Genomic DNA, 230,686 nt, shown 5'->3' on the forward strand with positions numbered 1-230,686 from the left:
ATGCGGCCAACCAGTTGAAGCAGGGCACCTTCCTCACCGTCGCGGAGCTGACCAGTCCGACGTGGCTCGGTACCCAGGGCAACCCGGGCAATCTCTCCGAGAACCTGCACAGCGCGGCGGTGTTCCTCGCCGAGCAGCAGCAGATCCCGGCCGCACCGCCGATCGAGACCTTCCGCGAGGCCATCTACACAGAGGGATTGCCGGGTGTCCTCGAACAGCAGTAGTCCGCCGGACCGACCCGAGGGGCGCCGCGGCTCGATCCGTCTGCACAACGTGTCCCAGAGGTACGGGACAGGTGCTGACGCCGTGACCGCGGTCGGCCCGGTCGACCTGGACGTCCCGCCGGGCGAGTTCCTCGTGCTGGTGGGTGCTTCCGGATGCGGCAAGTCCACCCTCCTGCGACTCATCGCCGGGTTCGAACCCGCGACGGCGGGGAGGGTAGAGGTGTCTGGAGCCGCCCCGGTGCCCGGGGTGACCTCCGGGGTCGTCTTCCAGCAACCGCGCCTGTTCCCGTGGAAGACGGTGGGCGGCAACGTCGATCTCGCGCTGAAGTACGCGAAGGTCCCCAAGTCCGAACGGGCGGCACGCCGCGCCGAACTCCTCGAACGCGTCGGTCTGGACGACACCGCCGGCCGGCGCATCTGGGAGATCTCCGGCGGGCAACAGCAGCGGGTGGCCATCGCCCGTGCGCTGGCGGCCGATACGCCGTTGTTGCTGCTCGACGAGCCGTTCGCGGCGCTGGACGCCCTGACTCGGGAACGATTGCAGGAGGATGTGCGGGCGGTGAGCGCGGACAGCGGACGCACCAACGTCTTCGTCACCCACAGCGCCGACGAGGCAGCGTTCCTGGGGAGTCGGATCATCGTGCTCACCAAGCGACCGGGACGGATCGCACTGGACCTCATCTCGACGTTGCCGCGCACCGGCGTCGAACCCGACGAACTGCGCGGTTCACCCGAATACGCCGCCCTGCGCGCCGAGATCGGTGCCGCGGTGAAGGAGGCCGCCGTGAAAGATGCTGAGGTGACGGATGCCGCGGTCGCATGAGCGGCCGGCCTTTTCCTCAGCGTGGGCTCAACCCTGTCCGGTGGCGCGGCGGCCGGTTAGAAAGTGGGGGTGCCCTCCCTTCCAGCGTCGTCCGCCACAGCAATGGCTTCGACTCGGCTCGTCGACCTCGACGCGCTCCTTCGTCGCTTGCTCGGCCCGGCGGCTCCGCTCCTCGCCGGCTCAACCAGCGGAAATACGCGAGGCGCGTTCGGCACGATCAGCGCACACCAGGGCACCCTCCACTCGATGAACTGGGCGGACGGATCGCATCACGGTTCGCCGCCGGCGCACCCCGCTCCGGCCCCCGCCTGCATCGACCTGGAGAACAATCCTCATGACCACCACCTCTCACCCCGTCGTCCCCACGCACCGTCCTGACGCCGGAACCATCTCCGGCGGAGTCGAATTCGACATCGACGAGTTCGGCCCGAGTTTCGGTGCCGAGATCCGCGGCGTCGACGTCGCATCCGCCACCGACGCCCAGGTGTCCGCGTTGCGCCGGGCGCTGATCGATTACAAGGTCATCGTCCTGCGCGATCAGCATCTCGACGACGAGGCGCACATCCGGTTTGGAAACCGGCTGGGAGACCTGACCTTCGGGCATCCGGTGTGGAACAGCGGCGACGTCCCCGGCGAGGTCTACTCGCTCGACAGCGCCGACAACGGCTTCGCCGACGTGTGGCACACCGATGTCACCTTCATGCCGCGTCCGCCGATGGGCTCGATCCTGCGTCCGGTTGTGTTGCCGCGCAACGGCGGTGACACCAACTGGGCGGACGCCGAGCTCGCGTACCAGTCGCTGTCGGAACCGGTCCGGCGGATGATCGACGGACTCAGCGCGGTACACGACGGCAACCGCGAATTCGGCTACTACCTCAAGCAACGACGCAACGGCCGCGGCAACACCTGGGACGGTGAGGAGGTCACCGAGCTGGTGCCGGTCACCCACCCGGTGGTGCGCATCCATCCCGAGACGGGCCGGAAGTCGTTGTTCGTCAATCCCGGTTTCACGTCGCACATCGACGGCGTCTCCGAGGCGGAGAGCCGCGGCATCCTCGACCTGCTCTACGCACACCTCACCAAGCCCGAACACATCGTCCGGCACCGTTGGCGTCTCGGCGATCTCGTCCTCTGGGACAACCGGAACACGCTGCACTACGCGAACCGCGACTACGGCGACGCCCGCCGGGTGATGCACCGGATCACCCTGCGCGGCGAGGCGCCCATCGGACCTGCCTGACCGCAACCTCCCGACGATCCCGAACTCCCACCATCGGCCACCCGGCCGGCGGTGGGAGTTCTCGTATGCCGCTCAGTGCGTCGTCCACGAGCCGGGACCAGCTTATTCAACCGAGGGGTTGACAAGGTCGACGATCCGGCGCACCATCGTATTCAACCAAACGGTTGAGGAGGTCGGATGGCAGACGAGTTGTCCAAGGTGTTCGCCGCACTCGCGGACCCGACGCGGCGCGACATGGTTGCGCGGCTGGCGGTCTCGGATGCGACGGTCAGCCAACTCGCCGAACCGTACGACGTCAGTATCCAGGCCGTCTCGAAGCACCTGAAGGTGCTGCAGGACGCCGGCCTGGTGACCCGAACCCGGGAGGCCCAAACCCGTCCGGTCCATCTGGAAGCAGAGGTGTTCGACCTCATGACCACATGGATCGAGCGGTACCGGAAGCGGGCGGAGGAGCGCTACCAGCGCCTCGACGCGTTGCTCGCCGAGATGAACGACGGCCCCGAGGCCCAGCATCCGACGGTGTCGGACCCCGAGGTCGAACAACCACTCCACAAGGAAGGAAAGGTGTCATGACCGCAACGCAGACCCGCTATCCCGAGGCCGCCATCGAGGCCGACAAAGAGGTCCCCCTCATCCGGATCACCCGCGACTTCCGCGGAACTCCCGCCCAGCTGATGAAGGCCCACACCGACCCCGAACTCTTCGTCCGGTGGGTCGGGCCGGACGCGATCAGCAGCCGGGTCATCGAGTGGGATGTCCGCGACGGCGGCAGCTGGAGCTATGTCTCCACCCACGAGGGGCAGGAGTTCGGATTCCGCGGGTGCTTCCACACCGTGGGCGAAGACAAGATCGTGCAGACGTTCACCTTCCTCGGCATGCCCGATGCGGTGTCGCTGGAGACCCTGTGGTTCGAGGATCTGGGCGACGGCACGACGCGGCTCCACGCCCAATCCCTGTGCGACAGCTTCGAAGCGCGCGACGGTTGGCTCGCCTCGGGCATGGAGGTCGGCGTGAACGAGGGATACGCCGCACTCGACCGCATGCTCACCGAGGGCGAGATCTGATCGTGTCCGGCGTGACCCTGCCGGAACTGGATGCATCGTCGCGTCACCGAGAGGTGGCCTCCGACTTCGCGGAGGCCATCGCCGACGTCCGCGACTGGGAGGCGCCCACGCCGGTCGACGGGTGGGTGGCACGCGACGTCGTGGCCCACCTCGTCGACTGGTTCACCGGCTTCCTCGCCGCCGGTGGGGTGGCCCTGCCCGCGGGACCTGCTGTCGCCGACGACCCGGCCGGGGCGTGGTCACAGCACGCCGCCTCGGTGCAGGCACTACTCGACGGACCGACCGCCGAGGACACGTTCACCCACCCGATGGCGGGCGAGCATCGACTCGTCGAGGCAATCGACCGGTTCTACACCGCCGACGTGTACATGCACACGTGGGATCTCGCCCGATCCCAGGGCGTCACCCCCGACCTCGACCCCGGATTCGCCGGACAACTGCTCGAGGGCATGGCGTCCATCGACGACATCCTCCGCAGTTCGGGTCAGTACGGTCCGAAGGTCGAGGTGGACGCCGATGCCGACCCGGTGAGTCGCCTCATGGGATTCATCGGCCGGGACCCGCGGTGGACGCCGGCGACGAGGAGTGATGACGAGCACGCGCTCGACAACGCGGAGTAGCCTCGATGAGGTGCCAGACGACAACTTCACCACGCATGGCTCCCAGTCGACCGAAACCCGGCATCCGTCACCCCGAACCCTGGGTGAACTGCGTGCCAGCGGTCACGTGCAGCGCAGTGTGCGCGACGAGATCCGCAACAACCTCCTGTCCGCACTCCGCGAGGGGCGCGACCCCTGGCCGGGCATCGTGGGCTTCGAGGCGACGGTCATCCCGCAGTTGGAACGAGCGCTGATCGCCGGCCACGACGTCGTCATGCTCGGCGAGCGCGGCCAGGGCAAGACCCGCATCCTGCGCACCCTCGTCGGGCTCCTCGACGAGTGGACGCCGGTCATCGCGGGTTCCGAGCTGGCCGAGCATCCCTACGAACCCATCACCCCCGGGTCGATCCGAAAGGCCGCCAACCTGCTCGACGATCTGCCGATCGAGTGGCGTCACCGTTCGCAGCGCTACAGCGAGAAGCTGGCCACGCCGGACACCTCCGTGGCCGACCTCGTCGGTGACATCGACCCGATGAAGGTCGCCGAGGGACGCAGCCTCGGCGACCCGGAGACGATCCACTTCGGGCTCATCCCGCGCTCGCACCGCGGCATCGTGGCCATCAACGAGTTGCCCGACCTCGCTGAGCGGATCCAGGTGTCGATGCTGAACGTGATGGAGGAGCGCGACATCCAGGTCCGCGGGTACACCCTGAGATTGCCGCTCGACGTCCTGGTGATGGCCAGCGCTAACCCGGAGGACTACACCAACCGTGGCCGGATCATCACCCCGCTCAAGGACCGCTTCGGCGCCGAGATCCGGACGCACTACCCGCTCGAGCTCGACGACGAGGTGTCGGTGATCGAGCAGGAGGCGGACCTGACCGCCAGCGTCCCGACCTTCATCACCGAGATCCTGGCGCGGTTCACCCGCTACGCCCGTGACCACCCGTCGATCGACCAGCGATCGGGAGTTTCTGCCCGCTTCTCCATCGCCGGTGCTGAAACCGTTGCGGCCGCTGCGCTTCACCGGGCGACGGTGACGGGCGAGGACCAGGCGGTGGCACGCGTGGTCGATCTCGAGTCGGTGATCGAGGTGCTGCGCGGCAAGATCGAGTTCGAGTCCGGCGAAGAGGGCCGGGAACTCGAGATCCTCGAGCACCTGATGCGCAAGTCCATCGCCGACGCGGTGCGTGCCCACCTCGGCGGCGTCGACATGGCGCCGCTCGTCGCCGCCCTCGAGAACGGCGAGCCGGTGGTCACCGGCGACCGGGTGCGTGCCGACGACCTGCTGGGTTCCATCCCGTCGCCGGACACCACGTCCGGCGTTCTCGACCAGATCGCCGAGCGCCTCGAAGCGGACTCGGACGGGGAGCGTGCCAGCGCGGTCGAGCTCGCGCTCGAGGGACTCTTCCTCGCCCGACGGATCGGCAAGGAGGCCGACGAGACCGGGCAGACCATCTACGGGTGACCCTTCGTGGCTCGCTTCGCTCGCACCTCAGGGGGCAGGGGCTCGCTGCGAGAGCGAGAGTGCAGGAACCACCTTTGCTCCCTGAGGTGCGAGGAGCGTTAGCGACGAGCCACGAAGGGTTCGCGACAAACGAGGAGAACACATGGCGCGCAAGAGCTTCCACCGTTCGCGCTACCAGCGGTACAGCGGCGGGCCCGATCCGCTCGCGCCGCCGGTCGATCTGCGCGAGGCGTTGGAGACGATCGGCGACGATGTCATGGCCGGCGCGTCGCCGCAGCGGGCGCTCCGAGAGCTGCTGCGTCGTGGGACACCGAACATGCGCGGACTCGACAAGTTGCGCGAGCAGATCAACCGTCGCCGGCAGGAGCTGCTGAAGAAGCGCAACCTCGACGGCACCTTCGCCGAGATCCGTGAACTCCTCGACCGTGCGGTACTCGAGGAGCGCAAGCAACTCGCCCGCGATCTCGACGACGACGCCCGCTTCGCCGAGATGCAGATCGGGAGTCTGCCGCCGTCGACCGCCCAGGCCGTCGAAGAGCTGTCGGAGTACAACTGGCGCAGTCCGCAGGCGCGTGAGGACTACGACAAGATCAGGGACCTGCTCGGCCGGGAATTGCTCGACCAGCGCTTCGCCGGCATGAAGGAAGCGCTCGAGGGGGCGAACGAGCAGGATCGGCAACGAATCTCGGAGATGCTCGGCGACCTCAACGAGCTCCTCGCCGCGCACAACCGGGGCGAGGACACCACCGAGGCATTCGACGAGTTCATGGCCAAGCACGGTGAGTTCTTCCCGGAGAACCCGCGCAACACCGAGGAACTCATCGATTCCCTCGCCCAGCGCGCGGCGGCGGCCCAGCAGTTCTACAACTCGCTGACCCCCGAGCAGCGCGCTGAGCTCGACCAGCTGGCGCAGCAGGCGTTCGGGTCGCCGGACCTCATGAACCAACTGGCGCAGATGGATTCGCAGCTCCGGGCGGCTCGACCGGGTCTGGACTGGGACGACGCGCAGTCGTTCTCCGGCGACCAGCCGATGGGACTGGGCGAGGGGGCCGCGGCACTACGCGACATCTCCGAACTCGAGGCGCTCTCCGAGCAGCTGTCACAGCAGTATGCCGGCGCGCAGATGGACGACATCGATCTCGACGCGCTCGCCCGGCAGCTCGGCGACGACGCGGCGGTCGACGCGAGAATGCTGGCCGAGCTCGAGAAGGCGCTGTCCGAGCAGGGCTTCTTCGACCGCACCGCAGACGGTCAGCTCCGGCTGAGTCCGAAAGCGATGCGCCAGCTCGGTCAGTCGATCTTCCGCGACATCGCCGAGCAGCTGTCGGGCCGCCGGGGTGATCGCCAGACCCGCCAGACCGGACTGCTCGGCGAGCCGACCGGCGCTTCCCGGGAGTGGGAGTTCGGCGACACCGACCCCTGGGACGTCACCCGGACCGTGTCGAATGCGGTGCTGCGCACTGTGTCCGAAACACACGAACCGTCGCTCGCGACGTCGGAGATGGCGCGATCGGGAGTGCGTATCGACGTCCGCGACGTCGAGGTCTCGGAGACCGAGAGCCGTACGCAGGCAGCGGTGGTCCTGCTCGTGGACACGTCCTTCTCGATGGAGATGGAGGGCCGGTGGACGCCGATGAAGCGCACCGCGATCGCCCTGAATCATCTGATCTCCACGCGCTTCCGCAGCGACGAACTCCACCTCATCGCGTTCGGAAGATATGCGCGGTCGATCGACATCGCCGAGCTCACCGGTCTGCAACCGCGGATGGAGCAGGGGACCAACCTGCATCACGCACTGTTGCTCGCCCAGCGGCACCTCCGGCGGTTCCCGAATGCGCAGCCGGTGGTCCTGGTGGTCACCGACGGAGAGCCGACCGCGCATCTCGATCCGAGTGGGGAACCGTTCTTCTTCTATCCGCCGCACCCGCAGACCATCGCGCTGACGGTTCGGGAACTCGACCATGTCGCGCGAATCGGCGCCCAGGTCACGTTCTTCCGTCTCGGCGAGGATCCCGGGCTGGCCCACTTCATGGATCAGATCGCCCGCCGGATCGGCGGACGCGTGGTGGCGCCGGACGTCGACGGTCTCGGCGCCGCCGTGGTCGGCGACTATCTGCGGGCCCGGAAGGGGCGTCGGCGCGGCTGATCGACGCCCCATCGATGAGCGCCGCGGCGACGTCGGCGCGAATGTGTCGGCGCGAGGATGTCAGACGGTCTTCGGCTTTCGGCCGGCGATGATCCAGAGCACGATGCCCACCAGTGCGAGCAGGCCGCCGAATCCACCGCCGACGACTGCGAGCAGCACGCCGCCGACACCGCTGAGGATGCCGGACGCGTCGATGGATGCGACGACGGCCGGCGAATCGCACTGGAACGAGTAGGTGCCGGATTCCACGACCTCGAACGAATCGAACGATTCGACCCCGGAACCGTCGAAGGTGAACTCGGTCGTCGAGTTCGTACCCGACGCCAGCGCAGCGGGACCGGTGATCTCGCAGGCGGGTACGCCGTTCGTGCTGCTGCTGAACAACTGGAACTCGTCACCGGCGTCGTAGTACTGCTCGGCGGTGGGGTTGACCTCGAACGCCTTGTCGGCCACGTTCCCGATACCGGCGATCGCCATGACCACCCCGACGGTGACCGACAGGACCAGGATCAGCACACCGAGCAGGGTCAGGATCTTGCCCCACCGTCGCATCCCGGCCCGGTCCTTGCGCGGGGCGGGCGGCGGCGGGTACCCCGGGTACGCGGGTTGTCCATAGCCGCCCGATAGCGGGTGACCGCTGCCGGGGAAGGGCGACTGCGGATGGTTCGGCTGGCCGTACGGGGACTGGCCCGAATCGTAGGGCTGACTCATGTTCGCCTCCGATGTACGCCGGTCGGCCGTCCCGCCCGGACGTGTTGGATTATGCCGCTCGGCCGGGTCTTTCGTCGGGCAGTTGTCCAGAGGGGTCGTCGATGCGAGGTACCGGCCCGACGACTCCTCGGGGTCGTCTCCGGGGAAAGATCAGGGTGGTCGTGCCGAACTCGGACAACTAGGGTTTCCAGACGTGACCCAACCCGGCGATTCACCGATGCCCGACGACCGGCGTGCCCGACTCCGCGCCGCGGATGCGGACCGCGAACTGGTCCACGAGATCCTCTCCGCCGCCATGGCGCACGGCAGCCTGTCTCCGGTCGAGTACGAGGAGCGAGCCGGAAAAGCGGTCCTCGCCAAGACCTTTGGTGACCTCGACGCCCTGACCGACGATCTCCCGGTGGCACAGCTCGGCGTCGTCATGCCTGCGGCCAGCCTGTCCCCGGGCCCGCGGGTGACGGGCGGCAGCGCGGTCACGGCCGTCCGCCACCGGTTGGCCATCATGTCCGGGAGCGAGCTGTCCGGGACAGCGGTGGTCGCCGATCAACTCACCGCCACCGCCATCATGGGCGGGGTCGAACTGGACCTTCGCGAGGTGGAGTTCACCGCGCCGGTGCTGACGATCCAGTGCGTGGCGATCATGGGCGGGGTCGAGATCAAGATGCCCGACGGAGTGACCGTCGAGATCGGGGGACTGGGCATCATGGGCGGATTCAGCGGCCGGTCGCAAAAGGCGTCCCGGCCCGGCGCGCCGGTGGTACGGGTGACCGGACTGGCGCTGATGGGCGGCGTCGACGTCAAGTACGTGCACCGGGAGGAGCCCGACGCCTGAGGAAGTTCAGGCGAGCAGCAGTGCGATGATCATGATGGTGGGTATCGACGTGAGCGTCGTGATCAGTGCCGTGTCCCGGGCGAGGATCTGGCCGCGCCGGTAACGGGTCGCGTACACCAGGACATTCTGCGCGGTCGGCAACGCCGCGATGACCACCTGCGCGAACAACGCCTCGCCGGTCTGCCCGAATCCCCAACGGGCGATGGCGTAGACGGCCAGCGGCATGACGATCATCTTCAGCACGCTTGCCAGTGCGATGTCGCGGCGGGGGCTCGCACCCTTCTTGAACACCGCGACGCCGGTGAGCGACAAGCCGAATGCCAGCAGCGCCGCCGGCACCGAGGCGTCACCGAGCATCTTCAGCGGGGACATCACGGCCGCGGGCGGGGTCCAACCGATCAGCGAGACCGACAGACCGGCGAGTCCGCCGACGACGATCGGATTGGTGATCGGCGCGACGAGCGAGTCCCGCAGCAGCGATCTTCCCGAATCCCGGTCCAGCGCGGTGAGATCCAGCGCGAGCAACGCGATCGGTGAGTAGATCAGGATCTGGAACAGCAGCAGCGGCGCGATGAACGACGCGTCGTCGAGAACGAAGATCGCGATCGGAAGACCCAGATTGACGCTGTTGACATACGACGACGACAGGCCGCCAATCACGAGTTCGGGAACCGCGCGTCGAAACCACAGTTTGGCGACGACGACGTACAGCGCACCGATCAGAAACGCGCTGCCGCCCGCGATCACCAGCGTCGAGGAGAAGACAACCGACAGATCGGAGGTGACCATGGAGTGGAACAGCAGCGCCGGTGTGAAGACGAAGAACACCAGGCGGGAAAGGACTTCGTGGGCGTGGTCGCCGATGACACGCGTGCGCCCGAGGAGATATCCCACCCCGACTACAATGAAGATCACCGTGAAGCCGGAGATGACGCCAGACACCGGTTGAGTCTAATCGTTAGGCTGGTGAACACATCGTGTCGGATCTACATGGGGGTTGTGCGTGAGTTATCCACCGGGACAGGGCTCGGGCCAGGGCCAGGACGACTGGGGTACGGTGCCGAGCTCGGGGTCCTCGGGCAACTCGGGTCCCAACCTCTCCAAGGGTGACCAGGGCCAGGGTCCCGCACCGGAGTACGCGCCGACCGAATACGGCCAGACCTACCAGCCGGGTCCGTCGTCGGACCCCTATGGCCAGAACGCCTACGGTCAGAACCCTTACGGTCAGGAGCAGTACGGGCAGAGTCCGTACGGATCGCCGGCCGGCAACCAGGGCTACGGGACGCCGAGCCAGGATCCCTACGCACAGCCGCCGGGTGGGTCCTACGGTCAGGTCAACGATCCCTACCAGGCGCCGGCGTACGGCGGCGCGTACGGGTCGCAGAACCCCTACGGCGCGGCACCTTACGGCGGCGGTTATGGATACGCGCCGCCGCAGAAGACCAACGGCAAGGCGATCGCGGCCCTCATCTGTGGCATCGTCGGCGTCGTCTCGCTGATCGCCTGCTTGTTCTTCTCGTTCTTCCTGTCGATACCGGTCGGCATCGCGGCCGTCGTGCTGGGGTTCATGGCGCGACGGGACATCGAACAGTCCGGTGGCACGCAGAGTGGTTCGGGGATGGGCCTGGCCGGGATCATCACCGGCGCGCTCGCCATCGTCGGTGGCGTGGTGTGGACCGTTCTGTTCATCGTCCTGATCGTCGCCGGCGACACGAGCTCCTCCACCTACTACTACTGAACGAATTTCGGGCCGATCCGGGGTCGTGTTCATCGACTCCGGCCCAGTTCGGAGCCCTTTCTCACTAAGCTGTGCGTGACGCACGGCCAGTTGGTCGTGCATGCATCTCCCCGCGTTGTCCCGCTGCGGCACAGCTTGTGAAAGGCATCCGATGACCACTCCGACCGGGGGTAGCGATCCGACGGATCCGGCCCAGGCACCGCAATCCCCACCGTCCGGCCCACCTTCGGACACCTCGGCAACCGACCCGTCGCCGTGGGAACCGACCCAGAAGGCGGCGGTCCCCGACGAGGTGCCGGACTCGGTGCCGGTGACCTCGACACCCGGGGCCGGACCGGATGACACGGATATTCCCGAGTCGCACAGTCCGGCCGACGGTGTCACCCGGGTCATCCGCACCGGTGGACCGTCGAATCCGTCCGCTGCACAGCCGGTTCCGCCGCCACCCGCGCCCAGTGGCCCCGGGGGCCCGGGTCCGGGTGGCCCGGCCCCGTCCGGTTACGACGCCACGCGCGTGATCTCGACGCGGTCCCCGGCGGGACCGCCACCGGGACAAGCCCCACCACCTCCCCGGCCGGGATTCGGTCAGCAGCAGGGATACGGACAGCAGGGTTACGGACAGCAGGGCTACGGCCAGCCGCAGGGTTACGGACCGCCGGGTCAGGGGCAACCCGGCCCCGGCCGGCCGGGATACGGCCCCCCGCCGGGGTACGGTCAGCCCCCGCAGGGTCCGCCCCCGGGTCGGTCCGGGCAACCGTTCGCCGCGCCCGGTGATGCCCGATCCGCGGAATCGGCCTCCGCCGACTCCCGCCCCGAAGGCGGCCGGCCCGTCGACGCCGACGGCCCGTCGACCAACAAGCTGGCCGTGGCCGCCCTGGTGGCCTCCCTGCTGGGTCTCCTGTGCGTCGGGGTCGGCGGCCTCGTCGGGCTGGTGCTCGGCATCGTCGCGCGGAGACAGATCGCGGCGTCGGGTGGCAGGCAGACCGGTGATGGGGTGGCGCTCACCGCGGTCATCATCGGGGCGTTCATCATTGTCGTGTGGGTTGCATACTGGGTGGCCATCGCGTTGACCGACCTCCGATCGCCGTGGGGCTACCTCTGAAGTAGGCGACCCCGGGCGCGTGCGGATCGGCCATTTTGGAATCGGGCGTCCTCGCCAGGTAGTCTGGTCGGGTTGTGTGCCGCGGCCGCGCCGGGTCGAGGGGTGCACTGATGGGGCCGATCCAGTGATGCCAGGCGTCACCACCGGCCACGCAGACCACAGTAGGAGAAGGGCTCAACCATGGCTGTACCGAAGCGCCGGATGTCGCGGGCGAACACCCGTAGCCGTCGTTCGCAGTGGAAGGCGGAAAACCCCGCACTGCAAGAAGAGAAGGTGAACGGCGTCCCCGTGCGGATTCCGCGTCGCCTGGTCAAGGCGGCTCGCGCCGGTCTCATCGACCTGGATCGTCGCTAGCCTCGTTCGGTCGCCGGACCGGCGCCGCACTGTCATACCGATGACCGCCCCTGGTTCGCCCGGGGCGGTCATTCGCGTGCTGACCGACCGGCCTTTCCCTGGATAGCGAGGTGATCTCGTGGTGCTCGACGTGCTCAACTTCGCGGGTATCGCGGTGTTCGCTGCGTCGGGGGCGATGCTCGGGGTCCGCAAGGACTTCGACATGTGGGGGATCATCACCGTCGGCGTGCTCACCGGGGTCGGCGGCGGCGTACTACGCGACGTCCTGCTGGGGATCACCCCGCCCGCGTCGATCAGCGGGTGGGGTCCCATCGTCACCGCGACGGTCGCCGGCCTCGTCGTCTTCTTCTTCCATCCCGCCTTCACGGCACTGCACCGGTCGATACTTGTGCTCGACGCATTCGGGATGGGGCTCTTCGCGGCCACGGGTGCGAGCATCGCCCTCGACGTCGGGGCGAGCCCGTTCGCCGCGACGACCGTCGGGCTCCTCACCGCGGTGGGTGGCGGCGTGCTCCGCGACATGATCTCGAACGAGATCCCGCTCCTCCTCACACCCGCCGACCTCTACGCCGTACCCGCGGTACTCGGTGCCGCCATCGTCGCGGTCGGCGCGACGTACACCTCGGCGGCGCACTGGATCTGGCTCGTCGTCGGATCTGTCCTCGCGACCGCGCTGCGCCTGGTGAGCCTCCGGTTCGCGCTGCGGCTCCCGACCGCACGACGCTGACCTTGCCGCAAACCCACCCTTTCTCCGTGAACCCACCCGGTCCGAGCGCGGTGGATCTACGGAAAAGGGGTGCGTTTGCGGGTCTCTCGACGCCGCCGAGTCGAAGTGCCTTCTTGATCTGCGCGTAGAAGCGCGCCTTGTCGGCGAGGTCCGGCCATGTCCACCGCACGACGGTGTACCCCTGCGCGCGCAGCCTGTCCTCACGCGCCTTCTCTTCGACCACCGTCTGCCACGCGGGCTCGTCGCCGAGGCCGCCGCTGTACTTGATCATGCCGTCGAATTCGCCTATCACCCTGTTCGCCAGCAGGAAGTCGACGCGAGCGATGAACACGCCGTGGTCGTCGAAGATCTTGACCTGCTGTCGTGGTATCGGCAGGTCGGGGAACTCGAGCATGACTGCGCGACTGAGGGATTCGCCGATGCTCTCCGACGATGCGTTCGCGTGTGCCAGCGCGCGGCGGAGCATCTCGACACCCTTGAATCCTTGGCACGAGTCGAGGATCTGTCTCATCCGGTCCGGATCGGCGTCACGTCGAAGCGCGGCGTCGAGCACCGCAAGGGCCTGCCGGTTGGTTCCCAGTCGGGCGACATCACATGCCGTGCGCTCGATGGATGTCACCGTGACCCCGTCGATGACGTCGATGTCCTGCGGCTTGACGGTGGCCTGATGTCTGACGATGTGCTTGGCCCGTTTTCCAACTTTCGGCGACGTCACATGGACCTGCGACAGGTCGGGCCACAGCATCGGCAACCTGTGCATGGCAGCTGACGAAGTGTGACTGAAGATCCGACCGGGTCGTCCGGCCCTTGCCGCAGCGATGACGGTCAAGCGGTGCTTCTCGACTGCCTGGAGTTCGCTGACCGCGGTGAAGTCGGCCAACGCGCCCGGCCAGAGCCGCACGAGGGTCTTGTTGCCGACCATGTGCTGCAACTGTTCATCACTGATGTGGGTGCCGGCGGTTTCTTTGCGGAGAATCAGGCCATGCGGGTCGGTGGGTAGGTCCATACGAATCAGACGCACGAATGCGCCGTCCGGACCCACCTTCCGACAAACCCACCCCTTCTCCGTAGACCCACCTGGTTCGAGAGTGGTGGGTTCACGCAAAAGGGGTGGGTTTGCGGGTGGTGGGACTACTGCGCGATGTACTTGTTGACCGCGCGGTTCAGGAAGTTCGGGATGAACTTGGCGGCGTTCTGCAGGAACAGGGTCTGCGCGCCGACGGAGTAGCTGGTGCGGTGGAGCAGTTTGTCCTGACGGGTCGGGTGCACCGACTCCCAGATCTTCTCGGCGACCTGTTCGGGAGTGATCCGGATGCCCAGGGTCTTCGTCGACTTGGCGCCGCCGGTGGCGAGGGCGGTCTTCGCCCACAGGGGCCAGATGCTGACGACGCGGATGTCGTCGTGCTCCCATTCCAGTTCGAGCGCCTCGGTCAGGCCCGCCACGAAGAACTTGGTCGCCGAGTAGACCGCGATGCCGGGCTGGCCGTAGATCGCCGACGCCGATCCGATGTTCACCAGGTGCGCGCCCGGCGTCTTCTTCAGGTACGGGTATGCGGCCTGGGCGCCGAGCGCGACGCCGAGGGCGTCGATGTCGATCTGCCGCTTGATCTGGTCCGGCGTGATGTGGTCGATCTGGCCCTCGTGGAGGATGCCGGCATTGTTGTCGAGGACGTCGAGTGTGCCGCCGGTGCGCGAGGTGAACTCGGCGAGAGCTTCGGCCCACTGCTCCGGCTCGCGGACGTCGAGGGTGCCGGTGATGAAGTCGGGATGGTCGGCCTTCACCTTCGCCAGCGCGTCGGCATCGACGTCGTAGACGCCGACTGTCCACCCGTCGCGGCCGAAACGCTCCGCGGTGGCGAGACCGATTCCGGCAGCGCCGCCGGTGATGAAGATGGAGGGCATGGAGAACTCCTTGCAACTGAACGGACGGCTTCGACGCCGCTGACCTGCGAGGACGATCCTCGGCGCTGAACTTACCGGTGAGTATATTCGTCGATTCGTTTACTCGGTCACACGGCGGTGCTATCTTGACAACACGCATTGTCATTACATCGATCATTGTCACGATCGACGACGACCGGGAAGTGAGTTCTCCATGACCGCCGCGATGGAACGATCCGAGAATGTCATCAGTCTCCGGGACCAGGGCACCGAAGAGGTCTCGGCACGGCTGTTGGCGTCGGCCGACCGGCTGTCGCGCAACGCGATGACCGAGATCGACTGGTCGAAGCCGATGGACCCCACCAAGTACGGGTGCAGTCCGGAATGGTCGTCGCTGTACGGGACCGCGTACTGGGACGAGCTCACCGAGGAACAGCGGATCTCGGTGACGCGCCACGAGTTCGCCTCGATCATGAACATCGGGATCTGGTTCGAGATGATCCTGCAGGAGATGGTCATCCGCGACCAGTACCTCGGCGACTACCACGGTTCGGAATTCCAGTTCGCGCTCACCGAGGTCGCCGACGAGTGCCGACACTCGTTGATGTTCGCCAAGGCGTCGGAGAAGATGGTCGGCGCCTCCTACCATCCGTCGAAGAAGGTCTCGCGCCTCGGCAAGATCTTCATGCAGACCGCGAAGAACGAGGTCGCCTACGCCGGCATCCTGGTCGCCGAAGAGGTCCTGGACGTCTTCCAGCGCGGCTGCATGCGCGACGACCGCGTGCTCGACTTCATCCGCACGGTCAACGAGATCCATGTGCTCGAGGAATCGCGCCACATGAAGTTCGCGCGCGAAGAGGTGCGTGACTCGCTGGAGGGCGTCAGCTGGGCGCGCCGCCAGTTCAGTGCGTTCGCGGTCGCCGTCGGCGCCTACTTCATCGTGACGAGTCTGGTGCAGCCCAAGGCCTTTGCCGACGCCGGGCTCGACGTCGACCGCGCGGTCCGGGAGATGCGCAGCAACTCGCACTTCCACTCGATGATCCGCAGCAGCTGCGCGCACCTCATGGAATTCCTCGACGAGGTCGGACTGTTGACCAAGCCCGCCATGCGGTACTACCGGAAAGCGCACATGCTCTGATGTTCGTCATCACCCAATCGTGTTGCAGTGACGCAGCATGCGTGGCCGTGTGCCCGGTCAACTGCATCCATCCGACACCGGAGGAGCGCGGCTTCGGCAGCTCCGACATCCTGCACATCGACCCCGAGGCGTGTATCGATTGCGGCGCATGCGCCGACGCCTGCCCCGTCGACGCCATCTACCCGGCGGACAAACTCGGCACCCGCGACAAGGTCTTCATCGACATCAACGCGGACTACTACAAGACCAACCCGGAGGTTCGCTCGGGCTGGGCGCCCATCGGTGACGACTCCGCGTCGTCGATCACTTATCCGGACGTGCCGAAACTGCCTGCGGGACTTCGGGTCGCGCTGGTCGGAACGGGTCCCTCCGGTGGGTACGCCCTGCGCACGCTGCTCGACCGCACCGAGGCGCAGGTTACCGTCATCGACAAACTCCCCACTCCCGGTGGGCTCGTGCGCGCCGGTGTCGCCCCGGATCATCCGGGCACCAAGGGCGTGCTGCGCGGATTCGACCTGCTCTACCGCGATCCGCGCGTCACGATGCTGACCAACGTGACCATCGGCGACGGTCCCGACCAGATCACGCCGGCCGAACTGGCCGAGCACTTCGACGCGGTGTTCTACGCGGTCGGAGCGAGTGAGTCGCGGCGCCTGGGTATTCCGGGTGAGGACCTCCCGGGGTCGACGTCGGCCACCGATCTCGTCGCCTGGTACAACGGCGTGCCCGGTGTCGATGCCGGGCCACCGCTGCGCCGCGGAACCGCCGACGACCCGGCGACGGGTCGTGCGGTCGTGGTCGGTACGGGCAACGTCGCCCTCGATGTCGCGCGAATCCTCGTGTCCCCGCCGGATTTGTTGGCCACCACCGACATCGCCGACCGTGCGCTCGAACTGCTCGCCGAGCAGAATGTCCACGAAGTGGTGCTGCTGGGCCGTCGCGACCAGGCGTCCGCGGCCTACACCGCGGCCGAATACCGCGCGCTGTCGGAGATCCCGGGTGTCGAGGTCGAGGTGATCGAGGACGCCGAATGTGCCGATCTCGCCCGGTTCCGTCATCCCGCCGACCCGAAGCGCCGGCGGATCGTGTTCCTGTTCCACAGCAGTCCCGAAGAGATCACCGGTGATTCGCAGGTCGAGTCGATCACGGTGCGCACGGGGGAGGGGCGTCACCACGTCGCCACCGATCTCGTGGTGCGCTCGATCGGCTATCGCTCCACCCCGATCCCGGGTCTCACCTTCGACGACGCGCGCGGCGTCTTCAGCAACGTCGACGGCCGCCTCGTCGACGAGACAGGTGCGATCGTGCCGGGCGGATATGTGCTCGGCTGGGCCAAGCGCGGACCCAGCGGCGGCATCGGCGCCAACAAGATGTGCGCGACGCGGACCGTCGAGGACTTCATCGCCGACGCCGCGGCGGGCCGGCTGCCGCGGACCGAACGCGAGCCCGGAGCCTTCGGTGCGTTGGTGCGCACACGCGTCCGGACGGTGATCGGCTACCGCGGGATGCGGGCCATCGACCGTCGCGAACGGCGTCGCGGCCTCGAACAGGGCCGGCCCCGTGTGAAGTTCACCCAGGTCGCCGAGATGGTGGGCGCCGCGGGATGGCGTCGGACCTGACGGCCACCGCTCCGGTTTCGGGCCGGGGTGCCGCTCTGCCGTGCCACCATCGAGGTTCCGACGCGTCGAGGAGGGCCTGATGACGACCGATTCCGACCAGAAGTGGCGAGAGCGATCATTGTTCCTCGTCTTCCTGTCCGCGCTGGTCACGCAGAACGCCATCGCGATCCCCTACGTACGACAGAACGGGCCGGGGTCGGTCAAGGACTTCTTCGTGGGGGACATCCTGAAGACGACGCCCGGACGGTTCGCGATGGTCGACCTGACGTTCGTCGTCATCGGCTTCCACGTGTGGGCGCTCGCAGAGGCCCGCCGCCTGCGCATCCTGCCGTGGTGGCTGGCGTCGGTCGTGCTGACCTTCGGCGTCGGCATCGCCACCGCGATCCCGTTCTTCTTCCTCGCCCGGGAGCGTGCGCTGGGGTCGCGGTAGCGGCGTCGCGCGCGCCCGCTGGCGCTCTCGCGGGCGGGCCGGGCCGGTGAGAACCAGACAACGTCGCCGTAACACCGAGGCAAGTCGCATTTCATGCGCCTCGCGGATAGTGGCGGCATGTCGAGCACTCCACAATTCCTGCAGGGTGTCTACGCGTTCTCCGGGTCGGGCCTGTCGAAGCCGGGACCGATCGATGCGTCGCTGACCTTCGTCGTCCCGCCCGGGATGACGGCTCAGCCGTTGTACTTTCGCGGCGGCAACAGCTGCGACGAACTCATCTGTGTGACCCTGGTTCGCGACGGCACGCCGATGCGGATGTTCCCGATGGGCGCGAGGTCGTCGGTCAACGTGCCGTTGCGGGTCGTCGAAGACGTGGAACCCGACACCACGCTGGAGCTCCTCCTCGCCGCGCCGGAGGGCGCGAGCGGTGAGGTCGTCGTCGACTTCGGGATGGTCATCTTCTGATGGGGGACGAGCACGTGACGCCGCCGGTTCCCACGCGTCGGTTGGTCGTGGTCGGCAACGGCATGGCCGGCGCGCGCACCGTGGAGGAGATCATCTCCCGCGGCGGCCGGGAACAGTTCGCCATCACCATGATCGGCGACGAGCCGTACGGGAACTACAACCGGATCATGCTCAGCCACGTGCTGGCCGGGGAGACCGCGGTCGACGACGACGACCTCATGCTCAACCCGATGGCGTGGTACCGGGAGAACGACGTCACGCTCCACTCCGGTGATCGCGCCGAGTCGATCGATCGGTTCGCCAAGACGGTGACCTGCGCGAGCGGACGGGTCATCGAATTCGACGTGCTGATCATCGCGACCGGGTCCCACACGTTTTTCCCCAACATGGACGGACTCCGCGAGTCCGACGGCCGGCTCGCACGCGGCGTGTTCGGCTTCCGCACCATCGAGGACACGAACGGCATGCTGCAGATGGCCGAGTCTCGCGACAACGTGCGCGCGGTGGTGATCGGCGGCGGGTTGCTCGGACTCGAAGCCGCCTACGGACTGCAAACCCAGGGTGTGGCCGTCGACGTCGTGCACTCGCCCGGGCACCTGATGAACCAGCAACTCGACGAGCGCGGCGGCAAGGTGCTGCGCAACCAGATCGAGGCGCTGGGGGTCGGTGTCCACACCGGCAAGCGGACGACGGCGGTGTTGCGCAACGACGACGGGACCGTCGCGGGAGTCGGTTTCACCGACGGCGATTCGCTGCCCGCCGACATGATCGTGGTGACGGCCGGCATTCGTCCCAACGTCGAGATCGCCCGCGGCGCAGGTCTGGTCGTCGAGCGCGGCATCGTCGTCGACGACCAGATGCGTTGCGAGGACGAGGCCTTCATCTACGCGGTCGGGGAGTGCGCGCAGCACCGCAGTGAGGTGTACGGTCTCGTCGCACCGCTGTGGGAGCAGGCAGTCGTGCTCGCCGACGTCCTCACCGGCGCGAATCCGGCTGCCGAATACCATGGTTCGCGACTGACCACCAAGTTGAAGGTCGCCGGTGTCGACGTCGCGGCCATGGGGGTCAAGGGACCGGAACGCGAGGACGACGAATTCGTCCAGTTCTACGAACCACGCAACGGCGTCTACAAGAGCGTCGTGGTCCGTGACAACAAGCTCATCGGAGCGATGCTGCTGGGCGACATCTCGAAGGTCAACTTCCTCACGCAGGCCTTCGACGACAAGGTACCGCTTCCCGACGAACGCATCTCGATGCTGTTCGACCTGGGCACCCCCAGCGCCGAGACCGGGGCGGCCGAGCTCGCCGACGACGTGCAGGTGTGCAACTGCAACGGGGTCACCAAGGGCGACATCGTGGCCTGCGTGGCATCGGGATGCACGAGCGTCGGCGAGGTGTGCGCGAAGACCCGCGCCGGCAAAGGATGTGGTTCCTGCAAGGGGCTTGTCGCCGACATCGTCGAACTCGCAGCGGGGGACGAGCTCACCGCCGACGCGTCCGCCGATTGGTACGTCCCGGCCATCCCGCTGACGAAACCCGAACTGATAGATGCCATCCGACGGCAGGACCTGCGGTCGGTCAGCGAGGTGTTCGACAAACTCGCACCCGGCGGCGAGGACGCGACGGCGAAGATGCCGCTCGCCTCGCTGTTGCGGATCATCTGGGGCTCGGAGTGGAAACGCGAACCCGGTGCATTGTTCGTCAACGACCGGGTGCACGCGAACATCCAGCGTGACGGCACCTTCTCGGTGGTGCCCCAGATGAAGGGCGGGGTGACGTCACCCGAGCAGTTGCGCAAGATCGCCGACGTCGCGGAGAAGTACTCGATCCCGATGATCAAGGCGACCGGTGGGCAGCGACTGGATCTGCTCGGCGTGAAGAAGGAAGACCTGCCAAAGGTCTGGGAAGATCTCGGCATGCCGTCGGGGTACGCGTACGGCAAGAGCTTCCGGACGGTCAAAACCTGTGTCGGCACCGACTATTGCCGATTCGGTCTCGGCGACTCGACGCAGCTCGGCATCGACATCGAGACGCGCTACCAGGGTCTGGAGTCGCCGGCGAAGCTGAAGCTCGCGGTGACCGGGTGTCCGCGCAATTGCGCCGAGGCGCTGTGCAAGGACTTCGGCGTGGTCGCGATCGGTGACGGCAAGTGGGAGATCTACGTCGGTGGCGCCGCCGGCGCGCACATCCGCAAGGGCGACCTGCTGGCCACCGTGAATTCGGCCGACGAGGTGATCCGGTTGTGCGGCATCTTCATCCAGTACTACCGCGAGCAGGGCAAGTGGCTGGAGCGGACGTACGCATTCGTACCGCGCATCGGCATCGAGGAACTCCGCGCGATCATCGTCGACGACCGTGACGGACTGGTCGCCGGGTTGCAGGAGGGGATCGACGCCGCGGTCGAGGCCTACGTCGATCCCTGGCTGGACCGCGCCGAACCCAAATCGCCCGCGCAGTTCACCTCGGCGCTTCCGCTGCTGCCGCTGCCCCGGGTGCCGGTCCGATGACCAGCGTGTCGGCAGACGCCGGCGTCGTCGTGGGGCAACTGGACGACCTGCAGGTCGGCGAGAGCCGCGCATATGCGATGCAAGACAGGCAGATCGCGGTGTTCCGCCTGACCGACGGGACCCTGCGCGCCACCGACGCCGTCTGCCCGCACCGCGGGGGACCGCTCGCCGACGGCCAGTTCGATCTGGGCAAGGTCGTGTGTCCGTTGCACCAGTACGCCTTCGAACTGGCCGATGGCCGATGCACCTCGGACGGTATCGACTCCATCGGCGTCTACCGCGTCGAGGACCGGGACGGGGACATCGTCGTCTGGTTGGGTGCTCCTGCGGGCGTTGGTGACAAACGAATGCTCCCTGAGGTGTGAGGAGCGATAGCGACGAGAGGGTCCTATAGCTTGTCAAGTGCTCCGAGGTCGGTGGTGAGGTCGCGGAACACTTCGCGGGCGATGTAGCGCTTGAGGCAGCGGAGGATGTCTTTCTTCGTTTTGTGTTCGGCGGAACGCCGCTCGACGTAGGCGCGGGTGGGGGCGTGGGATTTCATGCGTCCGACCGCGATCATGTGCAGAGCACTGTTGGCTTGCCGGTCCCCACCCCGGTTGAGCCGGTGACGGCTGGTTTTGCCTGAGGATGCCGGTAACGGGGCGGCGCCGACGAGTTTGGCGAACCGTGCCTCGGTGCCCATCCGCTCGACGTTGTCACCGGCGGTGATCACCAGGCGCGCGGCGGTGATCGGCCCGATCTGCGGGCGCGAGAGCAGGGTGGGTACCAGCTTGCTCAGCAGTCGTGTGAGTTCGCGGGCCAAAGACCGGGCTTGTTGTTGGGCGAGTCGGTGTCGGTCGAGCAGCGACCGCGCCGCGCGCACGAACGCCGCGGCCGGCCCGGACAGATCAGCTTTCTCGGCCGGCACCGGTAGCCCTTTGATGAACGCTGCCCGCTTGGCGATGGTGCGCGCCTGGCGCGCTTGATCGGCGTACTCGACCGGTGCGGTGGTACACAGATCACGGATCTGGTTACCGATGCGGGTGGCTTCCTCGACGGCCGAAGCCCTTGCCACGGTGAGCATCCGAACAGATTCGACCGCGCCGCGGGTGTCTTTGGCCACCGCGGTCGCGCGGCCGGTGATGACTGCCATCGCTGCGGCGTAGGCATCGAGTTGATCGGTCTTACCGTGGGCGTAGCGGCGCGGCAGATCGGGGGTGTTGACCTCGATCACTCGCACCCCTTCAGCGGTGAGCATCCGGGTCAACCCGGCCCCATAGGAGGCGCTCGATTCCACTGCGGCATCCTCGACGCGGCCGAAGCCACACGCCCACTGCCACAACTGGGTGTAGCCGGCGGTGGTGGTCGGGAACTCGCGATCGGCCAGCGGGCGGCCGTCGGTGGCGACGATCGCGGCGTGGTGGGTCTGTTGATGGGTGTCGACTCCGAGTACGACCACTTGCGTGGTCACTGCTGTCTCAGCCATTCTGGCGGTGTCTCCTTCACTGCGGTGTGGGATGACCTCACCGGGGCGGGTGGACAGGACAGTGAAGAGTCACGGCCTACCAGCCAGACAGGGTCCTAATCAGGTCACACCCGCCCCGGTCCTCACAGGTCACTTGGTGCAGGTGATCGACCGCAGTTCCGGGCCGACACATCTCGCCCATGACAGCACCGTCAGCCACGAAGTAAGTCAGACCCAAACCCGGTCAACCACCCACACCCATTCTCACTGCCACGAAGGGCCTGGTGAGACGCGTTGCGGTGCCCTTCGTGGCTCGCTTCGCTCGCACCTCAGGAGGCATGAGTTCAGTCGCCCAGGAGTGGTCTTTCGTGGCCCACGACGGCCGTCAGGCCGGAGACCCTGATCTGTGAGGAGCGATAGCTACGAGCCACGGGGGGCTGGTGACGGCACTGAAAGTCCTCCTGCACGTTTGTTCACAAAGCCTCGTGTCAATGTCAGCGTGGGCGACCGCCCCTGCGCCCTGCCCGGGCGCGAAGTAGATCGATATCCCCGTCGATCAGTGCCTTCTTCTTCGCACGAGACCAGCCGTGAATTCGTCGCTCGATCGCGTAGGCGTCGTCCAGTGACAGTTCAACCGACCACGCCAGCCTCACCGGCTGGCGGTGAGCAGTGAAACCAACCTGCGCCGAGCTGTGTTGGCGTAACCGATTGTCGAGGTCGCGCGTGCTTCCGACGTAGTACTTCCCGTCCGCGCACTCGAGGATGTATACCGATGCCATCGCAGTATCGTGGAAGATTCTGGCAGCCCGTGGAACGTATGTACCCCCCCTGTGGAGAGTTCGCGGCAGCTCGCGTCGCCTGGGTACTCCGACTTGCGTTGCCCTTCGTGGCTCGTCGCTTGCGCTCCTCGCACCTCAGGGAGCATAGGGAAGCGTCGCACCTCAGGGAGCATAGGGAAGCGTCGCACCTCAGGGAGCAAAGGGAAGCGTCGCACCTCAGGGAGCATAGGGAAGCGTCGCACCTCAGGGAGCATAGGGAAGCGTCGCGCCTCAGGGAGCGTGTGGGGTCACCCTCCGTAGGCTCCGGGCCTCCTCAGGGAGCGGAAGGCGTTGCGAGGGCTTGTCAGTACACGTCCCGCACATAGCGTTTGTCGGCTGCGAGTGCCTTGACGTACGACTCCGCGCTCGCGGGGGAGCGGCGACCGTACTGCGCGACAATGCCTTTCAGTGTCGCGTCGACGTCCTTGGCCATCCGTGTCGCGTCGCCGCAGACGTAGACGTGAGCGCCGTCGTGCAGCCACTGGTAGAGCTCCTCGCCGTGTTCGCGCATCCGGTCCTGGACGTAGATCTTGCGATCCTGATCGCGCGAGAACGCGACGTCGAGGCGGGTGAGCAGTCCGTCGCCGAGCATGGTCGTCAACTCGTCGCGATAGTAGAAATCGGTCGCCGAGTACTGCTCGCCGAAGAACAGCCAGTTCTTCCCGGTGTGCCCCAGGGCCTCGCGTTCGCGAAGGAAACCGCGGAACGGGGCGATGCCGGTGCCGGGGCCGATCATGATCATCGGGGTGTCGGGATCGGCCGGCGGCCGGAAGTGGCTCGTGGAGGTGACGAACACGCCGATCTCGTCGTCGGCGCGGTCGGCCAGGAAGGTCGAGCAGACACCACCGCGCGGCGTGCCGAACAGGTTGTAGCGCACGGCCGACACCGTCAGTTGGATCTCGTCAGGACTCTCCAGGGGACTCGATGAGATCGAATACGACCGGGGGACCATCGGTTTGAGGACCTGCATCCACTCCGAGGCGTCGGCGGTGACGGGATGATCGGCCAGCACGTCGACCGACTGTCGCCCCCATGCCCAGTCGTTGAACTGCTGTTTGTTCCCCGGTGCGATGAGCGTCCTGAGATCGGCGGAACCGGTACGGTCGGCGACGAAACGAATGAGATCCGGTGTCACACGAGCGAATTCGATGCGGTCGCGCAGGGCGATGTGCAACGCGACCTCATCGCCGCCCACGGTCACCGACGCGTCGGCGTTGAGGCCGGTGCGGTCGAGGAACTCCTCGACGAGCGTCGGGTCGTTGCGCGGCCAGACCCCCAGCGCGTCCCCGGCCTGGTACGACATCGTGTCGGCGGGCAAGTGGAACCCGAAGTTACGCACGTCCTTACCGGAACCCTCGGAGTTGAGCTTGACGTTCCGCACGAGCGAGGTGAGCAGCGGCTTCTTCCGCGAATAGGCCGGCGCGGAACGTACCGAGGGCGCCGCCGCGGAGTCGGCCGGTTCACTGACCACGGTCACCCGGTCACCGGTCACCCCCGAGGTGGGTGCCCGGTTCGACATGCTGATCGCCCGGATGACCTCGGTCAACCAACCGCCCGCCGTCTCCTCGAAGTCGGGTTCGCAGTCGACGCGCTCGAGCAGGCGACGGCCACCCAGTTCACCGATGCGGGTGTCGAGTTTGCGTCCGTGGCCGCAGAAGTCGTCGTAATTGGAGTCGCCGAGCGCCAGCACCGCGTAGTCGACACCGGACAGGTCGGGTGCGTCGTCGGAGTTCAGCGCGTCCCAGAACGATGTACCGTTGTCCGGCGGATCGCCGTCCCCGGTGGTCGAGGTGACGAACAGGGCCGTGCCCTTCAGTTCGCCGACCTCGACATCGTCCATCGACCGGGCGTCGACCCGGAGGCCGCTGGCCTTGACGCGCTCGGCGGCCTCTGCGGCGAGCTCCTCGGCGTTGCCCATCTGCGAGGCCCAGAGCACCGTCACCGTGTCGGTGTCCGGTTCCGACGGCGATGAGTCGGACCGGGGGACAGCGGGATCGGGTGCGGCGGCCGCGCGGGAGTACAGGCCGGCGAGAACACCTGACACCCAGACGCGGAGCTCGGCACCCAGCGGCGCATCGGCCGGGAGCACTGGACTGCCCGCGGGTGAGTCGCCCACGCCGGCCACCAGACCGGCCAGGTAGAGGCGCTCGGCGGGGGTCATCGCAGGCGCCTTGACACCCGAGACCCCCAGTGCGACCCCGAGTTCCGTCGAACCCGCGGCGACGACCGGCGCATCGTCGACGTCACCGCGCGAACCGGGCACCCGGATCAGGGTCACCGCACACACTTTCAGCTCCGGCTGCTGCGACAACGGATCCACCGCGTCGGCGGTGACGGCATTGATCGCCAGGTGTTCGCCGAAGACGTCGTTCCAGTGAAACGGTACGAAGCAGTTGCCGGGTCGCACGCGGTCGGAGATCCGCGCCGGCAACACCGCCCGGCCGCGACGGGACGCCACCTCGACCTTGTCCGCGGCGGTGATGCCCAACCGGTCGGCATCGTCGGGATGTATCTCGACGAAGGGCTCCGGGTTGAGTTTGTTGAGCTTGGCCACCCGGCCGGTCTTGGTCATGGTGTGCCACTGATGGGGCAACCGGCCCGTGTTCAGCAGGAAGGGGTAGTCGTCGTCGGGCATCTCGGCCGGGTCGAGGTGGGGACGGGCGAAGAACTGGGCGCGGCGGCTGGGGGTGGCGAACGCGAGGCGCGGCGTCGACCCGTCGTCGAGGCGGTGGAGAGTCTGACTGCGACCGTCGTTGAGATACCGGATCGGGTTGCGGGCACCGGTGTCCACCGGATCGGGCTCGCCGTCTTCGGCCGGCGGGCACGGCCATTGCATCGGCGTGCGGCGGAGCCGGTCGTAGGTCACCCCGCGCAAGTCGTAGCCGGTGTTCGGGTTCGCGAACCGTTTGATCTCCTCGAACACCTCCTCGGCGCTCGCATAGTCGAAGGCGTCGGCGTACCCCATCTCGGCGGCGATGCGCGCGATGAGCTGCCAGTCCGGGATCGCCTGTCCAGGGGCGTCGAGCGCGGGTTCGAACAGGGTGAGGTTGCGTTCGGAGTTGACCATCACACCGGTCGACTCCGACCACAGCGTCGCGGGCAGCACCACGTCGGCGTACTGGTTGGTCTCGGTGTCGACGAAGGTGTCCTGGGTGATCACGAGCTCGGCGCGCTCGAGTCCCTCGATGACGGTCTTGCGATTCGCCACCGAGGCAACGGGATTGGTGCAGATGATCCAGCACGCCTTGATCTCGCCGTCGGCCATCCGACGGAACATGTCGATGGTGCCGCCGCCCACGTCGGTGCGCAGGGTCCCGGCCGGAACACCCCAGACACCTTCCACGAACTCACGGTCCGCCGCGGACACGACAGCGCGCTGGCCGGGCAGTCCCGGGCCCATGTAACCCATCTCGCGCCCGCCCATGGCGTTCGGCTGTCCGGTCAGTGAGAACGGTCCGCTGCCGAGCCGGCAGATCGCGCCGGTGGCGAGGTGGAGGTTGATGAGCGCGTTGGTGTTCCAGGTCCCGTGGGTGGACTGGTTGAGGCCCATCGTCCAGCAACTCATCCAGTTGGCTGCGTTGCCGATGAGCTCGGCCGCGGCCCGCAGGTCCGACGCCGCGATCCCGGTGATCGATTCGACGACATCCGGCGGGTACTGGGCGGCGAAGTCGGGGATCTGGTCGAAGCCGTCGGTGAACGACTCGATGAACTCGGTGTCGGTGTGGCCGTTCTCGATGAGCAGGTGCAGCAGGCCGTTGAGGAAGGCGAGGTCGGTCCCGGACCGGATCTGCAGGAACAGGTCCGCCTTGTCGGCCGTCGCCGTGCGTCGAGGATCGACGACGATCAGCTTCGCCCCGGCCTTGACCCGGTCCATCATGCGCAGGAACAGGATCGGGTGACAGTCGGCCATGTTGGCACCGATGACCAGGAAGACGTCGGCGTGGTCGAAGTCCTGGTACGACCCGGGCGGCCCGTCGGATCCGAGCGACAGTTTGTATCCGGTCCCGGCGCTCGCCATGCACAGCCGCGAGTTCGACTCGATCTGGTTGGTGCGCAGGAATCCCTTGGCCAGCTTGTTCGCCAGGTACTGCGCCTCCAGCGACATCTGGCCCGACACATACAGGGCCACCGCGTCGGGCCCGTGCTCGTCGACGATGTCGCGCAGGCGTCGCGCGGTGTCGGTGACGATGGCGTCGAGTTCGGCGGGCCGGAGCTGGCCGCCCCGATCGTCTCGGACCAGCGCGGTGGACAGGCGCCCGCCGGCGGCGAGCATGTCCGCGGTGGTGGACCCCTTGGTGCACAGTCGCCCGAAGTTCGTCGGATGATCGGGCCGGCCGATCGTCTTGGTGACGCGGTCGGAATCGTCGTCGAGCTTCATCTCCATGCCGCAACCGACACCGCAATAGGCGCACAGCGACATCACCGATCGGGACACGACAGATCGAGTCGGGGCAGACAGGGTCACGGGTTCCAGCGTCGGAGGTCGATGTTTCGCGACCCGAAGCCCGGCGTTACGCATCCATCAACTTGACCTCACAGAACTCGGTCCCCGATGTGAAAGGCCGCCGGAACCGCAGGTGAACGCCGACTCCGTCACTTGAACGGGTGGGTTTCGGCGTTGCTCAGCCGGATCTCAGCCGGGGTGGATAAGACTGTAGCCATGCGCATCCTCGTGGTCGATGACGATCGGGCCGTCCGGGAGTCGTTGCGACGGTCGCTCACCTTCAACGGCTACAGCGTCGAGACCGCGGGCGACGGCATCGAGGCACTCGAGAAGATCCTGGCCGACCGGCCCGACGTGGCGATCCTCGACGTGATGATGCCTCGGCTCGACGGCCTCGAGGTGTGCCGCCGGCTCCGCTCTGCCGGTGACGACCTCCCCATCCTGGTGCTGACCGCACGCGACTCGGTGTCCGAGCGGGTGTCGGGCCTCGACGCCGGAGCCGACGACTACCTGCCCAAGCCGTTCGCCCTCGAGGAACTCCTCGCCCGGTTGCGGGCGCTGTTGCGCCGTGCCTCGCCGGACGAGGACGCGGATTCGGAGACCCTGACGTTCGCGGATCTGTCGCTCGATCCCGTCACCCGCGACGTCACCCGCGGCGAGCGCTCGATCAGTCTGACGCGCACCGAGTTCGCCCTGCTCGAGATGCTCATGGCCAATCCGCGCCGGGTGTTGTCGCGCAGCCGCATCCTCGAAGAGGTCTGGGGTTACGACTTCCCGACGTCGGGGAATGCGCTCGAGGTGTACGTCGGCTATCTCCGGCGCAAGACCGAGGCCGACGGCGAGCCCCGACTGATCCACACCGTGCGCGGCGTCGGGTACGTCCTGCGGGAGACGCCGCCCTAGTGATCGGCAAGTCGTCGAACTCGACGTCGCGACACCCGAAGACCCGGGATCTCCTCCGCGACCGCCTCACCCGGGCGATCACGGGGCACACCACCGGTGTCGGGTCGGACGAAAAGGAGATGCGGGCGCCGATGCCGCTGATGCGCGCGGTGTCGCTGCGTACCCGCGTGACGATCCTGTCGGCGACCGTCGTGCTGGTCTCGGTGAGTCTGATGGCCGCGGCCGCGTATTTCGTCGTGTATCGCGCGATGTACAACGATGTCGACCAGCAGCTCGAGAGTCGCGCCGACGGGATGGCCGCGCTCGCCCGCGCGGGGGTCCTGCGTACGCAGCCCGAGCAACTGGTGGCCGGAACGGTGTTCTCCACCAACATCTCCATCGCGCTGGTGACCCCCAGCGGCGAGACGTATCTCATCGGTCAGGTGCCGTTCGACGACGTCGAGCGCGGCATCGTCCGGTCGCCGTCCGTGCCCGGTTCCACGCAGCAGAGCCTGCGCACCACGCGCAATCAGCGTGTCCTGACCCGCAAACTCGACGACGGCAACACCCTCGTGCTCGCACAGAGCCTCATCCAGACCGACCGGGTGCTCAAGCGTCTGGCCTGGGTGCTCTTCGTCGTCGGTTGCGGCGGGGTCGCCCTCGCCGCCCTGGCCGGGACGACGGTGGCGCGCGCCGGGTTGCGGCCGGTCTCGCGGCTCAACCGCGCCGTGGAGCGGGTCGCGCGGACCAACGACCTGACGCCCATCCCGGTGACCGGCAACGACGAACTCGCCAAGCTCACGGTCAGTTTCAACGCCATGCTGCGCGCCCTCGACGAGTCCCGGGATCGGCAGGCACGTCTGGTCGCCGACGCCGGACACGAGCTGCGGACCCCGTTGACCTCGTTGCGGACCAATCTGGAGTTGCTGATCGCCGCGAGTCGTCCCGGGGCGCGGGCGGTACCGGAGGAGGACATGGTCGATCTCCGTGCCGATGTGATGGCGCAGATCGAGGAATTGTCCACGCTCGTGGGCGATCTCGTCGACCTCGCCCGCGAGGACGCGCCGGAAGTGGTCTACGAGGAGGTCGATCTCGCCGAAACCGTGGAGCAGGCCCTCGAACGAGTTCGACGCCGCCGCAACGACGTCGAGTTCGAGGTCGACCTCGCCCCGTGGTTCGTGTTCGGCGAGGCACATGGACTGTCGCGCGCGGTGCTGAACGTGCTCGACAACGCGGCGAAGTGGAGTCCTCCCGGCCGCACGGTGAGCGTCGGCCTGACCCAGATCGGGATGTCGACCGCGGAGCTCACCGTCGCCGATGCCGGTCCCGGAATTCCCGAGGAGGACCGAGGTCTCGTCTTCGAGCGGTTCTATCGGTCGACGCAGTCGCGGTCGATGCCGGGATCGGGTCTGGGACTGGCGATCGTGCGTCAGGTGGTCGAACGACACGGCGGCACCGTGGTCGCCGACACGTCGCCGCTCGGGGGAGCGCTGATCCGGATGACCCTGCCGGGCCGGGCAACTGCGGCGGAACCATCCCCGCAGGTGATTCGTCAGTAGAGGAGAAGCGGGTGGCGCCGGGCCGACGACTCGGTTGTCGACGACTGCGAACAGCCTTGAACTCGCCCGGTGTGACCTGGTCTCGGATCACCTAGGGTTGACCGAAGGCGCAGTTCGGGTACGACGATGCCGAGGTGTTGCGGTCCCGGCCCGGCCACTGACAACAAGCACCGGCGCATGGCCGGGCCGACGAGGAAGAGACGAAGATGACGACTGGCGGTTCGCACGGTGACAGCTCCTACGGGGGCGGTCAGCACGGCGGTGGTCAACACGGCGGTGGTCAGCACGGTGGGGGCCAGCCGGGCGGGGGCCACCGCGCGACGTCCGGCAACGAGGCGTCGGGACAGGGCGGGCCGTTCGGTCCGCCGTCGGGCTCCTTCCCCGCACCGGGCGGTCAGGGTTATCCGGGTGCCAACGCGCCGACATCGTCGTACGGCAGGCCCGGGACGAGTCCGTTCCCGCCACAGGGCAACTACGGTCCGGGTCCCGCGTACGGACAGTCGGGACAGCCGCCGTTCGGCTCCCAGCCCGGCTTCGGGAACCAGGGCCCGGACGGCCCCTCGGCCGCACCCGCCAAGAAGAAGAGTGGCGGACGCCTCGTGGCGCTGGGGGTGGCCGGACTCGTCCTGGCGTTGGTCGCGGGCGGTGTAGGTGGCGTGGCCGGATACAACCTCGCCGAGTCGGACGGTGGTTCCAGTTCCAGCAACGGTCCGCTGGGCGGCGATCCCGGCAACGACAACACGACGCCGGTCGCCGCGCCGGCCGGTTCCGTGCAGGAGGTCGCGGCCCGGGTCACCCCGTCGGTGGTCTCCATCGAGGTCGCGTCCGGCGGGGCCATGGGTTCCGGCTCGGGCGTCGTCCTCAGTGAGGACGGCGTCATCATGACGAACAACCACGTCGTCAGTGCCGGCGGCAACGGCCCGGCGTCGAGGGTCGCGGTCAACTTCGCCGACGGTTCGCGGGCCGAGGCCCGTGTCCTGGGGGCCGACCCGATCTCCGACATCGCGGTCATCAAGGTCGACCGCGACGACGTCACACCGATCACCGTGGGCAACTCGAACAACCTGGCCGTCGGGCAGGACGTGATCGCGATCGGTTCACCGCTGGGACTCGCGGGCACCGTCACCACCGGCATCATCAGCGCGCTCAACCGTCCCGTGCTGACCTCGCGTGACCCCGGGACCAACACCACCTCGGTCATCGACGCCATCCAGACGGACGCGGCGATCAACCCGGGCAACTCCGGCGGTGCCCTGGTGAACGCCCGGGGCGCGCTGATCGGGATCAACACCGCGATCGCCACCCTCGGTGGGGGTGAGCAACAGGCCGGTGGCAGCATCGGACTCGGGTTCGCGATCCCGATCGATCAGGCCATCCGGGTGGCCAGGGAACTCGAGGCCACCGGCAAGGCCAGCCACGCCAACATCGGTGTGTCGGTACGGCCGAGCGGTGCGTCCGACGCACCCGGGGCCGTCGTCACCGCGGTGACGCCCGGCGGTCCGGCTGCGAACGCGGGCATCCCCGAGGACGCGGTCATCACGAAGGTCGACGACCGCGTCATCTCCTCCGGGGACGCCCTCGTCGCCGCGGTCCGATCGCACGCACCGGGCGACACGGTCACCGTGACCTACGTGGACAACGGCGCCACCAAGACCGCCCAGGTGAAGCTCGGCACGCTCGCGGCCGGCTGACCGACCACCACAACTGCATCGAGGAGGCTGTTCCGGCGCCCACCGCGGGCGCCGGCACAGCGCAGCACGAACGACCGTTTCGACGGTCCCACCCATCAAGAAAGGGCCTGTCATGTCCGACGCTGCTCCGCGCAACCCGGGTACCACCGCCGTCTCCGCCGAGACCGATCTCGACGAGAACTCACTGGACGTCCGCCTCGCGGGCGGGCCGGGTCCGGTCGACCCCGCCGACGTGGTCGCGGCCGACGCCGCGGCACGGGAATTCGTCGCGCGCCACGAACAGGCCGCTCACCGCCCCCAGGGCGAAGAGATCGGTCGTGCGCTGGTCGTCGTCGTCGACGACGAGGCGGCCCACGGTGAGGACCAGCGTCTGCTCGGGCCGCTCGTGAGCGAACTGCTGGCCGAGGCGGGGTTCCACGTCGACGCCGCCGTGGTCGTCTCCGGGGACGAGGTGGAGATCCGCAATGCGCTCAACACCGCGGTGATCGGCGGAGTGGACCTCGTGGTCTCGGTGGGCGGCGTCGGCGTCGGCGCCCGGGATGTGACGCCCGAAGCCACCGAACCCCTTCTGGACCGGCGTCTGCGGGGTATAGAAGAGGCCGTCCGCAGCTCCGGTCTGGCGGCGGGAGCCACCGACGGCGGACTTTCGCGCGGCCTGGCTGGAATCTCCGGACAGACACTCGTGGTGAACCTGGCCAACTCGCGGGCTGCGGTGCGCGACGGCATGGCAACTGCCGCACCCCTCGCCAAGTACGTCATCGAGTCGATCAGCGAGTTCTGAGCCGGTCGCTCGGCAGGGCCTCCGAGCGGCCCCGAAATCTGTTCAGCAATACAAAGAAAACTCCTGGTTAACAGGGTGACGGGCCACTTTCGATGGGATATCCGACCGGTGGGAACAGAGTCTTCAGAACCCCGGAAATTGCCGATGAACAGCGATGATGACGCCGCGCAGCACCGAGCTGCGCGGCGTCGTCGTCTCGACGCGGTGTTCGGAAACACCCTTCCTGAACTGACTTCAGACGAGAGTGACGAACATCACACAGGGCGCTCTAAGGATTGGTACGAGGCGCAGCGGCCGCCGCATCACGGGTGATTTCGCTCTTTACGTACGTAGTCACATCAGCGTGTTTTCCTGTCGTTAACTTTCGCCGTTCTATCGTTGGCGAATCCGAGATTCACGCTGGTGCGTGCCCTCTTCGTGACACGGCCGAGTCCTCCTGTTGCCCGAGTTGAGACCGCTCCGATAACGTTCGGCTCGACGACGCGCGGTCCCCAGAGTCGGGGACCGGGGGGAGTCCTGCGATCTGTCGCGAGTGACAACGCAGCAGTGACCAGGAATTCGATGGATTCTCAACGACAGCTAAGGCATGCATAAGAGCTGGCTTGGTGGTAACTGTGTGGAAGCCCATCGAACGTCGTGGGTCATGACTTGCGGGTGTGAGTGCATTCCGCGGGGTAACAGCCGAATCCTGTGAGAGGGAACGAATGAGCAAGTTCAGCAAGCTTGGGCTGCGCCGCGCCGCGGGCGCGGTCGCGATCGCCTCGGCCGCGGTCGTGGGCCTGGCCGGCATGGGCGTCGGCGAAGCGGCCGGAGCGCCGCTGCCGAACGGGTACAAAAAGGCGTCGGGTATCGATGGGGAGTCCATCCAGACCTGGCGGACCGGGGAGAACGCGTACCCGATCCCGACCGTCGCGAATAATCCCGCTGCGCGCGGCTTCGTGATCTCGGGCACTTACTCGGCGAAGGCGTCCGCCGGAGTCGGCGGTAAGTTGGCGGTCAAGTACATCGTCGGCTGCCAGGTTGATGTCGGCGGCATCGACCTCGAACTCGGCGGCGGCATTGACTTCGTTGGCGGCGTTCTCGACGGAATCGCCATTGATGGAGCGGTCAGCCTTGGTCTGAAGCCCGGCCAGGTCACCGTTGTCGACATCACCGACAAGGATTTGTCCGATTCGGGCGTCGCGGCGGTTCAGCTGTCGCAGCTGTCGTTCAACCTGAACAAGTGCGGTGGCTTCGCATCGGCCCGTTCGGCAGTGAAGGTCATCGGCGCAAAGGGTTACAGCACCGACGACGGCAAGCTGTCCGGTGAGGGCACCCTCATTCAGTCCACCCTGTACGGCAAGCCCTTCAGCATCGGCTGACCAGGGCGCAGATAACCAGCTTTACCTGACTTGTCTGCCCTGAGCAGATCGATATTCCACGAAGGGGAATCATGAAGAAGAACATCACGCGTCGCGTGGTTGCGGCGGCGGGCATCGCCGGTGCGGTCGCGATGGGCCTCACCAGCCTCGGCGCGGGCGGCGCCACCGCCGGACCGCTGCCGGGCGGTACCATCACCAAGACCCTGGTCGACGGCACGCCCGTCACCGTCCAGCTGTTCGACGAGTACGTCAATGTGCAGCGGCCGATCAGCAACGTCCCCACTTCCCGTGAGGTCTGGCTGTCGGGCAAGGTCCGTGTGACCGTCGGCGGCAAGGCCGAGGGTGGTGCGGTCAAGGTCGGTTATGACGTTGGCTGCCAGGTCAACTTTGGCGGCGGCGGCGTCGGCGCCGACGGTGAGACCGCACCCGATCTTACCGGTCAAGGCGGAGCGGAGACTAGCATCGGCTCCGGCGGCAGTCTGTCGCTCGGCCCCGGCGAAGTCAACCGCGTTTGGTTGATCAACGAGACGTCGGGTTCCGACAAGTCGTACACCGACTACGAGCTGAGTGCCTACACATTCAAAGGCAATCGGGGCGGCGTGGCCTACAGCCAGGAGCAGTTCAAGGTCGAGAGCTGCGCCGGTTACGCCGCTGCTCGCGCCTTCGTCCAGGTGACGGTCAATACCGACGCCGTCAAGGGTGTCGTGGTGCTCAACGGAAAGCACTTCAGCCTCGGCTGATCGACTCTTCCCTCACGCCGCGGGGCGGGAATCCGACAGGATTCCCGCCCCGCGGTCGTTCTTGTGCGGTCGGTTCGGTGTCGCTGTGAGTCTGCTGTATTCGGCTGTCTGGCAGTGAAACTCATCGGTCCTCGGTCGTAGTCTCGGTGCCGGCGGTGCTCATCCCGCCGGTGAGGAGCCATCGACATGTCCACCGCCACCGAACTGCGACCGGTTGACGATCCGAGCGCGTGCGACGTGGGGCCACGCGTCCCGACGCCGGAGTCCCGTCCGGCGACTCTCACCGTGTCGGCGACCGTCCGCCGTTTCGCGCCCCTGGTCGTCGGACTGCGATGGCGTCTCGCGGTGGCTGTCATCTGCCACCTCGTGCAGGTCGGCACCACGGTGGTCACCGTCGCGATGTTCGCGCACATCGTCGACGACGTGCTGGCGACCGGCGATCTGAGCGCGCTGTCCACCCCGGTGATGATCTGGGTGGCCGTCTCCCTTGTCGGCGCCGTGTCGTCGTATGCGGGCGGCATCCTGACCGCAGGCGTGACCGAGACAGTGCTGCTGCGTCTCCGCGGTCAGCTGTACGCGCACATCCAACGACTCGCGCCGCACACGCGGGACCGGTTTGGTGACGGAGACCTGGTGTCGCGCACCACCGCCGACGTCGAGGCGGTCGACAGTCTCGTGTCGTCGGGTGTGGTCTCCGGCGTCGTCGCCACCGTGAGCCTCCTCGTCTACGGTGCCGCCGCCTTCGCGACCAACTGGCAGTTGGCCCTCGTCGCCGCCGTTCTCGCGCCGCTGCTCTGGGTGACGGCCCGCCGATTCGGCGCCGTGGTCAAACGTGCGTCGCGTCGCGAGCGGCAGGCTGCCGGCCGAATCAGTTCACTGGTCGCCGAGGGGATCGGCAACATGGTGGCGTTGCAGGCCGACAACCAGACCTCGCACCACCGAGCCCGGGTCCTGGAGCAGAACCGCCGATGGCGGGAGGCCCGGATGTCGGAGTCCCGCGCCGGGGCGGCCTTCGCCGAGGCGGTCACGGTTGCCGAAGTGCTCTGCATGATCGTCGTCATCGCGTTCGGGGCGTGGCTCATCGCCGGCGGTGATGCGCAACTGGGCACGCTCATCGCTCTTACCGGATATCTCGGGTACCTCTACCCGCAGATCCAGACACTCGGCGGTCTGCTCGTCGAGGTCACGTCCGCCACCGCGAGTGCCGAACGGGTGGCCGAGGTCCTCGACGCGCCTGCGGGTGTCGCCGAACCGATTGCGCCCGAATCGATTGCGCCCGAATCGATTGCGTCCGAACCAGCGGCCATCGACCCGATTCCGGCCCGTCGTCCGGTCGCGCCCGCATCGGTGAGTCTGTCGTTGACCGGGGTGTCCTTCGCGTACCCGGACAACGGGTCCCGAGTCCTCGAGGACGCCCACCTGGAGATCCGTGCGGGCGAGACAGTCGCGGTCACGGGACCCAGTGGTGCCGGCAAGAGCACCCTGACCCGTCTGCTGCTTCGTCTGTACGACCCCGACGCGGGGTCGATCCGACTGAACGGCACCGACATTCGCCACCTCGACGTGAGCGATCTGAGAGAGCACCTGTCGGTGCTGCATCAGCGGCCGGCGTTGATGAGTGGCACGATCGCGGACAACATCCGCTTCGGCTGCACCACGGCGACCAGAGCGGACATCGCAGCTGCCGCGCGGGCCGCAGGGGCCGCCGAATTCATCTCGCGGATGAACGGCGGCCTCGACGCCGAGGTCGTCGAACGTGGGGAGAATCTGTCCGGTGGTCAGCAGCAGCGAATCGCGCTGGCGCGCACGATCCTTCGGAACCGCCCGGTACTCGTCCTCGACGAACCGACCACGGGCCTCGACGACGAGACCTTCAGCGGGATCCTCGAACCACTCGCCAGGGTCGCGTCACTGCGGACCACGATTCTCATCACCCATGATCCGCGTGTGCTCGACCTCGCCGACCGGACAGTCGAGTTGCGCGACGGACGGTTCGCCGATGCGGCTCCGGTGGCGCCGCGGTCAGGCGAGGGCGCGCTCGTAGAACGACCACGAACGGTGCAGCTGGTCCTGCCAGTACAGCCATGAATGGGTTCCCGCCGGCGGGAGGTCCACCGTCGCCGGGATGTTCAACTGCCCGAGACGATTCAGGAGCTGGACGGTGCAGCCCAGGGTGGCGCCCTCGATGACTCCGCCCACGACGATCTGGTCGGCCAGGGTGTCCAGGTCCTTCACGTAGCGAGGATTGTCGTACTGCCCGGGCAGACCGCCGGCGTTGGAGATGTAGAGCTTCTGGCCACGCAGCTTGGCGGCGTTGACCACGGGATCGTGGGCGCGCCAGCCGGAGCCGCCGTACGGACCCCACATGTTGGTGGCGTCGCCGTCCCCGCGGATCTCCACGACGAGTCGGATGTACTCCTGACCGAACGGGTCGGAGGTCGTCGGACATCCGCTGTAGGAGCCGACGGCCTGGTAGAGATCGGGATGCTCGATGGCGAGATTCAGCACCGACGTCGCCGACGAGGAGATCCCGCCGATGGCGTTGCGCCCGGAGGTGTTGTAGGTGGCATCGACGACCGCGGGGAGTTCCTTGCCCAGGAAAGTCGACCACTTGTGCACGCCGAGAACCGGATCGGGCTTCTGCCAGTCGGTGTAGTAGCTGTACTGGCCGGCATTCGGGATAACCACGTACAGGTTCTTGTTGCGCGTGAACTCGACGATGTCGGTCTTCTCCAGCCAGTTGGCGCGATCCTCGCCGCCGCCGGCACCGTTGAGGAGGTAGAGCACCCCGCGCGGCTTGGACTCGTCGGCCGGCTTGATCACGGTCAGCGGTACATCACGGTTCATCGCGTCGGAATGCACGACGATGTCGGTCACGCGCCCGGGCGATCCGGCGTCGACGAGTCGTGGTGCGGCGCTCGCCCCGCCGGTCATCGGAGCGACGAGCGAGATGCTGAGCGCGACCGCCGCTGCCATCCCGAGCTTGCGCAAACCTCTGTACACGTTTCCTCCTGATCGGGAGACGACGAGCCGATGATCCGACTCGCGCTGGCTCCTGTCATCTGTCACGGGTCCGACCTCGCGTCCGGACCGCTGGGACTGCTGCCGCTCACGCTCTCGTCGTCGCCGGCCGCGGCGTCTGCCGGCGCCAGTCCGCACCGTCGGGAATAGATCCCGCCCGCGGCGAGCAGCTCATGGTGGGTCCCTGCTTCGGCAATCACCCTATCGTCGAGGACGACGATCTGGTCGGCCAACGCCGCGGTCGCCATGCGGTGGGTGATCAGCAGGGTGGTGGTCCCCGCACGCAGACGGTGCAGGGCACGTTGAACGAGCAACTCCGTGCGGGGGTCGGCGGCGCTCGTCGCCTCGTCGAGAATGAGGACCCCGGGCGACGCGGCAATCGCGCGCGCGACGGTGACCAGCTGTTTCTCGCCGGCGCTGAGGTTCTCGGATTCCTGGCCGATCACGGTGTCGATGCCATCGGGGAGCGCTGCGACGATCTGCGCGACGTGGCTGTCCGTGAGAGCCGCGTCGACGGCGCGGCCGTCCTCGATGCCGAAGGCGATGTTCTCCCGGACTGTCCCGGTGAACAGCCACGGCTCCTGGGTGACGACGGCCATGGCCGCCCGTACCCGGTGCGGTCCGAGTTCGACGAGGTCGACCCCGTCGATGGTGATCGAGCCCCGGCTGGGTGCGTAGAACGCCTGCAGGAGATTGGTCAGCGTGGTCTTGCCCGACCCGGTGGTCCCCACCACGGCGGTGGTCGTGCCGGGCGCCATCCGGAAACTCACCGAGTCGAGAACGGTGTTGTCCTCCTCGTAGGCGAAGCCCACGTCGTCGAAGACGATCTCGGGTGGGAGCTGGTGCCGGCCGGACGAGACCGGCACCGGCTGGCCGGTGTCGGCGCCGGCGTCTTCGGGAGCTTCGAGCACCTCGCGGACCTTGCTCGCCGACACGGTGCCGGACTGCACCTTGGTGACGAACCCGGCGAGTTCGCGAACCGCGCTCGTCAGCTGCTGTGCGAACACCACCACAACCTGAGCCGCCCCGAGACTGAGGTGCCCGTCGACCACCATGATCCCGCCGAGGACCGCCAGGATCAGGAACACCAGGGCGTTGATCGCGGTGAGGACCGAGGGCAGGGAACCGCCGATCCACTGGGCAGAGCGGACCGACGCGAAGAGTTTGTCGTTGAGGTCGTCGAAGCGGCGCGCGGCGGTCGGTTCGGCGTTGTACGCCTGCAACATCCGGCGCGCGCTGAGTTCCTCTTCGTTGTGCCCCGTGAGGGCGGCCGTGGTCGTCCAGCGGGACTCGAGGTGCGGTCGTGCCCGGCGGGCGAGCAGGACCGCGGCCAGCGCCGACACGGGTGCTGCGACCAGGGCGACACAAGCCAGCACCGGGGAGATGACGAACAGCACGGCGGTGACGACGACAAGCGTCAAGGCATTCGTCGGAACGGTCACCAGCACCGGTGCGATCACCGTCGCGGCGTTGTCGGTGTGGGCGGTCAGCTTGCTCACCAACACACCGCGTGTGGTGTTCTCGAAGTAGCGCAACGGAAGACGGTGGATCTTGTCCTCGATGCGTGCGCGCAACCCGGCCACCGACCGCTGCACGGCGACGGTCAGCAACCGGCCCTGCGCGAGGCTGCAGACCGCGGCCGCCACGAACACCCCGACCTGGATCGCCAGCAGCGTCCAGAGCAGTCCCCAGTTCATCGTCGCGTCGCCGACCGCGCCGTCGACGATCACGTTGGTGACCGCACCGAACAGGATCGGCGCTACGACGCCGCCGACCGCGGCGAGGATCGCGAAGAGGGAGATGGCCGCCCCACGTCCTCTGCTCAGGTCGAGTTGCCGGACGATCCAACGCAGCGATCCATCGCGCCGTCGAGCCGTCGGTCGGTCTGCCGACGCCTTCTTCCCCCTCGGCCCGACCGCCGGCGCCTGCGATCTCTGGTCAAGCATTGGTCACCGCCTGCGCGTAGGCGATCTCCCGATAGATGTCGCTGCGTGACCGCAACTCCGAATCTGTTCCGAGGCCGACGATCCGTCCCGCGTCGAGCACCGCGATGACGTCCGCGTGCTGGACCGACGACACACGCTGCGCGGCGATCAGGACCGTCGCATCCGGATCGGTCCGGCGCAACCGTCCGATGATCTGGGCCTCGGTGTCGACGTCGAGAGCGCTGAACGGGTCGTCGAGGACGTACAGCGCGGGCCGGCGGAGCACGGCACGCGCTAGTGCGAGCCGTTGGCGCTGACCACCGGAGAAGTTGCGTCCCTCCTGCGCCACCGTGGCGTCGAGAGCGCCGGGGCGAGCCGAGACGAAGTCGGCCGCGGCGGCGACCTCCAGGGCGTCCCACAGCTCGTCGTCGGTGGCGGTCGGTCGGGCGATCCGGAGATTGTCGGCGACCGTCCCGGTGATGAGCTCCGCACCCTGACCCACGAAGGCGCTGCGTGCGCGAACCCAGGCGGGCGCCAGGGCGGTCACGTCGGCGGCATCCCATCGGAGCACGCCCGACGTGGGGTCGGCGAACCGCAGGGGTAGGGACAGGAGCGTCGACTTGCCGCTGCCGGTTCCGCCGAGGACGCCGGTCACCGTGCCGGGTGCGCAGAACAGGGAGACCTGGTCGACGGTGGGGGACTCGGCGCCCGGATAGGCGACCGACACCGCGTCGAAGACGATCGCGGGCGGTGAGGGCGCCCGGCCGTCACCGGGGTCGCCGGGGTCGAGCGGGTCGGTGTCGAGTACCTCGGTGATTCGTCCGGCGCTGGTCACCGCACGCGGGATGACCCCGGCGATCATGGTCAGCAGCGACACCGCCAGCAGGATCTGGGCGAGATAGCCGACCGTCGCGGTGATCTGGCCGATCTGCATCTCACCGCGGTCGACGAAGATCGCACCCAGTGCGGTCACCGCGACCACGGCGAGGTTCGAGACCACGGTGACCAACGGCAGCATCAGGACCTGCAGTCGGCCGAGGCGCAGGGCCACGTGGGTGAGTTCGTCGTTCTCCACCGCGAACCGGGCGCGTTCCCGGTCCTCTCGCCGAAAGGTGCGGATGATCGCGATCCCACGCAGCTGCTCGCGCAGCACCCGGTTCACGACGTCGAGACGACGCTGCAACTGCGCAGCCCACGGCACCAGACGCCGGACGAGGACGGCGACGACGACGACCAGCACCGCCCCGGCGACCACCAGCACGGGCGCCATCCGCCAGCCCTGCGCCAGCGACAACACCAGCGCGCCGAACAGCATCAACGGCGCGGTCACCACGACGGTCAGGCTGATGAAGAGGAATCCCTGGATCTGGCCCACATCTCCGGTGGAGCGCGTCAGCAGGCTCGAAAGGCCGATGGAGTGGACCTGCGGATCGCTGAAGGCGCTGATCCGACCGTGGACACGCGTGCGGAGGTCGCGAGCCGCGGTCGCCGAGATATGGGAGGCCAGGAATGTGGCACCGATCGACACCACCAGGTTGACCACGGCCACCACGACCATGAGCACCCCGACGCGCTTGATGGTCGCCACGTCACCGCGCAGGATTCCGTCGTCGATGATCGCGGCGTTGAGAGCGGGCTGGGCGAGCGTGGTGAACACCGACGCGAGCTGGAAGACGACGAAACCGGCGCAGGCCCAACGGGTTGTCCGGAGCGCGTCGAACAGGAGCGCGAGCAACGCGCGTACCTCATCCTTGCTCATCGAGCGGGTGACGGGCATCTGGTGAGGCTACTCCGGGTCGTCGTGACGCTGGCGCGGTGGTTTGCTCGGTGACGGAAGCCGCTCACGCCGGTTCCAGCGCAGTCTATGCAATTGATCCATGTGGCAAGCTCTTACCAGGAATGCTGATCAACAATGTGTCTCAAACGATTGTTAAATGGAGTGTTCAGCGATCAATTCGAGGAGCTCCAGAGACGAAGAAAGCCGCTCCGCAGTTGACCACGGAGCGGCTCAGTATTCGGGTCGTTCAGGCGGGTGCGTCTTCAGAACCCGATTCGATCGAGCCGGTGACGAGTTCGACGATAGCGTCGGAAATTGCGCCCTGAATCACTTCTGCCATGAGATCTCCTTCGTCGGTGGTGGTGCATACGTGCTCGCACGCACTTCGATTGGCGAGCACGTCGCAGACAGTACGTTATTCGATTACAGGAGGGCTAGCATTTCGTGCGGGGTCGATAAATAGGGTTGACCGCAAGAGTTCGGCGTTCGGTCATCTCTCGGTCATCGTCGTGATGGTGAGGGGACAAATACTAGAAGAGTTCTCGCAACCCCGTATGGTTCAGCTTTCCGAATGCCAAGACCGGGGTTGTTGCTGACCGGTGGCGCGTACAGGCAATCGATGTGCTGATATGAACCGATGACGCATCGCGTACAAGTGGGCGGCACGACGACCCGACATTTGGTCGAATCGGATCAAGATGCCGCCCTCGATCTGCTCGAACACGGCCTGCGCGAGGTCCCGGTGTACCGATGGCTGATCGGGCGGGACTCGCCAGTCGAGGCGTACCGCTGGTACGGAGAAATCTTGTTCGTCGAGTACCTGCGAGGCCTACACGGAGTCTTCGACGAGTGGGGTGACCTCATTGCGCTGATCGCGGTCTCGGCCCCCGGTGACGAGGCCGGGCGGATCGACGAGGACATGAAGGCGCGCACCAAGCATCAGGTGCAGGTCATAGACGGCTTCATCCACCGCTTCACCGAGTTGCAGCGGAAATCGGAGGAAGCGCAGGTCGCGGAGAATCCGATCCGGGTGATCTTCGCGCTCGTCCATCCGGATCATCGGCGAGGCGGGACCCTCGCCGGGCTGGTCGACCCGGTCATCGAGCGCGGCCGTCGCGAAGGCCTGCCGGTCACGTGCAGCACGAGTGACGAACAGCTGTCGGCCCTCTACGCGCGCCGGTGGGACGCGCAGGTCCGGGCTCAGTTCACCCTGACCGACGGGCCGACCGTCTGGGTGCAGCGCGTCGATCCGCCGGCGTGAACTGGCACTGCCCCTGAGGTGCCCTCCCCATGCTCCCTGAGGTGTGAGCGAAGCGCCCTCCCCATGCTCCCTGAGGTGTGAGCGAAGCGAGCCACGAAGGGCTGACGAGGTAAGTCGCCTAACCCTTCGTGGCTCGTCGCTTGCGCTCCTCGCACCTCAGGGAGCAGAGGGCAGTGGCCTGCGCTCCTCGCACCTCAAGGAGCAGAGGGAGCGTAGATTGCGCTCCTCGCACCTCAGGGAGCAGAGGGCAGTGGCCTGCGCTCCTCGCACCTCAGGGAGCAGGAATTGTGCAGACTTTTGGATTGGGAGCGGGGTTACTCAGCTACCGAAGAACCACGGGAACGTCCTGGGGCGGGCCTGCGCACGCGGTTGGGTGCGCTGCTGCGGACGCGCCGGACGCCGGTTCTGGGTCTGCGACTGACGGTTCGGTGCGGGCTTGTTCGGCATTCGTTCATCCTGTTCTCGTTCGGTCGCACCGGTCTTTCAGGTCCGGTGCGGTCGCACGTTCCGGCGACGAATCCCAAAGTAGGGGGCCGACCTTCGGGTTCGGATGGCTCCGGCTGTCAGCTTCCTGGGAGACGGAGCCCGCGTGTCAGCGGGAGTGACGCCCCGGCGCGTCCGGGCCCTCACCCGGGAAGTCGCCCGGGTATTGCTCACCGGGATAACCGCTTCCGGGGCCGGGAGGCGGGTAGTTGCCGGGGCCCGGGTAGTTCCCGGGCGGCGGGTAGCTACCGGGTGCCGGCTGCGGCGTCGGATACGGCTGGCCCGAAGGGCTTCCGGGCGGCGGGCCCTGCGGCGGACGATTCTGCGGGACGGACTGGGACGGAACGTTCTGCGGCGGAACCGATTGCGGGGGAGTGGGTTGCGACGGCGGGCCCTGTGGTGTCGGCGGAGTCGAGATGCGTTGCGTCGTACCGGCTCCGGCGGGTGCTTCGTACGGGGCGAAGGAGCCCGACGGCGGACCGTAGGAGTCGCCGACCGGACCGGACGGATCGGAGAGATGCGCCGGCAGATCACTCTCGGCCTCCGCCTTGGCCTTCGAGGCGCCGTCGGGGTCCAGCAGATCACGGATCTCGGACAGCAGCGCGATCTCGGTGACCTCCGCCTTCTTGCCGAAACCGCCCAGCTCGGCCAGCTTGTTGTACGGCAGGATGATGATGAAGTACACCACTGCGGCGATGATCAGGAAGTTGATCACCGCGGTGATGACACTGCCGAGGTCGACGAATGTCGATGGGTTGTCGGTGATCTGGAAGCCGAGTCCCTGCGCCGCGTCGGAGCCGACGGGGATCGAGTTGATGATCGGCTGGACGATGCCATCCGTGAACGCGGTGACGATCGCGGTGAACGCAGCGCCGACGATGACCGCTGTCGCCAACTCGACGACATTGCCCTTGAGTATGAAGTCCCTGAATCCCTTGAGCACGGTGTGCGGCCTCTTTTCGGTGATGTCCTGCTCTTGTCCGGCGATTCTGTGCACGATCGGAGCAAATCCGACATGCAGCTTGGCGAGCTCGTACTACCCTATCCACGATCGCGAACGAACCAATCCATTTGACTTGATTTCCCCGGCTGTGTCGTGATGCCGTGACCCGCCCGTTCGTCAGTGCAGGACCACCGCGAGCGCCGTATCGAGCCCCGCCGCCGCGACCCGATGAGCGGATGCGGCGTCCATCGCGAGCAGCACCGGGGTGGCCGCGGTCCCGCCGGGAGCGATACCACCCGACTGTGATTCGGCAGCGTGAAGTGCGACGACGGCGCGGCGGGCCAGCACTTCCGCCTCTTCGGTCAACACGTCGACAACGTCGCCGGGTCGCAGCAGCGCGGTCACGGCCTCGTCCGACAGTCGTATCGGTACGAGCCGGGCATCGTCGTCCCCGGTCAGGTCGGCGGGTAGACGTGACGACAGCAGGCGGGCATCGGTGAGGATTTCTCCTCCGCGGACACGCCCGGTCACGGTTCGCCCGAGTGCGGGTGCCGCCTCGGTGAGGACACCGTCGGGAACCGTGGCTTCCGCGACGCTCCGCGGCGCCAGATCGTCTATCTCGACCACCTGTCCCGGCAGCAGGTCATGCGCGGCAACCATGACCTCGACGTCGCCGTCGGCGCGTGTTCCGGCAACCCCCACCACCACGGCCGCGACGACCAGTCCTGTCGCGGCGACACGTCGGATCAGGACGCTGCGCGTCCACCCCGGTCGCAGCGCCGAACTCACCCGGTCACGAATTCGAGGCCCGAGTGAGGCTTTCGACGGAAGCTTCGACGGGGGAGACATGTGACGAAGGCTAGGTCCGTCTGCCCGGGTGATCGGCCCGTGGAACTCGTCTGTGGACAACATCAATCGGGCCGTCGACCGGTGTGGACAGCGGTCCGGCCGTGGGCCCGGAATGGCCCGCGGCATTGCGGTGGGGGAGAATCGATGTTCTGTGCCGGGAAGTCTGGTCGGCCGCTCGTCGCGCGGGCGGCTTCCGGCGCACCGCGTGCGATCGAGCAGAGGAGAGCCTATGGCCGACGAGCAACCGACAGCAGACAGCGCACGCAAGGCCGATCGCATCCGGCGCTGGGCGGCGCTAGACACGACCAGTGGGGCGCTGCTTCTGGTGGCCGCCGCTGTTGCAGTGTTCTGGGCGAACTCGCCGTGGCGGGAGGCCTACGATTCTCTGCTCCATGTCGAGGTGGGGCCTGAGGCGCTGCACCTACATCTGTCGCTGGCGCACTGGGCGTCCGACGGGCTGTTGGCGATCTTCTTCTTCGTCGTCGGAGTCGAACTGAAACACGAGTTCGTGGCCGGGAGCCTCCGGGATCTCAAACTCGCCGGTGTTCCCATTGCGGCCGCGGTGGGTGGCATGGTCACGCCCGCGCTCTGTTACGTCGTCGTGGTGGCGATCGGCGACCCGGACGGGCTGCACGGCTGGGCGATCCCCACCGCCACCGACATCGCCTTCGCTCTCGCAGTTCTCGCGATCTTCGGCCGCGGTCTCCCGCTCGCCCTGCGGACGTTCCTGCTGACGCTCGCAGTGGTCGACGACCTGCTCGGGATCATCGTCATCGCGACCTTCTACACCGAGAAGATCGACTTCGTCATGCTGGCGGCCGCCCTTGCCGCGGTGGCGCTCTTCGCCGTGCTGGTGCGGCAGGCGTGGCGGTGGTGGCCGGTCCTCATCCCGGTCGCCGTCGTCGCGTGGGGTCTGATGCACGCGTCCGGGGTGCACGCGACCGTTGCGGGCGTACTCCTCGGGTTCGTGGTGCCGGCCGTTGCGATCCGTGGTGAGGAGGAGCCGCGCACCGAGCGACTCGACGACGCGGTCCGCCCGTACTCCTCGGCGCTCGCCCTGCCGGTGTTCGCCTTCGCGGCCGCGGGCGTCACCGTCGTGGGTGGTGATGGTTCGATCGTCCAACCGGTGTCGATCGGAATCGTCGTCGGTCTCGTCGTCGGCAAGGTCGTGGGTGTGATGGGTTCGACGTGGCTGATGACCCGGTTCACGCCGTTGCGCCTACCAGACGCGATCGGCATCCGCGATCTGCTGCCCGTCGGATTCCTCACCGGAGTCGGTTTCACCGTCGCGTTGCTGATCGCCGAGTTGAGCTTCGAGGGCGGCTCCGACGACCACGCCGCCGCGGCCAAGGCGGCCATCCTCGTCGGATCTGTCGTCTCGGCAGTGCTCGCCGCGTTCCTGCTGCGGTGGGACGCTCGACAGGCCCGCGATCCGGACATGAACCGCGACAACATCCCCGACATCGACAAGGACGTCATCGGGGGATGAACCCGCGAGCCTCGGTCCGAGGCCCGCGGGTCGCGGGTCGACGGTCCTACTTCGCGACCGTGACCTCGTCGGTGCGTTCGTCGGCCCGGCCGTAGGACTCCCAGAACGTCGCCCCGACGATTCCGAGAGCGATCGGGTCGAAGATCGGATCCTTGCCTTCCTTCTTCTGCTTCTCGTAGTCGCGCAGCGCTTTGAACGCGGGTTGCTGCAGGATGATGATGCCGACGATGTTCAGCCACGCCATCAGCCCGACTCCGATGTCGCCGAGGGTCCACGCCTCGCTGGCGGTCGAGACGCATCCGATGGCCACCGATACGAGGATCAGTGCCTGCAGGAGCATCGTGAGGTTCGAGCCCAGCGTGCTGCGCAGCGGACCGATGTAGATGGTCGCCGCCTTCCCCATCAGGAACCGCAGGTTGGTCTCGGCCATGTAGTAGTAGGCGATGATCGTGGTCAGGCAGAAGAACATCAGAGACACCGCGACGAAGGTCGAACCGGCGCCGCTCCACATGCTGTCGAAGCCGATCTGGACGAAGGTGGGTCCGACGTCGGTGGCCGTCGGCAGCAGTCCGCCGTCGGCGATCACCGCGCCGTCGGCACTCTCGCCCTCGAACACCCGGTACGCACCGGTCGAGATGATGAGGAAGCCGGTGGCCGAGCACACGAAGAGGGTGTCGATGTAGACGGCGAACGCCTGCACGAAGCCCTGCTTCGCCGGATGCGAGACCTCGGCGGCCGCGGCTGCGTGCGGTCCGGTGCCCTGGCCGGCTTCATTGGAGTAGATGCCGCGCTTGACGCCCCACATGACCGCAGCGCCGACCACCGAACCGAAGACGGAGTCGATCCCGAAGGCGCTGGCGAAGATCATCCGGAGGACTTCGGGAATCTCGGACGCGTTGAGGAACACCACCACCAGCGCGAAGAGGATGTAGAGGACCGCCATGAACGGCACGACAACGGTGGCGAAGGTAGCGATGCGCTTGACCCCGCCGATGATGACGAAGGCGAGCACGATGACGACGCCGATCGCGACGGCCCAGTCCGCGATACCCCACGCCTGGTTCATCGCCAGGGCCATGGAGTTGGACTGCACGCTCGGGAGCAGCAGCCCGCAGGCGAGGACGGTCACGGCGGCGAAGATGAGCCCGTAGACCTTGAAGAACGGGGCCGCCTTGGTGTGGGCCAGCGCCTTGCTGAAGTAGTAGGCCGGGCCGCCGCGATACTCGTTCGTCAGCGGATCGCGGGTCTTGTAGATCTGGCCGAGCGTGCACTCGACGAACGAGGTCGAGGCCCCGAGGAACGCCATCGCCCACATCCAGAACAGTGCACCCGGACCGCCGAACGCGATCGCCGTCGCCACACCGGCGATGTTCCCGGTGCCGACGCGACCGGCCAGCGAGATCATCAACGCCTGGAAGGACGAGACGCCATCGGGCGAACTCTGACCGTGGCGCATCACCCGGATCATCTCCGGTATGTGCCGGATCTGCAGGAACCGCGAGCGGATGGAGAAGTACACCCCCACTCCGAGGCATAGGTACACCAACGGATTGCTCCAGATGATGCTGTTCAGGTCGTTGAGGAAGTCGGTCATGGCGGCTCCAGCGATGGTGGGATCGGCCGCTCGTGGCGGTCCGACCCGGTGATCGAGCGGTGAACTGGTTGCTTCAGCTAGGGGAACACTTTGCACGACTGCACGCGGCGGTGCGCGCCAAGGTGCGAAATCCGCCGGCCGGGAGCCACGCTTAGCACTCGGAATGAGGGAGTGCCAAAGTCGGTTACACTGGTCATCGTTTACTGACATTCGGAGGTTTCGCGGTGCCCACCTACTCGTATGCCTGCACGGAGTGCGACAACAAGTTCGACATCGTCCAGTCCTTCTCCGACGACTCGCTGACCGAGTGCCCGCAGTGCGCAGGCCGCCTGCGCAAGCTGTTCAACTCGGTCGGCATCGTGTTCAAGGGCAGCGGTTTCTACCGCACGGACTCGCGTCCCGGCTCGTCCTCGGACACCTCGACGTCCTCCTCGGACAGCTCGTCGTCGTCGAGTTCCTCGTCGTCGGACAGCTCGTCGAGCAGCTCCAAGTCGGACTCCGCGAGCTCGGCGTCGTCGACCAAGAGCGAGACCAAGGCCGCGACTCCCGCCTGACCCGCGTCCCACGACGACAACGTCATATGCCGACCCCGGGCCGGTGTCACCCGACACCGCCCGGGTTCCGCTGTACCCCGGGTCAGCCGAGTCGGCGGAACCCGTCTCCGGGAGTGAGAGTCCAACCGACCGGGACATCGTGGTCGCCGGACGGCAGTGAGTCGACGACCTCGTCGTCATAGACCACGCCGACGAGGTCGGCCGACAAACCGTGCAAGGTCCGGTCGTAGTATCCGGCGCCGCGTCCGAGCCGCACACCGCTCTTGTCGATAGCGAGCGCCGGGACCAGGATCACCGACGCCGCGCGGATCGCGGTCACCCCGACGCGGTCGGTGGTCGGTTCGAGAAGTCCCCAGCGTCCGGGAGCCAGCGAGTCCGGCCCCGTGTACGGCGCCCAGTCCATCGGTGCGGGATCGCCGTCGGGGACCACCGGGACCAGAACCGACACGCCTCGGTCGACAAGCGCGTCGAGCATCGAATTCGAGCCGGGTTCGGTGCCGACGGGGACATGCGCGGCGACCGTGACGTCGTATTCGAGCCGGAACGGGCATGAGTACATCCATTCGGCGAGGGCCGCGGCAGACCGGTCCCGCTCGTCGGCGGACCGACGCGATCGTCGATCCTCGATCTCTTGTCGCAGTTGCTGTTTCAGCGTTGTCAAGACCCGACCGTCCTTCGCGTCGTCTCGAGACCGGTGGCATGTGCACCCCGGCCGGGACAGCCGGGACGCCCGCACTGTATCCGACCGTCGGAACGAGCGTGGTGAGGTCCCGGTCACCGCCGTCTGTCCGGCCGAGAACCGGCACCTGTCCTAGGGTGGATTCATGAGTGCGACGGATAAAGCTGGTTTCAGTGAGTACGAAGGTGTACCCAACACTCCGCCGATCCCGCGTACCGCGGTCGTCCCGGCAGCCGGGTTGGGAACGAGGTTCCTGCCGGCGACCAAGACGGTGCCCAAGGAGTTGCTGCCGGTGGTCGACACCCCCGGCATCGAGCTGGTCGCCGAAGAGGCCAAGGCGGCCGGCGCCGAGCGTCTTCTCATCGTGACCTCGCCGGGCAAGGACGGCGTGGTCGCCCACTTCGTCGAGGACCTCGTCCTGGAGAACACGCTCGCCACGCGCGGCAAGGAGTCCATGCTGGCGAAGGTGCGCAAGGCGCCCAACCTGCTCGAGGTCGCGTCGGTCGTGCAGGAGAAGCCGTTGGGCCTGGGGCATGCGGTCGGGTGCGTCGAAAGCTATCTCGACGACGACGAGGACGCCGTCGCGGTGCTGCTGCCCGACGATCTTGTCCTGCCCGGGGGCGTCCTGGAGGTCATGGCCCGCACGCGTGCACGCCGGGGCGGGTCCGTGCTGTGTGCCATCGAGGTGCCCGAGGACCGGATCAGCGCGTACGGCGTCTTCGACGTCGAGCCGCTGCCCGATGCCAACAACCCCAACGTGATGCGGCTCAAGGGCATGGTCGAGAAGCCCGAACCGCAGGATGCGCCGTCGAATCTGGCCGCAGCGGGTCGCTACATCCTCGACCGCAAGATCTTCGACGCGCTGCGCCGCATCGAACCCGGCGCCGGTGGCGAACTGCAGCTCACCGACGCCATCGCGCTCCTCATCGAGGAGGGCGAGCCGGTCCACGTCGTCGTCCACCACGGCACCCGACACGATCTCGGCAACCCCGGCGGCTATCTCAAGGCCGCTGTCGACTTCGCGCTCGACCGCGACGACTACGGTCCCGATCTGCGCGAATGGCTCGAGAAGCGTCTCGCCGACGGCTGATTCCGCACGGGTGATCACCGGTCGCATCCGCGCGCCTCGCACGCTGTCGTGGGCGCGCTCGATAACGTTCTCCTGTGTTGTATCGAGTGCACGACGTGCCGAGCGCTGTCGGCCGCACGTCCCGGTGCACTGACCGGTTGAGACGGGGAGAGCGGTGAGATGCGGTCTGTCGAAGATCATCTGACGCTGGTGACCGCGGCGGCAGTGGCGCCGCGTCCGGTGCGCGTCGCGATCTCCGAGGCGCAGGGCCTGATGTGCGCCGAGGAGGTCGTCACCGAGCACCCGATGCCCGGCTTCGACCAGGCGGCCATCGACGGCTACGCGGTGCGTGCGGTCGACGTCGGTCTGGCCGGGGTGCTCGCACCCGAAGACCTGGAGGACTTCGACGCCAACGGCGCCGAGCTCGTCGACCTCGAACCGGGCGAACCGATGATCGTGTCCCTGCCGGTGGTCGGCGAGGTCGGGCCGGGCTCGCGGACACCGACGCGGCTGCAACCGCGTCAGGCGGTGCGCGTCGAGACCGGGGCCCCGATGCCGACGCTCGCCGACGCCGTGGTCCCGTTGCGCTGGACCGACGGTGGCGACCAGAAGGTCAAGATCGGACACGGCGTCGAGAGCGGCAACTACGTCCGGCGGGTCGGCGACGACGTGCAGCCGGGCGATGTCGCCGTCCGCGCGGGCTCGATCATCGGCCCGGCCCAGGTCGGGCTGCTCGCCGCGGTCGGTCAGGCACGCGTGATGGTGCACCCGCGCCCGCGCCTGTCGGTCATCTCGGTGGGCAGTGAGCTCGTCGACATCGACCGCACACCCGGACCCGGTCAGATCTACGACGTCAACAGCTACGCGCTGGCCGCTGCCGCCCGCGACGCCGGCGCCGACGTGAACCGCGTCGGCATCGCCGAGCGCGAGGCGTCGCGGATGCGGGAGGTCGTCGAGGCGCAGCTCATCCGCTCCGAGATCGTGGTCATCTGCGGTGCCGTCGGGGGAAGTGCGTCGACCGCCGTCGCCGACGCCCTCGCCGACCTCGGCGACCTGGAGATCGTGCGGGTGGCGATGCACCCCGGGTCGGTCCAGGGCTTCGGGCGCCTCGGACGCGACGAGGTGCCGACGTTCCTGCTCCCCGCCAACCCGGTGAGCGCTCTGGTGACCTTCGAGGTGATGGTCCGGCCGCTCATCCGGATCGCGCTGGGCAAACGGCAACCGATGCGGCGGATCATCAAGGCGCGCACCATCGGACCGATCGCGTCGGTGCGCGGCCGCAAGGGTTACCTGCGTGGGCAGCTGATGCGGGACGAACGGTCGGGGGACTACCTGGTGCAGGTGCTCGGCGCCTCACCGACCGGGTCGTCGCACCTGCTCGCCGAACTCGCCGAGGCGAACTGCCTGATCATGGTCGACCCCGATGTCGAGGAGATGGGCACGGGCGACGAGGTCGAAGTGGCCTTCCTCGCGCAGCGCGGGTGACGTCGGACGTCGTGTCCGTCCGACGCGAGATCCAGGTCTCACGCCGTCGGCACTGTGACAGCGCATAAACTTCTTCTCGTGTTCAGGTGGTTGAGCGGCAGTCAGGGAAGTCCGGGATGGCCGGCCACCCTCGGGCCGCTGCGCACCCGGACCGGCGCGGTCACCCTGCGGCCCGTGAAGGTGCGTGATGCCAAGCCGTGGAGCGAGTTGCGGATCCGCAACCAGAACGCCCTGTTGCCCTGGGAACCGACGGGTGTGGGGAGCTGGGCCGAACGCCATCAGCCGGGGTCGTGGCCGCCGCTGTTCGCGGTGCTGAAGTCCGAGGCCAAACGTGGTGCGCTGCTCCCGTTCGTGATCGAACTCGACGGCCGCTACGTCGGGCAGCTGACGGTCGGCAACATCCAGCGCGGCGCGGTGCGGACCGCGTGGATCGGCTACTGGGTCGACTCGGCCGTCGCCGGCAACGGCATCGCGACCGCCGCGGTGGCACTCGGGGTCGACCACTGCTTCGGGGCCGTCGGCCTGCACCGGCTCGACGCGACGGTCCAGCCCGCCAACGAGGCATCGCAGAAGGTGTTGACCAACATCGGATTCCGGCAAGAAGGACTGCTGCAACGGTACATGGACGTCAACAAACGCTGGCGTGACCACATGCTGTTCGCGCTCACGGCCGAGGAGGTCGTCGGCAGTGCGGCCGAGGCGCTCGTCCGGGCGGGTCGTGCGTCGTTCCACTGACCCTCCGCTGGCGATACGGCGGTCGCCCTGAGTTCGCGGCGGCGTCACCGCCCGGTTTCGACCGGGAAATCCCGTGCGCGCATTTCGGTTTCGATCGCGGCGCGCGTCCGGAGGTACGAACTCGTCCGAATCGAGTCGTCGGCGGTGAACAGCGACGGCATGAAGGTCGCACCTCGCTGATCACGATGTGCACCATCGGCTCCCGCCTGTAGCGGGCGAGGCAGTGGTCGATGTTGAGTACGTCGGCCGCGGTGAACAGTGGTGTCCGGCCGGCCAGGGGCTGCACGGAGTCGAGGTCGGCGCCGCGGTCGATCAGCAGGCGCAACGCATCGTCGCGACGGTGGCGCACCGCGGTGTGGACCACGTTGCCGCCGATCCGGTCGGATGCCTCGACCAGTCCCGCGTCGAACCCGATCAGGGTGCGGAAGGCAGCGAAACGGTCGAGCAACACGCTGTAGGCAACTGCGTTGTATCGGCCGGCGCCGGGGAGATGCGGGTCGGCGCCCGCCTGCGGCAATGCCGCCACCGCGCCCGGTGGTTCGAACTCCACTGCCCACTGCAGCGGCGTTATGTCCACGCGGCGCGGGTCGGTGTCCGGATCACCGCCGTGTTCGTGGAGGTCAGCGCCCTGTGCGAGAAGGGATTCGATCTGCGCCCGGTCGTCCCGCCGGGCGGCGTCGAGTAATCGAACGGTGGGGGCGGTGAAGTAGTCGGCCGCGTCCACGCGCGTCGAGACGACCTCGGCGATCCACCCGCACCCGGCGACCGCGCACGCCGACATCGCTGTCGCGAACAACGCAATCAGTCTTCTCATCCGCACCACGATCGTCCCTTCACGGCACTTGAACGATGTCCGATTTGTACGATAGTCCGCGCCGGCTCGCCGACGCATAGGCTCTTCGCATGACCGAGCACACCGACCATCTCGAGATCGTCGTCCGTGGCTCCGCCCGCGGGCGCTACCGGCCCGAACGCGGGATCATCCACCTCGCCGTGCGAGTGGAGGGTGCGGACAAGTCGGCCGTCTACACGCGGGCGGTCGAGGTCCACGCAGACCTGACGCGCGCGCTGACCGATCACGAGACGGCCGGCGCGGTGGCCGGCTGGTCCGCCGATTCGGTCCGGGTGTACTCGTACCGCCCGTACTCGGAGACCGGTGATCTACGAGACCCGGTCTACAACACGCGTATCCGAGTCGAAGCGGAGTTCGTCGACTTCGAGCGGCTGTCGGAGTTCATCGACGTCTGGGCGTCGGTCGACGCCGTCGAGATCGGTGACGTCGACTGGGACCTCCGCGCGGAGACCCGGCGGGACCGCGAACGGGAGCTGCGTCGTGCCGCGGTCGACGACGCGATCGTCAAGGCGCAGGCCTACTCCGACGCCGTGGGTCGAGGGCCGGTGGTTCCCGTCCTCCTGTCCGATCCGGACATGGCGCCGCGGGTGCCGCAGGCATCTCGTCGGGCCATGCCGATGGCGGTCGCGGCCGGCCCGCCCCCGCCGTCACTGGAACTGCGGACCGACGACATCGAGATCGGCGTCGCGGTCGACGCGCGCTTCCGCACGGCCTGACCCGCTTCTGCTGCCGGTGTTGCTGAGAGGCGCGTGTGAAACCACGCCGATTCGGTTGTCCCACGGCGCGTCTACCCGGGCGTGACTGCTCGCAGCCCTAGATTGTGGAGTGGCCTCGTGTGACCAGAGTGAATGAAGGGAGAGTCGCATGCCCAACTCCGTACTGTGGGTCTGTCTCGTCGCGGTCTGGCTCTTCGTGCTGGTCCCGATGGTCATCAAGGGACGCCCGCAGATCCTGAAGTCCACCGACGCGGCACGGAAGACGCGACTGCTGCATCGCGGAGGATCGCGTGCCACGACCGCGACGAAGAACCGCCGCCGGTCGTCGGCGCGTCACCCGCACGATCCGTCCTGGAAGTCCTCGCGCCGCAGCGCCACCGCGACGCTCGAGGCCGACGCCGACGCCGACGCCGAGAACGATGTCGACGCCGAGAAGGCCAAGCCTTCGACCCGACGTGCCGGCAGCGCGAAGGTCGAGAAGCCGACGGTGGAATCCGTGGATGGCGACACCGACTCCGAGACGGTGGACGCGGCTTCCGACGACGACTCCGTGAACGGTGACATCTCCGCCGACGCCGACGCGGACACCGACCGGGACCTCGATGCGGAGTCCGACGACGAGGCGACCGCGGACGCGGACAGCACCCCTGCCGCCGAGGTCGATGACACCGACGAGCTCGACAACGAGTACGAGGACGACTTCGCCGACGTCGACGGAGAAGTCGAGAACGGCGAGCTCGAGGACGCCGAATACGACGACGCCGAATACGAGGACGACTCCGAATACGAGGACGACTCCGAATACGAGGACGCGACAGACGAACTCGACGAGGACGAGTACGACGACTACGCCCGCGGGTCGCGTCGCACCGAATCGTCGTCGGCTCCCGTCGCGGAGTCCGAGGAGGATGACGTCGACGACGCCGCCGACACCGACTTCGACGAGGTGGCCGACAGCCGCCCGGCGGCGCGGACGGCGAGCAGCCGGCGGACGGGGCGCAGTGTCTACTCGTCGGAGAAGGAACGCGAGCTCAAATACCGCGAACGCCAACGGGTCACGGTGGGTCTGTTCGTGCTGGTGCTGTTGTCGGTCGTGGCCGGCGTCGTCGTCGGGACGCCCGGCTGGGTGGCCACCGGCGTCCTCGGCCTGCTACTGGTCGGCTACCTCGCGTACCTGCGGCGCGCGGTGAAGACGGAGCAGCAGATCCGGGCACAGCGACTCGCCCGTGCCAAGCGGTCGGCGCGCGCCGAGGAGGAGCGTCGTCGACGCGCCGCCGCGGTTCCGGAGTTCGCCGCCGCCCCGCCCCCTCCGCGACTTCGGCGACCCGGTGGCGCAACGGTTCTCGAGATCGACGACGAAGATCCTGTGTTCGATCACATCCCGCCGTTCCAGCGTCGACGGATGGACCGCGAGGACCTGCAGTACCGCCGCGTCGGCTGACTCGTCGAGAGCACTTCGGCAGCGGATCCGTTCAGCAGTGGGTGTCGCCCGGCGGCACCCACTGCTGACGCGTTCAGGGCCTACTTGGTGAGTGCCGGCTTGCCGTGCGCGTCGAGCCACGCCTGACCGGCTTTCGCGGCCCGGGACAGTGCGAAACGCTCGCCGAGGTAGGTGGCCGGCGCCCCGATCACGGGGATGTAGGCCAGCATGCGGAAGAACGCCATCGGCTGCGGACGCTTCTCGAACTCGTCGTCGACGGCGCGAAGCAACTTCGCCGCATCCCAGATCGCGGCGAACAGCGACTTCTCTCGCTCTTTGGGTTCGGACGGCAGGGATTTGCCGGACTCGGCGGTGACATCGGGGTTCGTGAGGTCGCGCTTGCACAGCACCGACGCCAGCAACTGCACCTGTCGCTTGCGATCGGTGACCTCGTACTCCCGGGCGATCGCGACCAGCACCATCGCCTGGTTGGCGAACCCGAGGTACGGCGTGATCGGTAGACGCTTCGCCCACACCCCGAAGACGCCCGGGAACGCCACGGCGCCGGTGTTCAGGGTGCCGATCCGGGTCACCCACCAGCTCGCGCGCTTGTGCATCGACCGCTCGGACCAGCCCTTCGTGCCGGGCCACTCCGCGACGTCGAGCAGCTTCGACGCCGCGTGCTGAGCCTGCTGCAGACGCGAGTCGGAATGATCGTCATCGTGGAAGGTGTGGCCCTTCAAGCCGAGCGGATCGCGCTCGGCGAGGGCATCGAGCACGGGGTTGATCACCCCCACGACATTGTCGAGAACACCGGCCAACTGCTGATCAGACATCTGAGGCACCCGACCAGCCTAGCCGTTTGGGAGTCGGCGGCCCCGGGCTGATAAAGTGGCTCGCGGTTGGTCGCAAGGCCTCCCGGGGCTATGGCGCAGTTGGTAGCGCGACTCGTTCGCATCGAGTAGGTCTGGGGTTCGATTCCCCATAGCTCCACCGCACGAGAGGCCCCGTTCACCCGAGTAGGTGTACGGGGCCTCTCGTTCTGACGCGCTGGTCGTCGAGCCATGGCCAAATCTGAGAGACTGGTGAACATGATCACCGCGATCCCGCTCGACGTCGATGCGATCGGTGCGGTGTGTGCGCGTTTCGGCGTTGCCAGGTTACGAGTCTTTGGTTCGGTACTCACCGAGAGTTTCGATCCCAGCAGCGACGTCGACTTTCTCGTGGAGTTCAGGGGGGATCGTGACAACGTCTTCCATGACTACTTCGACCTTGAGGCGGCGCTCGAACAGATCGTGGGGCGCGACGTCGACCTGGTGATGGCCAACGCGGTGAAGAATCCGTTCGTGGCGAAGTCGATACTCGACAATGCCGAAGATGTCTATGCGGCCTGAGAAGAATCGGGCTGCCTACATCTGAGGCACTAACCGCCGCACGAAACGTCCGGCTCATCGTGGCCGACGTGTCTTTGGACCAGTACATCGGTGACCTCCTGGTCGAGTCGGCGACGGAACGTCAGATCGAGATCGTCGGTGAAGCGCTTCGCGGTCTCAGACATCGGGATCACGTTCTTGCTGAGCGAATACCGCATGTACACAAGATCATCGGGATGCGAAACTTCCTCGTTCACGGCTACGCGCAGGTTGACAGCTCGATCGTGTGGACGGCGGCAACCAAAGACGTATCCGCGCTCATACCGGTGCTGGAGCGCCTTCTCGCCGAGTTCGACCGTGAAGCCGGCGACGTTAAAGGTGAGAGCCACGCGTAGGGTCCGCACTCTCGCCTGCAGGCGGTAGCGCGACACGTTCGCATCGAGTAGGTCTGGGGTTCGATTCCCCATAGCTCCACCGACAACCCGTTCCGGCGCTCGCCGGGGCGGGTTTTCTCGTATCCGATCCGCTGGCTAACGACCGCATCACCGCGGTCGTCGTTGTAGATTTTCGCGCATGACCGCCGCGATGCTGACGTTCGCCGGAACGCTGCTCGTCGCGATGATCGGCGCGGTCATCGCGCGGCTCGACGCCAATACCGGCACCAGAAGCTGTCGCAGAAGGTCGACATCCTGGCGAAGCTGCCGCACGACTCGGCGGCACATGCGCGGATGAGCGGAATCGTCCTCGACGCCATCGACGAACTCGCGGAGTACGAACACCGGCGGCGGAGCGCGGTCTTCCAGCGTCGGGCACTCACCATGGCGTTGCTGGCCTGGCTCGTGGTGGTCGGCCTGCGCATCGCGGCCGAGCAATTCGACGTCGGACACTACGAGCAGATCATGCACTACGTCGCGGTCACGCTTCTCGTGCTGGGATTCGTGCTCGTCTTCGCCTCGGTGGTGGCCACCATCCGCGACATCCGGCACCGTCACGACGAGGAACCCGCGTCCGACTGACGACGTTCCGCTCACGGAAGCCGAGTTCCGTCGCGCTGGGATCCGCCATCTCACAGTGGGTCCTGTGAAACACACATCGTGCCCTGAGACGGTTTGTTAGTTTCCGTCCATGAGATCGCCGAGGATCGTGTGGGGCCTGGTCGTCGCCGTGATCGGGGTGCTGGTCGTGACCGTGGCACCGGCGCGCGCCGACCCGCTGCCCGTCACCTACAACTTCCTGGCCGGGATACCGAACGAGCTCGCGGACCCCGGGGGCTCGCTGCCCGGGTCGAACGACTGGAACTGCAAGCCTTCGGCGCAGCATCCCAACCCGGTCATCCTCGTGCACGGGACCGGCGGATCGCAGCAGACCAACTGGGGCACCTATGTCCCGCTGCTGAAAAACGAGGGTTACTGCGTGTTCGCGCTGACCTACGGCGCGGTGAAGGGAACCCCGTGGCCGATCAGCGCGATCGGCGGCATGGGTGAGATGTCCGCCAGCGCCGCCCAGTTCGGCGCATTCGTGGACAAGGTCCGTCGGACGACCGGCGCGTCCAAGGTCGACATCGTGGGCCACTCCCAGGGGACGGTGGTGCCCGCGTACTACGCGAAGTACCTCGGCGGACGGGATGCCATCGGCAACTATGTGTCGTTGGCTCCGGCGTGGCGGGGCTCTGGGGTCGGTGGGAACGACGTCATCATGCCGATCGTCCGGTCTCTCGGGTTGCGGCCCGAGCAGGTGCCGTTCTGTCAGGCCTGTGCCCAGCTCGATCCCGGCGCGGCGGTACTGCGCAAGATCGCCGCCGGGGGCTACTACCTGCCGTCGATCCGGTACACCAACATCGCCACCCGCTACGACGAGCTCGTGGTGCCGTACACGCTGGGATTGCCGCCGGGCGGATCGAACGTGCGCAACATCGTTGTGCAGGACGGGTGTTCGGTCGACTACACCGAGCATGCCGGGATCGCCGGGTCGCGTCGCGCGGCGTTCTTCGTGCTCAACGCGCTCGATCCGGCGAATCCACGACCGGTTCCGTGCGATCGCGCCGCACCCATCACCGGGAGTCCGTTCTGAACGTGAGCAGGCGACGTCTCGGTGGTGGCCGTCGGCGGGTGCGGGCCGGCGTCGTGGCCATGTCGTGCGCCGCGATGCTGCTCGCGATCTGCGGTCTCGGCGGTGTCGGGACCGCCTCGGCATCCGTTCCGCCGCTCGGCCCCGCCTTCGAATTCGGCGTCGCCCAGTCCGGTTTCCAGTCCGAGGGATACAACCGTGACTCCAACTGGGTCCGTTACGGAAACCAGGGCCGGGTCGCCCACCGTGTCGGCAACGCCGTCGACTTCTACCATCGCTACGCCGAGGACATCGCCCGCGCGAAGAGCCTGGGCGTCGGCATCTATCGGACGTCGGTCGAGTGGTCGCGAGTGGAACCGTCGCGCGGCCGGGATGATCCGGCAGGGTGGGCGTTCTACGACCGGGTGATCCGCGCGGTCGTCGACGCCGGGATGCGACCCATGATCACCCTCAACCACTGGGTGCACCCGGGCTGGGCGGTGGATCTCGGGGGTTGGAACCGTCCGCAGATGTCCGCGGACCTCGTGCGTTTCGCCGAGCGTGTGGTCGACCGGTACTCCTGGGCCGACCCGCTGTGGATCACCTTCAACGAACCCACCGAATACGTTCGGCGCGAACTGATGTACGGGGGAGTGGCGCCGCAGAACGTGGGGCTCATGGCCGACGGGATCGTCGCCGCGCACCGGGCGATCCACCGATACATCCACCGCGTGCAGCCGGGCGCCCAGGTGTCGTCGAACATGGCGTACTACCCGATCGCCGGCCTGCAGACATGGCTGGAATCGGTCTTCCCGCAGCGAATGCGCGACACGCTCGATTTCGTGGGCGTCGACCACTACTACTCGTTCTCGGTCACCGACGCCTCCGTCGCCAATGGTGCCTCCGGTGAGTTCTGGAAGAGCTCGCAGGCACCGGAGAGCATCTACTACGTGCTACGTCATGTCGCGCAACAGTTCCCGGGTAAGCAGATCCGGGTGATCGAGAACGGACTGGCCACCGACCCGCAGGGCCGGCGGCCCGACGGTTACCGCCGGGCCGATCACCTTCGCGACACCGTCTACTGGTTGCAGCGCGCCCGACAGGACGGCATCGACGTGGCGTCCTACAACTACTGGAGTCTCACCGACAACTACGAATGGGGCGACTTCGATTCGCGCTTCGGTCTGTACACCGTCGATGCGGAGCGTGACCCGACTCTGACCCGTCACCCGACCGATGCAGTCGCCGCCTACCGTGAGATCACTCGCGACAACGGCGTTCGCCCGGGGTACCGCCCGACGCGGATGCCGGTGACGTGTTCACTCGTGGCGGTGCCGGACAGTTGCGCGAATCCGGCTGTCGTGCGGTGACTTTCTCGCCGACACTCACGCGACGCCGAGGGCCCGCAGGCCGGCGGCGGTGGCCGCGGCGAGGATGACCACGACCGCGAGGGGCGCCCTCAACAGCGCCGCGATCACCCCGACCGTCACGCCGGCGGGCCGCGCCCAGCCGGCGAAGTCGTGGTCGATGAAGAAAGCGCCGGTCAGCGCGACGGCGACGAGCAGGACCACGGTCGCCCGATCCAACAGCTTCTCGACCGCGTCCGAGACCGAGATGCGGTTTCGCAGAACGGGTCCGGCGGCGCGCATCGCATAGGTGCCGAGCGCGAGAACCGTGATGCCGACGGCGAGGGAGATGCCGGTGCTCATCGACAGCCCGGAGCGCTGTTGTGCTGGAGCGCCTCTCGCGACGATGCGGTCTCGTTCACGGTGTCCGTCCTCGTGCCGGGTAGGGCCGGTGCGCTCGGTGGGGTCCGCCGAAGCCGGCGGAGTGACTCCACGGCGGCGAAGCCCACAAGCGCTCCCATGATGGGCAACCCGGCCGGTAGGAACGGCGTCGAGGCCACGGCCACCGCCGCGCCGATCGTCACGGCTGCCCAGGTGGCGCCGTCGCGCAGGGCCGGGATGGCCAGCGCGGCGAGCAGAGCGGGGAAGGCGGCGTCGAGCCCGAGGCTCGCGGGATCGGCGACCACACCGCCGAGCGTGGCACCCAGTGCTGCGCCGACGGGCCACGAGACCAGAACGCCGAGTCCGCACAACAGGAAGGCGGCCCGTGCCCGACGCGGGTCGGATTCGGCGGTCGCCAGCGCGGCCGTCTCGTCGTTGATGAGGTGGGCGCCGAGGACGATCTCGGGGGTGCCGCGCAGGTGCTTCCCGACGGCGAGGCCGTACCCGAAGTTGCGGGTGTTGACCAACAAACCCGCCAGTGCGGCGAGGATCGGCGCGCCGCCGGCGGCCAGGATGCCGACGAAGACGAACTCCGACGATCCGGCGAGGACGACCGTGGCGATCACAACGATCTGCCAGAGGGCGAGACCCGCGCCGTGCGCGGCCACCCCGTACGACGTCCCGATGACCAGAACGGACAGGGACATCACCACGACGGCGCGCAAAGTCGCCGTGTCGAGTGTTCTCCAAGCCGAACGCATGACTATCATAGTGAACAAGAGAAGTGTGTTCGTCAAGATGGACGATCGGACGGTTTGATGAACGAGGCTCGGTCGGTGAACCCCAAAGAGCTGGTCGCCGCGTCGTTGAAGAGGGAACGCACACGAGCGGGTCTGTCGCTGACCGAGCTCGCGCGTCGTGCCGGGATCGGGAAGTCGACGTTGTCCCAGCTCGAATCGGGGGAGGGGAACCCCAGTGTCGAGACGCTGTGGGCGCTCTCCACGGCGCTCGGTGTGCAGTTCTCGGCGTTGCTGGACTCGCCCACGCCAACCGTCGAGGTCATCCGGTTCGGTGAGGGGCCCGTGATCCCCGCCGCGGACGCCGACTACTCGGCAACCCTGTTGTCCACCGCGTCGCCGGGGTCGCGGCGCGACATGTATGTCATCCGCGCCGAACCGGGCAAGCCGAGGGTGTCGGCACCACATGCGCGCGGGATCATCGAACACGTCGTGATCAGTTGCGGCCGAGCGCGTCTCGGACCCACCGAGGCCACCGAGGTGCTGTCGGCCGGTGACTACATCTCGTATCCCGGCGATGTCGAGCACGTCTTCGACGCGCTCGAGCCCGGCACTGTTGCCGTGATGCTCAGTGAGGCGTTCTGAGGTTGCGGGACACAACCTTTCAAGTTCGTGCAGGCCCGGGAAGCGCCGCTGAAACCGCCCTCGGGCGGCGCAGCGTCGACCGCGTGCCGTCGGAAGCACCGTCCTGGGCGGTCTTCGGTCGGATTTTCGACGACCCTGCCGGTGTGGGCGAAACGCGACGTGCATCACAGCGATTCGCGGTATCGATCACCGACGCGTACTGTTGCCAGAAGTGATGCGCCCGTACAGGGCGCGTCTAGCGTCGTAGAACGCCTCTCTCGCAGGTCCGGGCATCCGACACCGGTCGGCCACCTGCCATTGACTTCATACGGCGAACGAGCTCGCGCACCCGCGTGTTCGCCACCGGCACCGCCCCTGCACGTCAGTCGTGCTGTTCGCGTGCCAAGCACAGGAAGAAACCTGCACACCACATGACTGCTGTCCTCGAAAACCCGGCCACCTCCACCGATGCTGCTGCGTCGGCGCCTGGTGTGTCGTTCGAATCCCTCGGTGTCCCAGCCGAACTCGTCAAGGTTCTCGCCTCTCAGGGCAAGACCGACGCCTTCCCGATCCAGAAGGACACCCTCCCCGACACCCTTGACGGCAAGGACGTCCTGGGCCGCGGCAAGACCGGCTCGGGCAAGACCCTCGCCTTCTCCATCCCGCTCGTCGCCGGTCTGGCCGAGATGCAGGTCAAGCGCTACGTGGGGGCACCCACGGGACTGATCCTGGCGCCGACCCGCGAACTCGCGACCCAGATCGCCGCGGTCGTCGAGCCGCTCGCCGCGTCCGTGGGACTCACCGTCACCACCGTGTTCGGCGGCGTCAAGCAGACCCGCCAGGAGCAGGCGTTCCGGCGCGGTGTCGACATCGTCGTCGCGTGCCCCGGACGTCTCGAGGACCTGATGCGTCAGGGCATCGTCCGGCTCGACGAGGTCGAGATCACCGTGATCGACGAGGCCGACCACATGGCCGACCTCGGCTTCCTGCCCGTCGTGACCAAGATCCTCGCCGCGACCCCCGCCGACGGTCAGCGGATGCTGTTCTCGGCGACGCTGGACAACGGCGTCGACAAACTGGCCAAGCGGTTCCTCGACAACCCGGTGCTCCACTCGGTGGATTCGGCGGAGTCGCCGGTGGCCGCAATGACCCACCACGTCTTCGAGGTCTCCTCGGCAGACAAGCAGGATCTCGTCGCCGAGCTCGCCTCCGGCACCGGTCGACGCATCCTGTTCATGCGCACCAAGCACCAGGCCAAGAAGCTCGCCAAGAAGCTGACCGAGGCCGGGATCCCGGCCGTCGACCTGCACGGCAATCTCAGCCAGGCGCAGCGCGACCGCAACCTGGCCGCATTCGGCGAGGGCGACGTCCGCGTCCTCGTCGCCACCGACGTCGCCGCCCGTGGCGTGCACGTCGACGGCATCGAACTCGTCGTGCACGTCGATCCGCCGGCCGAGCACAAGGCGTACCTGCACCGCTCGGGCCGCACCGCCCGTGCCGGGTCGGCCGGCGACGTCGTGACCGTCTGCCTGCACGAACAGCGTCGTGAGGTCGCACAGCTACTGCGCAAGGCCAAGATCAAGGTGACACCCATCGCTGTCGACGCATCGTCGGCAGCCGTCGACGAGCTCGTCGGCGAGCGCGCCCCCCGCGTGTCCGCTGCGGCACGGGCAGCCGCCGAGGCCGCTCGTGGTGGCGGTGCGCAGGGCGGCCGGTCCCAGGGAGGTCGTTCCCAGGGCGGTCGTTCGCAGGGGAGTCGACGCGGCGGTCGTGGCCGAGGCCAGGGCGGCAACGGCGGCGCTCGTGGCGAGAGCCGGAGCGCCGGAACCGGCGGCGGCCGGAACGCCACCGGCGGTGACTCGCGCGGTACTCGCGGCGAGGGCCGCGGCCGTCCGGCTCGCAGCGACTCGCGCGCGGGCGGTTCGCGCTCATCGGACGCACGAACCGGAGGCCAGGGACGCGGCGCCGGGCAGTCGCGCGGCGGTGACCAGCAGCGGGCGGGCGCCCGCGGGCAGGGACGCCGGGCGAGCCGTCCGGCGGGTTCGCCGACCGGTCGCTGACCGGGCCTCACCCGCGAAAGACAACTGAAGATCGACGTTATTGCGCGCCCGGAGTATCTGAGGCCTGGCGGCGCCGTTGTGGACTACGAAAGAACACCCGTGAGCGTCCAGATTCATGCTCCCTGAGGTGCGAGCGAAGCGAGCCACGAAGGGCGAGGTGCAACGCTCGCCAGCCCTTCGTGGCTCGTCGCTGATATGTAGTGCTGCTCTGTCAAGTCCCATGGCGAAATTGCCTCCTTCTCAGGGGCTGTTGTGGGGTTGGCCACCCGCCGCGGTGTGTGGTGGTCGTTACTCGCGACGGTGTTGTCGGACTGATATACGCGGGTTGGTTACCGCTCAACGGTGTTCGACAGGAGATGAAAACGCTGGCCGACGGGTCTATGTAAACGTGCGTACCGTGCACCCAAAAGTGCTGGCGCACATAGCGACGCCGTGGATTCGTTCCCTGTTCACCACAGCGGGAGTCCCGCGACGGGTGGCCAAGATTGTGTGTCAGTGCTGGTTAGTCGTCGAGCACCGCCAGCGACCAGCACCAGCCGGCGAGCTCACGAGCGATCGCGGTGTTGGCCACGCAGGGATGTTTGCTGCGGCGGTCGAATTGTTGCCAGCGCTTGTGTAGCCGACGATTGCCGGCATGGCCACGGGCGCGGGCAGCCGGTGTAGCAGCCTCCCACCGGCGGCGCATGGTCTGTCCGGGTGTGGCGTAGGGGCGTCGGTGTTGCCAGGCCGCCTCGACCAATAGCCGCCGCACGTGGGCGTTACCGGCCTTGGTGATCGATCCCTGACTGCGGGTCCCGCCGGTCGAGTATTCCGAGGGCACCAACCCGGCGTAGGAGCCGATCGTGGCGCCACTAAACCGTGACCAGTCGCCGATCTCGACCGCCAAAGCGAACGCGGTCAGCGTCGACACGCCCCGCAGACACGACAGCCGGGTGACCACCGCCCGCCACGGATCGGTGGCCGCGGTCTGTTCGATCAGCTCATCGAGGCGGTCACGGCGGGCGGTCACGCTCAACACCGCGTCCAGGTCGTTGTCGAAGGCGGCTTGCAGCAGCGGCAGCTCGAAACGTTGACGCTGCAGCCACCGCTGATGAACACCGGTCCAGGGTTTCCCGCCGGAGTAGACGATCCCCTGTCGCAGAAGCAGTTTGGACAATCGATGCCGAGCGCGCATCAAGTCGCTGCGGGCGTCCTCGCGGGCGCGGACCAGATCCCGTGCGGCTTCGGTGCCCACCTCAGGAACACTGACCGCCACCACTTCGCCCAGGCGCAGCAACTTCGCCAAGTGTGCAGCGTCTCGGGCATCGGTCTTGACGCGGTCCCCGGCTGGCCGCTGCAGCTTCGAGGGCGCGGCAACCACACACTCCATCCCGGCCGCCGTGATCGCCCGCGCCAATCCAAAGCCGGTCGGACCGGCCTCATAGGCCACCCGCACCGGCGGGGCCAGGCCTTGTAGCCAGCTGACGATGGTCGCCGCATCAGGGACCAAGGTCTCCCGAATCACCTGCCCGGTGTCTTCATCGATGGCGTGAGCGACCACCGAGCGTGCGTGAACATCCAATCCGACACTTGTACCCTGAACAATCACCGGAGGCCTCCTGATCTGCAATGTGGTGCTACCGCCGAGTGTGAACTCAGCAGCAGCAACCCACGATGTGTTTGCAGCTTGAGGCCTTCGGCCCCAAGGCCCTCATACCGTCTATCGCTCCTCACACCTCAGGGAGCAAGGGTTATGTGCTTCTTTCGGAACAGGGAGCGGGGGTTGGTCGCGCGCTCTGCAGCGGGGCGATCAGGCAGGCAGGAACCGCTGGGCGAGTCGCGGCGCGAGCCACGGCCGGGCACCCCAGGCGATGCCCTTCCCGGTGAGGCCGACCCACCCCGGTGACAGGCGACCGTAACCGGCGAGGAGAGCGGTCGCGGGGTCCACGCTGATGTGGACATCGGCCCGGCGTGGCTCCGGCGGATCGATGTGCAACTCGCCGTCGGTGAACTCGTAGACGTGCCGTTCGCCGCACCCGCGGAGCCGGATGTCGTAGGTGCCGGAGTGCCGGGCGGCGTGCACCGGATCGACCCAGCTGGGCAGGATGTGTTGGCGTGCCCGGATGATCATCAGCACCACGTCCGGTTCGACCCACCAGCGGGCCCCGACAGCGCGTGCGATGTCGTGGGCGTGCACCACGAACTCGCCGATCAGCAGGCCGAGAGCGGCGTCGGCCCGGATGACGCGGTCGCCGTCGAAGTGCATCTTCGGGACCTGCGCGTGGAAATGCGACACCTCGTCGACGAGTTCGCGGAGGTCGTCGGTCAATCGTCGGCAGAGCAGTGTCACGTCGCGCGTCGGCAGGTTGGCGATCTGTTTGGCATTGAAGTCGGGTACGTCGACCGCCGAACAGCACCACTCACCTTCGCCGCGCGCGAGTTCGAGGAAGCGCGACGGCGCCATCGCGACATGGCCAACACAATCGGTCAGCGTCCAGGCGGGGGCGTCGGGAAGCCGGGTGTCGGGGTCGCCGACACCGAGCACGAGATCGGTGAACCGATCCGCAGTCGTGAGCGCGGCGTCGATGTAGTCAAACCTCGAGAACATCCTCGTCGCGCGTGGTTCCTCCCCCCACATGGGGCACGAGATTACCCCGGCCCGTTGCGACGTGCGACACATTCCGTGCCAACACGTCGAACCTGTGGACAGATGTGCAAGGTGCGCAACATTATTCACAAACGCGCACGGTGATTCTCAGTCGCGCGACACCGCCGGGACGGCTTCGCCGAGCCGCACGCAGACGACGCCGAGCACGATGAGCAGGCCGCCGGCGAGTTGGATCGGTGCCGGCAGTTCGTCGAGTACGAGCCAGGCGAAGACCACCGCGAACAGCACCTCGGACAACGCCACGAACGACATCACCCGGGCCCCGAGCAGCCGGCCGCCCGCGATGCCGAAGCCGTAGGCCATGGCGGCCGAGACCACACCCAGCAGCACGAGCGGGATCCACCAGGCCACCTCGAGCGCACCGACCTCGACCGGGTCCGTGGTCATGGTCATCGGCAGGATCCCGGTCAGTCCGGCGACGACGAGGGCCAGTGCGCCGATGAGCAGGCCACCCGCGGCCAGGCTCAGCGGCGGCCAGCCCGTGCGGTCGTCGGCGGAGATCACGAAGTAGGCGGCGGCCCCGACCATCGCGGCGAGCGCCCACAGCACCCCGATCGCGCTGATCGGGACGTCGCCGGTCAGGTCGAGGACGAGCGCGAGTCCGCCGATCGCGAGTGCCGCGCCGAGCACGGTGACGCGACCCGGACGCTGACCGTGGCGCAGCCACATCCACACCAGCACGGCGACCGGGGCGGTGTATTCGATGAGCAGCGCGACGCCGACCTGCAGGTGAGTCACGGCATAGAAGTAGGCCAGCTGACAGCCGGCCACCGCGAGGAGTCCGTAGGCGACGAGCACCGTCCAGGACCGTCGGCCCGGCTGCTCGGGCAGCGGCTGCCGACGGTCGCGAAAGGCGAGGAAGCCGGGAATGGCCAGGACCAGACCGCCTAGTGCGATGCGGACGGTGACGGTCGCACCGGCCGTCCATCCCGCCTCGATCATGGCCCGGGCGAGCACCCCCGAGATGCCGAAACAGGCCGACGAGATCAGCGCGAGTGTGAGACCCAGCGCGGGTCGCGAGAGCGGCGCAGTGCGGTCCGCGGTCCTCACGGATTCTTGGCGGCGACGATGGCCGAGCGAACGGCCTCCCGGCATTCCGTGCCCGCCGGCTCACCCGTTCCGAGGTAGAAGCTGCCCGGACGTCCTTCGTGACCGGCGAAGCCGGTCACCGAGAATCCGTCGGACTCCGGGACATACGGGGTCGACGACATCGACGCGACGGCGAGCGGACACGACAGCGCCGACACCCCACGTTCGGCCCCGGACACCACTACGATCAGGTGGGTCGGATGCAGCACGATGAGCGTCTGGTGCTCGGAATCGGGGTCGACGGGGTTGCTGCGTCGTCCGAAGAGCTTGCCGAAGAACGTGGTCGACGGCGGGTTGATGCTCCGGGTGATCCACGCCGGCAGGTCGTCGGTGACGGTGAGCTGTGTCGACTCGGCATGGTCGCGCAGCGTGGCGGCGACGTCGGCGGGCAGATCGGACAGATCGGCGCGCACGGTGGTGCGCTGGTACGCGGGGAGCCCCATGGCTGAAATCTAGCGCAGCAGTCCGTCAATCGAGGCCGGCGACGGACGACGCGACGCCGAGGCGTCGGCCGAGCAACCGACGGCGACGCGGTGCCGAGGCCTCGGTCGCGTTCGACTCGAGGTCGTCGAGCAACGAGGCGACGGTCTGCGCCGAGTCGGTCTTGTTGGTGCCGATGAAGCCCGACGGACCGCGCTTGATCCAGCCGGTCACATACATCCCGGGTACGGGCTCGGTCCCGTCGAGCACGCGGCCGTCGAGGTGCGGGATGATCCCGGCCGCGTCGTCGAACGGGAGACCCGGGACCGCGACACCGCGGTAACCGACCGAGGTGAGGACGAGCCCGGTGTCGAGCCCCACCGTCTCGCCGGTGGGTTCGATGCCGACCGCGGCTCCGGAGTCGTCGGTGACCGGGCGGTTGCGGCCCGCGGTCAACGTGCTCGCGCGGCCGTCCGCACCGGCGGTCATCTTCATCGGAGAGGCGAAGAACGCCAATCGGATTCGACGGCCCTCGGGTTCGGGGCGGGCGGCGCACTCGGCCAGGAGATCGAGCTTGGCACGAGTCGTGGTGTCCAGGTCGGCGGGTGCGGGCAGCGCTTCGAGGTCGGCGGCGTCGACGGTGACCGGGACCCCCGAGTCGACCAGTCCGATGAGTTCGGGCAGGGTGAAGGCCGCGTGCGCGGGTCCGCGACGGCCCATCACCACCACCTCGCGGACCGACGAGGACCGCAGCTTCGCCAGTGCCGGACGGGAGATGTCGGTGGCGGCGAGGGTGCCCGGGTCGGCGACGAGGATGCGTGCGACGTCGAGGGCGACGTTGCCGTTGCCCACGACCACGACGCGCTCGGTGTCGAGATCGACGTCGAGGTCGGCGAAGTCGGGATGGCCGTTGTACCAACCCACGAAGGACGTCGCGCTGGACACTCCGGGGAGATCGAATCCCGGCAGCGCGAGTTGACGGTCGGTGGGGGCCCCGCCCGCCCAGATGACGCCCTGGTGCCGTGCACGCAGGTCGGCGAGGGTGAGGTCGCGGCCCACCTCGGTGTTCAGCAGGATCTCCAGCCGCGGGTTGCGCGCGATGTCGTCGAACAGCTCCATCACCTTGCGGGTGTGCAGGTGATCGGGCGCGACGCCGAACCGTGCCAGCCCGAACGGCCGGTCGAGACGCTCGTACATGGTGACCGAGATCTGCGGCTGCCGCAGCAGCTCGTCGGCGGCGTACATCGCGGACGGGCCGGACCCCACGATGCCGATCGAGATCGGCCGGTCGACCGCGAGCTGCCGGGGCCGGTCGATGGGAGCCAGCGGCAGGCGCCGGGCCGGGTCGACCGGGAAGCGCGCCGCGCCGTCGGCCGGATCGTGGTACTGCGCCGCGTTGACCTCGACAAACCGTTCCTGACCCTCCGTCAGGCGATGTCCCGGGACGATGGCGCCGACCGGGCACGCACTGACACATGCGCCGCAGTCGACGCAGGTCGCGGGATCGATGTACAGCATCTCGGCGATGCCGAAATCGGGCTCTTCAGGCGTGGGGTGGATGCAGTTGACGGGACATGCGTACACGCACGACGCGTCGCCGCAGCACGCCTGGGTGACGACGTGGGGCATGGTCTCGGGTTCTACCTGCGTTCGGGGTTCGGGTTCAGGCCGCGGTGTAGGTGGGCTCGCTGCGGAACCGCGACGGGCGGCCGCTGATGCCGAGCGCGCGCCACAGCAGGCGCGAGACCGGGTTCATCAGTCCGCTCTGCTCGCCGAGCATGCGGACGTCACCGAAGACGTTGCGCAGGAACCGCTTCGACTCCGGCGACCGCCAGAAGATGTCCTTCATGACCGCGTCGGGCACGTCGAACCGCTTGGCGAAGCTCCGCGGGGGCACCACGATGGCGCCGCAGAGGATGCGCATGGTCAGCGGGAGCATCAGCGACAACAGGAAACGCTGGACGCGTCCGCGCTGCGGCACCTGCTCGCGGATCAGGTGGTGGGCGAAGGAGATGTGGCGTGCTTCCTCGGCGACGTGCAGCTGCATCACCGCGGCCATCGTCGGGTGCAGGCTCGCGCGGGTGCGCAGGAAGTCCTTCTGGATGTGGTCGATCGGCTCCTCGCCGCCGAGCACACCGAAGAAGAAGACGGTGGGGAAGACCGTCGAGACCAGCGGAACGAGAGGAGAGATGAGGCGATAGCCCAGCTTGGCCCCGGGAACGTCCATGCCGGTTCGGTTGACGAACTCCTGGAACATCAGGGTGTGGTTGCACTCCTCCTTGGATTCGTGCGTGGTGTAGCGGAATTCGCGGGCACCGTTGGGGAGTTTGAAGCTGTACTGCATCAGGCCGCGGATCAGGACCGACTCGAACTGCAGGCCGACCTTGGCGACATTGGCCTGGCGCCACATGCCGATCTCGATCTGCTTCTCCTGCGGCAACTGCTGGTACCACGGGTGGCGGCCGATCGGGTCGACCTCGTAGGACAGAATCCACCGCGGATCGTTCTCGACGATCGCCATGTCCGGCGCGTCCCAGTCGATGTCGACGTACGGGTCGAAGTTGCGATGGACCGATGCCGCGGACAGGTCGTCGAGGACCTGGTCGTAATCGTGGTCGCTGCCGGACTTGTCGTGCTGCGGCACGTAGCGGGCGGGGGCCTCGTGCTCCCGGTCGGTCGGGGTCAGTGCTTTCGTCATCGTCGCATCCCTTCGGGGTGGGCGGCTCGGCCGGTGAAACAGACCACAGCGGATGACTCGAACGTATTTCGACGGGCCGCTATTTGTCAACACTCGATGTCACGTTCGATACCGGCACAATGCACCGGTGCGTTCACCGGCAGGCCTGCCCGACTCCGCGCAGTTCAGGGGCTGACCTGGTGCGACGGGTGTAATTCGTTCGGGTTATATAACCCCGTCGCGAGCATCGCCGCGGGTTAGAGTTACCGCACCATCCGTAACCGCGTCTGCTCACCTGGAGGAGCGATGTCCCGTCGTGTTCCGCACGCGTCCCGGCATTCTCGGGGCGCGACGCATGCCGCCCGCGTCGGTCGACGCGGCCTGCCGGCGGTACCACGCACCCGGGTCCGGTCGTGACCCAGCCGCCGCACGGTCCGACGCGTGTCGTCCCCGACCCCGGCGGGCCCCTGCCGGGCGCACCGGGTCCGCGGCCACCGGGGCCCGCCCCGCGTCGCCCGGGACCCCCACCGCCCGTTCCGCCTCGTCCCGGACCGATGCCCGGCCAGGCGCCCCCCGCGCCGCGGCCGGGCCCTGGGCCTGTTCCGGCGCCCGGACGAGGCGCTCCCGGGCCCGCGGGCGCCGTCGGCGATCTGACACCGGGGCTGGTCGACACCGACATCTGGACCGATGCGATGATCGAGGCCGCGGGCATCCCGATCGTCGACGTCCCGTTCGTCACGGTCGGCTCGGGCATCGGGTCATTCGTGACCGTCGACTATCTGCGCATCTGCGGGGTGCCGCTCGACCGGATCGCGGTGCTCGGCCCCCAGGACGTGCCCTGGCACAGCTACGAGTACCTGACCCGGGTGTCGCAGATCCCGCGCACGGAGCGCCTGCGTTCGGATTCCGCGTCGACCCCGGACAACATCTGGGGTTTCCCGTCGTACGCGGTGCGGGAGGCCTGGGCGGAGAAGAAGCTCAAGCCGCTGTGGAATGTGCTGGTGGAGCCCGTCTTCGCGAACTTCTACACGCCGAGGGCCGGGCAGGCGTTCGAGTCGATGCAGAAGGAATGCGAACGGATCGGCTACCTGAAGTGCCTGCACCGTGGTCAGGTCCGGATGATCCGACGCCGCGCCGCCGGTGGCTACTTCACGATTCTCACACCGCCGCAGGGGACTTCGCCCACCAAGCGGGTGGCCTTCCGCAGCCAGTGGGTCCATGTCGCGATCGGATACCCGGGGATCAAGCTCCTGCCCGATCTCCAGGCGTTCCGCGAGACCTACCGCGACGCCAGCAAGGTCGTCAATGCCTACGAGTCGCACGAGCACATCTACCAATCGCTGCAACGCAAACCCGGCACCGTGGTGATCCGCGGAGCGGGGATCGTCGCGTCGCGGGTCCTGCAGCGGCTCATCGACGATCGCGACGCGTACGGGCTCCAGACGCAGATCGTGCACCTCTTCCGCACGTACTACGACAAACCCCACGGCCCACACATCTTCATGCGGCGCAAGGGCAAAGACGGTTGGGCCTACCAGGGCTTCAACTATCCGAAGTCGGTCTGGGGCGGGCAGCTCAAGGCCCGCATGCGCAAGCTCGAGGGACACGAGCGCGCGGAGGCGTACAAGCAGATGGGCGGGACGAACACCCCTGTCCGCGACGACTGGCAGGAGCAGTTGGCCCGTGGGCGGCGCGAGGGCTGGTACCGCGTCGCCGTCGGCAAGGCGGAGAGTCTGCTGCCGGCTGCGGGCGGGCAGGGGGTGGTGACCACCGTGCGGGTCGATCCGCATGCACCGATCCGGCAGGACCACCGGCCCGACGGCACCTTCGAGATCTACGCCGACTACGTGATCGACTGCACCGGACTCGAAGCCGACGTCCGCGAGCACCGCCTGCTGCGTGATCTGCTGGACCACACCGGCGCCGGCATCAACCCGGTCGGCCGCATGGACGTCGAACGCGACTTCGAGCTGAAGGGGACACGCAGCGGGAACGGCAAGCTGTACGCCTCGGGCAGCGCGACGCTCGGCGGTTACTTTCCCGGCGTCGACACCTTCCTCGGTCTGCAGATCGCCGCCCTCGAGATCGTCGACGACCTTGCCCGCCAGGGGTTCTGTCGACGACTGACGCCCTGGCGATCGACCGCCCAGTGGTGGCGCTGGATGAACAACAAGGGAGTCGACTGACATGTTGCCCACCCTGTGGGGGCGAATCCAGACCCGCGTGCTGGTGCTCGGCATCCTCGGCGGCCTGTGGACCATCGTGCTCGTCCCGTTCCTGTGGCTCATCTCCTCGGGGGACCCGTCGATCCTCGACGTCTACCGGGTCGCCTTCACCGTGCTCGTCACCGTCATCGTCCTCGGGGTGCTCTGGGAATTCCTGTACCACTTCCTGCAGCAGTTCCGTTGGGAAAAGGACTGGCCGACGCTCTTCGGGCTCCTCACGGCGATCAACGAGGGCATCCTGGTGTGGATCGTGATCGATGGCACCGGACTGATCCCGGAGCCGCTGCAACCGTCGCCCGTCGTGTTCACCGTCCAGTTCGTCACCACCTGGTTGCTGGTGTGGGTGGCGGTCAACGGTCCACTACGCGCCGTCTTCCCTCACTGGCGATTCCAGGGAGGACGGTTCCTGTGACCGGTCCGGGCGACATCCCGAGCGTCACGCCGACGGTGACGCTGATCCCCGGTGGGGGGATCGTGATCCGCACCCCGGCGTTCCTGTGCCTGACGAACGACGCGGTGCCCGCGTCCTTCCTCACCGATCTGCTCGACATCGAATCAGCGGTGGTCGTGCCGGATTCGGCACCGCGGCGGGGCCGGCACCTGGTACGGGCGCTGGCTCAGCTGGTGGCCACCGCCGACGACCCGGTCGACATCGCCTTCGCGGCTCCCGACAATGCCGGCATCGCGATCTTCCTCTCGGGTCGGGTGTACGGGGAGACCGACGGCAAGCGGATCGAGCCGCCCGCGGGCGACTCCTATGACCGCGCCGTGCCGTGGCCGTTCGAGGGTCTCGGGCTCTACCTCGCCGGCACGAAGCCCGCGGAGGTCGGTGACGAGCGCTTCGACCTGGTCCAGGGCACGGTGCCTGCCGCGGGCGCGCTGCTGCACACCCCGCTGGGGTTGCGCGGCACCGAATTCCACTCCCTGGCGGAGCGACCGGCGCAACCGCGGCCGGAACCGGCGGCGGCGCGGCCGGAACCGGCGGCGGCGCGGCCGGAACCGGCCGTCGAACCGTCCCGTCCCGACCCGGACGCGGGTCCACCGACCGAGGCCCTGGACGATCTCGACAAGCCGGCACCCGGGGCGCCGGAACCCCCGGCGCCCGAGCCCATCCGGAAACGGTCGCCCTTCGACGACTTGCCGCCGGAGCCGGACCCGATGGGCACGACCGAGCGGATGGCGCCCGGCGCCGATGGTGGTGCCGACCTGCGGGCACCCGATCCGTTGCCGTTCACCTCGACTCCGCTGGGCGGTCCGTTCGGGTCGGAACCGTTGTCCCCGAACGTTTCCCACCCACCTGAGCGGCCGCCGCGGGACGCCAACCCGCCGAGCGGCCGGCCTCGCGTCGAGCCGGCTCCCGCGCCGAATTCGTTCGCCGAACCGCTCGAACCGCGCGCGCCGCTGCCCAAGGAGGAGCATCAGAAACCCGCGACCGAGGTCGTCAAGATCGAGGCGTCGCGGGCCATGGTGCACGGCATCCGTTGTTCGCGAGGCCATCTGAACCATCCGCAGTCGTGGCTGTGCGGGGTCTGCGGAATCCGGATGGACCAGTTGACGACGTTCCTCGTCGAGGGGGAGCGGCCGCCGCTGGGCTGGTTGCTGCTCGACAACGGGTTCACCTTCCTCCTCGACGAGGACCTGGTGATCGGCCGGGAACCGGGCTCGGCCGGCGGTGGACCGGCGGGTTCGCCCAAACCGATTCGCGTGCAGGACGAGACAGGTCAGCTCTCGCGTCGCCACGTGGAGATCCGGCTGGTGGAGTGGACGGTGCAGCTCGTCGACCTCGGGTCGGCGAACGGCACCTTCGTCACCGATCCGAGCAGCGGCAACCGGGAGACCCGGCTGCTCCCGCATCGTGCCCACGTGCTGGTGCCGGGGTCGCATGTCCGGATCGGCGGGCGCCACTTCATCTTCGAGTCACACCACGCCCGTATCTGAGAACGGATCCGAGGTCATGGACAAACACACGGTCGCCTTCCTGCTGCTCGACGTCGCGATCGTCATCGCCGCCGCCCGGGTGGGTGGGATGATCGCGCGTGCCTGCCGTCAGCCGGCCGTGGTGGGCGAGATCGCCGCCGGGATCGCGTTGGGTCCCAGCCTGCTCGGGCTCCTGCCCGGCAATCCCGACCAGTGGCTCTTCCCCGACGACGTCCGGCCGCTGCTGGGAGCACTGGCCCAGATCGGCCTCGTGCTGTTCATGTTCATCGTCGGCCTCGAACTGGACATGCGGCTGACCAAAGGGCGTGAACGCGCGGCGGCCAGCATCTCGGCATTCTCGATCGCGCTGCCGTTCGCCCTCGGCGCGGCCCTCGGCCTGCTGCTCTATCCCTCGCACGACATGGTCGGGGGAATGGAGATCGAGCGGCTGGGGATGGTGCTGTTCATGGGTGTCGCGATGTCCATCACCGCCTTCCCGGTGCTGGCGCGGATCCTCACCGACCGCGGGATGATGAGAACGATTCCCGGGGTGTTCAGCCTGGCCGCGGCCGCCATCGACGACATCCTCGCCTGGACGCTGCTGGCGTTCATCATCGCCATCATCCAGGGCGGCAGTCCGCTCGAGGTCGCCAAGATCGTCGGACTCACGCTCGTCTACGCCGCGGTGATGTTCGGTGTCGTCCGTCCACTGCTGGCGAAGCTGATCGCCTGGCGCGACAGCGCCGGCCGGCTCACGCCGGACATCCTGGCGGTCATCCTGATCGGACTCTTCCTCTCGGCGACGGCCACCGACGTCATCGGCATCCATCAGATCTTCGGCGCCTTCGTGTTCGGCGCGGTGATGCCGAAGGTGGGAGCCGAACAGCTGCACCGGGAGATCCTCGAACGGCTCGAGCAGGCGAGCGTGCTGCTCCTGCTGCCGATGTTCTTCGTCGTCACCGGCCTCAACGTCGACCTCACCCAGATCGGCGTCGCGGGCATGGGGCAGCTGCTGCTGGTCCTGCTCGTCGCGATCGCGGGCAAGTTCCTCGGCGCCTATGCGGGCGCGCGGGCGAGCGCCATCCCCACCAGACAGAGCGCGGCCATCGCGGTGCTCATGAACACGCGCGGACTCACCGAGCTGGTGATCCTGGCCGCGGGGCGCGAACTCGGCGTGCTGAGCGACGAACTGTTCGCGATGCTCGTGGTGATGGCGCTCGTGACCACGATCCTGACCGAACCCCTGCTGCGCGTGGTGTATCCGGACAAGGTGGTGGCCAATGACATCGCCGCCGCCGAACGTCGCGCCCTGGCCACCGCCACCGCCCCTCGGGTCCTGGTGCTGATGCGCGATCCCGTCGGGACGACCGCCGACCTGCGGGCGCGGCATCGTCGAATGCTGGACTGCACCACGGGATTCGACGTCGTCCTGGCCGGGTTGCTCACCGCCCCGGACCGGTCCGTGCGTCCGCTCGAGGTCGGGATTCCGGTCGTACCGGACTTCGCGGCGATCGCATCGGCCGTCGAGCGCCTCAACGAGCTGGGCTCGTCGCTGACCGGCGCGGGTGCGGTGTCGGTGCTGTGCCGGTTCAGCGCCGATCCCGCAGCCGACCTCGAGGCCATGTCGGAGAACGCCAATGCCGACCTCGTCCTCGTGGACAGTGGCGACCGGCTCCTGGGGGAGTCGCTGCGATCGGCTCCGGTGGCCGTCGTCGACGAGACCGCCGATGACACCGTGGCACCGAGTCGTAGCACCATCACCTGTATCGCCGCGGACGATCGCAGCGGGCGGACCGCTGCGTTGATGGCCGCGGGTCTGGCGCTCTTCGGGTCGCGGTCGCTGACCGTCGTCGCATCCGGCTCTCGGCGTCGGTGGCTGGCCGACCTCAACGCTGTTGCCGAACAGGGGGTTTCGGTGTCGGTGCAGGATCCCCGCCGACACCGCGACAACGCCGTGTCGTTCACCGTCGCCGGATCGGACGAAGGCGATCCGGCCGTACCCGTTCCGGTCACCGTCGTCGACAACACCGAGACGAGCGAGGAATCGCTGGGCGACCGCGTCGCGATGCTCTACCCGTCTCCGGCCGCACCATCCGCACCCACGAGGGCGGCCGACGATCCGTCCAGTCCGAACATCGGTTCATCATCGGAGAGGCACTGACATGCCAGAAGTCGAGATCCCGCAGCAGCTGGCGGATTTCACGGTGCTCGAGAAGCTCGGCATGGGGGGCAACGGCACGTTCTATCTCGCCGTACCCCCCGCGCGACTGGGCGTGGCCACCGACCGCGTCGTGGTGAAGGTCTTCGGCGGCGTCTGCAGCGACGACGCCTACCGCCGCGGGGTACGCGAACTGCGGGCGTTCGCCGCCGTCGTCTCGCCCTACCTCGCCGGGCTCTACGACGCCGTGCTGCAGGGCCAGTTCATGTATGCGATGGAGTATTTCCCGCTCGGCTCGCTGGGTAGTCCGGCGCGCGAGCTCAGCCGAGACGAGAAGCTGGCGGCGATCGCCGACGCGGCGCGCGGCGTGGACGCCTTGCACGAAGCGGGTATCGCGCACGCCAACATCACGCCGTCGAGCATCATGGTCACCGAGACCGGCGGCAAGATCTCCGATCTCGGTCTGGCCCGGGTGCTGGCGGCCGACGAGCCCATCACGAGCTTCGCCCAGCCCGGCGCGGTGCAGTACATGGACCCCGCATTGTTGGCCGGCGATGTGCCGTCGCGGGCGACCGACATCTGGTCGCTCGGGGCGTGTCTGCACCGTGCCCTCACCGGCGACGGGGTGTACGGGGAGGTGCCGGACACCCAGCCGCTGCTGGCAATCCGGGCGGCGCTGTCGACGCCGCCGGCCCTCTCGGAGAACCTGGACCGCGACGAGCGCACCCTCATCGCCAACTGTCTCGCCCTCGCCGGCTCCCGTCCGTCGACCGCGATGGAGGTCGCCGACCGGATCGACGGGCTGCGCGGGCGTTGAGGACAGGCGTCATCGGGCGGTTCTCGCCCCCTGCTCCCTGCGTCACGAAGGGTCGGCCTTCGTCCCGGTCACGGTCGTCAGCCGAGGGGCGCCGTGCGCCACCAGTCGTCGAGGATGTCGCGGCCGGTGTGTCCGGGCCACGTCGTCACCAGGGTGTACTGCGCATGCGGTGGCCCGCTGAAATTGGTGACGACCCAACCGTCGACGACGCTGTCCCGGCTCGCCGACGCCGGACCGTCGCGCCAGCTGATCTCGTCCCCGGGGTAGCCCTTGAGGCCGGTGGTGACGGCAGCGCGTGATGGTGACGTCGGCGTGTGCCACACCACGAATCCGACGTTCGCGGCGTCGGTGCACGAGATCCCGTCGATGCCGTCGCGGACGACGGGCTCACAGTCGGCATCTCCCCACCCCGACGCCTCGGGCGTCTCCGGCAGGAGTTGCGGGAAGGCGGCAGCGATAGGAGCGACGCCCGCCGGCCACGGCGGCGGTGTGGTGCGGGCGCCGAGCAGCATCACCGTTCCGACGACGACCGCGACGATCGCCGTGGCGGCGAAGAACGGCGCGATCAGCCGTCGTCGACGCATCGACGGGGAGGCCGTCGGCGGGCGCGCGATCGGTGGGGGTGTCGACGGCCGGTTCACCGGCCCGGCCCCCCGCGGCCGGTCGGTGACGACCTCGGTCGGCCGATCCGGATGACCGGCGGGCTGGAACACGCGCGGGACGCCGACGGCCGGCCCCGCGCTGTCCACGACCTCCGTCGTGTCGGAATCGGTTGCACTGGAATCATATTCGGAGTCAGGGTGGCTCGCGGGGATGACCTCGGTCGGTGGTTCGCCGTCGGAGTGGGTGAGGTGTAGGGCGAGCTCGGCCGCTCGGACGAATTCCGCACAGGTGCGGTATCGGTGTGCTGAATCGGCGTCGAGCGCCCGTGCCAGCACGGCGTAGAACGCCGGCGACACTGCTCCCGACACCCGGTGCCGAGCGACCGAGCTTGTGCCGGTCACATTCGGCCCGCTCGCTTCGCTCCCGGCGCCGGTCAGCAGTTCGACGAGCGTACGTCCCAACGAGGCGACATCGGCTGCCGGGTGCGGCATCTCGTCGCCCGCCGTCGGTGCGGTGAGGCCGAAACCGGTGAGCGTGACGGCGCCGGGCACCGACGCCGCGGCGACGCTCGGGTCTGCGGAGCCGGTGAGCAGGATGTCGGCGGGGGAGACGTTGCCGTGGACCAGGCGCCGGCGATGAGCCGCGTCGAGTGCATCGCCGACGACGGTGACGATGCGCACCGCCAGATCGATGTCGATGCCGTCGGGATGGCGCCGGATCAGCAGGGCGGCGTCGGAGGTGGGCACGGGGGCCACCGCCACCCATGCCCGGCCGTCCGCGACGCCGTGTCCGGTGATCCGCGCGATTCCGGGATGCGCCATCGCGGAAGCCTTTTCGATCGCATCCCGGAACCAGTTGCGGAACGTGGGGGTGGCCGAGGTGGTCCGGTCCACGACGGTGAGCAGCACGCGCTCGGCGGGCGCCCCCGGATACGGGGCCGTCGCCAGGTAGTCGGTGCCGGCGACGCGTCTGCGCAGGAGGCGCTCGATGCGGTGACGCCCGACGAGAGCGCCCGGAGGAAGTGGTTCGTCGTGGGTCGGACCGACGGACACGGCGCCTCCCTCACCTCACGTGGAAGACCCGACTCTACCGGTCAGGAGGCGTCCACCGGGGCGAACAGGCGCCGGGCGACCCCGCCCGGGTCATTCGAAGAGGACCGGCGCGGAGTTGAACAGCATGACGATGAAGAAGAACAACAGGAACCACGCCGCCCCCTGCCACACCTGCCAGCGACCGTTGCGTTTCCAGACCCGGTACGTGCGGTACAGCATGGTGCTCGCGCCCAGGAGAACCACGACGGGAGAGGCGACGACCAACACGGTCTGCAGGGGATCCGACGACGCATGCGCGAAGAACAGCAGGCCGAGTCCGAGTGCGACGGTGATCCCGATGTGGATCATGATTGCGCGAAAGTCGTTGGTGCCGTTCTGCGGAAGGGGTGACGTCATGGTGTCCGCCAGGTTACACGGCGCCCGAATCGTGGAGAAAGCGACGGTGGTCGGGACCTCGTACTCATTGCCGCGGCAACGGCGCCGGGGCAGGATGGGGGCCGGGGCCGATACCGGGCCGCCCGGGGCGAGCCCGGGCCGACCCGCGGCCGAACCGAAGACCCCGCCAGGGGCCGTCGCGATCAGAGGAGATGAGCCACAACATGAATGCGATACTCGTCGGCGTGGACGGGTCGGACGCGGCCACGGGCGCGGTGCGCTGGGCGGCGCGGGCGGCCGCTGCCGAAGGTCTCGACCTCAAGGTCGTCGGTGCGTACGACGCCAGCACGAGTGACTACGCCCCCGGCCTGATCATCCCGCAGGATGTCGTCGACGCCATCCGCCAGGACGCCTCCGACGCGGTCCATGCGGCCGCCGACGCCGCGAAAGAAGCGGCACCCGGCGTGACGGTCGCCACCTCGATCGTCGACGGCGACGCCGCGCGCGTGCTGCTCGAGCTGGGCAAGGACGCCGCGATGATCGTCGTCGGCACGCGCCGTCTCGGCAGCGTCAAGGGCCTGTTCCTGGGTTCGGTGAGCACCAGTGTCGCCGCTCACGCACACGGCCGGGTCACGGTCGTCGCCGCCGGGGGCAACCCCGACGGACCGGTGGTCGTGGGGGTCGACGGTTCACCTGTCAGCGATGCCGCGGTCGCCGAGGCGTTCCGGCAGGCCTCGCTGCGCAACGTGCCGCTCCGCGCGGTACACACCTGGACCCCGCTCGACGCGGACGCGCTCCACGGGTACGGCATCGGCGCCGACGAGGTGGCGCGGATGACCCAGGACGCGGTCGAGGTGCTCGCCGAGCGCCTCGCCGGATACGCCCAGGACTACCCGGACGTGACGATCGAACGGTCCGTCCTGCCCGAGGAGCCGGCGAAGGCGCTGCTCGACGAGGCGGGCGCGGACGCATCGCTGCTCGTGGTCGGCAGTCGCGGCCGGGGTGGCTTCCGCGGACTCCTGCTGGGCTCGACCAGCCAGAAGGTGATGCACCACGCCGACTGCCCGGTGATGGTCGTCCGCACCTGACCCCACGGTGAGCGCTGCCCGTCGTCCCCGGTCGCGCACCGGGGACGACGCCGTCGGTGGCGCTTACCATCGACCCATGACGCTGAAGAAGCTGGAGCTTTCGGTCGGCGAGCTGGCCCAGCGAGCCGGGATCGCCCCGTCGGCGGTCCGCTTCTACGAGGACCAGGGCCTGATCTTCAGCCGGCGCACCTCCGGGAACCAGCGCCGCTACCACCGGGCGATGCTGCGGCGCGTCGCATTCATCCGCGCGTCGCAGGTCGCCGGGATTCCGCTGTCGGTCATCGGCGAGGTGCTCGCCGAACTGGGCGACCACGAGTCGCCCCCGAAATCGATGTGGGAAGCGGCGTCGAAACGCTGGATGGACGACATCAACCAGCGCATCGCACTGCTCGAGAACATGCGGGACATGATCGGGTCCTGCGTGGGTTGCGGTTGCCTGTCGCTGGGGGAGTGCCATCTCCTCAACCCCGGCGACGAACTGAACAAACTCGGCCCGGGGCCGCGGCGACTCCTCACCGAGCAGTAGCCGTCTCCGCCAGTTGCGATGTCGGGGAGCAGAACAGGCGGCGGTACTGTTGGCCCATGGCTCGACCGTCGCGCGTGGCGCTGGCTCTGGGAAGTGGCGGCGCCCGCGGTTACGCGCACATCGGGGTGATCGCCGAACTCGAGGCGCGGGGGTTCGAGATCGTCACCGTCGCCGGCTCGTCGATGGGTGCTCTCGTCGGCGGGTTGTATTGCGCGGGGAAACTCGACGACTACGTGGACTGGATCTCGGGTCTGTCCCAGCTCGACGTCGTCCGGCTGCTCGACGTCTCGCTGACCAAGCCGGGCGTCATCGGGGCCGAGCGGATCCTGCTGCGGGTGCGGGAGATCCTCGGAGACACCGCGATCGAGGACCTGCCCGTCCCGTTCACCGCGGTCGCCACCGATCTGAACGCCGGCCGCGCGGTCTGGTTCCAGCGCGGTGTCCTCGCCGACGCCCTGCGTGCGTCGATCGCGATCCCGGGCGTCATCAGCCCGCACGAGCACGGTGGGCGGCTGCTGGCCGACGGCGGGATTCTCGACCCGCTGCCGGTGGCGCCCACCTCGACGGTGCCCAGCGATGTGACCATCGGCGTCATCATCGGTTCCGACGGTGGCCCGGAAGCGGGCGCCACGCGCGAACAGAAGGCCAGGGGACTGCTGCGGCGCAACGTGGCGCCGATCCTCGACAACGAGTTCATCCGCGCGGTCCGTGACCGGCTCGGCCACGAGATGCCCTCGGGGGAGGCCGAGGCGTCCGATGCGGCGGTGGCCGCCACCGGTGGCGGCGCCGTCGCGGTCGATGCCGCGGCCGAGTCCGGCTCCGTCCCGTCCGCCGAACGGGTGGCGCCCGCGTTCGGCGTCGACGAACCGGCCCGGATGGGACGCGTGGAGGTGCTGAGCCGGTCGCTCGACATCATGCAGGAGGCCCTGACCCGCTACCAGGTCGCCGGCTATCCGCCCGATGTGCTGATCCGGGTACCCCGCCGGACGGTCCGCACGCTCGACTTCCACAAGGCATCGGAGATGATCGAGCTCGGCCGGACCCTCACCGCGCGGGCCCTCGACGACCTCCCCGAGCTGCCATGAGGCAGATCCCCCGCGGCATCTGGGTGCTGCTGTCGGCGAACGTCGTCATCGCACTCGGATACGGGTTCATCGCGCCCGCGCTGCCGACCTTCGCCCGCACCTTCAACGTCTCGTTCACCGCCGCGACCGCGGTCATCTCGGCGTTCGCGGTGATGCGCCTGGCGTTCGCGCCCGCAACGGGACGGTTGGTCACCGTCTTCGGCGAGCGGCGCATCTACCTGACCGGTCTGCTGATCGTCGCGGCCAGCACTCTGGCGTGCGCGTTCGCCCAGTCCTACTGGCAGCTGCTGATCTTCCGCGGCCTCGGCGGCATCGGGTCGACGATGTTCAGCATCTCGGCGATGGCCTTGCTGATCCGTATGGCGCCGAGCGACATTCGCGGTCGCGTGTCGGGCTTCTTCTCGGCGGGGTTCCTCATCGGCAGCATCACCGGTCCGCTCATCGGGGCGGCGCTGGTCGGCTTCGGACTCCGGGTCCCGTTCGTGGTGTACGCGGTCGCGCTGCTCGTCGCATCGACGGTGGTGGCGACCCAGTTGCGGGAGGTGATCGCACCGGATCAGGTCGACGGCCCGACGGGCGGGCTGATCGGTTTCCGGACCGCCCTGCGCGACAGCGCCTACCGGGCGATCCTCGCGTCCAACTTCACCCAGGGCTGGGCGTCGATGGGGGTCCGGGTCGCGGTGGTGCCGCTGTTCATCACCGAGAGTCTCGGTGCCGGAGCGGGAATGGCGGGAATCGTGCTGGCGATCTACGCCGCGGGCAACGTGCTGGCGATCCTGATCGCGGGCCGGCTGTCGGACCGGTTCGGACGGCGGCCCATCATGCTGCCCGGACTCGTCATCACCGTCGTCGCCACCATCGCGCTCGGGTTCTCGCCGAATGTGGGCGTCGTACTGGCGTTGTCGGTGGCCGCCGGGGTGGGCTCGGGACTGTTCGCACCCACCCATCAAGCCGCTCTCGCCGACGTCCTCGGCAACCGCCAGCAAGGCGGGTCGGCGCTCGCCGCCTACGGCATGTCGTCGGACCTCGGTGCCGTCACCGGTCCGGTCATCGTGGGATTCGTCGCCGATCGGGTCGGTTTCGGGCCGGCGTTCGTGCTGACCGGGGTGGTGGCCGCGGTGGCACTGGTCCTCTGGATCTTCGCGCGGGAGACCGCGCCGGTGATCGTGGGCGACGGCCCGACGATGACTCCGACCGACACGAAGGCCCGCGCAGACGATGAGTGATGTGCGCGGGCGGACGACGAATTACGGTTGAGCGATGACCGCGCCCGCCTACGACTACGCGCTCGGCGCCGACTCGGAGGTCGGCACCCTGCGAGCGGTCATGCTGCACCGCCCGGGCGACGAGTTGCGTCGGCTCACCCCGCGCAACAGCGACCAGCTCCTGTTCGACGGGCTGCCGTGGGTCGGGCGTGCGCAGGAGGAGCACGACGCCTTCGCAGAGGTGCTGCGCGAGCGGGGAACCGACGTCTATCTCCTCGGTGACCTGCTCGCCGAGACCATCGCGCACAGCGGTGCGGCCCGCATCCAGGGCATCGCCGCGGCGGTGAGCGCGCGGCGGCTGGGCACACACCTCGCGGAAGATCTCGCGACCCATCTGCGAGGGTTGTCGCCGACCGACCTCGCGTACGTGCTGACGGCCGGCATGACGTTCGACGAGCTGCCGATCACACCCTCTGCCGAGCGGTCCTCGCTCGTGCGTCGGATGCACCACGGACCCGAGTTCGCGATCGAACCGCTGCCGAATCTGCTGTTCACCCGCGACAGTTCGTTCTGGATCGGCGGCCGGTTCGCGATCACCTCGCTCGCGCTTCCCGCCCGCGCGCGGGAGACGTCACTGACTGATCTCATCTACGCCCACCACCCGCGATTCACCGGGGCGCGGCGGGCCTACGAATCGCAGGTCGCGCCCATCGAAGGCGGTGACGTGCTGTTGCTCGCCGCCGGTGTGGTGGCCGTCGGGGTCGGCGAACGGACGACGCCCGCCGGGGCGGAAGCACTGGCGCGCAGTCTGTTCGACGACCACCTGGCGCACACAGTGCTGGCGGTGCCGATCGAGCAGTCGCGCGCCTTCATGCACCTCGACACCGTCTGCACGATGGTCGACACCGACGCCGTGGTGATGTATCCCAACATCCGCGACACCATGTCCGCGTTCACCCTCGTCCACGACGCCGCGACCGACGCGGTCCGGATCACCGGGGAGCGGCCCTTCGTCGACGCCGCTGCCGAGGCGATGGGCATCTCCAAGCTGCGTGTCATCGACACCGGGCTCGATCCGGTGACAGCCGAGCGGGAGCAGTGGGACGACGGCAACAACACCCTCGCCCTCGCACCCGGGGTGGTGGTGTCCTACAACCGGAACGTGGAGACCAACCGGCGACTCCGGGATTCCGGCATCGAGGTCATCGAGATCGAGGGTCGGGAACTGGGATCGGGCCGCGGTGGGCCGCGGTGCATGTCGTGTCCGTTGGCCCGTGATCCCCGGTGAGGAGGAGTATCCGGTGACCCCCGACACCCCGGTGGCGCTCGACGCACTGCAGATCGACCCGGCCTCCGACCGGCCGCCCTTCGAGCAAGTACGAGTCGGCATCATCGAGCTCATCGAGTCCGGCGAACTGCTCAGCGGCGAGCGTCTGCCGACGGTCCGGGCGCTCGCCTCGCGGCTCGGCGTGGCCGCCAACACGGTCGCGCGGAGCTATCGGGAACTCGAGGCGGCCGGCGTCATCGAGACCCGCGGGCGGCAGGGCTCGTTCATCAAGGCGGGTCGCCACGATGCGCTCGACGCGGGTTTCGCGGCTGCGAAGCAGTACGTCGAAAACGCTCGCGAGCTGGGCCTGGACGATCCCGTGATCGTTGAGATACTCAACCGTGCGCTCGGGCGAACTTGAATACCTGAACCGAGATTGATTGGCTTGACGAATGACAAGTGAACAGGATGTGATCACCGGGCGTCCGAAGCAGACACTGGACCCGGTGGTCTTCACGGTCACCGCGGTACTGGTCATCGCGTTCGTGATCTGGGGGATCGGGGACAAGGAGAGTCTCAACACGACGACCACCGAGGTGCTGGGTTGGATCACCAAGAACCTCGGCTGGCTGTTCATCCTCTCCGCCACTGGCTTCGTGATCTTCGCGGTGTTCCTCGCCGTGTCCAAGTACGGCCGGATTCCGCTCGGCCGCACCGGGGAGAAGCCGCAGTTCCGCACCGTGAGCTGGATCGCGATGATGTTCAGTGCCGGCATGGGCATCGGCCTCATGTTCTTCGGTGCCTACGAGCCGCTCTACCACTTCGCCAGTCCGCCACCGGAGATCGGCGCCGACGACATCCGCGCGGCCATGGCGACAACCATGTTCCACTGGGGCTTCCACCCGTGGGCCATGTACGCGGTCGTCGGGCTGGCGCTGGCCTACGGCACGTACCGGCTGGGCCGGACCCAGTTGATGAGCGCGGTGTTCACCCGGCTCCTCGGACCGCGGGTGGCCAACGGCCCGGGCGGGAAGATCATCGACATCCTCGCCATCTTCGCGACGCTGTTCGGGACGGTGGCATCACTCGGCCTCGGCGCGCTGCAGATCGGATCGGGACTAGACACCCTCGGGTGGGTCAGCGAGCCGACGAAGATGCTGTTGGTCGCGATCATCGCCATCCTCACCGCCGCGTTCGTCGCGTCGGCCGTGTCGGGGATCGCGCGCGGCATCCAGTGGCTGTCGAACATCAACATGGTGCTCGCCATCGTGCTGGCACTCTTCGTCTTCGTCCTCGGCCCAACGATCTTCATCCTGAACCTGCTGCCGACGACCCTCGGCGCCTACGCCACCGACCTGACGAGCTTCGCGGCCCGCTCGGACGCCACGATCATGACCGAGGAGGGACATCAGTGGCTGGCTGACTGGACGATCTTCTACTGGGCGTGGTGGGTGTCCTGGACCCCGTTCGTGGGTCTGTTCCTCGCAAAGATCAGCCGCGGTCGCACCATCCGCGAGTTCGTGATCGGTGTGATGGTGGTACCCACGACGGTCTCGCTGGTCTGGTTCTGCATCTTCGGTGGTACCGCGATCCATCAGGACATCGAGGGAACCCTGGCGTTCGATCCGGCCACCGCGGCCAGTGAGAGCACGCTGTTCGACGTGCTCGCCCACCTGCCGTGGACCGGGGTGGCCTCGGCGCTGGTGATGATCCTGGTCGGCATCTTCTTCGTCTCCGGCGCCGACTCCGCGTCCCTCGTGATGGGCACTCTCTCGCAGCGCGGCGTCGAACACCCGTCGCGTCCCCTGACCGTGTTCTGGGGTGTGTTGACCGGTGTCGTGGCTGCGCTGCTGCTGGCCATCAGCGGCGACGACGCCCTCGACGGCATCAAGACGATGGCGATCATCGCCGCGTTGCCGTTCGTCGTGGTGATGATCGGCATGTGTCTGTCGCTCTATCTCGACCTCCGACACGATCCGCTGATCGTCTCCCGCCACGTGCTGACCGCTCAGGTCGACGAGCATGTCCGGGAACAGGCCAACGCCATCGCGACCGGGGAGCTCGAGGCGATCGATGCCGACGCGATACGACACCTCGAGAAGATCGACCCCGACTACGTCGACCAGGCAAACGGATCGGCGCCCGCCGAGCCGACGGTCGACCCGGGGCCGGACGACGAGCCTCGGGACAAAGGCACTCACGGCACCGACCGGTTGACCGGACCGACGGTGTGACAACCCCCACCGGGGTCGGCAACCGATCCCGGTGGGTGAGTCGTCGTCGGGTCGGTGGGTCCTCAGCCCTGTCCGACCGCCCCGGCGAGCGCTGTGCCGAAGGTCTTCGCGGTCGCCCGGTCGAGCCGGGAGGTGGTGACGCGCAGACCATTTCGCTGCTCGGCCCCGTCGACGGCAAATACCGTCCCGGGTTGCACGGCCCACCCCAGGCGCGCCAGTTCGACGCCGACCCGCTCCGCGGGCACCTCGGGCGGGAGGTCGACCCACACGTTGATCCCGTCGGGCGGTCCCATGGTCGACGCCACCCCCCGGGCATCGAGCACGTCGATGAGAAGTCGTGTGCGACGGGCGTATTCGAGGCGTGCGGTGGCGATGAGCGCGGTCGTCGCCGGATCGGTGAGCAGGTGCGCCGCGGTGGTCTGCAGCAGGTGGCTGACCCAGGGGCGGCCGGAACGCAGCCGGGCGTCGAGCGCGGCGGCCGTGGTCGGGTCGGCATCGACGAGCGCGACCCGCAGATCCGGACCCAGGAATTTCGCGACGGACCGGACGACCGCCCAGTGTCGGCTGTTGTCCGGGATCACCCGCTGATAGTCGCGAACCGACAGGAGTGAGAAGTGGTCGTCCTCGATGACGAGCACCTCCGGGTATCGCTCGAGAACCGTCCGTAGTTCATCGGCACGAGCCGCGGAGAGGGCGATCCCGCCGGGGTTGTGACCACGGCAGGTGACGATGACCGCTCGGGCGCCCGCACCGAGCGCCCGCGCCAGATGATCGGGGCGCATGCCGTGCTCGTCGAGCTCCATGGGGAGCGCGCGGTACCCGTTGACGCGGATCGTGCCGACGCTGGCGAGGAAGCACGGATTCTCCACTGCGACGCAGTCGCCGCGGACGAGGTGGGTGTTCAGCAGCCGCTCCATCGCGTCGACGGCTCCGTGGGTCGCGATGAGTTCCCCCCGTTGCGGGTGCTCCCCGAACAGCACCGACGCCGCCTCCCGCAGTGCCGGCGCCACCGCGGCGCTTCCGTACATCGTCGGTCGGTAGGGGGCCGCGGCGATCGCGGCGCGCAGGTCGGGCAGGAGATCGGGATCGGGATTGCCATCGGCGAGGTCGATGGTGTCCGCGGGAGCGGCGAGTTCACTGCCGGGGCGGAGCCGGTCCGCGACCACCGTTCCGCCCCGACCGCGGGTGTCCGCGGCGCCCACCGAGACGAGCTGCCGGTACGCAGCGGCCACGGTGTTGCGGTTGACTCCCAACTCGGCTGCGAGTTCACGGATCGGCGGCAATGAGTCGCCCGGTCGCAGACGACCGGAGACGATGGCGTCTCGCACGCTCTGGACGATGGCCTGCACCGTCTGCCCGGTGATCACGACGCTCACCACGACCTCCCTGCTGATCAAGATCACGTTCTTTTGTCCTAGGACAAATGCTACGGTGGTCGCACGGCACCGAGATCAGGAGTTGTGCGCCATGAACCGAAGTCCCGAATCCGCCCGTCCGGCCTGGGGGCGCCAGGTCGCCTACTGGTACGGCGGCCGACTGCCGGCCTCGATGACGGACTGGGTCGGCAACGACCTCGCCGGCCCCGGTGCGTCCGTGCGGATGGTCGCCCGGTGGTCGATACCGTGCATCCTGCTCCTGCTGCCGATGCTGTTCGTCCCCGCCCCGTGGGGAGTGCGGATCACCATGACGATGCCGATCCTGCTGTCGTACCTGTTCTTCTCCATCGCACTGAACCGGGTCTACCGTCGCTACCGACTGGTCCAGCACGGACTGGACCCCGAGCTCGTCAACGCCGTCGATCGTGTGAAGAACGCCGACCTGTACGCCGAGTACCACCGGAAATACCGCGGCGAGAACGGCCGGCCGGTGTCCGTCTCCCGGTAGGGGACCAGGCCGCGTCACGGTTGCTCAGCCCCAGCTCGGAAGCCAGATCTGCTGCCGCCACAGGCCGGGCGAGATCGGGGAAGCGGTGAGGATCGGCCACAACCACACGAAGTTGGTGACGACCAGACCCACGTAGATCGCCACCACCATGATCGCGAGGGCCCGACGCTCGGGCCGGGCGCGGGCAGTCGCCGCGGCCGAACGCAGCAGGTCGCCGCAGCACAGCGCGAGGCCCATCACCAGGAACGGCGCCAGCACGGTCGCATAGAAGAAGTACATCTGCCGGTCCAGGGCGAGGAACCACGGCAGGATCCCGGCGAGGTAGCCGACCAGGACCGGCGCGTACCGCCAGTCACGCCGCACGATCCACGACCACAGTCCCCACAGCAGCATCGGCAAGGCCAGCCACCAGAGAGCCGGTGACCCGATCAGCATCTGCGCGCGCACGCACTCGCCCGCCCCGCACTGGTCGGGACCGTTCTCGAGCGCGTAGAGCATGGGGCGCAGGCTCATCGGCCACGTCCACGGCTTGGACTCCCACGGATGCTGGTTGCCCGCCGAATTGGTCAGCCCCGAATGGAATTCGAGGATTCCCGACTCGTAGTACCACAGCGATCGCCAGGCGCCCGGGACCCAGGCGAACGGTCCGTCGGTACCGATCGTGTTGCCCACCTGATAGCGGTAGACGGCCGTCTCGCTGTTGAACCAGGGCAGGTAGGTCAGGAAGTAGATGACGACCGGCATCACCGCGAGGCTCGCGCCGCTCGGTACGACGTCGCGCACCAGGGTGCCCACCCAGGGGCGCTGCACGTGGTACGCCCGGCGGGCGGCGACGTCGAAGCCGATCGCCAGTGCGGTGAAGAAGATGACGTAGTAGATGCCCGACCACTTGGTGCCGCAGTTGAGCCCCAGCATCACGCCGGCGACGAACCGGTACCACCGGAAGCCGAGGCGCGGCCCGAAGGGACTGTCGGCGATCCGGCCCTCGCGGTACACGCGGTCCATACGCTCCCGCACCTGGTCGCGGTCGGCGACGAGCGCGGCGAAGGTGGCCACGATGAACAGCGTCTGGAAGATGTCGAGCATGCCCATCCGGGACTGCACGAACAGCACGCCGTCGCAGATCGCGAACACACCCGCGATCGCTCCGACGAGCGTCGAACGCGTGAGCCGCCGAACCGCACAGTAGATCAACACGACGATGAGGACGCCCGAGATGGCCGGTGCGACGCGCCATCCGAGCGGGCCGTAACCGAAGACCGCTTCCGAGGCGGCCAGCATCCACTTTCCCACCGGTGGGTGCACGACGAGGCCGTACGCGGGGTTGTCTTCGATCCAGTTGCCGCCGGTCAGCACCTGCCAGCCCTGCGGGACGTAGTGCTTCTCGTCGAAGACCGGCGTGCCCTTGTCGGTGGGGTGGGTCAGGGCCCAGAAGCGGGTGATGGTGGCCAGCAATGCGATGACCACGCCGACGAGGAGTCCACGCCCGCGGTCGGGGGCACCGAAGAGCGGTGCGGGCACGTCCGGGCCCAGGCGAGGTGGCACCCGATCGATCCTAGTGGTCCCTCGTAAGCTGGCTGTCGATGAACGCCGCCCAGTCCGACTCGCCCCAGCTCGACGACGATACGACCGTGTCTCGTGACGCCACCGGGGACGCCGATCCCGGTCCCGGTCACTCGTCGGACGCGCGCGGCCGGCTGGTGTTGGCGGCCACCCCGATGGGACAGGTCGACGACGCCTCGCCGCGTCTGCGTGCGGCGCTGCGGACCGCGGACATCGTCGCCGCCGAGGACACCCGTCGCGCCCGTGCGCTGGCCGCGGCGCTCGATGTCGAGATCGGCGGACGGTTGGTCAGCTATTACGACCAGGTCGAGGCCGCTCGGACGCCGGGTCTCGTCAGCGCGATCGCCGAGGGGCAGACCGTACTGCTCATCACCGACGCCGGGATGCCGTCGGTCAGCGATCCCGGATACCGCGTCGTCGTGGCATGCGCGGACGCCGGACTACCGGTCACGGCACTGCCCGGGCCGTCGGCGGTGACGACGGCCCTCGCGGTGTCGGCCTTGCCCTCCGAGCGGTTCTGTTTCGAGGGGTTCGCTCCCCGCAAGCCCGGCGCACGGGCCGCGTGGCTGCGTGAACTGGTGTCTCAGCCCCGGACCGCGGTCTTCTTCGAATCACCGCACCGGCTCGCCGACACGCTGGCGGCCGCGGTCGAGATCCTCGGTCCGGACCGTCGCGCGGCGGTGTGTCGTGAGATGACCAAGACCTACGAGGAGGTCCGGCGCGGCGGACTCGCCGAACTCGCGGAATGGGCGAGTGGGGGCGTCCGCGGCGAGATCACCGTCGTGATCGCGGGTGCGGTCGCGGCCGAACCCGACATCGACGACCTCGCCGATCGAGCCGAGGAATTCGTGGCCGGCGGCATGCGCCTCAAAGACGCCTGCGCCGCGGTCACGCAGGGTTCCGCTGCCTCTCGACGCGACGTCTACCAGCAGGTGCTCGAAAGACGTCGAGTTGATCCGGGCTGACGCGCAACTCCACCCGCGGCGCGAGGCGGTAGGGGCGGCTCGAGACGAGCGCGCCGACCACCCGGCGCAGCCGCGACAGTTCGGCGCGCACGCTCACCGTGTGGCCGTCGTCGCCGAAGAGCAGCTGGCTCAAGCGCTGTGAGGTGAGGCCCTGCTCGCCGGCGTCGGCGAGCAACAGCAGGATCTGGGCGTGGCGACGGGTCAGGACGGTGCGCCACGGTTCACCGTCGCCGGTCACCGTGACCGTCGGCTCACCGTCGAGGGAGAGCTCGGCCAGGACCGGGCCGGACGGACCCGCCGGACGGACCAGCCATCCGCGGCCGAGACGTTCGACCACACAGATCCCCAGTCCCGGCACGAACTGACGCATGTCGTCCGTCGGCACCGCGACGCGCACGGGCGGGGTGCAGCCGCGTCCTTCGGCCACCCACCCGTCGTCGTCGATGAGCAGTCCCGGTCCGTGCAGGCCGGCCAACTGCGCCTGGCCGGAGAACCGGAGTTCGGCGAGCTCTCGCTGGTGGGCGAGGGTGATCTCGTGTTCGCCGAGTGCGGCTAGCGCCGAGGTGAACGCCGATGCCGCCGGCTGCATCTCCATGGCCGGGCCCGCCAGGCCGGCGATGGCGATCATGTCGCCGGTGCGGTGGTCGTGCACCGGCACCGCGGTGCAGAAGAGTCCGTGCAGCGAACTGTAGTAGTGCTCGGCGCCGAACAGCCGGGTCGGGCGCTGGAGATGAACCGCGAGGCCCACGGCCGTGGTCGCGGTGGAGTTCTCGTCCCAGCGGCTGCCCTCGACGAGGTCGAGTCGATCGGCCTCCGGGAGAACGGACGCGGAACCTCCCCGCCACAGCAGCACGCCGTCCGCGTCGAACACGCCCAGGGTCATCGACGCGTCGTCCGCGGACTGGGCGAACAGACGCTGCAGCGGCTGCACCGCGTCCCGGAGCGGGTGCGTGGCCCGGCGCGTCTCGAGTTCGTCGTCAGAGATGTGACCCGGATTGTGCGTGTCGACGGTGGACCGGTGTCGACCCGACCGGACACGACCCCATGATTCGACGACATCCCCCGGGACCTCGGCACGCGGGGTGCCGCCGGACATGAAGGCATCGTGGTCACGGCGCAGATCGCGATCGAGCACCGCGAGATCGGTGGACGACCGGATGGGCACAGTCATGGCGGAATCGTACCCAAAGCGGCACTCGATCATGCCGATCCGCGCGACCCCACGATGCTCGCGGCCTTGTCGAGGCACTCCTGCCATTCCCGAGCCGGGTCGGAGTCGATGGTGATCCCACCGCCGACACCGAGCGCGAGGGCCCCGTCGGGTGCGATCTCCACGGTCCGGATGGCGACGTTGAGGTCGAGGGCGCGGTCGGGTCCGGCCATGCCGATGGCCCCGCAGTACACGCCGCGGGCATCGGCCTCCCAGTCGTCGAGCAACTCCATCGCCCGCAGCTTCGGGGTGCCGGTGACCGACGCCGGCGGGAACGTCGCCGCGAGAACGGCGTCGTTGCCCGTGCCCGGTGCCACGATGGCCTCCACCCGCGAGACGAGGTGCCAGACGCCCGGGGCGGGCACGACCGACAGGAGCTCGGGTACCCGCACGCTGCCGGTCACCGCGATCCGTCCCAGATCATTGCGGACCAGGTCGACGATCATGATGTTCTCGGCGATGTCCTTGGCCGACGCTGCCAACGCGTCGGGGTCGGCGTGTGCGGGCAGGGTGCCCTTGATCGGCGACGACGTGATGATGTTGCCGGTCCGGCGCAGGAACGTCTCCGGCGACAGGCTCGCCACTGTTCCCCAGTCTCCTTGTAGGAAAGCGGCTTTCGCCGGTGCGGTGGCGCCCGCGAGTTCGGTGAAGAAGTCGACGGGGTCGCCGCTGAGCGTGCCGGTGAAACGGGTGCACACACAGGCCTGGTAGACCTCGCCGTCCCGGATCGCGTCGAGACACCTCTCGATGGCGGCGAGGTGCGGAACCCGCTCCGGGGCATGCCATTCCGTCGCCGACGATGGGGTGGTGGCGCTCGGCCGGGCCGAGGAACGGTCGCCGGCGGCACGGACGGTCGCCATCGCCCAGTCTGGGATGCCGGTCCCGACGCACTCCCATCGGCCGTCGCGGAGCACGAGCACGCCGTCGGTGTGCCCGCCGACGTTCGCCGGCAACGACGCCTCGTCCGGCCGCACCGGGAACCCGAGGTAGCCGAACCAGAACCGGTCGGGATCGTCGGGTGGGAGGCAGCCGGGCGTCAGTGCGACCGACGGTGCGATGACCGCGTCGGCGTCGTACCAGTCACCGATCAGCGCGGCCGGCGGCGGCAGGCGACGGGCGGCGGTCTCGGCGTGCAGGGCGCGGAGCACGTCGAGCGCAGGCGCTGCCGCGACCGGGCCGGGCAACGCAGATCCCACCCCGTTCGACGCGACCATACGGAGTGTGCGAGGTCAGTTCTCGTATCGCGGGAACACCGGAGTCGGCTTCGGCAGCACGGTTCCGGGTTCCAGCCGGCTCGCGACCGCGGTGAACTGACGATCGACGTCGGCGACGAGCAGATCGAGGATCTTGTTGGACGACTCCGGCATGACCGGCTGGCTCAGGAGTGCGACGATGCGCACGACCTCGGCGCAGACATAGAGAACCGTGCCGGTGCGCTCGAGATCGGTCTTGGCCAGCTTCCACGGCTCCTGTGCCGAGATGTACCGGTTGGTCTCGGCCAGCGTCGCCCACAAGGTCTCCAGCGCCAGGTGGATGGCCTGGTTGTCGATGTGGGCTCGCACGGCGTCGAGCAGGGAGTCGGCACGCGCGAGAAGCGCGGTGTCGACGTCGGTGAGTTCGCCCGGTGCCGGCAGGGTGCCGTCGAAGTACTTGCCGATCATCGACAAGGTGCGCTGGGTCAGGTTGCCGAACTCGTTGGCGAGGTCGGCGTTGATGCGCGACACGATCGCCTCGGCGGAGTACGAACCGTCCTGCCCGTAGGACACCTCGCGGAGGAAGAAGAACCGCACCGGGTCGAGCCCGAACTCGTCGATGAGGTTCTCCGGGTCGACGACGTTGCCGACCGATTTGCTCATCTTCTCGCCCTTGTTGAACAGGAATCCGTGTGCGAACACCCGCTTCGGCAGTTCGACGCCGGCGCTCATCAGGAACGCGGGCCAGTAGACGCAGTGGAACCGGATGATGTCCTTGCCGATGATGTGCAGGTCGGCCGGCCAGAAGCGCGCGAAGGCCTCCGGGTCGTCGACGAATCCGACGCCCGTGAGGTAGTTGGTCAGGGCGTCGACCCACACGTACATGACGTGTTCGGGATGGCCGGGCACCGGGACGCCCCAGTCGAAGGTCGTGCGCGACACCGACAGATCGGTGAGACCGCCCTTGACGAAACTGATGACCTCGTTGCGCCGGACGTCGGGGCCGACGAACTCCGGCTGGGACTCGTAGAGCTCCAGCAGTTTGTCCTGGTATGCCGAGAGCCGGAAGAAGTAGGTCTCCTCCTCGGTCCAGGTGAGCACGTGTCCGGTGTCGGTCGCGACGCGGTCGCCGGACTCGTCGACCCGGGTGTCCGCCTCGGCGTAGAAGGTCTCGTCCCGGACGTCGTACCAGCCCGAGTACTTGTCCAGGTAGATGTCGCCGCGGTCGCTCATCCGCTTCCACAGTTCCTCCGAGGCCCGCTTGTGGTCCTCGTCGGAGGTGCGGATGAAGCGCTCGAAGCTGGACCCGAGGCGTTCCTGCAGGGCCTGGAACCGGTCGGAGTTCCGCTTGGCCAGTTCCGCGGTGGGGATGCCCTCCGCGGCGGCGGTCTGCTGCATCTTCTGCCCGTGGACGTCGGTGCCGGTCAGGAACCGGACGTCGAAACCGTCGAGCCGCTTGAACCGTGCGAGCGCGTCGGCGGAGATGTACTCGTAGGCGTGCCCGATGTGCGGAGCGCCGTTGGGGTAGGCGATCGCGGTGGTGATGTAGTACGGGCGTCCGCCGCCGTGGGACGCGCCGGACGGATCAGGGCTGGTCAGATCGGGTGCCATAGTGCCCAACAGACTACCGACCGCGCGCGACCGGACCCAATTCCGGTCCGGCCGATTCGGTCGGTTCACACCCACCCCTTTTCGGTGAACCCACGGCCCGGTGTGGACGTGGGTTCACCGAAATGGGGTGGGTTTGCGGCTCATGGAACCTGGCGCTCAGTCCACCGGCCGCTGGTCCAGAATCACGACCGCTGTCCTGGCGACCATGTCGTCGGCATCATGGATGTACACCTGTAGCGCCGAAGTCGATGCGGTACCGGGGATTTCGGCGAGTGCCTGCACCAGCCTCGATCGGACGGCCGCGTCCGGGTCGGCGCCCAGGCGGTCGACGAGAAGGTCGACGATCCGCTCTCGATGTGCCTCGTGGCCGGCGAGGATCTCGGCGGCCTCGACGTCCCGGTCGCCGGCTGCGATGAGCTCGACCAGTGCATCGACCGCAGCGGCGACGCCGCGACGCCCGAGGGTCAGGGCGGCGATGCGTCGGACCACGGTGTCGGGGTCGTCGAGCAGGCCGCGCAACACCGAGGCGACCTCCGGGGTCTCGTCGACGGCGGCGAGGGCGGTGACCGCTCGGCGTCGGATCGACGGGTCGGGGTCCGACGCGCCGGTGGCGAGACGCTCGACGCCGCCCGGCCGCTGCGCGAGGGCCCAGCGCAGCGCGCCGGCGACGTTGGGATCGGTCTCGGCCAGCAGCGCCTCGGCCAGCGAATCCCCGGACACGCCCACCTCCCCGGCGAGCAGTGCGGCCTGCTGACGAAGGGCCGCATGCTCGGACTGGACCGCACGGAGGAGGCCGATCACACCCAGCACCGACGACCAGTCCGAGGGGCCCGTCGCCCGGACAACTTGCAGGCGCTCGAGGAGTTGCGCGTCGGCGGCCATCCTCGCCTTCGTGTCGTCGACGAGCCGGTCCATGAGCGAGTCCGGCGCGAACTCCGGGTCGTCGAGCGCGAGTCCCACCTCCCGCAGCGACAGTCCGAGCGAGCGGAGACTCTCGACGTGCATCAGCCGTTCGAGGTCGGCGTCGGAGTATTCGCGATAACCGCCCGACGTCCGGCCCGTGGGCCGGACGAGGCCGAGCGAGTCATAGTGGCGCAGCATCCGGTTGCTCAGACCGGTATGCCGCGCCACCTCGCCGATCAGCACCGCTACGTACCGTCCTCTGGCCCGATCGCCGACGAATCCTCAGCCGCGGCATCGCTGTTCACCAACCGTGTCGCGTACTCCAACGCAGCGGCGAAGTCGCTGTCCGGGTCGTCGATCAACCGCTCGGTGGCGGCCACGTGTGCCTGTACCGTCAGATCACCGCGCTTCTTCGCGGCGGTCAATGGTCCGGCGGCGAAGCCTCCGAGCCCGGCCAGGGCACGGCTGAGACTCCGCTGCACGTCCGTGCTCCCACGACCGAGTTCGCCGGCCAGTTCGTTCGCGAGCCAGGTCTCCCGCCCGGACGGGACCAGGCCGACGGCGGTCCGCCACGCGGCGCGCGCCACCTCGTCGTCCGTGTCGTGCAGGAGCGCGAGGGTGATCGACGTCCACGCCGATCGATCCCCGATCTTCGACAGGGTGTGCAGGGCCTGGGCCCGCGCCTGTGGGGACGCCGACCCCAGCTCGGTCACGAGTCCGGGAACCGTGAGATCGGCGGGCAACCGCGTGAGGGCCCAGGTCAGCATGTCCCGCACGAAGAAATCCGGCTCGACGCCGCAGCGTCGGATCAGCTCCTCGGCGTAGCCGGGATGCGGGTTGCTGCCCGCCGCCATCGCGGCCCGCAGCCTCGTCGAGGCGTCGTCGGCGGCGAGCGCCGCCAGCAGGGCAGGGTCGGGCGCGTGGGTTGTCTGGTCGGTCATCGTCGACCACCTCCTTCGCCACCCATCTGAGCGCTTGACACAGTGAGAAGGTCAAGCGCTGAGATGTGGTGGTGTGTCTCGGAAATAAGCGACTGGTCTCCGGCGCTCGATCGGCGCCTGGCGGCGTTGTCGTCGGTCGAGATAGCTCCGCTATCCCTCCCTCCTCCGCCTTGCCAGACCACCGATCGCTCCACCGGATACCGGCCACCTATTTCCGAGACACACCACTAGATCTCCCGGCGATACGGTTCGCACCCCGGCGGGGCCTTCGGCGGTTCGCGGTATTCCAGTTCCGGAATGTGCATGGTCATCGGCGCGGATTCGAGCGTGAACTTCTCGCCGTGGTGCGCCAGGTCGATCGGCGGACCCGACAACAACCGGTACGTCGCATTGTCCTTGTCGACGGCCACCACGATCTTCGAGTCCCGGATGATCATGCGGAAGGACATGTAGGTCAACCGCTTCGGCAGCCGCGGTGCGAACGTGATGTTCCCGCCGAAGTCGCGCATACCGCCGAAACCCGCCACGCAGTCGGTCCAGGCACCGGCGAGAGCCGCGATGTGCAGGCCACTGCTGACGTTGTTGTGCAGGTCGTGCAGGTCGGTGAACACGGACTCGGCGAGCAGGTCGTAGGCGAGATCGGGGTAACCGACCTCGGCGGCGGTGACCGCCTCGCAGCAGGCCGACAGCGACGAGTCACGAACGGTCAGCGGGTAGTAGTAGTCGAAGTTGCGCAGCTTCTGCTCGGGCGTGAAGGCGTCGCCGAACAGGTAGGTCGCGAAGACCAGGTCGGCCTGCTTGACCACCTGCTTGCGGTAGAGGTCGTAGTACGGGTAGTTCAACAGCAGCGGATAGCGTCCCACCGAGGACTCGAAGTCCCAGGCGCCCAACAACGTGAACGACTCACACTGCTGGTGCACGCCGAGCGCGTCGTCGAAGGGGATCGTCATGTCGTCGGCGCACGCTTCCCAGTGCGCTGCCTCGGCGGTCGTGACCCCGAATTGCTCGGCGAGATCCGGACGGCGATGCACCGCCGCCACGGCGTCGCGCAGATTCTGTTGCGCCGCCAGGTTGGTGAAGGTGTTGTTGTTCACGACGGCGGTGTACTCGTCGGGACCGGTGACCCCGTCGATGCGGAACTTGCCGTTCACATCGTGGTGCCCGAGACCGGCGAACAGCCGGGCGGTCTCGACGAGAAGTTCGACGCCGCATTCGGTTTCGAACTGTTCGTCGTTGGTGGCCCGCAGGTAGCGCGCGGTGGCGTTGGCGATGTCGGCGGAGACGTGGACGCCCGCGGTGCCCGCGGGCCAGTACCCCGAACACTCGTCGCCGTTGATCGAGCGCCACGGGAACATGGCCCCGCGTTGCCCCAGTTCGGCGGCCCGGGACTTCGCTTTGTCCATGGTGGAGTGGCGCCATCGCAATTCCTCGCCGGCGGCGGCGGGCACGGTGTAGGTGAGCATCGGGAGGATGAAACTCTCGGTGTCCCAGAAGGTGTGACCGTCGTAGCCGGGGCCGGTGAGACCCTTGGCCGGGATCGCGCGGGACTGACCGCGCGCGCCGGCCTGCAGGACATGGAACAACGCGAAGCGAACCGCCTGCTGCAGTTCGGGATCGCCGTCGAGTTCGACGTCGGCGTCGCGCCAGAAGTCCTCGAGGTACCGGACCTGGTCGGCCTTGAGCGAATCCCAACCGGTCTCCATCGCCATCGCGAGGGCCGCGTCGACCTGGGCGCGCAGCGCCGGCACCGAGCGTCGGGCCGACCAGCCGTACCCCATGTACTTGGTGAGGGTGAGACTCTTGCCCTTCGGCACGTTGGCCGCGATGGTGAGCCGGGCCAGGTCGCCGTCGGCGCGGATGAAGGTGTCGGCCTTGTCGGGGAAATAGATCTCGTGGTCCATGCCGGCCGCCATGTGCAGGCCGGACTTCTTGGTGTGGTGGACCAGCATGCCCCAGTAGTTGCGGCAGGTGGCGAGGTCGGAGACCAGCGGGGCGTCGAGCGCCGCCGCCAGACGCGGGTCGTTGCCCGGTGCCGGAACCGGCTCGTTGGCCAGGAGATCGGACTGCAGAACGAGTTTCATGTCCTCGTCGACCGGCTCGACCTCGTACCGGATCGCGGCGATCGTGCGTTTGGTGAAGGACACGAGGCGTTCGGACTTGATGCGGACCTTCCGGCCGGTGGGTGAGGTCCACACCGTGTGACGACGCAGGGTGCCGGTCCGGAAGTCCAGCGTCCGCTCGTGCTCCTCGGTACGCCCGTACCGAAGGTCCATCGGCTCGTCCTCGACCAGCAGCCGGATGATCTTGCCGTCGGTCACGTTGACGACGGTCTGTCCGGATTCGGGATATCCGTAGCCGCTCTCGGCATAGGGCAGGCCGCGCAGCTCGTAGAAGCCGTTGAGGTACGTGCCGGGATGATCGACCGGCTCACCCTCTTCGAAGGACCCGCGTAAACCGATGTGCCCGTTGGACAGTGCGAAGAGCGTCTCGGTTCGGCCCAGCATGTCCAGATCGACGCCGCCGCGCCACTTCAGCTGCCACGGATGGATCTCGAAGCCGAAGTCGTGGCCGTGCTCGGCGGTCATGCGGGGAGCAATTCGACGAGGTCGTTCACGACGATGTCGGCGCCGGCGGCACGCATCGCCTCGGCTTGGCCGCCACCGACCCGGTCGATGCCGACGACGTAGCCGAAGGCTCCCGCGCTGCCGGCCGCGATGCCGGAGATGGCGTCTTCGAAGACGACCGCCGCGGCGGGCTCGACGCCCATCAGTTCGGCGCCCAGGAGGAACGAGTCGGGTGCGGGTTTGCCCTTCAGCCCTTTCGACACGATGTCGAGTCCGTCCACCCGGACCTCGACGAATTTCGACAGGTCGGCCGCATCCAGCACTGCTGCTCCGTTCTTCGAGGAGGTCACCACGGCGATCCGGAGACCGGCGTCGCGCGCCGCCTCGAGATATCGCACGGACCCCGGATAGGCCTGCCCACCGTCCTCGGCCAGGCTGACCAGGAACATGTCGTTCTTCCCGTCTCCGATCGCGGTCACGGTCTGCGCGTCGACATCGTCGATTCCGCGAGAGGCGAGGAAGGCCCGGACGCCGTCCTCGCGGGGACGTCCGTCGACGTAGTCCAGATAGTCCTGATCGGTGAACTCGACGAAGTCGGCGTGGTCTGCGCCGCCCGCACGGGCGGCGAGAAAGGCGTCGAACGCCTTCTTCCACGCCTTGCGGTGCAGCACCGCGGTCTCGGTGAGAACCCCGTCGAGGTCGAACAGTGCGACGGTGATCGAATCTGGCAATCCCAACACGCTTCGCCACGCTACCCGTCCCGGGCGACTCCGGCGCGATTTGCGTGGCCACCCCGGGCGTTTTCTGCCGGCCGCGGGCGCGCGATCGCACGCGTCGTCCCGGACAGCGGTTCCGCCGGCGACGCCTGCGCGCCCGAAAAGGCTTTGGCCGGGCGACAACTGGAGGTGAGACGATGGTCCGATGACTCGACGATTCGCTCAGATCGATGTGTTCTCCGCTACCGGGACCGGTGGTAACCCGGTTGCCGTGGTGCTCGATGCCACCGACATCCCCGACGACCGGATGGCCGCGTTCGCGCGCTGGACGAACCTGTCGGAGACGACCTTCGTGCTGCCGCCGACCGACCCTGCCGCCGATTACCGTCTGCGCATCTTCACCCCGGACGGCGAGTTGCCGTTCGCCGGGCATCCCACCCTCGGCTCGGCACATGCCTGGCTGACGACGGGCGGCCGGCCTGCGGGGGAGGACATCGTGCAGGAGTGCGGCGTCGGCCTGGTGCGACTGCGGCGCACTGGTGCACGGCTGGCCTTCGCGGCGCCGCCGTTGCGGCGGTCCGGACCCGTCGACGCCGCCGTCGTCACCGAGGTCGCCGCGGCGCTACGGGTCGACACGGCCGAGGTCCGCGCGGCCGAGTGGGTCGACAACGGGCCGGAATGGATGGTGTTGCAACTCGAATCGGGCGAGCGGGTGCTCGAGGTGACCCCGGACATCCCTGCCCTCGGCGATCACAAGGTCGGGTTGTTCGGGCGGTACGGCTCGGGGGACGGAGAGGTCTTCGGCGAGGTGCGCGCGTTCGTGCCGGGCATCGGGGTCCCCGAGGACCCGGTGACGGGCAGTCTCAACGCCGGCATCGCCATGTGGTTGCGGGCCACCGGGCAGGCGCCGGCGTCCTACGTCGCCGCGCAAGGTGCGGCGCTCGGTCGGGCCGGCCGCATCCACGTCCACGACGACGGCGAGCACATCTGGGTCGGTGGCGACACGACGACGGTGATCGAGGGGACCGTGACGCTCTAGCGATGTCGGGACCGCAGGGGAAGGTTCCGACGCGCTGTGCCAAGGTGGGTGCCATGAGCGACGCCCCGGAGAACTCGGCGCTGGGTGATGCCGAGAGCGGTGGCGGCGAGACCCTGAGCAACAAGGCTGCCAAGAAGCGACGTCGACGCGAACCGCCACCGGACCCGGCGCCGCTGCCCGGCCTCGTCGACGCGCACACCCACCTCGCTGCATGCGGCGGACGCGACGCCGAGACGGTCCGCGCGATTTGCGACCACGCGCAGGGCGTCGGCGTCGGCCATGTGGTCACCGTCGCCGACGACATGGTCGATGCACGGTGGGCGGTCGCCGCCGCGGAGTGGGACGATCGCGTCTACGCGGCGGTGGCCCTGCACCCGATGCATGCCGGCGATCTGAACGACGAGACCGCCGCCGAGCTCGAGCGGATGGTGCGTCACCCGCGAGTCGTCGCGGTGGGCGAGACCGGGCTCGACTACTACTGGCCCGGGAGGTCCGACGACTGTGCGTCGCCCGAGGTGCAGCACGAGACGTTCCGCTGGCACATCGACCTCGCGAAGCGGGTCGGCAAGCCGCTGATGATCCACAACCGCGAGGCCGACCGGGATCTACTCGACGTCCTGGCCGCGGAGGGCGCCCCGGAATCCGTGATCATGCACTGCTTCTCCGGTGACCGAAATGTTGCACGCGAATGTGTCGAGCGTGGGTTCATGCTCAGTTTCGCCGGCACTGTGAGCTTCGCCAACGCCGATGAGCTCCGGGTCGCGGCCGAGTTGGTCCCCGACGACCAGATCCTCGTCGAGACCGACGCGCCGTTCCTGACCCCGCATCCCTACCGTGGCCAGCCCAATCAGTCCTATTGTCTGCCGTACACGGCCCGGGCCCTCGCGGCCGTGCGCGGCGTGGCGGACGAGGAGATGGCTCGCATCCTCGGGGCGAACGCACGGCGCGTCTACGGCATCCCTTTGCCATAATCTGGCCGGTTCGTTATCGTACTGTGATCCAGCTGGCCGACGTGCTGATCCACTCGGCCGGCGTGGTGCCAGTGTTGCCTATCAGGATGTCGTGCCCTTGTCTTCTCTGCCCAACCCAGAGCTGCAAAACCCCGAACTCTCGAACCCGGAGCCGTCCGCTCCGACATCGTCCAATTCGGTGTTCGCCAAGATCAACGGCTCGAAGTCGTTGCGTGTCCGCGTCGCCGTCGGCGCCGTGTGCGCCACCGTCGCGGCCGGCGGGGTTATGGGCGTCAGCATGCACAAGAACGTCGCGATCGACGTGGACGGCGACATCCGGCACGTGTCCACCATGGCGATGTCCGTCGAGAGTCTCCTCGAGTCGGAGGGGCTGGCGCCCGCCGACGGTGACAAGGTGAGCCCGGCACCCGACTCGGGCTTCGGCGACGGCCAGACCATCAAGGTCAACAAGCTCAAGGAACTCACCCTCGACATCGAGGGCAAGCGCGAGACCATCGTCACCAACGCCTCGACCGTGGACCAGTTGATGGCCGAACGCGGACTGACCCACGCCGCCGAGGAGACCGCCTTCGGCGAGGAACTGCCGGTCGACGGCGGTCAGATCGAGGTCGCGCTGCCCAAGCCGGTGAACCTCGTCGACGGACCGGCCCGCAAGCGCCCGACCGTCGCCGCGCATACCGTCAAGGATCTGCTCGAGTCGCTCGGCACCCCGCTGGGCGCCGAAGACAAGGTCACCCCGGCCGCCGACACCAAGATCACCCCGAACCTCAAGATCGTCGTCACCCGGATCAAGACCGAGGACGTCACGCTCACGGAACCGGTCGCCCCGCCGGAGGTCAAGAAAGAGGACCCGACCCTCGTCCGCGACCGCAAGGTCGTGGAGAAGAAGGGCACGCCCGGCGAGGCGCGTGTCACCTACAAGGTGACCACCGTGAACGGCCGGGTCGTCAAGCGCGACAAGCTGACCAGCGAGGTGCTCAGCGAGCCCGTCGCGGCCACCGTTCGCATCGGCACCAAGCCGGGTGCGCCGTTCGTGCCGCCGGGGTCGGTGTGGGATGCGCTCGCCGCGTGCGAGGCGACCGGCAACTGGGCGATCAACACCGGCAACGGCTTCTACGGCGGCGTCCAGTTCGACCAGAACACCTGGGAACGCTGGGGCGGACTCGAGTACGCGCCGCGCGCCGACCTCGCCACCCGCGAAGAACAGATCGCCATCGCGAAGAAGACCCAGGCGGTCCAGGGCTGGGGCGCATGGCCGTCCTGCTCGTCCAAGCTGGGCCTGCGCTGATCAGCGACTCGACAGCGGGTTCACCCGACAGCGCGCCCGACGAGGCTCCGCGTCTCCTCGGGCCGGCACAGATCAGGGAGCTCGCGGCGGAGGTCGGCGTCCGGCCGACCAAGACTCTCGGACAGAACTTCGTCCACGACGCGAACACCGTGCGAAGGATCGTCGCGGCATCGGGGGTCGGGCCTGACGACACCGTCCTCGAGGTCGGGCCCGGGCTGGGCTCGCTCACCCTCGCCCTCCTCGGGACGGCGGGCAGGGTCGTCGCCATCGAGATCGATCCGGTGCTCGCGGAACGTCTTCCGGCGACGATCGCGGAGTATGCCCCGAGTCGGCAGGGCAACTTCGAAGTCATCCTCGCCGACGCGCTACAGGTGACGCGCGACGACCTGCCGGTGGTCCCCACCGCTCTGGTCGCGAACCTGCCGTACAACGTGTCGGTGCCGGTCCTGTTGCACCTGCTCGGACTCTTCCCGGAGATCACCACCGCCCTCGTGATGGTGCAGGCCGAGGTCGCCGACCGCCTCGCCGCCGGCCCGGGCAGCCGCACCTACGGGGTGCCGAGCGTCAAGGCGCGCTACCACGGTCGCGTGAGCCGGGCCGGTGCGGTGGGGCGCAACGTCTTCTGGCCCGAACCCAAGGTGGAGTCGGGTCTCGTCCGCATCGAACGAACCGACGACCACTCGACCGATCCCGTTGTGCGGCAACAGGTGTTCGCCGCGATCGACGCTGCATTCGCCCAGCGACGCAAGACGATGCGCTCGGCGCTGGCCGGCTGGGCCGGTTCGGCGGCCGAGGCCGAACGCCGGCTCCGTGAGGCCGGTATCGATCCGGGTGTGCGGGGCGAGAAGCTCGACGTCGACGACTTCGTCCGCCTCGCTCGCACGACCTGATCTCGACGCCGGGTCGCTGATCGCGGGAGACCGCGGCTCGTCGTGGGGGCGGGCGCAAAACCACTCGCCGTCGGCGGGGAGAGGCTCGAACCGTGTTGTGCATCCACAGCATCGACGACGAGGTCCGACATGGCTCCACCACAGACTCTGACGACGCCGAGGCTGCGGCTGCGCGCACCCGCCGACCGTGAAATCGAACCGATCTTCCGCGCCTGCCAGGACCCGGACATCCAGCGCTTCACACTGGTCCCGGTCCGCGACATCGCCCCGGCCGCCGGGTCGTCGGTGTGGACGATCGAGATCCCCGGCGGTGAACTCGTCGGCACCATCGGACTGCGAACCGTCGAGAAAGGCGTTGCGTCACTGGGCTATTGGTGTGCGCCGTCGCATCGGGGCCATCGCTACCTCACCGAGGCGCTCGCCGCGGTCCTCGACCACGCCTTCGCCGACCCCGCCGACGGCGGAGCCGGGTTCGATCGCGTGATCTGGCGGGCGCTGGTCGACAACGTGGCCTCGGCGCGGCTGGCGGCGTCGGCCGGCTTCCGCTACACCGGCCGACGCCCCGAGGACGAGATCGATCAACTCCCGTCGGGTCGCCACGTCGGCGATGTGCACACCGCCGTGCTGCGAGCGGGCGAGGACCGCACCCAGCAGTCCTGGAACCTCGAGCAATCGGACTCAGTTCGACGCGACGCGCAGTTTCTCCAGTAGCTCGGGAGCGGCGTCGCGCAGGAACGCGTCCTGGGTGTCGCCCCCGATCTGCACCAGCGCGATGTCGGTGAACCCTGCCTCCCAGAACGGTTTCACCGCCTCGACGATCTGGTCGAGGTCCGGGCCGCAGGGGATGTTGCCCGCGACGTCGTCCGGCGTGACGAACTGCGTCGCTGCGGCGAAGCCCGCGGTGGTGCGCAGGTCGGCGTTGACATCCCACCCGCCGGCGAACCACCGGAACTGATCGTGGGCGCGCTCGATCGCCTTGTCGCGGTCGGGATCCCAGCTGATGGGGATCTGCCCGATCGCGCGGGACCGCTGCCCGTCGACGGTCGGGGTCGACGAATGTTCGTTCCAGGCCTTGATGAAGTCGGCGTCGGGTTCGACGGCGATCAGGTGGTCGGCGAGTGGCCCGAACGTCTCGATACCCGCATTGCCCGCCACCGCGACGCCGATCGGGACGGGCTGGTCGGGCAGATCCCAGATCCGGGCGGCGTCGACCTGGAAGAACTCGCCGCGGAAGTCGACAAGCTCACCGGTGTGCAGTTTGCGGATGATCTCGATCGCCTCGGCGAGCATGTCTTGGCGGTCGGCGACCGAGGGCCAGCCCTCGCCAACCACGTGCTCGTTCAGGTTCTCGCCCGAGCCGAGGCCGAGAGTGAAGCGACCGTCGGCGAGGATCTGCAGCGTCGCAGCCTTCTGCGCGATGATCGCCGGGTGGTAGCGGATCGTCGGGCACGTCACGTAGGTCATCAGGTCGACCCGCTCGGTCGCGTGGGCCACGGCTCCCAGGACCGTCCACGCGTACGGGGCGTGTCCCTGGGCCGAGAGCCACGGGAAGTAGTGGTCGCTCGACACCTCGAAGTCGAAGCCGGCGTCTTCGGCGCCGACGGCGTACCGCACCAGCTCTTTCGGGCCTGCCTGCTCGGTCATCAGGGTGTAGCCGAAACGTGTTGCCATGGAGGTCTCCTCTGCGAGATGGGTCGCCTCGGTGTAGCCATGAGTCATGGGTCCGAAACCCGGGACGCTCGAGACGGTGGTGCCCGGACGACGGACGTTCGACGACGGGGCGCGGTTCTCGACCCCGGAAACGAGGCGCAGATGCCAGACCGGAAAGCGGATGGGTCGATCGACACCGTGCTGCTCGATGTCGACGGTACGCTCGTCGACTCCACCTACCTCCACGCGTTGGCGTGGATGCGGGCCTTCGCTGCTCACGACCTGATCCCGCAGTGGTGGCAGGTGCACCGGGCGATCGGCATGGGTGGCGACCGGCTCGTCGGCGAGCTGCTCGGCGACGACGTGGAGGAATCGCTCGGCGACACCTTGCGCGACGAGTGGGAGGAGGCCTATCGCGACCTGCTGCCCGACGTGCGGCCCCTGCCCGGCGCTGCCGATTTGGTGCGGGGACTGCTGGACGCCGGCTACCGGGTGGCGCTCGCGTCGTCGGGCAAGTCGGAGTTCACCGACGCCGCGCTCGAGTCGATGGGATTGTCGCGGAACGACTTCGCCGCCGTGACCACCTCGGACGACGCCGATTCGTCCAAACCGGCGCCCGACATCCTGTCGGTCGCGCTCGCCGAGGCCGGCGGTGGAAAGGCTGTCGTCGTCGGCGACACCGTGTGGGACGTGGCGTCGGCGCATCGCCTGCCGGCGGAGTGCGTGGCGGTACGGTCCGGTGGTTTCGCGGAGGGTGAGTTGCGCGACGCGGGCGCGGTGCTGGTCGTCGAGCACGTCGGACAACTCGTCGACCGCGGCTGGCGCCCCTGATCGACGGCGGCTGGAGCGCCGGACCGACCGCATCGGTCGGCGCGGGGCCGACGTCGGGGCGCTAGGCTGGATCATTGTGTCGCGAACGTCGCTGTCGGTGGTGTCGGACTCCGTCACCGCGCGGGCTCCGTCGAAGGTCAATCTGCACCTCGGGGTCGGTCCGCGCCGCGAGGACGGCTACCACGACCTCGTGACCGTCTTCCAGGCGCTGTCCCTGCACGACGACATCAGGGTCGCCCGGGCCAACGAGATGAGCATCACGGTTCGTGGCGAAGGCGCCGGGTCGGTCCCGACGGACGAGTCCAACCTGGCGGTCCGGGCGGCGCTGGCACTTGCCGAGTGGGCGGACCGTCCCGGCAAGGTCGCGATCGACATCGACAAGACGATCCCGGTGGCCGGGGGCATGGCCGGTGGCAGCGCGGATGCCGCCGGGGCGCTGGTCGCACTCGCCGCCCTGTGGAAGCTCGACATCGGCCGCGACGACCTCGCCGCGATCGCGGCGGACCTGGGCAGCGACGTCCCGTTCGCGTTGCACGGCAACACCGCCCTGGGTACCGGACGCGGCGAGCGGCTGATGCAGGTCCTCTCCCGCGGTGACTTCCACTGGGTGCTCGCGCTCGCACGCGACGGACTGTCCACGCCCGCGGTGTACCGCGAACTGGATCGGCTGCGCGACAGCCGTTCCGGAGAATGCGCCACCGACGACGAGCGGGACCTCCTCCGCCGCCCCGACGAACTCATGCAGGCCCTGGCGTCCGGTGACCCGCACGCGGTGGCGCCCTTGCTGCACAACGACCTACAACCGGCGGCGCTGTCGCTGCAACCCACCCTCCGCCGGACCCTGCGTGCCGGAATCGACGCCGGAGCACTGGGCGGCATCGTGTCCGGCTCCGGTCCGACATGCGCCTTCCTGTGCGCCGACGAGACCGGCGCGGTGAACGTCGCCGCCGAACTGTCCGGCGCCGGCGTCGCCCGGTCGGTCCGCACCGCCAGCGGTCCCGCCGCCGGTACGCGCGTCCTCGGAGCCGACGTCCGCCACTGATCGCCTACGGTTGCCTGATGTCCCGCAGACCCTCCGCAGTCGTCGCCCCACTGCTCGCGGTCAGCGTAGTCGTCGCTCTACTGCTCGCGCTCTGCATCGTCACGGCCGGCCCGTCGACGGCCGCCGCACCCGCCGACGGTTTCGTCTTCACCACCTCCGAGGTTCCCGACGACGAACTCCCGTCGGCGGCCGGTTCGGGCACCCGCCTCACCTATGCGACGCGCGATCAGAACGGCCGCCCGGCGATGTCGAGCGGCGTGTACTGGGTGCCGAAGGGTACGCCGCCCGCCGGTGGGTGGCCCGTCGTGTCCTGGGCCCACGGAACGGTGGGCCTGGCCGACGAATGCGCGCCGACCCTGCACCGGCTGGGCGACGGCGTCGAGGCCCCGGTGCGCGCGGCGCTCGACGCCGGTTTCGCGGTCACGGCAACCGATTACGCGGGGCTCGGGTCGGCGGGGGAGACCGAATACCTCGGCGGTCGCGCGGCGGCTCACTCGGTGATCGACATGATCCGCGCGGCGCGGTCGGTCGACGCCTCGCTCGGATCACGCTGGGTGTCGACCGGGCACTCCCAGGGCGGCCACGCTGCGCTGCACGCGGGCCGTCTCGCCGCGGAATTCGCACCGGAACTGCCGGTCGCCGGCATCGTCGCGATCGCCCCGGTCTCGTCGCTGGAGAACCTGTTCAGCCTGTTCGGTCCCCGCGTGCCCGGCCTCGGCGCGCTCAATGTGCTGAGTGCGCCGTTCCTGTTCACCCTCGCCGGTCTCGACCACGCGAATCCAGAACTCCGCGTCGCCGATTCCCTGACGTCGGACGGCAAGCGTTTTCTCGACCGCGCGCGTGCCCGGTGCAACGGGGATGTCGTGGACGCGTTGCGGTCGGTGCCACCGGGCTCCCTCGTGGCGTCGTCGTTCACCGCGAAGCAGGACTTCCGGGACGCCCTGCGGGAGTACGCCGAGGTGCCCGTCTCCGGCTACCCGGTGAAAGTCACGCTCGCACATGGTCTTCTCGATCCCGTGCTGCCGTACCCGCTGAGTCGTTCGCTGCGGTCCGCGATGCGCGACTCCGGCACGGATGTGGACCTCAAGACCTACGCGCGAGCTGATCACAGCGGCGTCGTCGACGAGTCGCTGCCGGACGTGCTGGCCGCGATCCGGGAGTCGTTCGGCCGTTGAGGTCGGGCCGACCGGTTCTCGCGGAGTCGATCACTCGACGCTCTCGCCGAGTTCCATCCAGCGTTCCTCGAGTTCCTCGAGTTCGGATTCCATGCTGCGGATGCTCTCCGTCTCCGCGGCGAGGCCTTGGTAGTCGGACTGATCATGGTCGGCGAGCGCGGTCCGGGCAGCATCGATCTTGCTGTGCAGCTTGTCGATCCGACGCTCGAGCGAGGCGAGCTCCTTGTTGGCCGCGCGCAGCTCGGCGCCGCTGAGGGTGGAGCCCGACACGCCGCCGTTCCCCGAAGCTGTGGCGCTCGTACCGGATCCGCCCGATGTCGATCCGGAACCCGACGTCTTCGCCTGTGCCGAGCGGAGTCTCAAGAACTCGTCGACGCCGCCGGGGAGGTGGCGGAGCCCGCCGTCGAGGACGGCGAACTGCTGATCGGTGACCCGCTCCAGGAAGTACCGGTCGTGCGAGACGACGATCAGCGTGCCGGGCCACGAGTCCAGCAGGTCCTCGAGCGCGGCGAGCATGTCGGTGTCGAGGTCGTTGGTCGGCTCGTCGAGGATCAGCACGTTCGGCGCGTCGAGCAGGATGAGCAGCAACTGCAGCCGCCGCTTCTGCCCGCCCGAGAGGTCGCGGACCGGGGTCGAGAGCTGCGCGCCGTCGAAGCCGAGCCGCTCGAGCAACTGCGACGGCGACAGTTCCTGTGCCTTCGACCCGGAACCGAAGGTGTACGTGGTCTGCAACTGCGCGATGACCACCCGCACCGGGTCGTCGAGGTACCGGTCGAGGTCGTCGAGGCGTTGGGTCAGGGTGGCGACCTTGACCGTCTTGCCGCGTTTGACCCGGCCGCCGGTCGGTTCCACGGTTCCGGCGATGAGGCCGAGCAGCGTCGACTTGCCCGCGCCGTTGACCCCGAGTATGCCGGTGCGCTCACCGGGCGCCAGCCGCCACTCGACGCCGTCGAGGACGGTGCGGTCACCGTAGGAGACCGACACGTCGAGCAGGTCGACGACGTCCTTGCCCAGACGAGCGGTGGCCAGTGACTGCAGGGCGACCGTGTCGCGGACCGGTGGGACGTCGGCGATGAGGGCATTGGCCGCGTCGATGCGGAACTTCGGCTTCGACGTCCGGGCCGGCGCGCCGCGGCGGAGCCAGGCCAGTTCCTTGCGGGCGAGATTCTGTCGTCGTGCCTCGATCGCGGCGGCCTGCCGGTCCCGTTCCACCCGCTGCAGGATGTACGCCGCGTAGCCACCCTCGAAGGGTTCGACGATGCGGTCGTGGACCTCCCAGGTGACCGTGCACACCTCGTCGAGGAACCACCGGTCGTGGGTGACCACCAGCAGTCCGCCGGCGTTGGCCGGCCAGCGTCGCTTCAGGTGGTCGGCGAGCCAGGTGATGGCCTCGACGTCGAGGTGGTTGGTCGGCTCGTCGAGCGCGAGGACGTCATGCTCGCCCGCGAGGAGTCGTGCCAGCGACACGCGGCGGCGCTGACCACCCGACAACGAACTGGTGGGCGCTGTCCATTCGACGTCGCCGAGCAACCCGCCGATGACGTCGCGGACCTTCGCGTCGCCCGCCCATTCGTGTTCGGGACGGTCGCCGACGACGGCGTGCCCGACGGTCTCGTCGTCGTCGAAGACGTCGACCTGGTCCAGCACGCCGATGCGGACGCCGCCGCGGACGGTGACGCGACCGGAATCGGGTTGCATCCGTCCGGCGAGCATCGCCAGCAGGCTCGACTTACCGTCGCCGTTTCGGCCCACGATGCCGATCCGGTCGCCCTCGTTGACCCCGAGGGACACCGACTCGAAGACCTTGGTGGTCGGGTATTCGAGGCCAAGGGTTTCCGCGCCGAGTAGATGAGCCACCCGACAAACGCTAGTGGGTGACCGGTCTCGACCTAACGGCGGATGGCCCCGTTGATCATGGCCGCGAACGCGACGGCGCCGGCCTGGTTGACGTGGAAGGGCAGCGCGATCCGATTCGACAGCGCGCTCTCGTACCAGGGATTGATGAGGTTGCAGGCATCGTGTCCCGCCGATCCTCGGTTGGCGTCGATGAAGGTGCCGCCGACCTCGGTCGACGCCCGCCAGAGCGCGCCGTTGGCGCGGTTGAAGACATCGCGCATCCACCGGGCGTCGGGGTCACTCAGCGGGACCAGCGGCCAGCACCCGGTGAACCCGATGAAGCCGCCCAGACCGACGACGATGATCTGGGCGTGCGGCGCCTTGTTCCGGATCGCGCGCAGAGCGGGGGTGACGCGGTTCTCCATGAGTTCGATCCGCCACCGGACCTCGTTCTCGAGGGCACGGTTGTGGCGGCAGCGCCGGTCGGTGAACGCCGGGGTCCGGCACTGGCCGAAGATCGCGCCCCACCGCATGTCGTTGCCGCCGATGCTCACGGTGATCAGCTGAGCGTCGCGCGGAACCAGGTGCAGCTGAATGGGTTTCGTGCCACCGCTGGTGTGCTGCGGGGCCCGGTACAGATGTGCCGACTGTGCGCCCGCACACGAGGCGTCGATGAAGCGTCGCGGCAGGGTCGCGGCGGCGACGAGGGTGGGGTAGTTGAACGCCGACCGCTTGCACCCGCCGAAGTAGGCGGGCGTCGGGGTGTAGAAGCTGCCGGACGCACGCGAATCACCGAGAGCGACGTAGGTACCGCCGGTGTAGCGCGTCGGGGCCGCCTGCGCGGGCGCGGCCACCGCCGCCATCATCGACACCACGAACGCGGTGACCAGCACCGTCGCCAAGATCTGGAGCCCGCCCCGAAACCTGCCTACCACCGAACACCGCTTCCACTGCCCACCGAGTTTGCTCAGGGAATCTTAAGGCACGACCTCGGGTCCGACGACAGAGTGCGGGATCCGTATTGGAAACCGGCACGAATCCCGCACTCTGCGGGAAGTGGACCCGACTGGCGACCCTGCAGGTCTCCGCGGACGCCGTTCTCAGCGGACTCGCGGCGGCGTGGTGGCACGGCCTCGTGACCAAGCGGCCGACGACGACTACCGTCACCGCTCCCCGAAGCTGGCACGGTTCGCCGGAGAAGGGGACGGTGGTCATCCGGAGATCACTCGACGCGGCCGACGTCGTGGTCGAGAAGGGACTCACGGTGACCGCGGTGCCGTTGTCCGTCCTCGAAGGCGCCGGCGAAGGAAAGATGGACGTACTCGACCGGGCACTTCAGAACAAGAAGGTCACGGTTGACGCTCTCCTCGAGACCTACCAGCGGCGACGCCGCTGCCGTGGTGCAACCGAGATGGCGAAGATGCTCGTGCTCGTCGGTTCTGGTGCCCGTTCGGCTGCCGAACGGCTGACCGTGGAACTGTTCGCCGAGCACGACATAGCGGGTTGGGTCGCCAACCACCCGGTGTCCGGTTACGAAATCGACTTCGCCTTCGTCGGGAGGAAGGTGGCGGTCGAGATCGACGGCATGGCTCATCACCGGGACGCCGAAGCGTTCCAGCACGACCGCACCCGCCGCAACACCCTCATCGCCCTGGGCTGGACGGTGTTGAACTTCACCTGGGCGGATCTCGTGGAACGCCCGGGATACGTCGCGTCGCAGGTGCGACGAGCGACCGTCTGATCACCCTCCGCACAGTGCGGGATTCGTACTGGAAACCGTTACGAATCCCCCACTTTGGAAGAGCTTTGGACCACCTACAGGCCGAGATCCTTGGCGATGATCGTCTTCATGACCTCGCTGGTGCCGCCGTAGATCCGCGTGACGCGGGTGTCGGCGTAGAGCCGGGCGATGGGGTACTCCAGGACATAGCCGTACCCACCGTGCAACTGCAGGCACTTGTCGATGACCTTGCCGGCGGTCTCGGTCGCGAACAGTTTCGCGCGGGCCGCATCTGGGACGGTGAGCTCACCCTCGTTGTGGAGTTCGAGTGCGCGGTCGACGAACTGCCGGATGGCCTCGACCTCGGCGGAGCACTCGGCGAGGACGAACTTGGTGTTCTGGAACGCCGCAACGGGTTTGCCGAAGACGTCGCGCTCCTTGGTGTAGGCGATCGCGTGCTGGACGGCCGCGGCGGCGGTGGCCGACGCCCCGATGGCGATGGTGAGTCGTTCCTGCGCGAGATTGTGCGCCAGGTACGAGAAGCCGGCACCCTCCTCGCCGAGCCGGTCCTCGACCGGCACCTTGACCGAGCTGAACGAGAGCTCGGCGGTGTCGGAGGCCTTGAGGCCGATCTTCTCGATCTTGCGTCCGACGGCGAAACCCTCCGACGAGGTGTCGACCACCAGGATCGACAGGCCCGCACGACGATTCGACTCGTCGAACGGTGCGGTCCGGGCGACGACCAGGATGCGGTCGGCCAGGGCGCCGCCGGTGATGAACGTCTTCGCGCCGTCGAGTACGTAGTGCGACCCGTCTTCGGACAGCTTGGCGGTGGTCGAGATGTTGGCGAGGTCCGACCCGGTGCCGGGTTCGGTCATGGCGATCGCGAACATGAGTTCGCCGGAACAGAATCCGGGCAACCACCGCTGCTTCTGCTCGTCGGTGGCGTACTCGACGAGGTAGGGGAGGATCAGGTTCGAGTGCACCGAGTAACTGCCGAAGGTGACACCGGCCGCCGATGTCTCCTCCGCGATCACCATCGAATAGGTGAAGTCCGAGACGCCACCGCCCCCGAACTCTTCGGGTGCCTCGATGCCCAGGACGCCGAGTTCGCCCAGCCTGTTGTAGAACTCGCGCGGCGGATGGCCCTGCTTCTCCCAATCGTGGTACACCGGCGCGACCTCTTTGGCGATGAAGTCACGGATGGTCTTGCGGAAGGATTCATGGTCCTCGGTGAAGATGCGACGCTGCATTGGTCCCTCGAAACTGTTGTGGGCGGACGGGTCTGACGACATTCACCTCAAGTGGTCATCGCTCCTGATATTCGCGTAGGAGCCCCTTGGAGATGATCTGTTTCTGGATCTCGCTGGTGCCCTCGCCGATCAGCAGGAAGGGCGCGTCGCGCATGAGGCGCTCGATCTCGAATTCCTTCGAGTAGCCGTAACCGCCGTGGATGCGGAAGCTGGCCTGGGTGACCTCGGCGCAGTACTCACTGCACAGGTACTTGGCCATCCCGGCGGCGACGTCGTTGCGCTCGCCGGAGTCTTTCAGTCGTGCCGCATTGACCATCATCAGGTGTGCCGCCTCGACCTTCGTCGCCATCTCGGCCAGCGAGAACGCAACGGCCTGGTGTTCGGCGATGGGTTTGCCGAAGGTGGACCGCTGCTGCGCGTACTTCACCGCGAGTTCGAAGGCGCGCTGGGCGATTCCGCAGGCGCGGGCCGACACGTTGACGCGCCCGACCTCGACGCCGTCCATCATGTGCGCGAAGCCGCGGCCCGGTTCGCCCCCGAGGATGTCGGTGGCGGGCGCGCGGTAACCGTCGAAGATCAGCTCGGTGGTGTCGATGCCCTTGTAGCCCATCTTGTCCAGCTTGCGCGGGATGGTCAGGCCTGGGAGTACCTCGCCGAAGCCGGCCGGCTTCTCCACCAGGAACGTCGTGAGGTTCTTGTGCGGCTTCTCGTTGCCCTCCTCGGTACGGACAAGAGCGGCAACGAGAGTCGACGACCCGCCGTTGGTCAGCCACATCTTCTGACCGTTGATGACGTATCCGTCGTCTCCGTCCCGCTTCGCGCTGGTCTTGATCGCCGCGACGTCGGACCCCAGTTCCGGTTCGGACATCGAGAACGCGCCGCGCACCTCGCCCGTCGCCATGCGGGGGAGGAAGCGCTGTTTCTGCTCGTCGGTCCCGTGCTGGCGGATCATGTACGCCACGATGAAATGGGTGTTGATCACGCCCGACACGCTCATCCATCCACGTGCCAGTTCTTCGACGCACAACGCGTAGGTCAGCAGGGACTCGCCGAGTCCGCCGTACTCCTCGGGGATCATCAGGCCGAACAGGCCCATCTCGGCCATGCCGTCGACGATGGCCTGCGGATACTCGTCGGCGTGCTCGAGTTCCTGTGCGGTGGGGATGATCTGCTTGTCGACGAACGAACGGACGTTGGCCAGGATCTCCGTCTGGATCTCGGTGAGGCCCAGGGTCGGCGCGAGGCGGGTCATGGTGGCTGGTCTCCGAAGTCGGTCGGGGTGCGCTCGCACCGTCGGGCGGACGTGGTGCGCGACCGGCACGCGTCCGTCTCACAGCATGCCCGGCGGCGGCCCGGCGAAGTAGTCGCGGTGAACTAAGGGAGCGATAGCGCGAGCCAATGGCTCTCGGCCACCGGCGCCTATCGGTCCGATAGCCATCGCCGATGACCCCGCTCGCAACTCCGTGTCCTCGACACATAGGCAGCGACAGTCAGGTCGTTCGCCGAGCGAACGTTGTCACATGGGTTCGACCCTGGTTTGAATCGGAACGGATGTGAGCCATAACACTGACGGAGCGCATCGCAACCCAGATCACTCGGCTGGAAGAGGTAATGCCATGACGGTCTCCACCGCCTCCGGATCAGGAGCCGGCGACAAGCCCGGGTCAGCGGCGCGCACGGGACCCGCTGGTCCCGCCCACACCGTCGACTTCGAAGCGGCCCAGACGCCGCGAGGTCTCGGCCCACGCGGCGAATCACGCGCGGGCGCCTGGGGTCTCACGGCTCTGCTGGTCAGCCTCTACGTCATCAACTACGCCGACAAGGCAGTGCTGGGCATCATCGCGCAACCGCTCCGCGAGGAGCTGGGCCTGAGCTCCTCGCAGATCGGTCTCGTCGGCAGCCTGTTCTTCCTGACGTTCACGATCGGCGGATTCTTCGCGGGACTGCTCAACCGCTGGATGACCCTGCGCTGGTCGCTGGTCCTGCTGGCCCTGTGCTGGGCCGCGGCCATGCTCCCCATGGTGGTGGTGGCGTCGTTCGCGGTCCTCGTCCTCAGCCGGCTGTTCCTCGGTCTCGCCGAAGGTCCGAGTTCGGCGCTCCTGCACACGGCGGCCTACTCCTGGCATCCGCCGGCCCGGCGCGCCCTGCCCGGTGCCCTCCTCGCCGGTGCCGCGTCGATCTCGAAGATCGCGATCGCTCCGCTGCTCGCCGTGATCACAGTGAGCTTCGGGTGGCGCTGGGCACTGATCGCTCTCGCCGCCGGTGGTCTCATCTGGTGTGTCATCTGGCTCTCGACGTGGCGCAACGGCCCGTACATCGCTAGTGGGAAGACCACCGCGAGCGCCGACGCCGAACCCGCGACGCCGTGGATCTCGATCTTCCGCTCACGCACCTTCGTCACCGGCGCGCTCGTTGTGATGAGCGTTTATGCGCTGGTCAGTGTCGTGCTCACGTGGTTGCCGTCGTACTTCGAAGAGGGGCTGGGCTACAGCCGCCTGCAGTCCGGGGCGATGTTCGCGTTCCCCTCGATCGTCGGCCTGGTCCTGATGGTGCTGAGTTCGATCACGAGTGACCGGATGATCTCTAAAGGGGCGACCTCGCGGATGCTGCGCATCGTCGTGCCGTCGGTCGGGGTTCTCGTCTCCGGCGTCCTGCTGTTCCTGTTGCCCTCGGTTGGCACACCGATCGTCGCGGTCGCGATCCTGTCGATCGGTTATGGATTCGCGGCCACGGTGTTCCCGCTGTTCAACGCGGCCGTCGCCGAGATCTGCCCGCCCCGGCAGACCGCCGGAACGCTGGGTGTCTTCCTGGCGATCATGGCGATCGGCGGTCTCGTCGCGCCGTACGCGACGGGTGTCATCGTCGACGCGGCCGCCACGCCGGCCGAGGGTTACGCCACCGCGTTCCAGGTGCTCGGAATCGTCGCCGCGGTGTGCGCGGTGCTCGCGCTGGTCTTCGCCGATCCCGAGCGCGATCGTGCTCGGTTGCGTCCGCACGCGCCGGCCGTCGAAGGCGCCACCTCGTGAGGCGCGCGTCCCATAGGTAGGGCCTCATCGACTGTGAGTGTGAATCGACTTGTCTGCCAAGCGCCCCGGTGGTCGGCTCGTCACAACGGGCGATCGGCGTCCGCCGGCGTGGTGCACGTCGGACACAACTTCATCCCTTGCCCTGACATCGAGGAGTCCCCATGCGTGATGCAGTGATCGTCGACGCGGTCCGCGCGCCCATCGGCCGCCGCCGCGGCGCCTTGTCCGGTATCCATCCCGCCGACCTGTCCGCCCACGTACTGGAGGCGCTCGTCGAGCGGACCGGCATCGATCCGGCCGTCGTCGACGACGTCGTCTGGGGATGTGTCAGCCAAGCCGCCGAGCAGGCGGGCAACGTCGCCCGGACGGCCGTGCTCGCCGCCGGCTGGCCCGAGAGCGTCCCCGGAACCACCGTGACGCGCGCCTGCGGGTCCAGCCAGCAGGCGGTCAGCATGGCGGCCGCGGCGGTGGTGTCCGGCCAGCAGGATGTTGTAATAGCCGGCGGGGTCGAGTCGATGAGCCGGGTCCCGATGGGCAGCGCCGCACCGAACGGCGAGCATCAGCCGCCCACGGTCCTCGACCGTTACGGCGTCGACAAGTTCAGCCAGGGGATCGGCGCCGAGATGGTCGCCGCGAAATGGGGATTGGACCGTACCCGCCTCGACGAGTACTCGCTGCGCTCGCACGAACTCGCTGCGCAGGCGGCCGACCGCGGTGCGTTCGACGCCCAGTTGGCGCCGATCCCGGGGGTGCTCGAGGGTGACGAGGGCATCCGCCGCGGTGGGACGCTCGAATCGCTCGCCAAGCTCAAGCCGGCCTTCAGCGAGGACGGCGTGATCCACGCCGGCAACTCCTCACAGATCTCCGACGGGTCGGGTGCCCTGCTGATCATGTCCGGTGAGACCGCGAAGTCGTATGGGCTCACGCCGATCGCCCGAATCCACACCGCGGTCGTCGCCGCCGATGACCCGGTGATCATGCTGACCGGCCCGATCCCGGCCACGGCCAAGGCGCTCAAGCGCTCGGGATTGTCGATCGACGACATCGGGGCCTTCGAGATCAACGAGGCGTTCGCCCCGGTCCCGCTGGCCTGGCAGGCCGAGACGGGTGCCGACCTGGACCGCCTCAACCCGCTCGGCGGAGCGATCGCCGTCGGCCATCCGCTCGGCGGGTCGGGCGCCATCCTCATGACTCGGCTCGTACACCACATGCGCGACAACGGAATCCGGTACGGACTGCAGTCGATGTGCGAGGCCGGCGGCATGGCGAACACCACCATCCTCGAACTGCTCTGACCGCGGGCTTCCGCTCCTCTGCTCCCTGAGGTGCGAGGAGCGATAGCGACGAGCCTCGAAGGGTCCTGGCGACGGAGGTTGCGAGACCCTTCGTGACGCTCGCAAGCTCGCTCCTCAGGGAGCAGGGTTGGGCTCGCAGGCTCGCACCTCAGGGAGCGGACAAATCACATCGAAAGGTATTCGTAAACAATGAAACTCAATGGACTGTCGGTCGCGATCACCGGCGGCGCATCCGGTCTCGGGCTCGCCACGGCCCAGCGCGTCATCGACGCCGGCGGCCTGGTCACCCTGATCGACCTGCCGACGTCGGACGGTCAGGCCGTGGCCGACGGACTCGGCGCCGCAGCGTCGTTCGCGGCCGCCGACATCACCGACCGCGAACAGTTCGCCGCCGCACTCGATGTCGCCGACGACCGAGGTGGCCTGCGCGGACTCGTGCACTGCGCCGGCGCGGGCCGGCGCATGCGCATCCTGGACAAGGAGGGCAAGGCGGGTGCGGTGGAGGACTTCGAGTTCGTCATCAAGCTCAACCTCGTCGGGTCGTTCCATGCGCTCTCGCTCGGCGCGGAACGTATCGCGCGACAGGAGCCCGTCGACGGGGAGCGGGGCGCCATCATCATGACCGCGTCGGTCGCGGCGTACGAGGGACAGATCGGCCAGATCAACTACTCGGCGTCGAAGGCGGGCATCGTCGGGATGACGCTCGTCGCCGCGCGGGACCTGGCCAACAAGCTCATCCGCGTCAACACCATCGCACCCGGCACGATGGACACGCCACTGCTCTCCCGGCTGCGCGACGATGTGCGCGATGCGCTCGCGGCGAGCATTCCCAATCCGGCGCGGCTCGGTAGGCCGGAGGAGTTCGGTCAACTCGCCGCGTCGATCCTGGAGAACACCTATCTCAACGGCGAGACCATCCGCCTCGACGGGGCGATCCGGATGGCACCGCGGTAGCCCGAACTCCGGCACGTCCGTTCTTCCTCCCCCACAACGCCTTTCGAGAGGATTCATCGCGTTGTCTGTCACGGCGCCCACCACTCTGAGCTATCCCGACACCACGATGGCGGTGCTGCCCGCGAGTATGGCCGCCCTCTACGGCGAGCGCGCGGCCGTCATCGACTGCGCGACGACGCTCACGTTCACCGAGCTCGACGTGCGCTCGGCCGCCGTGGCGTCGGGCCTGCGTGCGGCCGGAGTGAGCGATCGCGATGTGGTCCTGCTGTACCTGACCAACAGCGTCGAGTTCGTCGTCGCCTACTACGGATCACTGCGGGCCGGTGCGGCGGTGACCCTGGTCAATCCGTTGCAGCCCGTACCGGGTCTGCGGCGTCAGATCGCGGAAACCGGTGCGGTGGTCGGTTTCACGCAGGTCGAGCAGTCCGCGCGTCTCTTGTCCGCCGCCGTCGGCACGGCGTTGACGACGGTGGTGACGGTGGACGGGGCCGCGGGAGCGCCGGAGGGCATCGACTCCGTCGCCCTCGCGGAGTTCGTCGTCGGGCACGAGACGGCCCCGCCGGTCTCGACCACGAGCGACGATGTCGCGCACCTCGCCTTCACCGGCGGCACCACGGGTGTCTCGAAGGGCGTTCGGGTCCTGCACCGCAACGTGCTCGGCAACGTCACGCAGATGATCGCCTGGCGGGCAGGTCATTCCGTGGAGGTGGGAACAGACGGTCTCCTGACCCTCACCCCCCGGTCGGCGGAGAACCCGGGGGTGGTCCCCGGGCATGCGGCGACGGTCGTGGTTTCCCCGCTGTTCCACGCGCACGCCCTCATCAACATGTCGTTTCTCCTGCTGTGCGGTGCCACGCACGTGTTCGCCGGTCGTTTCGAGCCCGGTCGGATGCTGGCCCTCATCGAGGCGCATCGGGCGTCGTACGTGACCGGGAGTCCCGCGATGTGGCATGCGCTCGCCGTGCACCCCGACGTCCCCACGAGGGACCTGACCTCGGTGCGGGTGGTCTCCTCCGGCGCGGCGCCGATCGATCACGTGACCCTGGAGCAGCTCGAGAAGGCGTTCCCGGCAGCGGCGATCGTGGAGGGATACGGCCTCACCGAGGCGACGTGCCTGGTGTCCTCGGCGCCCCTGACGTCCGGGGGTCGATACCGGCTCGGGAGTGTGGGTCTGCCGACGTTCGACACCCAGATCGAGATCCGCGCCGTCGACGATCCGGCCGTCGTCCTCGCGCCGGGGGAGAAGGGACAGTTGTGGGTGCGCGGACCGCAGGTCACCGACGGCTACCTCGATCACCCCGAGAAGACGGCCGAGCAGTTCGTCGACGGATGGCTCGACACCGGTGACATCGCCTACCGCGACGCCGACGGGTACCTCTACATCTGCGACCGTGCGAAGGACATGCTGATCTACAAGGGCTACAACGTGTATCCGCGCGAGCTCGAGGAGATCCTGGTGACGCATCCCGACGTCGGTGCGGCGGCGGTCGTCGCCCGGGAGGCGGGTGCGGTGGGGCAGGAGCCGGTGGCCTTTCTCGTCGCCCGGGACGGTCACGTCATCGACGCCGATGCGGTGTCGGACTTCGTCGCCGCGCAGGTGTTGCCCTACAAGAAGATCCGGGACGTGTACGTGGTCGACGAGCTGCCCACCTCGGCGGCCGGCAAGGTCCAGAAGGTGGCGTTGCGGGAGCGCCTGGCGAACGCCTGACAGGGTCAGCGCCGGCGCCCGAGGCGCCGGCGCACGCGCGTGTGGTCAGCGCTGCGCGCGCTTGATCAGGTTGCGCCCGATGATGAGTCGCTGGATCTCGCTGGTGCCCTCGTACAGGCGCAGCAACCGCACCTCGCGGTAGATGCGTTCCACCGCGACATCGCGCATGTAACCGCTGCCGCCGTGGATCTGCACGGCGAGATCGGCGACCTTGCCGACCATCTCGGTGCAGAACAGCTTGGCAGCCGACGGGGCGATGCGGCGGTCGGTGTCGTCGACCCACGCCCGGGCGGCCTCGCGCACCAGTGCGCGCCCGGCCATCACCCCGGCCTGCTGGTCGGCGAGCATGGCCTGGACCAGTTGGAACTCGCCGATCGCGGTACCGCCCTGGGTGGCGGTGGCGGCCCAGGTGACCGACTCGTCGAGCGCACGCTGCGCGGTGCCCACCGAGAGAGCCGCGATGTGCACCCGGCCTCGGGCCAGGCTCATCATCGCGGCCTTGTAGCCCACGTCCTGGCTGCCGCCGACCAGTGCCGACGCCGGCACCCGCACGGCGTCGAAGTGCACGTCGGCGGTCCAGGCGCCCTCCTGGCCCATCTTGCGGTCCTTGGCGCCGACGCTGAGCCCCGCGGCGTCGGCGGGGACCAGGAACACCGCGATGCCGGTGCCGTTCTCGTCGGCCGGACGGGTACGTGCGAACACGACGAACAGATCGGCCAGCGGCGCATTGGTGATGAACCGCTTCTCGCCCGTGATCACCCAGTCGTCACCGTCGCGGACGGCCTTCGTGCGCAGTCCGGCCGGATCGGACCCGGCCCCCGGTTCGGTCAGCGCGAACGAGGCGACGACCTCGCCGGACGCGATCTTCTCCAGCCACGCGGACTTCTGCTCGTCGGTGCCGAAGTGGACGAGGACCTGGCCGGCGATGCCGTTGTTGGTGCCGAACATCGAGCGCAGCGCCAGGGAGGTGTACCCGAGCTCCATCGCGAGTTCGACGTCCTGGGTCAGATCGAGGCCGAGACCGCCCCACTCCTGCGGGATGGCGTAGCCGAACAGGCCCATGCTCCTCGCCGTCTGGCGGATGTCGTCGGGGATGGCGTCGGTGTCGAGGATCTCCTGCTCCCGCGGGACCACCACCTCGCGGACGAACTCGCGCGTCGCGGCGAGGATGTCGGCGAAGTCCTCGTCGCCCACCTCGGAGGAGGTCGTCCGCGCTGAATGCATCACTCCGGTCATGTTGTCACTCTCGCGGCCGGCGGGCGAGGGGTCCAATACGAAACCGGGATCGCTGCGATAGCCGTTGCGTATGAGCGCGGAGGGGTCGATCGGGGCGGAACCTCGATAGATTTGTCCCCGCGGCACTCACCACGGGCCGGCGCTTCGCGACCGGTTGCCCGACGACCGTCACCCCGCCGCCCTCGAAAGGACTCCGATACATGTCATCGCACCCGCCCGCCGCCGCGTTGCTGGAGGGTCGTACCGCCGTCGTGACCGGCGGCGCCCAGGGCATCGGTTTCGAGATCGCCCGCTCGTTCGTTGACGCCGGCGCGCGAGTCGTGCTCGGTGACCTCAGCCTCGACGCCGCGCAGGCGGCCGCGGACGAGCTCGGCGGCCGCGACGTGGCCCGCGCGGTGAGGTGCGACGTCGTCGACGCGGGCGAGGTCGACACGCTGCTGGCGGCCGCGGTCGACGGGTTCGGCTCACTCGATGTGCTGGTGAACAACGCCGGGATCACCCGGGACGCGACGATGCGCACCATGACCGAAGACGATTTCGATCAGGTCATCTCGGTGCATCTCAAAGGCACCTGGAACGGCACACGCAAGGCGGCGGCGATCATGCGCGAGGCCAAGCGTGGTGCGATCGTGAACATCTCGTCGCTGTCGGGCAAGGTCGGCATGGTCGGGCAGACCAACTACTCGGCCGCCAAGGCGGGCATCGTCGGCCTCACCAAGGCCGCGGCCAAGGAGATGGCCCATCACGGCGTGCGGATCAACGCGATCCAGCCCGGCCTCATCCGGTCGGCGATGACCGAGGCGATGCCGCAGAAAGCGTGGGACCAGAAGATGGCGGAGATCCCGATGCGGCGCGCCGGCGAGGTCGGTGAGGTCGCGAGCGTCGCGCTGTTCCTGGCGTGTGACATGTCGTCGTACATGACGGGCACCGTCCTCGAGGTGACCGGCGGCCGTTTCATGTGACCGCCGGCCCTGCTCCACGCCTCCTCTGACACCGAAAGGTCACCCATGCGCGACGTCGTCATCTGCGAACCGGTCCGTACCCCGATCGGCCGTTACGGCGGGATGTTCAAGAATCTCACCGCCGTTGATCTCGGGGTCGCCGCGCTGACGGGGATGCTCGACCGGACCGGACTCGACCCGGAGAAGGTCGAGGACGTCATCCTCGGTCACTGCAACGGGAACAGCGAGGCGCCCGCCCTGGGACGAGTCATCGCACTCGATGCCGGGTTGCCGATCACAGTGGGCGGCATGCACATCGATCGTCGTTGCGGGTCGGGACTACAGGCCGTCATCCAGGCCGCCTACCAGGTGTCATCGGGGGACAACGACGTCGTGGTCGCCGGCGGTGCCGAGTCGATGAGCAACGCGTCGTTCTACTCGGTGGACATGCGGTGGGGCGGGGCCCGGACCGGAATTGCCATGCACGACAGCCTCGTCCGGGCGCGCTCGACCGCCGGCGGCAAGAACTACCCGGTGCCCGGCGGAATGATCGAGACGGCCGAGAACCTGCGCAAGGACTACGAGATCTCCCGGGAAGAACAGGACGAACTGGCTGTGGCATCGCACGAACGAGCGGTGCGGGCCCAGAAGGATGGCGTACTGGCCGAGGAGATCATCCCGGTCACCGTGGCTTCGCGATCTGGTGATCAGGTCATCGACACCGACGAGCATCCACGCCCGGATGTCTCGGTCGAATCGCTGTCGAAGCTGAAGCCGATCATGGGCAAGACCGACCCGGACGCGACCGTGACGGCGGGCAACGCCAGCGGTCAGAACGACGCCGCGTCGATGGCGATCGTGACCACACCCGAGGTCGCGGAGAAGCTGGGTCTACGCCCGCTGGTGAAGCTGGTGTCATGGGGTCTGGCGGGGGTACCGCCGCGCACCATGGGGATCGGGCCGGTCCCCGCGACCGAGAAGGCCCTGGCAAAGGCCGGACTAACACTCGCCGACATCGATGTCATCGAGTTGAACGAGGCATTCGCGGCCCAGGCACTCGCGGTCACCCGCGAGTGGGGTTTCGGCCGGTTCGGTGCCGGCGGCGATTTCGACCGCACCAACGTCCACGGCTCGGGCATCTCGCTGGGCCACCCGGTCGGCGCCACCGGCGGACGCATGCTGGCCTCCCTGGCGCGTGAACTGCACCGGCGCGAGGCCCGCTACGGGCTGGAGACCATGTGCATCGGCGGTGGCCAGGGCCTCGCCGCGGTCTTCGAACGCGTCAGCTGACCCGAGACTCACCGGGCCCCACCTGATCCGCACGCACCGGTGGGGCCCGGTGTTCCACCCGTCACCCCGCAGTTTCGCGCACGAGGTCGACGAAGGCCTGCCCGACGGCCGACAGCGACGGCGGGTGGAATGCGATGGCGAAGGGTCGCACCACATTCGGTTCGATTTCACGGATCACGACCGGTTCGTCGGCCGACTCCGCCACCGATCGTTCGAGTAGAGTGCCGCCGATTCCGGACTCCACCATCGGGAGCCGTTCCTCGCGGATCTCCGACAGCACGGCCAGCGGCGGGCGGACGCCCCCGACGCGGATCGCCTCCTCGAACTCGTCGGCCACCGAGTAGCCGCGCGGCACGAACACCATCGGGATCGCCGGCAGATTGTTCAGCGGGATCGGGCCCACGGGTACATCGGTGCCCTGCGGGTAGACGAGCACGTGTTCGTGTTCGCCGATCACGATCACCTCGAGGTCGTCGCCGGCGATGGGTAGGTGGGCGACGGCGAACTCGCAATGACCGTCCTCGATGGCCGACGCGGCCCTGGTCTCGTCGCGTAACTCGCCGAGTCGCACCGAAACCCGCGGATAGGCGGCCCGGAACCGGGCGACCAGATCGACGACGGGCCCGACCGCGGTCGCGGCGAAGGCCAGGATCTCGAGGTGGCCGGTGAGTTCGTCCGCCGAGGCGGAGAGCAGATCGTCGACGGCGTCCATGTCGCGCACGATCTGTCGCGCGGGACCGACCATCGTGCGCCCGGCCGCCGACAGGACCATCCCGCGACCGATGCGGTGAAACAGCTGGACTCCGAGTTCGCGTTCGAGCGCCCGGAGTGCTTGGGACACGGTGGGTTGCGCGACACCGAGAGCCGACGCGGCCCCGCCGATGCCCTTGTTCTCGACCACCGCCAGGAAGTACTCGACCTGTCGCAATTCCATGGCGTGTCACCAATCCCGTGGTTCGGCGGGGTCCGGCGCGATCCCGCAGTGGACCTTCGCCGCGGAGATGAAGGCGAGGGCGGCCGGCGAGGGGAGCCCGGATCGCAGCACGAGACCCCACGGTCGGGTGAGTGGTGGGTCGAGCGCGAGTCGACGGAGTCCCGCAAGCTGCCGGTCGGCCACGGTGCGTGGGAGAATCGTTGCGCCCGTGCCCTTCTTGACCAGACTCCACACCGCGGACGGTAATTGGCAGTCGACCACCACGTTCTTGCCGTTGTCGTCGAGGAGTCCGCCGAGGAGTTCCGCGGTGATCGGGTCGCTGTGATCGACGACGAGTGGCAGCGAGCGCACCGCAGACTGCGGTATCGGTTCGGGCAGACCGTCGGCGAGCGTCGTCGGCGCCGCGACGATGAGTTCCTGCTCGGCCATCGGGATGGCGGTGAAGGTTGCGTGTTCGGCGGCCGAGTCCATGATCCCGACCTCGGCGTCCCCGGATCGCAACGCCGACAACACCCCGGTGGGGCTGTCGGCGGAGACGACTCGAACCGACAAGCGCGGGAACCGTTCCCGGAACAGGCGGACGATGTTGACCACCGGGTCCACGCTGAACGCCGCGTAGGTCACGATGTCGACGCGACCGGCGCGCAGCTCCCGAACGGCGTCGACCTTGGCCTTGGCGCGGTCGACGTCGGCCAGGATGCGCCGGGCGGCGACGTCGAGTTTGCGTCCGGCCTCGGTGAGTTCGAGGCGTCGTCCGGTGCGGTCGAACAGGGTGACGCCGAGACGTCTCTCGAGGGTGCGGATCGCCTGGGACAGCGACGGCTGTGAGATGTAGAGCGACTGGGCGGCCTTCGTGATGCCGCCGTGGTCGACCACGGCGACGAAGTAGGTCACGAGGTGCAGGTCCACCCCGGTCACTCTAGTGACCCGAGTGTCAGGTCACTTGCCGGTCCAGCGCGGCGCGCGTTTCTCGGCGAAGGCGATCGCACCTTCCTTGGCGTCGTCGGAGGCGAACACCGGACCGAGGAAGTCCCACTGCTTCTTGATGAGTTCGGGATCGGTGTAGCGGATCGCCATGGAGGTGACCTGTTTGGTGGCGCGGACGGCGAGGGGGCCGTTGGCGGCGATGGCGGCGGCCAGTTCGCGTGCGCCGGCGAGTGTCTCGCCGGGTTCGGTGATCCGGTTGACCAGGCCGAACTGGTGGGCGCGTGCGGCGGTGAGCGGGTCGCCGGTGAGCGCGAGTTCCATGGCGAGCTGGTAGGGGAGGATCTTCGGGAGGCGTAGGAGGCCGCCGGCGGCGGCGGCGAGTCCGCGCTTGACCTCTGGGATGCCGAACTTGGAGTTGTTTGCTGCGACGACGAGGTCCGCCGACAACGCGAGTTCGCATCCGCCGGCCAGCGCCCAGCCCTCGACGGCGGCGATGAGGGGCTTGGTCGGTGGGGCCTCGGTGAGGCCACCGAACCCGCGACCCTCCAGGGACACCACCTCGCCGCGGGCGAAGGCCTTGAGGTCCATCCCGGCGCAGAACGTGCCACCGGCACCGGTGAGGATGCCGATGGTGAGGTCGTCACGCGACTCGAGCTCGTCGATCGCGGCGGCGATACCCTCCGACACCTCGAGATTCACGGCGTTCTTCGCCTCGGGGCGGTTGATCGTGATGACGGCGACGCCGTCAGCGAACTCGGTGAGCACGGCACTCATGGGACTCCTGGAGTTGGTGGACGGGACGGGCGGTCAGGTGTTCTCGGATGTGGAGATCTGTTGCGGCTCAGCCGGTGTGGGCTCGCCGGCGGCAACCCAGCGGATCGGATCCGGGGTCGTCGGATCGGTCGCCGTCTCATCGGGAACGTGGGCGTCGAGGACACCGCGCTCCTGCAGGACGACGAGATGGGCGTGCGTCTCCCGCAACGCGAGTCGGCTGAGGGTGAGGGACAGCTCCTCGAACGGACGCGACCACGTCACCGACCGGGTGATCTCCCAGGCCGTGCTCTCCGGGTATCGGGTCACGGTCGAGGCGATCTCGTCGAGCCGCTCCTCGTGATGCGTGAGGAGACCGGTGACGCGGTCGCCGAGGCCTCGGAACCGGTACTCGTGGGACGGCAGCGCCTCGTGGTCGCGCATCTTCTCGGTGTTGGCCAGCGAGATCAGGTAGTCGGCGAGGGGACTGTCGGTCTGCATGGGATTGGTCGAGATGTTCGGACTGATCCGCGGCAGCAGGTGGTCGCCGGTGAAGACGATGCCGGCGGTGTCGTCGGCGAAGCAGAGGTGCCCCGCGGTGTGGCCCGGGGTCCAGACGGCGCGGAGATCCCAGCCGGGGATGTCGAGCGGGGCGTCCCCGGTCAGCTCGCGGTCGACGGACCGCCCGTCGGGCAGGCGGATGAAACCGACCAGCCCCTCGTCGGCGACCTCGGTCGGTGCGCCGAGAGCGCGGAGTTCGGATCGCGCCTGGCCGAGTTGGTTCTCCACCTCGGTCTCGGAGTAGTGGCGCAGGTACCGGGAATCGTTGCGATGCATCCACAGCTCGGCGTCCACGTACTCGAGTAGACGCGGCACGAGCCCGAAATGGTCGGGGTGCAGATGAGTCACGCCGATGGACCTGATGTCGGCGAGGTCGTGGCCGGTGGAGCGGATGCCTGCGACGAGGATGTCCCACGACTCGTCGGACGGCCAGCCGGCGTCGATCAGTGCGAGACCGCCGTCGGGCAATCCGAGGGCGTAGACCAGGACGTATCGCAACGGATTGGATCCCATGGGGACCGGGATCGACCACAGCTGCGGCCGGACCTCCTCGACCGGGGGCAACACCTTGTCGGCCCAGGCCTGCTTCTGCAGCGTGCCGGTGACCTCGATCGTGCCCATCCAGCCTCCCGCCGGGTCCGTCGCGTGGTGACACCGCTGATGATCGTTGCAGTGATCAACAGTCATCCGATCACGAGAGGCGATCGCGCTCAAGCTGTGGGCGGCTCAGACATCCTGAGGTAGGACCTATGGATCCAGGTCGGCGAGTCCGGCCGCGGCCCCGTCGCAGCTCGCCGCGACGTCGAGCACCAGTCGCCCGGCGAGTTCCGGCTGGATGAGCGGGAACAGATGGCTTGCCCCGGGGACGACGGTCAGCGACGCGTGCTGTGCTGCCTCGACGAAACGTTGTTCGTGGACCCGGAACTGGTCTTGGCTACCGTTGACGAACATCGTTCGGCCGGGGTAGCGCCGGACCTCGCCGAGCGCGTCGAACCGCTTGATCTCGGCGACGACGTCGGCGATCGACCCCAGTGCCAGTCCGCCGATCTCCATGTCGGCGGACACCCGACGTCCCACGGCGAGGCGGGTGGCCACCTGACTGATGATCGCCGCCTGACGCGGCAGGAACGCGGTGACCGCACCGAACGTCTCGAACGGCGCGGCCAGCAGCGGACTGGGCTGCGCGGTCGCGCACATCGGGACCAGGGCCGCGACGGCTTCCGGATGGCGTCCGGCGACCGCCATCGCCACATAACCGCCCATCGACATCCCGGCCACGACCGCCGGCCGGCCGAACCTGCTGATCTCGGCGAGCACGGCGTCCACCGCGCCGGACATCGTGAACGTCTCGTCGCGGCGCTGCCCGTGGCCAGGGAGGTCGGGGGTGGCGACCGCGCGCCTCGAGTCGGGACCGGCCACAGCCGCCGCGACCCGGTGCAGGGTCGCGCCGCTCACGCGCAAACCGTGGACGAGGACGACGGGCGTGGGTTCGACCACCGCCGCGTCGACGGGAACGGGTACGGGCTCGGCCATCGCACGCAGTATGCCGCCGAACGGTTCTCGACGCCGCCGGCGTCACCGACTGTTCGTCAGCGATCTGCTTCGACGTCGGTTTGTTCGGCACCTATCTGCCCCGGCGTTCCCGACGGTTCGCCCGGTGGGAACGCCGGTGACACGCGCCGACCGATGCCGATGCGGTCGAGGAACCCGGCGTCGTGGGAGACGACCAGCAGCGCACCGGTCCAGGCCTCGAGTGCGTCCACGAGTTGCGTGACGGTGTCGAGATCCAGGTTGTTCGTCGGCTCGTCGAGGATCAGCAGTTTGGGTGTCGGGTCACCGAGCAGTGCATCGGCCAGTGCGACGCGCAGCCGTTCGCCGCCGGACAGTTCGGCGAGTGCGCGATCGGCGCGCGCACCCCGGAACAGGAACCGCGCGAGATGCGCCCGCACCTCCTGCGTCGAGATGTCCAGGTGGGTCCGCGCGAGGTGCTCCGCGATCGAGACGGTCGGGTCGGGGAAGGTGATCTGCTGCGGTACGAAGGCGAACGGTACGACGACGGATTCGGAGGCGATCAACTCCGCGATCAGCGTCGATTTCCCGGAACCGTTGGGCCCCACCAGAGCCACCCGCTCGGGTCCGTCCATGCGCAGGCGGTCATCGACGACGATCTGGGCGCGCGGGGCCACCTCCGGCGTCGGCACGACGATCCGTGCGGTGCGGTCGGTGCGGATGTCCTCGCGGGCCTCGTCGAGACGCGTTGCCGCAGAGGCTACGTCGTCACGATGGGCGTTGCGCAGTTTGCCCGCCGACACCTGCGCCTCGCTCCGGCGGTTGTGTGCCACGATCTTCGGCACCCGCTTCTCGCGTTCGGCCGTCGCGCCCGTCCGGGCCCGCCGATCGAGTTTGATCAACGCCTCGGTCATCTCGCGGCGCTGCTTGCGCAGATCGCCGGCGGCGGTGGCAACCGCTGCCTCGGCGGCGTCTTGTTCGGCGTCGATGATCTCGCGGTACCGGGAGTAGGGCCCGCCGAACAGCCGCACTCGACCTCGGTACAGCTCGACTGTCGTATCGACACGTTCGAGGAGCTCGAGGTCATGACTGACCACGACCACCGTGCCCGGGAACGACTCGATGGCGTCGAAGAGCCGGGCGCGGGAGTCGGTGTCCAGGTTGTTGGTCGGTTCGTCGAGGAGCAGGATCGCCGGGTCGGCGATGAGTGCGGCGACGATCGCCAGCAGGGTCGCCTCCCCGCCGGACATGGCGCCGACCGTGCGGTCGAGGTCGGGCGGCAGTCCCATCTGCTCGAGGAGTCCGATGGCGCGCTCCTCGACGCCCCAGTCGTCCCCGACTGCGTCGAAGTCCTGCGGATCTACCGAGCCGCTCTCGATTCGTCGTATCGCACAACGAATCTCGTCGATGCCGAGCGCTTGTGCCACGGTCGACGACGGATCGGACTGCGGGTCCTGCACGACCACAGCGACATCGGTCGTCGACGTGTCGCCTGCGATCGTGATGCTGCCCGACGCCGGGCGTGATCGACCGGCGATCAGGCCGAGGAGGGTGGACTTGCCCGCACCGTTCGCGCCGATGAGGGAGTAGGTCTCGGCGCCCAGGGTGAGGTCGAGGTGTTCGAAGACGACTGTCCCGTCAGGCCAGGCGAACGAGACGTCGGACAGCACGATGGAAGATGGCATGAGGGCTCCTGAAGTGGGTCGGGTACACCGACAGGGCGTCGGTGGAGTCCGTCGGCGGTGCCGACGGCCGGGGCCACTTCAGTTCTTCATCGCGGTGGATCACTCCTGGCGGGTCTGGGGGCAAGTGGTGACCACCGTAGCGGACGCGCTCGGAGTTGCCAACGGATTATCCGCCGACGAGTCGGATCCGGGCTCACCGCTACGGTTGGGGTATGTCATTTCTCCGCACCTCGGTGTCCAACGGCGTCGGCGAGATCGTCCTGGACCGGCCCAAGGCTCTCAATGCGTTGGACCAGAGCATGATCGACGACATGTACGTCACGCTCGGCGAATGGGGTGACGACGATGGGATTGACACCGTCCTGGTCACCTCGGCGAGCGACCGGGCGTTCTGCGCCGGAGGCGACATCCGTGCGATCCGCGAGCACGCCATCGACGGCGACCAGGCCTCGATCAGCCGCTACTTCGCCGGCGAGTACCGGCTCGATCAGCTCGTCGCCGACTACCCGAAGCCCTACATCAGCCTGATCGACGGGGCGGCCATGGGCGGGGGTCTCGGGATCAGCGTGCACGGCGAGATCAGGGTCGTCACCGAGAAGGCGATGATCGCCATGCCCGAGACCGCGATCGGGTTCTTCCCCGACATCGGTTCGACCTACTTCCTGCCGCGGCTCCCGGAAGGGGTGGGCATGTGGCTCGGACTCACCGGCGCCCGGATCCGCGGTGTGGACGCGGTCGCCGTCGGACTGGCAACGCATTTCGTGTCCTCCGCCGACCTGCCGGCGGTCGCCGACAGCATCCGTTCTGGTGCCCCGCTGGCCGACGCGCTGGCCACGTCGGGGACCGAGGACGCCAGCGACGTGCCGTTGCGCAAGATCGGCGAGTACTTCGCCGACGACAACGTCAACGCCATCCTCGGCGGCCTGCGCGGCGCGGTCGGCGACGACTGGGCCCAGGAGATGGTTGGTCTGCTCGAGGGCGCCTCACCCACCAGTCTGTGGGTCACCGCGGCGATGATCAGCGCCGGGGCGAGGTCGGGGATCGACGAGTGCTTCGACCGGGAACTGCATGCCGCAGAGGAGATCACGAAGACCCACGACTTCCGCGAGGGCGTGCGGGCCGTGCTCGTCGACAAGGATCGCAGTCCCGAATTCGACCCGGCGCGCATCGACGACGTCGATCCCGCCGTCGTGGCCCGGATCGTCGGTGCCACCGCTGGTTGAGCCGCCTCCCCGCTGGTTGAGTCGCCTCCCCGCTGGTTGAGTCGCCTCCCCGCTGGTTGAGCTTGTCGAAGCCACTGGTCGGGTTTGCGAGGTCGGTTGCCGAGGTGGCCTCGACGGACGCGGCGTCCTCGCTACGCTCGGTCGACGCTGCTCGACCAGCGGGGGGTGGCGTCCTTACTACGCTCGCTCGACGCTGCTCGACCGGCAGATCTCAGGGCGTGAGCTGAAACCACCCCGACAACGACACGCTGTCGGTCGAGTTGCCCTCGGACTCCGGCTGTTTCGTGGCCGACGACTCGTCGAGGTCGTAGCGGACGTCGTCGTCGGGCGCGAGCGGGTTGGCCTCGACCCGTGTCGCCGTCGGGCAGGTGAACGAGCCGGCCGCGAGTGAGCCCGACATGCCGCTCACGCTGAGCTGGCACGCGGACGAGTGGTGGTAGTCGCCGTTGATCGAGACCCCGATCTGGGCGTTGATCGGTCGTGTCAACGGCCCGACGGTCGGACGTGTCGCGCCCACCGGTGGCAACAGGCCGCCGGTCAGTTCGCTGATCAGGAACTCGATCTGCGCGCCGCCGGTGCCGGCGTCCTTGAACACGAAGAGCAGCGAGTCCGGCGGCACATCGGGCCGCGCCGGGCCCCACCGGTCGAACTTATAGCAGTTGGGCTCGTCGGCGGGGGTGGCGCCCACTGCGGGTCCGCGTCGGGAGTCCGCCGGCGTGTCCGCGACCGCGATCTTGATGTCGCCGTGACGGAACTCGAAGTTCTGGCCACTGCGGTCGACGTTGCCCTGCGGTGGTTTCTCGGTGCAGAGCGTCGGGTCGACCGGGCGTGCGGTCGGCACCGGCGTCGAGGTGGTGGGCGTGGACTGGGGCGGGGCGTCGGAGCCACAGGCGGTGACGAGCGACGACACCGCCGCGCACATCAGCACGGCGGCGCGCACCGGCCGGCGCCGTGTGCTCGTCGACCGGTCAGTCCGCTGCCGCGACAAGGGGTTCGAGAGTGAGGTCGGGGTGTTCCTTCTCGATGTACTGCAGGCGCCATTTGTCGCTGAAGAGCGCGAGAACGGCGCCGTCGGTGCGGGTGAAGACCTCGACGCCGCGTTGCCGATTCAATTCGGGCGCGCTGTCGGCATCCGTGCGACGGGCGAGGGTGTAACCGAGCGGCTCGATGATGGTGTCGACGTTGTACTCGGCCTTCATCCGCGCGGTCACGACCTCGAACTGCATCGGTCCGACGGCGGCGAGCACCGGCGACGCATCACCGCGGGTGTCGTTGCGCAGGACCTGGACCACGCCTTCGCTCTCGAGCTGGTCCATGCCCTTGCGGAACTGCTTGTACTTGTCTGCGGTGGTGGCACGCAGGGTCGAGAAGTGTTCGGGCGCAAAGGACGGGATCGGCGGGAACTGCACCTTGGGGCCGTCGTAGAGAGTGTCGCCGGGCGCGAGCGCGGTCGCGTTCACCAGCCCGACCACGTCACCGGGGTAGGCGGTGTCGACCGTCGAGCGGTCGCGGCCGAAGACGGCCTGGGCATACTTGGTGGCGAACGGCTTTCCGGTCTGCGCATGGGTCACGACCATGCCGCGTTCGAACTCGCCGGACACGATCCGCATGTACGCCAGGCGATCCCGGTGGCTGGAGTCCATCCCGGCCTGCACCTTGAAGACCACCGCGCTGAACGGGTCGGTCACCGGCCGTGGATTGCCCTCGACGTCGGCCCGCGGCCCGGGGGGAGGAGCGAGCTCCACGAGGACCTCGAGGAGTTGCCGCACACCGAAGTTCAGCATCGCGGAGGCGAAGATCATCGGCGAGGTCTGCCCGGCGAGGAACAATTCCTGATCGTGGTCCTGGCCCATCTCGGTGAGCAGTTCGCTCTCCTCGAGTGCCGAGGTCCACTCGTCGCCCTCGCGAGCCAGCGCGTCGTCGGCGGACATGATCTCCTCGGGCGCGATCTTCGCGCCGCCGGCGGTACGGGTGAAGTGCACGTACTCGCCGGTGCGCCGGTCGAGGAGACCACGGAAGTCGCCGGCGATGCCGACCGGGAAGAACAGCGGGGTCGGGGTGAGGCCGATGCGCTCGGTGATCTCGTCGATCAGTTCGAGGGGGCTCTGACCCGGCCGGTCCCACTTGTTGATCACCGTGATGACCGGGATGCCCCGGTGGCGGCACACCTGAAAGAGTTTGAGGGTCTGCGGCTCGAGTCCCTTGGCGGCGTCGATGAGCATCACCGCGGCGTCGACCGCGGTCAGCACGCGGTAGGTGTCCTCGGAGAAGTCGGCGTGACCCGGGGTGTCGACGAGGTTGATGACGCTCGGGATCTCGGGGTCGGCCTGGGCTGCGGCCGAGTAGTTGAACTGCAGCGCCGTCGAACTGACGGAGATGCCGCGCGCCTTCTCCATCTCCATCCAGTCGGAGACGGTCGACTTACGTCCGGCCTTGCCGTGGACGGCGCCGGCCTCGCTGATCATCCGCGCGTGCAGCGCCAACGCCTCGGTCATCGTCGACTTGCCGGCATCGGGGTGGGAGATGATGGCGAAGGTACGACGACGCGTCACTTCGCGACTGATCACCTCGGAACTCACGAGGTTCCAGGCTACCGGGCGTGCAGGGGGCGGCCAAACTCGCTCGCGGTGGAGTGCCGGGGCAGGTTGTGCCGGAATGCGGCACCTTGTGCCCCCGCCCAAAAAACTGGGAACCCGTCACCGTTGCTGTGCGTCTGATGGTCGTGCAGCTTCCACCGGGCCTTCGGCGCCGCGTTCTCGCCCGTGACGGGGTACTGACCATGGCGGATGCGCTCGAATTCGGCCTCACGCGGTCCGCGGTCCGGCGTCGAGTCGATTGCGGAGACTGGATGCCGCACACGCGCGGGGTGTATTCGCTCGCTGATCATCCGACGACGCCGGCCACCCGTGCGCGACTGGCAGTCGCGAGCGTGGGCCGCGGTGCGGCGCTGTCCGGAGCGGGAGCGGCGTGGTGGCACGGGCTCCTCGACGAGCCGCCGAAGAAGTTCACGGTCACCGCACCGCGATCGCGGCATGGCTCTCCGGTCGAGGGCGTTCGGGTCCGGCGCCGCTGCCTCGCGGACGCGGAGGTGGTGACCCGCAAGGAGTTGCTCGTGACAGCCTTGCCGCTGTCCGTGCTGGAAGCCGCACTCGAGCGCGACAGCGGAGTCCTCGACAACGCGCTGCTCGTTCGCAAGGTCTCGCTGCGTCAGCTGCGCGTCGCCGCTGATCGTCGACGTGGCAAGGAGGATGGACCCGCGATCGCGGCCCTCGTCGACGGCGCCGAATCCGGCGCGCGTTCGGTGGCGGAGCGGCTGGCTGTCGACGTGTTGGGCGCCGGAGGTGTGAGCGGTTGGTCGTGCGGTCACCCGGCCGGCGGGTACTTCATCGACCTCGCGTTCCCGGATCGGCTGTTGGCGGTGGAGATCGACGGGATGGCGTTCCACCGCGACGCGGAGACGTTCCAGCGAGACCGCCGACGCCGAAACGACCTCATCGCATTGGGTTGGACCGTCCTCAACTTCACGTGGAGTGATCTGCGGGAGCGGCCCGACGACGTCGTGGCGCGTGTCCGCCAGGCGCTCGGCTTGCAGCGCGACCGGCCGGCATGACCAATCCGGGGGCATCATGAGCCGCTGAGCGGATCAGATTGCCCCAGGACTCGACACTGCGCCCTACTCGAACGGAACCGGCGGCATGGTGACGACCTGCGCGGCGTAGGAGAGTCCGGCGCCGAAGCCGAGGAGCAGCGCGGTCTGGCCGGGCTGTGCCTTGCCGGTCGACAGCAGGTCTTCCATGGCCAGGGGAATCGAGGCGGCGCTGGTGTTGCCGGTGTACTCGATGTCCTTGGCGACGACCGCGTCGTCGCGGAGTTTGAGGTTCTTGGCGAGCAGTTCGTTGATACGGGCGTTTGCCTGGTGCGGCACGAAGACGTCGAGGTCCTCGGAGCCGAGCTTCGCGGCCTCGAGGGCGCGGTGGGCGACCTTGCCCATCTCGAAGGCGGCCCAGCGGAACACCGCGGTGCCCTCCATGCGCAGGTAGGGACGCTGGGTGCGGTCGCTGTCGAGGAAGGTGACCCAGTCGAAGTCCTGGCGGATCGCGTTGAACTGGGAGCCGTCCGAGCCCCAGATCACCGGGCCGAGCTGTTGCTGCTCGGTGGGTCCGACGACGACCGCGCCGGCCCCGTCGCCGAAGATGAAACAGTTGGTGCGGTCGGTCATGTCCATGGTCACCGAGAGTTGCTCGGCGCCGATGACCAGCACGTGGGTGGCGCTGCCGCCGCGGATCATGTCGGACGCGAGTGCCATGCCGTAGCCGAAGCCGGCGCAGCCGACCGTGACGTCGAAGGCGGGCACGCCGTTGCAGCCGAGTTCGGTCGCGACCTTGGTGGCGCCGGCCGGGGTCAGCAGCAGGTGGGTGTTGGTGGCGAGGATGACGGCGTCGATGTCCGAGCCTTGGAGCAGCGCATTGGCGATCGCCTTGCGGCCGGCGTTGACCGACATCTCCATGACGCTCTCGTCGCGACGCGCGAACCGGCGCGTCTTGATTCCCGTACGGGTGTAGATCCACTCGTCGGAGGAGTCGATGTGCTGGCAGATCTCCTCGTTGGTGACGACGCGTTCGGGGCGGTACGCGCCGATGCCGAGCATGCCGATGTTGTTGATGCCAGTGGTGTCTGCGATGACCGCCATGGTGAACCCTTCCCAAAACGTGCCCGGCGAATATGTGACCCGACATACGACGGTACTCACACCGCCTCTTACTGGGAAGTAGCGGGACCCCGCCCGCAATCGTTACGGAGCTGCTGAGTGCGGACCGAAGTCGTCCTCGATGAAGGGAATGCTGGTCCGCAGGTCGGTCGACCACCGCCGGGGCGTCGGAAAGCGGCCCGCGGTCACGACGATCAGCACACGATGACGTGCGCGCAACGCCGAACGCACGAGTCAGCACACCATTCGACGGCATCGAGAGGGGGAGTCCGCATGATCCACGCACGCGGGTTGGTCCAGGTGTTCAGCACCGGGAAAGGAAAGAAGAAGCGCGAGGTGAGGGCCGTCGACGGCGTCGACCTCGACATCGCCGAAGGGGAGGTGGTCGGGTTCCTCGGGCCCAACGGCGCGGGCAAGACCACCACGCTGCGCATGCTGACGACCCTCCTGCGGCCGACGGCGGGTACCGCAACCGTCAACGGTTACGACGTCGTGGCCGACCCGGTCTCGGTCCGCCGCAGCATCGGCTACGTCTCGCAGGCCGGCGGCACCTTCAGCCAGGCCCAGGCCGGCGACGAGATCGTCGATCACGGCATGCTCTACGGGCTGTCCCGGGCCGAGGCGACCCGCCGCGGCCGTGCCCTGTTCTCCCAGCTCCAGCTCGACGGCCTGTGGGAACGCCAGCCCAAGAACATGTCCGGCGGGCAGAAACGCCGGCTCGACATCGTGATGGGCTTGGTCCACGAACCGTCCCTGGTCTTCCTCGACGAGCCGACCACCGGCCTCGACCCGCAGGCGAGGGCCAATCTCTGGGACCACATCCGGCGTCTGCGCACCGAGCGCGGCGCGACCGTCTTCCTGACGACGCACTACCTCGACGAGGCCGACGAACTGTCCGATCGGATCATCATCATCGACAACGGCCGGATCGTCGCCGCGGACACCGCCGACAACCTCAAGGCGCAGGTGTCCGGCGATCTGGTGGCACTCGAGGTCGCGGACTCCGCGGAGGTGTCCACCGCCGCGGAGAAACTGGCCTCGGTCACCGGTGGCCGCGGGGACGGCCGGATCGAGATCGACGGCCGGCATGTCCGGAGCCGGGTGCCGCGGGCGGGCCGGGCCGTCCCCGGACTGCTGCGCGACCTCGACGCCGCGGGCATCACCCTCGACTCCATCGAGGTCATCCGCCCGACCCTCGACGACGTCTTCCTCACCCTCACCGGTCGGTCGCTGCGTGACGCCGAGACCGAGCGGGGCAACGAGATCCATTCGGAAACAACGGATTCGACGAGCGCCGACGCCCCGTCGGCCGAACTCAACCGGCAGGGAGCCAGCCGATGACCACGTTCCTCCGCGAGAGCACCATCGTGTTCCGCCGACAGATCCGCATGAACCTGCGCAACCCGGCCTGGGTCCTCATCGGGGTGATGCAACCGGTCCTCTACCTCGTCCTTTTCGGGCCGCTGCTGAAGCCCCTCGTCGCGCAGTTCCCGGGCGGCGCCGACAATCCGTACACGTTCCTGGTCCCCGGTCTGCTCGTGCAACTCGGTCTGTTCGGCGCGTTGTTCGCCGGATTCAGCCTGATCGGGGAATGGCGCGAGGGTGTGATCGAGGCCGAACGGGTGACCCCGGCCAGCCGCACCGCCCTGCTCACCGGTCGACTCATGCGCGACATGCTGCAACTTCTCGTGCAGGCACTGATCCTGGTGGTGCTGGGCTATCTGATGGGCATGCGCGGTTCGGTGATCGGCGTGATCCTCGGCATCATCATCACGATGCTGATCGGTGGCGCGTGCGCCGCGGCGTCGAACGCCCTGGCGCTGACCACCAAGAGCGAGGATGTGATGGCGCCGCTCATCAACATGGTCATGATGCCGGTCCTGTTGCTGTCGGGCATCCTGCTCCCGATGACCCTCGGGCCGTCGTGGCTGCAGAGTCTCAGCGACTTCATGCCGTTCCGGTGGATCGTCGACGCGGTGCGCGACACCTTCTCCGGCGACCTCGCCAGTGCTCAGGTCCTCTGGGGCGTCCTCGCATCGCTCATCCTGGCCGTACTCGGAACGCTGTGGGGCACTTCGGTGTTCCGCAAGGAGAACGCCTGAGGAGCGGGGGTCAGTCGAAGCTGGTGATCGCCGGGGCCGGGGGCAGGGTGACGACCGCGCCCGCGTAGCTCAGGCCGGCGCCGAAGCCGAGGAGCAGCGCGGTCTGTCCGCCCCTGGCCTTGCCGGTGGCGAGCATCTCCTCCATGGCGAGCGGGATGGAGGCCGCCGAGGTGTTCCCGGTGTTCTCGATGTCGTTCGCCATCGGAAGGTCGTCGGGGAAGCCGAGATTCTTCTTCATCAGGTCGTTGATGCGGGCGTTGGCCTGGTGGGGCACGAAGACCTCGATGTCCTCCACGCCGACGCCGGAGGTCTCCAGCACGGTGGCGAGGGCCCGGGGCAGGGTGACGGCCGCCCAGCGGAACACCTTGGGTCCCGCCATCGTCACCACCATGCGACCGACCGGGTCGGTCTCGGGGTCTTTGTCCTGGTAGGCCTGCGCGCGGTCCATGTACTCGGGGATGTCCCAGTTCTGGCCGATCGCCTCGGCGTTCTCGCCGTCGCTGCCCCAGACGGTCGGGGAGATGCCGTTGTCCGCGCTCGGCCCGACGACCACGGCCCCGGCTCCGTCGCCGAAGATGAACGCGGTGTTGCGGTCGGTGGGATCCATGACCACCGACATGGTCTCGACGCCGACGAGCAGGACGTACTCGGCGCTGCCGGCGCGGACGGTGTCGGCGGCGACGCCGAGTCCGTAGCCGAAGCCGCCGCACCCGGCGGCGACGTCGTAGGCGGGGATGCCGTTGAGCCCGATGTCGGAGGCGACGATCGGGCCACCGTGCGGGATCTTGGTCTTCCAACTGTTGGTGGCGAGGATCAGCGCACCGATCTTCTCCTTCGCCACCCCGGAGTTCGCGATGGCCCGCTCGGCGGCCGCGGCGGCCATCGAACGCGCCGACTCGTCGCCGCTGATCCAGCGGCGGTTGCGGATACCGCTCCGCTCGAAGATCCACTCGTCGGAGGAATCGAGGACCTGGCAGACCTCGGCGTTGCTGACCAGGCGTCGCGGACGGTAGGCGCCGATGCCGAGCATCGAGACGTTCTGGTGTCCGGTCTTCACCGAGAGGTTGACCACTGTTGCCGATCCCTTCGCATTGCCCGCCGCAGCGATTCTACGGCCGCGCCGCCGCCGAATTCGGTGTCCTCACCAGGCGTGCACGGTGTTCTGCGCGGACTCCAGATCCTGTCCGAGCAATAGTTCGACGGCGTCGCAACCGTTGGCGATGAGGAGTTCGACCTCGCTGCGAGCCGAGGACGGAAACGGTTTCAACACGAAATCGGCGGGATCCTGCCGGCCCGGTGGCCGGCCGATGCCGATGCGCACGCGCAGATAGTCGCGCGTACCGAGTGCCTGACTGAGCGACCGCAGCCCGTTGTGGCCGCCCTCGCCGCCGCCCCGTTTGAGACGGACGGCGCCGAAGTCGATGTCGAGTTCGTCGTGGACGACGATCAGGTCGTCAGTCGTGACCGAGTAGAACTTGGCGAGCGGGCCGATCTGACGGCCGGACTCGTTCATGTAGGTGCGGGGTTTGGCCACGAGTACCGACTGGCCGCCGAGGCGTACCTCGGCGACCTCGGCGCCGGACTTCTTGTGCACCTTCCAGCGCTCGCCGGCCGAGGCGACGAGGCCGTCGGCGACCATCGCGCCGACGTTGTGCCTCGTCTTCTCGTACTTGGACCCGGGGTTGCCGAGTCCGACAATGAGTTTCACAACTTACGCAGTTTCACCACCCGAGCCGGGCAGTTCGGGGTCGGGTTACTCCGACTCCTCGGCGGCTTCCTCGGTCGCCTCGCCCTCGGCGTCGCCCTCGGCCGCGGCGTCTGCCGAGCCGTCGGCGTCGGACTCGGTGGCGGCGAGCTGCGCCTCGGTGACCGACACGATGAGGGTCTCGGGATCGGCGGTGAGGGTCACACCCTCGGGCAGGTCCAGATCAGAGGCGTGCACGGACAGGCCGATCTCGGCGCCCTCCACGCTGACGACGATCTGCTCGGGGATCGACAGGGCGTCGGCCTCGACCTCGACGACGCTGGCGTCCTGGACGACGAGGGTGCCCGGGGCGGCGTCGCCCTCGACGATGATCGCGATCTCGACGGTGACCTTCTCGCCACGACGGACGATCAGCAGATCGGCGTGCTCGATGTAGTTGCGGATCGGGTGGACGTCGACCTGCTTGGTCAGTGCGAGCTGGCTGCTGCCTTCGATGTCGAGATCGATCACGGCGTTGAGGCCGCTGTTACGCAGGATGGCGGCGAACTCACGGGCCGGGAGGTGCAGGTGCTGCGGGTCGGTTCCGTGGCCGTACAGCACGGCGGGGACCTTGCCCTCGCGACGCGCGCGGCGGGCTGCGCCCTTGCCCTTCTCGGTACGGGTGCTGACGGACAGCTTGCTGGTCTGGGTGGCCATGACGGTCTCCTCGCGATCGGTGGGTACGTTCTGTCGGCGTCGCGACGAGCAACACCGGGCACGAGTTCCGACCGCGGGCGTTCCATCTGCCCCGAGGGGCATGATGAAGACCTGCGATGGCCGCGCCGATCACGGTGACTGGGTCACCCTCGCCGAGACAACGGCGATCAGAGTAGTCGATGACCTGCCGGGATGTCACATCGCCCGCTCGGTTCGCCGCGCTGGGGGATACTGGTCTGCCATGACCTCACAGACGCCGATCGAGATCGTGACGACCCTGCTGGACGAGTTCGCGCGGGGCGACGTGCCCGCCGCGCTGGAGACCATCGACGACGACATCGCCTACACGAACGTCTCGCTGCCGACGATCCGCGGGAAGCGGAAGGTGGCCGGTGTCCTGGGCGGGGTGGCGCGCAAGGAGTCGGTGGGCTTCAACTACCGGATGATCAACGTGTCCGCCGACGACACCGGCGTGGTGCTGACCGAGCGCGTCGACGAACTCCGGTTCGGGCGGCTGCATCTCCAGTTCTGGGTCTGCGGCCGGTTCGAGGTACGGGAGGGCCGGATCACGGTGTGGCGCGACTACTTCGACTACTTCGACATGACCAAGGCGCTCGCGCGGGGCGTCGCGGCACTGGCCGTGCCGTCGGTGCAGCGGCCGCTGCCCGCGCCGGCCGTGCCGGCCTGACCTGAGCGCTGCCGCGCCCCGGAGTCAGAGGATCTCGTCGAGTTTCTCGATCGGCCGGGGGATGCGAGTGCCCTTGTCGGTCACCACGATCGGACGTTCGACGAGGATCGGGTGCTCGACCATGGCGTCGAGGATCTGCTCGTCGGTGGCCGATGCGAGATCGAGCTCCTTGTAGAGGGCCTCGCGTTTGCGGACGGCCTGCGCAGGTGTGATCCCCGCGTCGGCGAACAGTTCGACGAGTTGTTCGCGGCTGTACGGCTCGTCGAGATACTTCACGACTGCCGGCTCGATCCCGGCGTCGCGCAGGGCCTGCAACGCCTTCCGCGAGGTCGAACACTTCGGGTTGTGATAGATCGTCGCGTCCACGGGTGACACGGTACTCGGTGGGGCGCCGCTTGTTGGCTGAGGTGCGGGGAGCCGCCGCCTGCTCCCTGAGGAGCGCTAATCCCTCTGCTCCCTGAGCCTGGATATTTCACTGATGTTGCTGGTGTTCGGCGTGTGATACGCGAAAGTGCCTGCCTGCCTTGTGATTATTGATTCACCACAAACAAATAGTCACAAGAAGAAAGGCACCTCGCAGGTGAAGAATAACGTGTATCCCGAGTTGATGGTGGACCCTACGCGCACTGAGTCGGTGCTGACGACCTCGGGCGGGGTGTTGCTGACGAAAACCGTGCAGGTCTCGGGCCTGGGAGCCGAGCTGACCGCGGCGATGGCGCCGTGGCGGACCGCGGCGACGGTCCATGATCCGGCCAAGATCGTGCTGGATCTGGCGCTCACCTTGGCGACCGGTGGTGACTGTGTGGCCGATGTGGCCACAGTCCGGGCTCAGCCACAGTTGTACGGGCAGGTGGCCTCTGATCCGACGATTTCGCGGGTGATCAGCAGGCTGGCTACCGATGTCGAGGCGGTCAGTACCGCGATCAGCGCGGCTCGCGCCGCGGCGCGGGAGCGGGTGTGGGGCATTGCCCGCCCGTTGGAGGGCACTGCGGGCAGCATCGATGGCGGGCTGGTGATCGTTGATCTCGATGCCACGACCGTGACCGCCGGCTCGGCCAAAGAACAGGCCCAGAAAACGTATAAGCGGGTGTTCGGGCATTCCCCGATGTGTTCGTTCGTCGACCACGGCGCCTTCGGCACCGGGGAAACACTGAACCTGGACCTGCGGCGTGGAGGTGCCTCACCCAAAGGTGCGGACATGCACATCGCGGCCCTCGAGGCGGCGTTGGCCCAGCTGCCCGCCGCTGAACGCGCCCAGGTGCTCATACGTACCGATTCGGCCGGGTGTGCCAAAAAGTTCCTGGCCCACCTGGCCGAGCAACGCCTGCAGTACTCGGTCGGGTTCACCATCTCCGAACTGGTCAAAGACGCATTGGACGTGCTGCCTGAGGCCGCCTGGGTGACCGCGATCAACACCGACGACGCCGATCCACGAGCTGATGCCCAGGTCGCCGAGATCACCGACCACATGCCGCGCTCGGTCCGTGACACCGAAACCGCCTACGAGCCCTGGCCACCCGGGATGCGGCTGATCGCGCGCCGCGAATATCCCCACAACGGAGCCCAACACCTCATCACCGACATCGAGGGCCGCCGCTACACCGTGTTCGCCACCAACACCCGCGGCCGCGGCTGGACACTGCCGATCCTGGAACTGCGTCACCGTCAACGTGCCCGCGCCGAAGACCGTATCCGCTGCCTCAAAGACACCGGCATGGCCAACCTACCGTTCGACTCATTCGCCAAAAACCAACTGTGGCTCGATATCGTCGCCCTGGCCTCCGACCTCATTGCCTGGACTCAAACCCTCGGCTACCACCGCCACGACCCCATCCGCCGCTGGGAACCCAAACGCTTGCGCCACCGCCTGTTCACCGTCGGCGGCAAGATCATCACCCACGCCCGCACCACCACCCTGCGACTACCCACCGACTGGCCCTACAACCACCACATACGCCACGGCTGGCAACGCCTCACCGCCTAACCAGCCCCTCGGTCACCGCGCCCCGTCACCGCCGCCCACCCCACCTCAGAACCCGAACAACCAGCGAACCCAACGCTGGCGATCCACCCTGCCCACACACCAGCACCAACCATCAAAAGGCGACACCGACAACCGATCGGCGAAACCCTACCCACCCGTGAAAGATTCAGGCTGAGGAGCGTCAATCCCTCTGCTCCCTGAGGTGCGAGGAGCGCAAGCGACGAGCCTCGAAGGGCTGGCGACGTCATCTCGCCAGGACCCTTCGTGACGGCCTCCGCAAGCTCCGGCCTCCTCAGGGAGCAGTGGTTGGGCTCGCTTCGCTCGCACCTCAGGGTGCGGGGGAGGCTCGCTTCGCTCGCACTTCAGGGAGCGGGGACACTCAGGCGATGCCGTCGAAAAGGCTTGTGACAGAACCGTTCTCGAAGACCTCGCGGATCGTCTGCGCGAGCAGCGGCGCGATGGAGAGGACGGTGAGGTTCTCGAAGCGCTTCTCGGCCGGGATCGGCAGGGTGTCGGTGGCGATGACCTCCTTGGCGCCGCAGGACGCGAGACGCTCGGCCGCGGGATCGGAGAACACGCCGTGAGTGGTGGCGATGATGACGTCGCCCGCGCCGGCGTCCTTGAGGACCCGCACGGCGCCGGCGATGGTGCCGCCGGTGTCGATCATGTCGTCGATGAGGATGCAGGTGCGTCCCTCGACCTCGCCCACCACGCGATTGGACTTGACCTGGTTGGGCACGAGCGGGTCACGCGTCTTGTGGATGAACGCCAGCGGCGCGCCACCGAGGGTGTCGGCCCACTTCTCGGCGACACGCACGCGACCGGAGTCGGGGGAGACCACGGCGATGTTGTCGGTGCCGTACTTGCCCCGGATGTACTCGGCGAGCTGTCCCTGAGCGTGCATGTGATCGACAGGGCCGTCGAAGAAGCCCTGGATCTGGTCGGTGTGCAGGTCGACGGTGATGATCCGGTCGGCGCCCGCGGTCTTGAGCAGATCGGCGATGAGGCGGGCCGAGATCGGCTCACGTCCGCGGTGCTTCTTGTCCTGGCGGGCGTAGGGGTAGAACGGCAGGATCACGCTGATGCGCTTCGCCGAGCCGCGCTTGAGGGCGTCGATCATGATGAGCGCCTCCATGACCCACTGGTTCAGCGGGTACGGGCAGCTCTGCAGGACGAAGGCGTCCGATCCGCGGACCGAGTCCTCGAAACGAACGAACAGTTCGCCGTTGGCGAAGTCGCGGGCGGTCTGCGGGGTGACCTTGATGCCCAGTTCATCGGCGACTGCTTCGGCGAGTTCGGGATGGGCACGACCAGAGAACAGCATCAGGTTCTTCTGGTTGTCAGTGGTCCAGGTCATGAAAACTCTTCTGTTCGTGTCGTTTCGGATCTGCAGGGTCGAGCTCGGGTCGGGGTGTCAGGCCGTCCCAGGGTTCTTGTCGCGTGCCTCGAGGGCCGCGCGCGCCGCCGCGGTGTCGGGCCGCTTGCGCACGACCCAGTCCTCGATGACGCGTTGTTCGCCCGCCGAGACCGCGAGGGCTCCCGGCGGTACATCTTGCCGCACCACGGTTCCGGCGCCGGTGTATGCCCCGTCGCCGACGCTGACCGGCGCGACGAACATGTTGTCCGAGCCGGTGCGGCAGTGGTCGCCGATCACGGTGCGGTGCTTGGCAACCCCGTCGTAGTTGACGAAGACGCTCGACGCGCCGATGTTGGAGTGCTCGCCGATGGTGGCGTCGCCGACGTAGGTGAGGTGCGGGATCTTGGACCCGTCGCCGATGGTCGCGTTCTTGGTCTCGACGAAGGTGCCGATCTTGCCCGCGTCCCCGAGGGCCGTGCCCGGTCGCAGGTAGGCGAAGGGCCCGACGGTGGCCTCGGCGCCGATGACCGCGTCACTGCCGTGCGTGCGGATCACCTGCGCGCCGGGTCCGACGGTGACGTCGGTCAGAGTGGTGTCGGGTCCGATCACGGCGTCGGCGGCGATGTGCGTGCGCCCGTGCAGCTGTGTGCCGGGCGCGATGTGCGCGTCGGGCTCGATGGTGACGTCGGTGTCGATCCAGGTGGTGGCCGGGTCGACGACGGTCACCCCGTCGAGCTGATGACGACGGATGATGCGGCGGTTGAGTTCGGCGCCCAGGGCGGCGAGTTGGGCACGGTCGTTGCAGCCGGCCACGAGCACCGGATCGGCGACGGTGTGTCCGCGGACGGCCCGTCCCTCGCCGCGGGCGATCTCGACGATGTCGGTGAGGTAGTACTCGCCTTGCACGTTGTCAGTCGACAGCTTCGACAACCCGTCGCGCAGCGCAGCGGCGTCGAAGGCGTACACGCCGGCGTTGACCTCGGTGATCGCGCGCTGCTCCGGGGAGGCGTCCTTGTGTTCGACGATCGCGGTGACGGCCTTCCCGTCGCGGATGATGCGTCCGTATCCGGTCGGGTCGTCGGCGACGAAGCTCGTCAGCGTGACCGCGGCCCCGCCGTCGGCGAGATGGGTGTCGATGAGCGCGCGGAGGGTGTCGGCGTCGAGAAGGGGGACGTCGGCAGCGGTGACGACGACGGTGCCGTCGAACTCGTCGGGGAGTCCGCCGAGTCCCACCCGAGCGGCGTCACCGGTCCCGCGGGGGGCGTCCTGTTCGGCGATCCCGATCTCGACGCCGAGGCCTGCCCCGATCTCGCCGATGGCAGCCGAGACCCGTTCGCGTTCGTGGCTGACGACGGCGATGAGATGCTCGGGGTCGATGCCCGCGGTCCCGTGGAGCGCGTGGCCGACGAGCGAGCGGCCGCCGATGGTGTGCAGGATCTTCGGGGTCTTGGACTTCATGCGGGTACCGGCACCCGCGGCCAGGACGATCACGGCCACGGACGGCGACGTTCCCGTCATCGAATGCCCACCCTCTTCCTGATCGGTGACTGCCACGATCATGTCTGTCCGACGGCGCCGGCGGGGGTCGCTGACCGGGTTCGCGGTCGCACGTCGGGTGCGATCCTACGCATCGGTACCCGATGGCAGAAATGCAGCGCGCTGTTTGTGGCGAAACCTCGCGACCGGGCCTGATAGAACACATAGGGACCGCAACGCCGAGCGATCAATGGGTAGATCATTGCCGTTGTCGCTGACGGAACAGGGTGGGTGCGGGGGAACCAACCATGTGCGCCGGAGTTGTCCGGCTCGCGAAACGACCACACGGAGGTAGTGAATGAGCACGCAGAAGACGGCGATCGTCACCGGGGCCGCACGGGGGATCGGTGCGGCGGTGGCCAAGCGCCTGGCCGACGACGGGCTCGCGGTGGCTGTCCTGGACCTCGACGCCGACGCCTGCGCCGACACCGTCGAGGCCATCACCGACGCCGGTGGCAAGGCGATCGCGGTGGGTGCCGACGTCGCCGACGAGGCCTCGGTGAACGCGGCGGTGGACAAGGTCGTCGCCGAACTCGGAAAGCCGACGGTCGTCGTGAACAACGCCGGCATCACCCGCGACAACCTGCTGTTCAAGATGACCGTCGATGACTGGGATGCCGTCATGGCCGTGCACCTGCGGGGCGCGTTCAACGTCACCAAGGCCGCCCAGAAGTACATGGTCGAGGCGGAGTGGGGACGCATCGTCAACCTGTCGAGCACCTCGGCACTCGGCAACCGAGGACAGGTCAACTACTCGGCGGCCAAGGCCGGCATGCAGGGCTTCACCAAGACCCTCGCCATCGAACTGGGCCGGTTCGGCGTGACCGCGAACGCCATCGCGCCCGGGTTCATCGAGACCGAGATGACCGCCGCCACCGCCGAGCGCGTCGGCGTGCCCTTCGAGGACTTCAAGCGCGCCGCCGCCGGCCAGATCCCGGTCAACCGCGTCGGCGTGCCCGAGGACATCGCCCACACCGCGTCGTTCTTCATCAGCGAAGGTGCCGGCTTCGTGTCGGGGCAGGTCGTCTACGTGGCCGGCGGCCCCAAGGACTGATCACTCCCAGACGTCGACTCGACTCCCAGACCTCGATCGAAGTCTGTGAGTCGAGTTGACGTCGAGTGGTCACCTGGCGTGAGTGCCCGCGGGCTGTGGCACAATCGTCAGCGCAGTGATCCGCCATGGTGTAATCGGCAACACTCCTGATTTTGGTTCAGGCATTCTAGGTTCGAGTCCTGGTGGCGGAGCTCATGAGTCGCGGCGCAGCCGCGGCCTCCGGAGAGTCTCACGACGAGCAGCGGGTCCCCGGCGAGGCTCAACCCCCCGGGCGTGCCAGTCCCAGATTGTCCCGCAGCGTCGATCCCTCGTAGTCGGTGCGATATACGCCCAGCTCCTGCAGCACCGGCACCACCTCGTCGACGAACCGGTCGAGCCCGCCGGGCACGATGTGGGGCACCAGGATGAAACCGTCGGCGACGTCGGCCTGCACGAAATCGTTGATCGTGTGCGCGATCGTCTGCGGCGAGCCGACGAACGACTGGCGGCCGGTGACCTCGATGATGAGTTCACGCGTCGTCAGGTTCTTCGCCTCGGCCAGGTCGCGCCATTCGCGCGCCACGGCGACCGGGTCACGGTGCATGCGCACGCTCGCGCGTCCCTTCGCGACCGTGTTCTCGCCCGGGATCGGATCCACCTGCGGCAGCGGGCCGTCGGGGTCGTGATCGGACAGATCCCGATTCCACAGCTGTTCCAAGAACTTGATCGCCGTCTGCCCGCTGACCTGTTGCAGGCGCACCTCGTGGGCGAGTTCGGCTGCCTGCGCGTCGGTGTCGCCGACGACGAAGGTGGCGGCGGGCAGTACCAGGAGCTGTTCGGGGCGTCGTCCGTATGCGGCGAGTCGTCGTTTGACGTCGGTGTAGAACGCCCGGCCGGCGTCGTAGGTGGCGTGCCGGGAGAAGATGGCGTCGGCGGTCGCGGCCGCGAACTCTCGGCCCTCGTCGGAGTCCCCGGCCTGGAAGATGACCGGCCGCCCCTGTGGCGGACGAGGCGTCGGAAAGTGTCCGCGGATGTCGAATTGCGAACTGGTGAAGTCGAATTCACCCGCCTCGAGGCGTGCCAGGAATCGGCCGTTCTCGGCATCGGCGACGACGTCATCGTCGCGCCATGAGTCCCAGAGCGTCGCGGCGGCGGTGAGGAATTCCTTCGCGCGTGCGTACCGTTGGTCCTCGGGCAGGTAGCCGCCACGGCGGAAGTTCTCGCCGGTGAACTCGTCCCACGAGGTCACCACATTCCAGGCCGCGCGTCCGGCGGACAGATGATCGAGGGTGGCGAATTGCCGTGCGACGTCGACGGGTTCGTTGAAGGTCGAGTTGATGGTGCCGGTAAGGCCGAGGTGGGTGGTGACCGCGGCCAACGCGGACAGCACGGTGAAGGTGTCCGGTCGACCGACCACGTCGAGGTCGTAGATCAGCCCGTTCTGCTCGCGGAGCCGCAGTCCTTCGGCGAGGAAGAAGAAGTCGAACTTCCCGCGCTCGGCGGTCTGCGCGAGGTGGACGAACGAGTCGAACTCGATCTGGCTGCCCGACGCCGGGTCGCTCCACACCGTGGTGTTGTTGACCCCGGGGAAGTGGGCGGCGAGATGGACCTGTTTGGTCATGCGACACCGGCCTTTCCAGTGGCGAAACGATTGGACGGGCGCGCCAGGCCGAGGTGCCCGCGCAGCGTCGAATGGCTGTACTCATCGCGGAACAGGTTGCGGCGCCGCAGTTCCGGTACGAGCTCTCGGGTGATCGCGCGCAGGTCCTCGGGCAAGGCGGCCGGGTGCAGTCGTATTCCGCTGATCCCTGCCACCGCGGCCCAGCGCTCGATCTCGTCCGCGAGCCCGACCGGTGTGCCGGTGAAGACCGCGCTGTCGGGCGTGAACGGTCCATCGGCTAAGTCGTCGAGCCGCGCCCGACGGTCGTCGGCCTCCGCCTCCGATGCGGCGAGCACGACGAACAGGTCGACGAACAGGAGTGCTGGATCGGTGATCTCGCGACCGGCGTCGGAGTGTGCGGTGCCCACGGCGTCCACCGCGCGTACGGCGTCGTCGACGTCGCGCGGGCTGATGAACCCGAGGTCGGCGCCCCGACCGATCAGCCGCAGATCGGTGGGGTGGGCGCCGGTCGCGGCGATGACCGGCCGGCCCTGCGGCGGGCGCGGCGTGATGGCGGGGCCGCGCACCGAGAACTGATCCCCGGCGAAGTCGATGTAGTGCAGCTTGTCCCGGTCGACGAAGCGACCGGTTGCGACGTCGCGGATCTCGGCGTCGTCCTCCCACGAATCCCAGAGCAGACCGAGCACGGTCGCGAAGTCGAGGGCCTCGGACGCGAGATCGGCGAGCACCGCCGGATCGTCGGGAAATCGTCGTCGGCCGAACAGCGCGGCCTCGTCCGGGTCCGCGGTCGTGCGCAGCAGGACCCCGGCGCGACCCTGACTCACATAGTCGAGGGTCGCGATCGCCTTGGAGACGTGGAACGGCTCGGTGTGGGTGGCGGTCGCCGTCGGGATCAGCCCTATCGAACGGGTCGTGGGAGCGAGACGGGAGGCGAGTAGTACCGAATCGAGTCCTCCCGTCGCCCGGTCGGTGCGGGGATGCCCGCGATGCAGGGCGAAGGTATCCGCGAGGGTGACGAAGTCGAGGAGCCCGGCTTCGGCCTCGCCGACCAGTTGCTGCCAGTGCGCCGCTGTCGTGAGCGCGTTTGCCCGGGCCCCGGGCGCACGCCACGCACCCGGATGCGACCCGCAACCGTCCAGCGCCACGGCGACGCGTACGTGTTCGGTCATCGAGTCTCCCCTCGAGTCGTGTCGTCGATGTGTGTCTCCGTCTCGAACAGAGGCGGCATGACACGGGATTCCAGGACCAGGCCATCGGATCGGCGTGGGCCTAACCCTTCCGATGTCCCGCCGATGCCGCTTCGCTGATCAGGATGAGGTGTGTTCGGCACAGGACTCGAGACGGTCGGGGAGCGGTATGACGGGAGATAAACCCATACCGCTGTCGGTGCTCGACCTCGCGCCGGTCACCGAGGAAAGTGACGCGGCGACGGCGGTGCGTCGCAGCGTTGCCTTGGCCCGGCACGCCGAACGGCTGGGATATCACCGCTTCTGGCTCGCCGAGCATCACTTCGTGGCAGTGGCCAGCTCATCGACGACCACGCTCATCGGACTCATCGCCGGCGCGACCGAGTCCATCCGCGTGGGATCGGCGGCGGTCCAGAGCGGCCTGCACACCCCGGTGTCGATCGTGGAGGCCTTCGGGACCATCGACGCGCTCCACCCTGGCCGACTGGACCTGGGTCTCGGTCGTTCCGCGCAGCGTCGCACCGAGTTGGCGACCGCCGACCGGAAATCCGCACCCCGCGAGCCCGCACCCCGACAGCCCGACGAGGTCGTCGACGGCCTGCTCATACCGTCGCCGTTCCCCGTCGAGTCGATCCTCAACGCACCGCGGGTCGTCGCCGCGTTCGAGGCCTCGCAATTCGACGGTGCGTCGCCGCCGGACTTCGACGACGCCGTCGGTGATGTCCTCGCGCTCCTGACGGGCGGGTTCAGTCACCGCGACGTCGAACTGACCGCGGTGCCGGGGCAGGGCGCCGACGTGGCGGTCTGGATCTTCGGGAGCAGCAAGGGGCAGAGCGCCCAGACCGCAGGTGCGCGCGGGTTGCCGTTCGTCGCCAATTATCACGTCAGCCCGAGCACGGTCCTGGAGGCCGTCGAGGCATACCGAAGTGCGTTCCGGCCGTCGCCGGTCCTGGCCGAGCCGTATGTGGTCGTCTCCGCGGATGTCGTTGTCGCCGCGGATGAATCGACCGCACGGCACCGTGCATCCACCTACGGACACTGGGTGTACGGCATCCGCAGCGGAGCCGGCGCGCAACCGTACCCGGACCCTGACACGGCACGGCCGCTCGACGATGACGCGCTCCCGCTGGTCGACGATCGCGTGCGCACCCAGTTTGTCGGCGACCCCGACACCGTGGTGGACGGGCTGCGCACACTCGTGCGGGTGACCGGCGCCGACGAGCTGCTCGTCACCAGCGTCACCCACGACTTCGACCATCGGCTGGCGTCGCATGAGTTGCTGGCGGCCGCATGGGGATTGCGAGGGAAGTGAGATGACCGGCTACGCGGCAGAGGGCTTCGGGCGAGGCGCCGGTGGGCGGTGGTCGTTGAGGGCGCTGTTCACCGGCTTCCGGTGTCGCGTCGACGTGGACCTACTCGCCGTGTGTGCGGCGCTGCATCCGGAGGCACCGCCCCTGGGTCTCCCGTTGGAGTCAGCAAGAACGGTCGGCCGCGGAAAGGTCTCATAACCGGGTCCCGGTGGCACCATGAGGTTCTCCGGTGACGACGGTCGTCGCCGACGAGCAGCCAACGAGGACGTCCACCATGTACGAGACCCCGGATGAACTACAAGAACTGCAGACCCTTCTCGACGCGTCTCTGTCCCGATCGACTGATCATCTGCGGTCCATCATCAGCAGCGAGAACACGGTCGGCGCACCGCAATTGGTCGAGATCCTGACGGGCATGCGTGTTCTCGCGTTGTCGACCGTGACCTCGGCGGGCGAGCCGAGGATCAGCGCCGTCGACGGGCATTTCCTCCACGGGAAGTGGGTCTTCGGCACGGCGCGCACTGCTGCGAAGGCTCGGCACCTCGCCGCCCGCCCGGCCGCCAGCGCGGCTCACATCCAGGGCGAGGAGCTCGGCGTGTTCACCCACGGGACGGTCGAGATCCTCAACCCGCTCGACGGCGACCGCGCCGATGACTGGCCCGAGTTGGTGGCCCACTTCAAGAAGATCTACGGCGACGATGCGTTCGACTGGGACGTCGAGGTCATCTACTTTCGCCTGCACCCGCATTGGATGACGGTCTACGCACCGAGCCAGTCTCATTGACTGTGAGTCGACGGTCAGTCGACCGGGACGATGAAGCCTTCTTTCACGAGCCAGTCGTAGGCGACGTCGGAGGGGTCGGCACCGTCGATATCGATGAGTCCGTTGAGTTCCTGCATGAGCTCGTCGGTGAGTTTCGCCGACACGGGAGCCATGAGTTCGGCGATTTCCGGGTTGGCGTCGTTGACGCCGGTGCTCACCACGAGGCAGCCGCTGTAGGGCAGGAAGAACTTTTTGTCGTCTTCTAGGACGACGAGGTCGAGGTTCTTGATCCGGCCGTCGGTGGAGTAGACCATGCCGAAGTTGCAGGGTTCGCTCCGTGCGGTCGAGGTGTAGACGACGCCGGAGTCCATGGTCGTCACGTTGCTCTTGGGCACGCCGCCGGGGGCGTCGAGCGGGATGTCGTAGGCCTCCAGCATGGGGATGAAGCCATCGGCGCGCGAGAGGAACTCGTCGTTGATGCAGAACGTCCGCTCGGATTCGGGCAGCTTCGCGATGTCGGACATCTTGGTGACGTTCAACCGCTCGGCCGTCGGTGCCGAGGCGGCGAAGGCGTAGGTGTTGTTGAACGACGAAGGCGGTAGCCACTCGACACCGTTGGCGCGTTCGGCGTCACGGACGCGCTCGTACAGCTGCTGCGGGTCCGCGATGGTCTCCGTCTCACCGAGATAGGTCTGCCAGGCGGTGCCTGTGTACTCCCACACGATGTCGGCGTCACCGTTGAGAACCGCTTGCCGCGAGGACATCGAACCCGGCGCGTTGGTGAGGTCGTCGACGTCGGCCCCGGCCGCCGCCAGATACGTCGCGGTGATCTTGCCGAGCAGGACCTGTTCGGTGAAGTTCTTCGACGTCACGGCCACCGACGTACCCTCCAGCGGACGTTCGCCGCCGGGAAGGGAAGCGGGACGGAAGGTTCCGGACGAACTCACCAGACCACACGCCGACAGCGTCATCACGAGGGCCGCCGACGCGGCCAGGATTGCGAGTGCCCGGGAGCGCAGCGAGCGGGCCGAATGTGACCGGCGCCGGGAGCGCAGCGAGCGGGCCGAATGTGACCGGCGCCGGGAGCGCAGCGAGCGGGCCGACTGCGACCGTGTCATCATGCGATCCCCCGTGGTGTCGCGACGAGTTCGACGAGGCGCCCGAGCCAGTCGATCGTCATGGCGAGCAGCGCGACCAGGATCGCGCCCGAGACCAGCAGCTTGGGCAGGAACAGCGTGATGCCGGTGGTGATGAGCGTGCCCAGGCTGTTCGCGCCTATGAACGTGCTGAGGGTGGCGGTGCCGACCAGGATCACCAGTGCGGTCCGCACCCCGTTGAGGATGACGGGTACGGCGAGCGGGAGTTCGACCTGGACGAGGGTGCGGACGGCGGACAGGCCGATGCCCCGGGATGCCTCGACGGTCCGTTGATCGACCTGACGCAATCCGACGATGGTGTTCTGCAGGATCGGGAGCACCGCGTAGACGACCAGGCCGACGACGGCGGTGTTGAAACCGGTCCCGAGCCAGAAGGTGAACAGCACCAGCAGACCGATCGCCGGCGCCGCCTGCCCGATGTTGGCGATGTTCACCGCGATCGGGTTCAGCCACCGGAGCGACGGTCGGGTGAGCGCGATACCCAGTGGGATCGCGATCACGACGACGATGACAGTGGCGACGAGAGTCAGTTGGATGTGATCGAGGATGGTGGCGCGCAGCGCGGCCCACGACATCGACGCGCTCTCGGTGGTGGTGAACGTGGTGTTCGCGTACCAGATGGCGAAACCCACGCCGACGACCACGATCACGAGCGGTTCGAACCACACGTCGATGGGGATGCGGGAGAGCCGTCGTCGAAAGCCGCTCGGGACCGACTCCGGGGCAGGCGGTTTCGCGGTCTCGGTGATCCTCGCCTCTTCGGCGATGAAACCCGTCACCGCTCGGCGCTCGTCTCGGGCGTGCCCACCGGCGCTGTCGCGGAACCGGCGCCTGCGGCAGGTTCCAGGCCGGGCTCGTCGTCGGCCGCGACGACCGGGGTCTCGACGGGAGCCGAACCCTCGGCGTGGTCGAGATAGCCGCCGTGGTCGTCGTCCTCCCGCACCGTCGCGAGTTGGCCGCGGATCGCCTCCATCACCGAGGCGATGTTCAGCGCACCGACGACCGCGCCGCGTCCGTCGGTGACGAGAACACCACCCTGGCTCGTCGCGAGCATCGAGTCGAGAGCGTCGTTCAGCGTCGAGGACTTGGCCACGACCGGGAGTCGATGGTCGAGGTAGTCGGAGACCTCCGGCTTGGCGCGGATCTCCTCGACCGACGGCCAGGCGCGTGGGCGGCCGTGTTGGTCGACGACGGCGACCCAGTCCTCGCCGGCCGCCTTCGCGCGGGTCACCACGGCGCCGGACGGTTCTCCGACTCGGGCGGTGATCACCTCTTTGAAGTCGACATCGCGGACGCGGGTGAGGGTCAGGTGGGCGAGAGTCGCGCCCGATCCCACGAACTCCTCGACGAACGGGCTCGCCGGATTGGCCAGGATCTCCTCCGGCGGCGCGAACTGTTCGATGTGCCCGCCCTCGGAGAGGATCAACACCTTGTCGCCGAGTTTGGTCGCCTCCTCGAAGTCGTGGGTGACGATGACGATGGTCTTGGCCAGCTCGTGCTGGATCGCGATCAGCTTGTCCTGCAGGCGTGCTCGGGTGATCGGATCGACGGCGCCGAACGGCTCGTCCATCAGCAGCACCGGGGGATCGGCGGCGAGGGCGCGTGCGACGCCGACCCGCTGCTGCTGGCCGCCGGACATGTCCTTGGGGAGCCGGTCGGCGAAGGTCGCGGCGTCGAGTCCGACGAGGTCGAGCAGGTACTCGGTGCGCTCGGCGATACGTTTCTTGTCCCAGTTGAGGATTCGCGGAATGGCGCCGATGTTCTTGCTCACCGACCAGTGCGGGAAGAGGCCGCCGGACTGGATGACGTAACCGATGGACTGCCGCAGCTTGTCCGGGTTCTCCGCGGTGACATCGCGTCCACCGATGTAGATGCGCCCCTCGGTGGGTTCGATGAGGCGGTTGATCATCTTCAGCGTCGTCGTCTTGCCGCATCCGGACGGGCCGACGAAGGCGACGATGTCACCGGCGTCGATCTCCAGGTCGAGACGAGCGACGGCCGGTGTGGTGGCTCCGCGGTAACGTTTGGCCACGCCGTCGAGGCGGATGGACTCGCCGGTGACGTTGCGGTTGTTGCCGTTCGGCGCGGACGAGGTGGCGGAGTCGGTCATGAGAGTCCCTTGGAGATGGTGAGTCGGCCGAGCAGAACCAGGAGAGCGTCGAAGACGAGGGCGATGATGACGATCAGGATCGTTCCGGCGAGCGCCATTTCGAGTGCATTGGCACCACCGAGGCGGGAAAGCCCGTTGAAGATCAGCGATCCCAGGCCGGGGCCGAGGACGTAGGCGACGATCGCGGCGACACCGACGATCATCTGGGTCGACACGCGGATGCCGGTCAGGATCACCGGCCAGGCGATCGGCAACTCGACGCTGAGCAGGATGCGCCATCTCGAAAGCCCGATGCCGCGGGCGGATTCGACCACGGCCGGCGGCACGGACCGTAGGCCGACGACCGCGTTGCCGATCACCGGCAGCGTGGCGAAGAAGGCCAGCATCAGAAACGACGGCGTCACACCGAGTCCGAACGGCACGATCAACAGGGCCAGGAGGGCAAGCGACGGAATGGTCAGCGCCACACGGCTCGACGTCAGCGTCAGCGCGCTGGCGAGCGGGAGGCGATAGACCACGGCGGCGATGAGGATCGCCACGGCCGTACCCACGAGCACTGTCTGAAATGACAGCGACGCGTGTTGGTAGGTCAGAAAAGTGAGTGATCGGGCGTTCTCGCTGAGGTAATCCCACAATTGCACTGTCGGTGTCCCATCCCCGGTGTCCCACCCCCGGTGTCTGCGTCGACATTACGCAGAGTTGAACGAGACTGCCGACATTTGGACCGATCCAGTGTGGCTTTCACGCGGCGTGGGTCGATCTCCGCTCGACGCGGTGCCATCCTGGATGGGTGAGTGAGACTGCGCTGACCAGCTCGGAGGTCGGACCCGACGACGATCGGGCCCACCTGGCCGAGGCCGTGCGTTCCTGGACGCGCATCGTCGCCTGGGTGCTGAGTGTCGGCGGGGCCATCGGCTTCGTCGCGGCGTTCGTGCTGACCGTGGAACGATTCGAACTGGCCGCCGACCCCGACTACGTGCCGTCCTGCAACTTCAACCCGGTGCTGAGCTGCGGTTCGGTGATGGCTCAGCCGCAGGCGGCGGTATTCGGGTTCCCCAATCCGCTGCTCGGGATTGCCGGTTTCGCGGTCGCGATCACCACCGGGATGGCCTTGCTTGCCGGGGCGCGCCTTGCCGGCTGGTACTGGGCGGGGCTACAGGTCGGGGTCACCGCGGCGATGGTCTTCATCGGGTGGCTGATCTATTCGAGCCTCTACTCGATCGGGGCGCTGTGTCCCTACTGCATGGTCGTCTGGGCGGTCACACTGCCGATCTTCGTCCTGGTCAGCGTGCGCAACGCGCACGCGAGCGGTCTCACCTCGCGGTCCCGTGTCGCGCTCGCCCTGGCCCGCAATCACGCCCCCATCCTCGTCGCGGGGGTCGGCCTCGTGATCGTGCTGATCGCGGTGCGATTCTGGTCGTACTGGTCCAGCCTGTACTGAACCCGACCTCGCGCGACCGCTCGGAATCTCCCGAGATGCACCACTACGCTGGGCCCATGGCTATCGGGCGTCCATCGGAGGGTTCGGCGGAGGTGCAGCGCGCGCCGCGGGCGCGGATGACCGGCGCGCAACGGCGATTGCAGCTCATCGAGGTGGCGCGCGGACTGTTCGCCGAACGGGGTTTCGAGGGCACGTCGATCGAAGAGATCGCGCAGCGCGCCGGTGTCTCGAAACCTATCGTCTACGAGCACTTCGGCGGCAAAGAAGGTCTGTACGCGGTGGTCGTCGACCGTGAGATGGAGACCCTGCTGGAGATGGTGACCTCGTCGCTGTCGAAGAACCGCTCGCTCTATCGCATCCAGCAGGTCGCACTCGCGCTGCTGACGTACATGGAGGAGCGCACCGACGGCTTTCGCATCCTGGTCCGCGGCGACAGCACCGCGAGCACGGACGAGACGGCGACCTACTCGAGTCTCCTGAACGACGCGATCAGTCAGGTCGAGCACATCCTGGCCGGGGACTTCGAACGACGCGGCTTCGATCCCGCCCTCGCACCGCTCTACGCCCAGGCGCTCGTCGGGATGGTGTCGGTGACGGCGCAGTGGTGGCTCGACGTCCGCGAACCGTCGAAGGAGGTCGTGGCGGCGCACCTGGTCAACCTGTGCTGGAACGGGCTCACCCGACTCGAACCCGATCCCGAACTCGTCGGGCCCGACTACGTCGAATCGCGCAAGCGGACCACCGTCGACGACGCCTGACCGGGGGCCCGGCCCACACCCGACCCGAGGTGCCCGGCACGGGGCCCGGACCGCGTCTATTGTTGATTCACTCTGCGTCCCCCGGCCGGAAGGATCAACCGATGTCGACCCCGCACGGCGCCGGCCGGCCGGCCATCGCATCCCGCTGAGGCGCCGCGCGTGGAGACCGTCGGCATCTACCTGGTCGTCATCTTCGCGTGCGGGTTCCTCGCACGTGTGGCCCGCCTGCCGACCCTCGTCGGCTACCTCGCCGCGGGGTTCATCCTGCACGCACCGGGAATCGACGAACTGCCGATCATCGACACGATGGCCGAACTGGGCGTCACGATCCTGTTGTTCACGATCGGGCTCAAGCTCGACGTGCGGATGCTGCTCCGGCGCGAGGTCGTCATCACCACGGCGGCGAACCTGCTCGTCATCCTCGGGCTCACAATGGGTTTCCTCGGCGTCCTGGGTGCCATCGGGGTGCGGCTGCTCGCCGGCGAGGGCTGGGAGACGGTGGCGCTGTTGGGATTTGCGCTGTCCTTCTCGAGCACGGTGTTCGTCGTCCAGGTACTCGACGAGCGGTCGGAGTCGCATTCCCTCTACGGCCGGATCGCCATCGGCGTCCTCGTGCTGCAGGACATCGTCGCCGTCGTCTATCTGACCGCCATGCAGGGCGAGCCGCCGAGCCCCTGGGCGCTGGCCCTGGTGTTGCTGATCCCCGGCGCGTGGATCGTCCGGCGGTTGTGGAACACCCTCGGCCACGGCGAGTTGCAGACGTTGTTCGGGATCGTCATGGCGCTCGTACCCGGCTACTGGCTCTTCGAATCCGTGGGTGTCAAGGGCGACTTCGGCGCGATGATCATCGGCGTCCTCCTCGCTTCTCACCCCCGTGCGGGGGAGCTGTCGCGGACGTTGTTCGGTTTGCGTGAGCTGCTGCTGGTCGGGTTCTTCGTGTCGATCGGGCTGCACGTCACGCCGACGACCGAGACCGTGCTGCTCGGTCTGCTCCTGCTCATCCTGCTGCCGCTCGAGGGAGCGGTGTACACGCTGGTCCTCTCGCTGTTCGGCCTGCGTCGCCGGACGTCGATCCTCACCGGACTCGCTCTGGCCAACTTCTCGGAATTCGGGCTCATCGTGATCGCGACCGGTGTGGGGGCAGGCATCATCGGCGAGGACTGGCTGGTGGTGACATCGGTCGCGGTGGCGGGGAGCTTCGTGTTCTCCACCCTCGTCAACCGTCGCGGCACGGGCCTGGTGACCCGGCTCTCGGCGTTCGTCCCGACCACGGCCGCCGCCCGGGCGCACCCCGACGACGCGCCGATCGTCCTGGCACCGGCGCGCGTTCTCGTCCTCGGGATGGGTCGCGTCGGCCACTCGGTCTACGACCGGCTGGTCGACGAATACGGCCTACCCGTGATCGGCGTGGAGAACGACCCGCTCAAGGCGAGCGAACTGGCCGAGCAGGGTGTCCGGGTACTCGACGCCGACGCCACCGAGACCGACTTCTGGGACCGGGCCGTCGGCGTCGGCGAGCTCGAACTGCTCGTCCTGGCCATGCCCTTCCACGGCTCGAATCTCGTGGCTCTCGAACGGATCGAGGAGCTCGGCGTCACCGGGACCATCGCCGTCGTCGCGCAGTACGACGACGAACGCGACGAGTTACTCCAGCGAGGGGCCGACGTGGCGTTCCACATCTACGAGGGCACCGGCGTCGGACTGGCCGACGCGGCCGCCGAGGCCGCAGGTCTGGAACGCTGAGCGACGGTTCACCCCGACCCGGTGGCCAGGCCGGTCAGCTGCCCGCGCCGGAAGCGTCGTCGCCGCTCCAGAGGTCCTTCTGCATGTAGACGCAGTCGATCCACTGCTCGGCCTTGTGACCGATGGCGCGCAGGCGACCCACCTCGTCGAATCCGAACCGCCGGTGCAGTGCGATCGAGCCCTCACCTCCGGTCGCGGCGATGACCGCGACGATCTGGCGGACGTTGTCCGGGTCGGCGCGGGCGAGCAGCGCGGACATCAACGCGGTGCCGATCCCGCGTCCCCCGTGACCGGGCCGCACGTAGATCGAGTCCTCGGTCGACAGGTCGTACGCGGGCATCGTCCGGAACGTCCCCAGGTAGGCGTATCCGACGACGTGCTCGACCCCGTCGTCGACCGCGCGGGCCACCACGAACGGCCGGCCCGCAGCGGTGATCGCGGCGTGCTTGGCATGCCACTGCGAGACCGACGGAACCAGGTAGTCGAAGGTCGCGACGGTGTGCTGCACGTAGTGCGCGTAGATGTCCGCGACGGCCTCGCAATCGTCGATCGTCGCGTCTGACACGCGGATCGGGGGCGAGGTCGCGCCGGAGGTGCGGTCGCTCATGCCGATGAGGGTAGGGCAGGGGCGCCGACGGCGAGAACTCCGTCGGGACGAGTCCGCCGACCGGGCAGGGCGGGCCGATCGGCGACCCATACAATCGACGGAGTGTCGACGCTGTCTGCCCTGTCCGGTCTGGCCACACTCGCGTGTGCGGACAAGTCCTTCCGCGAGGTGCACAAGCACCGCGACGAGCGCCGACTGGACATCACCGCGCCGGATGCCGCGCGCCCCTTCCTCGTCTCGTGCCTGGTCACCGATGCGCAGGCGCCGCTGTTGGTCGTGTCGGCCAACGGCCGCGAGGCCGATGATCTGACGGCGGAGCTGGGCGAACTCCTCGACGACGCCGGGGCCGTCGCACAGTTCCCGTCCTGGGAGACGCTGCCGCACGAGCGGCTCTCCCCGAGTGCAGACACCGTCGGACAGCGACTGGCCGTGCTGCACCGCCTGGCGAACCCCGGCGACACCCCACTGCGGGTCGTCGTGACCACTGTTCGCTCGCTCGTCCAGCCGATGGCACCGGGCCTCGCCGACGTCGCCACGGTGACCCTGCGTGAGGGCATCGAGGTCGACTTCGACGCACTGCTGTCCCAGTTGGTCGAGATGGCCTACGAGCGCGTCGACATGGTCGGCCGACGCGGCGAGTTCGCGGTACGCGGCGGTATCCTCGACGTCTTTCCGACGACCGCCGATCATCCGGTGCGCGTGGAGTTCTGGGGCGACGAGATCACCGAGATGCGTGCGTTCTCGGTGGCCGACCAGCGCAGCCAGCCCGAGGTCGAGGCCAGCGAGGTGCGGATTCACCCGTGCCGTGAACTGCTCCTGACCGAGAAGGTCCGTGCGCGGGCCGCCGATCTCGCGGCCGCCGATCCGGGCGACACGACCATGACCGAGATGTTGGGCAAACTCGCCGAGGGCATCCCGGTGGAGGGGATGGAGGCGCTGATCCCCGCGCTCGTCGACGGCGACATGCAGTTGCTGACCGAGGTGATCCCCGACGGCACCCGGGTCCTCATCCTCGACCCGGAGAAGGTGCGGACCCGGGCCTCGGATCTGTCGAAGACGGGTGCGGAGTTCCTCGAGGCGTCGTGGACGGCGGCGGCCATGGGCGCCTCGGCGCCGATCGACGGCCGGTCGTCGGAGAGCCTCGGGATCGATCTGCAGGCCAGCGCGTACCGGTCTCTCGACGAGGTGCGGAAGGCGACACTCGCCGCGGGCCGGCCCTGGTGGACCCTGAGTCCGCTCGCGACCGGCAGCGGTGACGAACTCGAACTGGACCTGGCTCCCGGCCCGGCGCCACGGGGCGACGACCGCGAGATCGCGGCGACGTTCGCGCAGTTGCGCGCCCACGTCTCCGACGGCAAGACGGCGGCGATCGTGGTGGCGGGCAAGGGCACCGCGCAGCGTGTCGGCGAACGACTGTCCGACGCCGAGGTGCCCTACGTGATCGCCGAACCCGGACATCGGCCGCAGCCCGGCGAGGTGACCGTCTTCTGCGCGCCGCTGCGTGCCGGAATCGTCTGTCCCGACGCGGGTCTCGTGGTGGTCGCCGAGGCCGACCTCACCGGTACACGGGTCGCGAACGTCCGGGACGGCCGCCGGCTGCCGGCGAAGCGGCGCAACCAGGTCGACCCGCTCGCCCTGGCCGCCGGCGACCTGGTGGTGCACGACCAGCACGGCATCGGCCGGTTCGTCGAGATGATCGAGCGGACCGTCTCGGGTGCCCGGCGCGAGTACCTCGTCCTGGAGTACGCCTCGAGCAAACGCGGCCAGCCGGCCGATCGGTTGTATGTCCCGATGGACGCACTCGACCAGCTCTCGCGGTACGTCGGCGGCGAACAGCCGTCGCTGTCGAAACTCGGCGGGTCGGACTGGCAGAACACGAAGCGCAAGGCGCGCAAGGCTGTTCGCGAGATCGCCGGCGAGCTCGTACAGCTCTATGCCGCCCGCCACGCCGCGCCCGGACACGCATTCGGTCCCGACACCCCGTGGCAGCAGGAAATGGAAGACGCCTTCGACTTCACCGAGACCGTGGATCAGCTCACGGTCATCGCCGAGGTCAAGGCCGACATGGAACGTGCGGTGCCGATGGACCGCGTCGTCGTCGGCGACGTCGGTTACGGCAAGACCGAGATCGCCGTCCGTGCCGCCTTCAAGGCCGTCCAGGACGGCAAGCAGGTCGCGGTCCTGGTCCCGACGACGATTCTCGCGCAACAACATCTGCAGACCTTCACCGAACGGATGAGCGGCTTCCCGGTGCGCGTGCGCGGCCTGTCGCGCTTCACCGATGCCAAGGAGTCACGCGAGATCGCCGAGGCGATGTCGAAGGGCGAGGTCGACGTCGTCATCGGTACCCACCGACTGTTGCAGACCGGGATCGTCTGGAAAGACCTCGGACTCGTGATCGTCGACGAGGAGCAGCGGTTCGGTGTGGAACACAAGGAACACATCAAGTCGCTGCGCACCCATGTCGACGTGCTGACGATGTCGGCCACCCCGATCCCGCGCACGCTGGAGATGTCGATGGCCGGGATCCGCGAGATGTCGACGATCCTGACCCCGCCCGAGGAACGGCACCCGGTGCTCACCTACGTCGGTGCCTACGCGCCCAAGCAGGTCGCCGCCGCCATCCGCCGCGAGCTGTTGCGTGACGGCCAGGTCTTCTACGTGCACAACCGGGTGTCGACCATCGACAAGATGGCCAAGGACATCGCGGCGATGGTCCCGGAGGCGAGAGTTGTTGTCGCACATGGGCAGATGGGCGAGGATCAGCTCGAGCGCACGGTGTCGGGATTCTGGAACCGTGAGTACGACGTGCTGGTCTGTACGACGATCATCGAGACCGGTCTGGACATCTCGAACGCCAACACCCTGATCGTCGACCGCGCCGAGAACCTCGGCCTCTCGCAGCTACATCAGCTGCGTGGTCGCGTCGGTCGCAGCCGCGAACGTGGATACGCCTACCTGCTCTACAGCCCGGACCGGCCGCTGACCGAGACCGCCTACGACCGCCTGGCGACGATCGCGCAGAACAACGAGCTCGGCGCGGGAATGGCGGTGGCGCTGAAGGATCTCGAGTTGCGCGGCGCCGGAAACGTGTTGGGCGCCGAGCAGTCCGGGCACGTCGCGGGCGTCGGCTTCGATCTCTACGTCCGGCTGGTCGGCGAGGCGGTGGAGGCTTACCGTGCCGCCGCGGACGGGAAGCCCGTCGAATCCCGGGAGACGGGCGAGGTGCGCATCGACCTCCCCGTCGACGCACACATCCCGGTCGAATACGTCGATTCCGACCGCCTGCGTCTCGAGGCGTACCGCAAGCTCGCGTCGGCGACCGACGACGCCGCGGTCGACTCGGTCCTCGTCGAACTCAACGACCGCTACGGCCCACCACCGGTGGAGACCACGCGGCTGGCGTCCATCGCCCGGCTGCGCCTGCGATGCCGGGAGCGGGGGATCACCGAGATCGGTCTCGCCGGACAGGGAATGAAGATCTCGCCGCTGTCGCTGCTCGACAGCGAGCAGGTGCGTCTTCGTCGCCTGTACTCGTCGGCCACCTACCGGGCGACGACGTCGGTGGTCACGCTGCCCATCCCGCGCACCGGAGGCGTGGGGTCGGCGCGCCTGCGCGACGACGAGCTGATCGAGTATCTGACGACCTTCCTCACCCAACTGCGGCCGGAGCCGGTCACGTGACGGTGGTGCTGCTGGACCCGGCACGGCCAGATCTGATCCCCATTCGGGCACGCTCATGTCTCGCCGGGCCGGTGCAGGTCACCGAGGACGTGCCCGCGGCGATGCTGTGGGAGTTCGACCACGTCGAACCCGTCTTCGACGACGCACCCGTTGATCCGGGATCGGTGCTCGTCAGTACCGATCCCGAACATCCGCTGGTGCAGGCGCGAATCGCGCGCGGGGAAGACGTCATCGCGGCGCAGGCGGTCTCCGGCATGGCGCTTCTCGAGTCCGTGGCGTTGATGGACACATTGCGTCGGAACGGCCCGTGGGAGAGCACCCAGACGCACCACTCGTTGCGGCGTTACCTGCTCGAAGAAGTCTACGAGTTGCTCGACGCCATCGAGGCCGGTGACCCCGTGGAGCTCCGTGAAGAACTCGGCGACCTCCTGCTGCAAGTGCTGTTCCACGCGCGCATCGCCGCCGACGACCCGGAGTCGCCGTTCGACATCGACGACGTCGCACGGAGTTTCACGTCGAAGGTGACCGGCCGGACCCCGGGCGTGCTGTCCGGCGCCCACTCGGATCTGGAGACCCAGATCCGGGAATGGGAGGAACGCAAGGCGGCCGAGAAGCGCCGCGGCTCGGTGTTCGACGGCGTCGCCACGACCCAGCCCGCTCTCGCCCTGTGGCAGAAGGTCCTCGAACGGCTCACCGCGGCCGGTTATCCCGTCGACACCATCCCCGCGGAGACCCTGACCGTGACGGTCGTCGCCGGCGGCGACAGCGTCGAGGCGCAGGCCCGGGACCGAGCGCTCGCGTTGATGGCCGACGTGCGCGCGGCAGAAGCGCGTGCGGCCGAGCGAGACGTCACCCTCGACTCGCCCGAGGCGTGGTCGGCCGTACTGGGCGAGAACCCGGCCTGATCATCAAGCGGCGCAGTTGTCGCGTTTCGTTGCGATCCGCGCAACGAAACGCGACCACTGTCGCGGGGTTTGGGGAGATGAACCGGATCGAGGCTCAGACGGACAGTGCGGCCAGCTGTTTCGTGAACTCCCCCTCGTCGATTCGCGTGTGGCGTCCGTCCTCGACGACGATCTCGCCGCCGACCATCACCGTGTCGACGATGGACCGTGATCCGGTGGTGAGCAGCGACGCGCCGGGATCGCGGACGGGGAGGGTGGCGTAGTCGCGGTCGAACCGCACCAGCGTGAGGTCCGCGGGCGACCCGACTGTCACACCGCCGGTCACCGGCGACAGACCGAGCGCGTAGTTGGCGCCGCCGCAGGCGATGTCGAGCATCTGGGGGAACCCGAGCAGGTCCGCACGCCGGTGGACGGCACGTTGCAGGTAAGCGGCGATGCGCAGCGTCGCCAGCATGTCCTGGGTGTCGTTGCTGGCGGCGCCGTCCACGCCCAGCCCGACCGCCAGGCCGCGCTCCAGCATCGCCGGGATCGGGGCCACCCCGCTGCCGAGACGCATGTTCGACAATGGATTGTGCGACACCGCCACCTTCCGGGCGGCGAGGGTGCGCTGGCCGGCGTCGTCGAGCTCGACGCAGTGGACGGCGAGCACGCGGTCCCACAGGAAGCCGTTGCGGTCGAGGTGGTCGACGGCCCCGAAGCCGGTGTGCTGCCGACACATCTGCTCGTCGGTGCCGGTCTCGAGCAGGTGGATGGAGACCGGCAGTCCACGTTCCTGCGCGAAGTCGCGGATCGTCCGCATCCCGGCGTCGGTGACCGAGCGCGGATTGGGTACCGCCAGGGCCATCGAGATCGCTGACCCGGCAACCTCGTTGCGGAGATGGTCGACGTGGTCGAGGACCTCGCCGAGGGGTTGCATCAGCCGCGGTTCGAACCCCCACTTGCGGCTCGGGTCGGTGCGGTCGGCGACCCCGCGGCCGAGGATCGCCCGGATTCCGGTGTCGCGCAGTGCCCGCACGACGGCGTCATGGATCTCGTGCGACGGGTGCGGCCACATGTGTTCGACCACGGTCGTCGTGCCCGATCGCAACAGTTCGAGGCAGGCCGAGACAGCGGCGAGGTAGGCCCGCTCGGGTGTGATCGCCACCGATTCCTCGCCCACGGCCAGCAACCATTCGAGCAACGGTGTGCATTCGGCGATTCCCCGCATGAGCGACTGCTGGAGGTGCGTGTGGGTGTTGACGAACCCGGGGATGACGTAACCGTTACCGGTTCCACCGCCCGGACGGGCGGTGGGTGCGATCGCGGTGACGATCCCGTCGACGACATGGACGTCGTGATGGGCTTTCCACTGCCCGGCCGTGTAGACGGTGACGTCGCGAAAGGCCGGGGCCGCCGCGGTGACGGCGGCCCCGGGCAATGATGTGTCGGTCACTTCGCGAAGTTCGCGGCGATGCGCTGGGCGAGGTAGTCGGCGGCGGTGATCGGCGGGTAGGTGCCGCCCGCGCTCTCGATCAGCACGTCGGAGTTCGCCTGGGCGAAGTACGCGAGCGTGTAGCGCGGACCGGTGTACTCGCCCCGTCGGGGAGCCCGGACCCGATGGAAGTTCGACGGCAGTCGGTCGTCGGACCAGCGCATCAGCATGTCGCCGATGTTGCAGGTGATGGCGTCGTCGGACGGCTCGACCGACGTCCAGGCCTGACCGTCGGCCTCGGCTCCCGGTAGCACCTGCAGGCCTCCCTGACCGGACCGCTGGAACAGCAGGGTCAGTGCGTCGAAGTCGGTGTGTGCGCCGGCGCGCCAACTGTTCTCGGAGTCGATCAGTTCGTCGGGGAACGCGTAGTAGTGCAGCAGCCGCAGGGTGCTCTGGTAGGTGTCCGCCGTCGGGTCGTGCGCCCGGGTGAAGAAGTCGCGGTCGAGACCCAGACGCTCGGCGAAACAGCTGAGCAGGGTCATGGCCACCGACCAGCACCGGTGCTCGAAATCCTCGATGGTGGAGCGGAATCCGGCGAGCTCGCGCTCACTCGGCCACAGTCCGTCCATGCGGGGCCGGGTGAACTGGTAGGACTCCTTCTGGTCCGGTGTGCCGATCGACGGGCGTACCTGGGTGCGGTACTCCCAGCCCGCGTTCTGGCCCTTCTTGAGCGGATACTGCTCCTTGATCGAACGGGGGAGCGCGAAGAACCGGGCGGACATCTCGAACGCGTGGTCCACCGCGGCCAGGTCGATGCCGTGGTCGATCACCTGGAAGAAGCCGATGTCGGTTGCGGCCGACCAGAGTTGGTCGGCGATCTCGTCGCGGCGGTTGTCCAGATCGGCCAGACTGATCCGGCGGATCTCGCGGTCGGTGGTCTCGGTCCCCAGCCCGCCCATCCGGCGTTCCCGGTCGAGCTCGGTCAGGCCGGCCGAGGCGGCCGGCGACGGGGGTGTGGTGGTCTCTGTCATCGTGTGTCTCTCTGTGGTCGGGGAAGACGTGGGCGTCGGGTCAGCGGATCTGCTCATCGATGAACTGGGTCGTGAACAGCTGGTCGGCGGGCAATGCGGCCGGCAGGTCGGCGCCTCCGCCGTTCAGGATCGGCACGAGGTCGTTGATCACGTTCTGCGCCTTCACCATGTCGTAGCTGCCGTAGACACCGTCCGCGCCCGGGGCGATGACCGCGCGATCCTTCAGCAAGCCCGCCGAGTACGCCGCCTCGCCGGCTGAATACGGGGTGAAGGACACGTCCTGGGACACCCAGTCGACGATGGTGGCGTTGACCGCGTCGGGCGAGGCCACGTAGTCCTTACCGGTCTGCTGGATCATCGGGACCAGCTTCTCCAGACACGGCGACATCTCCTCGACGTCACCGGCGCGGACCGAGACGTTCGACGCGTAGACGTCGTACCCGGCGTCCTTGACCATCGCGTAGGCGACCGGCTTGTTCCACGACGGGGTCTCGTTCTCGTAGGTGTAGGGCTCGGAGTTGGCGAACCCCTGCTGGGTGATCGACGGGTCGCCGACGAAACGTGCCGGGGCGCCGTCGTAACTGGTGTCGAGCTGATCCTGCTGCAGCAGCCCCTTCGCGACCAGCCACTGCGGGAAGATCTGATCCTTCGACACCACCACGCTGGCGTCGGATCGGCCGATGTCGGCGATCGTCTTCACGTCCGGGTGGGTTGCGGGGTCCCACATGATGATCGAGGGGTTGTACTGCAGCAGGGGCGTCACACCGACCACGCGTTGGTCCTTGGCGGCGGAGATCATCTGGTCGCCGTGGACGAGACCGAGGTGGATGGAGTCGTCGGAGTACATGGCCGAGGGCACCGACTGGAATCCGATGGCCGGGCCGCCGGCGCGCAGCGTGATGTCGACGCCGGTGTCCATGCCGTCGAAGACGAGCGGTCCGGAGACCGACTTGTTGTCGGTGTCGACGGTGTACCCGGGTCCGAGAAGTCCGATGACCCCGGCCATGTCCGACTGCGGTTGCCACTGCAGTTGAACCACCACGTTGTCGGGGCAGGTTCCGGCGAGGGTGGATTCGGCCGGCGCCGAGGGGAGGCTCGACGACGCGGTGTCGTCGGACCCGGAACTCGAGCAGCCGGCGAGAACCGCTGCGCAGATCGTCGCCGCCGTGGCGGCCACGGCCAGACGCGACGTGCGGAGGCGGGTCATCTAATAGCAGAAAGACTGCAACAGTTACATGTAGACATGCACAGGGCGGGAAGGCCGGATGAAACTCTACGACACGGTGAGGGATGTGGATGCGCGTCATCTCACCAAAGATGTGGTCGCGTCCGTCTCCGGGGTGACGAAGCGATTCGAGTCCGGGACCCAGGCGCTGGACCGGGTGGACCTCGACGTGCGCGCCGGCGACTTCGTGGCCGTCGTCGGACCGTCGGGTTGTGGTAAGTCGACCCTGCTCCGGATGGCCGCCGGTCTCGAGAAGCCCACAGAGGGAAGCGTGGCACTGTCCACGGAGTCGGTCGGGTTCATCTTCCAGGAACCGACCCTCCTCGCCTGGCGCAGTGTGCGGGGCAATGTCGAACTCTGCGCCGAGATCGCCCGGCTGCCGCGGGGTGAACGACGACGCCGGGCGCAGGCCGCCATCGACGCGGTCGGTCTCACCGGGTTCGAGTCGCAATTGCCGCGCATGCTGTCCGGTGGCATGAAGATGCGTGCCTCGCTGGCCCGCGCGTTGACCTCCGAGCCCGAATTGTTGCTCCTCGACGAGCCTTTCGGCGCTCTCGACGAGATGACCCGGCTCGACATGCAATTCGAGCTGCAACGGCTCTACGCCGAACGCCGGTTCACCGCGATGTTCATCACGCATTCGGTGTCCGAAGCGGTCTTCCTCGCCAACCGGGTGATCGTGATGTCCGCACGCCCCGGGCGGATCGTCGCCGACATCGGCATCGACTTCGCTCACCCACGCCACCCGGATCTGCGCTACGACAGCCGTTTCACCGACCACGTCGCCGAGATCTCCGAGACCCTCCGAGGTGCACGATGACCACCGCCGCCCGATCTCGTCCCGCCGCTGGCGAGCACCACGGACCGGTCTCCGCGCCGCAGCCCGAACCCACACGCGGCGAACGGTCGTCGCGGAAGAGTGGCGCCCGCCGTGTCACGGCAGCCGTGCTGAGGTACGGAGCACCCCCGGTCCTCTCCCTCGCCGTGGGAATCGCCGCCTGGTACGCGGTCAGCTATCTCATCCTCACTCCGGAACGGCGTTTCCTGCTCCCGTCGCCACACAGCGTGCTGACCGAGTCGCTGCTGGACCCGGACAGCGTCGGCCCCATGCTCGACGCCCTGTGGGTCACCGCGAAGGTCTGTCTCGTGGGCTTCGCCTTCGCCGCGCTGATCGGGGTCGTCATCGGCGTCCTGATGAGCCGGGGGTCCTTCCTCGAACGCGCGATCTACCCCTGGGCCGTTGTGCTGCAGGTGATCCCGGTGCTCGCGATCGTTCCGCTGATCGGGCTCTGGTTCGGCTACGGGATGGTCGCCCGCACGATCGTGTGCGTGATCATCGCGATCTTCCCCATCATCGCCAACACGCATTTCGGGCTCGTCTCGGTCGACAAGTCCTCACAGGAGCTGTTCACCCTGTCGAAGGCCTCACCGGTGCAACGCCTGCTGATGCTCGAGTTCCCGTCGGCGCTCCCGTCGATGATGACCGGCTTCCGGACGGCCTCGGGGCTGGTCGTGGTGGGCGCCATCATCGGTGACATGTTCTTCGCCAAGGGCGAACCCGGTATCGGGACCCTGCTCGACATCTACCGGGCTCGCCTGCAGTCCGACGACCTCATCGCGGCGATCGTCCTGGCCTCGGTGTTCGGCATCCTCGTCTTCGGTGCCTTCAGCATTCTCAACGCCGCCGTGAACCGTCGTCGCTGAGGCCATCTCCGCGCTCGCAACCACCTCGACCCGAACCCATCCGGAAGATTCATGTTCACCGTTCCCACCATCGACATCTCGCCCTACCTCGACCCGGAGAGCTCGGCCGCGGCCCGGGACGACGTGGCGCGCGCCCTCGACGACGCCTGTGGCGGAGTCGGTTTCGTCCAGGTCGTCGGTCACGGGATCGCACCCGGCGTCATCGACGGACTGACCGCGGCGCTCGACGAGTTCTACGCGCTGCCCCTCGAGGTGAAGAAGCAATACGCCCGGCCGGGGCAGAATCGTGGCTACAGCCCGCCGAAGAGTGAGTCGCTGAGCATGAGTCTGGGTGTGGCCGCGGCGAATCAGATGAACGACTTCTACGAGGCGTTCACCGTCGGCTCGGAGGGTTCCTGGTTCCCGGGCCTCGACCTGCCGGAGTCCAGCTACCCGACGAACACGTGGCCGGACGCGGCGCCGGGATTCCGCCCGGCGGTCGAATCCTGGTTCGACGCGGCGCGGGGCCTCTCGCGAGTTCTGCTCACCGCCTTCACCGATGCGCTCGGTCTGCCGCCCGGGTACTTCGACGGGATGACCGATCACTCCATCGACGCGCTGAAGCTCAACAACTACACCCTCCCCGAAGGCGAGATCGAAATCGCCGGGGAGCTGACCGGGATGGGTGCGCACACCGACTTCGGCATCCTCACCGTGCTGTGGGCCGACCAGGTGCCCGGGCTCCAGGTGCTCGATCACGAGGGGCGGTGGCACGACGTGACACCCGCCGACGGCGCGCTGCTGGTCAACCTCGGCGACGCCATGGCGCGGTGGACGAACGACCGGTGGCGATCGACTGTCCACCGCGTCGACCCGCCCGTCGTCGACGGCCGGATCCTGCGTCGTCGGTCGGCAGCGTTCTTCTTCGACGGCAACGCCGATGCCGTCATCGAAACGCTGCCCGGGTGTGCGCGTACCGACCACCCGGGATATCCGCCGATCACCGTCGCCGAGAACATCGATGCGAAACTCGCCGGGATGAAGAGCGTAATCGCACCCGCCGGCGCCGAGCGCGAGGCGCAGCGCGTGATGGCCGCGGGATGAGGCCGGGGCATCGGCCTTACGCTGGGACGATCATGACGGGAAACGGAGACGACGGCGCGCTGCTCATGCAGTCGGTCCTGCGCCGGATACGAGACGAGATCTTCGACGGCACGCTCGAACCCGGTGCGTCGCTCTCGGTTCCCGGTCTGGCCGCCCGACTGGACGTGTCCCGGAGTCCCGTGCGCGAGGCGGTCCAACAACTCGTCATGGACGGGCTGGCGGTCTACACGCCTCGTGTCGGTGCGAAGGTCGCCGTCCTCGACGACGAGATGCTGCGGCACGTCTTCGAGGTCCGCGAGGTCCTCGACGGGCTCGCCGCCCGCCAGGCCACCATCCGGGTGACCCGTGCCGCGCTGACCGGGCTCTGGCATCAGGTGCGTGAGCAGGAGCGTCTGCTGGAGACCGAGCCCGATCACCGACGCGACGCCGAACTCGATCTCGACTTCCACACCGCGGTCCGGTCGCTGTCGGGAAACGCCCCGCTGTGCGACGCACTGCTGAAGCTCGACACCCAGTCACACCTGTATAGATCCGACATGTGGTCGCACGAGGACAACCGTCGGCACGCCGTGACCGAGCATCGCCGGATCGTCGCGGCACTGGAGGTCGGTGATGCCGACGAAGCCGACCGGGCCGCGCGCGCCCACGCCGCCGGCGTGCTCGTCCGGCTGCTCCGTACCTGATCCGGTGCGCGATCGCCGTGACCCCGGCCACCGGACTTTCGCCCACGCTGATTTGATCTCGTCAGGCGGTGCGGCGGCGGGAGAGAGCGCATCCGCCGCCCCGGGTGGGCCCCGGGAGGGGAATCGTCTGCGCCATCATGGGTGGATGGTCTCTTCACCCGATGCCGCGCGACGCGACAACGTGATCCTGGTGCACTGGCACGATCTCGGTCGCCATCTGCGGTGTTACGGCGCCGATGGCGTCGAGAGTCCCGTCCTCGACGACCTCGCGGCCGTCGGCATCCGGTTCGCCGACGCACACGCGACGGCGCCGCTGTGCTCACCGGCCCGCGGTTCCCTGTTCACCGGGCGCTATCCGCACGGCAACGGGCTCGTCGGCCTGGCCCACCACGGGTTCGAGTACTTCCCGGACGTGCAGACCCTGCCGGCTCTCCTCGCGGGTGCGGGCTACCGCTCGGCACTCTTCGGGATGCAGCACGAGAGCGCGGACCCCGGCCGGCTCGGATTCGACTCGGTGGATGTGTCCGACTCGCGCTGTGACTACGTGGTGGACCGGTCCCAGGACTGGTTGCGACGACATGCGCACGACGATCGGCCGTTCTTCCTGACAGCGGGCTTCTTCGAAACGCATCGGCCTTACCCGGCCGACGAGTACAAGCCGGCGGACACCAGCACGATCGCGGTGCCCGGGTTCCTTCCGGACACCGACGACGTGCGCGACGATCTGGCGGGTCTGCACGGCTCGATCACGAAGGCCGACTCGGCCGTGGGCCGGCTCCTCGACACCGTCGCCGAACTCGGTCTCGACGACTCCACCTGGATCGTGTTCGTCACCGATCACGGTCTGGCGTTCCCACGGGCGAAATCGACGCTGTACGCCGAGGGCACCGGGATCGCATTGATCATGCGCCCGCCGTCGCGGCTGGGGATCACGCCGACGGTCTACGACGATCTGTTCTCGGGGGTCGATCTCACGCCGACGCTGCTCGACCTGGTGGGCGTCGACATCCCGGACACGGTCGACGGTGACTCGCACGCCCCCGCGCTGGTGGGAACCGAATCCACGGCCGTTCGCACCGAGGTGTTCACCGAGAAGACCTACCACGATGCCTTCGATCCGATCCGGGCCGTGCGCACCAAGGACTTCAGCTACATCGAGAACTACGCGGCGCGGCCGGCGTTGTTGCTCCCGCTCGACATCGCCGACAGTTTGTCGGCGCGGTCGCTGGATCGGCAAGAGGTGCAACAGGATCGGTCGCGGGTCGAGCTCTACGACCTGCGTTCCGATCCGCATGAGCGCAACAACCTCGCCGACGACCCGTCGTATGCGCACGTCCGGGACGAGCTCGCGCGGGCGTTGGCCGACTGGCGCGAGCGCACCCATGACGACTTGCCCGATGAAGCGGCCGGCACGGCGACGGCGGAGGCCTTCATGGACGCATTCCACGCCAAGGCGGCGCAGGTCGAGGCCGAGGAGGAGGCATTGCCGTCCCGGCGTCCGCTGGGTGCCCGTCGCGAGTTGGCCGGGGACCTCACGTCGGGCGAGCGCTGAGGGGCGTCGGCGCGAAAGCGTCATCTCGGACACGCGATCTCACGCCACCCACAGCGCGGTTTCGGTGTCAATGGTTTCGACCCGGCTGCGCGTAAAAGGCCAGCTTGCGGTGCTTTTCCCGCTCGCTAGACTCGTCTTTCATGTCAGCGAAGTCCTCGTCGGGACCGGCAAATTATCTGGTGTGTGCCAGCCAGCGCAGCGGCAGCACGCTGCTGGTGGAGTCGCTCGCCGCGACCGGCGTCGCGGGTCGTCCGGAGGAGTTCTTCCAGTACTTCTCGGATTCCTCGGCGGCTCCGCAGCCGCGTGAATGGTTCGCCGGTGTCAGCGATCCCACCATCCTCGAGCTCCTGGAGCCACTCGATCCCGGGGTGGTGGACACCCGCGATTCGGCCACCTGGCGCTCGGATGTGCGGGCGGCGGGTCGCACGCCGAACGGGGTGTGGGGCGGCAAGCTCATGTGGAACCAGACGCCGCTGCTGATCTCGCGCAGCCGGGTCGCGTCGGGTTCGTTGCGCGGCGCCGTCCGCTGGCTGTTCGACGGAGCCGATCCGCTCTACGTGCACGTCCATCGAGAAGATGTTGTGCCGCAAGCGGTGTCGATGTGGCGCGCGGTGCAGACCCGCGTGTGGCGGCACGACGGCTCGGACACCGACGAGCACGACGAGGCGGTGTATCACGCCGGCGGTATCGCCCATCTCGCCGGCATCTTGAGCGACCAGGAACGACAGTGGCGCAATTGGTTCGCCGCCGAGGGGATCGAACCGCTCGAGATCGGGTTCCGGGACCTGGTCACCGATCCCACGAAGGCGACCGCACTGGTGCTGGAGAAGATCGGGCAGGACCCGGAGCTGGCGCCGCCGCCACCGCTGAAGCCACAGTCCAATTCGCGGTCCAAGGAGTGGGCCCGACGCTATCGAGAAGACGCCGAACGAAACGGATACCCACTGTGACCGCTGTAGACGAGACCTCGCTCGACCGGGCGACCGGCGACCGGGCCCGGCCCGGGGACGCGGGCGACTTCGACCATGTGACCGCCGTCCGGGTGTTGGAGGCCGAGGCGGTGCACATCATCCGCGAGGTGGTGGCGGAACTGGAGCGGCCGGTGCTGCTGTTCTCCGGCGGCAAGGACTCCATCGTCCTGCTCCGGTTGGCCGAGAAGGCATTTCGGCCCGCGCCCCTGCCCTTCCCGATCATGCACGTCGACACCGGCCACAATTTCGACGAGGTGATCGAATTCCGTGACCGACGGGTCGCGCCGACCGCCGAGAATCCCGAGGGCATCGAACTCATCGTGGCCTCGGTCCAGGAGTCCATCGACTCCGGACGAGTCGCCGAGTCCACCGACCCGTCGGGTTCGCGGAACCGCCTGCAGACCCGCACCCTGCTCGATGCGCTGGAGGAGGGCGGATTCGACGCCGCGTTCGGCGGCGCCCGCCGCGACGAGGAGCGTGCCCGCGCCAAGGAGCGCATCTTCAGCTTCCGCGACGAGTTCGGGCAATGGGATCCCCGCGCCCAGCGACCCGAACCGTGGTCGCTGTACAACGGGCGGATCCGTCGTGGGGAGTCGGTGCGTGTGTTCCCGCTCTCGAACTGGACCGAGACCGACATCTGGCGCTACATCGAGCTCGAGGGCCTCGAGCTGCCCTCCATCTATTTCGCCGCCGAGCGGGAGGTCTTCGACCGGGACGGCATCCTGCTCTCGGTCTCGGAGTACTCACGGCCCCGCGACGGTGAGGAGGTACGGACCGAGTGGGTGCGCTACCGCACCGTCGGTGACCTGACCATCACCGGGGCGGTTCGCTCGCGGGCCACCACGATCGCCGAGATCATCGCCGAGATCAGCGAATCCACCGTCTCCGAACGCGGGGAGACCCGCGCCGACGACCGCACGTCGAGCGCCGCCATGGAAGACCGCAAGCGCGAAGGATACTTCTGATGACTCTCACCTCGCCACAGCCGGTCGTCCCCGCCGGTGACGAAACAAGCACGTCCGCAAGGCAATTCCTGCGGATCGCGACCGCGGGCAGTGTCGACGACGGCAAGTCCACGCTCATCGGCCGGATTCTGCACGACACCGGCAGTCTGCCGACCGATCATCTCGCCGCGGTCACCGACGGCGACGGTGATGTCGACCTGGCCGCCCTCTCCGACGGCTTGCGCGCCGAACGCGAACAGGGCATCACGATCGATGTCGCCTATCGCTTCTTCTCCACGCCCACACGGAGTTACGTCCTCGCCGACACCCCCGGACACGAGCGGTACACCCGCAACATGTTCACCGGGGCGTCGAACGCGCACGTGGCGATCCTGCTCGTCGACGCCCGGCACGGCCTGCTGCGGCAGACCCGACGCCACGCCCGGATCGCAACTCTCGTGGGCGTGCCGCACGTGATCGCGGCGGTCAACAAGATCGACCTCGTCGATTACTCCGAGCACCGTTTCGACGAGATCCGGGCCGACCTCGCCGAACTCGCGGTGCAACTCGGGATCGGGGAGATCCCGGCGATCCCGGTGGCCGCCAAGCACGGGGACAACGTCGTGCACCGCTCGTCGAACACCCCGTGGTACTCCGGGACAACGCTGTTGGAGTACCTCGAGGACGTCGAGCTCCACGCGCCCGCGCCGGTGACCGAGGAACTGCGCCTTCCGATCCAGTGGGTGTCGCGTCCCAGCGAGTCGAACCGGCGTACCTACACCGGCCGGCTCGCTTCCGGAACACTGCGCGTCGGTGACGAGATCGTCGTGCTGCCGTCGGGAAGCCGGTCGACCGTCACGGCGCTCGATACCCTCGATCCCACGAGAGACGTTGCGGTGGCGCCTCTCTCGGTGGGAATCCAGGTCGCCGACGACATCGACATCGGTCGCGGCGACGTCATCGTGAGCGGTGCGGACGGAGCGCATGTACCGGTCCTGGCCCGCGAGGTCGATGCGCACGTGTGCTGGTTGTCGAACTCGCCGCTGCGGGCCGGTGACCGCGTCGCCCTCAAGCACGGCCCGTCGACGGTCCGCGCCACCGTCCAGTCCCTCGAGCGGCGCCTCGACCCGGACACCCTCATCGAGCACGTCGCTCCCGGTGAGCTCGTGCTCAACGACATCGGCACCGTCACGCTGCGGACGTCGTCGGTGGTGCCGGCCGACCCCTATGCGAGCAACCGCGACACCGGCGCGTTCATCCTCATCGACGAGGCCTCGAACGACACGGTCGGCGCGGGGACGATCCTCGAGCCGCGCGAGGTCGTCCCGGGTAAGGCGACGCGCAACGACATCAAATGGCATCCGAGTTCGCTGGCGCGTGCGGAACGGTGGGCGCACACCCAGCAGCGCGGAGCGACGGTGTGGCTCACCGGTCTACCTGCGTCGGGCAAGTCCACCGTCGCCGTCGCGCTCGAGCGGGCCGTCGTCAGCCGCGGGCGCGTCGCCTACCTCCTCGACGGCGACAACATCCGGCACGGGATCTCCGACGACCTCGGCTTCTCCGCCGGTGACCGCGCGGAGAACATCCGCCGTGTCGGCCACGTGGCCCGACTCTTCGCCGACGCCGGGGTCATCGCGATCGCGTCGATGGTCTCGCCGCTGCGTTCCGACCGGGAGATCGCGCGTGAACTGCACCGCGCCGCCGACCTCGACTTCATCGAGGTCCACGTCTCCACGCCGGTCACCGAATGCGAACGCCGTGACCCCAAGGGCCTCTACGAACGCGCGCGACGCGGCGAACTCCGCGGGCTGACCGGCATCGATGCGCCCTACGAGAGTCCGGAGAGCCCCGATCTGCGATTCGACACCACCGGCGCGGACATCGACCGGCTGGCGTCGCTCATCCTCGGTGCGCTGATGGATCGCGGCATCATGGCGGGGTGAGTTGCTGTCATCCCCCGGGACCCGCGCACGGCGGCCCGGGTGCGCCGTTCCCGCCGGCCGAGCACGCCGGTGGCGGTCCCGGAGTGCACCCGATCGAGACGGTGGACATCCCGGCCGGGGGCTTCGCCATGGGGGATGCGTTCGACGAGGGGTACCGCACCGACGGTGAGCGACCGGTGCACGAGGTCGAGCTCGGTGCGTACTCGATCGACGCGACGACGGTGACCAACGCCGCGTTCGCCACGTTCGTCGCGGCGACCGGACACCAGACCGATGCCGAGCGATTCGGCGGTTCCGCGGTGTTCCACACTTACGCCACCGCGCCGGGCGAACCCGTGCCGGGAACACCGTGGTGGCTCGCGGTCGAAGGTGCGTCGTGGCGCCACCCGGCGGGTCCCGGCAGCCGGGTCGACGATCTGGCCGACCACCCCGTCGTCCACGTCAGCCACCGCGACGCGCAGGCCTATTGCGCCTGGGCCGGACGTGTCCTGCCCACCGAAGCGCAGTGGGAGAACGCGGCGCGGGGTGGGTTGCGCGGGGCCCGATACCCCTGGGGGAATGAACCACCCACCGCAGAAGCGCCCCGCTGCAACATCTTTCGCGGCGAGTTCCCGGATGCGCCGACCGCCCGGGTCGGCACCGTGCCCGTGCGGGACTTCGAGCCCAACGGCTTCGGCCTGTACCAGTGCGCCGGCAACGTCTGGGAGTGGTGCGCCGACACGTTCAGCGCCCGGTACTACCGCGTGTCCGACCGCAGCAACCCGCTGGGGCCGGGCCGGGGAAGCGCTCGCGTCCTGAGGGGCGGCAGCCATCTCTGCCACGACTCGTACTGTCATCGCTACCGGGTCGCCGCGCGATCGCACAACACGCCGGAGTCGACGGCGAGCAACATCGGGTTCCGGACCGTCGGTCCCGCGGCCGGCTGACTTCCATCCGGCCGACAACCCGTCCTGCACGTCCCGGGACACAGGGCCCGCTCGCTGCGCTCCCGGCGCCCGGGACACAGGGCCCGCTCGCTGCGCTCCCGGCGCCCGGGAACCGAACTCCGCCGTGGTCAGTTGGATCAGCAGACTGTGTGTCGATTTCCGGGAGACCCGATCGGCTGTGCGATCGTGGTTCCCCTCGGGCGGTGTCCGCCCGAAAGTCGTCGGACCGGAGAGGGGAGTAGGGCAGGAATGCGTGTGGAGGGCCGGGATGCGGTGCGTCGGGAGTCGAGGCGGCCGAACCCGTGGAGGAACGGCCTCATGGCCTCGGCCGTGGCGGTCGCGTCGTCGGTGCTGCTGGCCGGCTGCATCGACCTGCCGTCGCTGACCAGGCCGGACATCCCGGAGGGCATCCCGCCGGGGGCAGGCGTGCCCCAGCCCTACATCGACATCAACGCACCCGGGCGTACCGCGGACAGGATGCACGACTGGGCCGTGCCCATCGCGGAGTCCACCGGTATCCCGGTCGTCTCGCTCCAGGCCTACGGCAACGCCGCCGAGATCCAGCGCCAGCAACACCCCGAGTGCGGGCTGAACTGGACCACGCTGGCGGGGATCGCCGGCGTCGAGAGCAAACACGGCCACTACCGCGGCTCCGACGTGGCCGACAACGGCGACGTCAACCCGCCCATCCGGGGCGTCAAACTCGACGGCACCCGCGGCAACATGGAGATCCTCGACACCGACGGCGGCGCACTCGACGGCGACGCCACCCACGATCGAGCGATGGGGCCGTTCCAGTTCATCCCGGAGACGTGGAAGCGCTACGGCGTCGACGCCAACGGTGACGGCGTCCCCGACCCCGACAACATCGACGACGCCGCCCTCTCGGCGGCCCGCTATCTGTGTGTCTCCGCCGGCAACGACATGACGACGCCGGAAGGGTGGGAGAAGGCCGTCCGGACCTACAACAACTCGATGGCCTACGTCCTCGACGTGCGCGATCACGCCAACGCCTACTCGATCAACGTCCGCTTCTGAACCCTGCCGGGAAGGGCTTCAGCGCTTGCGTCGACCTTGTCACGTGCGGCTTCGGCGCAGCCACTAGGCTCTTGCCTATCGGCCGGCACCAGAACCGGCCGTCGTCGGCGTAGGCGGCCCCGTCGGAGGACACATCTCCTGGGATCACGCCGACGAACTCGTCCACCGAGATTGGGGTGCAACCGTGGCAATCATCGAGCAGGTAGGTGCGCGTGAGATTCTCGATTCGCGGGGCAACCCGACGGTCGAGGTCGAGGTCGTCCTGGATGACGGCACCTTCACCCGGGCCGCCGTGCCGTCCGGGGCGTCGACCGGCGAACACGAGGCCGTCGAACTGCGCGACGGTGGCGACCGGTACCTGGGCAAGGGCGTCACCAAGGCCGTCGAGGGTGTCCTCGGGGAACTGGCCCCGGCCGTGATCGGGATCGAGGCCGAGGAACAGCGCCTCGTCGACCAGGCACTGCTCGACTGCGACGGCACCCCCGACAAGAGCCGTATCGGCGCCAACGCGCTGCTCGGTGTCTCGCTCGCGGTCGCCAAGGGCGCGGCCGAATCGGCCGGGCTGCCGCTGTTCCGTTACATCGGCGGACCCAACGCCCACATCCTGCCGGTGCCGATGATGAACATCATCAACGGTGGCGAGCACGCCGACAACGGCATCGACTTCCAGGAATTCATGATCGCCCCGGTCGGCGCGCCGACCTTCAAGGAGGCGCTGCGGTGCGGTGCCGAGGTCTACCACGCCCTCAAGGGCGTCCTGAGCAAGCAGGGCATGAGCACCGCACTCGGCGACGAGGGTGGCTTCGCCCCCGACCTGCCCAACACCGAGGCGGCCATCGCGGTCATCGGTGAGGCGGTCGGCAAGGCCGGCTACAACTTCGGCCGCGACGTCGTCATCGCGCTCGACGCCGCAGCGACCGAGTTCTTCTCGAACGGTGCCTACAAGCTCGAGGGCAAGGAACTCGGCGCCGACGAGATGGTGTCGTTCTACGAGAAGCTCATCAGCGACTTCCCGATCGTCTCGATCGAGGACGGTCTGTCCGAGGACGACTGGGACGGCTGGGCCAAGCTGACCGAGTCGATCGGCGATCGGGTGCAGCTCGTCGGTGACGACCTGTTCGTCACCAACCCCGAGCGTCTCGAGGAGGGGATCTCCAAGGGCATCGCCAACGCACTGCTCGTGAAGGTGAACCAGATCGGCACCCTGACCGAGACCCTCGACGCCGTCGCACTCGCGCACAACAACGGCTACAAGACGATGATGAGTCACCGGTCCGGTGAGACCGAGGACACCACCATCGCCGACCTCGCCGTCGCCTGCAGCTGTGGACAGATCAAGACCGGCGCCCCGGCCCGCTCCGAGCGCGTCGCCAAGTACAACCAGCTGCTGCGGATCGAGGAAGGACTCGGCGACGCGGCACGGTACGCGGGCGACCTCGCCTTCCCGCGTTTCTCGTTTGGTTCGTGATTAGCTGTCTGCATGGCTTCGCAGCGACGTCACCGCGGTGACGGGCGTCAGCGTGGGCGCGATCGTCGGGTAGACGCGCGCTCACGCGAACGCGCCCGTCGCACGCGGCGGCACGCTCGTCCTGCGTCGTCGGCGGCGCCCGAGGAAGCGGTCGAGGCGGCCGGGCACGAAGTTCCCGCCGATCTCGACGCACCGGTCGCCGACGAGACCTCGGATTCCGGGGTCCGTCGGGTGGCGCCGGAGCGTGTGCCGCGAACCCGCCGTCGTCCGGCCCGCGCCGGCATCGGCGCCCGCCTGCGTGGTGTCGAGATGACCCCGGCCGGCCTTGCGACGCTCGTCATCACCGTCGTGGTGGTGTGCGTGGTGGCACTGACCCTCGCGATGCCGCTGCGGACGTACTTCAGTCAGCGTTCGGAATTCCGTCAGCTGACCGCGTCGAACGAGCAGCTGCAACGCGAGGTCGCGGACTATCAGCAGAAGGTCAACGAGCAGAACGATCCCGCCTACATCGAGGCCCAGGCGCGGACGCGTCTGCAGTTCGTCAAACCAGGAGAGATCCCGCTCGTGATGTTGTTCCCCGCCGACGAGGCACGGCGCGAGGCCGCCGAACGTGCCGAAGAGCGCGCTCGCGCACCGTGGTACGGAAATCTCTGGGACACCCTGTCGACCCCTCCCGGCGTGCAGTGAGCTCCTCCTCCGGCCACGGTGTCTCCGCGGAGGATCTCGCCACGGTGGCCGCCCAGCTCGGACGCGAACCGCGCGGGGTCCTCGAGATCAGCTACCGCACACCTGACGGGAAGCCCGCGGTCGTCAAGACCGCCCCCCGGCTGCCCGACGGCACACCGTTCCCGACGTTGTACTACCTGACCGATCCGCGTCTGACCGCCGAGGCGAGCCGCCAGGAGTCGGCCGGCGTCATGAAGGGGATGACCGCGCGCCTGCACGACGACGCCGAACTCGCCGCGGCGTACCGCCGTGCGCACGAGGACTATCTCGCCGAACGCGACGCGATCGAACCCCTCGGCACCGATTTCACCGGTGGCGGTATGCCGGACCGGGTGAAGTGCCTGCATGTCCTGATCGCGCACTCCCTCGCCAAGGGTCCGGGACTCAATCCGCTCGGTGACGAGGCGGTGGCGCTCGCGGCCGCGAACGGGTTGCGCGGCAGCGCGATTCCGGAGGACTGGCCCGAGCCGTCGGATACGGGGACCGACGAGTGACCGTCGTCGGAGCCGTGGACTGCGGCACCAACTCGATCCGCCTGCTCGTGGCGAAGCCGGGCCCGGACGGGCGACTCGTCGATCTCCATCGTGAGATGCGTGTGGTCCGACTGGGTTACGGCGTCGACGCGACCGGGATGTTCGCCGCGGAATCGATCGAGCGGACGCGGGTCGCCCTCAGCGACTATGTCGACACGATGGAAGCGCTCGGCGTCGAGAGAGTGCGGATGGTCGCCACCTCCGCGACCCGCGACGCGTCGAATCGCGACGAGTTCTTCGCCATGACCGCCGATCTGCTCGGGTGCGTGTCCGCAGGCGCGATCGCCGAGGTCATCACCGGCGACGAGGAGGCGCGGCTGTCGTTCCGCGGGGCAGTCGGCGAATTGGATTCGGCGGATGGGCCGTTCGTGGTCACCGACCTCGGCGGCGGTTCGACAGAAGTCGTCCTGGGCGATGCGGACGGTGTGACCGCGGCGTACTCGGCCGACATCGGGTGTGTTCGGCTGACCGAGCGTGCTCTGCCGTCCGACCCGCCCACGCCGGCGGAGCTGGCCGCGGCGACCGAATTCGCACGCGCACGTCTCGCCGAGGCGTTCGCCGCGGTGCCGGTTCAGTCCGCTCGCACCTGGGTGGGCGTCGCCGGCACGATGACGACGCTCGCCGCGCTCGGTGCCGGCCTCCCCGAGTACGACTCGGACGCGATCCATCTGTCGACGATCTCGCTGCCCGAACTCGACCGGGTCTGCCGGAACCTGATCGGTATGACACGCGCCGACCGCGCGGCGCTCGGACCGATGCACCCCGGGCGCGTCGACGTCATCGGCGGCGGATCACTGATCACCCTCGAGCTCGCGAGAGTGCTGTCGGAAAGTGCCGGTATCGACGAACTAGTCGTGAGCGAACACGACATCCTCGACGGGATCGCGTTGGGAATACTCGACTGAGCAATGCTCGATCCAGTTACCATGCGTCGCATGGCATACAACCTGCGTTGCCCCTGCGGTGAGTCCATCACGGCCCTCGAAGCCGACTTCGTGCCGTCGGTCCAGGCCCACCTCGCCGCCGAACATCCCGGCCGCGACTACAGCGAGACCGAGATCATGATGGTGGCCATGACCGTTCCCGACCGTTCGGTGAAGTCCGACGGCTGAGCGGCGTCGGATCAGACGGCAGCCGGATCGCGCAGCGAGATGTTGTTGCACGCCTCGCAGACCGACTCGGGGATGACACCGCGGCGCTGCAGGAATCCGAAGATCGTGCAGCCCAGGCAGAAGCCGAAGACGGCCTCGAGCGTAGCGGCGGCGATCAGCACGCCCGTGGCGATTTGGGCGGCGAGCCCGTAGCCGAGCAGGCTGAGCACGAAGGCGGTCCCGCTGACGACGAGGCCGATGGTCTGGGCGAACCGCTTGGGCGGCCCCGGGACCAGCTTCTCCTTGCGGATGATCTTCGGCACGAGGAAGCGCACCGAGAGTTGCCCGAAAGGCGACAGGGTCGGTCCCGATGCCACACGCAGCGCGAACCCCAGGGCGAGGATGCCGTAGAGCACGGGCGTGTTCGCCGACACCGCGATGATCGCGAGGACGACGACCAACCCGGCGGTACTGCGCGCGGCGTAGTCGTTGACCGGGTTCGGGAACGTGAGGACAGAGCGCACCGACATCGGGCAACAACCTCCGGAGAGCGGGGACAATCGCCGACCAAGGTACGTGCGACGGCCCCATCGGGCAACGATTGCGCCCAGGGTGAATCGATCGGCGCCGGTCAGGACCCTGCGGTCGGGTCCATTCGCGGCTCGGACGCGGCGATGTCCCGCGGGTCGTCGACGTCCGGTTCGTCCTTGTCGGTCTCGCCGCCGTCGGAGGCGAGTTCCGCCTCGCGGGAGACCTCGCCCTCCTGGTCGATACCGGCCTGCTCGCCGACGTCGATGCGGTCTGGCAGTTCGTCCATGTCCACTCCGGTCACCTCTCTGGCCTGTTCGGATTCGGCGTACGGGGCCGAGGTGTCCACCTCGGACGATGCGTCCGCGAACTCGGCGTCGATGATGCCGCTCGCGTCGTATCGCGAGTGCGCGTCGGCTTTGGCCTTGCGGGCGGCCTCGCGCATCTCGAACCCGTCGGTCACGATCTCACCGATCTCGCGGGTCACGCCCGCAACGGCTCCGGTGATGATGGTCGCTATCCGGCCGACATGGGTGGCCGTGGACTCGATCAATTCCTGGAACAGATCCTTGTTGCGTTCGATGCTGTCGACCATCGCTTCGGGAATCCCCCTGCAGTTGGTTGCGGCTGGAGCCTGATCGGTGTGCCCAGAGCCTACCCCCGGGGCACACCGATCAAACCGGCGTCAGGCGACCGAGGCGGGCTTCTCGCGCTCGACGATGACGGTGAGATCGTTGTCGTCGCGCGTCATCCAGTTGGGCAACGACAGCTTCGCGATCTTCTTCCAGGTCGACGCGAGCTGGTGGCTCAGCGAGCCGGTGTTGTACGGCAGTCCGTAGCGTTCGCAGATCTCCCGGACCTCCGCGGACATCTCGGGGTAGCGACTGGCCGGGATGTCGGGGAAGAGGTGGTGCTCGATCTGGTGCGAGAGGTTGCCGCTCATCACATGGAACAACGGGCTGCCGGTGATGTTGGCCGAACCGAGCATCTGCCGCAGGTACCACTGGCCCCGCGTCTCGTTCTGGCATTCCTCGGACGTGAATGTCTGTGCACCGCTGGGGAAGTGGCCACAGAAGATGATCGAGTAGGTCCACACGTTGCGCACCAGGTTGGCGGTCGCGTTACCGATGAGGGTCGGGACGAACAGCGGGCCCGTGAGCGCGGGGAAGACGACGTAGTCCTTGAGGACCTGACGACCGGCCTTGCGCCACATGCCTTTCAGCAGGCCTTTGACGTCACTCCACTTGCGCTTGCCGGCGATGACGTTCTCGGCTTCGAGGTCGTGCAGCATGACGCCCCACTCGAAGAGCAGCATGAGGGCGGTCGCGTAGCCGAGGTTGCCCAGGTAGTAGGGGTTCCACTTCTGATCGCGGTCCATTCGCAGGATGCCGTAACCAATGTCGCGGTCCTCACCCAGGATGTTGGTGAAGGTGTGGTGCAGGTAGTTGTGGCTGTGCTTCCACTGGTCGGCCGGACAGACGGTGTCCCACTCGAACTCGCGGGAGTTGTAGGTGTCCTCGCGCATCCAGTCGTACTGACCGTGCATGACGTTGTGGCCGATCTCCATGTTGTCGAGGATCTTCGACACCGAGAGGGCGCCTACCGCGGCGATCCATGCGGGCGGGAAGAACCCGAGGTACATGAGTGCGCGTCCGCCGATCTCGAAGCCGCGCTGGGCGCGGATCACCGAGTAGAGGTAGTCGCGGTCCTTCTGGCCCAGGTCGGCGACGATCCGGGCTCGCAGGGCGTCGAGGTCCCGCCCGAGCGCTTCGACCTGCTCGTAGGACATGACGACGGTGTTGGGATCGTCCGCGACCTTCTGGTCGGCGCCGACGCGGTGCAGCGCGGGCAGGTTGTCGTCGATGGTGGTCTCGATGTCACGGCTGATGTCGATGGTCATGGCATTGCCTCCTTCTCGGAGAGGAGATGTGGCTGGGAAGGGTGGATCTGGGGGATCAGCTCGCGGGCATCAGATGTCGATGTCTACCGAGCCGACCGGCGCGCTGATGCACAACTGGATCTGGGTGTCCGACTCGTCGTCGATCTCGCCGGTCAGGACGTTGCGGGTGCACCCCGACTTCTTCGTCGCGACGCAGGAGAAGCAGATCCCCATCCGGCACCCGGATTCGGGCGTGAGCCCGGCCGTTTCGGCCTGGTCCAGGATCGGACGGCCGTCGTTGGCCGCCGACGTCCCCGACGAGGAGAACGTGACCTCGCCCTCGACGGAGTCCGGGTCGACGGCCGGGATGACCGGCGCGAAGGCCTCGCTGTGCAACGGCTGGCTGATGGCGAGTTCGGCATGGACCCGTGCGACCTCGTCCATGAGGGCGGCGGGGCCGCAGACGAACACGTCGGCGTCGGACAATCCCGGGATTCCGTCGAGGTGGTCGGCGCTGAAGTGTCCGTCGTCGCGCGTGTGGTACACGCGCAGGTCGAACCGGGGATGGCTGTCCGCGAGTTCACGCAGCTCGTCGCGGTAGGCGACGTCGGCCGGGGTGCGCGCATAGTGCACGAACGTGATCGGTCCCGCGTACTGTCGGGCGACGAGTGTTCGCGCCATTGAGAGTACAGGTGTAATCCCGCTGCCGCCGCTGACGAAGACCGCCGACGTCGGGTCGGTGTCGGGAAGCACGAACTCGCCGTCGGCGGCGGACAGCCCGACGACGTCCCCGGCGCGGGCGTGCTCACGAAGGTGGGTGGACACGAAGCCGTCGTCGTGTGCGGTGATGGTCAGCTCGATCTCGCCGTGCGGGCCCGCGGCGGCGTTGGCCGGCGAGAAGCAGCGGGTGTGCCGAACGCCGTCGATGACCACCTTGAGCTGCACGAACTGGCCGGCCTCGTGGCCTCGCCACTGACGGGTCGGACGAATGGTGAGGCGGACGGTGCGCGCCGTGGGACGCTCGACACGGGTGATCTCGCCGCGCAGATCGCGCCAGGTGATCATCGGATCGAGCAACTCGAGGTAGCGGTCGACCGGATGCGGCGACAGCGCTGCCTCCACGATCGAACCGACCAGACGGCTCCACCGGCCGGGCTCGGCGCCGGTGCCGGCGCGGGTCTGGTCCTGGGGTGTGCGGATGCTCATGGGCTGGGCTCCGTTCGGTCTGTTTCGGTGTACATGTGTACACCGGCAAGTGTGACACAGCGCGATGGTCGATCGTCAAGTGTTCGCTGATGTGACTGCCGTCACGACACCGCCTGTGCCTCTCCGCCGCGTCGGCTGACCCGACGCATAGACTCGGATGCGTGACACGCACGCGAGAGCCGAGCCGGCGCGATGCGCAGACCCGTGCGGACCGCAAGAACCAGACGCGACAGGCGTTGCTGGACACCACGCGGTCACTGGTCGGCGAGCGCAGTTTCGGCAGCATCAGCCTCCGTGAGGTCGCCCGTGGCGCCGGGATCGTGCCGACCGCCTTCTATCGCCACTTCGCATCGATGGAGGATCTCGGGGTCACCGTCGTCGAGGACTCGATGCGCGTCCTGCGACGGGCGCTGCGTGAGGGACGACGCGACCTGGCGGCGCGTGACGCCCTGCCCACCGCACAGAACTCGCTGGCCATCCTGCTGCGGCACGTCCGCGAGAACGAGTCGCAATTCCGGTTCCTGGTGCGCGAGCAGCGGGGCGGCATCGCCGAGATCCGTCGTGCGATCGACACCGAACTCCGGTTGTTCTCCAAGGAACTCGCGATCGATCTCGCCCGTATCCCGGACCTGGCACGGTGGCAATCAGACGACCTCGAACTGGCAGCGGAGCTGATCGTCATCATCATGCTCACCGCGGTGGCCGATCTGCTCGACGGTGAGTATCGCGGACGTTCCGCCGAGCAGGAGATCGTCGAGCGCACCGAGCGACAACTCGTGATGGTCTTCCTCGGTATGGGTCAATGGCGCCCGTCGACCGACTGAGCGGCGGGGATCGGACGCCCTGGTAGTTGCCGACCTACAGCTTGGCGGCGCTCTCGGTGAGTCCCGACCCGCTGGGCGGGAGTAGCGGGCGAGGTGGCAGCGGGGAGGAGTAGACCACATTGGTGGTGACGCTGCCGAGGGTTCCGACCATGCCGCTGACCCGTTCCAGGTGCTTCATGTCGGTGGCGACGACCTTCATGATGAAACAGTCGTCGCCGGTGACGTGATGCGCCTCGATGACTTCGGGTAGCTCCGCGAGCAGGGTGTGCAACGGCTCGTACCTGCTGCTGGGATACCGCAGCCGTAGGAAGGCCAGGATCGCGAACCCGAGCCGCTCGGGGTCGACGCTGGCGCTGTAGCCGCTGAATCACCCCGAATTCTTCGAGGCGGGCTTCGAGACCGATGCGTCCGACGTGCACGCCGATCAGGAACGCGGTGTGAACTTCGTCTTGATCGACTCACGAGGTGAGGCGGCGTGGGCGCAGGGGCGCATCGTCGGAGCCGTGCACATGCCGACGTCACAGATCGCCGCGCGCGCCGTCGACGAGATAGCAACGAGCACACCGGTTGTGACGTACTGCTGGGGGCCCGGATGCAATGGTTCGACGCGGGCCGCGCTGGAGTTCGCCAAGCTGGGTTACCGGGTCAAGGAGATGATCGGCGGTTACGAGTACTGGGCGCGCGAGGGCTACCCCGTCGAGAATGATCACAGCCGGATCATCAGGTCCAAAGACCCGCTCACCGCGCCACTGGACTCGGTGGTCTGTGACTGCTGAAACAGTCGTATCCGCCGACGCCTAGCGGCCGGGCCCCGCGGTTGTCGATTTGCCCTCAGGGCGATTTCAACTGTGGTCCGTCGACGCGATGGTGCCGGACACTGGGCCGAGGCACCGCGCCGGCCCACTCGCCTCGAGGCGGGAGTCGAGGCGGTGTCGTGCTAGTCACGTGCCGACCCGACCGAAAGGTGCCCTCGCGGTGTCTCTGCATTTCCACTGGTTCCTGCCCACCTACGGCGACTCGCGCAATCTGATCGCGGGCGGACACGGCAGCCAGATGACAGGGGACCGGCCGGCCGATCTGCGCTACCTCAAACAGCTCGCCGGCGCCGCCGAGGCCAACGGCTTCGAAGCCGTCCTGACCCCGGCAGGTCTCTGGTGCGAGGACGCCTGGCTGACCACCGCCGCTCTGATCGACGCCACCGAGAGCCTCAAATTCCTGGTGGCGTTCCGCCCCGGGCTCATCTCGCCGACGCTGGCCGCCCAGATGGCCGCCACGTTCCAGTGGCATTCGCAGGGCCGCCTTCTGGTCAACGTCGTCACCGGCGGCGAGTCGAGTGAACAGCGCGCCTTCGGCGACTTCCTGGCGAAGAACGCGCGGTACGAGCGTTGCGACGAGTACCTGGAGATCATCCGGCGACTCTGGACCGAGGAAGAACCCGTCGACGTGGTGGGGAAGTACCTGCGCGTCGAGGGTGCGCAGCTCGGACGTCGTCCCGATCCGACGCCGGAGATCTTCTTCGGCGGATCGTCGCCGGCCGCCGGTGACGTCGCCGCCAAGCACGCCGACACCTACCTCACCTGGGGCGAACGTCCGGACGCGGTGGCCGAGAAGATCGCGTGGGTCAACGGCCTCGCGGCCGCGCAGGGCCGGGAACTCTCGCACGGCATCCGTTTTCACGTGATCGCCCGCGAGACGTCGGAGCAGGCCTGGGCCGAGGCGGCCCGTCTGCTCGGTGCGCTCGATCCGGCGCAGGTCGCGACCGCCCAGCAGAATCTGGCGCGCTCGGAGTCCGAGGGTCAGCGACGTATGTCCGAACTCCACGGTCGTGGAGCCGGTTTCGCCGACCACAACGATCCGCACTCGCTGGAGATCCACCCCGGCGTGTGGGCCGGGGTCGGACTCGTCCGTGGTGGTGCCGGCACCGCTCTGGTCGGCTCCTACGACGAAGTGGCCGCACTCATCGCCGAGTACGCCGCGCTCGGACTGGACCACTTCATCCTGTCGGGCTATCCGCATCTCGAAGAGGCGTACCACTTCGGCGACGGGGTCCGGCCCGCTCTCGCCCGGCTCGGACTGCTCGACCCGGCGTCGGCAGGCCCGTCCGAGGCCGTGCGCACCGCGTTCCTGCCGCGTTTGCAGGCCGCATCATCCTGATCGACAACACTTTTCACCTTCACCACGTCCCTTCTCGCCATGTAACCGACACCTCGCGGAGGTAGCCATGTCCACCGAGTCCATCGCGGACCAGATCAAGTTCGCCTACTGGGTGCCCAACGTCAGCGGTGGCCTGGTCACCAGCACCATCGAGCAACGCACCGGCTGGGACTACGACTACAACGTCAAACTCGCGCAGACCGCCGAGAACAACGGTTTCGAGTACGCGCTGTCGCAGGTGCGGTACGAGGCAAGCTACGGAGCCGAATACCAGCACGAATCCACCAGTTTCAGCCTCGCGCTCCTGCTCGCCACGCAGCGGCTGAAGGTGATCGCGGCGGTGCACCCGGGGCTCTGGCATCCGGCCGTCCTGGCGAAGCTCGGCGCCACCGCCGACCACCTGTCCAAGGGTCGCTTCGCGATCAACGTCGTCAGCGGCTGGTTCAAGGACGAGTTCACCCACCTCGGCGAGCCGTGGCTCGAGCACGACGAGCGGTACCGGCGCAGCGGAGAGTTCCTCGAGGTGATCCGCAAGATCTGGACCGAGGACGAGGTCGACTACCGCGGCGACTTCTACCGCATCCACGACTTCACGCTGAAGCCCAAGCCGCTCAACACCGTCGAGCGTCCGAACCCCGAGCTGTTCCAGGGCGGGAACTCCTCGGCCGCCCGCAACAACGGCGGACGGTACGCGGACTGGTACTTCTCCAACGGCAAGGACTTCGACGGCGTGACCGAGCAGCTCGACGACCTCCGCGCCGTCGCACGTGCCCACGAGCGCGAGGTGAAGTTCGGGCTCAACGGCTTCATCATCGCGCGGGACACCGAGAAAGAGGCCCGCGACACTCTGCGCGAGATCGTCGAGAAGGCGAATCGCCCTGCGGTGGAGGGCTTCCGGGACGCCGTCCAGCAGGCCGGGAACTCGACAGGCGACAAGAAGGGCATGTGGGCCGACTCGTCGTTCGAGGACCTCGTCCAGTACAACGACGGCTTCCGGACCCAGCTGATCGGCACCCCGGAGCAGGTGGCCGAACGCATCGTCGCCTACAAGCGTCTGGGCGTCGACCTGATCCTCGGCGGCTTCCTGCACTTCCAGGAGGAGATCGAGTACTTCGGTGAGAAGGTGCTGCCTCTGGTGCGCGAGATCGAGGGCGCCCAGAGCGACACCGCCCCGACGCCTGCGGGAGTGGCGTGACCGCAGTGAGCCAGGCGCGGGTCCGGTCCGCCGTGCGGATCGGGTCCGAGGCCGAGGCGCTGTCGATCGCGCGCGAACTGGCCGCCGAATTCGCGGTCGGGGCGGCCGAGCGCGACCGCGAACGTCGGTTGCCCCATGCCGAGATCGACCGTCTGTCGCAGTCGGGGCTGCTGGCACTCACCGTCCCGGCTCGGTTCGGTGGTCTCGACCTGCGTCCCAGTGCGCTCGCCGAGGTGGTGTCCATCCTGGCCGCCGCGGACGCGAGCATCGCGCAGATCCCGCACAGCCACTTCGTCTACCTCAACCTCGTCCGCCTGTCCGCGGGAGAAGTGTTGCAGGAGCGCATCTTCGCCGACGTCCTCGCCGGCGGACGGGTGGCCAACGCTCAGTCCGAGCGGGGCGGCAAGACCATCGCCGACATCTCGACACGGTTGAGTCCGGTGGCCGATCGAGCATCGACGCTATTCGTCCTCGACGGTGAGAAGTTCTATTGCACCGGTTCGTTGTTCGCGGACACCCTCGCCGTCCTCGCGCGGTTGGACGTCGCCGTCGGCGACGTCGCGCCCGGGGAGTACGTGGCGTTCGTCCCGGCCGATGCCGACGGCGTGGAGATCGTCGACGACTGGGATGCGGTGGGACAGCGCACGACCGGCTCGGGGACCGTCCGGTTCAGCGGGGTCGGCGTGGGTCTCGCGGATCTGGTGGCGCGCGCACCGGCAACATCGGCGCCCACCGGTTACGGCGCCTTCGCCCAGCTGCTCCATGTGGCGATCGACGTCGGTATCGCCCGCGGTGCGCTGCGCGCGGCGTCGGAGTTCGTGCGTACGAAGTCGCGACCGTGGTTCGAGGCGAATGTCGAACGGGCAGTGGATGATCCGCTGTTGGTGCAGCGCTTCGGCGAGTTGGAGGTCGAGGTCGCGACCGCCGAGGCGACCCTCGCCGCGGCCGGTCGAAGAGTCGACGCGGCAGTGGGAGGTACCCCGGAATCGTCCTCGCGCGAGTTGGTCGCGGAGGCCTCGATCGCAGTCGCGACGGCGAAGGTGGTGGCCGACCGGGTGGCCCCCTCGGTGGCGTCGGCCCTGTTCGAGGTGAGCGGGACCCGCAGTGCCGCCGGTGGTGGGGGGCTGGATCGCTTCTGGCGCGACGCCCGGACGCACACGCTGCACGACCCCGTGCGATGGAAGTACCAGCACATCGGGCGCTGGGTTCTGCGCGGCGAGGAGCCGCCCCTGCACGGCGTGATCTGACCGCGGGGGCGTCCGGCGTCGGCGTCAGAGGTAGCGGCCGACGAGCGGCACGGCCTTCTTCGGGGTCTTCGCGTTGAAACCGTCGCCGATCGCACGCAGTTTCCACTCGCCGCCGTCGCGGGAGATGACCGCCATCGCGACCGCGGTGAACGGCATCCCGCCCTTGAGGGTGTAACGGGCCAGCTCGGCGGAGGTCGTCTCGTCGACGAGCCGGCAGTAGGCGTTCTCGATCTTCTCGAACGTGTGGCCCCGGTACGACGTGACGATGAACATCAACGCGTCGATCTGGGGTGGGACCGACTGCAGCGCAACGCGGATGACCTCGTCGTCGCCCTCGCCTTCACCGGTGAGGTTGTCGCCGGAGTGCAGGATCGAACGGTTCTTGCTGTTGAGGTGACCGTAGTAGACGGTCTCGACGCATTTCCCGCCCGAGAACATGAGCACCGAGGCGTCGAGGTCGATCGAGCCCCGGCGCCCGAATCCGCCGCGCACCGGATCCCACCCGAGTCCCATCTGGATGTCGGTGAGTGCCACGCCACCCTCCTTGCGGAGGGTGACCTTCTGGCCTTTCGCCAGGCTCACCGGGGCGCCCTTGCGCAGGCTGACCTCGGCGGGCTGCGCCGGGGGTGCGGGAGCAGGCGGTCCGGGTGCAGGGGGCGCGGGAGTGGGCGCCGCCGCCGGGGGCGCGGGTGCCGGGGGAGTGGGAGCCGACGGCTGCGAGTAGCTGATCGGCGCGGGCGGGGCGGGTATCGGTTGCGGCTCGTCGTCGACGCTCACCCCGTGGTCGCGGACCAGGTCGGCGAAACCGCCCGCGTATCCCTGACCGACGGCACGTACCTTCCACTCGCTGTTGCGTCGGTACACCTCGAGGGCGATGACCACCGACTCGCTGGTGAGGCCGGTGACGGTGAAGTCGTACAGCGGCCGGCCCGCTTCGTCGGTGACGTGAGCGACCGGCGGTGCGAAACGGCCGAAGGTCGACGACGCGTCGTCGAGCGTGATGACCGCGCGGACCGCGTCGATGTCGGCAGGTACTCGAGCGGTCGAGATGTGCAGACGCGCAGAACCTGCGGCGGCCTGTTCCAGCCGGACGCCGGGCCCGGTCGGCTGGTTGTAGAAGACGAAGTCGTCGTCGGTACGCACCACCGCCCGGTCGGTGACCAGGAGGGCCGACAGGTCGGCGGCGGTCGCGAGGTCCACCGAGACGATGACATCGGGGGTCGGCAACGGGCCGTTCTGGCCTTTGGTCAGAGCAGACATCTCCGGGCGTTTCCTCACATCAGTCGGGCCGAGTCCGTATCGGCGCCGGGAGCGGAGCGAGCGGGCCGAGTCCGTGCCGTCCGGGTGGACGGCGTCACCAGGCACAGCGTAGTCACGCGACGGCGCGGGCTCGGGGCCCGACGCGACACCTGTACTCGGAAGGTGCAATCGAGTGGTCGACAGACGATGTCCGATTACCGACATATGCTCCTGCGTATGGCTGGGAGTCGGGTCAACACACAGTTCGGGCCGTACCGCCTCGACGAACTACTGGGCCGCGGTGGGATGGGCGAGGTCTACCGCGCATACGACACGACCAAGGACCGGGTCGTCGCGCTGAAGCTGCTCAACCCCGGGCTGGCACACGATCCGATGTATCAGGAACGGTTTCGCCGGGAATCGCATGCCGCGGCCCGCCTCGGCGAACCGCACGTCATCCCGATCCACGACTGGGGCGAGATCGACGGCGTGCTGTTCATCGACATGCGGTTGGTCGTCGGAGAAGATCTACGCGCGCTCCTGACGCAGGAGATGCGGCTCCCGCCCGAACGCGCGGTGTCGATCATCGAACAGGTGGCCGCGGCGCTCGACGCCGCACACGCCGAGGGGCTCGTGCACCGCGACATCAAACCGGAGAACATCCTGGTCGGGGCGAACGACTTCGCGTATCTCGTCGATTTCGGCATCGCGCATGCCGCCGAGGACACCCACCTCACCCAGACCGGGACGGCCGTGGGATCGATCGCCTACATGGCCCCGGAGTTGTTCGACGCCGCCCAGGTCAGCGCGGCCAGCGACATCTACGCCCTGGCCTGTGTGCTTTTCGAGTGCCTGACCGGGCGGGTGCCGCATCCGGCGAAGACGGTGAGTGCGGCGATCAAGGCGGCCGTACTGTCACCGGCCCCGTCGCCGAGTGCGGTCAACGCCGACGTCCCGCCGGCGATGGACGAGGTGATCCGCACGGCCCTGGCCGCCGATCCCACCTCCCGTCACGATTCCGCGGTCGCGCTCGCCCGCGCGGCTCGCAGCGCGCTCGCCGGGGGAGTGGAGGGGGTCCGGCCGGGGCCGGGGCCGGATCTCGTCAAGGCGTCGCCACCGCCTCCGGAAGCACCCACCGGTGTCGTCCGCGCTCCGGACACGGTCATCGCGCCCACCGACCCCGGGTACGAACCGACCCTCGTGCGGCACACGACGGGCCCCGAGGCCGGAGCCGGGACCACGCAGTTCTCCGGGCCGCAGCAGTTCTCGGGGCCGCAGCAGTTCTCGGGGGCGCACAACTACGCAGGACCGCAACCCGGTCCGCCGGTGTACGGGCCGTCGGGGTATCCGCCCGCCTATCCGCCGCCGCAGCGACGCTCGGTCGCGATACCGGTGCTGATCGGGTTGATCGCGGTGGCACTCGTCGGGCTCGCCGTCCTCGGCGGCGTCCTGATCGCCGGCTCGGGTGACGATGCCGAGACCCGGGCCGACGAGGAGCCGACGACACCGACCGTGACCGAGACGGTGGCGCCCCCGCCGACCGTCCAGAACGTTCCGCCGGCGCCGCCGGCCCCGGCTGCGCCGCCGCCCGGTTCGAGTCCGTGCGATGCGACGGTCGGGATCGGTACATCGGTGACCAGCTGCCCGTTCGCGTTCGCGGTGCGCGATGCGTATGTGGGAGCGGGTGCGCCACGGTCGCCGCGCGTCGTGGTCGCGGTCAGCCCGGTCACCGGGCAGGCCTATGCGATGAACTGCGTTCCCGAAGGCGGGATCGTCGCGTGCCGGGGAGGCAATGACGCCCTGGTGCACATCTACTGATGGACACCACCCGACGGCCGTTGTGGCCCACGCGGACTCGGCGGAACCGCTGCATCGTCGTGCTCGGCGCGCTCGCGCTCCTCGCCGGTTGCTCGACCGAATCCGACCCGAAACCCGTTGTGCCGGTCACCGTCACGGTGACCGCCGACCCATCGGCGTCAACACCCGCCGCACGCGCTACAGACATCCCGACGTCGTCGGCGGCCGTCGCCTCCGGGTCGTATGGAGGCCTCGCGGCGAGTTTCCGCAGGGTTGCCGCGTCGACCGGACTGACGGTCGGCATCGCGATCGCACCGGTCGGTGGGTCGGCCGTCCCCGGGCTCACCCTCGGCGATGCGACACCCCGGGTGGCGTGGTCGACGATCAAGGTCCCGCTCGCGGTCGCCGCAGAACGGGCGAACGGCCCGGGCCCGGCGGCGCGGGCGGCGATCGTCGACTCCGACAACGCCGCCGCGGAGAGCCTCTGGTCCTCGCTGGGCGGCGGACAGGCGGCAGCCGACGCCGTCACCGCGGTGCTGCGGGACGGCGGTGACACCACGACGGTGGTCCCGGCGACGCAGCGTCGTGCCGGTTTCACCGTGTTCGGGCAGACGGTGTGGTCGCTGCCGGGGGCCGCGACGTTCACCGCCGGCTTGCCCTGCATCTCGGGTTCGCGACAGGTCGTCGCCCTCATGGGTCAGGTGGGCGGCAATCAGCAGTGGGGAATCGAGATCATGCCGGCGCCCCGCGCAACTGCGGTGAAGGGTGGTTGGGGTCCGGGAGTTTCCGAGGGATACCTCGTCCGTCAGATCGGAATTCTCACCTTCCGCGACGGCCAACGTGCGGCGGTGGCGATGAGCGCGGTCGGGGGCTCGATGTCGGGGGGTATCGCCGCGCTGAATTCGGTGGCGAACTGGCTCGACACCAACCTCGCCCGTCTTCCGCGCGGCCGCTGTTCCGCCTGACCGGTCCTCGAAGCGGTGTGACCCCGGTCCCAGCAAGGTTCCGATTGGGTATACAGCCTGGTCCCTGGTGCGTAACCGCCCTAGTCTCATGTGTCTGAAGTGACTCAGGAGACAGATGTGAAAGTTGTGACCAGGATCGGCGTGGTGTTCTGCGCGGTGGCGATGTCGATGGTGATCGGCGCGGGCTCGGCGACGGCGATACCGCTCCCGGTGTTGCCGCCACTGCCGGAACCCTTCGCCACGTGGTTCAAGCCACCGGAGCCGCTCGACAAGAAGCTCGCGAAGAGCTATGCCGCACTGACGAAGTCGATGCGGAAGTCCTTGCCCGGCCAGCTCGGGATCGCGATCGTGCCCGTCGGCGGGGACGAGGTCATCTCCCTCGGGTCGCTCAAATCGGGACGTGCATGGTCGACGATGAAGGTTCCGGTGTCGCTCGCCGCGCAGCGCAAGCGCGGTCCCGCGGTCGCCGCGATGGAGGACAAGGCGATCACCTTCTCCGACAACGATGCAGCCGGCGAATTGTGGGGGGTGCTCGGCGGCGGGCACGCGTCCGTCGACGCTGTCAGTGCGGTTCTCCGTGAGGGCCACGACGTCCGGACGCACGTGTCCTCTGAGGTCGACAACCCCCCGTCGTACCCCGGTCACACCGCGTGGGCGTTACGCGACCAGGCGATCTTCGGCGCTCACCTGCCGTGTCTGCCCGACAGCGAACACCTCATCCGGCTGATGAGCGCCGTCGCCCCGAATCAGCAGTGGGGTATCGCGAAGGTGGGGCGCAGTCAGGGAGCGGTGACCGCCGTCAAGGGCGGCTGGGGTCCGGCGACGTCGAAGTCGTCGGCGCATCTGGTGCGGCAACTGGGCATCATCACCACGACCAGCGGCCAGGTCGCGGTGTCGATGGCGGCGATCCCGCGGAGTGGATCGTTCACCGACGGGACCAAGATGCTGACCCGGCTCGGCAACTGGCTCGGAAAGAACCTGGCCGACCTCCCCAAGGGTCGATGCTGATCGCGGGCCGTGACCTCAGGCCGCGGCGTGCGCGGCCGGTGTACGTCCCGCGCCCGCCGGGGTCGTGAGCGCGGCGGCGATCGCCGTCGTGAGCGGAACCGACAGCGCGATCGCGATTCCGCCGACGAACGAGCGGGCCAACTCCACTGCCACGACGTCGGTGGTGAGCAGTCCGCCCAACGGCTGCTGGGCCACCGAGAACAGCAGCATCAGCGGCAGCGCACTGCCCGCGTAGGCGAAGACGAGGGTGTACACCGTGCTCGCGATGTGGTCGCGGCCCACGCGCATCGCGGCGCGGAAGGTCGCGAGCCGTGACGGTTCGCCGGCCGCGGCCAGTTCGAAGGCCGCCGAGGCCTGGGTGATCGTGACGTCGTTCAGAACACCGAGGGTGCCGATGATGAACCCGGCGAGCAGGAGACCGCTGACCGAGATGTTGCCCTGATACACCTGCAGATTGGTGGTCTGATCGCCCGAGAGCCCCGTGAGGTTCATGGTCCGGATGGCGAGCCAGCTCAGGAATCCCGCGAGCAGCAGGGAGGTCAGCGTCCCGAGCAGAGCCGAACTGGTCCGGAGACTGACACCGTGCGCGAGGTAGAGGACCACGAACAGGATCACCGCCGACGACACGACCGCCACCGCGACAGGGGACGACCCGTCGAGGATGGCCGGCAGCGTGAACACGGTGAGTATCCCGAAGGCGATCGCCAGCCCGATGATCGAGCGGAACCCGCGCCACGCCGCCACCAGCACGATCGCGGCGATGAACAGCACGGCCCAGAAGATGATCGCCGGTCCGCGCTGGAAGTCGAAGAAGCTGTACCGGTCGCTGCCGTCGGGGCCGGGAACGGTCGCGAGCCGGATGTCGTCACCGGCGTTCAACGTCGGCTGGCCGGCCTGGGGGTCGTCGAGCGTGCCGGCGGCGGGGGCCACGGTGTCGGGCCCGGATCCGGCCTGTGCCCGGTTGGTCGGGATCTCCAGGACGGTGTACTGGCCGGCCACGTCACCGGAGGTGAACCGGACCGCGTTGAGGATGCACGGCCCACCCGGCACCGGATTCACCGGTATGTCGGCGGTCTCGAGCACTGATCCCGCCACCGAGTTGAGGCAATTCGCATGGAACTGGTCCACGATCTCGCCGTCGACCGTGGTGATCGGCCCGCCGTCGGCGGACCGGAACTGGGTGGGGATCGGGTGTTCGGAATCCGACGGCCACAGGACGACCATGCCGACCGCGACCGCGACCGCGGTCACCGCGAGCGTGCCGATGACGAACCACCGGGCGATCGGCGACAGCGTGTGGCTGATGTCGGACAGCGAGTGCGCATGACCGTGCCCGTGATGTGTGCGGCTCACGCGGTGAGCCTATGCGCACCGCACCCGGGTCGCGATGGGCGACCCGGGTGCGGTGATGGGGTGTGCAGCAGTGCCGACGCTGGTCACAGGGGCAGCAGGATGCCCTTGACCCGCGGATCGGTCCGCAGGAATTCCTGCACGGCAGGGTCTTTGAACGCGGCGACCAGGTTCTTGATGTTCTCGGTGTCCTTCCACTGCGTCCCGATGGTCAGCTGCCCGGCGAACTCGTCGGGAGCGGGCGGAGCGTAGATCTGCTTGGCGATGTCGATGTTCGCGGCGAGGTAGTACTCGGTGTAGCCCACGGTGGCGTCGAGGTCGGCGAGCGAGCGCGACTGGGCGGCGAAGTCGAGCAGGACGAACTGCAGGTTCCGCGGATTCGTGGCGATGTCCTTCTGGGTCGCCTTCCACTTGTCCACGCCTGGTTTCAGCGTGATGAGTCCGGCGCGTTCGAGCAGCCAGAGTCCCTGGGCTTCGTTCGCGGGATCGGAGTAGAGGGAGACGCGGGCGTTCTGCGGCAGGTCGGCGACGTCGCGGTACTTGTCCGACCAGATGCCGAATCCCCAGCGGAACACCGGCGTCGCGGCTTCCTCCTGGAAGTCCGGGTTCGCCTCGAGGACCTGCGACAGCCACAGCTTGTGCTGATAGACGGTGCCCGCGACCTCCCCGTCGCTGACCGCACGGTTCAGCGTCGTGGAGTCGGACAGGCCCTTGAATGCGACCTTGATGTCATACCGGGGTGCGACCTCGTCGGCGATGAACTCGACCAGTGCCTGCTCGGAGGCGTTGCCCTCGGCGGTGACGACGGTCAGTGTCGCACCGGCGGTCTCGTTGGGCGACGTCGAGTCGGACCCGAGGAAGCGCCAGCCGACGACGGCGGCGATCACGGCGACCACGACCAGCGCGCCGACGATCAGCGGCCAGCGGCGACGTGTCGAGATCTCGATTCCGGAACTGCCGGGCGGAGAGGGAGTCTCGCCGGATTTCGATGAGGTGCCGGTGGTGGAACCGGTGTCCTGTGTCATGGGGTGCCTTTCGGGTGTGGCTGGGTGATGCGGTGACGGGCGCTCCGCCGCTCAGGGAGCAGAGCCGGCCGGCGGTTTTGTGGTTCTTCAGTGGTTGACCCGGCGGGACGTGACCGGGTTGAGGCTGCGGGCGAGGGCGTCGCCGGCGACCTGGATCACGGCCACCGTCACGATGAGCACGATGATGGTGGCGACCATGACTCCCTGATCGAATCGCTGGTAGCCGTAGGTCACGGCCACGTATCCGAGTCCGCCGGCGCCGATGGTGCCGGCGATCGTGGAGTACTCGATCATCGCGATGGTGTTGATCGTCAGTCCGCCGACGATGCTCGGCAGCGCCTCGGGAACTTGTGCCTTCCAGATGATCTGGGCGTTCGATCCGCCGGACGCACGTGCCACGTCGATGGTCGAGGCCGGGACCGACCGCAGCGAGTTCTCGACGATGCGTGTGAAGAAGGCGATGCCGGCGATCGACATCGGTACCACCGCTGCGGCGATGCCGATGTTCGTGCCCGTGACCAGGCGGGTGAACGGGATGATCGCCGTCATAAGCACCAGGAAGGGCAACGACCGACCGATGCTGATCACCCACGACAGGGGGGTGTGCAACGAGCGTCGTGCGAAAAGCCCGCCGGGAGCGAGGTTGTGGATGAGTGCGCCCAGCGGGACTCCCACCACCAGGACGACGACCATCACGATGCTCACCATCAGGACCGTGCCGATGGCCGCCGGGATGAGCAGGTCGGGGATCTCGTCGAGCGGCACCGTGATGTTCGCCGAATACGTGGTGCTCACGCGGCCACCTCGGAGCCGGTGACGGTCTCGACGGCGGTACCGCCCGCGGTCGCGGTGGCGTCGAGAAGGCGCGCGGCCAGGCCTAGTTCACCCGCGGCGCCGATGAATTCCGACGCGTGTCCGGTCGGCACCGACACGGTGAGATCGCCGAAGACGGTGCCGTCGATGGTCTGCACGTTGGCGCCCAGCACCGAGATCGAGATGTCGAGTCGCCTGCCCAGCTGGGTCAACCAGTCCGCGGGGACCGTCGCGGAGTGGTAGACCACCGAGATCGGGGTTTCGGCCGAGGCCGGTTGCGCACTCGGCCCGCGCGGCCGGAGTGCCCGTCCCAGAACCGAATCCGGTTCCAGGACCACATGTTCCAGTCTTCCGTGCTCGACGATGCGGCCGCGTTCGAGACGGCCGACGGTGTCGGCGACCCGCACGACCGTGTCCATCTCGTGGGTGATGAACACCACCGCGAGATCCAGTTCGTCCCGAACGTCGGTGAGGAGCCGTAAGAAGGTGTCCGTGGCCGCGGGATCCAGACCCGAGGTGGCTTCGTCGGACAGCAGGACGGAAGGTTTGAGTGCGAGGGCCCGAGCGATGCCGACGCGCTGCCGCTGACCGCCGGACAGCTGATGCGGATACAGGTCCGCCTTGTCGGCAAGGCCGACCAGATCGAGAAGTTCGCCGACGCGTGCCGTGGTCGATCGCTTTGTCGCACCCAGATATTCGAGAGGCAAAGCGACATTCTGCGCCGCGGTTCGCCGGGACAGCAGACTCGCCGACTGGAACACGGTGCCGATCCGGCGCCGGGCGTCGCGAAGGCCCGACGTGCCCAGTGCGGTGAGATCCTCCCCGTTGACCACGACCTTGCCCGACGTCGGACGTTCCAGCAGATTCAGACACCGGGCCAGCGTGCTCTTGCCGGCGCCGGACGGGCCGACGACGGCGAAGATCTCACCGGCGTCGACAGTGAAGTCGACCTCGTCGAGCACCGTCGTCGGGTCGGGCGAACCGACACCGAACACCTTCGTCAACCCCACCACCTCGATCACCGGAGGCCCCCGTTCGCGCTGGTGAGCTGAGCGGCTTCCCTGATCGAATCGTCGATGGTCGAGTTGCTCCCACCGACCCGGTACGTGGACCCGCGATGATTCTCCGGCAGTTGATCGCCACGCCCGAAGAGCTTGTGGCGCAGGGTTCCCGGGACGTAGTCCCGGTCGTAGAGTCCGCGCCGCTCGAGGGCGGGCACCACGTGGGTGATGATGTCCTCGAACGATCCGGGGGTCACCGCGTAGGCGACGTTGAAGCCGTCGACGTCGGTCTCGGTCACCCAGTCCTGCAGAGCTTCTGCCACCTCGTCGCCGGAGCCGATCAGGACCGGACCCATTCCGCCGATGCCGCCCCACGCCGCGATGTCCCGCACGCGCCATTCCTCGCCGGTGTCACTCGCCTGCTGGAAAGCGGCGACCGCGGACTGGATCGCGTTGCTTGCACGTTGCCGATCGGTTCGTCGATCTCGTAACTCGCGAGGTCGATGCCCATCCAGCCCGACATGAAGACCAGCGCACCCTCGGTGCTGGCGTAGGACTGGTACTCCGCGGCTTTCGCGCGGGCTGCCTCCGGAGTCGAGTCGGTGATGATCGTCAGCAGCGTGTAGATCTTCGCGTCGTACGGGTCGCGTCCGGCCAGGATCAGCTCGTCGCGCACCTTGCTCACCACATCACGCAGGATGGCCTTGGTCGGCGCGGCCACGAAGATGGCCTCGGCGTTCTCCGCGGCGAAACGTCGGCCGCGAGGCGAGGCCCCGGCCTGGTAGATGACCGGTGAACCCTGCGGCGACGGCTCGGCGAGGTGAATGCCGGGCACGGTGAAGTGCTTTCCGCGGTGCCCGATGTGATGGACCCGGGCCGGGTCGGCGAAGATGCCCGCCTCGCGATCGCGGAGGACCGCGTCGCGTTCCCACGAACCCTCCCAGAGCTTGTACAGCACGGTGAGGTACTCATCGGCCTGGTTGTAGCGCTCGTCGTGCTCGAGTTGATCGTCGGCGCCCATGTTACGGGCTGCCGCAGGCAGGTATCCCGTCACCACGTTCCAGCCGATCCGGCCACGGGTGAGGTGGTCCAGCGTCGACAGGCGCCGTGCGAAGGGGTAGGGATGCTCGAAACCCGTACCGGTGGTGACCCCGAAGCCGAGGTGTTCGGTGGCGTGCGCCATCGCCGAGACGAGCAACAGCGGGTCGTTCACGGGGATCTGCGCACCCTGGCGGATGGCGGCTTCGTCGTTGCCGGCGTACACGTCGTAGGTGCCCAGGACGTCGGCGATGAACAGACCGTCGAATCCGCCGGTCTCCAGCAAGCGGGCGAGGTCGACCCAGTAGTCGATGGTGTTGTAGTCCCACGACCGGTCGTCGGGGTGGCGCCACAGACCCGGTGACTGGTGCGCAACGCAATTCATGTCGAAGGCGTTGAATCGGATCTTACGTGGGGCATTCGGTTCTGACACTGGAGGAATGATGCTGACGGATCGTCGGAGTGGCCATCGTTGTGCCCACCGCGAACCTAAACTTGTGCCATGCGATCCACAGATGTGTTGCTCGACGGTCTCGGTCGAGTCGTCGAGAATGTTCACGCCGTCCTGGACGACATCTCCACCGAGGAATTGAATCGGGCTCCCGCGCCCGGTGCCAACACGATCGCCTGGCTCGTGTGGCATCTGACGCGCGTGCAGGACTCGCACGTCGCCGACGTCGCCGGAACCGACGAGGTGTGGGTGACCGGGGGATGGGTCGAACGGTTCGGTCTGCCGTTCGACCCCGGGGAGAGCGGGTACGGGCAGTCTGCCGACGAGGCGGCGCGGGTCGTCGTCGACGACCCGGACCTGTTGCGTGGCTACTACGACGCAACACACGCGGTCAGCGTCGACTACATTGGCGCGCTGTCGGATTCAGATCTCGACCGCGTCGTCGACGACAACTGGGACCCGCCGGTCACGTTGGGCGTACGACTGCTCAGCGTGATCGACGACGACACCCAGCACATCGGCCAGGCGGCATACGTCCGGGGACTGTTGTCCTGACTCGTCGCTGTCGCGCTGCGTTCTGAGTAATTGCGGCCTGGCGGCCGTCGTGGACCACGACAGAACCGTTGTGCGCGGTGCGAGCCCATTTACTGCTCCCTGAGGAGGCCGGAGCTTGCGGAGGCCGTCACGAACGGTCCTCGTGAGTCGGGTTGCGAAGACCCTTCGTGACGCGCCCTCCGCAAGCTCCGGGCGCTCCTCAGGGAGCAGGAGTAGACGCGCCCTCCGCAAGCTCCGGGCGCTCCTCAGGGAGCAGGAGTAGACGCGCCCTCCGCAAGCTCCGGGCGCTCCCCAGGGAGCAGGGGGTTGGTCGCTATCTACGTCGCACCTCAGGCACCGGTGCCGGACGGTCAGGACAGGCAGCCCTTGAAGGTCTGGAAGTCACCGGCGAACGCGGGTCCCTTGCAGGTCGGGCCGTTCTTGCCGTCGACGACGACCTCGCCGCCGGGTCCGGCGATACCGATGGCCAGGCCGGGACGAATGCCGTCCATGGTGACCGTCGCTCCGGGACCGAGGGCGATGGCCGCGGGTCCGGCGAAGTTGTCGGCGGTGACGTTGGCTTCGCCGCCGTTGTCGGTGATGGCCAGCGAGAGTCCGGTCGGGCCGGAGTCGGCGCTACACGAGGCCGCAGAGGCGGACTGGCCGGGAAGTGCCGGACATACGGTGGGCGCGGCGCCGGCGGACGGCGCGGCGGCGAGCGATACTGCGGTCGCACCTGCGGCGGCGACGACGAAACCCAGAGCTGTGCGCGTGAACGTCTTCATGTTGGGACTCCTTTGTCGAGGAACGGTGTCGTGCGTGGAGCGATTCGGAATGGCCGCCGGGCCGGATTGGGTCCGCTTCGCACGCCGCCTCGCCACCGGTCGTGTGCCCAGCGCGCGTAGGTTGAAAACGTGCAACTGCGAATCTTCACCGAGCCCCAGCAGGGTGCGACCTACGACGACCTGCTCACCGTCGCCAAGGCGACCGAAGACCTGGGCTTCGATGCCTTCTTCCGTTCCGACCATTTCGCCGGAATGGGCGGCGACGGCCTCCCCGGGCCGACCGACGCGTGGATCACGTTGGCGGGCTTGGCGCGCGAGACCTCGCGAATCCGGCTGGGGACGCTCGTCTCGTCGGCCACTTTCCGGCTACCCGGGCCGTTCTCGATCGCAGTCGCCCAGGTCGATCAGATGAGCGGTGGCCGTGTCGAATTGGGAATCGGAACGGGCTGGCACGAGGGTGAGCACGAGGCGTACGGAATCCCGTTCCCGCCGTTGAGGGAACGGTTCGACCGCCTCGAGGAGAACCTCGAGATCATCACCGGGTTGTGGCAGACCCCGCTGGGCGAGGAGTTCGACTACGAGGGCACACACTTTCGCCTCTCGAAATCGCCGGCCCTGCCCAAACCCGTGCAGCACCCGCGCCCGCCGATCATCATCGGGGGCAGTGGCAAGAAGCGGACGCCCGCGCTGGCCGCGCGTTTCGCCGACGAGTTCAATGTCGTGTTCCAACCACTCGACGTCGCCGGGGATCTCATCGGGCGCGTCCGCACGGCGTGCGTCGACACCGGCCGCGACCCGGAGTCGCTGACCTACTCCGCCGCGCTCGTATTGTGTTGCGGCCGCGACGAAGCCGAGTTCCGGCGCCGGGCCGAGGCCATCGGCCGGGAACCGGACGAGCTGCGCGAGAACGGGGCTGCCGGAACCCCGGACGAGGTCGCCGCGAAGATCGCGACCTTCGGCGAGCTGGGCGTCACGCGCATGTATCTGCAGACCCTTGATCTGTCGGATCTCGATCACCTCGAGCTCGTCGCGTCGAAGGTCGCCCCGCAGTTGGCGTGAGCGCCCGCGGGCACCCCGTCTGCTGGGTGCGGCGTTCGTAAAGCTTGCTCCGAAGTGTCAGCGGCCCGGCGGCCGTCGTGGACCATGAAGGCACCCGCCCACGAGTATGAGTGGCTAGATCCCATGCTCCCTGAGGTGCGAGCGAAGCGAGCCACGAAGGGTGTTGCAACGTGTCTCGCCAGGCCCTTCGTGGCTCGTCGCTTGCGCTCCTCACACCTCAGGGACCAGAGGTTTTGTGGTTCTTTCGGATTCGGGAGCAGGGGTTATGCGCCTCTTTCGGCACAGGGACCAGGGGTTTGGTGGTTCTGTCGGATTAGACAGCGGAGTGTCCTCGAAGGGTTCCCCCGACCCGGCACCCGGGCCGACCGCGATGGGCCATAATCCACCTCATGGCCGACAGGGGCGAGCACACATCATCGAGACCGCCGGAACGTCAACGGATCAAGAAGCTGGCCCAGGCCGCGCTCAACGCCGACGTGACCGTCGAGCAACTCGAGGGCATCATCGCCGACATGGGGGAGACCCTCGAAGGACTCGGTCCCACCCTGGACGGGCTGAACTCGACGATCGCGAAACTCGACGTGACGCTGGTGCGACTCTCCGGAACCCTCGACCAGGTCGACGCCACCGCCGACCGCATGTCCGACATCGTCGGGCGGCTCGAACGGGTGGTCGGGCGGGTCGAGGCACTCGTCGGTATCGGCGAGGCCGCCTTCCGTCCGCTCGGCGCCCTGGAGTCGGCAGGCAAGTCGGTCGCCGCCCGACTCGGCTGGCACTGAACATCGAAACGAGATCAGGGAATGACACCGGAAGAACACAGTTTTCGTGGCCGGCACGGGCACACCATCGTCTATGACGTCCACCGGCCCGCGGACAGCCCGCGCGGCGTGGTCGTCGTGGTGCACGGACTCGCCGAACACGGACGACGGTATCTGCATGTGGCCCGTCGGCTCGTCGACGACGGTTACCTCGTCGCGATACCGGACCACGTCGGTCACGGCCGCTCGGGTGGCAAGCGACTCCGGTTGCGCCGGTTCGGTGACTTCACCGACGACCTCGACACCGTGCTCGCCCATGTCGCCGACGGCAGCGTCCCGACGTTCCTGATCGGGCACAGCATGGGCGGGTGCATCGCTCTCGACTATGCGCTCGACCACCAGGACAAGCTCGACGGACTGATCCTGTCGGGGGCGGCCGTGCTGCCCGGTGACGACCTGCCCGATCTGGCCGTCCGATTCGCGCCGCTGATCGGTCGGATCGCACCGGGATTGCCCACCACCGAGTTGAGTTCGTCGAGCATCTCCCGGGATCCGGACGTCGTGGCCGCCTACGACGCCGACCCGCTGGTGACGCGCGGCAAGATCCCGGCCGGGCTGGGCGGGGCGATGATCGGCACCATGCGGTCGTTTCCCGAGCGCCTGCCGTCCCTGCAACTACCCATCCTGGTGATGCACGGCAGCGAGGACGCGCTCACCGACCCGCGCGGCAGCGAACTCGTCGAGCGGCTCGCCGGATCGGCGGACAAGACGCTCGTGATCTACGACGACCTGTTCCACGAGATCTTCAACGAACCCGAGCAGGCGGTGGTGCTCGACGCGGTGATCACCTGGTTGCGCGGTCACACCGAGCGCCCGTGACCGTCGCGCGACCACTCACGTCAGTCGCACCACTACCCCGGCCAGCAGGACCAGCACGCCGCCGATCTCGCCCACGATGAGCGCGAGCATGAACAGGTAGGTGCCGGGAGTCGGGTCGACGAACTGATTCGTGGTGTCCCGCAGGGCGCCGTGGATGCAATACGCGGCGATCGCCGCGACGAAGAAGACGATCGGGACCGCCGCGGCGATCACGTTGACGGTCGTCGGGAAGGCGCTGAGTTCGACCAGCGCGGCGAGCACCAGGGTGGCGAACGAGTACATCAGCGCGGCCCGATGCGCGATGTCGACATACACATGGGCCGTCCGGTCCGGTGAGGTGCGGATGCCGTGGTACTTCCACACGCCCAAGACGAGTGCCCAGACGAGGATCACACCGGACGCCACGACCACGACGATGGTGTCGACGCCGACGAGGTCGGCGAGATCGGGGTCGGCGGTCATGGCTGAACGCTAGCAGCAGGTGCGGTAGAAGGGATCGGTCGCTCACGCAGTCCGTTCCCGCTCACACTTCCGGTGAGCGGGAACGGAAACCGTGAGCGGGAGCGCCGGTCAGCGGGACGGGACCGGGGTGCTGCTCGAGGTACCGGGTGTGACGGGCCCCGTCGGGGCGAGCTGGGGCACGGTCGGCGTGCTCGTCTCGGAACTGGTGGCCGATTCCGGGACGGACGCGTCCACCGACGCCGAGCCCGACACCGCGGACGGTGCGAGGTCGGCCGAGGACGACCCGGAGGCCGACGACTCCGCTGCGGACGACTCGGCGGACGAGGAGGCCGACTGAGAGGCGGACCCGGTCTCGTCCGAACCACGGGCCGACAGACCTGACAGGTCGAGCGCCGGCGATTCCTCGGCCGCCTTCTTCGCCGCCAGGGTCACCTTCGCGGGGCCTTCGGGATCGGGGTCGCCCGAGGCGGAGACGACGGTCGTCTTCGTGGTCACCGGTGGGTTGTTGCGCAGCGTGGTCAGCACGTGCTCCTTGCCGTCACCGAGCGCACGTCCCCAGTTCTCCCACGTGTGGCCGCCGTAGTTCGGCAACGAGATCACCGATACGCCGGCCTGCTTGGCCTGCAACTGCATGAGCACGGTCGACACCGCGGACAGGATCTCCAGGGCCATCGCACTGAGCTGGTCCTGCGGCGACAGCTTGGCCATCTCCGACGGCGTCAGGAAACCGTTGCCCGAGGAGATGATGAGAACCTGGCCGTTGTCGGCCAGCTGCGTCAGGTTCTTCGACGGGTCGTTGTCGGTCCAGCGGGTGCCGCCCGGCGCGCCCCACATGTTGACGACGCCGTTGACGTAGTTGGACACCATGGTCTGCGTGGCGAACACGCCGAGGGCGCCGACCGGGTTGTCGGTCTGGTAGTAGCCCGACATCGCCTGCACGACCTTGAACTGCTCGGGGTGGCGCTCGGCGAGGGTCACCGCGGGCCCGCCGGACATCGACAGTCCGATGATCGCGTTGTTGTTGCGGGCCACGCCGAACTCGCGCTCGAGGTAGCCGGGCAGCTCCGAGGTCAGGAAGGTCTCCTGCTTGATGACCGTGTTCTTGTCACCGGCGCCGCCGTCCCAGTCGGTGTAGAACGACGATGCGCCGCCCACCGGCATGACCAGGGTGGTGTCGGCCTTGGCGTCGTAGACCTTGGCGGCCTGCACGTCGGTGGTCCATGCCGAGCGGGTTTCGCTGGCACGCATGCCGTCGAGCAGGTAGACGCCGCTGTCGCTGCCGCTCGAGGCGCGGATCTGCACGATCACGTGCCGTTTCTGCGACTCCGACCAGACCTTGCAGTTCTGGACGTAGTTCCCGGAGGAGTCCCACGTGCAGCCCGGCCGCAGCACTTCGGGATGCCCACGCAGAGCGCTGGCGGTGTTCGACGAGTTGATCAGCGTGCTCGCGCCGAACAGGCCGAGCGTGAGGATCGCGACCACCGAGATGCCGGTGAGGAGTCGGCGACGAGGTGAGGGTCGGCGTGGCGACTCGGGCGTCTGGCCCGCGGGGGTGGAGGGGACGGGCGGTTCGCTGTGCGAGTGCGACATGGAGCTCCTGACATACGCGGCCACCCGACTACACGGTGCCGATGTCAGGGATGTCGTTCGGAGAGTGGACCGGCGTTACCGGGCGAGTGCATTTTTCCGGACGACCTCGGCGGTCTCGTCCGGACGTTCCCACCAGAACATGTGTCCGACACCGGACCAGCGCGCCAGGGTGGCCTGCGGGATGAGGTCGGCGAGCCGCTCGCCCTCGGCGACCGCGATCATCTCGTCGACGTCGCCGTGGATGACCGCCGTCGGCATGTCGAGTGAGCCGATCCGGTCGCGGGTGTCGTGTGCCGCACAGGCGCCCGCCTGCCACGCGACGACTGCCGACGGAACGCGGCGCTGCCTCGACAGCGAGACGAAATGGTCGAAGGCGCCGGCGCGGGCGATGAACTCGGGAGACAGATTGACCTCGAACGCGATGCGTGCGACGCGGTCGGCATCGCGCGACGAGATCGCCTCGACGAGGCGGGCGGCGCCGGACGAGCCGGGCGCACCGATGGCCCCGGGGCCGCCCGCGGTGGTGCAGCCGAGGACGAGACTGCGCACCCGGTCCGGCGAGTTCAGGGCGAGTTCCTGTGCGATCGTGCCGCCCATCGACGTGCCCAGCACGTGGGCGGAGTCCCAGCCGAGGCCGTCGAGGATTCCGCGGGCGTCGGCGGCCAGGTCGGCGATGGTGAACGGTCCCTCGGCCCGACTGCTCGTGCCGATGCCGCGATGGTCGTAGGCGGCAACCGAGAAGTGCGGGGTGAGGGCGTCGAGGAGCTCATCGGTCCACATCCCGCGGTGTGCGGACATGCCGCCGATGAGCAGCAGCGGTTCGCCCTCGCCGAACACCTCGGTGTCGAGGACGGGACCGGTATCGGACGCGACGGGGATCTGCATGCGGAGATGGTAGCCAGGCGGATGACCGGATTCCGTGATTCGCCTCAGAGCGCCGGCGAGATCGCCGCCCACATGTTGGGGAGTTCCTTCTCCCAGTAGTACCAATGGTGGGTTCCGACCTCCTGCAACGCGTCGGTGAACGGCAGACCCGCACCGCGCAACAACCCGGCGAACCGGCGCGAACAGTCGCTGGTCGCGATCTCGAACGCCGACGATGCGGCGAGTACCACCTGGTAGAGGCCTTCCTCGGGCGTCACGTTCCGCTTGAGGTCGGCGGGACCGAGCCGGCCGGCACCGGAGTACAGGTACAGGGCCTTGCCGCGGAGACGGTCGAGATGCAGCGCCGGGTCGTGGTCCCGCCATCCGGCCGAACCGACCGGCCCCCAGAGGTTGTCGGCGTTCGCCCCACCCCGGGCGAGGGTGGCCCGCACGTACGACTCTCCCTGCGGCGAGGACACCGGAGGACATCCGCTGATCGAGGCCACCGCGCGGTACAGCGACGGGGCCCGTGACGCGAGCGTGAACGCCGCCTGCCCGCCCATCGAGACGCCCGCGATCCCGCGCGAACCGTTCGACTCGAAGCGGGCGTCGATGAGGGGCGGGAGTTCCCTGGTCAGGAACGTCTCCCACATCGGTTGTCCGACGCGCGGATCCCGGCGCTGCCAGTCGGCGTACTGGCTGCCGTACGCACCCGTCGGGAGTATGACGTTCACGTCCTTGTCGGCGAAGAACTCGTCGGCATTGCCGGCTCCACGCCATCCACTGTCGTTGCCGCGCGAACCCGCCCCGTCCAGTAGGTAGAGCGTCGGCCGGGGTCCGGTCTTCGTTCGTGGCGTGAGGACGAAGAGCTTGATGTTCTTGGCCATCGCCGCCGAGTAGACCCAGACTATGGCGCGTGTGGGGGACTCGTGCACGACCGACACCACCCGCGGCGCCACGGGCGCTGCCGCCGCCGGCGCGGCGGCCAGACACAGCATCACCAGACATGCGGCACAGACCGCACGAAGAATCACTCGAAGCACCGTTCCCCCATGTGTACCGCGCGGACGCTCTTCCCCCGAAGAATGTGGATTCGATCGGTAGGCGGCCGGGCCGCCGGATCGAAGTCGTTCGGCAAGCGTAGGACGTTCGCGCAGTCCTGTCCGGGCCTTGCGAAATCCCGGGGTACCGCGATGGGCGCGACTCCGCGGCCTCGACGAACGACGCCGCCGGGCACATCCGTTGGGGATGCGCCCGGCGGCGTCGGGAGAGGGAACGGGCTGGGTTGTCAGGCCCCGAAACCGAGCAGCGACTTCACCTCGAGGAATTCGTCGAAGGCGTAGTCACTCCACTCGCGGCCGTTGCCGCTCTTCTTGTATCCGCCGAACGGTGCGCTCGGGTCGAGCTGGGCGCCGTTGAGCGAGATCGAACCCGCACGGATCTGTGATCCGATGCGGCGGACCTCGTCGACATCCTTGCCGGAGACGTAGCCGGCGAGGCCGTACTCGGTGTCGTTGGCGACCTTGATCGCTTCGTCGATCGAGTCGTAACCGATGACGACGAGGACCGGGCCGAACACCTCGGTGCGGGCGATCTCCATGTCGTTGGTGACGTTGGTGAACACGGTCGGCTTCACGTAGTAGCCGGTCTCGAGACCCTCGGGGCGCCCGGGACCTCCCACGACCGCGGTCGCGCCGTCGGCGACGGCACGCTCGATGAGACCCTGGATCTTGTCGAATTGCGCCTCGGACACGACCGGGCCGAGCTTCACGTCGGTGGTGGGATCGCCGACGGTGAGCTCGGCAGCGACCCCCTTGGCGATCTCGGCGACCTCGTCGACGCGGCCGGCCGGGACCAGCATGCGGCTCGGGGCGTTGCAGGACTGGCCCGAGTTCATCATCATCGTCGCGATGCCGCCGGCGACGTTCTTCGCGAAGTCGTCGTCGTCGAGGATGATGTTCGGGCTCTTGCCGCCGAGTTCCTGGGCGACGCGCTTCACGGTCGGCGCGGCACTCTTGGCGACCTCGATGCCGGCGCGGGTGGACCCGGTGAACGAGATCATGTCGATGCCCTCGTGGCTCGACAGCGCGGCGCCGACGCCGGGGCCGTCACCGTTGACGAGGTTGAACACGCCTGCGGGTACGCCGGCGGCGTCGAAGATCTCGGCGACGATCGCCGCGCTGAACGGCGCGACCTCGGAGGGCTTGAGGACCATGGTGCAACCGGTGGCGAGTGCCGGGGCGACCTTGCACATGACCTGGTTGAGCGGCCAGTTCCACGGGGTGATGAAGCCGCACACGCCGATCGGCTCCTTGGCGATGCGCGAGCTGCCGCGGTCCTCGACGAACTTGAAGTCGGGGAGTTGCGCGGCGGCGGTCATCAGGTGGCCGAGACCGATCGGCACCTGGGCGGCGTTCGTGAGGCCGACCGGCGAACCCATCTCCTCGGTGACCGCGGCGGCGAGGTCGCCCATGCGGTTCTGGTACTCGGCGATGATCCGGTTGAGGACTTCGAGACGTTCCTCGACGGTCGTCTGTCCCCAGGTGACGAATGCGCGACGGGCGGCGTCGACCGCTGCGTCGACGTCGGCCGCGCTGCCGATGGCGACCTGTCCGGCCGACTTCTCGGTGGCCGGGTTGATGACGTCGATGAGGTTGAGCTCGGCGGGCTCGACCCACTGACCGTCGATGTAGAACTTGGTGATGTCCGGCATGGTGCCTCCGTTGCAGCCTGAAGTGAGGACAATTGTTGTCTGTTTCACACTCTAGGCGCTGCCGCGACCGGGGTCTCGCGAATCCCGGCGTTCCGGGGGCGACACTTTGTGACCGGTTCTGGAACAGCCGTCCCAGTCGCATGCTGCGACGCTCGGCCCGGCCGCGAACGACTAGGGTCGAATCATGATCCTCATCGTCGTGAAGTTCCCCATCAAGCCCGAATTCGCCGACGAGTGGCCCGAGTTGTCCCGCGAGTTCACCGAGGCAACCCGCGCCGAACCGGGTAACATGTGGTTCGACTGGTCGCGATCGCTCGAGGACCCCAACACCTACGTCCTGGTCGAGGCGTTCGACGACGATGCCGCGGAGGCACATGTCACCGCCCCGCACTTCAAGCAGGCCCAGCAGGAACTCCCCAAGTACCTCCAGCGCACACCCGACGTCATCAACACGACGATCGAGGGCGACACCTGGTCCGAACTCGGGGAGTTCCGGGTCGACTGACCTCTCTCAGCGGCCGGCGCGGACCTCGGAGTCCGTGTCGGCCCCCGCCGGGTCCGCCGGTCGCGCCGCGTCGTCGCCGATGCCGAGCTTCTCGCCCTCGATGTCCACGTCGGGCAGGATGCGGTCGAGCCAGCGCGGGATCCACCACGCCTTGTCGCCGAGGACGGTGAGCACCGCCGGCATCAGGGTCATCCGGACGACGAAGGCGTCGAGGAACACCGCGGCGGCCAGGGCGAAGCCCATCACCATGATGAAGGCCATGTCTTGCAGCATGAATGCGGCGAAGACCGAGATCATGATGGCCGCGGCCGCCGCCACGACGCGGGCGCTGTGGCGATATCCCTCCACCACCGCGGTCTTCGCGTCGGCGCCGTGCACGTACGCTTCCCGCATCCGGGTCACCAGGAACACCTGATAGTCCATGGCGAGTCCGAACACGATGCCCACCAACATGATCGGCAGGAACGACACCAGCGGTTGCGGGTTGTCGACGATCCCCAGGGCGCCGTCGGTGAAGAGGGCGACGGTCACACCGAAGGTCGCGGCGACGCTCAGCAGGAAGCCGAGCGCGGCGGTCAGCGGCACGAGGATCGAGCGGAACACGATGATCAGCAGGATGAAGGCGAGACCCACCACGACCAGGAGGTAGGGGATCAGCGAACTCGACAGGCGGTCGGAGATGTCGAGTTCGATCGCGGTCTGCCCGGTCACCCCGTAGGAGATGCCCGTCGTGCCCTGTACCCGAGACTCCATCTCGCGGAGCGATTCCACGAGTGCGGGCGTCGCCTCGTCGGCCGGCGCGGTCGACGGGATGATCGTGATCTTCGCGGTGTCCTGGGCCTCGTTGAGCCCGCCGGCACCGATCTGCGCCACCTCGACGTTGTCGACGCGACCCAGGTCGTCGACGAGTGAGTTGAAGGCGCGCAAGCGCTCCCCGGTGTCCTGGATCTCGCGACCGTCCGCGACGACGACCAGCGGTCCGTTCACGCCGGGTCCGTAACCCTCGGCGACCATGTCGTAGGCCCGGCGCTGCGTCTCCGACGGCTCGGCGGTCCCGTCGTTGGGTAGCGCGAGCTTGAGCCCGGCCATCGGGATCGCGAGGACGACGAGAATGCCGACGATCGCGACCGTCACGGTGCGCGGCCGGGCCACGATGCGCTGGACCCAGCGCTGGCCGTTGTGCAACCGCTCCGCATCGTGCGGTCCGACATCGGGAGCGTTGAGGCGCGGCACCCGTCCGGCGAACGCCTTGCCGCCGAACAGGCCCAGGATGGCCGGCAGGAGGGTGAGCGCGACCAACACGACAGCCACCACGGTGCCCGCGGCGGCGATACCCATCGCGGTGAGGAACGGGATGTTCACGATCGCCAGTGCGGCCAGCGCGATGACGACGGTGCTGCCGGCGAAGACGACCGCCGAACCCGCGGTGCCGACCGCCCGCCCCGCCGCGTCGGCGCGGTTCGTCGACCGATGGATCTCGTGGCGGTAGCGGGACACGATGAACAGCGCGTAGTCGATGCCGACCGCGAGGCCGATCATCGTCGCGAGAATCGGTGTCTCGTTGCTGAGGTCGAAGAAGTGGGTGCCCATCTGCACGCCGAGCATGCCGATCGCGACGCCGACGATCGCGGTGATGATCGGCATGCCCCACGCGACCAGGGAGGCGAACGTCAGGATGAGGATCAGCGCACCGACCCCGATGCCGATCAGCTCAGAGGTGATCCCGAGCTCGAATTGCTGTGTGGCCGAACCCTTCATCTCGACGGTGAGGCCGGCGGCCCGCGCGTCGTCGGCGATGGCGTCCATCTGTTCGCGCATGGTCTCGGTGACGTCCGAGGATGCCTTGACGTCGAAGGAGGCGCCGAGCTGCGCAACCGTGCCCGCCGCGTTGATCGGCGAAGTGGCCTGCGCGTCGGCGGCGGCCTCGTCCGCACTCTTGCCGAAGGTTTCCCGCTGGAAGGTCGCCGAGAGTTCACGGAGCTGACCGGGGGATTGCTCGGTGCCGTACGAGACGAACGGGTTGGCGATCGAATCGGGGCTCTTCACGTTCTCGACGGTCTTGAGGCCGGCCACCATCGAGTCGATGGTGCTCTGGAACCGGGGCTCGCTCAGCGTCGAACCCTCCGGTGCGCGCACGACATACGTGACACCGATGTCGGAACCGAACGTCGCTTCCCCGGGGAAGCGTTCGATCATCAGGTCCTGGGCGCGCTCCGACGGGATGCCCGGGATCGAGAACGACTCCGAGGTCGGTTTGGCCAGCAGGCTCGCGCCGATGCCCAGCCCGATCAGGACCAGAACCCAGATCGCGATGGTCTTGAGGCGGTTCTCGTACGCCCATCGCCCTAGTCGGTACAGGTGTGTTGCCACGTCAGTGCTCCTCGAGGGATGGGTCGGCGAGTTCGTTCAACGGTGGGATGGGTTGTGCGAGCCCGGACGCCAGTTGGTCGAAGGCGGACTCCAGCACGGTGGCCAGGTCGGCAGTGGTGCCCGGGGTGTCGTCGTGATGGGTCACCCAGAATTCGAGGGCGACGCGGATGGTGGTGATCGCGTTGTGCAGGACGAGGCGCGGATACAGGGTGTGTGCCGGCTGTCCGCGCTGCGCGCACAGTTCGGCGAGACGCGCTTCGACGGTGTCGCCCAACTCCATGTCGCGGGACCTGGCCGTCAGCCCCGGATCCGTGTCGAGGAGGCGCAGGAGCGCGACGATCTCGGCGGGTTCGCCGACGTCGGGCGAGGTGGCGGCCTCGATGAGGGCGGTTCGGACCGAGCAGAAGAAGCTCTCGTCCGTCGGTCGGGCCTCGATCCGCTCCACGAGCGTGTCGAACAGTGACGACACGAAGTGCAGCAGCGCATCCTCTTTGCCGCTGAAGTAGTTGTGGAACGTGCGGACCGAGACGTTCGCCTCCGCCGCGACGGCGTCGATCATCACGTGATCCATCCCGACGCTGGTGGACAACCGCAGCACAGCGCGGGCGAGCGCCGAACGGGTCGCCGCCTTCTTCGCCTCGCGGAGTCCGGGGGAGTTCACCTCACCCACGGTACGGAACTTGCAGAACCCTGCAAACTTGCAGGACTACGCAATATTAGGAGAGTCCTCACACCGTCTACCCGGCGATGGCGTGCGTCACACCTTCAGCCCAGTGTCGATGCGCGGGCGACCAACTCGGGCTGGAACACGAGGTTCGACGGGACGTGGCGTTCGGCGGGATCGTCGGCCGCGCTCATCAGCAGATCGACCGCGGTGACGCCGATGCGGGAGGTCGGCTGCCGGATCGACGACAACGGGACGACGGCCGAGCGGGCGAAATCGATGTCGTCGTAACCGATGAGCGCGATGTCGTCGGGAACGCGGACGTCGCCGCCGAGCATCGTCAACGCCTGCAGGACCCCGATCGCGAGGAGGTCGTTGGCGCAGAACACCGCATCCGGTCGGTCGCGGGGGGCCCTGGCCAGCAGGGCCTGTCCCGCCTCGCGTCCGGCCAGCACACTCAGGTTCGTCGTCTGCACGACCTCGAGCGTGGCGTCCTCGACGGCGTCGACGGCCTCCTGCGCGCCCCGCCGACGGTCCGCGACCTGCCGCAGTCCGGGCGGTCCGCCCACGAAGACGATCCGGCGACGACCGGTCTCGCACAGGTGTGACACCGCGAGCCGCCCGCCCGCGATGTCGTCGACGGCGACGGAATCGAAGGGGGAGCCGCCGGCGTCCCGGTCGACGAGGATCACCGGGGTACCGCGACGTCGCAGCGAGTCGAACCGCCGCAGATCGTCGCCGATCGGCGAGACGAGCAAACCGAACACCCGCTGCTCGTCGAAGGTGTCGAGATAGGCCTGTTCGCGTGATTCGTCGTCGTCGGAGGTGCCGAGCAGCACCGTGAGGTCGTGCTCGCCGGCCCGTTGTTCGGCGGCGCGGGCGATGTCGGTGAAGAAGGGGTTTCCCACGTCGAGTACCACCATGCCGACGCAACGCGAACGGCCCGCACGGAGTTGGCGCGCGGCGTCGTTGCGCACGAAACCCAGCTTGTCGATCGCCGCCTGGACCCGCGCGACGGTCGCGGGCGAGACCTTTCCGGGCGAGTTGAGCACGTTCGAGACCGTGCCCACCGACACCGAGGCCGCCGCCGCGACATCCCGCATGCTCACACCCATGTGTCCATCTCACCAGATGCGATGCCGGTACTCGCGTTTCGCGGACTCGGGAGGGTCGCCCATCTCGCGAGCTGATTGACTACGAACACCCGCGGTACCCCCTGTAGGAAAGGCGATCCATGTCGACTCCGGCCAGCCCGTTCTCCGCGGACTACGAACCCGACCCGCGGCGCTGGAAGGCGCTCGCGGTGTGCCTGGTGGTCGGCTTCATGACCCTTCTCGACGTCTCGATCGTCAACGTCGCGCTCCCGTCCATCGAATCCGGTCTCGGCGCGAACTCGGCCGACCTGTCGTGGGTCGTGTCCGGCTACGCCCTCGCCTTCGGCCTCGTCCTGGTCCCGGCCGGCCGGGTCGGGGACGCGCGCGGCCGCAAGGTGACCTTCCTCATCGGGCTGTCCCTGTTCGTGCTGGCGTCGGCGGCATGTGGGTTCGCCCAGGGCCCGACGCAACTCGTCGTCTTCCGCCTGATCCAGGGCGTCGCGGGCGGCATTCTCGCGCCGCAGGTCTCCGGGCTCATCCAGCTGCTGTTTCGCGGGGCCGAGCGTGGCCGGGCCTTCGGCATGTTCGCCGCGACCATCGGGATCTCGACCGCGGTCGGGCCGCTGCTCGGTGGGGTCCTCATCTAGCTGGGCGGGTCCGCCGACGGGTGGCGCTGGATCTTCTTCGTGAACGTGCCGATCGGCATCGCGGCCTTCCTCGCCGCGATCCGGTTGATCCCGGCTCGGCCCGAAGAACTCAAACAACCGCTGCGGGGGAGTTTCGACCCGGTGGGCGTTGTGCTCCTGGGCACCGGGGTGTTCGCGCTGATGCTGCCGATGGTCCAGGAGCAGGAGTGGCCCGGCGGGCGGAAATGGCTGCTGCTCGTCGTCGCGGCGGTGCTGATCGGTGCGTTCGTCCTGTGGGAACGCCGGCAGGGCCGCGTCGGCCGCCAGCAACTCGTCGACCTCTCGTTGTTCTCCATGCGGTCGTACACGTTGGGGTGCATCATCGCGATGGTCTACTTCGCCGGGTTCACCACGGTGTTCTTCATCTACACGCTGTTCGTCCAGCAGGGCCTGGGCTACTCGGCACTGCAGGCCGGTCTGGCGGTGACCCCCTTCGCGCTCGGCTCGGCGGTGTCGGCCAGCGTCGGCGGTAACATCGTCAACCGGGTCGGGCGCTCGCTGGTGTTGCTCGGTCTGGGCCTGGTGGTCGTGGGGATGATCGCGACGATCGTCGCCGTCGCGCTCGTGTCTGGTCCCGGTGTCGGGTACGCCGCCGCGCTGCCGCTGCTGGTGGCGGGTATCGGTTCCGGTCTCGTGATCTCGCCCAACCTCACGCTCAGCCTCGACCAGGTGCCGGTGACCAAGGCGGGCATCGCCGGCGGCGTCCTGCAGACCGGTCAGCGCATCGGGGCCGCCGCGGGGATCGCGCTCGTCGGTGCGGTGTTCTTCGCCCAGGTGGCGAACACCGGAGGCGACTGGGCGCGGGCGTTCCAGATCGGGCTGGCGACCGCCGCGGTCCTGGTGCTGATCGCGCTGGTGGTGGGCCTCGTGGATCACTTCGCCCACCGCCGCGAGGACGCGGAGGTCGCGTAGGCGGCCGGTCTGATGCCCACGCGACCTCGGCAGTCGAGCCTCAGGAACGCGCCCGGGGCACCAGCCGCTCGAGCTGGGTCACGTGCGCGGGTGTCAGCTCGTCCAGCGAGGCGACACCGAGCAGCCGCATCGTACGTGCGATCTGCTCGCCGAGGATCTCGATCATCCGGTCCACCCCGGCCTCCCCGCCGGCCATCAGGCCGTACAGGTAGGCCCGGCCGACGAGCGTGAACCGCGCGCCGAGGGCGACCGACGCCACGATGTCGGCACCGCTCATGATGCCGGTGTCGAGCATGACATCGGTGTCCGCGCCGACCTCGCGGGCCACCTCGGGCAGGAGGTGGAACGGGATCGGTGCGCGGTCGAGTTGGCGCCCTCCGTGATTCGACAACACGATGCCGTCGGCGCCGAGGGCCGTGACGGCCTTGGCGTCGTCGACGGTCTGAATGCCCTTGACCACCAGCTTGCCCGGCCACTGCGACTTGATCCACGCCAGATCGTCGAAGGTGACGGTGGGGTCGAACATCGTGTCCAGCAGTTCGGCCACCGTTCCGGACCATCGATCGAGCGAGGCGAACGCCAGGGGCTCGGTGGTGAGGAAGTCGATCCACCACTGCGGGCGCGGGATGGCGTTGAGCACGGTCTTGGCGGTCAGCGCCGGCGGGATCGACATGCCGTTGCGCTTGTCGCGCAGACGAGCCCCGGCGACCGGCACGTCGACGGTCACCAGCAGGGTGTCGTATCCGGCCTTCGCCGCGCGGTCGACCAGGGCCATCGAGCGCTCCCGGTCCTTCCACATGTACAGCTGGAACCAGTTGCGGCCGTGCGGATTCGCATCCCGGACGTCCTCGATCGACGCCGTACCCATCGTCGACAGCGAGAAGGGGATCCCGGCCCGGCCGGCGGCGCGCGCACCAGCGTATTCGCCCTCGGTCTGCATCATCCGGGTGAACCCGGTGGGTGCGATGCCGAACGGCAGTTCCGAACGCCCGCCGAGGATCGTGCACGAGGTGTCGACCTTGGACACGTCACGCAGGATGGCCGGGTGGAACTCGATGTCGGCGAACGCCTGTCGCGCGCGTTCGATGGACAGCTCGGCCTCGGCCGATCCGTCGGTGTAGTCGAAGGCCGCCTTCGGGGTGCGGCGCTTGGCGATCGCGCGCAGGTCCTCGATGGTGAGGGCGGCGTCGAGACGGCGCTTCTTCGCGTCGAACTGGGGCTTCTTGAACTGCATCAGCGGCGCGAGGTCGCGCGGTTTGGGAACTCGACGCTTCATGGGAGAACTGCCTTGCATGGTCATGCCTTTCCTGTCCCCACCGCGGTCCGGGAGCGCGTGCCGCGGGAGTGTCGGGGTGCGTAGTGTTGCGGCGGGAACCTATCGGCGACGATAGACCTCATCGCCTCGAGGTCGCCATCGATCAGACCGTGGGCGCGGGCGGTGATCAGCACGTTGCCCAGCGCGGTCGCCTCCACCGGACCGGCCTGCACCGGCAGACCCAGCCGGTCGGCGGTGAGTTGGCACAGCAGCCGGTTCTGCGAGCCGCCGCCGACGAGATGGACGGTCTCCACCGTCGTGCCGGACAGTTCGGCCGCTCGCGCCACCCCGTCGGCGAAGGCCGCCGCGAGGCTCTCGACGATCGCGCGCACCATCTCGGCGCGCGTCATCGGCGGACGCATGCCGCGCTCGTCGTACCAGTCGCGAATGCGTCCGGGCATGTCTCCCGGTGGGAGGAACCGGGCGTCGTCGGTGTCGAAGATCTCGACCGTCGCCGGCGCCTCGGCGGCCTGCGCGAGCAGTTCACCGAGATCGGCGCGATACCCTTCGCGCTGGTACTGGCGGACCGTCTCGCTGAGCAGCCACAGGCCCATCACGTTGTGCAGGTAGCGGATACGGCCGTCGGCGCCGACCTCGTTGGTGAAGTTGGCCTTCCACCCGTCGCGGGAGACGACCGGCTGCTCGAGTTCGACGCCGACCAGACCCCAGGTCCCGCACGAGATGTACGCCGACCGCGACGGGTCCATCGGGATGGCGGCGACCGCCGACGCGGTGTCGTGGGACGCGACCGCGGTGACGCGGGTCGACGTCGACAGTCCGAGGCGCTCGGCGACGTCGCCGAGCAACGGGCCCTGGTCGGTGCCGGTCTCCACGAGGTCGGGGAACAAGCCGACGGGCAATCCGAGACGCTCCATCATCGCGGTGTCCCACCGCCCGTTGATGCCGAGCAGTCCGGTGGTCGAGGCGTTGGTGCGTTCGGTGCCGCGCCGGCCCGTGAGCCAGTACGTGATGAGGTCGGGGATCAGCAGGGCGGTGTCGGCCTGATCGAGCAACCCGTCGGCCTTCTCGGTGGCCAATTGGTACACGGTGGTGAACGGCAGGAACTGTAAACCGTTGCGCACGTACAGGTCCGCGGGACCGAGTTCGGCGTGCACGGCGTCGACCCCAGCCGCGCTCCGGGTGTCCCGGTAGTGGTGCGGCAACCCGAGCATGCGGCCCTCCCGCAGGAGCGCGTAGTCCACCGCCCAGGAGTCCACCCCGATCCCGACCAGATCGTCGGACTGCCTGCCCGCCTCGGCGAGGCCGGCCGACGCGGCGCGGAACAGCGCCGGGACATCCCAGTGCAGAGCGGACCTGCGCCCGTTCCAGATGTGGACCGGGTCGTTGGTGAACCGGGCGACCTGTTCGAGCTCGAGTCGTCCGCGCGAGACGTCGGCCAGCATGACCCGGCCGCTGGTCGCGCCCAGGTCGATCGCGGCGACCTGGGCGGACCGGGTGGATCGGCTCATCGCAGGAACGCGGCGGCGACGCCCGCGTCCACCGGCACGTGCAGGCCGGTGGTGTGCGAGAAGTCGGACGTGCAGAGTGCGAACGCGGCGTTGGCGATGTTCTCCGGCAGCACCTCGCGCTTGAGCAGGGTGCGCTGCGCGTAGAACTTGCCGAGATCCTTCTCCTCGACGCCGTAGACGGCAGCGCGCTTGGCGCCCCAGCCGCCGGCGAAGATCCCCGAACCACGCACCACGCCATCGGGATTGATGCCGTTGACCTTGACCCCGTGCTCGCCGAGCTCGGCGGCCAGGAGACGGACCTGATGGGCCTGGTCGGCCTTCGTCGCCGAGTAGGCGATGTTGTTCGGCCCGGCGAAGACCGAGTTCTTCGACGAGATGTACAGGATGTCGCCGCCGAGCTTCTGATCGATGAGGGCGCGTGCGGCGGCCTTGCTCACCAGGAACGAACCGCGGGCCATCACGTCGTGCTGGAGGTCCCAGTCGGCGGCGGTGGTGTCCAGCAACGACTTCGACAGCGACAGGCCGGCGTTGTTCACGACGAGGTCGATGCCGCCGAAGGCGAGCACCGTTGCGTCGATCGCGGACTGTACGGCCGCTTCGTCGGTGACGTCGGCGGCCACCCCGATGGCGACATCGGTCGAACCGATCTCCTCGGCGGCCGCCCGTGCCTTCTCGGCGTCGAGGTCGGCGATCACCACGCATGCACCTTCGGCGGCCAGACGCGTCGCGATGGCCTTGCCGATGCCGGATGCCGCCCCGGTGACCAGGGCGATGCGGGTCGCGAGCGGCTTGGGCTTCGGCATGCGGGCGAGCTTGGCCTCCTCGAGCAACCAGTACTCGATCCGGAACTTCTCCGACTCGTCGATCGGTGCGTAGGTCGAGATGGCCTCGGCGCCGCGCATCACGTTGATGGCGTTCAGGTAGAACTCGCCGGCGACACGTGCGGTCTGCTTGTCCTTGCCGAAGCTGAACATTCCGACGCCCGGGATCAGCACGATGGCCGGGTCGGCGCCGCGCATCGCGGGGCTGTCCGCGGTGGCGTGACGGTCGTAGTACGCGCGGTAGTCCTCGCGGTAGGCCTCGTGCAGTGCCGTGAGGCGCTCCTTGCACTCCTCGACGCTCGCGTCGGCCGGGAGGTCGAGGACCAGCGGCTTGACCTTGGTGCGCAGGAAGTGGTCCGGGCAACTGGTGCCGAGTGCGGCCAGGCGCGGATGCTCCTCTGCCGCCAGGAATTCGAGGACCGGGTCGACGTCGGTGAAGTGACCGACCTGCGGCTTGTCCATCGAGGCGAGGCCGCGGATGAACGCGGCGAGCGCCGCGGCCTTGGCCCGGCGTTCCTCGGCGGGCAATGCGCCGTAGCCGTCGATCGGGCCGCCGAAGGGTTGCGGCCGACCGTTGGCGGCGATGTACTCCTCGGCGGTGCGGATGATCTCCAGCGAATGTGCCTGCGCCTCATCGGAGGTGTCGCCCCAGGCGGTGATCCCGTGGCCGCCGAGGATGCAACCGATGGCCTGCGGGTTGTCCTTCTTGATCGCCGAGATGTCCAGCCCGAGCTGGAAACCCGGACGACGCCACGGCACCCACACGACGCGGTCACCGAAGATCTTGTGCGTCAAGACCTCGCCGTCGGCCGCGGTCGCGATGGCGATACCGGAGTCCGGGTGCAGGTGGTCGACGTGCGCGGCGTCGACGAGGCCGTGCATCGCGGTGTCGATCGACGGTGCGGCACCGCCCTTTCCGTGCAGGCAGTAATCGAAGGCGGCGACCATCTCGTCCTCACGGTCGAGGCCGGGATAGACGTCGACGAGCGCACGCATGCGATCGAGCCGGAGCACGGCCAGGCCCTTCTCGGTGAGGGTGCCGAGATCACCGCCGGAGCCCTTCACCCAGAGCAGTTCGACGTCTTCACCGGTGACCGGGTCGGTGTCGGAGCCCTTGGCGGAGGTGTTGCCGCCGGCGTAGTTGGTGTTCTTCGGATCCGATCCGAGTCGGTTGGACCGCTCGATGAGGGCGGCGACTGCGGGATTGGTCATTAGGGGTGATCTCCTCGGGAGTTCAGGGAACTGGGGCTGGGGGAGGGCTCAGGCGCCCCAGGACGACTGGGTACCGCCGACACGCTCGGCGACGATGCGCTCGTGGTATCCGGAGTCGACGTATGCGGCCATCGGGTCTGCGGGCAGGCCGCGACGGACACGACGCTCGGCGAGCATCGGACGGACGTCGGTGTAGAACGCGTCCATCACGATCGCGTTCGCGCCCAACACGTCTCCGGCGGCCTGTGCCTCGGTCAGCGCATCGGTGTCGACGAGTAGTGCGCGGGCCGTCATCTCCTCGACGTTCAGCACCGAACGGAGCTGGCCGGGGATCTTCTCCTCGACGTTGTGGCATTGATCGAGCATGAGAGCGACCGGCGACCCGGCGTCGAGCCCGCCGCCGCGGATCACCTCGAACAGGATCCGGAAGAGCTGGAACGGATCCGCGGCACCGACGATGAGGTCGTCATCGGCGTAGAAGCGCGAGTTGAAGTCGAAGGAACCCAGCTTTCCGAGGCGAAGCAGCTGCGCGACGATGAACTCGATGTTGGTTCCCGGCGCGTGATGGCCGGTGTCGAGGCAGACCATCGCCCGCTCGCCGAGCGCGGTCACGTGGGCGTAGGAGGTGCCCCAGTCGGGGACGTCGGTGACGTAGGTGGCGGGCTCGAAGAACTTGTACTCCAACACGAGTCGCTGGTCGTCGCCGATGTGCTGGTAGATGGTCGCGAGCGACTCGGCGAGCCGGTCCTGGCGTCCGCGGATGTCGCCCTGTCCGGGGTAGTTGGTGCCGTCGGCCAGCCAGATCTTCAGATCGCGCGAACCGGTCGCGTTCATCACCTCGATGCAGGCGAGGTGATGGTCGATGGCCATCTGCCGCACCGTCTTGTCGGTGTGGGTCAGGCTGCCGAACTTGTAGGCGTCGTCCTGGAAGGTGTTGGAGTTGACGGTGCCCAGGCCGACGCCGAGATCCTTAGCGTAAGCGGCCAGGGCGGTGTAGTCGTCGACGGTGTCCCACGGAATGTGCAGCGCGACCCTCGGTGCCAGGCCGGTCAATTCGTTGACCTTCGCGGCGTCGGCGATCTTCTCGTGGATGGTGCGGGGGGTGCCCGGGGTGCCGAACACCTTGAACCGGGTGCCGGAGTTGCCGAACGCCCAGGAGGGGAGCTCGATCTCGAGGTTGTCGAGGATCGTCTCGTCAAAGGTGGCCATGAAATTTCTTTCGGTTGGGGTTCCCCGCCGCCGGCGTCGGGGTCAGCCGGCGGCGGGGAGGTCTGAGTGGAACAGTCGAACTGGTGGAACGTTTCAATCGCGCACGGCGCGATCAGGCCCGTGGTGTCAGGCCGGGGCTTTGTGTCCCGACTCCGCGGCCGGGTTGGTGCCCGGGGTCGGGTGCGCGGCGGATGCCGGTGTCTCGATGAGCTCGGGTGACAGCGGAGCGCCGTAACGCTCGACCTCGATCTGCTGCAGCGTCTTGCCCTGGGTGTCCGGAGCCGCGATGGCGCCGATGATCAGCGCGACGGTGAGCAGTGCGACCAGCAGGATGCCGACCGTGGTGAGTCCGGTCGCCGCGAGCATGGTGGGGAAGAAGTAGCTCAACAGACCGGTTGCGGTGCGGACGGCGAAGAACATGACGCCCTGGGCGCTGGCCCGATAGGGCGTCGCGAACATCTCGCTGGCCCAGAGGCTGTAGAACGCTTGCGCGCCGATGCCCGAGGAGATGCCCCACAGGACCGCGAAGACGAGCATCGTGGCGACACCGCTGTCGGTGAAGGCGACCAGCACGATCCAGGCGACGATGCCCAATGCGGCGCCGAAGACGTACAGCGCGCGCTGCGAGACCCGGTCGGCATACCGCATGAAGCCGAAGTAGGTCGCGAGGACGGTGCAGCCCCAGACGAGCACCTGCAGCAGGTTCTGCTGGACGGCGCTCTCGACGCCCGCGGTCTCGTAGACACGCGGCATGAAGATGCCGGCCTGTCCGGCCACGGTGTTCCAGAAGAGGTAGATGCCACCGAGCAGGAGTAGTGCGGTGATGTTGACCTTCTTGGAGAACAGGCCCTTGATTCCGCGGGCGCCGACGGAAGCGGTGAGCTCACGGGTCTCGTTGACCGCCTCGTCGGACCAGATCTTGGACTCCGCGAGCCCTTGGCGAATCCACCAGACGACCGCGGCGACGACGAAGAGGTGCAGGAAGATGATCCGCGAACCGAGCAGGCCCATCGGGGCGAGCGCGGCCGCCAGTGCGAAGCCGATCAGGGGTCCGACCGACCAGGCGAGCTGGGCGGTGCCGACGTGTTTGGCGCGTTCGACCGATGGCGCCTCTTCGGCGATGTAGGTCCAGGACGCGGGTACGCCCGCGCCGACCGCGAGGCCGGTGATGATGAACGCCGCCAGCAGCATGGTGAAGTTGAGCGCGAAGGCGGCGAGCAACACGCCGGCCATGTAGACCAGCAGGTCGTAGGTGTAGATCGCCTTGCGGCCGTAGCGGTCGCACAGCGGTCCGCCGATGGCGGCGCCGACCGCCGCGCCGAACGCGTTGGCGCTCAGTGCGGCCAGCAGGCCGACGGCGAAGTTGCTGATGCCGAACTCGTCCTGCCAGAAGGTCAGGCTGGTGGCGATCGCGATGATCGAGCCGGCTTCGATGTAGTTCGACATGGCAACCGAGATGGTCGCCCGCCAGCCGGTGGTGGAGCGCGCTCCTACTTTCATGGGATTCCTAGCGTCGGAGATCAGTAGAGAGGGTCGGGATCGGAGGGGTCAAGCCGGGTTCGCTGATGTCGGTGTGCCCGTCAGTACGCGTCGTGTGTTCGATGTCGGTCAGTCGAGGTGGAAGTACTCGAGGAGTTCGGTACGGATGGTGTCGGGATTGGCGCAGTCGGCGTCTCCGCCGGTGGCCGGGAGGAAGTACTCGGACATGTGCGCCTGCCACCGGGCGTTGACGTCCGTTGCCTCCATGGCGGCGGCGGTCGTCGCGAAGTCGTCGGTCTCGAGGTAACCCACGACCATGCCGTCGTCCTTGCGGAGGAACAACGAGTAGTTGCGCCATCCGGTCTCGCGCAGGGCGTCGAGCATCTCCGGCCACACCTCCGTGTGGGCGTCGAGGTAGTCCTCGACGCGCTCCGGGCGGAGCTGGAGCACGAAGCAGACGCGCTGGGTATCGGGCATGGCTGCTCCTGACAAACGACGTGATGGGAAACGCAGACCGTCGAGAGAGGATCAACCCGGCGAATTAAAACGTTTCAATTTGTGATGGCAGCAACACTAAGAGCGGCCTGTGAGGATGTCAAGACCCGGTTCGCACAAAGCGCACCCCGCCGGAACGGGATCGGTCATGCTCTGTTCGTGCTGGAATTCGGGAAGACGCGCGGAGCAGATGTCGGGGGCAGGATCGCGATCGTGACCGGGGGCGGGTCCGGTATCGGGGCCGCGCTCACGCGCGCGCTGGTGACCCGGGGAGCCCACGTCACCTGCGCGGACATCGCCCTACCCGCGGCGCAGCGGGTGACGGACTCCTTGTCCGGTGGGCCGGGCACCGCACGGGCGGTGCAACTGGATGTGACGGATGCTGCCGCTGTGCAGCGGGTGGTCGACGAGGTCGTCGCCGAGTGGGGGCGCCTGGATCTGATGTTCAACAACGCAGGGATCACCTGGGGTGGTCCGACCGAGATGCTGACGCCGGAACAATGGGACGCGATCATCGACGTCAACATCCGGGGCGTCGTGCACGGGGTCGCGGCCGCGTACCCGGTGATGATCGAGCAGCGTTCCGGACACATCGTCAACACGGCGTCGATGGCCGGGCTCGTCGCCGCCGGACTGATCACGAGCTACGTGATGACCAAACATGCGGTCGTGGGGCTGTCGCTCGCACTACGGACCGAGGCTGCGGGCCGCGGGGTGAACGTGCTGGCGGTGTGTCCCTCGGCAGTGGAGACCCCGATCCTGGACAAGGGATCGGTCGGCGGATTCGTCGGTCGCTCTTATTATCTGGCGAGTCAGGGTTCGTCGACCGCGTACGACGCCGACCGCCTTGCCCGGGACACGCTCGCCGCCATCGAGCGGAATCAACCACTGCTGGTCGTCCCGCGTCGATCCCGGATCACCTGGCGCGTCCAGCGATTGGCGCCCGGCCTCACGAATCGGCTTGCCGCGCAATTCATCGATCGGCAACGCGCGGAGTTGCGGCCGGAGGGTTAACCGCCGGCGGTGCTGCTCAGGATGGCGATGATGACACCTGCCACGGTCAGTACACCGACGACCCAGGCCATCGTGATCGCGACCCGTCTGCGTCCGAACCGGGCCGCGTTGATTGCGATCCCGAGGCACACCAGGACCGCGATCGAGTACACCGAGATACCGAGGGTGAGCAGGGCGACGGAGGAGTCGGCGAGCAGGACAACCCGAGTGGACATGACACCGAGTACATCATCAGCGGGCTCGGGGGATGCACGCGGATCGAGACAGCCCAGTGGCGTGCCGGCTTTCCGTGACACTTCGTCTCGTGCTTTCGACGCAACGCGTTTGCAACGACGCAGGTAGCGGGATCAGGCGCAGAGGTCTGGCGGTGTTCTTGACGTGCTCCCGCGCAATTGGGATGTCGCCGTTGCGCACTGCGGAGTGAGTCGGGATGGGCGATCTGGCTATCGGTTCGGAACAAGCTCCCAACGACCTTGCTCCCAGGTGTAAGAATCCCTGATCCCTGAGTAATCGAAGGGCAGGGTGACAAAATCCTCGCCATTGTCGCGCCTCAGGTCATAGCGCACAGTTTTGCCGTTGACGATGAAGCGCAGCCGCAGGAACCACATGGTGGGTCGACTGGTGGTGTACGCGTGTACTCGGAAGACTTCGGTCGAACCTTGTGGTATTTCGAAGCGAAATGGCACGCGTGGGGCACTTGGGTCGTCACCGCGATGGCATACAAGTGTTTCGTCATCGAGTGACACGAGGAGATAGTTACCCTCTAATGGCCCGCCCGCGGGCGGAGGGAGAATCGCTATGCCATCGACACTGCCGAAGCCGGGCCGCAAGACGGGTTTACCGCCCGTCAGGGCAACGGTCGCATTTTGAGCTTGTACTTCGAACTCGAACACGGTGTGCCCCAGCTCGATTCCCCTGTTCTCATTGATCCAATCAAAGGGCTTACTGTAGCTGGTCCGAGAACCTAGATCCCGCAGCTCGGTCAACTCGTCCGGCGTCCCTACGGGGAAGAAGAAGCGTTTGACCCTCATGTCACCGAAGGTGTCATAGTCCTCGTCGACGCTAACTGTGACTCGGGATCGACGCAGATAGGCCTGCGCCGCTTGTCCTGCCAATGCCGCTCCTGCTACCGGGTCCATTCACATATCCTCTCACTCCCGGCGTTTCTGCCGAGCCAAAATGTTGGCGTCCGAGTTCGGGTTGCGCCGACACTCGGCGACTGCGGGCCAGGCGTAGGTGTCGTCCGCCGCACGATTTTCCCTGCGGTAGCGGGCGGCCGCGAAAGGCGAACGGCATCGCTAAGCCTGCGCCACACGTTCGCGGAGATGCAACTTATGGAGGGGAGCACTTCATGTGGTCAGCCGGTGGATGGGTCGCAGCACCTTCACCCCACACACTCGACGCCTACGGTGACTGGATTCCTGAGGAAGGCGGCGGCGCACTGAACGATTTGCCCGATCCCTCCCAGCTGATTCCGCATGAGGCCCCCGAGTCGTCGGATGACGTTCCTCTATTCGGACGGTGAAGGTAAATGGGCGTAGTTGCTCGCGTACGTCAAGACACGTGGCGCGAGTAAAATGTAGGGCGGAACCGGAACCTTCCGTGTGAACCCTAGACCGGACTGCAACGCGTAAAGACCCTCTTTTCCTTCGAAACGGTCGACAAGGTCTTTCACAGTCGCGACATCGTCAGCGATATCGGGATACAGAATCGCATCCAGTTGGTCTTGTAGTTCAGCAATCTGAGGTTGGGCGGCCTTGATCATGTCCAAGACGC

Annotated in this window: 210 protein-coding genes, 2 tRNA genes and 2 pseudogenes (2 of these 214 running past the window's edge); 120 read left to right on the forward strand and 94 right to left on the reverse strand. The window is 68.1% G+C overall.

The features are described 5' to 3' along the window. From GR168_RS06475 to GR168_RS06510, 8 genes are all read left to right on the forward strand, one after another. Positions 1-224, forward strand: partial view of an ABC transporter substrate-binding protein gene (locus GR168_RS06475; protein WP_137808926.1) — the 3' portion only. Its footprint begins 844 nt before the window's first position; 224 of the gene's 1,068 nt are visible here — the last part of the coding sequence; the start codon falls outside the window, past its left edge; the stop codon is at positions 222-224. Next, positions 205-1,047 (forward strand): ABC transporter ATP-binding protein, encoded by an 843-nt coding sequence (locus GR168_RS06480; RefSeq protein ID WP_137808925.1) that lies wholly within the window; start codon positions 205-207, stop codon positions 1,045-1,047. The genes GR168_RS06475 and GR168_RS06480 overlap by 20 nt, the downstream gene beginning before the upstream one ends. A 334-nt stretch (positions 1,048-1,381) precedes the next feature. Continuing rightward, positions 1,382-2,287, forward strand: coding sequence for a TauD/TfdA family dioxygenase (locus GR168_RS06485; protein ID WP_137808924.1), 906 nt, complete (start codon positions 1,382-1,384; stop codon positions 2,285-2,287). Between the two features lie 177 nt (positions 2,288-2,464). After that, positions 2,465-2,860 (forward strand): metalloregulator ArsR/SmtB family transcription factor, encoded by a 396-nt coding sequence (locus GR168_RS06490; RefSeq protein WP_065630232.1) that lies wholly within the window; start codon positions 2,465-2,467, stop codon positions 2,858-2,860. After that, positions 2,857-3,351: an SRPBCC domain-containing protein gene (locus GR168_RS06495; RefSeq protein WP_137808923.1), complete on the forward strand. Its 495-nt coding sequence runs from the start codon at positions 2,857-2,859 to the stop codon at positions 3,349-3,351. Before GR168_RS06490 ends, GR168_RS06495 begins: the two co-directional genes overlap by 4 nt. Before the next feature lie 11 nt (positions 3,352-3,362). Then, on the forward strand, positions 3,363-3,971 hold the full coding sequence (locus tag GR168_RS06500; protein ID WP_068970438.1) for a maleylpyruvate isomerase N-terminal domain-containing protein: 609 nt from the start codon (positions 3,363-3,365) through the stop codon (positions 3,969-3,971). Continuing rightward, positions 3,940-5,418, forward strand: a complete 1,479-nt coding sequence (locus tag GR168_RS06505) for a sigma 54-interacting transcriptional regulator (protein WP_058251515.1) — start codon at positions 3,940-3,942, stop codon at positions 5,416-5,418. The genes GR168_RS06500 and GR168_RS06505 overlap by 32 nt, the downstream gene beginning before the upstream one ends. A gap of 142 nt (positions 5,419-5,560) precedes the next feature. After that, a complete protein-coding gene (locus GR168_RS06510; RefSeq protein WP_137808922.1) occupies positions 5,561-7,564 on the forward strand; it encodes a VWA domain-containing protein in 2,004 nt (667 codons plus the stop codon). 60 nt (positions 7,565-7,624) lie between these two features. Here GR168_RS06510 and GR168_RS06515 read toward each other — a convergent pair whose 3' ends face one another. Further along, the gene (locus GR168_RS06515) at positions 7,625-8,275 is read right to left on the reverse strand and encodes a hypothetical protein (protein ID WP_203235902.1); all 651 of its coding nucleotides are present in this window, start codon (positions 8,273-8,275) and stop codon (positions 7,625-7,627) included. 193 nt (positions 8,276-8,468) lie between these two features. Between GR168_RS06515 and GR168_RS06520 the strand changes: the two genes are divergently transcribed. Further along, positions 8,469-9,107, forward strand: a complete 639-nt coding sequence (locus tag GR168_RS06520) for a DUF1707 domain-containing protein (protein ID WP_203235903.1) — start codon at positions 8,469-8,471, stop codon at positions 9,105-9,107. Positions 9,108-9,113: 6 nt separating this feature from the next. Here GR168_RS06520 and GR168_RS06525 read toward each other — a convergent pair whose 3' ends face one another. Then, entirely contained in the window at positions 9,114-10,049 is a 936-nt protein-coding gene (locus GR168_RS06525; protein ID WP_159370341.1) for an AEC family transporter, read from the reverse strand. A 61-nt stretch (positions 10,050-10,110) separates the two neighbouring features. On the opposite strand from GR168_RS06525, the gene GR168_RS06530 reads away from it, so the two are divergent. The 6 genes from GR168_RS06530 (at position 10,111) to GR168_RS24225 (ending at position 14,028) form a co-directional block, all read left to right on the forward strand. Beyond that, positions 10,111-10,845 carry a DUF4190 domain-containing protein gene (locus tag GR168_RS06530; RefSeq protein ID WP_159370342.1) on the forward strand — a complete coding sequence of 245 codons (735 nt, stop codon included), beginning with the start codon at positions 10,111-10,113 and terminating at the stop codon, positions 10,843-10,845. A 151-nt stretch (positions 10,846-10,996) separates the two neighbouring features. After that, positions 10,997-11,947, forward strand: a complete 951-nt coding sequence (locus GR168_RS23740; RefSeq protein ID WP_203235904.1) for a DUF4190 domain-containing protein — start codon at positions 10,997-10,999, stop codon at positions 11,945-11,947. A gap of 180 nt (positions 11,948-12,127) precedes the next feature. Next, a complete protein-coding gene (gene rpmF, locus GR168_RS06540) occupies positions 12,128-12,301 on the forward strand; it encodes a 50S ribosomal protein L32 (protein WP_004020060.1) in 174 nt (57 codons plus the stop codon). A gap of 118 nt (positions 12,302-12,419) precedes the next feature. Further along, positions 12,420-13,028 carry a TRIC cation channel family protein gene (locus tag GR168_RS06545; RefSeq protein ID WP_065630225.1) on the forward strand — a complete coding sequence of 203 codons (609 nt, stop codon included), beginning with the start codon at positions 12,420-12,422 and terminating at the stop codon, positions 13,026-13,028. Between the two features lie 334 nt (positions 13,029-13,362). Next, positions 13,363-13,797 carry a hypothetical protein gene (locus GR168_RS24220; protein WP_159370343.1) on the forward strand — a complete coding sequence of 145 codons (435 nt, stop codon included), beginning with the start codon at positions 13,363-13,365 and terminating at the stop codon, positions 13,795-13,797. Between the two features lie 6 nt (positions 13,798-13,803). Continuing rightward, complete coding sequence (locus GR168_RS24225) at positions 13,804-14,028, forward strand: hypothetical protein (protein ID WP_159370344.1); 225 nt, start codon at positions 13,804-13,806, stop codon at positions 14,026-14,028. Between the two features lie 131 nt (positions 14,029-14,159). Here GR168_RS24225 and GR168_RS06560 read toward each other — a convergent pair whose 3' ends face one another. Further along, on the reverse strand, positions 14,160-14,930 hold the full coding sequence (locus tag GR168_RS06560; RefSeq protein WP_159370345.1) for an SDR family oxidoreductase: 771 nt from the start codon (positions 14,928-14,930) through the stop codon (positions 14,160-14,162). A 193-nt stretch (positions 14,931-15,123) separates the two neighbouring features. Here GR168_RS06560 and GR168_RS06565 point away from each other — a divergent pair, with 193 nt between their 5' ends. From GR168_RS06565 to GR168_RS06590, 6 genes are all read left to right on the forward strand, one after another. Further along, the gene (locus GR168_RS06565) at positions 15,124-16,047 is read left to right on the forward strand and encodes a diiron oxygenase (RefSeq protein WP_159370346.1); all 924 of its coding nucleotides are present in this window, start codon (positions 15,124-15,126) and stop codon (positions 16,045-16,047) included. Beyond that, on the forward strand, positions 16,047-17,666 hold the full coding sequence (locus GR168_RS06570; RefSeq protein ID WP_159370347.1) for an FAD-dependent oxidoreductase: 1,620 nt from the start codon (positions 16,047-16,049) through the stop codon (positions 17,664-17,666). The genes GR168_RS06565 and GR168_RS06570 overlap by 1 nt, the downstream gene beginning before the upstream one ends. Positions 17,667-17,745: 79 nt before the next feature. Continuing rightward, the gene (locus tag GR168_RS06575; RefSeq protein WP_065630220.1) at positions 17,746-18,096 is read left to right on the forward strand and encodes a DUF2834 domain-containing protein; all 351 of its coding nucleotides are present in this window, start codon (positions 17,746-17,748) and stop codon (positions 18,094-18,096) included. A 117-nt stretch (positions 18,097-18,213) separates the two neighbouring features. Further along, positions 18,214-18,561, forward strand: coding sequence for a molybdopterin oxidoreductase (locus GR168_RS06580; protein WP_065630247.1), 348 nt, complete (start codon positions 18,214-18,216; stop codon positions 18,559-18,561). Further along, a complete protein-coding gene (nirB, locus tag GR168_RS06585; RefSeq protein ID WP_159370348.1) occupies positions 18,561-21,068 on the forward strand; it encodes a nitrite reductase large subunit NirB in 2,508 nt (835 codons plus the stop codon). Before GR168_RS06580 ends, nirB begins: the two co-directional genes overlap by 1 nt. Then, positions 21,065-21,433, forward strand: a complete 369-nt coding sequence (locus GR168_RS06590; RefSeq protein WP_065630218.1) for a Rieske (2Fe-2S) protein — start codon at positions 21,065-21,067, stop codon at positions 21,431-21,433. The genes nirB and GR168_RS06590 overlap by 4 nt, the downstream gene beginning before the upstream one ends. Positions 21,434-21,456: 23 nt before the next feature. Here the strand turns inward: GR168_RS06590 and GR168_RS06595 are convergent, their stop codons facing one another. The 3 genes from GR168_RS06595 to GR168_RS06605 form a co-directional block, all read right to left on the reverse strand. Beyond that, positions 21,457-22,533: an IS110 family transposase gene (locus GR168_RS06595; RefSeq protein ID WP_159370349.1), complete on the reverse strand. Its 1,077-nt coding sequence runs from the start codon at positions 22,531-22,533 to the stop codon at positions 21,457-21,459. 473 nt (positions 22,534-23,006) lie between these two features. Continuing rightward, on the reverse strand, positions 23,007-23,291 hold the full coding sequence (locus GR168_RS06600) for a GIY-YIG nuclease family protein (protein ID WP_159370350.1): 285 nt from the start codon (positions 23,289-23,291) through the stop codon (positions 23,007-23,009). 343 nt (positions 23,292-23,634) lie between these two features. Beyond that, on the reverse strand, positions 23,635-27,750 hold the full coding sequence (locus tag GR168_RS06605; RefSeq protein ID WP_159371851.1) for a bifunctional nitrate reductase/sulfite reductase flavoprotein subunit alpha: 4,116 nt from the start codon (positions 27,748-27,750) through the stop codon (positions 23,635-23,637). 240 nt (positions 27,751-27,990) lie between these two features. Here GR168_RS06605 and GR168_RS06610 point away from each other — a divergent pair, with 240 nt between their 5' ends. From GR168_RS06610 to GR168_RS06640, 7 genes are all read left to right on the forward strand, one after another. Continuing rightward, a complete protein-coding gene (locus GR168_RS06610) occupies positions 27,991-28,677 on the forward strand; it encodes a response regulator transcription factor (protein ID WP_058251501.1) in 687 nt (228 codons plus the stop codon). Continuing rightward, on the forward strand, positions 28,677-30,215 hold the full coding sequence (locus tag GR168_RS06615) for a HAMP domain-containing sensor histidine kinase (protein ID WP_159370351.1): 1,539 nt from the start codon (positions 28,677-28,679) through the stop codon (positions 30,213-30,215). The genes GR168_RS06610 and GR168_RS06615 overlap by 1 nt, the downstream gene beginning before the upstream one ends. A gap of 206 nt (positions 30,216-30,421) precedes the next feature. After that, positions 30,422-31,906, forward strand: a complete 1,485-nt coding sequence (locus GR168_RS06620; RefSeq protein ID WP_159370352.1) for a trypsin-like peptidase domain-containing protein — start codon at positions 30,422-30,424, stop codon at positions 31,904-31,906. A 112-nt stretch (positions 31,907-32,018) separates the two neighbouring features. Then, the gene (locus tag GR168_RS06625; RefSeq protein WP_058251498.1) at positions 32,019-32,687 is read left to right on the forward strand and encodes a molybdenum cofactor synthesis domain-containing protein; all 669 of its coding nucleotides are present in this window, start codon (positions 32,019-32,021) and stop codon (positions 32,685-32,687) included. Positions 32,688-33,391: 704 nt separating this feature from the next. After that, on the forward strand, positions 33,392-34,048 hold the full coding sequence (locus GR168_RS06630) for an MspA family porin (RefSeq protein ID WP_068970897.1): 657 nt from the start codon (positions 33,392-33,394) through the stop codon (positions 34,046-34,048). 71 nt (positions 34,049-34,119) lie between these two features. Beyond that, positions 34,120-34,788, forward strand: coding sequence for an MspA family porin (locus tag GR168_RS06635; protein ID WP_068970896.1), 669 nt, complete (start codon positions 34,120-34,122; stop codon positions 34,786-34,788). 186 nt (positions 34,789-34,974) lie between these two features. After that, positions 34,975-36,876 (forward strand): ABC transporter ATP-binding protein, encoded by a 1,902-nt coding sequence (locus GR168_RS06640; RefSeq protein ID WP_068970895.1) that lies wholly within the window; start codon positions 34,975-34,977, stop codon positions 36,874-36,876. On the opposite strand, the gene GR168_RS06645 is transcribed toward GR168_RS06640, so the two are convergent. The 3 genes from GR168_RS06645 to GR168_RS06655 form a co-directional block, all read right to left on the reverse strand. Further along, the gene (locus tag GR168_RS06645; RefSeq protein ID WP_159370353.1) at positions 36,811-37,791 is read right to left on the reverse strand and encodes an alpha/beta hydrolase family protein; all 981 of its coding nucleotides are present in this window, start codon (positions 37,789-37,791) and stop codon (positions 36,811-36,813) included. The two genes, GR168_RS06640 and GR168_RS06645, sit on opposite strands and share 66 nt — an antisense overlap. Positions 37,792-37,853: 62 nt before the next feature. Beyond that, positions 37,854-39,755, reverse strand: a complete 1,902-nt coding sequence (locus GR168_RS06650; RefSeq protein WP_159370354.1) for an ABC transporter ATP-binding protein — start codon at positions 39,753-39,755, stop codon at positions 37,854-37,856. Then, positions 39,748-41,511: an ABC transporter ATP-binding protein gene (locus GR168_RS06655; RefSeq protein WP_159370355.1), complete on the reverse strand. Its 1,764-nt coding sequence runs from the start codon at positions 41,509-41,511 to the stop codon at positions 39,748-39,750. The genes GR168_RS06650 and GR168_RS06655 overlap by 8 nt, the downstream gene beginning before the upstream one ends. A gap of 637 nt (positions 41,512-42,148) precedes the next feature. Here GR168_RS06655 and GR168_RS06660 point away from each other — a divergent pair. Continuing rightward, positions 42,149-42,772: a hypothetical protein gene (locus tag GR168_RS06660; protein ID WP_159370356.1), complete on the forward strand. Its 624-nt coding sequence runs from the start codon at positions 42,149-42,151 to the stop codon at positions 42,770-42,772. Positions 42,773-43,090: 318 nt separating this feature from the next. On the opposite strand, the gene GR168_RS24145 is transcribed toward GR168_RS06660, so the two are convergent. From GR168_RS24145 to GR168_RS06670, 3 genes are all read right to left on the reverse strand, one after another. After that, complete coding sequence (locus GR168_RS24145; RefSeq protein WP_259937705.1) at positions 43,091-43,219, reverse strand: hypothetical protein; 129 nt, start codon at positions 43,217-43,219, stop codon at positions 43,091-43,093. 145 nt (positions 43,220-43,364) lie between these two features. After that, positions 43,365-44,198 (reverse strand): large conductance mechanosensitive channel protein MscL, encoded by an 834-nt coding sequence (gene mscL, locus GR168_RS06665; protein ID WP_159371852.1) that lies wholly within the window; start codon positions 44,196-44,198, stop codon positions 43,365-43,367. A gap of 177 nt (positions 44,199-44,375) precedes the next feature. Continuing rightward, on the reverse strand, positions 44,376-45,047 hold the full coding sequence (locus GR168_RS06670; RefSeq protein WP_159370357.1) for an SAF domain-containing protein: 672 nt from the start codon (positions 45,045-45,047) through the stop codon (positions 44,376-44,378). A gap of 229 nt (positions 45,048-45,276) precedes the next feature. Here GR168_RS06670 and nhaA point away from each other — a divergent pair, with 229 nt between their 5' ends. Then, positions 45,277-46,536, forward strand: a complete 1,260-nt coding sequence (nhaA, locus tag GR168_RS06675) for a Na+/H+ antiporter NhaA (RefSeq protein ID WP_159370358.1) — start codon at positions 45,277-45,279, stop codon at positions 46,534-46,536. Between the two features lie 46 nt (positions 46,537-46,582). On the opposite strand, the gene GR168_RS06680 is transcribed toward nhaA, so the two are convergent. After that, positions 46,583-48,130 carry an alanine/glycine:cation symporter family protein gene (locus GR168_RS06680; protein WP_159370359.1) on the reverse strand — a complete coding sequence of 516 codons (1,548 nt, stop codon included), beginning with the start codon at positions 48,128-48,130 and terminating at the stop codon, positions 46,583-46,585. A 224-nt stretch (positions 48,131-48,354) separates the two neighbouring features. Between GR168_RS06680 and GR168_RS06685 the strand changes: the two genes are divergently transcribed. Continuing rightward, on the forward strand, positions 48,355-48,684 hold the full coding sequence (locus GR168_RS06685; protein WP_159370360.1) for an FmdB family zinc ribbon protein: 330 nt from the start codon (positions 48,355-48,357) through the stop codon (positions 48,682-48,684). An 82-nt stretch (positions 48,685-48,766) separates the two neighbouring features. Here the strand turns inward: GR168_RS06685 and GR168_RS06690 are convergent, their stop codons facing one another. After that, the gene (locus GR168_RS06690; RefSeq protein WP_068970888.1) at positions 48,767-49,345 is read right to left on the reverse strand and encodes a 5-formyltetrahydrofolate cyclo-ligase; all 579 of its coding nucleotides are present in this window, start codon (positions 49,343-49,345) and stop codon (positions 48,767-48,769) included. Positions 49,346-49,508: 163 nt separating this feature from the next. Here GR168_RS06690 and GR168_RS06695 point away from each other — a divergent pair, with 163 nt between their 5' ends. The 6 genes from GR168_RS06695 (at position 49,509) to glpR (ending at position 55,662) form a co-directional block, all read left to right on the forward strand. Next, a complete protein-coding gene (locus tag GR168_RS06695; RefSeq protein WP_068970887.1) occupies positions 49,509-50,453 on the forward strand; it encodes a UTP--glucose-1-phosphate uridylyltransferase in 945 nt (314 codons plus the stop codon). Between the two features lie 159 nt (positions 50,454-50,612). Continuing rightward, positions 50,613-51,917, forward strand: coding sequence for a gephyrin-like molybdotransferase Glp (gene glp, locus GR168_RS06700; protein ID WP_058251484.1), 1,305 nt, complete (start codon positions 50,613-50,615; stop codon positions 51,915-51,917). Positions 51,918-51,995: 78 nt separating this feature from the next. Next, positions 51,996-52,652: a GNAT family protein gene (locus tag GR168_RS06705; protein ID WP_159370361.1), complete on the forward strand. Its 657-nt coding sequence runs from the start codon at positions 51,996-51,998 to the stop codon at positions 52,650-52,652. A gap of 223 nt (positions 52,653-52,875) precedes the next feature. After that, positions 52,876-53,337 (forward strand): hypothetical protein, encoded by a 462-nt coding sequence (locus GR168_RS23870; RefSeq protein WP_238995033.1) that lies wholly within the window; start codon positions 52,876-52,878, stop codon positions 53,335-53,337. Positions 53,338-53,555: 218 nt separating this feature from the next. Then, on the forward strand, positions 53,556-54,221 hold the full coding sequence (locus GR168_RS06715; protein ID WP_065630197.1) for an SIMPL domain-containing protein: 666 nt from the start codon (positions 53,556-53,558) through the stop codon (positions 54,219-54,221). Positions 54,222-54,369: 148 nt separating this feature from the next. Next, positions 54,370-55,662: a gephyrin-like molybdotransferase receptor GlpR gene (gene glpR / locus GR168_RS06720; protein ID WP_159370363.1), complete on the forward strand. Its 1,293-nt coding sequence runs from the start codon at positions 54,370-54,372 to the stop codon at positions 55,660-55,662. An 80-nt stretch (positions 55,663-55,742) separates the two neighbouring features. Here the strand turns inward: glpR and GR168_RS06725 are convergent, their stop codons facing one another. Beyond that, entirely contained in the window at positions 55,743-56,486 is a 744-nt protein-coding gene (locus tag GR168_RS06725; RefSeq protein WP_068970883.1) for a hypothetical protein, read from the reverse strand. Positions 56,487-56,561: 75 nt separating this feature from the next. Here GR168_RS06725 and GR168_RS06730 point away from each other — a divergent pair. The 7 genes from GR168_RS06730 (at position 56,562) to GR168_RS06755 (ending at position 60,430) form a co-directional block, all read left to right on the forward strand. Further along, a tRNA-Ala gene (locus tag GR168_RS06730) sits at positions 56,562-56,634 on the forward strand. Between the two features lie 98 nt (positions 56,635-56,732). Continuing rightward, entirely contained in the window at positions 56,733-57,035 is a 303-nt protein-coding gene (locus GR168_RS06735) for a nucleotidyltransferase domain-containing protein (RefSeq protein ID WP_065630245.1), read from the forward strand. Positions 57,036-57,046: 11 nt separating this feature from the next. Further along, positions 57,047-57,409: a HepT-like ribonuclease domain-containing protein gene (locus GR168_RS06740; protein WP_159371853.1), complete on the forward strand. Its 363-nt coding sequence runs from the start codon at positions 57,047-57,049 to the stop codon at positions 57,407-57,409. Between the two features lie 178 nt (positions 57,410-57,587). Further along, positions 57,588-57,746, forward strand: coding sequence for a hypothetical protein (locus tag GR168_RS23875; protein WP_238995034.1), 159 nt, complete (start codon positions 57,588-57,590; stop codon positions 57,744-57,746). After that, a complete protein-coding gene (locus tag GR168_RS06745) occupies positions 57,743-58,030 on the forward strand; it encodes a hypothetical protein (RefSeq protein WP_238995035.1) in 288 nt (95 codons plus the stop codon). Before GR168_RS23875 ends, GR168_RS06745 begins: the two co-directional genes overlap by 4 nt. A 109-nt stretch (positions 58,031-58,139) precedes the next feature. Next, entirely contained in the window at positions 58,140-59,084 is a 945-nt protein-coding gene (locus GR168_RS06750) for an alpha/beta fold hydrolase (protein ID WP_068971188.1), read from the forward strand. Positions 59,085-59,143: 59 nt separating this feature from the next. Beyond that, positions 59,144-60,430 (forward strand): family 1 glycosylhydrolase, encoded by a 1,287-nt coding sequence (locus tag GR168_RS06755; protein WP_159371854.1) that lies wholly within the window; start codon positions 59,144-59,146, stop codon positions 60,428-60,430. A 15-nt stretch (positions 60,431-60,445) separates the two neighbouring features. On the opposite strand, the gene GR168_RS06760 is transcribed toward GR168_RS06755, so the two are convergent. Both GR168_RS06760 and GR168_RS06765 read right to left on the reverse strand, forming a co-directional pair. After that, complete coding sequence (locus tag GR168_RS06760) at positions 60,446-60,769, reverse strand: AzlD domain-containing protein (RefSeq protein ID WP_068971187.1); 324 nt, start codon at positions 60,767-60,769, stop codon at positions 60,446-60,448. Next, positions 60,766-61,548, reverse strand: coding sequence for an AzlC family ABC transporter permease (locus tag GR168_RS06765; protein ID WP_159370364.1), 783 nt, complete (start codon positions 61,546-61,548; stop codon positions 60,766-60,768). The genes GR168_RS06760 and GR168_RS06765 overlap by 4 nt, the downstream gene beginning before the upstream one ends. Positions 61,549-61,605: 57 nt before the next feature. Here GR168_RS06765 and GR168_RS06770 point away from each other — a divergent pair, with 57 nt between their 5' ends. Together GR168_RS06770 and GR168_RS06775 are read left to right on the forward strand one after the other, a co-directional pair. Further along, positions 61,606-62,169 carry a helix-turn-helix domain-containing protein gene (locus GR168_RS06770; protein ID WP_065630190.1) on the forward strand — a complete coding sequence of 188 codons (564 nt, stop codon included), beginning with the start codon at positions 61,606-61,608 and terminating at the stop codon, positions 62,167-62,169. A gap of 410 nt (positions 62,170-62,579) precedes the next feature. Continuing rightward, a complete protein-coding gene (locus GR168_RS06775; RefSeq protein ID WP_159370365.1) occupies positions 62,580-64,208 on the forward strand; it encodes a DEAD/DEAH box helicase in 1,629 nt (542 codons plus the stop codon). Positions 64,209-64,710: 502 nt separating this feature from the next. On the opposite strand, the gene GR168_RS06780 is transcribed toward GR168_RS06775, so the two are convergent. The 6 genes from GR168_RS06780 to GR168_RS06805 all read right to left on the reverse strand — a co-directional run bounded on the left by GR168_RS06780 (position 64,711) and on the right by GR168_RS06805 (position 71,062). Further along, positions 64,711-65,796 carry an IS110 family transposase gene (locus tag GR168_RS06780; RefSeq protein ID WP_137808695.1) on the reverse strand — a complete coding sequence of 362 codons (1,086 nt, stop codon included), beginning with the start codon at positions 65,794-65,796 and terminating at the stop codon, positions 64,711-64,713. 201 nt (positions 65,797-65,997) lie between these two features. Then, the gene (locus GR168_RS06785) at positions 65,998-66,795 is read right to left on the reverse strand and encodes a maleylpyruvate isomerase N-terminal domain-containing protein (RefSeq protein ID WP_238995036.1); all 798 of its coding nucleotides are present in this window, start codon (positions 66,793-66,795) and stop codon (positions 65,998-66,000) included. A 147-nt stretch (positions 66,796-66,942) separates the two neighbouring features. Further along, the gene (locus GR168_RS06790; protein ID WP_159370367.1) at positions 66,943-67,905 is read right to left on the reverse strand and encodes an EamA family transporter; all 963 of its coding nucleotides are present in this window, start codon (positions 67,903-67,905) and stop codon (positions 66,943-66,945) included. After that, positions 67,902-68,387 (reverse strand): hypothetical protein, encoded by a 486-nt coding sequence (locus tag GR168_RS06795; RefSeq protein WP_159370368.1) that lies wholly within the window; start codon positions 68,385-68,387, stop codon positions 67,902-67,904. Before GR168_RS06795 ends, GR168_RS06790 begins: the two co-directional genes overlap by 4 nt. Positions 68,388-68,412: 25 nt before the next feature. Next, the gene (locus GR168_RS06800; protein WP_159370369.1) at positions 68,413-69,993 is read right to left on the reverse strand and encodes a 4Fe-4S binding protein; all 1,581 of its coding nucleotides are present in this window, start codon (positions 69,991-69,993) and stop codon (positions 68,413-68,415) included. 34 nt (positions 69,994-70,027) lie between these two features. After that, positions 70,028-71,062 carry a diiron oxygenase gene (locus GR168_RS06805; protein ID WP_078112166.1) on the reverse strand — a complete coding sequence of 345 codons (1,035 nt, stop codon included), beginning with the start codon at positions 71,060-71,062 and terminating at the stop codon, positions 70,028-70,030. Between the two features lie 671 nt (positions 71,063-71,733). On the opposite strand from GR168_RS06805, the gene GR168_RS06810 reads away from it, so the two are divergent. Genes GR168_RS06810 through GR168_RS06830 form a run of 5 tightly spaced genes read left to right on the forward strand, consistent with a single transcriptional unit; the run spans position 71,734 to position 78,158 of the window. After that, positions 71,734-73,227, forward strand: a complete 1,494-nt coding sequence (locus GR168_RS06810) for a hypothetical protein (RefSeq protein WP_238995037.1) — start codon at positions 71,734-71,736, stop codon at positions 73,225-73,227. 1 nt (position 73,228) lies between these two features. Beyond that, positions 73,229-73,678, forward strand: coding sequence for a hypothetical protein (locus tag GR168_RS06815; protein ID WP_065630183.1), 450 nt, complete (start codon positions 73,229-73,231; stop codon positions 73,676-73,678). Beyond that, entirely contained in the window at positions 73,675-75,204 is a 1,530-nt protein-coding gene (locus tag GR168_RS06820; RefSeq protein WP_159370371.1) for an FHA domain-containing protein, read from the forward strand. Before GR168_RS06815 ends, GR168_RS06820 begins: the two co-directional genes overlap by 4 nt. A gap of 16 nt (positions 75,205-75,220) precedes the next feature. Next, on the forward strand, positions 75,221-77,344 hold the full coding sequence (locus tag GR168_RS06825) for a cation:proton antiporter (protein ID WP_159370372.1): 2,124 nt from the start codon (positions 75,221-75,223) through the stop codon (positions 77,342-77,344). A gap of 1 nt (position 77,345) precedes the next feature. Next, the gene (locus GR168_RS06830) at positions 77,346-78,158 is read left to right on the forward strand and encodes a protein kinase (protein ID WP_159370373.1); all 813 of its coding nucleotides are present in this window, start codon (positions 77,346-77,348) and stop codon (positions 78,156-78,158) included. Positions 78,159-78,235: 77 nt separating this feature from the next. On the opposite strand, the gene GR168_RS06835 is transcribed toward GR168_RS06830, so the two are convergent. Both GR168_RS06835 and GR168_RS06840 read right to left on the reverse strand, forming a co-directional pair. After that, positions 78,236-79,813 carry a serine/threonine protein kinase gene (locus GR168_RS06835; protein WP_159370374.1) on the reverse strand — a complete coding sequence of 526 codons (1,578 nt, stop codon included), beginning with the start codon at positions 79,811-79,813 and terminating at the stop codon, positions 78,236-78,238. A 90-nt stretch (positions 79,814-79,903) separates the two neighbouring features. Beyond that, complete coding sequence (locus GR168_RS06840) at positions 79,904-80,209, reverse strand: hypothetical protein (protein ID WP_058251465.1); 306 nt, start codon at positions 80,207-80,209, stop codon at positions 79,904-79,906. 203 nt (positions 80,210-80,412) lie between these two features. Here GR168_RS06840 and GR168_RS06845 point away from each other — a divergent pair, with 203 nt between their 5' ends. The 7 genes from GR168_RS06845 (at position 80,413) to GR168_RS06875 (ending at position 87,593) form a co-directional block, all read left to right on the forward strand. After that, positions 80,413-81,276, forward strand: coding sequence for a universal stress protein (locus GR168_RS06845; RefSeq protein ID WP_065630241.1), 864 nt, complete (start codon positions 80,413-80,415; stop codon positions 81,274-81,276). Between the two features lie 76 nt (positions 81,277-81,352). Continuing rightward, the gene (gene soxR, locus GR168_RS06850; RefSeq protein ID WP_065630178.1) at positions 81,353-81,802 is read left to right on the forward strand and encodes a redox-sensitive transcriptional activator SoxR; all 450 of its coding nucleotides are present in this window, start codon (positions 81,353-81,355) and stop codon (positions 81,800-81,802) included. Between the two features lie 56 nt (positions 81,803-81,858). Beyond that, the gene (locus tag GR168_RS06855) at positions 81,859-82,887 is read left to right on the forward strand and encodes a patatin-like phospholipase family protein (RefSeq protein WP_068972382.1); all 1,029 of its coding nucleotides are present in this window, start codon (positions 81,859-81,861) and stop codon (positions 82,885-82,887) included. After that, the gene (locus GR168_RS06860) at positions 82,884-84,113 is read left to right on the forward strand and encodes an MFS transporter (protein ID WP_068972383.1); all 1,230 of its coding nucleotides are present in this window, start codon (positions 82,884-82,886) and stop codon (positions 84,111-84,113) included. Before GR168_RS06855 ends, GR168_RS06860 begins: the two co-directional genes overlap by 4 nt. A 34-nt stretch (positions 84,114-84,147) precedes the next feature. Next, on the forward strand, positions 84,148-85,380 hold the full coding sequence (locus GR168_RS06865; protein WP_159370375.1) for an arginine deiminase: 1,233 nt from the start codon (positions 84,148-84,150) through the stop codon (positions 85,378-85,380). Positions 85,381-85,393: 13 nt separating this feature from the next. Then, positions 85,394-85,780 carry a GntR family transcriptional regulator gene (locus tag GR168_RS06870; protein WP_238995038.1) on the forward strand — a complete coding sequence of 129 codons (387 nt, stop codon included), beginning with the start codon at positions 85,394-85,396 and terminating at the stop codon, positions 85,778-85,780. A 31-nt stretch (positions 85,781-85,811) separates the two neighbouring features. After that, positions 85,812-87,593, forward strand: coding sequence for a BCCT family transporter (locus GR168_RS06875; RefSeq protein ID WP_203235907.1), 1,782 nt, complete (start codon positions 85,812-85,814; stop codon positions 87,591-87,593). A gap of 62 nt (positions 87,594-87,655) precedes the next feature. Here GR168_RS06875 and GR168_RS06880 read toward each other — a convergent pair whose 3' ends face one another. Beyond that, positions 87,656-88,969 (reverse strand): aminotransferase class I/II-fold pyridoxal phosphate-dependent enzyme, encoded by a 1,314-nt coding sequence (locus tag GR168_RS06880; protein WP_159370377.1) that lies wholly within the window; start codon positions 88,967-88,969, stop codon positions 87,656-87,658. 91 nt (positions 88,970-89,060) lie between these two features. Here GR168_RS06880 and GR168_RS06885 point away from each other — a divergent pair, with 91 nt between their 5' ends. Further along, positions 89,061-89,477 (forward strand): DUF5313 domain-containing protein, encoded by a 417-nt coding sequence (locus GR168_RS06885; protein WP_159370378.1) that lies wholly within the window; start codon positions 89,061-89,063, stop codon positions 89,475-89,477. 24 nt (positions 89,478-89,501) lie between these two features. On the opposite strand, the gene GR168_RS06890 is transcribed toward GR168_RS06885, so the two are convergent. Beyond that, entirely contained in the window at positions 89,502-91,022 is a 1,521-nt protein-coding gene (locus GR168_RS06890) for a glycosyltransferase family 39 protein (protein WP_238995039.1), read from the reverse strand. A 38-nt stretch (positions 91,023-91,060) separates the two neighbouring features. On the opposite strand from GR168_RS06890, the gene rsmI reads away from it, so the two are divergent. Continuing rightward, positions 91,061-92,005: a 16S rRNA (cytidine(1402)-2'-O)-methyltransferase gene (gene rsmI / locus GR168_RS06895; RefSeq protein WP_159370379.1), complete on the forward strand. Its 945-nt coding sequence runs from the start codon at positions 91,061-91,063 to the stop codon at positions 92,003-92,005. Here the strand turns inward: rsmI and GR168_RS06900 are convergent. The 7 genes from GR168_RS06900 to GR168_RS06930 form a co-directional block, all read right to left on the reverse strand. Beyond that, entirely contained in the window at positions 91,929-93,176 is a 1,248-nt protein-coding gene (locus GR168_RS06900) for a helix-turn-helix domain-containing protein (RefSeq protein ID WP_159370380.1), read from the reverse strand. The genes rsmI and GR168_RS06900 overlap by 77 nt on opposite strands. Before the next feature lie 29 nt (positions 93,177-93,205). After that, positions 93,206-94,429, reverse strand: coding sequence for an aminodeoxychorismate synthase component I (locus tag GR168_RS06905; protein ID WP_159370381.1), 1,224 nt, complete (start codon positions 94,427-94,429; stop codon positions 93,206-93,208). A 15-nt stretch (positions 94,430-94,444) separates the two neighbouring features. Then, positions 94,445-96,019 (reverse strand): methionine--tRNA ligase, encoded by a 1,575-nt coding sequence (gene metG / locus GR168_RS06910; RefSeq protein WP_159370382.1) that lies wholly within the window; start codon positions 96,017-96,019, stop codon positions 94,445-94,447. 156 nt (positions 96,020-96,175) lie between these two features. Beyond that, on the reverse strand, positions 96,176-97,165 hold the full coding sequence (locus GR168_RS06915; RefSeq protein ID WP_159370383.1) for a HEAT repeat domain-containing protein: 990 nt from the start codon (positions 97,163-97,165) through the stop codon (positions 96,176-96,178). 2 nt (positions 97,166-97,167) lie between these two features. Continuing rightward, positions 97,168-97,863, reverse strand: coding sequence for a HEAT repeat domain-containing protein (locus GR168_RS06920; protein WP_159370384.1), 696 nt, complete (start codon positions 97,861-97,863; stop codon positions 97,168-97,170). A gap of 227 nt (positions 97,864-98,090) precedes the next feature. Beyond that, positions 98,091-100,448 carry a glycosyl hydrolase family 65 protein gene (locus GR168_RS06925; protein ID WP_058251451.1) on the reverse strand — a complete coding sequence of 786 codons (2,358 nt, stop codon included), beginning with the start codon at positions 100,446-100,448 and terminating at the stop codon, positions 98,091-98,093. Further along, entirely contained in the window at positions 100,445-101,167 is a 723-nt protein-coding gene (locus GR168_RS06930) for a beta-phosphoglucomutase family hydrolase (RefSeq protein WP_058251450.1), read from the reverse strand. Before GR168_RS06930 ends, GR168_RS06925 begins: the two co-directional genes overlap by 4 nt. 181 nt (positions 101,168-101,348) lie before the next feature. On the opposite strand from GR168_RS06930, the gene GR168_RS06935 reads away from it, so the two are divergent. The 5 genes from GR168_RS06935 (at position 101,349) to GR168_RS06955 (ending at position 106,042) form a co-directional block, all read left to right on the forward strand. Continuing rightward, positions 101,349-102,182, forward strand: a complete 834-nt coding sequence (locus GR168_RS06935) for a PhzF family phenazine biosynthesis protein (RefSeq protein ID WP_159370385.1) — start codon at positions 101,349-101,351, stop codon at positions 102,180-102,182. 53 nt (positions 102,183-102,235) lie between these two features. After that, on the forward strand, positions 102,236-103,153 hold the full coding sequence (locus GR168_RS06940) for a TatD family hydrolase (RefSeq protein WP_159370386.1): 918 nt from the start codon (positions 102,236-102,238) through the stop codon (positions 103,151-103,153). Between the two features lie 121 nt (positions 103,154-103,274). Further along, positions 103,275-104,441, forward strand: coding sequence for a resuscitation-promoting factor (locus GR168_RS06945; protein WP_203235936.1), 1,167 nt, complete (start codon positions 103,275-103,277; stop codon positions 104,439-104,441). Next, positions 104,405-105,331: a 16S rRNA (adenine(1518)-N(6)/adenine(1519)-N(6))-dimethyltransferase RsmA gene (gene rsmA, locus GR168_RS06950; RefSeq protein ID WP_065630888.1), complete on the forward strand. Its 927-nt coding sequence runs from the start codon at positions 104,405-104,407 to the stop codon at positions 105,329-105,331. Before GR168_RS06945 ends, rsmA begins: the two co-directional genes overlap by 37 nt. Before the next feature lie 129 nt (positions 105,332-105,460). Beyond that, entirely contained in the window at positions 105,461-106,042 is a 582-nt protein-coding gene (locus tag GR168_RS06955) for a GNAT family N-acetyltransferase (protein ID WP_159370387.1), read from the forward strand. Here GR168_RS06955 and GR168_RS06960 read toward each other — a convergent pair. Next, positions 106,010-107,002 (reverse strand): LLM class F420-dependent oxidoreductase, encoded by a 993-nt coding sequence (locus GR168_RS06960; RefSeq protein ID WP_159370388.1) that lies wholly within the window; start codon positions 107,000-107,002, stop codon positions 106,010-106,012. The genes GR168_RS06955 and GR168_RS06960 overlap by 33 nt on opposite strands. A gap of 141 nt (positions 107,003-107,143) precedes the next feature. Between GR168_RS06960 and GR168_RS06965 the strand changes: the two genes are divergently transcribed. The 3 genes from GR168_RS06965 to GR168_RS06975 all read left to right on the forward strand — a co-directional run bounded on the left by GR168_RS06965 (position 107,144) and on the right by GR168_RS06975 (position 110,029). Next, the gene (locus GR168_RS06965) at positions 107,144-107,812 is read left to right on the forward strand and encodes an HAD family hydrolase (protein WP_159370389.1); all 669 of its coding nucleotides are present in this window, start codon (positions 107,144-107,146) and stop codon (positions 107,810-107,812) included. Positions 107,813-107,888: 76 nt separating this feature from the next. After that, positions 107,889-108,854 carry a 4-(cytidine 5'-diphospho)-2-C-methyl-D-erythritol kinase gene (locus GR168_RS06970; protein WP_058251444.1) on the forward strand — a complete coding sequence of 322 codons (966 nt, stop codon included), beginning with the start codon at positions 107,889-107,891 and terminating at the stop codon, positions 108,852-108,854. Between the two features lie 17 nt (positions 108,855-108,871). After that, positions 108,872-110,029, forward strand: a complete 1,158-nt coding sequence (locus GR168_RS06975) for a lipase family protein (protein ID WP_159370390.1) — start codon at positions 108,872-108,874, stop codon at positions 110,027-110,029. A 30-nt stretch (positions 110,030-110,059) separates the two neighbouring features. On the opposite strand, the gene GR168_RS06980 is transcribed toward GR168_RS06975, so the two are convergent. Continuing rightward, on the reverse strand, positions 110,060-111,886 hold the full coding sequence (locus GR168_RS06980) for an ABC-F family ATP-binding cassette domain-containing protein (protein ID WP_065630892.1): 1,827 nt from the start codon (positions 111,884-111,886) through the stop codon (positions 110,060-110,062). A 32-nt stretch (positions 111,887-111,918) separates the two neighbouring features. Beyond that, positions 111,919-112,800 (reverse strand): SGNH/GDSL hydrolase family protein, encoded by an 882-nt coding sequence (locus tag GR168_RS06985; RefSeq protein WP_159370391.1) that lies wholly within the window; start codon positions 112,798-112,800, stop codon positions 111,919-111,921. A gap of 86 nt (positions 112,801-112,886) precedes the next feature. Between GR168_RS06985 and GR168_RS06990 the strand changes: the two genes are divergently transcribed. Then, positions 112,887-113,606 carry a DUF559 domain-containing protein gene (locus tag GR168_RS06990; protein ID WP_159370392.1) on the forward strand — a complete coding sequence of 240 codons (720 nt, stop codon included), beginning with the start codon at positions 112,887-112,889 and terminating at the stop codon, positions 113,604-113,606. Positions 113,607-113,680: 74 nt separating this feature from the next. Here GR168_RS06990 and GR168_RS06995 read toward each other — a convergent pair whose 3' ends face one another. Beyond that, positions 113,681-114,838 (reverse strand): acyl-CoA dehydrogenase family protein, encoded by a 1,158-nt coding sequence (locus GR168_RS06995; RefSeq protein WP_065630893.1) that lies wholly within the window; start codon positions 114,836-114,838, stop codon positions 113,681-113,683. Between the two features lie 55 nt (positions 114,839-114,893). Beyond that, positions 114,894-116,090: an acyl-CoA dehydrogenase family protein gene (locus tag GR168_RS07000; protein WP_159370393.1), complete on the reverse strand. Its 1,197-nt coding sequence runs from the start codon at positions 116,088-116,090 to the stop codon at positions 114,894-114,896. A gap of 364 nt (positions 116,091-116,454) precedes the next feature. On the opposite strand from GR168_RS07000, the gene GR168_RS07005 reads away from it, so the two are divergent. The 4 genes from GR168_RS07005 to GR168_RS07020 all read left to right on the forward strand — a co-directional run bounded on the left by GR168_RS07005 (position 116,455) and on the right by GR168_RS07020 (position 121,821). Further along, a complete protein-coding gene (locus GR168_RS07005; RefSeq protein ID WP_159370394.1) occupies positions 116,455-117,864 on the forward strand; it encodes an MFS transporter in 1,410 nt (469 codons plus the stop codon). Positions 117,865-118,025: 161 nt separating this feature from the next. Then, positions 118,026-119,159, forward strand: a complete 1,134-nt coding sequence (locus GR168_RS07010; protein ID WP_159370395.1) for a thiolase family protein — start codon at positions 118,026-118,028, stop codon at positions 119,157-119,159. A gap of 189 nt (positions 119,160-119,348) precedes the next feature. Beyond that, positions 119,349-120,113 carry an SDR family NAD(P)-dependent oxidoreductase gene (locus tag GR168_RS07015; protein ID WP_159370396.1) on the forward strand — a complete coding sequence of 255 codons (765 nt, stop codon included), beginning with the start codon at positions 119,349-119,351 and terminating at the stop codon, positions 120,111-120,113. 61 nt (positions 120,114-120,174) lie between these two features. Beyond that, entirely contained in the window at positions 120,175-121,821 is a 1,647-nt protein-coding gene (locus GR168_RS07020; RefSeq protein WP_159370397.1) for a class I adenylate-forming enzyme family protein, read from the forward strand. 45 nt (positions 121,822-121,866) lie between these two features. On the opposite strand, the gene GR168_RS07025 is transcribed toward GR168_RS07020, so the two are convergent. Continuing rightward, positions 121,867-123,057 carry an acyl-CoA dehydrogenase family protein gene (locus tag GR168_RS07025; protein ID WP_159370398.1) on the reverse strand — a complete coding sequence of 397 codons (1,191 nt, stop codon included), beginning with the start codon at positions 123,055-123,057 and terminating at the stop codon, positions 121,867-121,869. A gap of 200 nt (positions 123,058-123,257) precedes the next feature. Here GR168_RS07025 and fabG (GR168_RS07030) point away from each other — a divergent pair, with 200 nt between their 5' ends. After that, positions 123,258-124,019 (forward strand): 3-oxoacyl-ACP reductase FabG, encoded by a 762-nt coding sequence (gene fabG / locus GR168_RS07030; protein ID WP_159370399.1) that lies wholly within the window; start codon positions 123,258-123,260, stop codon positions 124,017-124,019. 45 nt (positions 124,020-124,064) lie between these two features. After that, positions 124,065-125,288: an acetyl-CoA C-acetyltransferase gene (locus GR168_RS07035; protein WP_159370400.1), complete on the forward strand. Its 1,224-nt coding sequence runs from the start codon at positions 124,065-124,067 to the stop codon at positions 125,286-125,288. Positions 125,289-125,349: 61 nt separating this feature from the next. On the opposite strand, the gene GR168_RS07040 is transcribed toward GR168_RS07035, so the two are convergent. The 6 genes from GR168_RS07040 to GR168_RS07065 form a co-directional block, all read right to left on the reverse strand. Beyond that, positions 125,350-126,222, reverse strand: coding sequence for a LysR family transcriptional regulator (locus tag GR168_RS07040; RefSeq protein ID WP_159370401.1), 873 nt, complete (start codon positions 126,220-126,222; stop codon positions 125,350-125,352). A gap of 6 nt (positions 126,223-126,228) precedes the next feature. Continuing rightward, on the reverse strand, positions 126,229-127,131 hold the full coding sequence (locus tag GR168_RS07045) for a LysR family transcriptional regulator (RefSeq protein WP_159370402.1): 903 nt from the start codon (positions 127,129-127,131) through the stop codon (positions 126,229-126,231). A 30-nt stretch (positions 127,132-127,161) separates the two neighbouring features. Further along, entirely contained in the window at positions 127,162-127,923 is a 762-nt protein-coding gene (locus GR168_RS07050) for a crotonase/enoyl-CoA hydratase family protein (protein WP_159370403.1), read from the reverse strand. 33 nt (positions 127,924-127,956) lie between these two features. Next, positions 127,957-129,081, reverse strand: a complete 1,125-nt coding sequence (locus GR168_RS07055; RefSeq protein ID WP_159370404.1) for an MBL fold metallo-hydrolase — start codon at positions 129,079-129,081, stop codon at positions 127,957-127,959. A 126-nt stretch (positions 129,082-129,207) separates the two neighbouring features. Then, positions 129,208-129,993: an alpha/beta hydrolase gene (locus GR168_RS07060; RefSeq protein WP_078112143.1), complete on the reverse strand. Its 786-nt coding sequence runs from the start codon at positions 129,991-129,993 to the stop codon at positions 129,208-129,210. Positions 129,994-130,049: 56 nt separating this feature from the next. Then, complete coding sequence (locus GR168_RS07065) at positions 130,050-131,654, reverse strand: ABC-F family ATP-binding cassette domain-containing protein (RefSeq protein ID WP_238995040.1); 1,605 nt, start codon at positions 131,652-131,654, stop codon at positions 130,050-130,052. A 212-nt stretch (positions 131,655-131,866) separates the two neighbouring features. Here GR168_RS07065 and GR168_RS07070 point away from each other — a divergent pair, with 212 nt between their 5' ends. After that, complete coding sequence (locus tag GR168_RS07070) at positions 131,867-132,877, forward strand: enoyl-CoA hydratase/isomerase family protein (protein WP_159370405.1); 1,011 nt, start codon at positions 131,867-131,869, stop codon at positions 132,875-132,877. A 211-nt stretch (positions 132,878-133,088) separates the two neighbouring features. Here GR168_RS07070 and GR168_RS07075 read toward each other — a convergent pair whose 3' ends face one another. Further along, a complete protein-coding gene (locus tag GR168_RS07075) occupies positions 133,089-133,817 on the reverse strand; it encodes a hypothetical protein (protein WP_238995041.1) in 729 nt (242 codons plus the stop codon). Between the two features lie 28 nt (positions 133,818-133,845). Beyond that, positions 133,846-135,456, reverse strand: a complete 1,611-nt coding sequence (locus tag GR168_RS07080; RefSeq protein ID WP_058250853.1) for a peptide chain release factor 3 — start codon at positions 135,454-135,456, stop codon at positions 133,846-133,848. A 143-nt stretch (positions 135,457-135,599) separates the two neighbouring features. Here GR168_RS07080 and GR168_RS07085 point away from each other — a divergent pair, with 143 nt between their 5' ends. Continuing rightward, positions 135,600-136,487, forward strand: a complete 888-nt coding sequence (locus GR168_RS07085; RefSeq protein WP_159371858.1) for a DUF559 domain-containing protein — start codon at positions 135,600-135,602, stop codon at positions 136,485-136,487. Between the two features lie 63 nt (positions 136,488-136,550). On the opposite strand, the gene GR168_RS07090 is transcribed toward GR168_RS07085, so the two are convergent. Next, positions 136,551-137,567 (reverse strand): beta-ketoacyl-ACP synthase III, encoded by a 1,017-nt coding sequence (locus GR168_RS07090; protein WP_004022635.1) that lies wholly within the window; start codon positions 137,565-137,567, stop codon positions 136,551-136,553. A gap of 291 nt (positions 137,568-137,858) precedes the next feature. Here GR168_RS07090 and GR168_RS07095 point away from each other — a divergent pair, with 291 nt between their 5' ends. Beyond that, positions 137,859-138,926: an ATP-binding cassette domain-containing protein gene (locus tag GR168_RS07095; protein WP_159370406.1), complete on the forward strand. Its 1,068-nt coding sequence runs from the start codon at positions 137,859-137,861 to the stop codon at positions 138,924-138,926. After that, entirely contained in the window at positions 138,923-139,687 is a 765-nt protein-coding gene (locus tag GR168_RS07100; RefSeq protein ID WP_159370407.1) for an ABC transporter permease, read from the forward strand. Before GR168_RS07095 ends, GR168_RS07100 begins: the two co-directional genes overlap by 4 nt. A gap of 10 nt (positions 139,688-139,697) precedes the next feature. Here GR168_RS07100 and GR168_RS07105 read toward each other — a convergent pair whose 3' ends face one another. The 3 genes from GR168_RS07105 to GR168_RS07115 form a co-directional block, all read right to left on the reverse strand. Beyond that, positions 139,698-140,717, reverse strand: coding sequence for a beta-ketoacyl-ACP synthase 3 (locus tag GR168_RS07105; protein ID WP_159371859.1), 1,020 nt, complete (start codon positions 140,715-140,717; stop codon positions 139,698-139,700). Between the two features lie 111 nt (positions 140,718-140,828). Further along, a complete protein-coding gene (pth, locus tag GR168_RS07110) occupies positions 140,829-141,395 on the reverse strand; it encodes an aminoacyl-tRNA hydrolase (protein WP_058250849.1) in 567 nt (188 codons plus the stop codon). Between the two features lie 45 nt (positions 141,396-141,440). Then, positions 141,441-142,088 (reverse strand): 50S ribosomal protein L25/general stress protein Ctc, encoded by a 648-nt coding sequence (locus GR168_RS07115; protein WP_137808845.1) that lies wholly within the window; start codon positions 142,086-142,088, stop codon positions 141,441-141,443. Positions 142,089-142,329: 241 nt separating this feature from the next. Between GR168_RS07115 and GR168_RS07120 the strand changes: the two genes are divergently transcribed. Continuing rightward, positions 142,330-142,776, forward strand: a complete 447-nt coding sequence (locus tag GR168_RS07120; protein ID WP_068972242.1) for a limonene-1,2-epoxide hydrolase family protein — start codon at positions 142,330-142,332, stop codon at positions 142,774-142,776. Positions 142,777-142,800: 24 nt separating this feature from the next. Here GR168_RS07120 and arsC read toward each other — a convergent pair whose 3' ends face one another. Beyond that, positions 142,801-143,142, reverse strand: coding sequence for an arsenate reductase (glutaredoxin) (arsC, locus tag GR168_RS07125; RefSeq protein ID WP_137808843.1), 342 nt, complete (start codon positions 143,140-143,142; stop codon positions 142,801-142,803). Between the two features lie 241 nt (positions 143,143-143,383). On the opposite strand from arsC, the gene GR168_RS07130 reads away from it, so the two are divergent. After that, entirely contained in the window at positions 143,384-144,760 is a 1,377-nt protein-coding gene (locus tag GR168_RS07130; RefSeq protein WP_275892326.1) for an IS1380 family transposase, read from the forward strand. A 379-nt stretch (positions 144,761-145,139) separates the two neighbouring features. Here the strand turns inward: GR168_RS07130 and GR168_RS07135 are convergent, their stop codons facing one another. Both GR168_RS07135 and glmU read right to left on the reverse strand, forming a co-directional pair. Continuing rightward, positions 145,140-146,117 (reverse strand): ribose-phosphate diphosphokinase, encoded by a 978-nt coding sequence (locus GR168_RS07135; RefSeq protein ID WP_004022643.1) that lies wholly within the window; start codon positions 146,115-146,117, stop codon positions 145,140-145,142. A 57-nt stretch (positions 146,118-146,174) separates the two neighbouring features. Beyond that, a complete protein-coding gene (gene glmU, locus GR168_RS07140) occupies positions 146,175-147,635 on the reverse strand; it encodes a bifunctional UDP-N-acetylglucosamine diphosphorylase/glucosamine-1-phosphate N-acetyltransferase GlmU (RefSeq protein ID WP_159371860.1) in 1,461 nt (486 codons plus the stop codon). A 316-nt stretch (positions 147,636-147,951) separates the two neighbouring features. Here glmU and fabG (GR168_RS07145) point away from each other — a divergent pair, with 316 nt between their 5' ends. Then, positions 147,952-148,707, forward strand: coding sequence for a 3-oxoacyl-ACP reductase FabG (gene fabG / locus GR168_RS07145; RefSeq protein ID WP_159370408.1), 756 nt, complete (start codon positions 147,952-147,954; stop codon positions 148,705-148,707). 119 nt (positions 148,708-148,826) lie between these two features. Further along, positions 148,827-148,898, forward strand: a tRNA-Gln gene (locus GR168_RS07150). A 68-nt stretch (positions 148,899-148,966) separates the two neighbouring features. On the opposite strand, the gene GR168_RS07155 is transcribed toward GR168_RS07150, so the two are convergent. Continuing rightward, on the reverse strand, positions 148,967-150,307 hold the full coding sequence (locus GR168_RS07155) for an NtaA/DmoA family FMN-dependent monooxygenase (RefSeq protein ID WP_159370409.1): 1,341 nt from the start codon (positions 150,305-150,307) through the stop codon (positions 148,967-148,969). Continuing rightward, positions 150,304-151,476: an LLM class flavin-dependent oxidoreductase gene (locus tag GR168_RS07160; protein WP_159370410.1), complete on the reverse strand. Its 1,173-nt coding sequence runs from the start codon at positions 151,474-151,476 to the stop codon at positions 150,304-150,306. Before GR168_RS07160 ends, GR168_RS07155 begins: the two co-directional genes overlap by 4 nt. Positions 151,477-151,663: 187 nt before the next feature. Between GR168_RS07160 and GR168_RS07165 the strand changes: the two genes are divergently transcribed. Together GR168_RS07165 and GR168_RS07170 are read left to right on the forward strand one after the other, a co-directional pair. Continuing rightward, positions 151,664-152,806: an LLM class flavin-dependent oxidoreductase gene (locus tag GR168_RS07165; RefSeq protein WP_159370411.1), complete on the forward strand. Its 1,143-nt coding sequence runs from the start codon at positions 151,664-151,666 to the stop codon at positions 152,804-152,806. A gap of 272 nt (positions 152,807-153,078) precedes the next feature. Further along, positions 153,079-153,588, forward strand: a complete 510-nt coding sequence (locus tag GR168_RS07170; protein ID WP_159371861.1) for a pyridoxamine 5'-phosphate oxidase family protein — start codon at positions 153,079-153,081, stop codon at positions 153,586-153,588. Positions 153,589-153,602: 14 nt separating this feature from the next. Here the strand turns inward: GR168_RS07170 and GR168_RS07175 are convergent, their stop codons facing one another. The 4 genes from GR168_RS07175 to GR168_RS07190 form a co-directional block, all read right to left on the reverse strand. Next, positions 153,603-154,538: a glycine betaine ABC transporter substrate-binding protein gene (locus GR168_RS07175; protein ID WP_078112134.1), complete on the reverse strand. Its 936-nt coding sequence runs from the start codon at positions 154,536-154,538 to the stop codon at positions 153,603-153,605. A 146-nt stretch (positions 154,539-154,684) separates the two neighbouring features. Beyond that, entirely contained in the window at positions 154,685-155,503 is an 819-nt protein-coding gene (locus tag GR168_RS07180) for an ABC transporter permease (RefSeq protein ID WP_058250826.1), read from the reverse strand. Further along, positions 155,500-156,834, reverse strand: a complete 1,335-nt coding sequence (locus tag GR168_RS07185; RefSeq protein WP_137810734.1) for an ATP-binding cassette domain-containing protein — start codon at positions 156,832-156,834, stop codon at positions 155,500-155,502. The genes GR168_RS07180 and GR168_RS07185 overlap by 4 nt, the downstream gene beginning before the upstream one ends. Next, a complete protein-coding gene (locus GR168_RS07190; protein WP_159370412.1) occupies positions 156,831-157,475 on the reverse strand; it encodes an ABC transporter permease in 645 nt (214 codons plus the stop codon). Before GR168_RS07190 ends, GR168_RS07185 begins: the two co-directional genes overlap by 4 nt. 149 nt (positions 157,476-157,624) lie before the next feature. Here GR168_RS07190 and GR168_RS07195 point away from each other — a divergent pair, with 149 nt between their 5' ends. The 3 genes from GR168_RS07195 (at position 157,625) to GR168_RS07205 (ending at position 160,776) form a co-directional block, all read left to right on the forward strand. Next, the gene (locus tag GR168_RS07195) at positions 157,625-158,275 is read left to right on the forward strand and encodes a vitamin K epoxide reductase family protein (protein WP_159370413.1); all 651 of its coding nucleotides are present in this window, start codon (positions 157,625-157,627) and stop codon (positions 158,273-158,275) included. Positions 158,276-158,331: 56 nt separating this feature from the next. Continuing rightward, positions 158,332-159,033, forward strand: coding sequence for a TetR/AcrR family transcriptional regulator (locus GR168_RS07200; RefSeq protein WP_068971913.1), 702 nt, complete (start codon positions 158,332-158,334; stop codon positions 159,031-159,033). A 159-nt stretch (positions 159,034-159,192) separates the two neighbouring features. Beyond that, positions 159,193-160,776, forward strand: coding sequence for a cation:proton antiporter family protein (locus tag GR168_RS07205; protein WP_159370414.1), 1,584 nt, complete (start codon positions 159,193-159,195; stop codon positions 160,774-160,776). Positions 160,777-160,810: 34 nt separating this feature from the next. Here GR168_RS07205 and GR168_RS07210 read toward each other — a convergent pair whose 3' ends face one another. Then, entirely contained in the window at positions 160,811-161,383 is a 573-nt protein-coding gene (locus tag GR168_RS07210; protein ID WP_159370415.1) for a GNAT family N-acetyltransferase, read from the reverse strand. A gap of 102 nt (positions 161,384-161,485) precedes the next feature. Here GR168_RS07210 and mfd point away from each other — a divergent pair, with 102 nt between their 5' ends. Continuing rightward, a complete protein-coding gene (mfd, locus tag GR168_RS07215; protein WP_159370416.1) occupies positions 161,486-165,067 on the forward strand; it encodes a transcription-repair coupling factor in 3,582 nt (1,193 codons plus the stop codon). Then, on the forward strand, positions 165,064-165,972 hold the full coding sequence (locus GR168_RS07220) for a MazG family protein (protein ID WP_159370417.1): 909 nt from the start codon (positions 165,064-165,066) through the stop codon (positions 165,970-165,972). Before mfd ends, GR168_RS07220 begins: the two co-directional genes overlap by 4 nt. A 94-nt stretch (positions 165,973-166,066) precedes the next feature. On the opposite strand, the gene GR168_RS07225 is transcribed toward GR168_RS07220, so the two are convergent. From GR168_RS07225 to GR168_RS07235, 3 genes are read right to left on the reverse strand one after another with little or no spacing between them, the layout of a single operon-like run. After that, on the reverse strand, positions 166,067-167,404 hold the full coding sequence (locus GR168_RS07225) for an amidohydrolase family protein (RefSeq protein ID WP_238995042.1): 1,338 nt from the start codon (positions 167,402-167,404) through the stop codon (positions 166,067-166,069). Continuing rightward, positions 167,401-168,414, reverse strand: coding sequence for a 2OG-Fe(II) oxygenase family protein (locus tag GR168_RS07230; RefSeq protein WP_159370418.1), 1,014 nt, complete (start codon positions 168,412-168,414; stop codon positions 167,401-167,403). Before GR168_RS07230 ends, GR168_RS07225 begins: the two co-directional genes overlap by 4 nt. 40 nt (positions 168,415-168,454) lie before the next feature. Continuing rightward, on the reverse strand, positions 168,455-169,621 hold the full coding sequence (locus tag GR168_RS07235) for a nitrate ABC transporter substrate-binding protein (protein ID WP_137810728.1): 1,167 nt from the start codon (positions 169,619-169,621) through the stop codon (positions 168,455-168,457). A 58-nt stretch (positions 169,622-169,679) separates the two neighbouring features. Here GR168_RS07235 and GR168_RS07240 point away from each other — a divergent pair, with 58 nt between their 5' ends. The 15 genes from GR168_RS07240 (at position 169,680) to GR168_RS23745 (ending at position 184,322) form a co-directional block, all read left to right on the forward strand. Next, complete coding sequence (locus GR168_RS07240; RefSeq protein ID WP_137810727.1) at positions 169,680-170,459, forward strand: ABC transporter ATP-binding protein; 780 nt, start codon at positions 169,680-169,682, stop codon at positions 170,457-170,459. Beyond that, positions 170,456-171,343: an ABC transporter permease gene (locus GR168_RS07245; protein ID WP_226512825.1), complete on the forward strand. Its 888-nt coding sequence runs from the start codon at positions 170,456-170,458 to the stop codon at positions 171,341-171,343. Before GR168_RS07240 ends, GR168_RS07245 begins: the two co-directional genes overlap by 4 nt. Positions 171,344-171,394: 51 nt before the next feature. Next, complete coding sequence (locus tag GR168_RS07250) at positions 171,395-172,426, forward strand: 2-oxoglutarate and iron-dependent oxygenase domain-containing protein (RefSeq protein ID WP_159370419.1); 1,032 nt, start codon at positions 171,395-171,397, stop codon at positions 172,424-172,426. A gap of 32 nt (positions 172,427-172,458) precedes the next feature. Further along, positions 172,459-173,109 carry a GntR family transcriptional regulator gene (locus GR168_RS07255; protein ID WP_159370420.1) on the forward strand — a complete coding sequence of 217 codons (651 nt, stop codon included), beginning with the start codon at positions 172,459-172,461 and terminating at the stop codon, positions 173,107-173,109. 145 nt (positions 173,110-173,254) lie between these two features. Continuing rightward, complete coding sequence (locus tag GR168_RS07260) at positions 173,255-174,661, forward strand: sulfatase (RefSeq protein ID WP_159370421.1); 1,407 nt, start codon at positions 173,255-173,257, stop codon at positions 174,659-174,661. 140 nt (positions 174,662-174,801) lie between these two features. Continuing rightward, positions 174,802-175,611 carry a Stf0 family sulfotransferase gene (locus GR168_RS07265; RefSeq protein ID WP_058250810.1) on the forward strand — a complete coding sequence of 270 codons (810 nt, stop codon included), beginning with the start codon at positions 174,802-174,804 and terminating at the stop codon, positions 175,609-175,611. 77 nt (positions 175,612-175,688) lie between these two features. Continuing rightward, entirely contained in the window at positions 175,689-176,597 is a 909-nt protein-coding gene (gene cysD, locus GR168_RS07270; protein WP_159371864.1) for a sulfate adenylyltransferase subunit CysD, read from the forward strand. Beyond that, entirely contained in the window at positions 176,597-178,519 is a 1,923-nt protein-coding gene (cysC, locus tag GR168_RS07275; RefSeq protein WP_159370422.1) for an adenylyl-sulfate kinase, read from the forward strand. Before cysD ends, cysC begins: the two co-directional genes overlap by 1 nt. A 101-nt stretch (positions 178,520-178,620) precedes the next feature. Next, the gene (locus tag GR168_RS07280; RefSeq protein ID WP_083229358.1) at positions 178,621-179,445 is read left to right on the forward strand and encodes a formylglycine-generating enzyme family protein; all 825 of its coding nucleotides are present in this window, start codon (positions 178,621-178,623) and stop codon (positions 179,443-179,445) included. A 318-nt stretch (positions 179,446-179,763) separates the two neighbouring features. Continuing rightward, positions 179,764-180,483: a lytic murein transglycosylase gene (locus tag GR168_RS07285; protein WP_171011689.1), complete on the forward strand. Its 720-nt coding sequence runs from the start codon at positions 179,764-179,766 to the stop codon at positions 180,481-180,483. 184 nt (positions 180,484-180,667) lie between these two features. Then, the gene (gene eno / locus GR168_RS07290) at positions 180,668-181,951 is read left to right on the forward strand and encodes a phosphopyruvate hydratase (protein ID WP_058250807.1); all 1,284 of its coding nucleotides are present in this window, start codon (positions 180,668-180,670) and stop codon (positions 181,949-181,951) included. 12 nt (positions 181,952-181,963) lie between these two features. Next, a complete protein-coding gene (locus tag GR168_RS07295) occupies positions 181,964-182,638 on the forward strand; it encodes a septum formation initiator family protein (protein WP_068970645.1) in 675 nt (224 codons plus the stop codon). Continuing rightward, positions 182,635-183,171 carry a DUF501 domain-containing protein gene (locus GR168_RS07300; RefSeq protein WP_058250805.1) on the forward strand — a complete coding sequence of 179 codons (537 nt, stop codon included), beginning with the start codon at positions 182,635-182,637 and terminating at the stop codon, positions 183,169-183,171. Before GR168_RS07295 ends, GR168_RS07300 begins: the two co-directional genes overlap by 4 nt. Continuing rightward, positions 183,168-184,115 carry a Ppx/GppA phosphatase family protein gene (locus GR168_RS07305; RefSeq protein ID WP_159370423.1) on the forward strand — a complete coding sequence of 316 codons (948 nt, stop codon included), beginning with the start codon at positions 183,168-183,170 and terminating at the stop codon, positions 184,113-184,115. Before GR168_RS07300 ends, GR168_RS07305 begins: the two co-directional genes overlap by 4 nt. A 30-nt stretch (positions 184,116-184,145) precedes the next feature. Then, positions 184,146-184,322, forward strand: coding sequence for a hypothetical protein (locus GR168_RS23745; protein ID WP_175404283.1), 177 nt, complete (start codon positions 184,146-184,148; stop codon positions 184,320-184,322). A gap of 11 nt (positions 184,323-184,333) precedes the next feature. Here the strand turns inward: GR168_RS23745 and GR168_RS07310 are convergent, their stop codons facing one another. The 4 genes from GR168_RS07310 to GR168_RS07325 form a co-directional block, all read right to left on the reverse strand. Then, entirely contained in the window at positions 184,334-184,831 is a 498-nt protein-coding gene (locus tag GR168_RS07310; RefSeq protein WP_058250803.1) for a DUF4395 domain-containing protein, read from the reverse strand. 101 nt (positions 184,832-184,932) lie between these two features. Continuing rightward, positions 184,933-185,424, reverse strand: a complete 492-nt coding sequence (locus GR168_RS07315; RefSeq protein WP_058250802.1) for a hypothetical protein — start codon at positions 185,422-185,424, stop codon at positions 184,933-184,935. A gap of 90 nt (positions 185,425-185,514) precedes the next feature. Beyond that, positions 185,515-186,729 (reverse strand): acyl-CoA desaturase, encoded by a 1,215-nt coding sequence (locus GR168_RS07320; protein ID WP_058250801.1) that lies wholly within the window; start codon positions 186,727-186,729, stop codon positions 185,515-185,517. Between the two features lie 69 nt (positions 186,730-186,798). Then, on the reverse strand, positions 186,799-187,914 hold the full coding sequence (locus tag GR168_RS07325; RefSeq protein WP_058250800.1) for an FAD-binding oxidoreductase: 1,116 nt from the start codon (positions 187,912-187,914) through the stop codon (positions 186,799-186,801). A 161-nt stretch (positions 187,915-188,075) separates the two neighbouring features. Between GR168_RS07325 and GR168_RS07330 the strand changes: the two genes are divergently transcribed. Next, on the forward strand, positions 188,076-188,738 hold the full coding sequence (locus tag GR168_RS07330) for a TetR family transcriptional regulator (RefSeq protein ID WP_058250799.1): 663 nt from the start codon (positions 188,076-188,078) through the stop codon (positions 188,736-188,738). A 34-nt stretch (positions 188,739-188,772) separates the two neighbouring features. Here the strand turns inward: GR168_RS07330 and GR168_RS07335 are convergent, their stop codons facing one another. Further along, the gene (locus GR168_RS07335; protein WP_082652877.1) at positions 188,773-189,057 is read right to left on the reverse strand and encodes an Lrp/AsnC ligand binding domain-containing protein; all 285 of its coding nucleotides are present in this window, start codon (positions 189,055-189,057) and stop codon (positions 188,773-188,775) included. A gap of 94 nt (positions 189,058-189,151) precedes the next feature. On the opposite strand from GR168_RS07335, the gene GR168_RS07340 reads away from it, so the two are divergent. The 4 genes from GR168_RS07340 (at position 189,152) to GR168_RS07355 (ending at position 193,334) form a co-directional block, all read left to right on the forward strand. Continuing rightward, positions 189,152-189,514 (forward strand): rhodanese-like domain-containing protein, encoded by a 363-nt coding sequence (locus tag GR168_RS07340; RefSeq protein WP_269434027.1) that lies wholly within the window; start codon positions 189,152-189,154, stop codon positions 189,512-189,514. 199 nt (positions 189,515-189,713) lie between these two features. Continuing rightward, on the forward strand, positions 189,714-190,892 hold the full coding sequence (locus tag GR168_RS07345; RefSeq protein ID WP_058250898.1) for an LLM class flavin-dependent oxidoreductase: 1,179 nt from the start codon (positions 189,714-189,716) through the stop codon (positions 190,890-190,892). 67 nt (positions 190,893-190,959) lie between these two features. Then, positions 190,960-192,087 carry a dimethylsulfone monooxygenase SfnG gene (gene sfnG, locus GR168_RS07350; RefSeq protein WP_058250796.1) on the forward strand — a complete coding sequence of 376 codons (1,128 nt, stop codon included), beginning with the start codon at positions 190,960-190,962 and terminating at the stop codon, positions 192,085-192,087. Continuing rightward, a complete protein-coding gene (locus tag GR168_RS07355) occupies positions 192,084-193,334 on the forward strand; it encodes an SfnB family sulfur acquisition oxidoreductase (protein ID WP_058250795.1) in 1,251 nt (416 codons plus the stop codon). Before sfnG ends, GR168_RS07355 begins: the two co-directional genes overlap by 4 nt. A gap of 24 nt (positions 193,335-193,358) precedes the next feature. On the opposite strand, the gene GR168_RS07360 is transcribed toward GR168_RS07355, so the two are convergent. Continuing rightward, positions 193,359-194,594 carry a TerD family protein gene (locus tag GR168_RS07360; protein WP_159370424.1) on the reverse strand — a complete coding sequence of 412 codons (1,236 nt, stop codon included), beginning with the start codon at positions 194,592-194,594 and terminating at the stop codon, positions 193,359-193,361. 216 nt (positions 194,595-194,810) lie between these two features. Here GR168_RS07360 and GR168_RS07365 point away from each other — a divergent pair, with 216 nt between their 5' ends. The 3 genes from GR168_RS07365 (at position 194,811) to GR168_RS07375 (ending at position 198,343) form a co-directional block, all read left to right on the forward strand. Next, positions 194,811-196,391: a serine/threonine-protein kinase gene (locus GR168_RS07365; protein ID WP_058250897.1), complete on the forward strand. Its 1,581-nt coding sequence runs from the start codon at positions 194,811-194,813 to the stop codon at positions 196,389-196,391. After that, positions 196,391-197,335: a hypothetical protein gene (locus tag GR168_RS07370; RefSeq protein WP_058250793.1), complete on the forward strand. Its 945-nt coding sequence runs from the start codon at positions 196,391-196,393 to the stop codon at positions 197,333-197,335. The genes GR168_RS07365 and GR168_RS07370 overlap by 1 nt, the downstream gene beginning before the upstream one ends. Before the next feature lie 162 nt (positions 197,336-197,497). Continuing rightward, positions 197,498-198,343, forward strand: coding sequence for a hypothetical protein (locus GR168_RS07375; protein WP_175404287.1), 846 nt, complete (start codon positions 197,498-197,500; stop codon positions 198,341-198,343). A 15-nt stretch (positions 198,344-198,358) separates the two neighbouring features. On the opposite strand, the gene GR168_RS07380 is transcribed toward GR168_RS07375, so the two are convergent. The 5 genes and pseudogenes from GR168_RS07380 to GR168_RS07400 all read right to left on the reverse strand — a co-directional run bounded on the left by GR168_RS07380 (position 198,359) and on the right by GR168_RS07400 (position 203,955). Continuing rightward, the gene (locus GR168_RS07380; RefSeq protein ID WP_058250791.1) at positions 198,359-199,696 is read right to left on the reverse strand and encodes a YibE/F family protein; all 1,338 of its coding nucleotides are present in this window, start codon (positions 199,694-199,696) and stop codon (positions 198,359-198,361) included. Positions 199,697-199,779: 83 nt separating this feature from the next. Beyond that, positions 199,780-200,718, reverse strand: a complete 939-nt coding sequence (locus GR168_RS07385; RefSeq protein WP_058250790.1) for a MetQ/NlpA family ABC transporter substrate-binding protein — start codon at positions 200,716-200,718, stop codon at positions 199,780-199,782. A gap of 87 nt (positions 200,719-200,805) precedes the next feature. Continuing rightward, on the reverse strand, positions 200,806-201,513 hold the full coding sequence (locus tag GR168_RS07390) for a methionine ABC transporter permease (RefSeq protein WP_058250789.1): 708 nt from the start codon (positions 201,511-201,513) through the stop codon (positions 200,806-200,808). Then, the gene (locus GR168_RS07395) at positions 201,510-202,553 is read right to left on the reverse strand and encodes an ATP-binding cassette domain-containing protein (protein WP_058250788.1); all 1,044 of its coding nucleotides are present in this window, start codon (positions 202,551-202,553) and stop codon (positions 201,510-201,512) included. Before GR168_RS07395 ends, GR168_RS07390 begins: the two co-directional genes overlap by 4 nt. Beyond that, a pseudogene (locus tag GR168_RS07400) lies at positions 202,550-203,955 on the reverse strand (LLM class flavin-dependent oxidoreductase). The gene GR168_RS07395 and the pseudogene GR168_RS07400 overlap by 4 nt, the downstream one beginning before the upstream one ends. A gap of 117 nt (positions 203,956-204,072) precedes the next feature. Between GR168_RS07400 and GR168_RS07405 the strand changes: the two are divergent. After that, complete coding sequence (locus GR168_RS07405; protein ID WP_058250787.1) at positions 204,073-204,576, forward strand: DinB family protein; 504 nt, start codon at positions 204,073-204,075, stop codon at positions 204,574-204,576. Between the two features lie 350 nt (positions 204,577-204,926). On the opposite strand, the gene GR168_RS07410 is transcribed toward GR168_RS07405, so the two are convergent. After that, positions 204,927-205,340 (reverse strand): hypothetical protein, encoded by a 414-nt coding sequence (locus GR168_RS07410; protein ID WP_058250786.1) that lies wholly within the window; start codon positions 205,338-205,340, stop codon positions 204,927-204,929. A gap of 129 nt (positions 205,341-205,469) precedes the next feature. Between GR168_RS07410 and GR168_RS07415 the strand changes: the two genes are divergently transcribed. The 3 genes from GR168_RS07415 to GR168_RS07425 all read left to right on the forward strand — a co-directional run bounded on the left by GR168_RS07415 (position 205,470) and on the right by GR168_RS07425 (position 208,036). Further along, on the forward strand, positions 205,470-206,399 hold the full coding sequence (locus GR168_RS07415) for an LLM class F420-dependent oxidoreductase (RefSeq protein ID WP_058250785.1): 930 nt from the start codon (positions 205,470-205,472) through the stop codon (positions 206,397-206,399). Between the two features lie 389 nt (positions 206,400-206,788). Continuing rightward, complete coding sequence (locus GR168_RS07420) at positions 206,789-207,178, forward strand: hypothetical protein (protein ID WP_058250784.1); 390 nt, start codon at positions 206,789-206,791, stop codon at positions 207,176-207,178. 21 nt (positions 207,179-207,199) lie between these two features. After that, complete coding sequence (locus GR168_RS07425) at positions 207,200-208,036, forward strand: alpha/beta hydrolase (RefSeq protein ID WP_058250783.1); 837 nt, start codon at positions 207,200-207,202, stop codon at positions 208,034-208,036. 15 nt (positions 208,037-208,051) lie between these two features. On the opposite strand, the gene GR168_RS07430 is transcribed toward GR168_RS07425, so the two are convergent. From GR168_RS07430 to GR168_RS07450, 5 genes are all read right to left on the reverse strand, one after another. Next, the gene (locus GR168_RS07430) at positions 208,052-208,498 is read right to left on the reverse strand and encodes a hypothetical protein (RefSeq protein ID WP_058250782.1); all 447 of its coding nucleotides are present in this window, start codon (positions 208,496-208,498) and stop codon (positions 208,052-208,054) included. A gap of 108 nt (positions 208,499-208,606) precedes the next feature. After that, positions 208,607-210,088, reverse strand: coding sequence for an alpha/beta hydrolase family protein (locus GR168_RS07435; RefSeq protein WP_058250896.1), 1,482 nt, complete (start codon positions 210,086-210,088; stop codon positions 208,607-208,609). A 75-nt stretch (positions 210,089-210,163) separates the two neighbouring features. Next, positions 210,164-210,973: an alpha/beta hydrolase gene (locus GR168_RS07440; RefSeq protein ID WP_058250895.1), complete on the reverse strand. Its 810-nt coding sequence runs from the start codon at positions 210,971-210,973 to the stop codon at positions 210,164-210,166. Positions 210,974-211,017: 44 nt separating this feature from the next. Then, positions 211,018-211,986, reverse strand: a complete 969-nt coding sequence (locus tag GR168_RS07445; protein ID WP_231742314.1) for an alpha/beta hydrolase family protein — start codon at positions 211,984-211,986, stop codon at positions 211,018-211,020. A gap of 254 nt (positions 211,987-212,240) precedes the next feature. Beyond that, positions 212,241-213,665, reverse strand: coding sequence for an aldehyde dehydrogenase family protein (locus GR168_RS07450; protein WP_058250781.1), 1,425 nt, complete (start codon positions 213,663-213,665; stop codon positions 212,241-212,243). A gap of 184 nt (positions 213,666-213,849) precedes the next feature. Here GR168_RS07450 and GR168_RS07455 point away from each other — a divergent pair, with 184 nt between their 5' ends. Next, positions 213,850-214,170, forward strand: coding sequence for a putative quinol monooxygenase (locus tag GR168_RS07455; protein ID WP_058250780.1), 321 nt, complete (start codon positions 213,850-213,852; stop codon positions 214,168-214,170). A gap of 6 nt (positions 214,171-214,176) precedes the next feature. Here the strand turns inward: GR168_RS07455 and GR168_RS07460 are convergent, their stop codons facing one another. The 3 genes from GR168_RS07460 to GR168_RS07470 all read right to left on the reverse strand — a co-directional run bounded on the left by GR168_RS07460 (position 214,177) and on the right by GR168_RS07470 (position 218,319). Beyond that, a complete protein-coding gene (locus GR168_RS07460) occupies positions 214,177-216,540 on the reverse strand; it encodes an MMPL family transporter (protein WP_058250779.1) in 2,364 nt (787 codons plus the stop codon). A gap of 1 nt (position 216,541) precedes the next feature. Beyond that, positions 216,542-217,201 carry a TetR family transcriptional regulator gene (locus GR168_RS07465; protein WP_082652880.1) on the reverse strand — a complete coding sequence of 220 codons (660 nt, stop codon included), beginning with the start codon at positions 217,199-217,201 and terminating at the stop codon, positions 216,542-216,544. Between the two features lie 104 nt (positions 217,202-217,305). Then, entirely contained in the window at positions 217,306-218,319 is a 1,014-nt protein-coding gene (locus GR168_RS07470) for a LacI family DNA-binding transcriptional regulator (protein ID WP_058250777.1), read from the reverse strand. Positions 218,320-218,438: 119 nt separating this feature from the next. Here GR168_RS07470 and GR168_RS24230 point away from each other — a divergent pair. After that, positions 218,439-219,896 (forward strand): annotated as a pseudogene (locus GR168_RS24230) (MFS transporter). 40 nt (positions 219,897-219,936) lie between these two features. Here GR168_RS24230 and GR168_RS07480 read toward each other — a convergent pair. The 6 genes from GR168_RS07480 to GR168_RS07505 all read right to left on the reverse strand — a co-directional run bounded on the left by GR168_RS07480 (position 219,937) and on the right by GR168_RS07505 (position 227,878). Then, positions 219,937-221,172: an alpha-hydroxy acid oxidase gene (locus GR168_RS07480; protein WP_058250776.1), complete on the reverse strand. Its 1,236-nt coding sequence runs from the start codon at positions 221,170-221,172 to the stop codon at positions 219,937-219,939. Positions 221,173-221,192: 20 nt separating this feature from the next. Continuing rightward, positions 221,193-222,680: a rhamnulokinase family protein gene (locus GR168_RS07485; protein WP_159370425.1), complete on the reverse strand. Its 1,488-nt coding sequence runs from the start codon at positions 222,678-222,680 to the stop codon at positions 221,193-221,195. Beyond that, positions 222,677-224,713 (reverse strand): bifunctional rhamnulose-1-phosphate aldolase/short-chain dehydrogenase, encoded by a 2,037-nt coding sequence (locus tag GR168_RS07490; protein WP_058250774.1) that lies wholly within the window; start codon positions 224,711-224,713, stop codon positions 222,677-222,679. The genes GR168_RS07485 and GR168_RS07490 overlap by 4 nt, the downstream gene beginning before the upstream one ends. Positions 224,714-224,761: 48 nt before the next feature. Then, positions 224,762-225,922, reverse strand: coding sequence for an L-rhamnose isomerase (rhaI, locus tag GR168_RS07495; RefSeq protein ID WP_159370426.1), 1,161 nt, complete (start codon positions 225,920-225,922; stop codon positions 224,762-224,764). Between the two features lie 126 nt (positions 225,923-226,048). Further along, on the reverse strand, positions 226,049-227,422 hold the full coding sequence (locus GR168_RS07500; protein WP_055474924.1) for an MFS transporter: 1,374 nt from the start codon (positions 227,420-227,422) through the stop codon (positions 226,049-226,051). A gap of 108 nt (positions 227,423-227,530) precedes the next feature. After that, positions 227,531-227,878 (reverse strand): L-rhamnose mutarotase, encoded by a 348-nt coding sequence (locus GR168_RS07505; RefSeq protein WP_058250771.1) that lies wholly within the window; start codon positions 227,876-227,878, stop codon positions 227,531-227,533. Between the two features lie 177 nt (positions 227,879-228,055). On the opposite strand from GR168_RS07505, the gene GR168_RS07510 reads away from it, so the two are divergent. Further along, positions 228,056-228,910, forward strand: a complete 855-nt coding sequence (locus GR168_RS07510; RefSeq protein ID WP_058250770.1) for an SDR family oxidoreductase — start codon at positions 228,056-228,058, stop codon at positions 228,908-228,910. Here GR168_RS07510 and GR168_RS07515 read toward each other — a convergent pair. From GR168_RS07515 to GR168_RS07525, 3 genes are all read right to left on the reverse strand, one after another. Continuing rightward, positions 228,907-229,125, reverse strand: coding sequence for a hypothetical protein (locus tag GR168_RS07515; RefSeq protein WP_004020299.1), 219 nt, complete (start codon positions 229,123-229,125; stop codon positions 228,907-228,909). The genes GR168_RS07510 and GR168_RS07515 overlap by 4 nt on opposite strands. 228 nt (positions 229,126-229,353) lie before the next feature. After that, a complete protein-coding gene (locus GR168_RS07520; protein ID WP_139114196.1) occupies positions 229,354-230,049 on the reverse strand; it encodes a hypothetical protein in 696 nt (231 codons plus the stop codon). A 371-nt stretch (positions 230,050-230,420) separates the two neighbouring features. Then, positions 230,421-230,686: the end of a hypothetical protein gene (locus GR168_RS07525; RefSeq protein WP_058250769.1), read on the reverse strand. The gene runs 1,102 nt beyond the window's last position; the window shows 266 of its 1,368 coding nt (coding positions 1,103-1,368); its start codon lies off the right edge, out of view; the stop codon is at positions 230,421-230,423.

It is taken from the genome of Gordonia sp. JH63, assembly GCF_009856645.1.
Classification (GTDB): Bacteria; Actinomycetota; Actinomycetes; order Mycobacteriales; family Mycobacteriaceae; genus Gordonia; species Gordonia hongkongensis.

Coding starts and splice junctions, on each gene's coding strand:
- GR168_RS06495 (WP_137808923.1), top strand. CDS start 2,857: ATGACCGCAACGCAGACCCGCTATCCCGAGGCCGCCATCGAGGCCGAC.
- GR168_RS07050 (WP_159370403.1), bottom strand. CDS start 127,923: ATGAGTGCCGTGCTCACCGAGTTCGCTGACGGCGTCGCCGTCATCACG.
- GR168_RS07055 (WP_159370404.1), bottom strand. CDS start 129,081: ATGGGCACGATCGAGGTCACCGGCACGCTGCAGAAGCAGGCCTGGGCC.
- GR168_RS07490 (WP_058250774.1), bottom strand. CDS start 224,713: ATGACCAATCCCGCAGTCGCCGCCCTCATCGAGCGGTCCAACCGACTC.
- GR168_RS07070 (WP_159370405.1), top strand. CDS start 131,867: ATGTCATTTCTCCGCACCTCGGTGTCCAACGGCGTCGGCGAGATCGTC.
- cysC (WP_159370422.1), top strand. CDS start 176,597: ATGACTCTCACCTCGCCACAGCCGGTCGTCCCCGCCGGTGACGAAACA.
- GR168_RS24145 (WP_259937705.1), bottom strand. CDS start 43,219: ATGCCGAACAAGCCCGCACCGAACCGTCAGTCGCAGACCCAGAACCGG.
- GR168_RS07235 (WP_137810728.1), bottom strand. CDS start 169,621: ATGACCCGCCTCCGCACGTCGCGTCTGGCCGTGGCCGCCACGGCGGCG.
- GR168_RS07430 (WP_058250782.1), bottom strand. CDS start 208,498: ATGACCGCCGACCCCGATCTCGCCGACCTCGTCGGCGTCGACACCATC.
- GR168_RS07100 (WP_159370407.1), top strand. CDS start 138,923: ATGACCACGTTCCTCCGCGAGAGCACCATCGTGTTCCGCCGACAGATC.
- GR168_RS07170 (WP_159371861.1), top strand. CDS start 153,079: ATGTACGAGACCCCGGATGAACTACAAGAACTGCAGACCCTTCTCGAC.
- GR168_RS07480 (WP_058250776.1), bottom strand. CDS start 221,172: ATGAAGCGTCGAGTTCCCAAACCGCGCGACCTCGCGCCGCTGATGCAG.
- GR168_RS06590 (WP_065630218.1), top strand. CDS start 21,065: ATGACCAGCGTGTCGGCAGACGCCGGCGTCGTCGTGGGGCAACTGGAC.
- GR168_RS06875 (WP_203235907.1), top strand. CDS start 85,812: ATGACAAGTGAACAGGATGTGATCACCGGGCGTCCGAAGCAGACACTG.
- GR168_RS06640 (WP_068970895.1), top strand. CDS start 34,975: ATGTCCACCGCCACCGAACTGCGACCGGTTGACGATCCGAGCGCGTGC.
- rsmA (WP_065630888.1), top strand. CDS start 104,405: ATGGCCGTCCTGCTCGTCCAAGCTGGGCCTGCGCTGATCAGCGACTCG.
- GR168_RS07375 (WP_175404287.1), top strand. CDS start 197,498: ATGTCGATGGTGATCGGCGCGGGCTCGGCGACGGCGATACCGCTCCCG.
- soxR (WP_065630178.1), top strand. CDS start 81,353: ATGACGCTGAAGAAGCTGGAGCTTTCGGTCGGCGAGCTGGCCCAGCGA.
- GR168_RS07520 (WP_139114196.1), bottom strand. CDS start 230,049: ATGGACCCGGTAGCAGGAGCGGCATTGGCAGGACAAGCGGCGCAGGCC.
- GR168_RS07090 (WP_004022635.1), bottom strand. CDS start 137,567: ATGGCGGTCATCGCAGACACCACTGGCATCAACAACATCGGCATGCTC.
- rhaI (WP_159370426.1), bottom strand. CDS start 225,922: ATGGCCACCTTTGACGAGACGATCCTCGACAACCTCGAGATCGAGCTC.
- GR168_RS06905 (WP_159370381.1), bottom strand. CDS start 94,429: ATGGTCGCGTCGAACGGGGTGGGATCTGCGTTGCCCGGCCCGGTCGCG.
- GR168_RS06865 (WP_159370375.1), top strand. CDS start 84,148: ATGACCGCGCCCGCCTACGACTACGCGCTCGGCGCCGACTCGGAGGTC.
- GR168_RS07410 (WP_058250786.1), bottom strand. CDS start 205,340: ATGAAGACGTTCACGCGCACAGCTCTGGGTTTCGTCGTCGCCGCCGCA.
- GR168_RS07255 (WP_159370420.1), top strand. CDS start 172,459: ATGACGGGAAACGGAGACGACGGCGCGCTGCTCATGCAGTCGGTCCTG.
- GR168_RS06570 (WP_159370347.1), top strand. CDS start 16,047: ATGTTCGTCATCACCCAATCGTGTTGCAGTGACGCAGCATGCGTGGCC.
- GR168_RS07000 (WP_159370393.1), bottom strand. CDS start 116,090: ATGACCCGCCTCGCGCCGACCCTGGGCCTCACCGAGATCCAGACGGAG.
- GR168_RS07245 (WP_226512825.1), top strand. CDS start 170,456: ATGACCACCGCCGCCCGATCTCGTCCCGCCGCTGGCGAGCACCACGGA.
- GR168_RS06625 (WP_058251498.1), top strand. CDS start 32,019: ATGTCCGACGCTGCTCCGCGCAACCCGGGTACCACCGCCGTCTCCGCC.
- GR168_RS06655 (WP_159370355.1), bottom strand. CDS start 41,511: ATGCCCGTCACCCGCTCGATGAGCAAGGATGAGGTACGCGCGTTGCTC.
- GR168_RS07285 (WP_171011689.1), top strand. CDS start 179,764: ATGGCCTCGGCCGTGGCGGTCGCGTCGTCGGTGCTGCTGGCCGGCTGC.
- GR168_RS06885 (WP_159370378.1), top strand. CDS start 89,061: ATGAACCGAAGTCCCGAATCCGCCCGTCCGGCCTGGGGGCGCCAGGTC.
- rpmF (WP_004020060.1), top strand. CDS start 12,128: ATGGCTGTACCGAAGCGCCGGATGTCGCGGGCGAACACCCGTAGCCGT.
- GR168_RS07500 (WP_055474924.1), bottom strand. CDS start 227,422: ATGAAAGTAGGAGCGCGCTCCACCACCGGCTGGCGGGCGACCATCTCG.
- GR168_RS07450 (WP_058250781.1), bottom strand. CDS start 213,665: ATGCCGGACATCACCAAGTTCTACATCGACGGTCAGTGGGTCGAGCCC.
- GR168_RS07060 (WP_078112143.1), bottom strand. CDS start 129,993: ATGGCCGAGCCCGTACCCGTTCCCGTCGACGCGGCGGTGGTCGAACCC.
- GR168_RS07130 (WP_275892326.1), top strand. CDS start 143,384: ATGGTGGACCCTACGCGCACTGAGTCGGTGCTGACGACCTCGGGCGGG.
- GR168_RS06770 (WP_065630190.1), top strand. CDS start 61,606: ATGAACGAGGCTCGGTCGGTGAACCCCAAAGAGCTGGTCGCCGCGTCG.
- GR168_RS07165 (WP_159370411.1), top strand. CDS start 151,664: ATGACGGGAGATAAACCCATACCGCTGTCGGTGCTCGACCTCGCGCCG.
- GR168_RS07425 (WP_058250783.1), top strand. CDS start 207,200: ATGACACCGGAAGAACACAGTTTTCGTGGCCGGCACGGGCACACCATC.
- GR168_RS06920 (WP_159370384.1), bottom strand. CDS start 97,863: ATGACCGACCAGACAACCCACGCGCCCGACCCTGCCCTGCTGGCGGCG.
- GR168_RS06800 (WP_159370369.1), bottom strand. CDS start 69,993: ATGCCCCACGTCGTCACCCAGGCGTGCTGCGGCGACGCGTCGTGCGTG.
- GR168_RS07405 (WP_058250787.1), top strand. CDS start 204,073: ATGCGATCCACAGATGTGTTGCTCGACGGTCTCGGTCGAGTCGTCGAG.
- GR168_RS06635 (WP_068970896.1), top strand. CDS start 34,120: ATGAAGAAGAACATCACGCGTCGCGTGGTTGCGGCGGCGGGCATCGCC.
- GR168_RS06620 (WP_159370352.1), top strand. CDS start 30,422: ATGACGACTGGCGGTTCGCACGGTGACAGCTCCTACGGGGGCGGTCAG.
- GR168_RS06955 (WP_159370387.1), top strand. CDS start 105,461: ATGGCTCCACCACAGACTCTGACGACGCCGAGGCTGCGGCTGCGCGCA.
- GR168_RS06670 (WP_159370357.1), bottom strand. CDS start 45,047: ATGTCTCCCCCGTCGAAGCTTCCGTCGAAAGCCTCACTCGGGCCTCGA.
- GR168_RS06485 (WP_137808924.1), top strand. CDS start 1,382: ATGACCACCACCTCTCACCCCGTCGTCCCCACGCACCGTCCTGACGCC.
- GR168_RS06815 (WP_065630183.1), top strand. CDS start 73,229: ATGTTGCCCACCCTGTGGGGGCGAATCCAGACCCGCGTGCTGGTGCTC.
- GR168_RS06810 (WP_238995037.1), top strand. CDS start 71,734: ATGATCGAGGCCGCGGGCATCCCGATCGTCGACGTCCCGTTCGTCACG.
- GR168_RS07310 (WP_058250803.1), bottom strand. CDS start 184,831: ATGTCGGTGCGCTCTGTCCTCACGTTCCCGAACCCGGTCAACGACTAC.
- GR168_RS07325 (WP_058250800.1), bottom strand. CDS start 187,914: ATGAGCATCCGCACACCCCAGGACCAGACCCGCGCCGGCACCGGCGCC.
- glp (WP_058251484.1), top strand. CDS start 50,613: ATGCGGTCTGTCGAAGATCATCTGACGCTGGTGACCGCGGCGGCAGTG.
- nirB (WP_159370348.1), top strand. CDS start 18,561: ATGGGGGACGAGCACGTGACGCCGCCGGTTCCCACGCGTCGGTTGGTC.
- GR168_RS07200 (WP_068971913.1), top strand. CDS start 158,332: ATGGCTATCGGGCGTCCATCGGAGGGTTCGGCGGAGGTGCAGCGCGCG.
- GR168_RS07515 (WP_004020299.1), bottom strand. CDS start 229,125: ATGTCCACTCGGGTTGTCCTGCTCGCCGACTCCTCCGTCGCCCTGCTC.
- GR168_RS07455 (WP_058250780.1), top strand. CDS start 213,850: ATGATCCTCATCGTCGTGAAGTTCCCCATCAAGCCCGAATTCGCCGAC.
- GR168_RS06575 (WP_065630220.1), top strand. CDS start 17,746: ATGACGACCGATTCCGACCAGAAGTGGCGAGAGCGATCATTGTTCCTC.
- GR168_RS07440 (WP_058250895.1), bottom strand. CDS start 210,973: ATGCAGATCCCCGTCGCGTCCGATACCGGTCCCGTCCTCGACACCGAG.
- GR168_RS07185 (WP_137810734.1), bottom strand. CDS start 156,834: ATGACCGACTCCGCCACCTCGTCCGCGCCGAACGGCAACAACCGCAAC.
- GR168_RS07240 (WP_137810727.1), top strand. CDS start 169,680: ATGAAACTCTACGACACGGTGAGGGATGTGGATGCGCGTCATCTCACC.
- GR168_RS06805 (WP_078112166.1), bottom strand. CDS start 71,062: ATGACGAAAGCACTGACCCCGACCGACCGGGAGCACGAGGCCCCCGCC.
- GR168_RS07160 (WP_159370410.1), bottom strand. CDS start 151,476: ATGACCGAACACGTACGCGTCGCCGTGGCGCTGGACGGTTGCGGGTCG.
- GR168_RS06565 (WP_159370346.1), top strand. CDS start 15,124: ATGACCGCCGCGATGGAACGATCCGAGAATGTCATCAGTCTCCGGGAC.
- GR168_RS06660 (WP_159370356.1), top strand. CDS start 42,149: ATGACGCATCGCGTACAAGTGGGCGGCACGACGACCCGACATTTGGTC.
- GR168_RS06505 (WP_058251515.1), top strand. CDS start 3,940: ATGACGAGCACGCGCTCGACAACGCGGAGTAGCCTCGATGAGGTGCCA.
- GR168_RS06855 (WP_068972382.1), top strand. CDS start 81,859: ATGGCTCGACCGTCGCGCGTGGCGCTGGCTCTGGGAAGTGGCGGCGCC.
- GR168_RS07485 (WP_159370425.1), bottom strand. CDS start 222,680: ATGAGCCGATCCACCCGGTCCGCCCAGGTCGCCGCGATCGACCTGGGC.
- GR168_RS07260 (WP_159370421.1), top strand. CDS start 173,255: ATGGTCTCTTCACCCGATGCCGCGCGACGCGACAACGTGATCCTGGTG.
- GR168_RS07265 (WP_058250810.1), top strand. CDS start 174,802: ATGTCAGCGAAGTCCTCGTCGGGACCGGCAAATTATCTGGTGTGTGCC.
- GR168_RS07420 (WP_058250784.1), top strand. CDS start 206,789: ATGGCCGACAGGGGCGAGCACACATCATCGAGACCGCCGGAACGTCAA.
- glmU (WP_159371860.1), bottom strand. CDS start 147,635: ATGACGGGAACGTCGCCGTCCGTGGCCGTGATCGTCCTGGCCGCGGGT.
- GR168_RS06595 (WP_159370349.1), bottom strand. CDS start 22,533: ATGGCTGAGACAGCAGTGACCACGCAAGTGGTCGTACTCGGAGTCGAC.
- GR168_RS23740 (WP_203235904.1), top strand. CDS start 10,997: ATGACCACTCCGACCGGGGGTAGCGATCCGACGGATCCGGCCCAGGCA.
- GR168_RS07065 (WP_238995040.1), bottom strand. CDS start 131,654: ATGCCATCTTCCATCGTGCTGTCCGACGTCTCGTTCGCCTGGCCTGAC.
- GR168_RS23745 (WP_175404283.1), top strand. CDS start 184,146: ATGGCATACAACCTGCGTTGCCCCTGCGGTGAGTCCATCACGGCCCTC.
- GR168_RS06715 (WP_065630197.1), top strand. CDS start 53,556: ATGACCGAGCACACCGACCATCTCGAGATCGTCGTCCGTGGCTCCGCC.
- GR168_RS06560 (WP_159370345.1), bottom strand. CDS start 14,930: ATGCCCTCCATCTTCATCACCGGCGGCGCTGCCGGAATCGGTCTCGCC.
- GR168_RS07155 (WP_159370409.1), bottom strand. CDS start 150,307: ATGACCAAACAGGTCCATCTCGCCGCCCACTTCCCCGGGGTCAACAAC.
- GR168_RS07320 (WP_058250801.1), bottom strand. CDS start 186,729: ATGACCATCGACATCAGCCGTGACATCGAGACCACCATCGACGACAAC.
- GR168_RS07005 (WP_159370394.1), top strand. CDS start 116,455: ATGACGGTCTCCACCGCCTCCGGATCAGGAGCCGGCGACAAGCCCGGG.
- GR168_RS07370 (WP_058250793.1), top strand. CDS start 196,391: ATGGACACCACCCGACGGCCGTTGTGGCCCACGCGGACTCGGCGGAAC.
- GR168_RS06680 (WP_159370359.1), bottom strand. CDS start 48,130: ATGACCGACTTCCTCAACGACCTGAACAGCATCATCTGGAGCAATCCG.
- GR168_RS07035 (WP_159370400.1), top strand. CDS start 124,065: ATGCGCGACGTCGTCATCTGCGAACCGGTCCGTACCCCGATCGGCCGT.
- GR168_RS06750 (WP_068971188.1), top strand. CDS start 58,140: ATGAGATCGCCGAGGATCGTGTGGGGCCTGGTCGTCGCCGTGATCGGG.
- GR168_RS06940 (WP_159370386.1), top strand. CDS start 102,236: ATGAGCGACGCCCCGGAGAACTCGGCGCTGGGTGATGCCGAGAGCGGT.
- GR168_RS06860 (WP_068972383.1), top strand. CDS start 82,884: ATGAGGCAGATCCCCCGCGGCATCTGGGTGCTGCTGTCGGCGAACGTC.
- GR168_RS06975 (WP_159370390.1), top strand. CDS start 108,872: ATGTCCCGCAGACCCTCCGCAGTCGTCGCCCCACTGCTCGCGGTCAGC.
- GR168_RS06515 (WP_203235902.1), bottom strand. CDS start 8,275: ATGAGTCAGCCCTACGATTCGGGCCAGTCCCCGTACGGCCAGCCGAAC.
- GR168_RS06775 (WP_159370365.1), top strand. CDS start 62,580: ATGACTGCTGTCCTCGAAAACCCGGCCACCTCCACCGATGCTGCTGCG.
- GR168_RS07435 (WP_058250896.1), bottom strand. CDS start 210,088: ATGTCGCACTCGCACAGCGAACCGCCCGTCCCCTCCACCCCCGCGGGC.
- GR168_RS07505 (WP_058250771.1), bottom strand. CDS start 227,878: ATGCCCGATACCCAGCGCGTCTGCTTCGTGCTCCAGCTCCGCCCGGAG.
- GR168_RS06830 (WP_159370373.1), top strand. CDS start 77,346: ATGCCAGAAGTCGAGATCCCGCAGCAGCTGGCGGATTTCACGGTGCTC.
- GR168_RS06600 (WP_159370350.1), bottom strand. CDS start 23,291: ATGGCATCGGTATACATCCTCGAGTGCGCGGACGGGAAGTACTACGTC.
- GR168_RS06785 (WP_238995036.1), bottom strand. CDS start 66,795: ATGTTCTCGAGGTTTGACTACATCGACGCCGCGCTCACGACTGCGGAT.
- GR168_RS07470 (WP_058250777.1), bottom strand. CDS start 218,319: ATGGGTGTGAGCATGCGGGATGTCGCGGCGGCGGCCTCGGTGTCGGTG.
- GR168_RS06825 (WP_159370372.1), top strand. CDS start 75,221: ATGGACAAACACACGGTCGCCTTCCTGCTGCTCGACGTCGCGATCGTC.
- GR168_RS07295 (WP_068970645.1), top strand. CDS start 181,964: ATGGCTTCGCAGCGACGTCACCGCGGTGACGGGCGTCAGCGTGGGCGC.
- GR168_RS06605 (WP_159371851.1), bottom strand. CDS start 27,750: ATGTCGCTGTGCGCCTATTGCGGTGTCGGTTGCGGCATGGAGATGAAG.
- GR168_RS07115 (WP_137808845.1), bottom strand. CDS start 142,088: ATGGCCACCCAGACCAGCAAGCTGTCCGTCAGCACCCGTACCGAGAAG.
- GR168_RS06755 (WP_159371854.1), top strand. CDS start 59,144: ATGTCGTGCGCCGCGATGCTGCTCGCGATCTGCGGTCTCGGCGGTGTC.
- GR168_RS06610 (WP_058251501.1), top strand. CDS start 27,991: ATGCGCATCCTCGTGGTCGATGACGATCGGGCCGTCCGGGAGTCGTTG.
- GR168_RS07365 (WP_058250897.1), top strand. CDS start 194,811: ATGGCTGGGAGTCGGGTCAACACACAGTTCGGGCCGTACCGCCTCGAC.
- GR168_RS07315 (WP_058250802.1), bottom strand. CDS start 185,424: ATGGTCGACAGCATCGAACGCAACAAGGATCTGTTCCAGGAATTGATC.
- GR168_RS07015 (WP_159370396.1), top strand. CDS start 119,349: ATGAAACTCAATGGACTGTCGGTCGCGATCACCGGCGGCGCATCCGGT.
- sfnG (WP_058250796.1), top strand. CDS start 190,960: ATGTCCACCGAGTCCATCGCGGACCAGATCAAGTTCGCCTACTGGGTG.
- GR168_RS07120 (WP_068972242.1), top strand. CDS start 142,330: ATGACCTCACAGACGCCGATCGAGATCGTGACGACCCTGCTGGACGAG.
- GR168_RS06735 (WP_065630245.1), top strand. CDS start 56,733: ATGATCACCGCGATCCCGCTCGACGTCGATGCGATCGGTGCGGTGTGT.
- GR168_RS07040 (WP_159370401.1), bottom strand. CDS start 126,222: ATGGAATTGCGACAGGTCGAGTACTTCCTGGCGGTGGTCGAGAACAAG.
- GR168_RS06760 (WP_068971187.1), bottom strand. CDS start 60,769: ATGAGCACCGGCATCTCCCTCGCCGTCGGCATCACGGTTCTCGCGCTC.
- glpR (WP_159370363.1), top strand. CDS start 54,370: ATGCCCAACTCCGTACTGTGGGTCTGTCTCGTCGCGGTCTGGCTCTTC.
- GR168_RS06650 (WP_159370354.1), bottom strand. CDS start 39,755: ATGCTTGACCAGAGATCGCAGGCGCCGGCGGTCGGGCCGAGGGGGAAG.
- GR168_RS07095 (WP_159370406.1), top strand. CDS start 137,859: ATGATCCACGCACGCGGGTTGGTCCAGGTGTTCAGCACCGGGAAAGGA.
- GR168_RS06995 (WP_065630893.1), bottom strand. CDS start 114,838: ATGCAGCGTCGCATCTTCACCGAGGACCATGAATCCTTCCGCAAGACC.
- nhaA (WP_159370358.1), top strand. CDS start 45,277: ATGGCCGACGAGCAACCGACAGCAGACAGCGCACGCAAGGCCGATCGC.
- GR168_RS23875 (WP_238995034.1), top strand. CDS start 57,588: ATGACCGCCGCGATGCTGACGTTCGCCGGAACGCTGCTCGTCGCGATG.
- GR168_RS06840 (WP_058251465.1), bottom strand. CDS start 80,209: ATGACGTCACCCCTTCCGCAGAACGGCACCAACGACTTTCGCGCAATC.
- GR168_RS06630 (WP_068970897.1), top strand. CDS start 33,392: ATGAGCAAGTTCAGCAAGCTTGGGCTGCGCCGCGCCGCGGGCGCGGTC.
- GR168_RS06795 (WP_159370368.1), bottom strand. CDS start 68,387: ATGGGGCTCCCCGCGTACCAGCGCACCACCGTGCGCGCCGATCTGTCC.
- GR168_RS06960 (WP_159370388.1), bottom strand. CDS start 107,002: ATGGCAACACGTTTCGGCTACACCCTGATGACCGAGCAGGCAGGCCCG.
- fabG (WP_159370408.1), top strand. CDS start 147,952: ATGAGCACGCAGAAGACGGCGATCGTCACCGGGGCCGCACGGGGGATC.
- GR168_RS07360 (WP_159370424.1), bottom strand. CDS start 194,594: ATGTCTGCTCTGACCAAAGGCCAGAACGGCCCGTTGCCGACCCCCGAT.
- GR168_RS06965 (WP_159370389.1), top strand. CDS start 107,144: ATGCCAGACCGGAAAGCGGATGGGTCGATCGACACCGTGCTGCTCGAT.
- GR168_RS07135 (WP_004022643.1), bottom strand. CDS start 146,117: ATGACCTGGACCACTGACAACCAGAAGAACCTGATGCTGTTCTCTGGT.
- GR168_RS07175 (WP_078112134.1), bottom strand. CDS start 154,538: ATGACGCTGTCGGCGTGTGGTCTGGTGAGTTCGTCCGGAACCTTCCGT.
- GR168_RS06765 (WP_159370364.1), bottom strand. CDS start 61,548: ATGCGTTCGGCTTGGAGAACACTCGACACGGCGACTTTGCGCGCCGTC.
- GR168_RS06695 (WP_068970887.1), top strand. CDS start 49,509: ATGAGTGCGACGGATAAAGCTGGTTTCAGTGAGTACGAAGGTGTACCC.
- fabG (WP_159370399.1), top strand. CDS start 123,258: ATGTCATCGCACCCGCCCGCCGCCGCGTTGCTGGAGGGTCGTACCGCC.
- GR168_RS06925 (WP_058251451.1), bottom strand. CDS start 100,448: ATGACCGCCGAGCACGGCCACGACTTCGGCTTCGAGATCCATCCGTGG.
- GR168_RS07210 (WP_159370415.1), bottom strand. CDS start 161,383: ATGAGCGACCGCACCTCCGGCGCGACCTCGCCCCCGATCCGCGTGTCA.
- GR168_RS07385 (WP_058250790.1), bottom strand. CDS start 200,718: ATGACACAGGACACCGGTTCCACCACCGGCACCTCATCGAAATCCGGC.
- GR168_RS06845 (WP_065630241.1), top strand. CDS start 80,413: ATGAATGCGATACTCGTCGGCGTGGACGGGTCGGACGCGGCCACGGGC.
- GR168_RS06580 (WP_065630247.1), top strand. CDS start 18,214: ATGTCGAGCACTCCACAATTCCTGCAGGGTGTCTACGCGTTCTCCGGG.
- GR168_RS06490 (WP_065630232.1), top strand. CDS start 2,465: ATGGCAGACGAGTTGTCCAAGGTGTTCGCCGCACTCGCGGACCCGACG.
- GR168_RS06510 (WP_137808922.1), top strand. CDS start 5,561: ATGGCGCGCAAGAGCTTCCACCGTTCGCGCTACCAGCGGTACAGCGGC.
- GR168_RS07010 (WP_159370395.1), top strand. CDS start 118,026: ATGCGTGATGCAGTGATCGTCGACGCGGTCCGCGCGCCCATCGGCCGC.
- GR168_RS07230 (WP_159370418.1), bottom strand. CDS start 168,414: ATGACAGAGACCACCACACCCCCGTCGCCGGCCGCCTCGGCCGGCCTG.
- rsmI (WP_159370379.1), top strand. CDS start 91,061: ATGAACGCCGCCCAGTCCGACTCGCCCCAGCTCGACGACGATACGACC.
- metG (WP_159370382.1), bottom strand. CDS start 96,019: ATGGCACCCGATCTGACCAGCCCTGATCCGTCCGGCGCGTCCCACGGC.
- GR168_RS06900 (WP_159370380.1), bottom strand. CDS start 93,176: ATGACTGTGCCCATCCGGTCGTCCACCGATCTCGCGGTGCTCGATCGC.
- GR168_RS07025 (WP_159370398.1), bottom strand. CDS start 123,057: ATGACCGGAGTGATGCATTCAGCGCGGACGACCTCCTCCGAGGTGGGC.
- GR168_RS06745 (WP_238995035.1), top strand. CDS start 57,743: ATGAGCGGAATCGTCCTCGACGCCATCGACGAACTCGCGGAGTACGAA.
- GR168_RS06935 (WP_159370385.1), top strand. CDS start 101,349: ATGACTCGACGATTCGCTCAGATCGATGTGTTCTCCGCTACCGGGACC.
- GR168_RS07105 (WP_159371859.1), bottom strand. CDS start 140,717: ATGCTCGGCATCGGCGCCTACCGTCCGCGACGCCTGGTCAGCAACGCC.
- GR168_RS07250 (WP_159370419.1), top strand. CDS start 171,395: ATGTTCACCGTTCCCACCATCGACATCTCGCCCTACCTCGACCCGGAG.